The sequence below is a fragment of the Exiguobacterium sp. MH3 genome (assembly GCF_000496635.1).
Classification (GTDB): Bacteria; Bacillota; Bacilli; order Exiguobacteriales; family Exiguobacteriaceae; genus Exiguobacterium_A; species Exiguobacterium_A indicum.
On record NC_022794.1, the window covers coordinates 2171617 to 2402302 of the forward strand.

The following is a 230686-nucleotide window of genomic DNA, read 5'->3' on the forward strand; positions in this document are numbered from 1 at the left end:
GACCTTTCATCGTTACATAACGTTTACGCTCAATCATGACTCATCCTCTTTTCTCGTCAAGGGTCGACTGCACGAGTCGGGTCATCGGATAATACAGGATGATGATCCCAATCAACTGCGCAACCAGACTCCTTGGAATGATCTGTGTCGCGAGTTCCTGGAAGGATACCCCGACACCAACGACCGAAGCCGTGAAGAAATATATATCGAGTTCATACAAAATGGCACTGAACGTGAACGTGACAAGAATCGTTAATACGTTCTCCTTTACATATTTTAGCACGAAGCTACTAAAAAGCGGAATGGCGGATAACGCAAATAAGTAAATGCCGATGATATCCGAATAGACGAAATCATACAACAATCCGAAGACGAGTCCGAATCCGAGTGCCTGTTCGAGTTTTCCATATCGACCAAGGAACATCAAACCGATCAATGTCGCATGAATGACATACGGCGATCCATCTCCGAGAGGTCCTGCGAACAGCGTTCCTTCCAAGATGAAAAGAAGGAACACGGCGAAAAACAACTTAACGTTATTCACGAGTGTCCCCTCCCTTATCGGTCTCAGCGAAAGGTTCCTTCGCTTCGCGTTCAATCACGAAGACATGACCGAACTGTTCGAAGTCTGCTGCCGGTTTGACGTATGCGATTTTTGAAGCCCCATACTGATCGGATTTCACTTCCGTGATTTTTCCGATGACGATCCCACTCGGATACTTTCCACCAAGACCTGACGTCGTGACGGTCTGCCCTTTTTTCAGCTTCGCGTCGTTCGGAATTTTCGTGAACTTGAGTAATTTCGTTTCTTCATCAAACCCCTCGATCGTACCGAAAACACCTTTCCCCTTCGTATCGTCAGCCGTTGCCGAGACGTTATTCGTCCGACTCGTATCCGACATCAACTGTACGAGAGACGTATAGGCGCTCGCTTGGATGACGCGACCAATTAGTCCGTCTGCTGTTACAACGGCCATGTTCGCCTTGACACCCTTTTGTTCACCGATGTTGATCGTCACGAACCGTTGCCATTCAGATGCCGTCCGACCAATCATCTCTGCCGGTAACAACTTGTAGTCGCGGATCGATCCGTTCAGGTCGAGCATATCCTTCAATTCTTTATTCTCACGCTCAAGATCACGGACTTTGACCGCATTACCAGCATAGTCATTCAATCGTGATTTCAAGTGTTCGTTCTCTTTGTAAACGTCACGCACTTCTCTAATCGAAGTGACCGTATCATCAATCCAGCCAATCGGTGTCGCGAAAAGGCGTTGACCGACGCCCGCGGTATCACGCACGAAGCTTTGATACCAGTGGGATTGGTTACGCCCTTGCAGCGAAATGCCGATCAAAATCACCAAAAGGAGAAAACTAAGGAGTGTGATGAGCAGTTTTCGATTGTTTAAAAATCGCTTCATCGCTCATCCCATCCTTATCTTTTTTGCGAGATGCCTGATTTCGAACGAAGGACATTCATCATCTCGAGTGATTTTCCTGTACCGATTGCGACACAATCGAGTGCATTTTCTGCAACGAGTGTCAAAATACGTGTTTCGTCTTCGATGACAGCATCGAGGTTCTTTAAGAGAGCCCCACCGCCAGTCAGAACGATACCGCGGTCCATGACGTCTGCTGATAATTCAGGAGGTGTCTGCTCAAGCGTGTGCTTGACACCCGCAAGAATCGCATCGACCGTATCTGAAAGTGCATCACAAATTTCGGCACTTGTGACTTCAATCTGTTTTGGAAGACCTGTCACGAGATCGCGTCCACGGATCTCCATCGTTTCATTTTCTGATTCTTCATCGATGCGTGCGTAACCGATTGTCATTTTCAACGTCTCAGCTGTCCGCTCCCCGATCATCAGGTTGTACTTCGACTTGATGTAACGAATGATGGATTCATCCATCTCGTCTCCACCGACACGAATCGATTGACTCGTGACGATACCACCGAGTGAGATAACAGCAACTTCCGTCGTACCACCACCGATATCAACGACCATCGAGCCTGTTGGTTCTGAAACCGGAAGACCTGCACCGATTGCTGCTGCAAATGGTTCTTCAATCGTGTACGCTTCACGCGCTCCCGCAAGTTTCGCTGCATCTTCAACCGCACGTTTTTCGACCGATGTGATCCCACTTGGTACACAGATCATGACGTTTGTTTTTGAAGAGAACAAACCTTTTTTCTTCGAAGCTTGATCCATGAAGTATTTGATCATCGTAGCGGTTGTTTCATAATCCGCGATAACCCCGTCTTTCATCGGGCGTCGTGCTGTCACGTTACCCGGCGTACGACCGATCATGTTTTTCGCTGCGTTACCGACCGCTTCAATTTTTCCTGTATCCGTACGGAAAGCGACGACGGACGGTTCGCGGACGACGATTCCTTGCCCCTTTACATACACGAGCGTGTTAGCCGTACCTAAGTCAATGCCGATTTCACGGCTGAATGATCCAAACATTATTCAAAAAACCCCTCTCTGAGAATACACTTCACTAATTATAACGGAAAAGCCTTCATTGGAAAGCGTTAAAACGTTACAGCTTGTTTACAGTTCGCCTTAGAAAACACACAAAAAAACGTCTGATGGAAAGAAACGAAACTTTCCCTTCAGACGTTATTCTTACATAAATCCGCGCTGTTTCATACTAATAAATTGTCCGTGCCCGATGATGATGTGGTCAAGACAACTGATTCCAATGAGCCGTCCTGCCTCAACGAGCCGCTCTGATACCTCGATATCCTCTCGACTCGGTGTCGGATCACCCGACGGATGATTATGCACAGCGATGAAATTCGCAGCCGAACAACGAATCGCTTCCCGGAAGACGTCACGCGGGTGGACGATCGACGTGTTCAATCCTCCAATGAATAACGTCTTTTTCGAAACGACCTCATTTTTCGTATTCAAATACAGACAGATGAAGTGTTCTTGTTGATAAAGACGCATCTCTTCTAACAACAGCTCCGCTGCTTCTTCCGGTGAACGAATCGTTGGTCGCACCCACTTCGGTTCCGTGACGAGACGACGACCCAGTTCCAGTCCCGCCATGATTTGTAATGCCTTCGCCTTTCCGACCCCTGGTGCTTTTTCGAGTCCTCCGACTCCAGCCGCTTCGAGTTCGATCAGCGAAGGATAGATATGCAGTAATTCTTCCGCGATCTCAAGCGGGGTCCGGTCCCGTGTCCCACTTTGGACAAGACACGCGAGCAGTTCGACTGTCGTCGCTTGTGCCAAGCCTTTCAACTGAACCATATCCTTCGGCCATTCAATCACAGCATCCGACCTCTCTGTTTCAGAATTACGCAAACATCGGCTTGATTTTAAACGACGCGAGACGTTTCGTGATCTCGTGTATGGGCAATCCAACGACATTATAATAATCGCCCTCAATCGCCTCGACGAATAGCCCTCCCATCGCTTGGATACCATAGCCACCCGCTTTATCGTAAGGCTCGTTCGTCGCGATATACCCTTCGATCCACTCGTTTAACAATGCACCAAAACGAACGTGTGTCGTCACGTCGAACGTCTCCTCCTTTTCACCAAAGCGAATCGTCACGCCTGTCACGACTTCATGAGCGCGTCCTGACAGACGCGCAAGCATCGCCCGTGCCTCAGAACTATCTGCTGGCTTCTCAAGAATCATGTCATCAATCGCGACGACCGTATCCGCAGCCAAAATGACGCCGTCTATCGTAATCGCTCTCGCTTTCTTTTGCGATAGATAACGGACGTACTCATGCGGTGACATCGGAAATGGTGCCTCTTCGACGACATTCGCAGGTACGACTTCGTGAGGGATTCCAATTTGCTTTAGAAGTTCCGTCCGGCGTGGTGAAGCCGAGGCAAGGATCAAGTGTGGTTGCGTTACCATTAGTATCACGTTCTTTCCCGTTAATTTCGAATCGGATAATTCGAATCATCGTATAGTCTAACAAAAAACAAGCGGTCCCTAACAGAGTAGGAACCGCCAAACTCATCTTAATTTCCTGTCACATCGACAAATGGATCTGACTTTGGTGTTTTTTCTTTAAGCGGCGTCTGTTTATCAGGCGTCAACTTCGTTAAATCCGGACGGTAATACGATTCAATTTCGACTGTGAAAGATAGCATTTCGTTTTCCAATTGAATTGCGCCACCGCCAGGTCCTTGTTCTTCTGGACCAGTCAACTGAATCTGGCGAAGAATCGTAATGCGATCTGTTCGCTCAATTTGTTTCAAGAAGGCCATCAATTCAAGATATGACGGTGCTTCAATCGTCAAAGAAGCTGGTAACGGTGTCGCATTTGCTGCGGGAGTAGTCGCTGTAGGCGTTGTCGCTTGATCCGATTCGGTCGCCATCGCTCCGTCAACAGCCGGTGTGGACGTTACGGGAGATTGTGGTGTAGTCTCTGTCGACTGACCGAAAGTAATCGACTGCACTTTTACTCCAGCAATCTGACTTGCTGCGTTGATCGCATCGATGACATCATCATTCGATGCCGTCACCGGAACTTTTTGTTGTAGGAAACTCGATTCTGCCACGTCCACTTTTTGCTCATTTGCTTTTGCTTGCTCTAACGCCATTTGCTCTCGTTTGAGTGTCGCCTCTTTTTGTTGCAAGGTTTGATGTGTCATATACGTCGTATATCCAAAATACCCAATGCCACCTAAAACGATGAGAATTGATAAAAAGAGAAGGAGGTAACTGCTATATCGCTTCAATTTTCAGGCACCTCCTCAACTTCTGTCGAGATGACTTCTCCTGAAGGATCATCCGGTGTTTGACCGTCCCCTTCAATTTCTGGCTCAGATGGCTTATCTTCTTTCGGTACTGCCGGGTCTGCCTCATTGGTCTCTCCCTTAACAACCTCCTCAGGATTGACATCCATAGAAAACTGACCGATATATCGCGGTTCTTCTGTCTTCGTGTCATCATTCGGAGTAATTTCCGTCGTTGGAATCTCTTGACCGGTCGCCGGATCAACAGTTGTCGTTGTCACGACATCTGTTTTTTCATTCATCGTTTTTGTCGTAACGCTTGCCAGTGTCGTACCGGAGAACACTTTATCGGTCAGCAACTCTCGGTAAAAATCATTCAGCTCATCGAGTGTCTCAAACTGAGCCGTCATAGCAACGGTATCATCCGCTCCATATGCGTACTGAAGAATGTATCCGCGTTCCGGTAAGTAACGTGTGATTCGCTCAAGTGTTGGAACAGCTGGCTTAGGTGCTTCTTCTAGCGACTCGACCGTCTGTTTCAATTGAACGACTTCTTGTTTAGACGACTGATCGGATTCGGATTGTAATTGTCGGACGATTTGAATCTGATCGTCTACGGATTCCACTCGGTTAGCGAACTGATCCGTTTGCCAATATAAATAACCACCAATCAATCCACCAAATAATAATAAAATCAGCGAAGCGACAAGCGGATATTTCGGTGCCTCGTCACTTTCCGGTAAAAGATTGATACGATCTGGTCGCGCAGTGGCTAGACCGACGATCGGTAAGTAAATGCGTGGAACCGATTGACTATCGATCGTCATCATGTCCGGTACTTCATCTAACTGAAGATCAAAGTTCGTTCGGAATCGTGTCGCTAATTCATCTCGAAACGGGAAGTCTCCCGCAAGGACAACCGTCTTGATTTCGCGGCTTTCTCGAGCGAGCGAGAAGCGGTAAAAGTCTAGCACACGCGAAAATTCTAACAGCATTTCATCCAAGACGAGTTCGACTGTCTGATCATCCGATCGATAGCGATAATGCAATTGATCCTCGATCACGTCTACATCCCAAGCATCTGCTGAAAACGTATCCACTGAGCGAATCAGGCGTGGTACACGATCTTCGATGATAATCAATTGATGGTTCGTCGCGTTCGCATTCCAAATCAGTAGCGTATCGGTATCTGCTGCCGGATAGTGCGCTTCAAGACCAAAGTAGGTAGACAGTGGTTGCGGTTCCGCTGCCACTAATCGAAGGTGCTTTTGTTTAAACAATTGCGTATATTGTTTCAGTGCTTCATTCGGTGCTGCATACAGCATGATTTCACGCTTTTCACCGTCTGCAAGGACAGTATAGTCGAAGTATGGTTCTTCAAAAGGAAGGACAATGCTATGGCCAATCTCCATGAATAGATAACCCCGGATCTGATTCGTCGCAATCGTCTCCGGAATATCGAGTTTCCGCGCAAGGACGAGTGAACCATCTAGCGCAAGAACGGCTTTAGATCCGCGAGGAACTTTCAACTTCGTCAATAGACTATCAAAAATCAGATCGAGCGACGCTTCCGGTTGAAGCCATCCACCCTGTAACGTACCTGCCGGCAGAGATACGACAGCACGTCGTTTCAAGACCCCTTTTTTGACAACCGCACCAAAAATAGCGACGTCCGTAAAATTAAAATAAACATATGTACCTTTACGCCGTTGCGTCATATGTACGTTCTTCCTTTCTTAAAGCAGTAAATCGAGGTACCACGACACCCAATCATCCGCAAAATAATATGTAAGTAATGTCCCGATCGCAATGGAGGGAACGAATGGTATCGGTTGTTTTCGTCTGACGCGTCCCGTTCCGAGTAGCGTCAGCCCGATCACTGAACCAACAAATGCTGAAACAAACAACGCGATGACGACGTGAAGCGGTCCAAGGAAAATCCCGAGTAAACCGAAGAGCTTGACATCTCCCGCTCCCATACCGCGTCGTGATGCAAGAAAAATGACGAACAATAGAACGAATCCGACAATTCCTCCAATAATTGGATTATACCAGTTTTCAAGTGGAGAAAGGTAGCGCACAATCAAGGCAATTGGTAAAAAGAACAGTAAAATTTTATTCGGTATGAGCATATACGCAAGATCTGACATCGTAAGAATGAACAAGAGACTAGTTAGAACGAGCGTCAACGCAAGTTCCATCGACCAACCGAACTGCCAAAACCCATACGCATAAAGCACACCACCGAGTAGTTCAAGCGCTGGATACTTGATTGAAATCGACTGTCCGCAAGAACGACATTTCCCACCGAGTACTACATATCCGAGTACTGGTGTCAGTTCGAGTGGTCCAAGCACATGTCCACAGGTCGGACAATGGGAACGTGGATGAACGATCGACTCCCCGACCGGAACACGCAAACCGACGACATTCGTAAACGATGTGATCAACAAACCTAACAAGAAAAAATATACCGTGAAGACGATCGTCATGACACGACCTCCCTTTCAAAAAAGTTCAGAAAAAAACCCCCGAGGTGGGGGATTAATTATAATTATTGACTTACTGCTACTTTATCACGCTTGAGATCAGCTGGTGTACTTGTCACAAAATAATTTTTGTCACCCTTTAATGTAACTACATACGAATATTTACCATTTGCTGCAGCTGTTACTTTTACAAATGCGTCTGAGTATTTAGAATCCCCATTAAACGGATCTTTCATATCATCAATATACTCATCCATTTTCGCTTCATTGGCTGCTGGATCAAAAGCTGTTCCTTCACGATAAACACCAAGAGTAATTGATGTACCTGCTTTAACTGGATTCGCAGAAGTATAGAGCTTTGAAGCGGAAACTAATTGCTTCGCATCCGAAACAACTGCATCCTTACGTGAGTTTTCAATCAATCCACCGATTGCGACGACAGCGATTGCTGCGATGATACCTAAGATAACGACGACGACGAGTAACTCGATCAATGTCAGTCCGCGCTCATCACGCATTTGTTTTGCATCTAACCAGATTTCTTTTAACCGTTCGATCATTTCATTATGCCTCCCTAGTACTTTTTTACTGTTCTTGGTTAGTAAGACTTACTATCCAAACGAATACTATTATAGTAGCACCACATTTTTTGTAGTTTATGTCTTTTTTTAACAACAGGTAAATGTTTTTACAATTGTCAACCTGCCTGAATGTCGGAGTAAATCTTAAACATTGGTACGACGACAGCGATGACAATGACACCAACGATTGCGGCTAAAACAACAATCAATAATGGTTCGATGATCGATTTCAAACGATCCGTCGTCGTTTCCACTTCGGTTTCGTAGAAGTTCGCGACTTCTGTCAACATCGAATCGAGCCGACCTGACTCTTCCCCAATCGCAATCATCTGTGTGACGAGCGGTGGGAAGTACTTGTTTCGCTCTAATGGTTCGTGCATCGGAATACCGCGCGACATCGCTTCGTTCGCACCAGCAATCCCTTTACGAATGATCCGATTCGTAACGATTCGTTCAGTAATATCAAGTGAAGCTAAAATCGGTACTGACGCATTGAGCAATACAGATAGACCACGTGTCATCAGCGCGATTTGTGATTTTTGAATCAGCGGTCCGAAGACTGGAATCATTAACAAGAAACGGTCAAAAAAGAGACGCTGTCGCTCATTCTTGAGGTTAAAATACAACAGTCCGATTAAGCCAAATGCAATCAATAGAAGCACCCACCAATAGGCGACAAAAAAGTCGGAGACAGCGACGACGAGTTTCGTGATCAGTGGCAACTCACTGCCTAACTGATCAAAGATCGAAGCGAACGTCGGTACGACATTCATCATCAGGAAGACAACGACGCCGATCGCGACAAGCGATACGACCGCCGGATAGATTAAGGCCGAAATGACTTTTCGTTTGATCTCATATTGTTTTTGCAGCTGCGTCACGATATTATCTAGCGCCTCTTCGAGATTACCACTCGCTTCTCCCGCCATCGCCATACTAACGAAAAACGTATCAAATACACGAGGATGTTTTTCGATTGCCTGGGAAAACTGAATCCCACTACGCAAGTCATCTTCTACCTCGACAAGCGCTCGCTCGAGTGGTTTTGATTCTGTTTGTTTACGTAGAATTTCTGTTGCTCTAACAATCGAAACACCCGATCGAACGAGCGTTGCAAACTGACGCGCATACATGACGAGGTGTTCAATCTTCGGTTTAGCACTTAAAAACGTAATCTCGGTATTTAACCCTTTTGATTCTTGCTTCTCAAGCAATGTGACGGCAATTTGATCCGTCCGAAGACGTTCTGCCGCCTCTCGCTTCGTCAGGGCAGTGATCTTGCCTTTTTTTCGTTTTCCGGCCATCGTTCGACCTTCGTAAATGAATACTGCCATCCCTTCACCCCGATATGTATGGTGTTGCAGCAGATGCCGGAATCAAACCGCGGCTGACCAAATCTTGTAAAGCCATCTGCATCGTTTGCATGCCATATTGTTTACCCGTCTGTAAAACGGATTGAATCTGATATTCCTTACCCGTCCGAATCAAGTTGGAGACAGCTGGTGTATCAACCATGATTTCTAAAGCCGCAACACGTCCTGTCCCATCCGATCGTGGCATGAGTCGTTGTGAGATGACACCCGCTAGGACGTTCGCTAACTGTGCCCGAATCTGATCTTGTTGCTCCGACGGAAATACATCGATGATGCGACTGACCGTTGAGGCTGCTGTTGCCGTATGCACCGTCGCAAAGACAAGATGACCGGTTTCAGCAGCCGTTACCGCGGTAGCAATCGTCTCAAGGTCGCGCATTTCTCCCAGTAAAATAACATCCGGATCTTGGCGAAGCGCTGAGCGCAATCCTGTCGAAAAACGTGGCGCATCAATTCCAATCTCCCGTTGATCAATTAAGCTCTTTCGATGACTATGTAAGTATTCAATCGGGTCTTCCAGTGTGATGATCCGTTTATACATTGTTTGATTGATTTCGTTAATCATCGCAGCAAGCGTCGTCGACTTCCCGGAACCTGTTGGACCCGTGACAAGGATGAGACCATGTGGCTTCGTCAAAAATCGCTTGATGACTGGAGGAAGTCCTAACTGTTCAAGCGAAGGCACTTCTGTCGGGATCGTTCGAAAGGCCATCGATAATGCGCCTCGCTGATAAAAACAATTGACCCGATATCGTGCTACACCTGTCACACCAAACGAAAAATCAATATCTCGATCCTGCTTCAGTTGCTGATACATGTCTTCCGTGATCAACGAACGAACGAACCCGTCAATGATGACTGGTTTCATCTTCTCGGATCCATATGGTGTCAGTGTTCCATTGATCCGAAACACAGGAGGGGATCCGGCAGTCAAATGAACATCGGATGCCCCTCGTTCCTTCGAGGAACGAAGAATATCTTCGATTTGGGCACGTTCCATCGTTTGATTCATTCTGAAATCACCGTCCGTAAAATTTCTTCTGTCGTCGTGATACCATCAGCTACTTTCGATAGACCATCAGCTAGAAGGAAACGTTGTCCTTGCGATTTAACGTACGCTGTGATGTCACTTTCCGTCGACTGGTTCATGATCATGCGCCGTAAGACTTCGTCAATCATGATGACTTCCTGAATCGCGACACGACCTCGATATCCAGTCATATTACAAGATGAGCAGCCACGACCTCGCATGACAGTCGTCGCTTCGATTCCTTCTTGATCAAACAGCTCCTGTTCCCGCGTTGATAACGAGTGGGCTTCTCCGCAGTCCCGACAAACACGGCGGACGAGTCGTTGTGCGATCAATCCGCTAAGTGAAGCTGCGACGAGAAATGATTCAACGCCCATATCGATCAACCGTGTAATTGAACTAACTGCTGAATTCGTATGAAGCGTGGATAGAACTAAGTGTCCCGTCAAAGAAGCACGGATCGATATTTCTGCTGTTTCAATATCGCGAATCTCACCGACCATGACGACGTTCGGATCCTGACGGAGAATCGATCGGAGACCACTCGCAAATGTCAAACCGATCTTCGCATTCACTTGGACCTGATTGATGCCATCGACCTGGTACTCAACCGGATCTTCGACGGTGATGATATTGCGTGACTCATCATTCAACTCATTTAAGGCTGCATACAATGTCGATGATTTCCCTGAACCGGTTGGCCCGGTAATTAAAATAATACCGTTCGGTCGTTTTAACATTTCTCGGAACTGTGATTCATTCCGTGAGCTAAAACCAATTTTAGAGATGGAAATATTCGAATTGGAACTATCCAAAATTCGAATAACGACTTTTTCCCCGTATACGGTAGGTAGTGTAGAAACACGGAAGTCGTAAGCTAGTCCATTAAAGACATATTTGATTCGCCCATCTTGCGGTAACCGGGATTCCGTAATATCAAGCTCACTCATGACCTTGATTCGTGTCGTTAAAATGCTTTGAATCTGCTTCGGATAATTATTTTCCGTTCGAAGTTCTCCATCGATTCGAATTCGAATCGTCATCGATGTTTCCTGGGGATCCATATGAATATCGGATGCCCGTTGTGCAATCGCATTTTCTAAGATTTGATTAACGAGACGAATGATTGGCGCATCTTCACGTGTCACCACGTCGCGCGACTGGTCCATCTCCGTCATATCATCTGACTCCAACAAATCGCGCAACGATGAATCGATATCATAATACTTCAAAATCGTTCGTCTGATTTCGTCCCGTGTCGCAATACCTACGTCAATCACTAGACCCGTCTGCATCCGTAAATCATCGATTGCAATCAAGTCCATCGGATCCGCCATGGCAATAAATAAACGATTTCCTTCACGGTAGACCGGAACTAACGTATGCCGCTGTGCTAACTCTTTTGAAATCAATTTCGTCACCGCGACATCGACCGGATAATTATACAGTTGAATGATCGGAATCTTTAACTGATGATGGAGCGCTTCTAGTAATTGTTGTTCCGTCAAATGACCGAGGCGGAGTAACGCGTCACCCAATTTTTCAGTTGGTCGTTTTACAGAAAGTGCCTCATCGATTTGACTCTCTGTCACTAAACTCTCTTCGATTAACATTTCACCGAGTCGTTTTCGCTTCATCGCCATTTAGTCCGTCATCCTTCCGCATGCCATGATTCGTCTTCAATCATTACAGTTCGCTTTTGTTTCTTTTCATCAATCAGACTCGTAACGCCTCCCGTTACGACACACAGTAATACCATACCGATCGCTACAAAAGGATTACTAATCCAATCCAACTGAACACTAAAATAGATCAGTGTCACCATGATAATCGCTGCGATGGATAATACTGACTTCGCCTGAATCGAGGTCACATATGGAATCGTCACCGCAAACATCAATCCACAAATGATTGTCGCAAGTCCGATGATGATTCCAAGTTCAATTGCAATCGTCGTCCAATTCATACTCTTCCCTCCTCGTTTAGCCGACAGCTTCTCCTGTCGACTCATCTTCTACCGGCGAAGCGGGATCACCTTGATTATTCTCATCTGGTGTCGTTGGTGAATCTGGGCTGTCCGGTGAAGTAGGTGTCTCTGGCGTTTCAACTGTTCCATCCGTTTGTGGATCTTCAGAATTCGGATCAGTTGATGTCTCTGAATCCGTTTCTTCAGATGGTGTTTCTTCGGTTGGTGGAACTACGACAGGAGCCTGTTCTTCTTGACTGCTTTTCGTGATGACAGCAGGAATCGCTGCATAAAAATCCAAGGAAAGAAGTTTTTTCTGTTCCCCTTTAGTGGTCTTCATTACACGGTAGACTTCAATCGATTTTCCTTCTTCGCCAGCTTGCGTATCATTCGTCGTCCCGGCTGAAAGCGTAGCTGAGTAACGAGTAATGGTTCTAAATGGAATTGTCTTTTCTCCTTCCAACACGACAGTCACTGCCTCTTTTATCGGTGCTCCACGTAGTTCAATCGTCACGTCGCTTCCCTCTTGCGTGGCGACGAGGCGATAAACTGATGCTTGCGTATTGCGAACAGCAAAATCTGTTTTTTCGTCAATTTTGACATCGTAACCTAGTGTAATATCATCGGGGAGTGTCGCATGTGGCATGCGTTCCACGATTTCAAATGGTGTTTTTGCGAACAATTCGTATAATTTACTTCCAACGTAAGAAGCGGCGATTGGATCCATACCATACGTTTTCACATTCATTAATTGATCTGGCTTGATTTCGACGTTTGCCATGCCTGTAATCATTTGTTCTTCTGCTGCTGAACGTGTTGAAAACGTGATACTTGATACGACCTCACCTTCAGCAGACGACTCTGACGTTTGTGAAGGATCAAAATTCCCTTCAGCTAATGTCTTGCTTGTATTCGTTAACCATGTTTTAAACGCTTCCGTTTGTTCTTGTGAATAGCTGACAGGTTGCGTAGATAGAAAACTTTGTAGCATTTCGTCATCGATTGAGAGAATTAAGTCTCCTCCCGTTTTCAGAGACGCTTTTTTAACAGATTCCTCAGAATCAAATGTCACCAATTCAGTTGGTACCGGTAACGTTTCTTCTCCAGTACCCGTCGTCAACGGTGTTTTTTTGGACCATTCCGTAATCGCTTTTTGGACTGCGGATTCAGCTTCTTTACGACTCATCCCGCTTACAGGAACAGATCCAACTTTAGCCGTTTCAGAAAAAGTCGTCTGTTCAGTCGCCTTTCCGGTAAAGGAAATTAAGGCGAAAGATGGCACATAAATCAAAACCACGAGTAAGACGAGTAAAAGTGTATGTACAGCAAAACGCTTTGTATTGAGCATCATCTGTTTCCTTTCTGTATGAATTAATCATTTCAGGTGCCTAGTATTTCCATTATAATGAATATCATGATGAAACATAAGTCTATCCTGACAATTCTTTTCTCTAACTGTGAATGTCTGTAGGTTTTTGAACTTCATCCAATTGATGTTTTTTCCGATAGAAATGAAGAGGTGAGCATATGCAACACAAACAAGATGGATTTTCATTAATCGAGGTCCTTGTCAGTATTACGATTCTGTCGATTATCTCTGTCTCATTGATCAGTATCTTTTCGCAATCTCTTTCAGCATCACGCACTAGCACGGAATTGACGTTTGCGAACTATTTAGCTAAAAATGCTACTTCTTACATAAAGCGAGAAGCGATTGAAGCGACAACGAATGAAGCCTTTTCTTTTGTTTCATTATCTCAAGAAGCACTGAAGGCCGTTTATCTGAATGGAAATTATGTGATTCCAGAACCCGCCACTCCTTCTTGTGGTGTATCGGCTATTTGTACGTCAATTTTTACTGATCCTGAAATCAACAATATTTCATTTGATGTGAAGTACAGTGTGACACCTCATAAAATGGAAGGTGAAGTGAATCCGAATCTACTCGATCTTTATGTATACGTGTATGTAGAAGGAACGACTGAACCGATTACGACTTTGAAAGGATCGATTACGAATGCGACGCTCAACCAAAGTTTTCCAACAACAAAGTGAAGGATTCACACTCGTCGAACTACTTGTCTCAATCGTCGTTGCTTCTATTTTCAGTGCTGTCATCTTGACGGTATTCATTTCCGGAACGAAAAGTTTTCGAGCAACTGGTATCATTAGTGAATTACGTAGTGAAGCGGATAGTCGGATCGGTATCATTTTAAATGAGGTCAGTGGCTTTGATGCGATTCGCATCGATGAATCTAAAACACTCTCTTTTTATAAAAGAACGTTGCCTACGCTAAACAATGAGACGGGATTACTTGAACGAGCTAGTGGATTTCAACCGTTCAATGCAACAGAAGAAGCTTCAGCATCCGCATCTACCGTGAAGCCTGTTACATATACATTCCTGACCGAACAGCAACAAGGCGATAAACTCGTCTATACGTCAGAGCCACAATCAATCGATGAGCAATCCGAACTTTTTCAAACCTTCACATTATCTAGTCCTGAATATCAAACGATCACCGGAAGTACGTATCCTGGTCGTTATGTCATCCATGGTATTTTGACCATCACGACTCGAATCCAGTCAACTGATCAAGAAGAAGTACAGACCTTCACGAGTACGATTGGATTTTAATTCAGAAAGGAACTAATCATGCGTAAATCTGAACAAGGCTACACCTTATTATTCGTACTCGTCACGCTAACGGTACTTTCCGTTCTTGCCATAGCCACGATTGGTATCAGTCTACAGTCCACACGATTAACTGAAATCCGTGAAACGGATATAGATGTCGAGACATCCACTCAAAATGATTTGGATCAAGCCGTTGCTGCATTACAGCAAATCGTCGTCAAGACGACGGGCACTTCACCTACGACATCTTCACAAGCACTATTCAGTAATTTGAATAGCTCAATCATCTTACCTTTAAAATCCATCGTCCCGAGTGTCTCGGTCGAAGTAAACGAGACCGCCTCGAATATCCGAGTTAAAGCATTAGATTTAACCGCAACAGTCGAGAAACAAAAGGGTGATCAGCCTGTGATTCGCAAGACATATCGCCAACGCGTGTATCTGTCTGCTATTCCAAGCTTCTTGTACTATACGCTTGGTTCGGATAACCAAGTCATTATCAAAGGTGCGCCCTTCATCGAAGGTAATATCTTCTCGCGAAATCCTTTAAAAGCAACCGCTACTCCTTATTTTAAATACAATAATGAAAATGGGACGTTCACAAATACACAAGCACTTCCTTATGTCGCTGGTCAAATTCGGGTGTTCCAAGAAAAAAATCTACCTTTGCTGCAATGTGAAGATTATTTATCTTGTGACCGTAGCATTTTTGATCCAAAAGGATCAACGGACCTCGTCTCAACGAAAGAAGCGCTTGTTCCATTCGACTTCAACTACGCTTTGAATGACTTTTTAAAGCTGCCGGTGAATACACCGATTACACAAATTACTACCTCCTTAAAGGACTCGGCTATTCCAAAATCGGTCTTAACAGGTCCGTTTCTGACGGCACTTGATACGAAACGACAGATGATTAGCCCGGCACCGAACACAAATAATACGATCACATTGACGGATGATTTAGTACAAGAGACGCTCGAGCCTTTGATCATCAATGGGAATCTGACAATTTCTTCACTGAATTCCGTTGATCAGCCGTTAGAAATCAAACGGCCGCTTGTCGTCCTAGGTAACCTCCTCGTTCGAGGGAATGTCGGTTTTGCGACAACGATTTATACGACAGGTACAAGTCGTCTCGATGATGCGAATATTCAAGGTCTCACTTCCTCAACGAAACAAAACACGTTAATTCTACTCAGTAAAGGAACACTCGTCATCAACCGGGTGAATAAATTTTCAACACCCCGAACGACTACGCCTGACTTAAATGCTTTCCTTTACAGCGATGACGATCAAATCAATACGATCTACTCTGTCGGGTCGACGATGAACGTACGTGGTGGCATCTTTACGAAAGGGAAACTAGAAGTAAACGCCTATCGTGGAAAACTCGATTTAGCAGAGAATCAGTTCCCTGCCAATGTGAGGGATTTAGAACGACTCATGATTGCCAATAAATCTGCGGATGCTGAGGCTTCTCGATTACGCATGGCCTATGATGCAACCGTTTTGAAAAACCCAACTTCCTTATTACCTTTAAATCGTTCTGTCCAAATGTATGTCGAAACACCAAAACGTATTCAACAGTAATCAGAAGAGCCCCTCATCAACTCGATGAGGGGCTCTTCGTTATTGCTTAGAATGTCGTAGCACGATACATTTTTGCAATCTTCTTTACTTGTTTCGTTTCTACCTTTGCCTTGTGCTGTTTCAACAATTCAAATAAATCTTTTCGATTTTGTTTGACTGTCTCATAGATCGGACGTTCTTTTCCTAAGTTCGGATTGGCACCAGCCCCTAAAAGTAACTCGATGACTGTCTCATTTTGATCAAGTGTGGCATAAAACAAAGGCGTATGACCGTACGCATCGATTCGATTTAAATCTTTAGACGTTGCGCGCTTGACGAGTAAAGCATACGCATCACTGGAACGATTCACACTTGTTGCCACATGAAGAACAGATTGTTTCTTCTGATTTAACTGATTCACTTTTGCTCCCTTTTTTAGCCAAGTAGCCACTGTATCCCGAGGAGCAAACTGCGCCGCATAAAACCAATTCATTTGATTTTGAGATGTCTTAGAATCTAATAGCAATTCAGCCTTTTCAAATGCAAGCGTCTCTTGAAAACGACCAATATAACGATTTTTTTCCGATGTAGACATGTCTGAACTTTTTAACGCGGATGCTAATTCCATAGGCTTTTCTGAACGTAACGCCTGTTCTAGTTCAGTTTTTCGATTCGATTGGATGACGTAACTTGTAACTCCGACTCCAGTCAAAATCACGATCAAAAGGATGACAACGATGCGTTTTCGTTTCATATCCAACTTCCCCACTTTTTAATATACATCTCCATCCAAGTCGGTTGATCCTGAATCTGAACCAATCGTCACCTTGAATGTTGTACTCAAAGGTGTTTTCTTATCATTTTTCAAGACTTCCAACACATCTTTATTTTCTTTTAGCACAGTGACTTTAATGCGAGCCACACCAGGACGTAACGGTTGCAACGCTTGGCCCGTCGGATCGATTTTGACGTACTCTTTCCCTTGCGTCACTTCCATCCGATAAAATCGTTCAGTCGTCGTTTCCGGGAACCACCCTAAGAGTGGTCGTTTGTTTTCATCCTTCATCGTCATGATTAAATCATCAGCTGTTACGCTGGTCGGGTTCTCACGGACTCGAACGAGTGTCTTTGCTACCGTATCTGGGAAATCCGTCAACGTGAGTAATGCTTCGACAGCTCCATTTGGAGTACCGGTCTTACCTGTAATCGTATAACCGTTCGCTGTTGGTATCAGTTCAATCGCACTACTCAACGTAGACGTCGTAAATGGTAACGGGTAATTCGGTTTGAACGTTGCCGTCACATCTTGTGTTGATCCGACCCAGAGTTCAAGATTACTTGGGGCGACCGAAAGTTCCGGTAGCTTCACTTGAATTGTATAGGTCGTAGACTGGGCAAGGTATGTCGAACTTCCTGCTTCTGCCGGAACGACAGCTTTAACTGTGATCGTTCCAGGTGTTTTCCCGGTCAAATCTAATGTGTTTTTCGATAAACCATTCGTTTTGACATGCGAATCATTCGTGATGATCCATTGAATCGGTGTCTCGTTTCCTGAAATCATCGAAGCGAGTCCCGTCATGGATTTCGTTTCACCAACGTACAGTGTATCCGGTACGTTTCTTACAATCAGTCCACCAAATACATCATTGATCACGAGATCAGATGTCGTCGTGAGTTCTTTTCCATTACCTACAGGAACGACTAATTTGATTTGTGTCGTACCGACTTTTTTCGGTTTAATGACTCCTGCTTCATCGATTGAGGCAATCGTCGGATCGACGATCGACCATTTCAACGTTCCGTATTGGCTACCTGTCGGATTAATTTCTGGCAAGACTTTATACGATGGTGTCGTGATATCCATCTTGACGGATGGAATCTTCGCACTTGTCGCAAATGCCGGTGTCAATGCGTAGCCAAGTGTCGGAAATGCTTGTGGATCATTATTTACTGTCGTTAGTTTATCTGAACGATTTGTTTCATTTTTATAGACATTTTTAGTTGATGTTAGCACATTATCTTTTTTATCGAGCGTGTAAATGCCCGCAGATTCTTTAGCTTTTACTTTTACTTTAAATGTTATTTCTGATTGTTTAGCTACCCACTGCCCTTGGTAAATGCCGTCAAGTGCTTCATCGTATTCAATGTTTGGTGCGTAGCCTTTTATAGACTGTCCAGAAATAATAGCATCCTTTAACCCACTAGTTGAAACCACTTCTAAATTACTCGGTAATTTTTCATTGAACAGTATATTTTCCATCGTCACAGAAAATTTCCCTTTGATATAGCCATTCTCCCCAATAGCTTCTTGTTGCTTCATAGGTGTTGTTTTAATGGTATATGAAATTTCAGCCGTCTCACCATTAGGAATAGTAGCCGGATCAATAGAACGAGATAATACGAAAGGAGCAGAAACAGCAGGTCGAACAACTTGAACGGTCCGTGTCTCGATTGCCTTAGCTCCCCGCTGATCCTCTGCTTCGATTCGAATCGTAACACTTGTTTTACCTTTTAATTTTGATTCGAAGGATTGACTGACGAACGAGTTATTCTTCAACTTATTGTTTTCAAAGACTTTCTCATTATCAATATAGATCCGTGTCTTTAGCTCACGGTCTTGCAGATCATAGTCGTTGACTTGATACGAGATCGTCAACGGCTCATTCTCAAGATAGCTCGATTTGTCCGTTGGCAAGATATTCTTGATTAATGGCTTGTGGTTCGCACCGATGAAAGCACGATACATCGTATTCGAGAACAATTCTTTTTCTTGTTGTTGATCAAATTTTGTTGTGTGTCCTGCTCCAGAATACGTAACGTTCCCTTTTGTGTACATATAGTAGTGGTTGCGTGCGTCCCCAATCGTTCGACCTGCAGCCTGGTTCGAGGTATTCAGATCTTTTTCACGGATGTTATACCACGGAATAAGGTCCGGTTGCTCAAGATCCAAGCCGAAGTATTGATTGTGGGTCGTTGCTATCGCTACTGTATCTGCCAAAGCAAATGGATAAGAAGTCATGACTCCGGCATTTTGTTTGACTGCCTGCCCTGATGGTCGTTGCGCCCCGTATCCCATATTCGTAAAGTTCTTTTGACCAGCAAGATCAGCAAATTTCGTTTCCCAGAATAATTCAGGTTTATCGGTTTGAGCTGGTCTGAAAATCGTGTCGTGTGTCAACATCAATCCTTGACCAGTATTCGTAAAATCAAGGATTGCATTCGATGCAGGATCGCTTAGTGCAGCAGCACCATATGAATCTTGAAACCCGAAAATCAACATGTCATAATTTGTATTTAAATTTTTCTTTTGAAAGTCCGAGTTGAATGTTGTTGCAGATAATACTTCGACATTAAAGTCATATAATCCGTCTTGTTTCAACAATGTACCCGACATGAATCCATTAATAGAGCCGGTTGATCCCGAACGCGTGACTTGTAAAATCTTCGCTTGGGCTACCTGATCCTTCATTAAGAAGCTACCGATCTTATAATCCGAAAGTCCATCTTCACTTACGACTTTAATCATCCAGTTCCGTGGTCCTGTATAACTCGGTGCATCAAATTGATAGGACAAGGAGCCAGAAATCGTCGCTGGTTTTTCATCGACCTTTTCGGATTCCTCAAACTGGTCATTACTATTGAAATCAATATACAATTGAACGCGTGTATTAGCCGTAGTTTGATCAAGCGTAAAATTAAAATCAATTGGTTTATCTGGTGAAGCCGGTGCTGCTTTATCCACCGATGTTAACGATTGACCAGCCTGCGAAACCGCTACTTTGCTTAAACGAGGTCGTTCAATTTTTTCGGATTGTAATCGGGAGACGACCTGTTTTGAATCCGTATAGGCAATCGCAGCACCAGACGTCATGCTTGGCTTAAAAATCGAAGTGAAATTACTCGTTGCATGTGTTAACACATCAGCGTGTAAAAAGACTGGTAATCCTTTTTGAATGTAATTCTTCAAAATTTCATTCGCTTTTAACTTCGTAATATCATTTTCGATGTTACTGGTATTATGCTGTTTGGATTTCGAATCAGATACTGTAATCGAATAACGGTCTGTTCCTGTAAAAATAGATGGATCAAAGACGATCGCATCAAATGCACCATCAAGTGAGAAACGAGACGCATTCAACTCTTTGACCGTCATCATCTTGATTTCGTATTGACTGGTATTCAACTCTTTTAACAATGATAACGACGTGATTGTCGTTCCCGGATCAATCCGGTTCGTCGCCGACCAATCATCACGAATCTCTAAAATCTTAAACTTCTCGCCTGTCGCCGCTTTTGAATGCGGTTCATGTATATACGTAAAGCTTGAAAAAATCAGTAAGCTTGCTACTAACAAACGGACCCACTGTCTCATCGCTCATCGTCTCCTCATCATGTCTTTGAAATCCGGGACTATACTTCCCCAATTTCATTATAACGAGCGAAATCGCATTTTCCCTATTTTGTAAAAGAGTTTGTGTACATTTGACGCACTTCACTGATGAAATAGAGTGATCCCGTCACGACGTATGTCCGGTCCATCTCTAATTGATCGAAGAACGCTTCAATCGTCGTTACATTGGCGCTGTCTTGTTTTAACTCATCGAGTGTCCGCGCTCGCGGGAAATCAAATGTCGTCTCGTAAATATCCGGTGTAATGCTACGTAACTGCGTTAGCATCGCCGTCCGGTCTTTGTCACGCAAAATCGAACAAAGTAACGTTACCGGTTTTGATTCCTCTTTTAACCGTTCCACAAGTGCCGTGATGCCTTCCGGGTTATGGGCACCATCGAGAATGATTCGTGGTTTGCGTGAGATGATCTCAAACCGTCCCGGATGTTTTGCTTCCCGTAGTCCTTTTCGGATCGCCGCTTTCGACCACCCGAGTCGCCGCGCACAGACGACGGCATTCGCCGCATTATGGACTTGATGGTGACCTTCTAGACCAAGACGTGTCTCCGGAATCCCATCATATGTCGCCCAGGTACCTGTCTCTTTCAGACGGTAACGGATGATTGCTTCCTGACTCCATTTCAACGTCGCATTTCGGTCACCGCAATACGCCATTAAAGGTACCGTCAGCTCTTCCTGCAGTTTTCCGGCAATGACCGGTGTCCCTTGTTTGATGATCCCGAACTTCTGTAAAGCAATCTCTTGGAGCGTATCTCCGAGAATCGCTTGATGATCGTGCCCGATCGACGTGATGATCGCTGCGACCGGCTTCTTGAAGACGTTCGTCGAATCATACAATCCACCGAGTCCGACTTCATAAATGACGAAATCGGGACGAATCTGATTAAAATAATAGAAAGCAAGTCCCGTTAATGCCTCGAACTCAGTGACCGTACCGAGTGCCGGATCGATATGCTGGATGGCAGCTTGAACAGCGATCGCAGCGGCGACGAGATCATCTTCTGCGATCGGTACCCCGTTCAACATAATCCGTTCCTCGAACTGAATGATATACGGCGACGTGAACGTCCCGATGCGTAATCCTTCCGCAATTCCCATCTCACGTAAGAACGCAACCGTCGATCCTTTCCCGTTCGTGCCAGCGACATGAATCGTCGGAATCGCGTCCGGGTCAATCTGTAATTCCAGTAACATCGCCTGCATCCGTTCAAGACCTGGTTTGACGCCAAATGCTAGTAAGCTCGATAACCAATCCAATACATCTTCTCGCGTCCTCATGTTGTTCGCTCCTTTAAAAAAAGTGGCTCAAGGAAACTTGAGCCACTGCTGTAATTAGTGTGAGAGTTCGTTGATGCGTGCTTCGACAGCTTGACGTTTTTCCGTATAATCAAGTGCCTTCGCCTTTTCTTCATCAATGACATGTGCCGGTGCTTTGCCAACGAAGCCAGGGTTGTTGAGTTTTTTCTCGACCCGTTCGACTTCTTTCGTATACTTGACGAGTTCTTTATTCAAGCGCGCGATTTCTTCCTCGATGTTGATCAAGTCCGCGAGTGGGATGAACAATTCTGCTCCCGTTACGATCGCACTCATCGCTTTTTCTGGTGCTGGCATCTGCTCTTCAATCCGGAGTTCAGACGCGTTCGTGAACTTTTGCAAGTACGAGCTGTTTGACGACAGGTCGTCTTGAACACGTGCGTCATTCGTCGAGATGAACAGTTGGATCTGTTTCGACATCGGTGCGTTCACTTCCGCGCGGATGTTACGAACCGAACGGATGACGTTCTGAACCGCTTCGAATGCTGGAACGGCTTCCGGGAAGTCGAGTGACGCTTCACGTGTTGGCCATGCAGCACGTGTGATCGTCTCGCCTTCATGCGGTAAGTGTTGCCAGATCTCTTCCGTGATGAACGGCATGAACGGGTGCATCAGACGCATGATCCGATCGAGCGTATAGGCAAGAACCGAACGCGTCGTCTGTTTTGCTGCTTCATCTTCCCCGTTGAGCGGTAACTTCGCCATCTCGATGTACCAGTTACAGAAGTCTTCCCAAATGAAGTGATAGAGAATACGTCCCGCTTCACCAAACTCGTATTTGTCAGATAAACGCGTTACGTCGTCAATCGTCGTCTGTAGGCGTGTCAGGATCCATTTATCTGCGAGTGACTTCTCGCCTGTCAAATCGATCTGATCAAACGTTAGACCATCCATGTTCATTAAGGCAAAACGGCTTGCGTTCCACAATTTGTTCGAGAAATTCCATGTCGCTTCGATCTTTTCCCAGTAGAAGCGGAGGTCGTTGCCTGGTGTTGATCCTGTCGTTAAGAACCAACGAAGAGAATCGGCACCATACTTCTCGATGACATCCATCGGGTCGATTCCGTTCCCGAGTGATTTCGACATCTTGCGTCCTTCCGAATCACGAATCAATCCGTGGATCAAGACGTCTTGGAATGGACGTTGTCCTGTAAATTCATACGATTGGAAGATCATCCGTGATACCCAGAAAGCGATGATGTCATAACCTGTGACGAGTGTCGACGTCGGGAAATATTTTTGATAATCCGCTGCGTCTTTGTTCGGCCAACCCATTGTTGAGAACGGCCAAAGCGCTGACGAGAACCACGTGTCGAGAACATCGTTGTCTTGCTCCCAGTTCTCGATATCGGCTGGTGCTTCCTTGCCAACGTATACTTCGCCTGTTTCTTTATGGTACCAAGCCGGAATCCGGTGTCCCCACCAGAGTTGACGGCTGACACACCAGTCACGGATGTTTTCCATCCAGCGCACATACGTGTTCTCAAAGCGTTGTGGAACGAAGTTGACCTTGTCTGGTCCTTGTTGCTCCTCAAGTGCTTTTTGCGCGAGTGGTTCCATTTTAACGAACCATTGGAGTGAGAGATACGGCTCAACGATCGCGTCTGAACGCTCCGAGTGACCGACAGAGTGCAAGTGTGGTTCGATTTTGATTAGAACACCTTCTGCTTTTAAATCTTCAACGATTTGTTTCCGGCATTCGAAACGATCCATGCCTTCGTATTTCCCTGCGTTCTCGTTCATCGTTCCATCTTCATTCATGACGAGGACACGAGGTAACTCGTGACGGTTACCGACTTCGAAGTCGTTCGGGTCGTGCGCTGGTGTGATCTTAACGACACCTGTACCGAACTCCATGTCGACATAGTCATCGGCAACAATCGGAATCTCGCGACCAACGATTGGTAACGTGATTGTTTTTCCGACGAGGTGAGCATAACGCTCATCCTTCGGGTTCACGGCGATCGCTGTATCACCGAGCATCGTCTCAGGACGTGTCGTCGCTAGTTCAACGTGACCTGAACCGTCCGTTAGTGGATAGCTGAAGTGATAGAACGCACCTTCGATATCCTTGTAGATGACTTCGATATCCGAGATCGCTGTTTTCGTCGCTGGGTCCCAGTTAACGATGTATTCGCCGCGGTAGATTAAGCCTTTTTCGTAAAGTTTCACGAAGACTTCTTGAACCGCTTCTGACAATCCTTCGTCAAGCGTGAAGCGCTCCCGTGAATAGTCGAGTCCAAGACCGAGTTTTGCCCATTGTGCACGGATCGTTGACGCGTACTCTTCTTTCCATGCCCATGATTGCTCGAGGAATTTCTCGCGCCCCATTTCAAGACGTGATTGTCCTTCTGCCCGCAGTTTTTGTTCGACTTTTGCTTGCGTCGCGATACCGGCATGGTCCATTCCTGGTAGGTAAAGAACGTCGAATCCTTGCATCCGCTTCATCCGTGTCAGCATGTCTTGTAACGTTGTGTCCCACGCGTGACCAAGGTGCAATTTACCTGTGACGTTCGGTGGTGGAATGACGATCGTGTACGGCTCTTTTTCTGGATCCTGATCGGCTTTGAAATAGTCACCTTTCTCCCAAAAGTCGTACCATTTTTCTTCCGTTGCCTGCGGATCATACTTCGTTGGCATTGATAATTCCTGCATCCTGATCGCTCCCTTTTTGTCCATAATAAAAACGGCTTCTCTCGTCCTATGCTAAGGACGAAAGAAAGCCGTTGCTTTTTTCCGCGGTACCACCTTAGTTCATCCAAAATCGGATGCCCTCGAGCCACGTAACGTGTGGAGGACGGATATCGCTCGTAAGACTCACGATACCAGCTCGTGGGGTGACCTTCCTCCTGTTCGCCCGTCACATCTTTCAGCCAAGGATGTGTTCTCTACGCCGGTACGAATACAGGACTACTCTTCCCGTCATCGCTGTTGCCATTTTCTTCTTTACTCATTTTAGCCGAGACTTCAAGCAATCGTCAAGAACTGCTTAACGACCAAATTCAACTTGGAGTTCTTGGAACGTCAATTCGACGGCTTCAATCGTCCGTTCGATGTCTTCGTCCGTATGAGCGATCGACAGGAAGAGACCTTCGAATTGTGACGGTGGTAAGAAGACACCACGCGCCGCCATCTTTTGATAATACGAACGGAACATCTCAAGGTTCGATGTTTTCGCTTTTTCGAAGTTCGTGACGCGTTCATCCGTAAAGAAGACACCGAACATCGCACCTGCGCGGTTCGTCGTCAGCGGAATGTTGTATTTCGCTGCAGCGTTCAGGTAGCCTTCTGACAGACGGCTTGCTTTCCGGTCGAACTCTTCATAGTGTTCTGGTTTCAATTGTGTCAGTGTCGCTAGACCAGCTGCCATCGCGAGTGGGTTCCCGGATAACGTACCCGCTTGATAGATTGGACCTTGTGGTGCAATCTGTTCCATGATGTCGCGACGTCCGCCGTAAGCACCAACTGGCATTCCGCCGCCGATGACTTTACCGAGACACGTGATGTCCGGTGTGACACCGAAATGTCCTTGGGCACAGTGGAATCCGACACGGAAACCAGTCATGACTTCGTCAAAGATCAATAAGGCACCGTTTTCCGACGTGATTTCCCGTAAGCCTTCGAGGAATCCCGGTTCTGGTGGCACGAAGCCCATGTTCCCAGCAGCCGGTTCGACGATGACACCGGCGATATCGTCGCCGTGTTTTTCAAACGCGATTCGGACAGCGTCCAAGTCGTTGTACGGAACTGTCAGCGTCATGCTCGCGATTTGCGCCGGAACGCCTGGTGAATCTGGTAATCCGAGTGTCGCGACACCTGAACCTGCTTTGATCAAGAGCGAGTCACCGTGACCATGGTAACAGCCTTCGAACTTGAGGATTTTCGTCCGACCTGTGTAGCCGCGTGCAAGACGAAGCGCTGCCATCGTCGCTTCTGTCCCTGAGTTGACCATCCGGACGACTTCGACCGACGGCACCCGACTGATGACGACTTCCGCCATCGCTGATTCGATTTCCGTTGGTGTCCCGTAGCTCCAGCCACGTGTTGCTTGTTCTTGGATCGCTGACGTGACGATTGGATCGGCATGACCGAGAATCATCGGTCCCCATGACAAGACGTAATCGATATACTCTTTTCCGTCGATGTCATAGAGCTTCGATCCTTTTGCATGATCTGCGAAAATCGGTGTCATCCCGACTGATTTATAAGCACGGACCGGGCTGTTGACACCACCCGGCATGAGCGGGAGTGCCCGCTCGAATGCTTCTTTTGATTTTGAGTTCTGGTTAATTAAGCTCATTTCGACCCCTCCAGGTAACGACAAATGTCTTTTGCGAAATAGGTGATGATTAAATCAGCGCCTGCTCGTTTAAAGCCAAGCATCGTCTCAAGGACGATTCGTTCTTCGTCGATCCAGCCGTTCAAGGCTGCGGCTTTGACCATCGCATACTCACCCGATACGTTATACGCGACGATCGGTAAATCGATTCGCTCGCGCACATCACGAATGATATCCATGAACGCAAGCGCAGGTTTGACGATCATGAAGTCAGCTCCTTGATCAACGTCCGCTGTTGCTTCGCGGAACGCTTCGCGACGGTTTGCTGGATCCATTTGATAACCTTTCCGGTCGCCTTCTCCCGGTGCCGAATTTGCTGCATCACGGAATGGACCGTAATAAGCAGACGCATATTTAACACCGTAGCTCATGACCGGAATGTGGCTGAAGCCGTTCTCGTCTAATCCTTGACGAATCGCTGCGACGAATCCGTCCATCATCGATGATGGCGCGATGACGTCGGCACCTGCTCGGGCTTGGGAGATTGCTGTCTTGACGTGAAGCGGTAGTGACGCATCATTATCGACCGTACCGTCGGCGACGATTCCACAATGACCTGTCGACGTATATTCACATAAGCATGTGTCGGCGATGACCGTTAGCTGCGGGGCAACCTTCTTGACGAGACGTGTCGCTTCTTGAACGATCCCGTGATCGTGAAACGCACCTGACCCTTGCTCGTCTTTCAAGTGGTCATGCGGGACACCGAATAAGATGACAGATTCGATTCCGAGTGCGACGACTTCTTCAATCTCAGCCGTCAGATGATCAAGTGATAAGTTGAAGACGCCAGGCATCGAGCTGACTTCGCGTTTAATATCTTCGCCTTCAGCGACGAAGATCGGATAAATCAAATCTGATTTATGCAACTGGTTCTCGCGAACGAGTGACCGGAGTGATGCGGTATGGCGCAAACGACGGTGTCGTGCGTATTCTAATGTGTTCATGCTGATTCCTCCTCAATGATACGATCAATCATGCCGTCCACCGTGAATTCACGGGCGACATGGATCGGTTGAAGTCCGGCTGCTTTTGCTGCTTGCTCCGTGATCGTCCCAATGACGATGAACGTCGTCTGCGGGGATAGTGGAGCAATCGCTTCGACAGCGGAAGGACTCTGCAGTCCAATATAGGTGGCAGTTCTGATAAGTGCTTCAGGTAGCCGACGGGTGACAGTTTCATACGTGATGATATCTTCGATCGTATACCGATTCAGGTTTCGTAACTGATCGACCGGCGCTTGCCGCGATCGGTTCCCTCGCGCGAAGACGATATGATTTCCCTCAGACAAGTATGGTCCGAGTTCTGCGACGAGTGCGTCTCCTGTAAAGGTCGACGGACAGAAGTCGGCTGTTCGACCGTACTTCGCAAGTGCATCTGCCGTCTTTCGTCCGACGACCGCGATACGTGTTGCTGCTAATTCAGGCAACGCATCAGCAATCCGGTGGACACCATTCGGACTCGTCACGATGAGCCAATCAATTCCCTTCGGCAATGTAAACGAAACCGGTCGCGTTTCAATGACAGGATAGTGCACTGACTCGATCGCGACGGCGCGCAGTCGCGCCATCTGCTCGGTCGTCGGTGGTCGGCTGCCCGTGAAGAGTACCTGCTTACAAGTCATCCGGAAGTGTCGCGAGAATCTCGCGACCGCCCGAAGCAAGCAGACGTTCGGCAACATCTTGACCGAGTTGCATCGGGTCTAGACCTGATTCGCGCTCGAGTAGGATTTGCTCTCCATCGACGGATCCAATGAATCCGACGAGTGTCGTTGACATGTCTTCGTTGATCGTTGCGAATCCACCGACCGGAACGTGACAGCTACCTTCGATCGCTGCTAAGAAAGCGCGCTCGGCGTAAGCTACTTTTTCCGTCATCTGATCATGGATCAGGTGCAGAAGGTCACGTACTTCTTGGTCATGTTCGCGACATTCGATACCGAGGATTCCTTGACCGACGGCTGGAATCATGTCATCTGTCGAGAGATATTCCGAGACGACGTCTTCAGACCAACCCATCCGTTGTAGACCAGCTGCTGCGAGCAAAATTCCGTCAAACGGACCATTCTTTAATTTATCGAGTCGTGTGTCGATGTTTCCGCGAATCGATTCGATTTTTAAATCAGGGCGGAGTTTTAGCAATTGCGACCCACGACGTAAGCTACTCGTGCCGACAACTGCACCTTCTGGCAAGGAAGCAAGACCTTCGCCTGTTTTCGTGATCAAGGCATCACGCGCATCGACACGTGCTGGTGTGGCACCGATGATGAGACCATCCGGTAATTCAGAAGGTAGATCCTTCATGCTGTGAACGGCAAAATCGATTTCTTCGTCAATCATCTGTTGCTCGATCTCTTTTACGAATAATCCTTTACCGCCGACTTTCGAGAGCGTCACATCCAAAATGCGGTCCCCTTTTGTGATGATGTTCTTGATTTCGAATTCATACGGCGCGCCGGCTTGTTTCAACTGGTCAATGACCCATTTCGTCTGTGTCATCGCTAGCTTCGAGCTTCGCGATCCAACAATGATTTTTCGCATGCTAAAATCCCCCTGTACAATGATAAAGGGGCGGCACAAGTCCGCCCCATGCATTTTCTATTGTAACACAAATCGTGCTTTGTTCACCGGTTCACAGCTTTTGCGGAAGGTGCCGTCTCTTCTGATGTCATGACGTCATCTTCGAGCCCTTCGAACAAGTCTTCGTTTAATGCAAACGTATCCATGAACTGCACAATCCGTTCATCGGCATCTGGCTTCGCTGCCGCATCTTTAATATAAGATAACGGTTCACGCAACAACTGGTTGATGATTGATTTCATGTGTTTGCCAATGACGGTTTTTTCACGTTTCGACATCTCCGGTAATTTCCGTTCCAAGCTTTGCATCGTTTCTTGTTGAATGCGTAACGCCTGGTCTCGTAATTCCGTGATGATCGGTACGACACCAAGTGTCGTCATCCAACCTTCGAACTCAGCGATTGCCGCTTCAATCCGTTGTTCGATCTTCGCCGCTTCCTTCATTCGTTCCGCCATATTTTGTTGGACGATCGATGTCAGATCATCGACATCATACAAATGAACACCTGGCAAGTCACCGACGGTCGGTTCGATGTCGCGTGGTACGGCGATATCGATCAACAGGAATGGACGATCGTGCCGGAACAGCTGTGCTGCCGCGATGTCTTCGCGTTTGATGATGGCACGTTTGGCACCCGTTGAAGAGATGACGATGTCTGCCCGAAGCAAACCGCACTGCATCTCGTTAATCGAATGTGCCGATCCTTCGAACCGATTCGCGACCTCTTCTGCTTTAGCTAACGTCCGGTTAAAGACCGTGATATCACGTGCCCCTGCTTCATATAGGTTAAGCGTCGTCAATTCGCCGGTTTCTCCCGCACCGATGACGACGATTGATTTATCTTCAAGCGATCCGAGTAACTGTTCGGCAAGCGTGACAGCAGCAGCACTGACAGAAACGGCATTTTCACCGATTCCAGTTTCTGCGTGAGCCCGTTTGGCGAGCGTGACCGCTTCTTTGAAAAGTTTATTGAAGACCGTTCCTGTCGTTTCAAGCTTTTGCGCCATGAAGAAGCTTGTCTTGACTTGACCAAGAATCTGCGTTTCACCGACGATCATCGAATCAAGCCCACTTGTCACGCGGAACAGATGCTTCATCGCATCGAACCCTTCATGAATGAAGAGATACGGCTCCAGTTCCTCCATCGTCAAACCGAACCAGTTTGCAAGGAAACGTTTCGTATAATACCGTCCTGTATGTGGCTGATCCGTCACGACGTACAGTTCCGTCCGATTACATGTCGAGACGATGACACTTTCAAAAATACTTTTTTCATCGCGCAATGCGACGACCGCTCCCTTCATCTCATGCTCCCCAAATGAGACTTGTTCGCGTATTGATACAGGCGCTGTTTTGTTATTCAAGCCGACCACTACGATATGCATGCGCTCTACCCCTTACGTCCAAAGATTTCGTTCCGATCTATCTTTTCGTTCTCTATCCTACATTATAACCATTATAAAAAAGATTCCAATCAATTTATAAACTAAAATGAGTCGAAGTTGTGAAATCTTCTTCATTTTTTCTCTTCTTCTACCTTATCCCTCTCTCATGAAAATCACAAACCCTCTGCTCCTAAAAAGGTCAGAGGGTTACACTTTACTTCAAGGATTCAGGTGATACCGTCACGTCCGGTACGTCGAGACGTTGCTGACGTAAACGATAGATCCGAGCGATATTTTGAATGACGACTTTTGTGACCGCATAGGTCGGAACTGCTAGGATGACACCAATGATTCCACCGATTTTCCCAGCAACGAGCAAGACGATGATGATCGTCAGCGGATGAACCTTGAGTGTTTTCCCTTGGACATAAGGAGAAATCAAGTTCGACTCAATTTGCTGCGCGACGACGATCGTGACGATCGCATAGACGGCTTTGATCGGATCATCGATGAACCCGACGATGACCGCCGGTACAGCACCGATGTAAGGTCCAAGATACGGAATGATGTTCGTGACCGTACAGAATAAGGCAAGCAGTAACGCATATTGAATATCTGAGATGAAGAAGCCAATCAATGACATGAGACCGACACAGATTGAGACGATAACCTGTCCATTGACATAATGCTTCACTGTCACGTGCATATCGTGCAAGATTTTACGCGTTTCTGTTTCATAGCTTTTCGGCAACAGCTTCACGACGGAATCCGGAAACTTATAGCCGTCAAGCAACATATAAACTAAGATGAACGGCACTAAGACAATGATTAAGACGGTCGAAGAGATGACACCGAAAATCGTTCCGACAGACGTCGAGACAGACTTAAAGACTGTACCGATATACGACGTCGCTTCATTCGTCCACTTGTCAAATAAGTCCGTATTCTCGTGAACCCATGTCGAGATGAAACGATTGTCCATCAATTGATCGCGTAAGTTTAACGTCTGATCGCGTAATTCGATGACGAGCGTCGGAATGCTTGTCGCAAAATCCGTCACCTGCTCGACTAAAATTGGTCCGATCGAAGCGACAGCAATCGTCAGAACCGTGATGAAACCAAGCAAGACGATCAACACGGCAAGACCACGTTTCTTGACGCGTTTTTGCAATGCATCTACGATACCGAGCGTGAAATAATAGAAAATCCCCGCAATGATCAGCGGCGGGAAGATCAATGCCAGCATGACTTTAATCGGCTGGAATAAAAATGAGATCTTTGTACCGACCCAGATAACGAGAAAAATCACTAATACCCAGATTAATGCCTTAAACCATTTGTTTCGAAGCAAATCCAAACCATTCACACTCCCATTTATTACATAGTCATTATAGCTATTCTTACACACTATATTACGAAATAATAGATTTTTCACAAAGCACTTTTTATGTATAGAAAGTAAAAAAGCCTACGAAATCCTGCAGATTTCGTAGGCTTTAATCTTTACAATAAGCGATAAATCGCTTCCCACGCTGCATCGACGCCCTCTCCTGTCTCGGACGAGAAAGGAATCAATGTATCTTGACCATCAAATTGCAACTTACGTTTAATCGCAGCGATATGTTTATCACGTTGACTCTTCTTGATTTTATCGAGTTTTGTCGCAACGACGATGACCGGTAGATCGTAATACTTCAAGAAATCATACATCGTCACATCATCCGCAGACGGATCGTGTCGGATGTCAACGAGCTGTACGACACCTTTAAGGATTTCGCGTTGTGTGAAGTACTTCTCCATCATCTTGCCCCACGCTTCACGCTCCGTCTTCGAAACTTTCGCATATCCGTAACCCGGTACATCGACGAACATGACTTCATCATTGATGTTGAAGAAGTTCAAGGTTTGCGTTTTACCTGGTTTCGAAGATGTCCGCGCGAGTGCTTTACGCTGGACCAGTTTATTGATGAAAGAGGACTTTCCGACGTTTGATCGCCCTGCGAGTGCCACTTCTGGCAACAATGGCTCCGGATAATGTTCCGGATTGACGCCACTCGTAATAAAATCAGCTTTATAAATTTTCATGTTACTCTCCTTTTAATGCATGTTCGAGCACTTGCTCCATCGTCGCGACCGGAATGAATTCCATTCCTGCGCGGACGCTTTCCGGGATATCATCGATGTCCCGCGTATTGTCTTGCGGCAGCAGAACGGTCGTCAAGCCCGCACGGTGTGCTGCGAGTGACTTCTCCTTTAGTCCACCGATTGGTAAGACACGTCCACGCAACGTGATTTCACCCGTCATTCCGACGTCTCGGCGAACCGGACGTTTTGTTAAAGCGGAAATCAATGCTGTCGCGAGTGTGATCCCAGCAGATGGACCATCTTTTGGTACGGCACCCTCAGGAACGTGGATGTGGATGTCTTGCGTTTCGTAGAAGTTCGGTTCGATGCCAAGCGACGTCGCATTCGCTCGGACGAAGCTGTAGGCGGTCTGAGCCGACTCTTGCATGACATCACCGAGTTTCCCGGTTAACTGCAATTTCCCTTTACCCGGAGCAAGGCTGACTTCGATCGTCAACGTATCGCCCCCAAAAGCAGTATACGCTAAACCAGTCACCGCGCCAATCATATCTTCGAGCTCGCCTTGACCATAGCGGTAAATCGGTTTGCCTAGGAAATCGTCCAGATTACGCTTCGTCACCGTCACCCGTTTCTTCTCCCCCATCGCGATTTGTTTCGCTGCTTTCCGGCAAAGTGAGCCGAGGACACGTTCGAGATTCCGAACACCGGCTTCTCGCGTATAACGACGGACGACTTCTTCTAGCGCGTCTGCTTTGACCGTCAATTGACTCTTTTTCAGACCGTGTTCAGCCAGTTGCTTCGATAAGAGATGACGAACAGCGATCTCCGTCTTCTCTTGTTCCGTATAGCCACCGATTTGAATCAGTTCCATCCGGTCAAGCAACGGTCCGGGGATGTTTGAGACATCGTTCGCTGTCGCGATGAACAGGACATTCGATAAATCGAACGGTTCTTCGATATAGTGATCGGAGAAGCTGTTGTTTTGTTCCGGATCAAGAACTTCGAGCATCGCGGACGACGGATCACCACGGAAGTCATTTGACATCTTATCGATCTCATCGAGCAGGAAGACCGGGTTGTTCGTTCCTGCTTGTTTTAAACCGCGAATGATCCGTCCTGGCATCGCACCGATATACGTCCGGCGATGTCCACGGATTTCCGCTTCGTCGCGCACGCCACCAAGTGAGACACGGACGAACTTCCGCTCAAGTGCTGTAGCAATCGAACGGGCAAGCGACGTTTTCCCGACTCCTGGAGGACCAGAAAGACAAAGAATCGGTCCACGCAATGAGTCGGTCAATTGACGAACGGCAAGATACTCAAGGATTCGTTCTTTGACCTTCTCTAGACCGTAATGGTCCTTTTCAAGCTGTTCCGAAGCAGCTGAGACGTTCAAGAAATCATCGGTTGCTTCATTCCACGGCAATGAGAAGAACCATTCGAGATAGTTGCGAATGACCCCATGTTCGGGACTCGTCGCCGGTACGACCGCTAAACGACTGATTTCCTTCTCGACGTTCGCAACCGTCGTTTCTGGTAAATCAAGCATCGCAAGCTGCTCCCGGTATTTCGTCGCATCGCTTTCAACAGAAGCCGACTCGCCACCGAGTTCTTGTTGAATCGTCTTCAATTGTTCCCGCAAGTAATACTCGCGTTGCGATTGTTCAATCGTCTTCTTCGTCCGTTCACGCATCTCACGTTCGAGTTCGACGACTTCATATTCGTGTTTCATGACATCAAGCAACATCAATCCTCGTTCGACCGGATCCTGTTGTTCGAGAAACTCCTGCTTCTTCGAAATATCGATTGGTAGCTTCGACGTGATATAGTCCGTCAATGAATCGAGGCGTTCGTATGTCTCGAACCGGCGACGTTCATCGGTTCCGATTCCTTTAATCCGGGAGACGAGTTGACCAAACTGTTCTTTGATGAGACGAACGAGCGCTTCTTGTTTCGCTCCTTTGATGTCCATCTTCTCGATTGGTTCGATGACAGCTTGATAACCCTCGTCCGTCTCCTCGACGTTTTCAATCCGGACGCGTTCCTTCCCGATGACGCGGACACGGACCGTATCATTCCCGAGTTCACTCATCTTCGCGATTTGAACGAGCGTACCAACCTGATGCAACCCGTCGACAGACGGCTCTGCTTCTGGATCACGTTGTGTGACGACGACGAGATCGATTTCGTGTTCCTTTGATGCAAGTAAGGCTTTCAAGGATACCGGACGCCCGACATCGATCGTCAATCCGATCAATGGATACGCGACGACACCGCGTAACGGTAAAAGTGGATATTGTTTTTTCTTCATTCGAATTCCTCCTAAACAAAAAGACTCGGAAAGGCGTACAAGTAGCCTCCGAGCCGATTTGTCACGGTGTTACGCCGTTTCTTTTTCTTTCCCATGTTCAATTGTACCATCTTTCAACTCAAGCGTTGGACCGCGTTTACCAGTCAACGTTTCTGCTGTAATGATGACTTTCGCGATGTCTTCACGCGATGGGATTTCGAACATGATATCAAGCATAGTTTCTTCGATGATGGAACGAAGACCACGTGCACCTGTTTTACGTTCGATTGCAAGTTTTGCAATCTCAAGAAGTGCATCTTCCGTGAAGTCGAGTTCGACATCATCAAGTTGAAGCATTTTCTTATATTGTTTCACGAGGGCGTTTTTCGGTTTCGTCAAGATTTGAACGAGTGCCTCTTCATCAAGTGGCTCGAGCGTCGCCATGACCGGCAAACGACCGATGAACTCTGGAATCAAACCGAACTTTTGAAGATCTTCTGGTAATGCAGCTGCCAGAATTTCTTTTTGTGTAAGGTTACGGTTTTCTGAATCGTTTCCGAATCCGATGACTTTTTTACCAAGACGACGTTTGATCGACTGATCGATACCATCGAATGCGCCACCAACGATGAACAAGATGTTCGTCGTATCGATTTGGATGAATTCTTGATGTGGGTGTTTCCGTCCACCTTGTGGCGGTACACTCGCAACCGTTCCTTCCAAAATCTTCAGCAAGGCTTGTTGGACACCCTCACCAGAAACGTCACGTGTAATCGACGGGTTTTCTGATTTACGAGCAATCTTATCGATTTCATCAATGTAGATGATGCCTTTTTCAGCCTTCTCAACATCGTAATCCGCTGCTTGGATGAGTTTCAACAGGATGTTCTCGACGTCTTCACCGACATAACCGGCTTCCGTCAAACTTGTTGCATCTGCAATCGCAAACGGTACGTTCAAGATACGTGCCATCGTTTGGGCAAGAAGTGTCTTACCGCTACCTGTTGGTCCAATCATGACGATGTTCGATTTTGAGAGCTCGACATCATCTGCGCGACCACCAGCATTGATTCGTTTGTAGTGATTGTACATCGCTACAGACAACGATTTCTTCGCTTTCTCTTGACCGATGACATAATCGTCAAGTGTCGTACGAATTTCATGCGGTTTCGGAACATTCTTCAGCTCGACTTCTTCTTCAGTACCGAGTTCTTCCTCTACGATTTCATTGCAGAGTTCGATACACTCGTCGCAAATGTAAACGCCAGGTCCAGCAACAAGTTTGCGTACTTGTTCTTGTGTCTTTCCACAGAAAGAACATTTTAGCTGACCTTTTTCTTCGTTAAATTTAAACATAAAGGTCCACCCCTTTAACGTGGAAATTGTATGGACGCCTGTAGCATCCCGTCTCACGTTTTACTATTTATGATTGTAGCATGAACAAGGAAAGTCTTTCAAATCCTGGACGAACGATTTACAGTTTGATGTTCTGAACCAAGGATTGTTTGTCCTTGTTTGACCTATCGTACAAAAAAATCGACTCCAAGACCAGAAATTGGGCTTGAAGTCGATTGAAAACCATGAAATGGCTTATTTTGCTTTTGCGTTGTCGACGAGAACATCGATAGCTTTACGGAATTGAAGATCGCCTTTAAGCGTTTCAAGACCACCTTGTGGTGCAAGCATCGTTTCAAGTTGATCTGCAGGGATGTTGTAGAGTTCTGACATTGATTGAAGTTCAGTTTGAGTTTCCTCATCTGTTACTTCGATTTTTTCGTCAGCAACGATTTGCTTGAGGACGAGACGTGCTTTAACGCGCTCTTCCGCTTGCTCTTTCATTTCAGAACGCATTGCCTCTTCTGTCGTTCCAGTCAACTGGAAGTACATGTTGAGGTCGATACCTTGTGATTGAATACGTTGTGTGAACTCTTGAACCATACGCTCGACTTCGTTTTCGACCATGACTTCTGGAAGATCAACTGTCGCGTTTTTCGTAGCCGCTTCGACTAACTCATCGCGCATTGAAGCATCAGCTTCTTGTTTGCGTGTGTTTTCGAGACGCGTACGGATTTTTGTTTTCAACTCGTCGAGTGAAGAAACTTCTTCATCCATTTCTTTTGCGAACTCATCTGTCAATTCAGGGAGCTCTTGTGCTTTGACTTCGTGGATCGTTACTTTGAATGTAACTGGTTTTCCAGCGAGTGATGCTTCGTGGTATTCCTCTGGGAATGTCACTTCAAGATCTTTTTGCTCGCCAGTTTTTAAACCGACCATTTGCTCTTCGAATCCAGGAATGAAGTTTCCAGAACCGATGACGAGTGAGTAGTTCTCAGCAGTTCCGCCGTCGAATTGGTTTTCCCCATCGAAACCTGCGAAGTCGAATACGACTGTATCGCCATTCTCGATGACGCCATCTTCTTTAACGACGAGTTCTGCACCGCGTTCTTGCAATGTTTTGAGTTCAGCGTCGACGTCTTCGTCAGTAACGTTCGTTTCAACTGCTGTGTACTCAAGACCTTTGTACTCACCGAGTGTAGCTTCTGGCTCGATGACGAACGTGATTTTGAATTCGACTGGCTTGCCTTTTTCGAGTGTTTCAACGTCGATGTTCTCAAGCGCGATTGGCTCGATTCCTGATTCGACGACTGCACCTTCGATTGTGTCCTTGTAAAGGATATCGAGTGCATCTTGGTACAGTGCTTCTTCACCGTACATTTTGTTGAACATTGCGCGTGGCATTTTTCCTTTACGGAAACCAGGTGTGTTCAAAGTCTTAACGACTTTCTTGAACGCTTGGTCTACCGCTTTATCAAATGCTTCAGCAGGCGCTTCATACGTGAGGACGCCGAGGCTACCTGATTGTTTTTCCCATTTTGCAGTCATGCTGAGTCCCTCCAAAATTGTCAATTAGCGTACATGTGTGTACAACAAGTCACATTATAGCACAATCGTTCTGACGATTACCACTGTTGAACGAATCGTTTCCTGATGTCTCAATCGAAGTAAATTTGCTCGAATGCAATGACTTCCGGATAAAGGATATGTGCCGCTCGATATAACCGCTTCGCCAGCGGACTGAGGATACGTTCGGGTTCTTCACGTTCAAATGTCAGACCTGCGAGTTCTTCGCATGCTGCGAGCCACTTCTCCATGTCTGATCCGATTCGTTCTCGTTCTTCAAGATGAATCAGTTGATCCGATCGCAAGACGAGCAACGCTCGGAACGGATCCATTCGCTCTAACGTATGCATCGATGCCAGTAACGCTTGTTGCTCCTGTTGATGTACCAGCAGGATTTCTTCTAACTCTTCGCGTGACGAGATCGTCCAGTCTACATCTAAGTGTGGCACATGAATGCTTACCGGATATGGCACGTGATCAAGCAAGCCTCCTAATAACTGATCAATGACGAGTAGACTTTGATGTGCTGTCTCTTGCGCCTGAAGGTATTTTTGTGTGATGTATGCAATGAGCTCAGATGTCCGTTCGAATTCCACACCGGTCAATTGGCGCATTTGTTCGACCCAACTGCCGTGTCGCAACACATGCATCAATTCCGTTGCTGCTGTTACCTCACGCTGCGCAACAGGGTTGTTTTGAACTGCCGGCTTTTGTTCGCGAACACGCATCTGTTGTTTGATTTCATCTAATCGAAGCGCGAGCCCATAAGGCAGATACGGTGACGCCGAGCGCAAAGCGAGTTTCATCGGATAACGTTCTCCGAGTTCATAAAGAAAGAGTGCGAGCACTTGCTCGACACCCTCGACTTCAAGAAAACGTTCTGCCACTGTTTCAAATCGTTCACGGTCATGCATTAAGAGTGGTTGAATGACATAGAGCCGGTGTAAGACATCTTCTCCTGTCAATTGGTCAGTCTCTAATTCCATAATCAATTGTTCTTGTTTAGAAGCGGGCAAACGAAGAATCCGCGCTCGTTCTACTTCTAGTTCATGTTCCATCCAGCGCGATGTCCCCATATTCCGGCACTCCTTCATATTCAACTTCTTATTTCGTAAATGGATCGAGTAAAGACGTCCAGTTCGTGATCGCTTCTTGAAGTTGTCCCGCCTGCTCGATTCCTAATCGATTCAACGTATCTAATGAGACGTCAGCTTCAAGTAATCGAGCGATATCTTCCGATTGATTCACGTACTGCTCGAGTTTTGCACTTAAATTTTGCAATTCTTGCGGCGGATTTTCAAGTCCCGCTAGTCGTTGATCGATTTGATCCAGTTCTTGATTGAACTGATCAATCGTTCCGTTTTCCTTCAACTTTTCGATTTGTTGATCAAGTGCCTGTTCAGGGTTCGCAGATTCACGCGCTGTCGTAGCCGCCTCATTCAGGGAAGCCGACAAATCTGACGTGACTTGGGCCGTATCTTTTGCAATTCCTTGAAGTTCTCCAGCGTAATCGACACTATTTTTTACATCGTTGACTTGTTGTTTTGCATCATCGACTGTATTTGAAATCTCACTACATCCAGCAAGAAACGTACTTAGCATAAGGACTGCTCCAACTTTCTTCCACATAGCATTCATCCCTTTCGAGTTCATGATACCTTAATTATAATCGAAAATCGGAATAAAAAAAAGAGACCACCCTCGTAAGGGCAGTCTCTATTTTAATTATAGCGTCCCAAGAGGGATTCGAACCCCCGACCGACGGCTTAGAAGGCCGTTGCTCTATCCTGCTGAGCTATTGGGACGTGTCAACACGAATAAACTATACTAGAACAATTCTTTCGTGTCAATCACATTACAAACATTGCAATTATTTTATTACAAAAATGTTCCGTCCAGATGAAGGGCATTTACCGGGTCACCGTTCACATTAAGAAAATCGACAGAATAACGGTTTTGATCCACTTCAAGAATCGCATACGTCTTGTCTGGTCGATGACGTGGCATCCGGATTGAACCTGGATTGATGAATAACACACCGTCCCGATATTCAGCCTTCGCCACATGGGAATGACCATATAAGACGATGTCCGCCTGCTTTTCCTTCGCATGATGCTGTAAGACATCTAGACTGTATTTGACGTCCTGCCGATGCCCGTGGACACAGAGGATGGTATGACCATCCATTTCCGATACGACTTCTTCCGGAAAATCGTGTCCGTAATCGCAATTCCCTCGCACAACACGATATGGATATAATGATTCGATGTCGCGCGTCAATTGGGAGTCCCCACAATGAAATGCCGCATCTACGTCTTGGTGACGTTCGAATATCGTAAGCAGTTCTTGTTCTAGTCCATGACTATCACTAACGATCAACGCTCTCATCTTCATCACACTCCTAAGAAAGTAGTTAAGTCCTGTTCGAGCTTGCGCAATGCATTGCCACGATGACTAATCATCGCTTTTTCTTCTTTCGTCAATTCAGCAGCCGTCTGTCCGCTTTCTGTGACGAACAATGGATCATAACCGAAACCGTTCGAACCCGACGCCTCAAAACCGATTCGCCCTTCCATCGTTCCACGAACCGTCAATGTCTCACCCGTTGGTTTCGCTAGCGCGAGTACACAAACGAAGCGCGCCGTCCGCTCTTCCTCCGGAACACCTTCTAACTTTTCAAGTAGTAGAGCATTGTTCGCCGCATCCGACTTTTCAAGTCCCGCGAAGCGTGCTGAGTAGACGCCGGGAGCGCCATCTAAAGCATCGACTTCAAGACCTGAATCATCAGCAAGTACCGCGTGGCCAAAGTAGGCTGCTGCCTCTGTTGCTTTTAAAAGTGCATTCTCCTCGAATGTCTCACCTGTTTCATCCGTTTCCGGAGCATCGGCGTGATCGAGTAACGACTCGACCGTATAACCGAGACGACCCAGCATGCTTTCAAGTTCCTTCACTTTACCTGCATTGTGTGTTGCGACGATGACCTTCATCTATGTTCCCCCACTTCTTCTCCTACATACCACCAAGAGACACCGAGTGCCTCACGGCCAGCCTCAATCAGTTCCTTAATACCTTTTTCCCCAAGTTCGAGCATTTCGAGCATCTCTTGACGGGAAAATGTCGACTCTTCTCCTGTTGCTTGCATCTCGACGATTTTACCCGATGAGGTCATGACGAGATTGAAGTCGACTTCCGCCGCAGCGTCCTCTTCATAGCATAGATCGAGCAAGACATTCGACTCGACGATTCCAACCGAGATGGCTGCGATGCCCTCTTTGATCGGTGTATCTGTCAGTTTTCCCGCTTGAATCAATTGATCGACTGCTCGGACGAGTGCCAAAAAACCACCAGTGATCGATGCCGTTCGTGTACCGCCATCTGCCTGAATAACGTCACAATCGATCCAGATCGTTCGTTCCCCGAGCTTCTCTAAATCAACGACGGCCCGAAGCGAGCGGCTGATCAGACGTTGGATTTCCATCGTCCGTCCCGTCTGTTTGCCGCGGACGGCTTCTCGTGCGGTCCGCTGAGCCGTCGCACGCGGCAACATCGAATATTCCGCATTGATCCAGCCCTGGCGTTTACCGCGAAGGAACGGTGGCACCTTCTCCTCGACGGTCGCCGTACAGAGGACTTTCGTATCTCCCAGTTCAATCAAGACAGAACCTTCTGCGTGTTTATTGACATCAATCGATAATTGAATAGGACGGAGATCATCCGCCGTTCGTTGGTCTATCCGCATTTAATCTTCCTCCGTTCCAAGCACGATGCGCTCCGCATGGATGGTCTGATCGAGCCAGTCCGTCGCAATCTGATCAAATGAGCGGATATCGCCTGTCGCGTAATAACGATGTTCCGGAATTTGTGTCACATCTGCTGAAATCGTATTGTAATCAAGTAGTGCTGCTACCTCGAGCGCTGTCTCGTCTCCTGAAGAGATTAGCTGGACGCCTGGTCCGATGACCCGTCCAATCACATCTGCTAGAAGCGGGTAATGGGTGCACCCGAGGATCAATGTATCCATATCGTAATTCATCAATGGTCGTAATGTATTGGCAACGACACGTTCGACGTACGCACCATCTGTCTGCATCGACTCGACGAGCGGAACGAATGGCGGGCACGCTAACGATTCGACGACGACTTGCCCTTCGACGTGGCGTAACGCCTTCTCGTAGGAATTACTTGTAATCGTCATCTTCGTTCCAATGACACCGATTCGTTTCGTACGCGTCACCTTAACTGCCGCGCGGGCTCCCGGATCAATGACACCGATGACAGGTATATTTAAACGTTCTCGCGCTTCTTTTAAGACGACAGCCGTGGCTGTGTTACAGGCGATCACGATCAATTTCACATCTTGTTGCACGAGATAATCAATCATCTCCCACGTAAACTCACGAATCTCTTCTTCTGGACGAGGACCATACGGACACCGCAATGTATCCCCGACATAGATGATTCGCTCATGGGGCAACTGTCGCATCAATTCACGTGCGACCGTCAACCCACCGACTCCGGAATCCAGTACTCCAATCGCTCGATTCACTCTTCTCCACCTCTTTCTCTCTTTCCTATGGTAACAAAAAAGGACGACGGTGCAAGACCGGCGTCCGAGAATGTACGATTACAGGATTACTGAGCAAGACCTTCGCTAGTCAGCATATCTGAAAGAGTCGTGATTGCTTCAGAAGCATCGTCACCGTTTGCAACGATTTTGATATCTGAATCTTTCGCGATTCCGAGTGAAAGAACACCCATGATTGACTTCAAGTTGACAGTCTTCCCGTTGTATTCCAAGTTGATGTCTGATTGGAATTTAGAAGCTGTGTTGACGAGCTGAGTAGCCGGACGAGCGTGAATGCCTGAATCCGCGATGACTTTGAATGTTTTTTCCATGATTAAGAAATCTCCCTTCACTAATAACGTACTAGTGAGTCGTTTTCGAATATGTGAACTCATTATCAAATGATAACGGATTCGAATCGATTCTGCAAGGAATTTTTATACGCTTCACTCCATGGGAATGCTTTCCCCGAACGATCGATTTGTACCATAGATGTCCGTCCCGTGAACATCAATTCACCTTGCTCATCAAATGCCGCATAGTGGACGTCACACGATGCACTACCGACATGTACCGGATACGCATAGACAGCGAGACGCGCCCGTGGATAGACTTGGCGAATATAGTTACACTGAGCATCGGCGACGACGATAATGCCGTCTTCTGCAAGCGAATATCCTGTTTCCTCTAACATCAATGTCCGAACGTCTTCAAAATAGACGAACGGTACTCGGTTATTCATATGACCATAGGCATCCGTCTCCGCAAAACGAACAGCGACGTCGAGTCGTGTGCCATGTTTCATCTGTTCAAGCCATGACTCAAGTTCTGGAATATAAGCTGGTACGCGCACAATGAGTTCCTCCTGTCTGAATGAAAAAAGAAGGAGCAAGCTCCTTCTTTGATAAATCATGAACTAACGGCTTCACCTGTTCGTCCTTCGTCACTACCGAAGAACTTTTTGAATGAATGAAGTGTCGTCTGACGGTTCATCGCCGCGATTGAAGTCGTCAGCGGAATCCCTTTCGGACAAACCTCAACACAGTTTTGAGCGTTACCGCACTGCATGATCCCGCCATCTTCCATTAACGCTTCAAGGCGTTCTTCCTTGTGGAAGGCACCTGTCGGATGCGAGTTGAATAGACGAACTTGTGAGATCGATGCTGGTCCGATGAATGTCGAACGATCGTTGACGTTCGGACATGCCTCGAGACACACACCACACGTCATACATTTCGATAACTCATATGCCCATTGACGTTTGTTCTCTGGCATCCGTGGTCCTGGACCTAAGTCGTACGTTCCATCGATCGGGACCCATGCTTTGACTTTCTTCAGCGCATCGAACATGCGTTGACGGTCGACTTGAAGGTCACGAACGATCGGGAACGTCTGCATAGGTTGAAGGCGGATCGGTTGTTCGAGTTTATCAACGAGTGCCGTACACGACTGACGTGGTGTACCGTTGATGACCATCGAACAAGCGCCACAGACTTCTTCTAGACAACCCATGTCCCAGTTGATCGGTGTCGTTTTTTCACCGGCTGCATTCACAGGGTTCCGGCGAATCTCCATTAAAGCAGAGATGACGTTCATGTTCGGACGGTACGGAATTTCAAACGCTTCATCATACGGTTTACCATCAGGTCCATCTTGACGTTGAACGATGAATTGAACCGATTTTTGCGTAGTAGATGATTCGAGTGGTGTCGCCATTATGCTTTCACCTCTTTCTTCGACTTCTTGCTGTAATCGCGTTTCCGTGGTGGAATCAACGACGTGTCGACGTCTTCATAGAAGATTTCCGGATGACCGTTCGTGTAACGTGCCATCGTCGTCTTCAAGAACTGTTCATCATTACGTTCCGGGAAGTCCGGTTTATAGTGCGCTCCGCGACTCTCGTCACGTTTTAAAGCACCGAGCGTGATTGCTTCAGCTAGGTCGAGCATGTGATCGAGCTGACGGATGAACGATGCCCCTTGGTTACTCCAACGTGCTGTATCCGTTGCCGAGATGCGTGTGAAGCGATCGCGGAGTTCCTTGATTTTTGTCAGTGTCTCTTCGAGCTTATCGTTGTACCGGACGACCGTGACGTTATCCGTCATGATTTCTCCAAGCTCACGGTGGATTTGATACGCGTTTTCCGTACCTTCCATTGATAGGATATCGTTGAAGCGGTTGATTTCTTCGATTTTATGCGCTTCGACCACGTCCTCACTCATCTCATGAACCGATGTCTCGAGTTCATTCATATAAGCAATGGCTGATGGTCCAGCGACCATTCCGCCGTATACCGCAGAGAGAAGTGAGTTCGCTCCGAGACGGTTACCACCATGCATCGAATAATCACATTCACCAGCTGCGAACAATCCAGGGATGTTCGTCATTTGATCGTAGTCGACCCATAGTCCACCCATTGAGTAGTGAACAGCAGGGAATATCTTCATTGGTACTTTTCGTGGATCGTCACCGACGAACTTCTCGTAGATTTCAAGGATCCCACCGAGTTTGACGTCAAGTTCTTTTGCGTCTTTATGCGATAGATCCAGATAGACCATGTTCTCCCCGTTGACGCCGAGTTTTTGATTGACACAGACGTCGAAAATCTCACGTGTCGCGATATCCCGTGGAACAAGGTTTCCGTATGCCGGATATTTCTCTTCGAGGAAATACCAAGGCTTACCGTCTTTATACGTCCAGACGCGACCACCCTCACCTCGTGCTGATTCACTCATGAGACGTAACTTATCGTCTCCAGGAATCGCTGTCGGGTGAATTTGGATGAATTCACCGTTCGCATAGATCGCACCTTGACGATAGACAGCAGCTGCAGCTTGTCCTGTGTTGATGACCGAGTTCGTCGATTTTCCGAAGATGACCCCAGGACCACCCGTCGCGAGGATGACAGAATCCGCGGCAAATGCCTCGATTTCCATCGTCCGGAGGTTTTGACAAACTGCTCCACGACAGATGCCATTGTCATCGATGATGGCACGAAGGAATTCCCATCCTTCATATTTTTCTACCAAACCTTGCGCTTCGAACTTACGAACCTGTTCATCTAATGCGTACAACAGTTGTTGTCCTGTCGTCGCTCCAGCGTATGCCGTCCGGTGATGCAACGTTCCGCCGAAACGTCGGAAGTCGAGTAAGCCTTCCGGTGTCCGGTTGAACATGACGCCCATCCGGTCGAACATATGAATGATTTTCGGCGCTGCTTCCGCCATTTTTTGAACAGGTGGTTGATTTGCGAGGAAGTCCCCACCGTATACCGTGTCATCGAAATGCTGGTATGGTGAATCGCCTTCCCCTTTTGTATTGACCGCTCCGTTGATGCCACCTTGTGCACAAACAGAGTGTGAGCGTTTGACGGGTACGAGTGAGAATAACTTAACTGGTACGCCTTGCTCCGCTGCTTTTATCGTAGCCATCAGACCGGCAAGCCCTCCGCCGATGATGACAAGATTCTTGTTCGCCATGTTGTCAGTTCCCCTTTCCTTACAACACGCCTGCAAACGTTAAGATCGAGCGTACGCCTACAAACGATAAACCGATGAATACGAGTGCTGCCACGTAAGACATCGCCCGTTGAGATGCTGGTGACTGCGTGATTCCCCATGTGATGCAGAACGTCCAAAGTCCGTTCGCAAGGTGGAATGTCGTCGCCAAGATCCCGACGATATAGAACGCGAGCATGAATCCGTTATCGACGATGTTCTGCATCATGCTTGCATCGACTGGTGTTCCCATCGCAGCGGCAATCCGTTTTTCCCAAACGTGCCACGTGATGAACACGACAAGGAATACACCGCTGAACCGTTGCAGTACATACATCCAGTTCCGGAAGTATGTATAACGCCCTGTGTTCGCAGATCCGGTGAATGCGATGTACACACCGTAGACGCCATGCAAGATGATTGGAATGAAGATGACAAAGATCTCTAAGAACAATCGATACGGAACGTTCCCCACGAATTCCGCGGCCTTATTGAAGTCTTCCTCACCACGTACGATGAAGTAGTTCGTCGTTAAGTGCGAAAGTAAAAATAACCCGATTGGAATGACGCCGAGCAGTGAGTGTATTTTACGACTCACGAAATCACGATGATTCGCCATCCAAATCCCCCCTTTTGTTTGCCAATCAACCGTTGGCGCATTTTGGTAGAAAAGCGCTTTCATAAGGAAATTCGTCTTTTCATCACTTATTCTACTCCTGTCCTTTTTAGAAGACAACCCGAGCCGTTGCATTTAACTGCAAATTTTTTTAGGAAAACAATGACCGACAAGAATCATCTCGGTATAATGGTTCACAGATAGGAGTGAATCATGATGGATGCTACACCAAAACAAACACCACTTTTCGGTATCGAATTGATCCGAGATTATGTGCTGACCGATCTTCTCGGATCGGATTATCGGCAAGTCATCTACTGGGCAGGTAAACGTCTAGCGCGTCAATTCCCTGTCGTAGATGAATCTGAATTAGCCTCATTTTTTGAACAAGCAGGTTGGGGAACGCTCGAAATCAAGAAACGTAAAGGCACGGTCGTCTTGTTCGTGCTGTCTCCTCCTGATACGACGAGAGATGAACGACCACATGGATACTTCCAACTCGAAGCCGGTTTCCTCGCTGAACAGTTCTCCCGTTTTAACGGATGTGTCGCGGAAGGATATGCCGAGTTAACTAAAGAGCTCGTTCAAATCACGGTCCAAATCGATCCTAAAGATCCACTTGAACCGCTCAAGTGAAATTTACATAAAACGTGACAGGAATCTTGATTTTCAACATCGAAGTAGATTCATGAAACTTTTTGCAGTAAGTGCTCGTAAAGTCATTCGTACACAAATCGCGAGGAGGAACTTCACATGTTCAAAAAACTAGCAGCAGATTTAACGGGATTCAGTGATATCGGACAAGTCATTCATCCTGATGATTTCGACAAAGCAGCCGCTGACGATTATGTCTTACATGAAGACGGCGAGAAAATCTACTTCTTGATCAAATCTAAATCTGACGAGTATTGCTTTACGAATCTGGCTTTGATTCACCTCGATGGAGAAAGTGCCGTCAGTTCAAAACGTGTACTCTACCGCTATCCGTATGCACATTATCCGATTCGCCACGTCATGTTCGAAACGGCGGGAACGGTCGATCTTGATGTCGAGATCAAATTCGAGATCGGTGGCAAACATTATTCGATCGACGTCGATAAAAAACAACTCGAACATGTGAAAGATCTTTACAAAACACTTCTTGCCATCGCTGAAAAACAGTATGAAGGACAAAAGATGCTCGAGTTCGCGAACAGCTCATTGAATCATTCGGTCACGATTCTCGGCGGACTTCGTCAAGGTGATATGAACGTACCGCAAACATTCAAGGAGTTGTCTGAACAATCCTTCGAGTGGCTACAAGGTCACTACCATCAGTGGAACCAGCGTGACTTTGGTTCATACTACGAAAAGTACATCAACAACTAATCACTAAAAAAGCCGCCCTCTTCAAGAGGACGGCTTTTTTCATTCTTCATTCGCTTGACTTAAATATTCAGCGACGGTTTCCGCTAACTTGACAGGTAATCCTGCTTCCGCCAACTGTTCGATCGTTGCGCGTCGCAAGCTGCGCATCGATCCGAAATGACGAATCAACTGCTGGCGTCGTTTCGGTCCAACTCCTGGAATCTCGTCGAGCAAGGAACGGGTCATCCCTTTCGAGCGGAGCGAGCGGTGGAACGTGATTGCAAACCGGTGGACTTCATCTTGCATGCGTTGGAGCAAATAAAACGCACTCGAACGCGGACTTAGTTCAATTAACTGTGCTCCTTCTCCAAACAACAATTGACTCGTTCGGTGTTTGTCATCCTTTTTTAATGACCCGACTGGAAGGGATAAGCCGAGTTCATCTTGAATGACTTCTAAAGCAGCATTCAACTGTCCAACTCCTCCGTCAATCAGGACGAGGTCCGGAAGGCGCGCTCCTTCAAGTAACAATCGTCGATAACGCCGACGCACGATTTCTCGCATCGATTCATAGTCGTCCGGTCCTTGGACTGTTCGAATCTTGAATTTTCGGTATTCCTTTTTAAGTGGCTTACCGTCTTCAAAGACGACGAGTGCCGAAACGGCGTCTGCTCCTTGAATGTTCGCATTATCGATGATCTCGATCCGGGACAATGGATGAACGTCAATCGCATCGGCGAGTTCTTCGACTGCTTGAACGGTCCGTTTCTCGTCTTTCGCTAACAACTCGAAGCGTTCCGAGATCGCATTTTCAGCATTCTTCGTCGCTAAATCAAGTAATTTCCGTTTTGATCCTCGGACCGGAACGTGAATTTTAATCGATAGCGCCTCTTTGAGTAACAACTGATTGACGAGTGGCGGTACATAGACTTCACTTGGCTTGATGTTCTTTTCGTAGAACTGGACGATGAAGCTCTCGAGCTCTTCTGCCGGCGTACCATAGATCGGGAAGAGCGAGACATCGCGCTCGATCATCTTTCCTCCACGGAGGAAGAACACTTGGACACACATCCAGCCTTTATCGACATGAATCCCGAATACATCACGCGACGTCAAATCTGCTGTAATCATATTCTGTTTGTTCATGATCGATTCAATCGCTCGCACTTGGTCGCGCAATTCTCCGGCACGTTCGAATTCCATCGTCTCGGCTGCTTCCGCCATCTTGTGCTTCAAGCTTTCAACGAGTTCCTTCGTGTCGCCCGACAAGAACCGTCGGATTTCCGATACGAGTGCTTTTTGTTCCGATTCAAGATTCGGGATTTCACATGGGCCGAGACATTGTCCAATATGATAATACAGACAGAGTTTCTTCGGCATCGGCTGACATTTACGTAACGGATATAAACGATCTAACAGACGTTTTGTTTCGTTCGCTGCATACGCATTCGGATACGGACCGAAGTAATGACCGCCGTCCTTTTTTAACTTACGTGTCGTAATCAATCGTGGATAGGTCTCATTCGTAATTTTCAAGTACGGGTAAGATTTATCATCCTTCAGCATGATATTGTATTTCGGATCATGTTTCTTAATTAGTGTCATCTCAAGCAGCAACGCTTCGAGTTCACTGGCTGTGATGATGTATTCGAAATCACGGACTTCCGCGACGAGACGTTCCGTCTTAATATCATGTGCTCCCGTGAAATAAGAGCGGACTCGGTTTTTGAGATTTTTTGCTTTTCCGACATAGATGACTTCGCCGAATTCGTTTTTGTGTAGATAACATCCCGGCTCATCCGGCAAAAGGGATAGTTTCGCTTTGATATGTTCTTGATGTCCCAAATAAATGTCTCCTTTCACCGTTTTTAGTTTTATTCGTTCGGGTAAATACCATACATTGATTATGACATACGGAGGATGAAAAATGCGTACATATGATTGCATTGTGATTGGAACAGGTTCTGCTGGAAATCAAGCGGCTTATAAATTCATCGAAAAAGGACTACGTGTTGCCATCGTTGAGAATTTCACTCCAGGAGGTACATGCGCACAGCGTGGATGTGACGCAAAAAAAATCTTACTGACAGGTAGTGAGACGAAAGATGCGGTCGAGCGATTGCTCGGATACGGTGTAAAGGGTCTGATTTCGATTGATTGGCGCCAATTGATGGAGCGAAAGAATGAATACACACGCGCCATCCCGGAGCAAACTCGAAAACGGTACGCGGAAACGGACATCGACTATTTCCATGGAGAACCGCATTTCGTGTCTTCACATCGTCTTCGAATTGGTGAAGAAGAAATCGAAGGGAAACAGTTTTTAATCGCAACCGGTTTACGACCTCGCGAATTATCTGTACCCGGTAGTGAGCGTTTCATAACAAGTAATGAGTTTCTTGAACTGAAAGAACTTCCACGCCGACTCGTCTGCATCGGTGGCGGTTATATCTCGTTCGAGTTCGCCCATCTCGCTCGTATTGCTGGCGCAGACGTCACGATCGTCTTACGTTCTAACGCCTTAAAACAATTCGAGAGCGAATTGGTCGATGTGCTATTAGAAGCCACACGGGCACTTGGTATCTCGATCATCAAAGAAGCAGAAGTCGTCGCTTACGAAGAGGAATCCCTTTATTTATCGAACGGCGACGTCTTGAAGACAGATATCGTCTTGAATGCGACTGGACGTGTCGCAAGTATCGACCAGCTTGGTCTCGAAGCCATTGGCGTTGCGCATAACGAAAAAGGAATCCATGTCAATGCGTACCTTCAGTCTTCCGTCGAACATATCTATGCTGCAGGAGACGTCGCTGTCAGCGGGAATCCTGCCTTGACACCGTTCGCTGGAACCGAAGGACGACTCGCTGCCGATAACATGCTCGAAGGGAACAATCGGAAACTAGAGCTGCTTCCTGTACCTAGCGTCGTATTCACCGCGCCGAACCTCGCCCTCGTTGGTGAGACGGAAGCTGCTTTGAAAAAAGCAGGTATTCCTTATCGTGGTCGCTTGATTGATACGTCCGCTTGGCAAACGAACGCACGGATCAAGGACAGTTTCGCTCGGGCGAAAGTGCTCGTCGGGGAAGATGATCAAGTCCTTGGCGCACACTTCATCGGTGTCAATGCAGCGGAACTAGCAAACTATTTCTCGTTTGCGATGCAGCACCGGATTCCAAGTACTTCGATGCAACAGACTGGATTCGCTTACCCGACACCTGCTTCAGACATCGCTTCGTTATTCGAGGATTGACAGGAGGCTTTTGGATGATCCAATACGGCTATACAATTTTATACGTTGAAGACACGGCACGGACGCTGGCATTCTATCGAGACGTTCTTGGACTACCCGTCAAGGCGGAGCACGGGAGCTACATCGAGTTCGAGACCGGTCAGACGACACTCGCCTTCAATACGCGTGAAGACGTGCAACAGTTGATTCCGGATTACCCGATACCAAGTGGAAAAACACAACAGACGTTAGAGATTGGTTTCATCACGGATGACGTCCCGACTCTTTTTCAGAAGGTGGTGGAGGCAGGATATGAGACCATCCTCGCTCCTACTCAAAAACCATGGGGGCAAGTCGTCGCCTATGTCCTCGACCCCGATGGTCACCTGATTGAACTTTGTACGCCAATGTAATCTAAAAAAACAGACCGTTCTGCCTGTGCAGAACGGTCTGTTTTGATATGCAGGAAAGAATTAGTTAGATGTTTCAACAAATTCTTTAAGTGCGTCTTTTGGCATGAAGCCCATTGTTTTGTTGACAGGTTGTCCATCTTTGAAGAGAACGAGTGTCGGAATACTTTGAACTTGGAATGCTCCAGCTACTTCTGGGTTTGCATCTACGTCGACTTTGACGATTTTTACATCTTGCATGTCAGCATCGAGTTCTTCAAGAACAGGTGCGAGCATACGACATGGTCCACACCATGTTGCCCAAAAATCAACAAGGACGAGTCCTTCTTGTGTTTCTTCTTTAAATGATTGGCTAGTTGCGTGTACGATTGCCATTGATCATAACCTCCTAATGAGTAGATCGACCCGGTAAAAAAATGGGTGATCTCTTTATTGATTCGAGTATATCATAGCAGTCTCTTCCAACAAACGAAACTGCTCACGCGAAAAATCCGCAAAAACAACCGGCACCATGATAATGGTACCGGCCTTCAAACTTATCCGTGAACGAGCATTTTTTTGAATTCTGCTGTCAATAATGGCACGACGTCGAACAAATCTCCGACGATGCCATAGTCCGCGACAGAGAAGATGTTCGCTTCCGGGTCTTTATTGATCGCAACGATGACTTTCGCATTTGACATCCCTGCTAAGTGTTGGATCGCACCTGAGATCCCGCACGCGATATAAAGGTCCGGTGTAACGACTTTCCCCGTCTGACCGATTTGAAGGGCATAATCGCAGTAATCCGCATCACAAGCACCACGCGAAGCACCGACTGCTCCTCCGAGGACATCTGCTAGTTCTTGTAACGGTGCGAAGCCGTCCGAGCTCTTGACACCGCGTCCACCTGCGACGATGACTTTTGCCTCTGATAAGTCAACGCCGCCAGTTGCTTTGCGTACGATGTCTGCGACGATCGTCCGTAAATCCTTCAGTTCGACTGTGACCGACTCGACCGTCCCTTGTGAACTACCTGCTTCGAGTGGATCGATGTTGTTCGGGCGGACCGTAAAGAGCGTCTTGCCTTCTGCGACTTTGACTTTTTCAAATGCTTTCCCCGAGTAGATCGGGCGAACGAATGACGCATCCGCGCCTTCCCCTTCAATCGCCGTCACGTCACTGATCAAACCGGCTTGCAATTTTGCCGCGATTTTCGGTGATAGATCCTTGCCGAGCGACGTATGTCCGAAGACGAGCACGTCGGGTGACGTCCGGTTCATCAACTCGAGGAAGACTTGTCCGTAACCGTCTGGCGTGTAGTGTAGAAGACGCTCATCCTCGACGACGAGCACCTGGTCCGCTCCGCGTGATGCTAGTGCATCCGCATCCTTTGCAACATCGTGTCCAATCAGGACTACGATGACTTCGTCAGCGACACGTCGCGCTGCTGCGATTGCCTCAAACGACACATTCCGTAAACTGCCATCCCGTGATTCTGCGAGTACTAATGCTTTTGTCATTCGTTTCTCCCCCTTAGACCACTTTTGCTTCGTTGCGTAATAATGATGCGAGCTGTGCGACTTGCTCGTTTAGTTCACCTTCAAGGATCTTACCGGCTGCTTTGTTCGGTGGTAAGAAACGCTCGATCGTCTCTAGACGTGGTGTGAGTTCGTCTTCATCCAGTTCGAGATCATCAAGTTCGAGTTCTTCTAGCGGCTTTTTCTTCGCTTTCATGATCCCCGGAAGACTTGGGTAACGTGGTTCGTTCAACCCTTGTTGCGCAGTCACGAGTAACGGAAGTGTTGTTTCGATTGTCTCCGTATCCCCTTCAGCGTCGCGTGTTACGACAGCTTTCGTACCGTCGAGCTCTAGTTTCGTGATCGTCGTCACATAAGGGATGTCGAGTAATTCTGCGACGCGTGGTGCTACTTGACCACTTCCGCCATCAACTGCGACGTTTCCGGCGATGACGAGATCAACCGTTTGTTCCTTCAAATAACCAGCGAGCACTTCAGAAATCGTGAAATGATCTGCCTCTTCGATATCATCTTCAATCGAGATGCGAACTGCTTGGTCCGCTCCCATTGCGAGTGCTGTTCGTAATTCCTTGTCCGCATCTTCCGGTCCGACCGTCACGACCGTCACCGTTCCCCCTTGTGCATCACGGACACGAATCGCTTCTTCTACCGCATACTCATCGTACGGGTTAATGATGAACTCAGCGCCATCCTCATCGATTTGACCATTCTCGAGTTGGATTGCTTCTTCCGTATCAAACGTGCGTTTCAACAGTACATAGATTTCCATCTCATGCTCCCCCTTGTCGTCTATTCACCATCATTCTTTGTATCCGCTTACATGATTGTTGTCATGAAAAGGGCTTAACTCAGCCCTTTGATCAACATCCGATGAATCCCGTCACGTGTCTCAAGCAACTCATATTTGAATCCACTTGCCATCCAGCTCGTCACGACCTCATCGATCGTTCCGAAAATCATCTGACGTGCTAATCGATAATCGAGTTCGTTTGAAAACTCACCTGTCGTCATCCCGTGCTTGACGACTCGGTCAATCAGATGCAAGTACGGTTTCAAGACGGCAGCGATGTTTTGACGCATGTCTTGGTTCGATTGACGCAATTCGATCTGCGTGACGACCGCTAAATCATAGTCGACGGATAATTGCTCGAGGTGCGCCTCGATCAATGCTGCCAATTGTTCCGTCGCTGACGTATGGCTCGCGATTTGTCCTTCGGAATATTCGATGAAACTTCCCATTTTCGCTTGGAAGAGCGAAATCAAGAGATGTTCTTTATTCTTGAAGTACAGATAAATCGTTCCATCCGCAACTCCGGCTTCCTTTGCAATGGCAGTCACTTTCGCTCCATGGTAGCCGTTCTTAGCGATGACTTTTACGGCGGCATCAATGATGCGGTCACTCTTTGACATTGTTCGTTTCATTCCACTATCTCCTAACGCATAAAATGAATGATGGTTCATTCATATTTATTCTATCATGCCATTTTATCCTGTCAACTGCTTTCTTCGAGTTGTTTGGCACGTTCTTCTTCAACGAGAACACGGCGGAGAATCTTACCAACGAACGTCTTCGGTAACTCTTGCCGGAATTCGTACTGCTTCGGTACTTTGAACGATGCTAACTGTTTACGACAGAATTGATCGAGTTCTTCTTCCGTGACCGTCATCTCATCCTTGACGACGATGAACGCCTTGACGGTCTCTCCGCGGTAGACATCTGGAACACCGATGACGACCGCTTCTTTGACGGCTGGGTGTTCATATAGGATTTCTTCGACTTCACGTGGATAAATGTTGAATCCAGAAGCAATGATTAAATCTTTTTTCCGATCGACGATTCGGAAGTAATGATCCTCACCGATATATCCAAGGTCTCCCGTATGCAACCAACCGTTTCGCAGTACCGCTTGCGTGTCTTCTGGTCGTTTCCAGTATCCTTTCATGACTTGCGGACCTGTGACGATGATCTCACCAATCTCACCTGGAGCAGCTGGTGTCTCTCCGTCTGCTTGGACGATTTTCGCTTGCGTATCGGGCACCGGAATACCGACCGTTCCAGGAATCCGACGATCCCAGATACAGTTCGTATGCGTCACCGGACTCGTTTCAGACAGACCGTATCCTTCAACGATCCGCCCACCCGTCAGCGCTTCGAATTTTTCCTGCACTTCGACAGGTAGTGGAGCTGAACCAGAAATACAGGCTTCAATCGAAGAGAGATCATACTTCTTCAGCTTCGGATGATTCAATAGACCGACATACATCGTCGGAGCACCTGGGAACAGATTCGGTTTTTCCTTATGAATCGTCTTGAGTACCTGTTCGATATCGAATTTTGGAACGATGATTTGTTCATAGGCATTAAATATGCCGAAATTAAGGTTACACGTCATGCCATAGACATGGAAATAAGGAACGACTGCTAACAGCTTCCGTCCATCTCCTCGATTATATTTATAGAACCAGTTGTCAATCTGTTCGACGTTTGCACTCAAATTGAAGTGTGTCAACATGACACCTTTGGGTGCGCCTGTCGTTCCACCCGTATATTGGAGAACCGCGACGTCCTCCTTCGGTTGAATCGCGACTGGTGTAATCGGCTCATACCCCCGCAAAGATAAAAACGGAATCGAACCTGTCGTATCAATGATGATGTTGTTATCTTTCCGTGCTTTAATCGGATACAGTTTATTTTTAGGGAAGGGAAGGTAATCCGCGATACTTGTCGTCACGACCGTCTTAAGTGTCGTCGCCGCCTTGACACGAGACGCTTTCGGATAAAGTAGATCGAGCGTCACGAGTAGATGTGCTCCTGAATCGACGAGAATCTGTTCAAGTTCACGGTCTGTATAGAGTGGATTCACTTGGACGACGATACCACCTGCATAGAGAACCGCATAATAACTGATCATATACTGGGGACAGTTCGGTAACATCAGTCCGACGCGATCCCCTTTTTTTAGTCCGTGCTCTTGTAACAGGCTCCCAAGTGCGCGGGCCTCGTCACGTACTTCACGAAACGTCATACGTTTTCCTAAGAAACTCAAGGCACGTTGTTCTGGAAAATCGGTCGCTGCCTCATCGAGTGCCTGATAAAGAGGTAATTCTCGATAATCAATCGATGCGGGTACTTGCTCGGGATAATCAGATAACCAAACGGATTCCATACGTTTCCCTCCCAGATAATGAATTACTATTCATTTTTATTATACGTTGATTCCAATTCGACATGCCAGTAAAATCCAAAAAAAGAAATCGAATCTGCTTGTTTTTTTTTCGATTCTTTCAATCGAGAATCATACAAAAAAGCAGTACTTCCCTTTCTCGTTTCCGAAAAAGAAGCAGCACTGCTTTTTAATAGACATCACCGGGATGGATACGTGAATCCTTCTCCAATGACTTCGCGCACTTTATGAATGACGACGAAGGCGCGGGGATCCGCTGCTTCGACGATCTGTTTCAACGGTGCCAGTTGTCGTTTATCGACGATCATATACAACATATCATTTTTTTGTTTCGTGAAATGACCGTGACTGTGAATGACCGTTGCACTACGGCCGAGCGTCTCTGTCAGGATTGTCGCGATTTCCTCTTGGCGATGACTGATGATCGTGACCGCTTCGCGGACATTCAATCCTTCGCTGACGAGATCAATCAAGTACGAACCGATGATGATCGCAATCAACGTATACAGCATCGTCTCTTCTCCGAATAGGAACCCTGATGCGCCGACGACTGCGACGTCGATGATGAACATCGAAACCGCGATACTGAGATTGAGATACTTATTCATCAATCGAGCGATGATCACACCCCCACCCGTCGTTCCTCCAGCACGAATAACAAGTCCGATTCCGACACCAATCAGAATACCCGCATAGACCGTACCAATTAAACGGCTATCCGATGATGTCGCTAGATTTGCTGTCGAAGAGAGGACAAACGATGTGACGGCGACCGAGATGACGGAGTAAAGCATCGTCTTCCGGCTAAGGAATCGATAACCGACGACGAACAGCAAAGCGTTCGCAATCAGGGAAACAAGTCCCGTATCCCAGCCATAGAGGTAGTAGAAGATGACCGTGATCCCGATCAATCCACCTTCTGATAAATCGTTTGGAATCGTAAAGTAATTGATGCCAAAGGCAAGAATGGCTGATCCAATGATGACCCAAAAAATATCCTTCCAAGAAATTAATTGCATTGCTTCAAAAGCACGGCGTCTTGTTTCTGCCGTTGTTGTTTTTCGTACGTTCATATGCGTTCCTCCTTTTTTGATTAGGCGTGGCTTCCAATAAAAATTCCGTACTGAAACGATGTCAGTACGGAATGATCACACGGTAAGACCGGTTCTTTTAATTAAATACAATCCAAAGGATACCGACGACCAAAAAGGCGATCGAAACCCCGAACATGATTTTCGCTAAACGTTCTAACACGGATTCACCCCACTAACGCTGATCCGATGACGTAGGACATGCCAATCGATAAGGCACATGAAATAATACCGACAGCAATGTTGCCGTTCTCGATTTCACGGTCTACCGGCAAATTCGGTGTCAGGAATTCAAAGATCCAGTATGTCGATATCAACAGTAAGAAGCCAAAAGCACTTTCAAGAAATATCGACCCGACCCGTTCTTCCCCTTGAACAGCGAAATGAACGATATTGGCGAGTCCGATGATTTTTCCACCTGTTGCTAACGCAACGGCGATGTTACCACTCTTGATATGTTCCCAGTTTTTATACCGGGTTGTCAACTCAAAAAGTGCAAGTCCTAAAATGATCAGTAATCCCGCGACCGAATAGAGCGCTGTCGTATAGACATAGACGTTCTCAAAAATGTTCATCCTGCTTTCCTCATTTCAGTTCGATGATCGTCACACCGTGTCCGCCTTCACCTTGACCACCTAAGCGGTGACCTTTGACGTGACGATGACCTTTCAAGAATTCTTGGACACCTTGACGCATCGCTCCCGTACCCAGACCATGGATAACACGAATATGGTCGTAGTTCGATAACAAAGCTTGGTCCATGAAGCGTTCGAGCTTCGATAATCCTTCTTCAACACGGACGCCACGTAAATCCAGTTCAGCTGAAGGCGCCGATTGTTTCGTCACACTCGTACCACCAGAACGCCCTTTTGTTTGAGGACGTTTTGGAGTACTGCCGATCTTCGCGAGATCTTCCGGTTTGACGTTCACTTTCATGATGCCGACTTGAACGGTGTACTCGCCGTTCGCCTGTTGGTTGATGATATAGCCTTTTTGATTGAAGGTCGTGACTTTGACTTCTTCCCCTTTATCAAAACGTGGCGTTTGATCGTATTTCGCTTTAACTTTAGCGATCCGTTTTTCTTGCAGACTCGGCTTCGCATCTTCAAGTTTTTTACGTGCCTCGATCAATTCATGCTCTTTGACGGCACCAGCGTCTCGTAATTCCTTCAAACGTTTAATGACGCCTTCCGCTTCTTTTTGGGCACGTTCGACTGCACGTGCTGCTTTTTCTTCCGCTTTTGCCAGGATCTCATTTTTCTCTTCCTGGATCTCGGCTTGTTCTTGCTCGAATTGCTCACGCTCTGCAACGAGTCGTTTCTTCTCTTCTAGCAACTGAGCCTCTAACGTCTCAGCACGCTGTTTCGCCTCTTCCAGTCGTTCGATCATCGTTTCGACGGACTGTGCGTCGCTACCGATTTGACCACGTGCCGCATCGATGATCCGGTCTTCGAGTCCGAGACGTTTTGAAATCTCGAACGCGTTCGAGCGTCCCGGTACACCAATGAGTAAGCGATACGTCGGACTGAGGGATTCGACATCGAATTCCATCGACGCGTTGACGACTCCTTCTCGGTTATAGCCGTACGCTTTTAACTCCGAATAGTGCGTCGTCGCTGCAACACGTGCTCCGCGGCGTTTCACTTCATCAAGAATCGCGATCGCTAGGGCAGCCCCTTCTGTCGGATCCGTTCCCGCCCCTAACTCGTCAAACAGGACTAGGCTCATGAAATCGATTTTCTCCATCATCGAGACGATGTTCGTCATGTGCGAGCTGAACGTCGACAAGTTTTGTTCAATCGACTGTTCATCCCCGATATCGGCATAAATCGCATCGAAGACACTGAGCTCCGTCTCATCTGCTGCCGGTACGTATAGTCCTGATTGCACCATCAATTGCAAAAGACCAATCGTCTTTAAAGTAACTGTCTTACCACCGGTGTTCGGACCGGTGATGACGAGTGATGTAAAATCGCCACCTAGCGAGACAGTGATCGGTACGACCTCTTCTTTTGGAATGAAGGGATGTCGTGCTTCCTTCAGAATGATATGGCGATTTTCATTCAAGCGTGGTTCAACCGCTCCGATCTGATGACCATACAACGCTTTCGCCATGATGAAATCAAGTTCTGCTAATACATCAAGATTGATGCGCAGCGAGTCACCGACACTCCCGACAAGTGCTGATAATTGGGCGAGGATTCGTTCGATTTCCGCCCGTTCTTTCAAACGCGCTTCTTGAATCTCGTTGTTCGCAGAAACGACGGCTTGTGGTTCGATGAATAACGTCGCTCCAGAAGCTGACTGGTCGTGGACGATCCCACCGAACGCTTGACGATATTCTTGTTTGACCGGGACACAGTAGCGATCATTTCGCATCGTCACGATGGCGTCAGACAGCATCTTCGCTTTACTACGTAAGACACTATCGATTTTTGAACGAACTTGTCCTTCGAGCGAACGCAACTGACTACGTAACGCTCGTAATTTATCACTTGCCGAATCTTGAACAGTTCCTTGGTCGTCAATGGCATGACGAATCCCCTGTTCGATCTCAACGAGCTTCGTGATCTGTTCGATTCGACTATCGAGTCGTGGTAATCGTAGATCCGGGTGATCCTCATGCAATCGTTCTTGGAACGCCTTCACTTGACGTCCTGAATAAACGACGTCTGCGACGGATAAAAGTTCACTCGTCGAGAGGACCGAACCAATTTCTGCTCGTTTCACTTCACTGCGGACATCTGTCAATCCACCGAACGGATAACGGTCACGCAACCGGTAAACCGTCGTTGCTTCCGTCGTGACGGCTAATAATTCCTTGACCTGCTCGAACTCTTCCGCCGGACGCATCGCTCGAACGAACTGTGCTCCAAGTGAGCTTGCCGTGAACGATAACATGTTTTCTTTTAACTTCTCATATTCTAAGACGCGTAATGCGTTGGCATTCATTTAATCCACTCCTAAACGTTTTCGACCGAAGAAAGCAAGTGCTGCTTCGGCACTCCACGTATTGATGACATCAGACGCCTCCAAATAGGCTTTACGTGCATGGAGGACTCCAAGTTTCATATCTTCTAACATTTCTGGTCGGTGTGTATCTGTATTGATCAAAATTTTCACACCAGCAACCTTCGCTTTTGCTAAAGAACTTGCCGTCAAATCGAATCGTGCCGGGTTTGCATTCATCTCAAGCGCTGTTCCTGTCTCGGCTGCTAGTTCGATCAAGCGATCAACGTTAACGGCATAGCCCTCTCGTCTACCGATGATTCGTCCTGTCGGATGGGCAATCAGAGAAACGTAAGGATTACGACACGCATTCTCAAGCCGTTGCATGATCTCTTCTTCCGTCTGATCGAATTTCGAGTGAATCGAGGCAATGACGTAATCCATCTCTTTTAAGAAATCATCTTCATAATCGAGCGACCCATCAGGCAAGATATCCATCTCGACGCCACATAAAATCGTCATCTCAGGATGTTTCTTGCGTGCTGCTTCGATTTCGACACGTTGCGCACGTAGACGTTCTTCCGTCAATCCATTGACGAACTTCATATACTTACTATGGTCGGTGATCGCCATCCATGTATACCCTCGTGCAGCACACGCATCGACTAATTCTTCAACAGATAATGTTCCATCTGACCATGTCGTATGCATGTGTACATCTGCTTGGATATCCTGTTCCGTCAAAAGGCGTGACAAATCCTGCTCGAACTCTTGACGCCCTGCTCGTAATTCAGGTGCGATGAACGGTAAGTCGTACCGCGCAAACAATTCTTCTTCCGTCTTCGGCTGCACTAATCCTCGCTCGGTCTCAACGCCATATTCAGATATGCTCTCTCCCCGTTCTTTGGCAAGTTGACGCATCCGGACATTGTGATCCTTCGAACCCGTGAAGTGATGTAACGTTGACGCGTACGCCGCGTCATCGACGATTCGGAAATCAACCGCGATATAATGGACGTCTCGTTTTAAGACGAGTGATACTTTCGTACTGCCGGCAGCAATGACTTCATCGATGAGCGACAGTTCCAATAGTTGCTCCTTGATCCGTTCCGGTTCGTTCGTCGAGAGGATGAAATCAAGGTCCTTGCACGTCTCTTCTGCTCGGCGGAAGCTTCCACCAACTTCGAAGCGTATGATTTCATCGAACGACGCAAGGGTCTGATTTAATTCCGCAACGACCTTCCGCATGACACCATACGGTAATCGTTCCGGTCGTGTTTCAAACGTTTCGAGCGCTTTGACGTACTTTTCGACCGTCTTCTTACCGAATCCAGGCATCGTTTCGACTGTACCATCCGCTAATTTCTCTGCAAAGGAATCCGCATCAATGACGCCGACTTCATGCAATTTAGCAAGTTTCTTCCCACCAAGACCCGGGATCTTTAGTAAAGCGATCAGTCCTTCCGGTACTTCTTGTTCGAGTTCAGTCAGTGCCGTACTCGTTCCCGTTTCCCGGTACTCCTCAAGAACAGCGGCCGTTCCTTTACCAATCCCCTTCATCGCCGTGAAATCCTCGATTGCCATGAAGTCAGCATCGGATGCTTCGAGGATACTTGCTGCTTTTCGGAAAGCATTGATCTTAAACGGATTTTCCCCTTTAACCTCTAGATAGACTGAGATTCGTTCCAAGTGACGCATTGCATCTTGAATCGTACGCATGTGCAATTCTCCCCTCAAAAAAAGCTCCCATTTAACGGGAGCATGTTTATTTTATCAATCCAACTTTGTCCATCAGCCAATTCGCAAGGAGCGGTGTATGTTGGATGATGAAGCTTGCCAAACTCGAGTCTGCGATCGCATCCTGTATCGACTGAATCGGAACGAATGCCGCTAAGAACAAGAGCAAGAAGATGAAGATATACATCTCGATGAAGCCGAAGACGCCACCTAATAATCCTTTGACTTGTTTTAAGATCGGGACATTCGTCAACGAATCAAACATCGACAATAAGATCGCTAAGATGATTTTTGTACCGAAGAACAGGACGACGAACCAAAAGGCTTTATAGAACACTTCATCGAGTCGTGCTGAACTTGGAATTGCGAACATCGTCAAATCGATTCCCGCATCATCCAGCGTCGACGGATATGGAACCCACAAACGGAATTTCGTCGCCAGTTCCTCATAGAACGACAAGGCGACGATGAAGGAAATGATCAGGCTGAGCAAATGCCCGGCCTGCAATACGACTCCCCGTCGGACACCTGTCATGATGCCTAAGGCGAGAAGTAATAAGATAACGAAAGAAATCATAGTTTATAGTTCACCCAAATTCTTTTTTATTTTTACGTAATCACTACCAATATTAAGCGCCGCTAGGACGGCGATTTGACGAACGTCGAGTTGTGGTGCTTGTTCTCGGATTTCTCGAATTTTCGTATCGACGAGGAGACCCACTTCGCGTACGTGTTCTGGCGACTCCGTTCCGACAATCGTATAATCATTGCCTGCGATATGAATCGTCGTCCGGTTCAACCCTTCTGAATCAGCCATTTTTCTGTCCTCCTCATACTTTGCTTCTTTCATATAGTACCATCATTTTCGTTTTAGGAAAAGAAGTCCCCCATCGGTCTTAAGGATGGTATGCTTAATCCCGGAAAGGGAGGTTATCTCGTGGGAACTATCGTTTTACGCTTATCTAAAGAAAAGCAAGATCTCGTCATACAAGAGTTTAAACAAGGACAGACGAAGAGTCCACCGTATGCTCGTTTCGCCGCTAAAGTACCCGGATGTGTCATCACGATTTACAATTCTGGAAAAGTGATGTTTCAAGGAACCGAAGCCGAAACGATCGCTTCACGCTTCGGCACGGCTACACCGACTAAATCGAAGGAACCACTTGTTTCAACGTTACCAAATGGTTTTGCAGAATGGTCCGTCGCTGGCAGTGACGAAGTTGGAAAAGGCGATTTCTTCGGTCCACTCGTCGTCGTCGCTTCCTTCGTTGATCGAAAGCAGATTGCACTCCTTCGAGAACTGGGTGTACGTGACTCCAAGCACTTGAATGACACGGAGATTCGAAAGATCGCCCGTGATCTTCATGCCGTCATTCCGTACACATATCGTATCCTACACAATCCAGAATACAATCAAATGCAACGCACGATGACACAAGGAAAGATGACTGCCCTGATGCATAATGATGTCCTGCAGCGACTTCTTGACAAACTGGAGACGAAACCAGAAGCGATCTTGATAGATCAGTTTGCTGAAAAGACCGTTTACTATAAACACTTGTCTGGTGTCATCAATCCCGTTCGAGAAAATGTCTACTTCTCGACCAAGGCGGAACAACTCCATGTCGCCGTCGCTGCCTCCTCGATCATTGCTCGCGCCATCTTTTTGAAGGAGATGGACAAGTTGAGTGAAACAACAGGTGTCGTCATTCCGAAAGGTGCTGGTGCTAAAGTGGATCAAGTCGCTGCCTCACTGATTTTACGTTATGGAGCTGACAAACTTCGTGACTGGACGAAAGCCCATTTTGCGAATACGAAAAAGGCACAACAACTAGCTGCGAAACGAAACCGACCATGACCTTAACGGAATGGTCGGTTTTTTAAATGACGGACTTCCCTTCAGACAGTCGTTCTAATTCCGCAAGCAGTATGTGTTTTTCATTAAAAGGAATCGTTTTTGTACCGATTCGTTCTACCTCGTCATGACCTTTCCCGACGATGACGATGCGTTTCCCTTCGTGCGCCAAATGCGCTGCTTGTACAATCGCTTCGTGACGCGATGTATGACACCCTACTAAATGTTCACGTGAAATATCGACGATTAACTCTTCGATGATTCGATCCGGATTCTCTGTCCTCGCATCATGGACCGTTGCGATGATGTGTTCACAATATTTACTTGCGATTCGCCCCATCTCCGCTCGTTTCGTTCGATCACGCTCTCCAGCTGCACTTAAGACGACCGATAGCGACTCTCCGGAAGAAGTGAGTGCCTGCAAACATTTTTCTAGACCATCCGGTGTATGGGCATAATCGATATAAATCTCACAAGGTGCCCAGTCCAGTCGTTCGAGTCGTCCTTTCGGCAATTCCAGTTCTGGAATATGACGAATCAACGTATAGAGGTTGGCATCGCCTGCCCGCAACAATCCCATCGCTGCCGCTAAATTCGCTGCATTGAACTCACCTAGTAAAGCTGTCGGCACACGTGTTGTCGTCTCGTCGATCCGCACATTGACGGTATCCGTCAGCCATTCGACCGCAATCTGTGACGTTCGGTGGGGTTTCGTCGTATACCAGATAACGGGTTGCAAAGGCGCAGCTTCTCGCATGACGCGACTCCAACCATCTTCTCGATTCAAGACGATGGTCCGACCATTTGACGCAGCGACTTGTTGAAACAACAAAGCTTTCGTCTTTGCGTAATCTTCCATTGAATGATGATAATCCAGATGATCATGCGTCAGGTTCGTAAATGCTGCCGAGTGGAAAGACACTCCTTCGACTCGACCTTCGGCTAGTGCGTGAGAAGACACTTCAATGATGCAATCCGTCACGCCTTTTTCAACCATTTCATATAACAGTCGATGTAAGATGATGGCTTCAGGCGTCGTATTCGGCGTCTCAATGAGTTCCTCGTCAATTCGTGCACCGACCGTGCTGATCATGCCGGCTTTCACACCTGTTGCTCGAAAGAGATCATACGCCAATTTCGTCGTCGTCGTTTTTCCGTTTGTTCCGGTTACACCGTAGACACGCATCTTTTGACTCGGTTGATCGTAAAAGCGATTCGCGACTTGACCTGCAAGTCGTTTCGTATCCGGCACGGTAATGACGGGAATCGGGCAATCCGGAAACGATCGTTCAGCTAAAATCGCCACAGCCCCGTTCTCGATTGCCTGATTGATATAATCGTGACCATCAACCGTATAGCCGTTGATACAGATGAATAATCCGCCAGGTGTGATTTGTCGCGAATCGGTTGCGATATTCGTAATGAGTGGATTGATTGCTTCCTTTATAGTGAGTGGTAATAGTTCATTCAGAAGCTTCGCTAGTCGATTCATGATGTACTCTTCCCTTCTTGTCTCTTCTCTATGTCAAGATGAATTAGTGAACCAATCACATAAACAGTCGTATCCATTGTTTCAAGTAAATCAAATACTCTTTTACGGAACATACCCGCTTTAAGACCTGCTTAATCTTTTATCATGCTAGAAAATTATTCTCTTCAATGCTCGAAATGAGTGTTTCTTCCCTTGCACCTCTTAATCAGCTTTGATACACTCTTAAAGTTAACTAGTTAACTAAAAGGAGAAATAGGATGCTTTACACACAAGAAGATGTACTCGGACAACTATCAAAAGTCTCACGTCTCGTAAAACGAGAGATTGATGCTACCTTGCTTCCCTACTCGTTACATACGGGTCAATGGGCACTAATAAAAGCAGTTGCATTACTACAACCTGTCTCACAAGTCCAACTGGCCGATTACTTAATCATTGAAAAACCAGCTGTGACGAAAACCGTCTCACGTCTTGAGACGCTTGGTTTCATCACTCGGATAAAAGAAGGACGAACACACTTTGTCTCATTGACACCTTTAGCCATTGAACGGTTCGACCAAATCGATGCTGCGGTCCAAGAGACCCACCAACGCTTACTCGCCTCCTTCTCCCTCACCGATCAGCAACAGCTTGGTGAGTGGATGACGCACCTACTTACTCTACATCGACAGGAGGAATCTTCATGACCACTCGGTTATTCTCGCGTCATTACGTCATGACGCTGATCATTAACCTATTGCTCTTCATCACGTTTTATCTACTTAATGCCTCACTTCCTTTACTCGCTGCTAAACAGTTTCCAGTCTCCGCTTCAGCACTCGGGTGGATCGTGACGAGTTTCATCCTGGCAACCGTCTGTTCTCGTCCACTGATCGGTCACTGGTTAGATCGTTATGATTTAAAGCGTGTCTTAATGGTCTCTGCAAGTCTCTTTACAGTCATGAGCCTCTGCTACTTGCTTGTCCTACCACTGGAATCATTCTTCTATTTAATCGTTATTCGTATCATCCACGGGTTTAGTTTCGGAATGTTATCTTCTTCGATCAGTCTCGCCGTTACGACATTGATTCCAAAAACACGTCAAGGTGAAGGGATGGGCTATTTCGTCCTATCGATGAACTTGGCATCCGTCCTCGGTCCTGTCATTGGTCTAACCTTTGTTCAAGAAAAAGCATTCGTTCTGTACTTCGTGACAGTTGCTGCCCTAGCAGTCATCGCCTTGTTGTTAATGATGCGTCTACCGCTGACGAGTCAACATATTCCAAGCACGTCCGCGTTTCGTTTAAGTCAGTCCCTCTTCTTATCACGTCCGCTTTTGTTGATAGCAACTCTGTTGGCAGGCGTTGCGATTTCTAGTACATCAGCGTTTATCTCACTGTATACGGACTCGATCGGACATGTCGCATATGCTTCTTATTTTTATGCATTAGTCGCTCTCGGGATGGTCGGGATTCGACCGATTGCCGGAAAATTGTTTGATCAGCGAGGAGCTGCATTCGTGTTGTTGCCATCGTATGTTCTTTATATGATAGGCTTTGTCATTCTCGGCATGTATCCTTCGTTTGCCGGTTTATTGCTTGCAGCCGTCATTATTGGAGTCGGTTCTGCTTCCATCTTCCCGGGCCTTCAAACCGTCCTCTTGAATTTCGCACCTCCTGCACAGAAAGGGAAAGCCATCTCGACCTTTTTCCTTGCTTACGACACAGGTTTTGGAATCGGTGCCTTGATTCTTGCTTCTGTCGCAAGCGGTATCGGCTATTCCAATATGTTCTTGTCCTGTAGTCTGATCGTTCTCGTAAGTGGTCTACTGTATTTCACCTTTACGAAACGACAAGCTGCGTCATCTGAAACAGAAGAACTTGCTTCTTGAATCTGTCGTCAAACGAAAACAGCCGCCTTCCTCTGAAAGGAAAGCGGCTGTTTGTTTATCCTGGTTATGCGCGAAGTTCCGCATTGAACGTTTCTTTCACTGCATCTACGACTCGCTGTTGCGCTGTCGTGATTTCTTCATCGACTAACGTCCGTTCTTTGTTTTGATAACGGAGGGAGAAAGCGAATGATTTTTCATTCTCTCCAACGTTCTCACCCGTGTAGACATCGAACAATTCGATCGTCTGAAGAAGTGGACCGGCTGCTTCCGTCATGACATCGACGATGGATTGCGCCGTCACTGATCGCTCGACGACGATTGCTAAGTCGCGTGTCATTGATGGGAAACGTGAAATTTCCGAGTAGACCTGCTCTTCTTTCGAACGTAGTGCCATCGCCTCTAATTCAAAGACGTACACTTCTTTTAGACCATACTGTTCTTTTGACAGACCAGGATGCACTTGACCGACGAATCCGATCGCTTCTCCGTCAAGCAAAATGCGCGCCGTCCGTCCTGGGTGCATCGATGGAATGCTCGCTGCCTCGAACGTCAACGTAACACCAACTGCAGAAGCGAGTGTCTCGACGATTCCTTTCATGACGAAGAAATCTGTTTTGACGAGCGTTCCGTGCGCACGGTGTTGTTCTGACACACCGACTGCGACGCCACCGATCATTTCTTGTTCAATCGGGAGTGTCTCAAGTGACGCATCCCGTTGCAGATAAACACTGCCGAGTTCATAAAACGCGACATCGGCATGCTGTCGTGCGACGTTATGCTGCGCGACTTCAAGGAGTCCCGGAATGAGTGACGTCCGCAGTGTCGAACGTGCTTCACTGATTGGCATCGCCAATTTGACCGGATGCAAATCTTCTCGTTCATTGAATTGCATCGCGCGTTGTTCGCTCGTCAATGAATACGTGATGGCTTGCGAAAGACCTGCTCCCTGCAATGTCCGGCGTAAATGACGACGGTGAATGTTCCGTTTTGGTAAGAAACCACGGCTCGCTTCAGACGGTAAGCTTGAAGTCAGTGCATCATATCCGTAGAGACGAGCGACTTCTTCCGCTAAATCAGCTGGAATTTTCAAGTCTTGGCGGCGAGTTGGTACGCTAACTGTCAAGGCATCACCCGATAATTCAACACCGAGACCAAGACGTTCGAGTAACGTTTGCATGACCGTTCCTTCAATCTCCATACCAAGACGGTGATTGATGTACGAGACACTCGCTTCAATCAAGTGATCGTCAAGCTCGAGCGTTCCTGCTTGAGCGACACCAGCCTGAACCGTTCCACCCGAGAGTTCAGCAATCAAAGTTGCAGCCCGATCGAGTGCTAACAAGACACGACGTGGATCAACGCCCTTTTCGAAACGAGCACTCGAGTCCGAGCGAAGTCCAAGAACACGGCTCGTCTTCCGGACGGAAATCGGTGCGAAGTAAGCTGATTCTAAAATGATCGATGTCGTGTTTTCATCGACTTCGGTATTCGCTCCGCCCATGACACCAGCAAGCGCGACCGGGTGTTCACCGTCAGTGATGACGAGCATCGAAGAATCGAGCGTCCGCTCTACTTCGTCGAGCGTCGTAAACGACTCTCCTGCGTGCGCTTGACGCACGACGATCCGTTTTCCGAGTTTTTCAGCATCAAATGAATGAAGCGGTTGACCTGTCTCGAGTAAGACGAAGTTCGTAACGTCGACGACGTTGTTGATCGGACGAATCCCGTTCGCGATCAAGCGGTTTTTTAACCAAGTCGGTGATTCTTGAATCGTGACGCCTTGAATTTCTCGTGCCGCGTAGAACGGGCAGTCCTCTGAATCAAGCTTCACGTCGACTGCCGTCGCAGTTTCTGCTTCGTTGACTTCAACGACCGGGAAAGTCGGTGTCGTATCGTAAAGCGCCGCCACTTCGTATGCGACACCATACATGCTGAGGCAGTCCGACCGGTTCGGCGTTAATCCAAGTTCGAGGATTTCATCACGTAGACCGAGTAACTCCAAAACGTCTTGTCCTGGTGTGACTGGTTCACGGAACGTATGGATCCCGTCCTGCTCATCTTCTCGGATATATTTCTTTTCGAATCCGAGTTCTTCGAGTGAACAGATCATCCCTTCTGAGACGACACCTCGTAATTTAGCACGTTTGATTTTAATACCTGGCAGGCGAGCTCCGACGCGTGCGACGATGACATCTTGTCCGGCTTCGACGTTGGGTGCACCACACACGATTTGGACCGGTTCGTCTTGCCCGATGTCGACCGTCGTGACATTCAATTTATCTGCTTCTGGATGTTTTTCTTTCGTTAATACACGTCCGACGACGATGTTGTTCAACGCCTCATCCCGGACATCTACGCCTTCGACTTCGATTCCGCTCTTTGTAATCAAATCAGCCAAATCTTGTCCTGATGTATGACTGACATCCACATATTCGTTCAACCATTGTTTTGAGACTAACATCTGCGTTCCCCCTTAAAACTGTTCGCTGAAGCGAACGTCATTCGTATAGAAGTGGCGAATATCATCGACACCGTATTTCAACATGGCAATCCGTTCGATACCCATCCCGAATGCGAAACCTGACATTTTCGTGCTATCATATTCGGCCATGTCGAGCACGTGAGGATGAACCATTCCAGCGCCCAGAATTTCAATCCATCCCGTCTGTTTACAGATGTTGCATCCTTTACAGCCACATTTGAAGCACGAGACGTCGACTTCGACGGACGGCTCCGTGAACGGGAAGAAACTTGGGCGTAAGCGGACTTCACGTGCTTCACCGAACATCTGCTTCGCGAAGGCTTCAAGCGTTCCTTTTAAGTCTGCCATCGAAATCGATTCTCCGACGACGAGTCCTTCGACTTGCATGAATTGGTGCGAATGCGTCGCATCATCTTCGTCTCGACGATAGACTTTACCTGGGCAGAGAATGCGGATCGGTTCACCTTTAGAAGCGAGCATCGTCCGTGCCTGGACCGGTGACGTATGCGTTCGCATCAAAATTTCTTCCGTGATGTAGAACGAGTCTTGCATATCACGTGCCGGGTGATCCTTCGGTAAATTCAACATCTCGAAGTTGAACAGATCTTGCTCGACTTCTGGACCTTCCGCAATCGTATAACCGAGTCCGACGAAGATGTCTTCGATCTCATCCGTCACCTGTTGCAAGAGATGCGCATGACCGACCTTTTTCGGACGTCCTGGTAACGTGACGTCAATTGCTTCCGCTGCCAGTTTTGCATCCATTTCTTGTTGTTTGACAGCTGTCAGACGTTGTTCCAATTGCTCCTGGATCGCTTGACGAACCGTATTTGCGATCTCACCGACAACTGGTCGTTCTTCCGCTGATAACTTTCCCATTCCTCGTAATACTTCTGTGATTGGTCCCTTTTTCCCGAGATACTTGACTCGGACGTCATTGAGATCTTTTTGTGTTGTTGCCTGATCGACTAATGTCAACGCTTCATCGCGTAATGCTTCTAATTGCTCGCGCATCTTTCCCACTCCTTTAGTTGAAGATATAAAAAAACGTCCCTCCGGCAAATGCCGAAGGGACGATGTAAACACCGTGGTACCACCCTTGTTTGACTTTTCAATCGAAAAGTCCTCCAATTGCGCGATAACGGGCGCATCCCGTCACGATCTCTCGTGCGACTCCGGAGTGAATTCGGTTAGCAGATTCATGAAGCAGTTTTCAGTCTACGACCGCTTCTCCCTGATTGAATCGTTCCCTAACGTACTCTGTTCCATCAACGTCCATGATGTATTCCTGATGTTCACTTTAGCATGAACGCTTGCCGGTTTCAATCCACGCTTGCAAAATGATAGAGCAAAATGCCAGCCGCTACTGCCGCATTCAAAGACTCCGCTTTACCACGAATCGGGATGTAAGCACGCTCATCACAGTAAGAGAGCAATTCTGGCGCAACGCCTTGTGCTTCGTTTCCGATGATTAAACCGAGTGCATCCATCGGTGCGATCGTTTGATAAGACGTCGCTCCTTCTAACGCCGTGCCGATTACCGCAATTCCTTGTTCGTGCAGGGCATTGACTGCCTCTTCGAGTGGCATGGAGATGACCGGTAGGTGGAACAGCGATCCTTGCGTCGCACGGATGACTTTTCCGTTATAGACGTCAACTGTTCCCGGTCCGACGACGACCCCATCGAATCCAGCTGCGTCAGCTGTCCGAATCATCGTCCCAACGTTCCCTGGATCTTGCAGACGATCGAGCAACAAATAGCGTCCTCGCTCTAATTGTGCCGAAGCTTGTTTCATCTCACAGACAGCGAAGATGCCTTGCGACGTTTCCGTCTCAGCCAGTACTTTGATGACGGCATCATCAATCGTAAAGACATCGGCATTTCGTTTCCAAGAACCGGGTACTTGATACGATTCACGCACAATCAATTCCTTGACGATTCCAGCGCGAACAGCTTCTTCAATCAAGTGTTCTCCTTCAATTAAGAAACGGTTCGTCTGCAGACGTCCTTTTTTCGTTAAGAGTTTTTTCCATTGTTTAACGATTTCGTTCTTTGCTGATGCGATGTGCTTCATTGTTTTATTACCCCTCGTAGATCGCTTGGACAGTCTCCGCATCCAGACGTTTTGTCACAGCAACGACTAAATCGACGGCTGCTTCGAAATCGGCTTTATGCATGATTGAGACATTCGTGTGCAGGTAACGAATCGGTACAGTCAATGCAAGTGATGGAACACCTGTATTCGATAAGTGGAACTTCGCTGCATCCGTTCCGCCACCTGGTGTTAAGTCCAGTTGATACTTGATATTTTCTTCTGTTGCGACTTTCGTCACGAAATCAATCAATCCACGATGTGCGATCATCGTTGCATCGAACATGATGACTTGAACGCCTTCACCTAATTTCGACAATGCTTCACGATCGGTCATTCCTGGCGTGTCACCCGGGATACCTGTATCGACAGCAAAGGCGATTGATGGTTTGAGCAGGTGTGCGACAGTTTGAGCCCCACGTAATCCGACTTCTTCCTGAACAGTCGCTCCTGCGAAAATCGTGTTCGGATGTCCGTCTGCTTTTAAGCGTTTGATTGCTTCGATTGCGATGGCACAACCAATCCGGTTGTCCCACGCTTTTGCCATCAAGAAGTTCTCATTTTTCATCACAGTAAATTCGCAATGTGGAACGACCGTATCACCCGGACGAATTCCCCAACCGTCGACTTCTTCTTTTGATGAAGCACCGATATCGATGAACATGTCTTTAATGTCGACCGGCTTATTGCGCGCTTCCGGTGGTAAAACATGAGGTGGTTTTGCACCAATTACACCTGGAATGACTTCACCAGATGACGTCACAATATTCATACGCTGTGCCAAGAGGACCTGACCCCACCAACCGCCGAGTGGTTGGAAACGAAGGAATCCTTTTTCATCAATCTTCGTGACCATGAATCCGACTTCATCCATGTGACCCGCAATCAATACACGTGGCGCATCTTCGCCTGCGCCTTTATGTTCAGCAAAGAGGCTACCGAGACCATCCTGGTGGAATGCTTCTGCATGAGGTTCTAAATATTCACGCATGAGGTTCCGGACTTCTTTTTCGTTTCCCGGTACACCTGTTGCGTCCGTGAGACGTTTTAGCATATGTAATTGTTCGTTCATCTGATTTCCTCCTTAGTAACCGTTGTCTTGTCGCACATGGTTTGCTTCATTTTTAGAAATGTAAGCCTTGAAAATCATATCCTGTGTAAAGCCTAGTGTAGCACCTAATGCAAGGTATGCACCAATTAGAACATCATAACTTTGTTCCGTCCGCGAAATCGCAAAGACGTTCGTTTTGTTATAGACGTCTAAAAAAGCATCTGTTGCTGTCAAATAGAAGTCACCTTCTGTAAAATGACTTTTCTTGTAATCAAGTGCTAAACCTAGTGAGAGTAGAAAATGGACGCCATCGACATATTCCTCAAGAATTGTGACTTGAGCGGATGGTCCCTTCTTCGACCAGAACTTAAAGCAACGTGTCTCGTTCGCAAGTTCACCGAGTTCGACCAATAAGGCGAGCAGACGCTCGTCGAATTGATTGCCTGTCAATTGATGTTCTGACTGAATCCGTTTATCCAACTGTTCTTGCATCTCAAAAAGTGTCAACCAATCCATCTTTAATTCTCCTTCTATCTAAAAAAATCATATGACCGTCTCATCGACGTGCCTTCTTATTTTATCATTAAATCGAAAAAAACGTCGGAGAATTAAATTCCCCGACGAATTGTAGAACTTAAGCGTTCAATTTTGCTTTTGCTGTGTCAGCAAGTGAAGCAAATGCAGTTGCATCTGTAACTGCGAGGTCAGCGAGCATCTTACGGTTAACGTCGATACCTGCTAATTTAAGACCATGCATCATGCGGCTGTAAGAAAGACCGTTGATACGTGCTGCCGCATTGATCCGAGTGATCCAGAGGCGACGGAAGTCACGTTTCTTTTGACGACGGTCACGGTAAGCGTACATGAGAGATTTCATGACTTGCTGTTTCGCAACCTTGAAGAGTGTATGTTTCGAGCCGTAGTAGCCCTTAGCTAATTTGAGTTGTTTTTTACGACGTTGACGAGTCGTATATCCGCCTTTTACGCGTGGCATATAAATTCCCTCCTAAATCTGTATACGATTGGATAAATTACTTCGCGATCATGTGACGGATGCGTTTGAAGTCACCCGTAGATACCATGCTAGCTTTACGTAATTTACGTTTCGCTTTTGTTGATTTGTTACCGAACAAGTGGCTTGTGTAAGCACGACCACGTTTCAATTTGCCAGAAGCAGTACGTTTGAAACGTTTAGAAGCACCGCGGTGCGATTTCATTTTAGGCATGAGAGATTCCCTCCTACTTCGATTCGATTAGTCTTCTTTCTTAGGAGCAAGCACGAGGAACATGCTGCGTCCTTCCATCTTCGGTCTCTGTTCCACAACACCGAACTCACTTAAATCCGTTGCGAGGCGTTCGAGAACGCGTTTACCGATTTCCGAGTGAGTGATGGCACGACCGCGGAAACGAATGCTCGCTTTCACTTTGTTACCATTCTCCAAGAATTTCTTCGCATTACGGAATTTCGTTTGGAAGTCGTTCTCCTCGATCGTCGGGCTAAGACGAACTTCTTTCATCTGAATCACTTTCTGATTCTTCCGAGTTTCTTTGTCCTTCTTTTGCATCTCGAAACGGTATTTACCGTAGTCCATGATCTTACAAACTGGCGGCGTCGCTTGTGGAGCGACCATGACGAGGTCAAGTTCCGCTTCCTCTGCGAGACGTAGCGCTTCGTTGCGTGATTGGACACCTAGTTGAGCACCATCCGCTCCGATAAGACGAACTTCCCGGGCACGGATGCTTTCATTGATTAACAGATCTTTGCTAATGGTTAGCACCTCCATCGTGCATTGCACGAAAAATGAATGATAGAAAACGCTATAAAAAAAGCGTCGGCAGTTCTTCCCGCCCACACTCATAAGGAACGTCAAAGCATAGCAGTCACTACACATTGCGTATCTTCATGATGAACCAGTACGAGTCGTCATACATGGTGAGAAGCGGGATGCTTCTGCTTTGTTGTCATTTCACTTTGCTATCATAGCACTTGTTTTCCCGTGATGTCAAGCCGCTTTCTATGTTCTTACAGAACGTTGCTCACATACTTGATTATAATAGCAATCCTTTGACGGATAAGCAAGAAGTTTCTAACCTGTTTTTCACGGGTACACTCTTAACATGGAAAAAAAGATTCAGAACATTCGCAAGCAAAATTGTTTATTTAGAATGATTATTGTTTTATAATCAATTTAATCTTACATAAGGGGGAGAATAACAGATGACTGAAAAACGATTAACGACCAATCAAGGTGTACCAATCGGAGACAACCAGAATTCACGTACGGCTGGACGTCGCGGACCAACGTTATTAGAAGACTATCAATTAATTGAAAAGATGGCCCATTTCGACCGGGAACGTGTACCTGAGCGTGTCGTACACGCTCGTGGATTCGGTGCTCACGGTGTCTTCACTGTCAAAAACTCAATGAAAAAGTACACGAAAGCTGCGTTTTTACAAGAAGAAGGGACAGAAGTTCCTGTTTTCGCCCGTTTCTCGACTGTTATTCACGGCACGCATTCTCCAGAGACACTCCGCGATCCACGTGGATTCTCTGTCAAGTTCTATACAGAAGAAGGAAACTGGGATTTCGTCGGGAACAACCTTCCTGTCTTCTTCATTCGTGACGCTATGAAGTTCCCGGATATGGTCCATTCACTTAAACCAGATCCACGCACGAATATTCAAGATCCCGACCGTTACTGGGACTTCATGACACTTCGTCCGGAATCGACGAACATGCTCATGCATCTCTTTACGGATGAAGGGATTCCTGCAAGTTACCGTAAAATGCGTGGTTCTTCCGTCCATTCATTCAAATGGGTGAACGCTCATGGCAATACGGTTTACGTCAAACTACGCTGGGTACCGAAAGCTGGCATTCATAATCTCTCAGCAGAAGAAGCGACAGAGATTCAAGGAAAAGACTTCAACCACGCTTCAAACGATACGTTCCAAGCGATTGAAGACGGAGATTATCCGGAATGGGATCTGTTCGTACAGGTGCTCGATCCGGCTGACGTCGATCAGTTCGATTTCGATCCGCTCGACGCAACAAAGGATTGGTTTGAAGATGTCATCCCGTTCCAACACGTTGGTACGATGACACTGAACAAAAACGTCGATAACTACTTCGCTGAAACAGAATCTGTCGGATTCAACCCAGGTGTCTTGATTCCAGGGATGTTACCATCTGAAGATAAGTTGTTACAAGGTCGTCTATTCTCTTACTCAGACACACAACGCTACCGTATCGGAACGAACTACCAACAACTTCCGATCAACTGTCCGTTCGCACAAGTGAACAACTACCAACGTGATGGTGCAATGCCAGTTGGTCAGCAAACGAGTCCGGTGAACTACGAACCAAACCGATATCAAGAAGAACCAAAAGAAACACCAGAGTATACGGAAGAAAACCAGCCGTTACTTGATGATAAACACGGTCGTCTCGAAATCGAGAAGACGAACAACTTCGGTCAAGCCGGCGAAGTATACCGTCGTCTGACAGAAGACGAGCAAGCAGCTCTTCTGAAGAACCTCGTCAATGATCTCGAGCAGGTTCGCCATGAGAACACAGTCTTGCTCGCAATCTGTAACTTCTACCGTGCTGATGCTTCACTCGGTCAGAAACTATCAGAAGCGCTTCAAGTCGATATCGAACCGTTCTTGCAACAAATGCGTTCATAACGTAAAACAAGCACCCTCGACGCTAGTCTTGGGTGCTTTTGCTTGGTTTAGTACGGAACAAAGTCATATCGTTCAGCTGTTGCATACGTATATTCGTTTAGTTTCGTAAATAAGACGATTCTATTTAATTGAACATCTTTGGCAGTATTTTGTTGCATGTACTGTTTTTCTGTTTCCGTAAATGAGTTATAAATTGGTGCATATCCATCGCTTTGAAACGGTTGCATTTGAATCGCACGATCGGCGTTTTCGAATGTATTATAGCGAATCGTCCCACCGATGATGCCTCGCCCTAAAATCGTCATTGCTTTTCCGTCTGCCCGGTGTACATCTCGAATCGTATTGTTGATGACGGTCGGATTTTTCCAGTTCATCATCGAAATGGCATAGTCCTTCGTCTTTTCGATCAAGTTATTTTCAATCCGGATATTCGTGTGTAAACGATTCTCTGTATATTGATGTGTGCCAATGGCGACGTTGATGTTAGAAAAAACATTGTTTCGAATCGTGATATCCGAATTTGGTGTACCATCTTGAGCAGACCACTTCCACGGAAAACCTTTCGTGATTGGATCCGGTGTATCTAAGTTAATCGATTCATTTGGTCCTGTATTCGCTATCATTGTCGCATCCACGAACTTCATATTTTCAATCGTCGCGTTTTTCGTCGCGTCTAACTCCATCGCATGTGATCCTTTTTGATTACGCACTGTGATGCCACCGATATATAAATTTTGATTGTGTGCAATCGCAAAGGCAGATCCTCGCGAAAAGCCGTTTAAGTCGATTTGTGCGTTTCCTTTTCCGATGATCCGTGCGTTTTTCGTACCGTTGTATTTCGACATTTTTTTATTCAGACGTAACACAGACGGTGCTACTAAATCAAAGACACTCGTCGTCGCACTAATTTTCGACGTTCCTGTTTCAGATGTCTTTTTGATGATGACTCCGTCTTCTAAAATGACCGTCGTGTTCGATGGAATTCCGACACGCAGTGGAGATAGATATGTTCCTTTCGTTAAAACTAGTGTACCCCCACCCTCTTTTTCAAGTCTTTCTAAATAAGAACGCATCGTATAATGATTTCGTGTTTTCGCATTGTAGGTCGTGTATTTTCGAATCAAGGGATCGATTGCTTCTGTTTTTGGTGTGATGCGATATGTCTTTTTAGTTGTTGCTGCTTTTGGCTGTTCAGCTGAAGTTCCTATGAACAAGAGGGAGGCAGCAAGTGTTATTGTCAGTGTTCGTTTCAATGTCATACGTCCTTTCTACTCATAAAACAAATTTATCCATTTCCCATTACATTCTAATCCTTTCCCAAATAAAAATAAATATTTCCATCTTCTTTTTTCAAAACTAACTCTCTTGTTTATCGGATCTACTTCATTTGTTTTAAAGGATATACAAAAAAACCGATCATCCCGTAAAACGGAACAATCGGTAATACGCCATTATTTTGAACGGTTTGCGATTTCTGTTTCTAAATCGGATACGAATTGTTCAAGTGATGCATTGCTTGAGTCTTTTGAGCCGTAGCGACGAATGTTGACTTCGCGTGATTCGACTTCTTTATCACCTAAAACGAGCATGACTGGTACTTTGTTGACTTGTGCTTCACGAATCCGGTATCCGAGTTTTTCGTCACGGAAATCTGTTTCGACACGAATTCCTTTTTTCAGCAAGATCGCTTTGATTTCACGAGCATAGTCTTCATGCACTTTAGAAACCGGAATCAATTTCACCTGAACTGGTGCAAGCCATGTTGGGAACGCGCCTTTGTATTCTTCGATCAAGTATGCAACGAATCGTTCCATCGTCGAAACGACACCTCGGTGTAAGACGACCGGACGGTGATCTTGTCCGTCATTTCCTTTGTACGTCAATTCGAATCGCTCTGGTAAGAGGAAGTCGAGTTGGACTGTCGAAAGCGTCTCATCTTTACCAAGTGCTGTCCGAACTTGAACGTCAAGCTTCGGTCCGTAGAAGGCAGCTTCGCCTTCTGCTTCGAAGTATTCCAGTTCGAGCTCATCCATTGTTTCTTTTAACTCACGTTGCGCCATTTCCCAAATTGCATCGTTATCGAAGTACTTCTCTTTATCCGCTGGGTCACGGTACGAAAGACGGAATTTGTAATCCGTGATTCCGAAGTCAGCATAGACTTCTTGAATGAGGTGAACGATGGCTTTGAACTCATCTTTCATTTGGTCAGGACGGACGAACGTATGGCCATCGTTTAGGACCATGTAACGAACGCGTTGGAGTCCAGTTAAGGCACCAGACATCTCATACCGGTGCATGCCACCAAGCTCCGCGACACGAAGCGGTAAGTCACGGTACGAACGTGGTTCGTTTTTGTAGACCATCATGTGGTGTGGACAGTTCATCGGACGAAGAACGAGTTCTTCATTGTCCATCTCCATTTTCGGGAACATGTCATCTTGATAGTGATCCCAGTGACCCGATGTCTTGTATAGATCGACTGAACCGAGGACCGGTGTATAGACGTGCTCATATCCAAGTTCGAGTTCTTTGTCGACGATATAACGCTCGACTGTCCGACGGATCGCTGCTCCTTTTGGTAGCCACATCGGAAGTCCTTGACCGACTTCTTGAGAAGTGAAGAACAATCCAAGTTCCTTCCCGAGTTTACGGTGATCCCGCTCTTTCGCTTCAGCAAGGAAGTGGAGATGTTGTTTCAACTGGTCTTTTGTTGCCCATGCTGTACCGTAAATCCGTTGAAGCATTTTATTTTTTGAATCGCCCCGCCAGTAAGCACCAGCAATGCTCATCAATTTGAAGACTTGTAACTTCGCTGTTGCTGGAACGTGTGGTCCACGGCAGAGATCGAAGAATTCGCCTTGACGGTAAAACGTCAAATCCTGATCAGCAGGAATCGATTCGATCAATTCAACTTTCAACGGATCATTGAGTTCTTTATAAATCGCGAGTGCTTCGTCACGTGAGACGACTTCGCGTTCGATCGACAAGTTCTCACCCGCGATTTTATTCATCATCTTCTCGATTTCCGGAAGATCTTCTTCAGTTAGGCGACGTTCCATATCGATATCATAGTAGAAACCATTCTCGATTGTCGGTCCGATCCCGAGATGAATCGTTTCATCTGGGTATAAACGTTTAATAGCTTGTGCCATCAAGTGAGCCGATGAGTGACGAATCAAGTCGAGACCTTCTTCTGAATCCGGCATAATCAATTCGATTGTGCCATCCTCTTCGATTGGACGACGGTAATCGATGGCGTGTCCATTTAGTTTTGCAGCAAATGCTTTTTTACGAAGTCCTGGGCTGATTGAAGCCGCAACCTCTTCAGCTGTCGTGCCGGCTGCGAATTCTTTTACGGCGCCGTCTGGAAATGTAAGTGCGATGTTTGACATGACTGTTTCCCCCTTTAACAAAATAAAAAAGACTCATCCCTAAAAAGGGACGAGTCTTAATCTCGTGGTACCACCCTCGTTCCCGGACCATGTACTGGTTCGGCTCGAACACGCGTTAACGGGCGTGAGGCGCAAACGGATTAGCCCCGTTCGTGCTATGAGGGAGTAAAGACATGAATGATGCCATGAGAAGCTTCCACCATTCTTCTCTCGCTAGTTTGGTTCATTTCATACTTCTTATCCTCAATCGTTGCATCGTCTATTGACGTGTCATTAGTATAACGAATCGGTCGCTTCCTTGACAAGGAAAATTAGTAGCGACGTCGATTTTCACCGAGGAACTCGATCGGTTGTGTCGTCGTCCGGATCCGTTCCATTAGTCGTGCGGCCTTTAACTTATCACCTTGATCGTTCGTAATCCCGAAATGAAGCTCGAGTTCGTCATACGATAAGTTCGAGCTGAATAATGTCGGCAGACGATGCATCATGCGGTATTGCAAAATGATCCCGAACAATTCATCCCGTACCCACGGACTGATCGATTCTGCACCGATATCGTCAATCAGCAAGACTGGAATCGTTTGGAATCCTTCGAGGAACGTATCGAACGAGTCCGACCGGATTCGTCGTTTCGCTTCAGCGACGAAACCAGGAGCATGGACGAGAATCGTTGCAATCCGTTCTTTCTTCAGTGCATTCCCGATCGCAGCCAAGAGATACGTTTTCCCGACACCAAAGCTACCGTGCAGATACAATCCCTTTACATGCTCTTTTGAGCGCAGATGATTGAGGAACTGCGAAGCCGCGCGCAAGGCAAGCTTCCGGTCCGTAGTCGACAAGTCGAAATCACTGAAGTTCGCATCGCGGACTTCGTCCGGAAGGAATAGGCTCTTGAATTTTTTCTCAAGTGCGCGTTCATCCTCTCGATCTTTGAGCGCTTGTGACTTCTCATACGAAACGACAATCTGTCCTTTTTCGACATGCAGGATCGGCTGATAACCTTCAATGACGGCCTTACTTTCAATCAGTCGATTCCCGTCCATCTGTTCCGCGTATTCATTCAGCTTGAGCATGCCCCGCTCGATCATTCGTTGATCGATTTCCGGATGGGTCCGTAAGAACATGACGACCCCCGGATGAGACAACACCCGTTGTTGAATCGCTCGAACCGATTCTGCGACGTCCGGTCGACTTAATATTTTTTCGATAGATGATTGGATATGTTCCATGTCCCGACTCCTTTAGTTCCCCTTCAGTTCTCGTAAGATTCGTTCCATCTCTTCATCGTCTGGAACATCCGCTTCGAAACTCGCTTTTTTAGAGGCTTCATACTGTTGCTGTTTCGCCTTCTCTTCTTGCAACCATTTCGGATTCGGACCGCCGTTCGTATTGCTTGTCCGTCCCCGACGTCCACCAACGGTCTGACGCGCGCGTTCTTGTTTTTGCTCCTGCTTCTTCGCGATCAAGTCATCCTGCTCCTGCGTCTTCGCCAGTGCCTCGGATGCTGTCACGTACCCCTTCTGTTTCCAATCATCGACGATCGATAAGAGGAAGTTCTTACTGAAGCGATTGTCTTTTTTGACGACGAGCGCATAATAGTAGGCGGCATTGACGATCCCAGACGACATTTCATAATCGATGATCAATTGCTGGATCAGCTCTTCATCTCGTTCTGACAGCGCTTTGACCTTCCGCAACTTCGCGACATAATGCTTCGGATGGGTGCTTTCCATCGTCTCCGTTGCTTCGACGTCTCCGACCTCGATCGTGTCGAGTGAGGCGACCTTCGCTTTTTTCTCTCGGCTGAGTTTTTGTTTCGCTGACAACATCATCTGTTTGCAACGTTCTTGTTTCTCAGCATCGGTCATCGGCAAGTATGCTTCGTGACGGAAACGGGCATTCAACAGTTCCGCCATCAATGCTTCATTCGACTGCGTGACGTAAGCAAGCTTCACGAGCAGATGATCGATCGCCTTTGAGTAAAAGGTCCGTGGTAAAAAGCGATCGGTTTGACGTTTCATCTCTTCTAAATCAAACGAATAATCGAATTCATATACTGCTCGTTCCTGTTTGGCATAGGCCTTCGGCTGATGCGCAGAAGCAAGACCAGCTTTCACATCGAACACTTGATCAAATCGGACCGTCCGATCAACGATGTTCTTCGGAAGCGGCTCCGTCCGGAAACGATGCTGTAACGACCGGAACCGGATTTCACCGACGCGGTAGAATAGCAGACTCGATAACACCCCGTCATTCAAGAAAGTGTTCGGCGCAAGCGGCACCCGGATTTGATAGATGTAGCGATACGCGGCTTGGCGCGCTTCGAACGTCCGGATCAAACCGATCCCTTCTAGCTTGAATAATTCTTCCTTGAACTCATCGACGGAAAAACCGAGTAGCGTTCCGAGTTCTGCATGGGAGATGTATTGGGATTTTGTTTTTCCCGGAATCATCTCGCTCCAAAACGTTTGATAGAGTCCAAGTGCTTTGACACCAATGATCGGCTGGTACAAATAATATAAAGATTGATAAGCCTCACGGTCGACGACACCATTGCTCATCACTAAGCAAAGATCGGTACCGGAAAGTTCACGTTCTACCATCTGACTCGTCCTTTCTTTAGGGAGAAAAAGAGAGGTGCGCTGACCGGACAGACGACCTCTCTTATATCACGTTCAATTTTCACGGTCATTTTCTTGATGTCGCTCCATCAGCTCAGAGAGCTCTTGGAAAAAGACATTGATGTCCTTGAATTGTTTATAGACACTCGCAAAGCGGACGTATGCTACTTCATCGACGGAAGCTAATTCATTTAACACGAGACGTCCGACCTGCTCACTTGGAATCTCATGCTGAGCTGTCGCCCGCAATGCCTTTTCGACCCGACTGACGACTGTTTCTAGCTGTTCAATCGAAATTGGTCGTTTTTCACAGGCACGCACTAGTCCCCGCAAAATTTTATCACGATTGAACTCGTCGCGCGTTCCGTCTTTCTTTACGATGATTAAAGGGGTCTGTTCGACCATTTCGAAAGTCGTAAAGCGATAGCCGCAAGACTCACATTCACGTCTCCTCCGAATCGAACCGAAATCCTGGACCGGTCTTGAGTCCAGTACTTTTGTTCCGTTAAAATTACAGGCTGGACAGCGCATGCCGTACCTCCGTTCACGTGATTTCTTTTGTTCCAATCATTTTTAATCGATATCCCGCATCAAGTGATGCATAGATTCGCTCGATGTGTTTTTCGAGATCAGGTCCGAGAAGACTTTCACGATGTAAGAATAGATCGACGGCCGTACGTCCGCCCGCCACCATAATGACGGTCGCGAGTCCGTCGACTTCTTTTAATGTAAAAGCGAGTTCTCCACGTTCCGCGTCAACACGACGAACTGTCCCGCCCTCTTGCTTTAAGATATTTTCTAAACCAGCAAACAACATCTCGACTGTTGCCGCATAGTAGTGTGTGCGTAAATTTTCGTTTTTATGTGTATCGGATGTCTCTAGCTGTTTTTGCAAGCGTTCCTTCAGTCCCATGGTCATCCTCTTTTCTTTGTTTCTTCTACTTTTAAGAATAACAGACGTCAGACATATTAAAAAGCCCTCGTCTGAACGACGAGGACTTGACGAATTCGTGTGTGTTGTCAGTTGACGTGCTGGACAGTAGCCGCTGGAACTTGAACTGGTCCCATACCACGTGGAATTTCGACATTTTCACGGATTTTCGCATCGAGCTTTTCAGCAATGTAGTTCGCTGCGATGGCTGGATCGATCCGATCCCCACAAGTAAAGACATCAACCGATGCATACCCGTGCTCTGGGAAACTGTGAATCGTCAAGTGCGATTCAGAGATAATGACGACGCCACTGACGCCGTGTGGTGCAAACTTGTGGAATGCTACTTCTCGTACTTCTGCACCTGCTTGAAGTGCTGCGTCAACGAAAAGTCGTTCAACGAATTCCATGTCGTTCAATTTTTCAGGATTACAATCCCAAAGTTCTGCAATAATGTGTCTTCCCATAGTATCCATTTGTGGATCCCCCCTACATTCAATGGTCTTCAAAGTAGTTGATCACTTACTTTGCGCCTGAGTCGTTCGCACCCACGGGGGAAAGTTAGTCCAGAGAGGTCCTAACCCTTTAAGCTGCGATTGCCAGACCGATTGAAGTTCACGATTTGAATTATAGCGAGTATCAAAAAGATACACAAGGATAAATTTCAAAAATTAATACATTTCTAGAAAAAAAACGGGACAGGTCCCGTCGTTACTGGGATCTGCCCGTTGTCATTAATTCAATTCAAGTTCTTTTTCAACCGTTCCCATCGCCTCTAAGTGCGCCGAAACAAGGTGTACGAGGTCGACGACGCGGCAGGAGTAACCCCACTCATTATCGTACCAAGCGAGGACCTTCACCTGACGACCACCCATGACCATCGTCGAGAGTCCATCGACGACCGTCGAACGCTCTTCTCCGTTGAAGTCGATCGAAACGAGCGGTTCCATCGTCATTCCGAGAATGCCTTCAAGCGCACCGTCCGCTGCTTTCGTGAACGCTTCGTTCACTTCAGCAACCGTCGTATCGCGACTGACTTCGACGACGAGATCGACGAGTGAGACGTTCGGTGTCGGAACACGAAGCGCGAGTCCATTCAATTTTCCTTCCAAGTGTGGCAAGACGAGAGAAATCGCCTTTGCCGCACCTGTCGATGTTGGAATGATGGATGAGCCACATGCACGGGCGCGTCGTAAATCCTTATGTGGATTATCAATATTATTTTGATCGTTCGTAAACGCGTGAACCGTCGTCACGAGACCCGATTCGATTCCGAATGCCCGGTCGATGACTTGCACGACAGGTGCGAGACAGTTCGTCGTACACGATGCGTTCGAGACGATAGCATCTGTTTCATGATCATACATGTCGTCATTGACACCCATGACGATCGTCCGGACATCCCCTTTAGCAGGTGCCGTGATGACGACCTTTTTTGCGCCTGCCACTAAATGCTTCGCAGCACCCGTATCTGAGTTGAACTTTCCTGTCGCTTCGACGACGATATCGATGCCGAGTTCCCCCCACGGCAATAGTTCAGGATTGCGTTCACTGACGATTTGAATTTGTCTTCCGTCAACCATCAACGCCCCATCGATGATGTCGACCGGATAATTGAATTTCCCATGTACCGTATCGTACTTGATTAAATGTGCGAGTGTTTCGACTGGATAGCTTGCATTGATTGCTACGACTTCGCTTTTCCCCTCAGCGATCAGACGTCGAAAGACCATTCGACCAATTCGACCAAAACCATTGACTGCCACCTTGACTCCCATGTGCGGATCCCCCTTCAATGTGACGGATGTAGCTCCGTTTACAGATAGAACTATATCATGAAATGTAAGCGATTTCATTATGTTCTCTAAAAAAAGTGAGAGAAGATGGAAACTTCTCTCACTTCACACTTTTCATGTACCACTCTCATGCTTATCGGTGTCATATAATACTAACCATTTATCGATTTGTTGATATAACGAATCAAGACTCCCATCATTGAAGAACACATCATCCGCAAGCTCTTTTTTCTGTTCAATGCTAAGTTGCGAATGAATACGTGCATATGCTTCTTCTTCCGATAGATCATTACGTTGCATCAATCGTCTTAACTGCATGTTTTCCGGACAATAAACGACTACGACACGGTCGAACAGCGTCCGCCAATCGCCTTCAAGTAATAACGGAATATCAAATACGACGAGCGAATGTCCTGAACGTTCATAGGCATCTGCTTCATCAAGCATCTGTTGTCGAATACTTGGGTGCATCAACTGATTCAGCTGTTGTCGTTTTTCGCTATCCTGAAAAATGATTTGTCCGAGTTTTGGACGAACGAGACGTCCTTCTTCGAATGCTTCCGGGAAGGCCATCTTGACCCCATCATAGGCTCGCCCTCCTGGTTCAATGACTTCTCGCGCAACAAGATCCGCATCGATGACCGCTATTCCTTTTTGCTTCAGATAGCTAGAGACCGTACTTTTACCGGTGGCGATACTGCCCGTCAGACCAACCCTCATAAGGCGACCTGTTGGCACGTCGGACAGAAGTGCGTTCCTCGTCCACCGACTTTGATTTTTTCAATGGCAGTGCCGCAACGGGGACATGGTTCGCCCTTTTGACCGTATACCGCGAGTTGAAGCTGGAACTCACCTTTTCCGGAAGGTGAGACATAACTTCGGATCGTACTTCCCCCTGCTTCTACCGCTTTTCGTAAGACGTCGACACCGGCTTGATGGATGCGTGAAATATCATCAAGCGTCAAGGCACCAGCCTTCGTCAACGGATGGACACGTGCCGCATGAAGGGTCTCATCGACATAGATGTTACCGAGACCAAGGAAGATCGATTGGTCGAGCAATGCCGTTTTGATTGGACTTCTTTTTTTACGAATTAAATTCTCCGCTAACACTTCTGCTGTGAACTCTGGATCAAATGGTTCACGCTCCAGCTGTGCCAGTGGAGCAGTTTGCATCGCTGTTTCCTTATCACGTAATTCCATCGTTCCGAACTTCCGGACGTCATTGTAATGCAGCTCCGAACCATCCGTGAAACGGAAGACGACATGAGTATGTTTATCCCGCTCGACCGGTTGCGGATACGGGAAGTACTTCCCTTCCATCCGCAAATGGCTGACGAGATAAAAACGATCAAAATCAAAGAGTAGGAACTTACCGCGACGTTCGACGCGTTCGATCCGTTCTTGATGTAAGGCATCTGCAAATGGTGCCACTTCCATCCCCCGAATCATTTTCGGGTGGTAGACTTTGACGGAAGAGACTGTTTTTCCAGAGACCGAACGTTCTAAACTGCGACGAACGGTCTCGACTTCAGGTAATTCAGGCACGTCTATTCCTCCTTGCTTACTTCGTTTCGTACCACGTATGTCCTGCGCCCCCATCAACGCGTAGCGGTACGGATAATTCGACGGTCTGCTCCATCGCTTGTTTGACAAGCGCTTGTAAAGCGTCGAGTTCCTCGTCTGGTGCTTCAAAAATCAACTCATCGTGTACTTGTAATAACAAACGCGCTTTCAGATCAGATGCCTGTAAAGCAGCATGGACATCAAGCATCGCTTTTTTTATGATATCCGCAGCGGAACCTTGAATCGGCGTATTGATTGCCGTACGTTCCGCAAAACCACGTAAGTTGAAGTTTTTCGAATTGATATCCGGGATGTTACGGCGCCGGTTCATCAACGTTTCGACGAATCCATTCGCTCGTGCCGTCTCGATTGCCGTGTCCATGAACTGTTTGATTTGCGGGAACAGCTCGAAATAACGATCGATGAACGATTGTGCTTCCTTCCGCGTGATGTTCAAGTTTTGTGACAGTCCATAATCGCTGATTCCATAAATGATGCCGAAGTTGACAGCTTTCGCCTGACGCCGCATATTTCCTGTGACATCCTCCGGTTCAACACCAAAGACACTACTTGCCGTTTGAGTATGGATATCCTCATCATGTAAGAACGCATCGACAAGCGTCTGATCCTGCGACATATCGGCCATGACACGTAATTCGATTTGTGAATAATCGGCAGCGTACAGTGACCAGCCTGCTTCACTTGGAACGAAGGCTTTTCGAATCTTCCGTCCTTCTTCAATCCGAATCGGGATATTCTGAAGGTTCGGATTGACCGAACTTAAACGGCCTGTCTGGGCAATCGTCTGAGCAAAACGGGTATGAATCTTTCCGTCTTCCTTGATGACTTTTTGTAAGCCTTCGACATACGTCGACTGTAATTTTTGGAGCTCCCGGTATAACATGATGTGATCGATGACCGGATGCAACGGACGCAGTTTTTCAAGGACGTCCGCGGCAGTCGAATAGCCGGTCTTTGTTTTCTTGAAGGCGGGCAGTTCGAGTTTTTCAAACAGAATCACACCAAGTTGTTTCGGTGAATTGATATTGAACGACTCACCTGCCGCTTCAAAGACCAACGTCTCAAGTTCCGTTAAACGTCCGGCAAGATCTGCTTGCATCGATTGGAGGGTCGCGACGTCGACACGAATCCCGGTCCACTCCATCTCAGCGAGGACACCTGACAATGGACGCTCTAGTGTTTCATACAGCTCATATTGCTGATTCGCCTTCAACTCTTCCCGGACTTTCGGGAACAATAATTCGATCATCCGTGCCTTCTCTGCAAGATAAGGGTATAATACGTCATCCGCTGGGGCTAGACGTTTGGCTCCCTTACCGAGGACCGCTTCTTCGTTCGGTGCCATCAATGCATAATGACCAGCAATTGAAGCGAGCGTCGTGCCGCCACTTAAATTCAATAAGTAACCCGCTAATAACAAATCCTCATAACCGTTTAAGGTTAAGCCATGCTTACGCAACGCGAATGCGACTTGTTTGGCATCGAGACAAATCTTCCGATGTTCCGACTCGATCCATTGGCGGAATGCCGGATCCTCGACGAGCGTTGGAGCAGCAACATAGATCGTGTCAGGCGTCGCGATCGCAAACCCGATGATGTCTTCTTCCATGTAATCCTCTCGTAGCTGTTCAGCAAGCAACACCGCATCGGTGACGTCTTCAGGAAGTGAAGTGATCGTCACGACGTTCAACTGCTCTTTATCCTCTTCTTTGACGACAGGAGCAAATCGATTCGTCAACGACTTGAAGCCAAGCGACTGGAACAACGAATACGGCACTTGGGTATCAACGTCGCGAATTTGCAAATCCTCTAGCGTCGTCTCGAGCGGGACATCAACTTTAATCGTCGCAAGTTCTTTCGATAGTCGTGCGAGTTCTTCGTTCGCGATGACTTTTTCCTTCTGCTTCCCTTTTAAGTCTTCAACATGTTCATACAGTCCTTCGACAGAACCGTATGCCGAAATCAATTTTACCGCCGTCTTTTCACCAATCCCAGGAATCCCTGGAATGTTATCCGACTTATCCCCCATTAACCCCTTCAGGTCAATCATTTGAATCGGCTTTAGACCACCATACGTCTCAGCGAACAGTTCCTCCGTCATGCACTGGACGTCCGTGATCCCACGCTTCGTGATCAAGACTTCGACCTTATCTGTGACAAGTTGAAGTAAATCTTTATCACCTGTGACGATCCGCGTCCGATCCGTCGACATCGTTCGTGCGAGCGTACCAATCAAATCATCTGCCTCATAGCGATGGAGTTCCATCATTTGAATACCGAGCGCTTCACAGATATCCCGGACGATCGGGAATTGCTCACGTAGTTCGGACGGTGTCTTTTCCCGACTTCCCTTATACTCCTGATAGACATCATGACGGAACGTTTCACTCGAAGCATCGAAGGCAACGAGCATATGTGTCGGTTGTTCTTCCTCGAGCAACTTCAATAACATCATCGTAAAGCCATAAGCTGCGTTCGTATTTCGTCCTTGCGCATCCGTCATTGGTGGTAAGGCGAAAAACGCCCGATAGGTCAACGAGTTCCCATCAATCAATAGCAATTTATTTTCCATCATCTACGCCCCTTTAATCGATTTTCTGTTCCTATTGTATCACTCTACACACATTTGTTCGCTAAAAATGACCAAAAAAAGAACGATTGACTCACGGAGAGTCAACCGCCAAGGGCATGACGACATGGGAGCTGATCCAGTCGCCATACAGATGATGAAGAAGGTACTTTCATCATAAGATACATCTATTAAGGAAATGTGAATCCACTGTGAAATTCAGCCATGTTTTGGTAAACGAATCGTAAATGTCGTGCCTTTGTGCTCTTCCGATGCGATTTCGATCTCACCGTGATGGAGGTCGACAATGTGTTTGACGATGGCTAGTCCAAGACCCGTTCCCCCAGAATTACGGCTTCGTGCCTTATCGACACGATAGAAACGTTCGAAGATTCGTTGGGTTTCTTTCGGATGAATACCAATTCCGTCATCTTTGATGATGAGTTGGACAGACTCTTCTCCATCCTCGAGCTGAATCCAGACGTTGCCGCCGTTCGGCGTATAATTCAACGCATTCGCAACCAAGTTAACGACGACCTGTTTCAGACGATTCAGATCTGCTCGGATGAAGACTTCCTCTTCCATTTCGATATGAATCGTCATCTCTTTTTCTGTTGCTCGTCGATGCAGGAGTGCTGCTGTCTCCCGAACGAGACTTGTCACGTCAACGATTGCAGTCTCGAGCTGATAGTTATCTTGTTCTAAACGAGACAGCTCAAGCAAATCTTCTACCAATGTCTGCATTCGTTCCGATTCATCGTGGATGATCCGTAAGAACTGCTCCCGGATTTCCGGAACCTCTTGCGCACCATCGAGTAACGTTTCCGCAAATCCTTTAATGGACGTTAGTGGTGTCTTCAATTCGTGACTGACATTCGCGACGAAGTCTTTACGCATCTGCTCTAGCTTCTTGATTTCCGTGATGTCGTTAAAGACGACGGTCGTTCCCTGCACCCGACCGTTCTTATCGAAAATCGGAGCGGCACTGACCATGAACGTCCGGCTATTGATGCCAAATCGAACACTCGACTGCTTTCGATTCGGTTTTTCCGTCAGATAGACATCTTCAATCACCTGACTCATTTTTTCGTTCGGAAGTACACGATAGTACAGCTTCCCACTAGACGGTTCATGAATGTTGAACATTTCCCGATACGTCCGGTTGACGAGCAGGACGTAGCCCTTCTCATCAATCAACATAAGACCGGCGCCCATGTATTCGATCAAAGATTCGAGACGTGCTCGTTGCATTGCTTCACCAGACGATGCGTTTTCGAGATTTCGCGCTAATAGATTGATAGAGCGCCCTAAATCGCGTGATTCATCCGGTGCCGCTAATTCATACACACGCGACTTGTAGTTCCCGTGCGACAGTTCATGTAAAACATCTGTTGCTTCTGCGATTGGACGTAGGAATCGTTTCGTCGACCGATAGATCGTCAAGAATATGATCACTAACGAGGCGAGTAGGGACAGAATGATGACCGTCCAAATCCGTGAATAGATGACATTCAAGTCTTGGGCGTAACGAATGAAACTGACGTAGACTTCTCCCCCATCCGCTGTCGGAACAGGTTTTGTAAATTGGACGACACTATCATCAGTTTTCGATTCAAATGTGCCCTCGTCAGGAATGGCTGAAAAATTGAGGGTCGCTACTTTTAATTTCGTCACATCAACAGGTGTTCCAGCAATGATTTCTCCACGGCTGTTGAATAAAATCATATCGAAATTCGATTCAGCATATAGTTCATTTACATACCGAGACATGTCTGGTACTTCTCGATCTCTCAAAATCGTCTCAACTAGCGCTGTTTCATCCATCAATTTTTCTTTTTCATTTTGGACATAGAATTCTTTGAAGGATTGACCTAATAAAAATCCAAGTGCTACAAGGACGAGACTGATGAACGAAATCATTTTAAAGATAAACCGTTTGCGATACTTACTCATTCCGCCTTCGGCTCTTCCATCTTGTAACCTAAACCGCGAATCGTTTTAATGTAAATCGGTTTTTTCGTATTCGGCTCGATTTTCTCTCGGACATGACTAATATGGACATCTACGATACGGGTATCGCCAACAAAATCATAATTCCAGATGGCAGATAACAACTGGTCGCGAGTCAACACACGTCCTTTATTTTTTGCAAGGTAAACAAGTAACTCAAATTCTTTTGGCGTGAGCTCTAACCGCTCTTCGGCTTTAAATGCTTCGTAATTGTCAGGAACGATTTTGACATCTCCGATAATGATTGTTCCATCCGTCACTTCTTCCGACGAAGTCGTTTGATGACTCATGCGACGTAAAATTGCTTTTACGCGCGCAACGACTTCACGTGGACTGAATGGTTTCGTCAAATAATCATCCGCTCCAAGTTCTAATCCGAGAACTTTATCAAATTCGTCATCTTTTGCCGTCAACATCAAAATCGGTGTATTGATTTTTTGCTGGCGGAGACGTTTACATACTTCAAGACCATCAAGCTCCGGTAACATCAAATCTAAGACGATCAATGCCGCATCTTGTTTTTCTGCTAATTTTAAACCAGACATCCCATCATGAGCTGTTTCAACGATGAAGCCGGCTTGTTCTAAGTTGAACTTCAACAACGTTGCAATCGACAACTCATCATCTACCACGATAATTTTATCTTTCAAACCTTGCATCCCCCTCAAGTTTCCTTCTTTTCGAATGAGGAATTCCGTGGAATCCGCTTCGTCTGTCTTCATCTTACCGACTTTTAATGGAAAACCACAAATCTTTCTGCAGTTTCTTTACATAATCTTTAAAGGAGATGCCGAATCCAACTAGATCGTTCGTGTAAAAGCTAATAAAACGGGGAAACAATACATATCGTTAATTGTAGGAGGTAGAATGTATGGAATGGAACCATCCCCTTTTTGCAGCCATCACGGCGTGGTTCATCGCTCAAGCAGCGAAGCTTGTCACGAGTTTGGTTCGGACACGAAAGTTCGACCTGGAAATCATGTTTGCTTCCGGTGGTATGCCTAGTTCACATAGTTCGACTGTCGTCGCCTTAGCCGTTGTCATCGGTTTTCAGGAGGGCTTCTCGTCTTCGATTTTCGCACTGGCTGTCATCTTTGCGACAATCATCATGTATGATGCGACCGGTGTCAGACAAGCAGTCGGTGTTCAGGCAAAACTACTCAATGATTATTTCAAAGGAATTCGCCATGAGACCCCTCTCCTGAATGAGCTCGTCGGTCATACCGAGTTTCAGGTGTTCGTCGGTCTGTTACTCGGACTAGTCGTCGGTCTTCTATGGCCCGTCTTCTTCTTTTAATCCTATGATGTACAACAGCCCATCCAATAATCGGATGGGCTGTTTGAGTATGATATAGCTTATGGTTTCAAGACGACCTTGATGCATCCATCTGTCCGATCATTAAATGTCTGATAGGCAGAAGCAGCATCATCAAGTGCCACTCGGTGTGTCACGATATCCGTCGGATCAAATTCTTGATTGATGATTTTCTGGAACAGTTCCGGCATCAAATGAATGACTGGTGCTTGTCCCATTTTCAGCGTAATATTTCGGGTAAAGAAATCGCCAAGTGGAAACTGATTATATTTTTTAGCGTAGACGCCTGTCAACTGCACAGTACCAAATTTCCGGACAGCGTCCTTTGCAATGTCAATGGCACTCAACGTTCCACCTTGCAGACCAATCTTTTGTTCAATTTTTTCTACAGGGGACATCTTCCCATCAAAACCGACGCAATCAATTACGACGTCTGCTCCACCTTGTGTCAGCTCTTTAATATACGCACCACTTTCTGCGTGATCCGAGAAATTCACTGTCTCGACTTTATTCGTGACTTTAGCATGATTTAATCGATACACTTGATCATCCACCGCAATGACTCGCTTTGCTCCTTGCATCCATGCAAATTTTTGTGTCATTAGTCCAACTGGTCCTGATCCGAGTACGACGACCGTATCTCCTTTTTTCACACCCGCATGCAGGACACTCCAATACGCCGTAGGTAAAACGTCAGATAAGAACAATAATGCCTCATCTTCTAATTCGCATGATTCAGGAATCACGAGTGGCATGAAATTCCCGAACGGAACTTTTAAATATTCCGCCTGACCACCGGGATGTCCACCAAACTCTTCTGTAAAACCGAAGTACCCACCTGTATCGACATGGGGATTTCCGTTCGAGTTATCACATTGACTCTCCATATCATGTTCACAAAAGAAACAGTGACCACAAGCAACATTAAACGGTAACACGACGCGGTCGCCACGCTTGACCTTCGTCACACCTGGTCCAACCTCTTCAACGATGCCCATCGGTTCATGACCAATGACATAATCTTTGTGAGCCGGCATATTTCCTTGATAGATGTGTAAATCTGATCCACAAATTGCAGTCGATGTGATTTTGACGATGATATCATCGTTTTTATCAATCGATGGATCCTGGACTTGTTTGACTTGAACATCTTTTGCTCCTTGGTACGTTACGGCGCGCATGTGGCATCCCCCTTAGTGGAATAAAATGACGTACCTTTGTCCTTACCCTAATACAATCATCTTTTCTACATGTTTATTAAAATTGGAACTTTTCGCCTATGTGTATCGTATGTTGTGAAAAACACACTTTACACAATAAACCTATGAATGAAAGGAGGCACTCACGTGGCACGATGTACCGTTTGTCGTCAATCCTGGTCTGCTCGAACAATCTATCGTTTAATCTGGTCTGCTCACGGACTGCCCTGTCCGCATTGTCAAAACTCACAACACCTACATATGGAACATCAAGGTCACTTCCTTCGAATCGGATATTTGATTCCTTGGCTGACGTTTCTTCTTATACTGATCTGCCCTTGGTATGCCAAGTTATCACACTATGCTTCTCCTCATCGATTATGACGAGATGAAAAAAGACGAACTTGTCGAAAGTGACAAGTTCGTCTTTTTTTGAATCAAGATTTTAATAAGTCGAGTACAGAGCGGACTGTAGATGCAGAGCGATACAAAGCCTCTTGCTCCTCAGTCGTCAGTTCGAGTTCATAGACATGCTCGACACCATTTCCGCCAAGAATGACCGGTACACCGAAATACATATCGTCATATCCATATTCACCTTCGAGATAAGCGATGGCAGGGAGAATACGTCGCTGGTCCTTCAAGATCGCCTCGACCATCTCAGCAATTGCTGCTGCCGGTGCGTAGTAAGCGGAACCGTTTCCGAGTAATTGAACGATTTCACCGCCGCCTTTACGCGTTCGGTCAACGATCGCATCTAACCGTTCCTTGGATATCAGTTTCTCGATTGGAATGCCTCCCGCCTGCGAATAACGCATTAGCGGCACCATGTCATCCCCGTGTCCTCCGAGTACGAATCCCGATACATCCTTTACAGAAACGTTCAGTTCCTCTGCTAAGAATGTCCGGAAGCGTGCCGTGTCGAGGACACCGGATTGACCGATGACACGCTCTTTCGGAAAACCAGATGCCTGATAGACCGTATACGTCATCGCATCGACGGGATTCGTCAAAACGATGATGATTGATTCCGGTGCATGCGCGACGATTTCCTTCGTCACAGCTGTCATGACGGTGGCATTCGTACTTACAAGGTCTTCGCGGCTCATGCCTGGCTTTCGGGCGATACCGGCAGTGATGACGACGATATCCGCACCGTTGATGTCCGCATAGTTCGATGTCCCTTTTACCGAAGCATCAAATCCGAGGATCGGCGCTGCCTCTTGCATATCAAGCGCCTTTCCTTTCGTCGGATTCTCTTGCTCGGGTCGGTCGACGAGGACGACATCTCCTAGCTCTCGCTGAGCAAGATAGAGTGCCGTCGTCGCTCCCGTAAAGCCACTTCCTATGACTGCGATCTTCTTCCGTCTGTTCATCGACTCATTCCTCCTGATCGGATTACATGTTTTTGATGAGTTCGTCCGCGAATTCAGAACACTTCACTTCAGTCGCACCATCCATGAGACGTGCGAAGTCGTATGTGACGACTTTCGATTCGATCGATGTTTCCATCGATTTGATGATGAGATCTGCCGCTTCGTTCCAGCCGAGGTGACGGAACATCATTTCGCCTGACAAGATGACAGACGATGGGTTGACTTTATCAAGTCCAGCGTATTTCGGTGCTGTACCGTGAGTTGCTTCAAAGATCGCATGACCTGTCATGTAGTTGATGTTTGCTCCAGGTGCGATTCCGATACCACCGACTTGTGCAGCAAGTGCATCCGAGATGTAGTCACCGTTCAAGTTCATTGTCGCAACGACATCGAACTCTTTTGGACGAGTCAAGATTTGTTGTAAGAAGATATCAGCGATTGAGTCTTTCACGATCAACTTACCAGCAGCTTCTGCGTCTGCTTGTGCCTTGTTCGCAGCATCTGTTCCTTTTTCTTCCTTGATGCGATCGTACTGGTTCCAAGTGAAGACGTGCTCTGCGTATTCACGCTCAGCAAGCTCGTAGCCCCAGTTTTTGAAAGCACCCTCAGTGAACTTCATGATGTTTCCTTTATGAACGAGCGTCAATGAAGCACGTTTGTTCTCGAGTGCATATTCGATTGCTGCACGAACAAGGCGTTCTGTTCCCTCTTTTGAAATCGGTTTGATTCCAAGACCAGATGTCTCAGGGAAGCGGATTTTATTGACACCCATTTCGTTTTGAAGGAACTCAAGCAGTTTTGCAGCGCCTTCGCTGCCTTCTGCGTATTCGATTCCTGCGTAGATGTCTTCAGTATTTTCACGGAAGATGACCATGTCTGTATCTTCTGGGCGTTTAACCGGTGAAGGAACACCTGTGAAGTAACGAACTGGACGAAGACATGTGTACAAATCAAGCTCTTGACGTAGAGCAACGTTCAACGAACGGATTCCGCCGCCGACTGGTGTCGTAAGTGGTCCTTTGATTGCGATGATGTGCTCGCGAATGAGGTCAAGTGTCTCTTCCGGTAACCAGTTGCCTGTTTTGTTGAATGCTTTTTCACCAGCGTAGACTTCTTTCCATTCGATTTTCTTTTCACCGTTGTATGCTTTTTCAACTGCTGCATCAAACACACGTACCGCTGCGTTCCAGATGTCAGGTCCTGTTCCGTCACCAATGATGAACGGAATGATTGGAGCGTTTGGAACTTGAAGTGTACCGTTAGTTACTGTGATGTTTTCGCCTTGAAGTGTAGCCATGTCTAAAAATCCCCCTTAAGTAATTGTAATCTACATCAAAAATCAGGAGAGGATTGCTCCTCCCCGTCCTTTTAACGTTCTTGGATGGACACGTATGTCCGGTGCGTTTCACCCGTGTAGTCTGCACGCGGGCGAATCAGACGGTTATCGCTATACTGCTCTAAAATGTGCGCCAACCAACCTGACATCCGACTTACTGCAAAGATTGGAGTGAATAGTTCTGTATCAAGTCCAAGTGCATGGTACGTAGAAGCGGAATAGAAATCAACATTTGGTTTCAATCCTTTTTCCGATTGGACGATTTCGTCGATCTTAACTGACATCTCATACCATTTCGGCTCCCCGATTTGAGCAGTCAGCTGACGACTCATTTCTTGAAGGTGCTTCGCACGTGGATCGCCGTCCTTGTAGACACGGTGACCGAAGCCCATGATTTTTTGCTTGTTCTCAAGTTTATTATGAACATACTCGTCAACCTTTTCAACCGAATCAATTTCTAACAACATCTTCATGACGGCTTCGTTCGCGCCACCGTGAAGTGGTCCTTTTAATGCGCCCATCGCTGCCGTCACACCTGAGTAGACGTCAGAGAGCGTCGCGACACACACGCGTGCTGTGAACGTCGAAGCGTTCAACTCGTGGTCAGCGTGAAGAACGAGCGCTTGGTTGAAAGCTTTTTCTGCAACTTCCGTTGGCTCTTCACCCGTCAACATGAACAAGAAGTTTCCTGCGTATGAAAGACCCGTTTTAGGTGCGATCGGCTCTTGTCCTTTTTTAATACGGGCGTAAGCTGTGACGAGTGTTGCGATTTGTGCCTGTAATTTGATGGCTTTAGCGTAATTCGCCTCAGTCGACATATCTTCCGATGTCTCATCGTAAAGCGCGAGTTGAGAGAGCGCTGTTCGAATCGTCGCCATCGCATTCGCCGACTTCGGTGCTGCCTTCATTGTTTCAAGAACGGCAGTCGCAACCGTTGCTTCGGAAATGAGTGCTTCCGATAGTTGCTTCAATTCCTCTTCTTTTGGTAGACGGTCGTTCCACAACAAGAAGACGACTTCCTCAAATGAGGCGTGCTCCGCCAAATCATCAATCGTATAACCGCCATACGTCAATTGACCATCGATGATCGAACTGATTTTCGATGAAGTCGCGACGATTCCTTCTAAACCTTTAGTTTGCGTCATGACAATAATCCCCCTTTTTTTCCCCAGAAATTTAAAACGCTTTCATTTCCGTATTGAAAAAAAGACGTCCACTCAAGAGTCGTTCCCCATGCTTGTAGCGCTGTACTCTTGAATAGACCATCTTGTTTCTGTTCTTAGTATAAACAAAAATACCCAAAAAGTGAATGAACTTGCATACTATTATCAAAAAATTAATTCAGTTACTTTGCTGATTCGGCTCATCCTGTGAACGCTTTTGCGATGACATCCCACATTCCAATGACGAGCGCCGCGATTCCAGCACCAATCAATGGTCCAACCGGTACACCTCTAAAGAGTCCGACTGCAAGAATCGTTCCAGCTAGCAAGGCTGTCGTCACGAGTGGATCTTCTTTCATCAGTCCAACACCGTGTGCTGCGACGATTGCAACAAAGATTCCTGATAAAAATGAGATGATGCCGATGTGTCCCCGAATACTTTGGAGCAACTCCTTAAATCCGATATCCCCTGCTGCAATCGGTACGAGGATCGCTGCCGTGATCAATGTGACGCCCCACGTGATCCCTTTTGCCTGTAAGGAAGGAAACAGTCTACCATCCAGCCCGATCGCCTTGATGATCAGCAGGAAGGCTGCAGCGATGATTAATGATTTATTTTGTGCGATGACCCCAATGAAGACGAGGGCAATCAAAAAAAGATAAGCTTCCATACGTCCTCCTCATACAAAAAAAGACGGACATGACCTAAGTCACGTCCGTCATGAATGGATTATGCGTTATATAGTTTACCTGTCAATGGATCGATTGAGATCATTTGACCGTCTTTGAAGACTGTCAATGCATCTTCGACACCAACGATGACTGGTTTACCGAGTGATGGTCCAACGATTCCAGCATGGCTTGTCAATCCGCCATCAACTGTGATCATCGCTGCAGCCATCTCGATTGCAGGCATCATGTCACGATCAGTTGAGTTCGTAACGAGGATCATGCCTGGCTTCGCTTTCGCGTTTGCTTCTTCAGCATTGTTTGCGATGACGACTTCGCCAACGACTCCACGCTCACCGATACCGCGACCGTTTGCGATCTCTTTACCGACGATGTGGATTTTCAACATGTTCGTTGTACCAGCAGTCAAAGCAGGAATACCTGCTGAGATGACGACGAGATCACCATCTGTGACGAAACCAGCGTCTTTTGCTGTGTCCGCAGCAAGTGTCAACATGTCATCCGTGTTGTCTGAAAGATGATCAACGACGATTGGGTACACGCCCCATACGATGTTTAACTGACGTGCGACACGTGCGCTTGGTGTAACCGCGACGATGTTTGGCTCCGGACGGTATTTCGAGATACGTGCAGCCGTGTAACCCGATTGTGTCGGTGTCAAGATTGCTTTTGCGTCCAAGTTGATTGCAGTGTGCGTAACCGCTTGAGCGATTGCATCCGTTACTGTGTGCTCACTACGTGTCTGACGATCTTTCAACAAGAGCTTGTAGTCGAGCATTTTTTCTGTACGTTTTGCGATCGAGTGCATCATTTGGACAGATTCGATTGGGTAGTCCCCTGCTGCTGTCTCACCTGAAAGCATGATTGCATCCGTACCATCAAGAATCGCGTTCGCGACGTCTGATGCTTCAGCACGTGTTGGACGTGGGAAACGTTGCATCGAGTCAAGCATTTGTGTTGCTGTAATGACTGGTTTACCGAAGTCGTTACAAAGCTTGATCAAGTCTTTTTGAGTTGGCGTGACTTCTTCCGTTGGAATCTCGATACCGAGGTCACCACGCGCTACCATCAAACCGTCCGAAATCGCAAGGATTTCTTCGATGTTATCGACACCTTCTTGGTTCTCGATTTTCGGGAAGATTTTGATATGGCTCGCGTTGTTTTTCTCAAGCAATTGACGAATCGCAACGACGTCTGACGCACGGCGTACGAAAGATGCCGCGATCAAATCGATATCGCTCTTGATACCGAACTCGATATCCGCAATATCTTTTTCTGTCAAAGCAGGAAGGTTAACCTTCACGTTTGGCAAGTTAACGCCTTTTTTCGTCTTGATGACGCCTTCGTTTTCGATGGAACAACGAAGCTCACGGTTCGGAAGTTTTTCAGTGACACGAAGACCGATGAGACCGTCATCAAGCATGATCATCGAACCAACTTCGACGTCATCATAGAGTCCTTCATACGTGACTGAGAATTTATCTTTCGTTCCGACGATTTCGTTTGCGTCTCCGCTAACGATGATGACTTCTTGACCACGTTCGAGAAGCGCTTTTCCTTCTTCAAACGAATGTGTCCGGATTTCTGGTCCTTTCGTATCAAGAAGAATCGTAACGATTTTGTTTGCTTCTTTCGCTGCACGACGGATATCCGTGATACGTGCACCGTGTTCTTCATAATCGCCGTGTGAGAAGTTCAAACGAGCGACGTTCATACCTGCTTCAATCATTTCTGGAAGACGTTTTTCTGACGCCGGTCCAATCGTACATACAATTTTAGTTCTACGCATATTCCATAAACCTCCTACGGTGTTTGGCCAAGTTCTCTTGTCCATTTCAATCCTATCGACGTTCGTTAAATCGAAAGCTGTTTTGAAAGCTCAAGAATATCAAGATCCAGCTCATGTTTATTTTCGTCGAGTGCCTCATCGATATCGAGATCGATCATCTTACCACCACGTACACCTACGACACGTCCTTGTTTTCCTTGAAGTAGGATTTCGATGGCATGCGCCCCCATCCGACTTGCAAGTACACGGTCCGCTGCCGTTGGTGCTCCACCACGTTGAACGTGACCAAGTACCGTGACGCGTGTATCGAGACCTGTTTCTTTTGCGATAGCGTCTCCCACGTCCTGAGCACGACCTGCTCCTTCAGCGACGATGACGATTGAGTGTTTCTTACCGCGGTCGACACCACTTTGAATACGGGAAAGCACTTCTTTTAAATCTTCAGGACGCTCGGGAACAAGAATCGATTCTGCTCCACCAGCAAGTCCTGCATATAATGCGATATCACCCGCATCGCGTCCCATGACTTCAATGACATACGTTCGCTCATGCGACGATGCCGTATCACGGATTTTATCGATCGCTTCAAGCGCCGTGTTGAGCGCTGTATCAAAACCGATCGTATAGTCCGTTCCAGGGATGTCGTTATCGATCGTACCTGGAAGTCCAATTGTCGGGAAACCAAGTCCCGTCAATTTTTGGGCACCACGATACGACCCGTCTCCGCCTACGACGACGAGTGCATCAATTTCAAATTTCTTTAGATTGACGACCGCTTTTGCTCGTCCTTCTTCTGTACGGAACTCAGGGCAACGTGCTGAACGTAGGAACGTTCCGCCTCGTTGAATGATGTCACCGACTGATCCAAGGTTCAACTGGACGATGTCCCCGTTGATTAATCCTTGGTAGCCATTGTAGACACCGAATACTTCTAAGCCATGAAAAATCGCTTTACGCGTGACAGCACGCACCGCAGCGTTCATACCGGGTGCATCGCCGCCACTCGTTAAGACAGCAATCCGTTTTAAACTCACGTTAATCACCTCTCCATTAATCTGAATCTAAAATAGCACGTTGTTTTCTTGTTTTACAACAGGGCAGATTGCATAAACTTTCACTAGCTTTTTCATCATCGATTCCGGAAATGAGGAATATCAATCATGATAGCGATTACATGGTGCTTATGTGCCAATTTGGTGATATTTTTCAGTCCGCTGATCAATGAGCTCTTCCTTGGTCAGATGAACCAATGATTCGAGCTTCTGTACCAATACAGTTTTTAATTTATCCGCCTGTAATGACACATCGAGATGCGCCCCTCCGACGACTTCTGGAATGATGGCATCCGCGATCCCGAGTCGTAATAAATCAGGCGCTGTGATTTTCATCGATTCTGCCGCTTTCTCCGCAAGACTTGCATCTTTCCATAACAATGCTGCAGCACCTTCAGGAGAGATGACCGAATACGTTGAATTCTCGAGCATCAAGAGTTGATCACACACTCCGATTCCTAAAGCACCACCTGATCCACCTTCACCGATGACGATTGAGATGATTGGAACCGTCATACCAGCCATCTCAAACAAGTTTTTCGCGATGGCCTCACTCTGACCACGTTCTTCTGCTGCACGTCCTGGGTAAGCCCCTTTCGTGTCGATGAACGTAATGATTGGTCGATTGAATTTCTCCGCTTGTTGCATGAGACGTAGTGCTTTTCGGTACCCCTCCGGATGTGGCATCCCGAAATTACGACGAATGTTTTCTTTTGTATCTTTTCCGCGTTGATGACCGATGATCGTCACCGGACGACCATTCAGTGTTCCGATTCCACCGACGATTGCCGCATCATCATATCCATGACGATCGCCGTGCAACTCGATGAAGTCTTCACAAATGGATTCAATGTAATCGAGTGTCGTTGGACGTTCTGGATGACGTGCCAATTGAACGCGATTCCACGCTTTCATATTCCCGTAAATATCGAGTTCTAACCGATGAAGGCGTTCTTCAAGAAGTTGGAGTTCTTCCTTGAAGTCTAGTCCTTGTGTTTCCGCCATATCATGGAGCTCAAGAATTTTTTCGCGTAACGCGATGACTGGTTGGTCAAATGGTTGCATGGTTCGTTCCCTCCGCATGTAGCTTTAAGATTCGCGTATAGTACGTTTTCAGATCATGTCGTGATACGACATCGTCCAGTTGACCTGCTTGTAATAAGAATTCTGCTGTTTGGAAATCTTCCGGTAGTTTTTCACGTATCGTCTGTTCGATGATCCGTCGACCTGCAAACCCGATCAACGCCCCCGGTTCAGCGATGTTAAAGTCACCGAGCATCGCAAAACTTGCTGATACCCCGCCGGTCGTCGGATGCGTCATACAAGAAATATAAAGTAATCCAGCATCTGAATGCTGTTTTAAGAAGAGACTCGATTTCGCCATCTGCATGAGACTAACCATTCCCTCTTGCATCCGTGCTCCACCTGAAGCGGAGAAAATCGTGACAGGTAGACGATGTTTTGTTGCGTAACGAACCGCTTCAGAAATCGCAGCACCGACTGCTGCACCCATCGAGCCCATGCGGAATCGTGCATCCATGACACAAGCGACGAGTGGGTGACCATTCACATTCCCGACGCCACAGACGATCGCTTCCTCAAGACCCGTTCTGACTTGGTCGCCCTTTAATTTTTCCGGGTAATCCTGGAATCCAAGCGGATCTGCTTGAACTGCCGGTAAGTCGAAATACGTCACCGAACCTTCATCGAATAATTGCGTAAAACGTTCTTGCGCGGTCAACGGGTGATGATACCCACATGAACAGACACGTAAGTTCGCCTCCAGTTGTTTCGTATATTGGATTAATTTACATTTCGGACATTTCGTCATTAGGCCAACTGGCACATCGACACGCTGCTCCTTCGAAGTCAGCGTGACGAACTTTTTAGGTTTTCGAAAAAATGCTTGCACGTTCAGTTCCCCCTTGTCATCCTATGGGCGGTTCAAGAGTTGTTCCCGTTCCGCCTGCGTATAGAGTTCCCCTTGACCGAAGCTTTTATGGAAGGCATTGACTTGTCGCCAGATTCGTTCAAACAAATCGTTATCGACCGTCTGAATCAACGTCTCACGAAACGCTGCATCGGATGATACGACTGGTGCAAGCACCGAAAGGTCATCCAGCTGCGTGAGCGCTGCTTGCTCAAGCAAGCGGAGCGTTCCTGCCAAGTCTTCGAACTTCGAATCGCCAGTCACTAAGAATTGAGCGATGATTTGAATATAGGTATGATCGTCACGGTTCAATAGAAAGCTTCCGCCTCCATGTCGTGTCTCGACGATCCCTAAATAAGCGAGCGTCCGTAATGCTTCTCGCACGGACGGTCGACTGATGGATAGTCGTTCTGCCAGTTCCCGTTCTGATGGAATACGGTCTCCTGGAACTAATCCATCTTGTTCGATCATCAATTTAATCGCCGCGATATTGGCTTCAAACGCATTTCGTTTCTTCTCCATATCGATACGGCACCACCTTTCTGACCCTTCAGTCGGTTGCTTCAATCGGTGGCATTGGTCAGACCAATTACCCCTTATTATAACAAATCTTATTACCTAGTACTAGTTTGAGCGGGGGACATTTTTCAGGACGACATGATCCTCGCCAAACCGAATACGTAGCCGAGCTAGTAATTCCTCATCATGCTGCACTGCATAGAGCGGCGGTAACGATTTCGTCTCGCGTGAATCCGCGTAGCGAACGACGACTGGAATATCGCCTGGTACTGCTTCAAGCAACTGTTCGAGTGCGGCCAGCTCATTTTTTGATGTTAACTTGACGAATAGCACATCTTGCCCAAGCGGACGCAGACGTTCCAAAATGAACTGACGCTCCCCTTCGCGATCCTGCACCTTTAGTTCAATCAGCAAGACGTTCCCTAAATAAAGTGATCGACGGAATCGTTCATATTGATTCGGGAAGACGACGACCTCTTCATTCGAATATCCGTCGACTGCCTGAATGACCGCCATCGTTTGACCGCGTTTCGTCTTGAATTCTCGAATCTGATCAATATAACAGACTAAATAATGTGTTTCCGAACCGACGCCAAGGTCATGGAAATAAGCAGATTCAACCGGAGCTTTCATTGCTGTCGTCAACGGCGAATACGTCAACCAGAACCCAAGCGCTTCCCGTTCTAATCGTGCCCAATCGGAATCACTTCGTTTCGAGGACTTCTGTGTCCGGCGTTTCCCGAGAATTGCCAACTCGTCTGGAAGTAATGTATTCGACGACTCAGTGAAATATTCGAGTACTTCTTGTTCAGCGAGTCCGCGATCGCCGTGTGTCGCTCGGTCTAGCGCACCACTGTAGAGTAACAATTCGATTTTTGCGCGCTCCTTCTTACCCCATCCGACGTGGGTCAATAGATCAGCAATCGTCGCCGTGTGCTTTGATGCTTCCTTTACACGTTCGAACTCTCGCTCGGAAATACCTTTAATCACATGTATTCCGAGACGAATCCCTTTGCCTTCTAACGAAGAACGGTAATCGGAAATCCAGACGTCCGGCGATAGGACAGGAAGACGTCGTTCGCGCATCAATCGGACGAGACGCTCCGGTTGTTCGACCGAGACGAGTAAGAAAATGTGTGGGAAATGCGCTTTGATATATCCGAGGGCGTAACTAATCTTTGAATAGGCGACCGCATGGCTTCGGTTGAATCCATACCCAGCAAATCGCTCAATTTGTTCATAGAGTGAATGTGCAATCGCATCATCGAATCCATTCGACTTTGCTCCTTCGAGAAAACGAACCCGTTCCTGTTCGAGCGAATCCGTACTTTTTTTAGAAATCGCACGTCGTAATAAATCTGCTTGCGCGAGTGTAAATCCAGCTACTCGACGGGTGATTTCCATGACTTGTTCCTGATAGACGATGATGCCATACGTTGGTGCAAGTACGTCTTCTAATACGGGATGCAACATCTGATAAGGTTGACCAGCTTTTCGTTTCGCGTACAGATCAATGAATTTCATTGGTCCCGGACGATAGAGTGACATCGTTGCTACCAAATCCTCGAACCGATTCGGTTTGACTTCGCGCAACGTCTGTTTCATACCTGTCGACTCGAATTGGAAAATATCATCCGTCTCGGCGCGGGCAAAGACTTGGAATGTCGCGCGGTCTTCTTCTGGAATTTGCGTGAGCGTAAAGGATGGCTGTTCTCGTCGAATCAATTCTTCCATCCGACGCAAACGACTGAGATTTCGTAATCCTAACAAGTCAATTTTCAACAATCCTTGACGTTCCAATGCCTGCATCAAAAACTGCGTCACATAGCGTTCATTTGGTCCCGTTTCAACGGGTGTCGTCTCGACGAGCTGTTCAGATCCAATGACGACACCGGCCGCGTGAACCGAACGTTGTCGCGGGAGACCCTCGACCGCTTGCGCTAGTTGCAACAGTTGCCGGCGCTTTTCGCTTCCAGAGAACCAGCGATATGTCTGTTTGTTTTGTTCGATCCCTTGTAACGTCGTTGATTTTCCAAGCTGCTTGACTGCAGCATCTAACTCATCCTTCGAAAACTCCAGCGTCCGTCCGACGTCTCGCAGAGCGGCTTTGGCACCGAGCGTCGACACTGTACCGATTTGAGCGACGTGATCTTTTCCGTAACGCATCACGAGATCCTCTAATACTTCTTCGCGTCGTTCATCTTCGATATCGATATCGATATCCGGCATCGAAATCCGCTCGGGATTTAAGAATCGTTCGAATAGTAATCCATACTTCAATGGATCCACCGTCGTGATCCCAAGCGCATAGCTGACAAGTGATCCGGCTGCTGAGCCTCGACCGGGTCCAACGAAGATGCCTTTCGCTTTTGCACTACGTACGAGTTCTTCAACGATTAAAAAATAATCGGCAAATCCTGTCTTATGGATGACTGATAGTTCATAAGCGAGACGTTCCCGCGCTTCATTACTTTCATGACCATGTGCCAGTAACCCTTCCTCAGCACGTTTCCGTAATAACGCATTCGAGTCTTCCGCGACACGCGGCAGTGGACGTTGTTGAAACGGTAATTCCAAGCGTTCAGATGTCGTAGCAAACTGCTCCGCCATCGTAATTTCTCGCTCGGTAAAGTCTTCGAGTAACTCTTCCCGGGTCTTTAAATGCATCAGACGATCTGTCTTTTGGTCTTGGAACGTCGTCGCTTCACCAATCGCACGTATCGCTTGATACGCTGACGCTTCATCTCGACGGATGTAACGAACAGGATCGACTGGGACGGTCTCAACACCAAGCGCTGCTGCGACTTCGCGGTAACGCGCACGACTCTCTCGTTCGACCGTTGAGCGACTAGAGGTCACACCCATATATGTACGCGCTCCTTGAACATGTCCCATCCATTGAACGAAGGAACGACGTAGACGCGTCGCATCTTCAGAGGCTTGACGCAGTGGCACGAGCACCGCGATCAGTGATGAAACTTCAGTCTCCCCTTGTTGACTGGCTAGTCGATACAGTTGACGCAGTCCATCAGAAGAAAAAGCAAACCATAAGATACAAAATTCTTCTTCTTCGATTCGCTGCTCCCATCCGACGATCGGTTGCATATTTCGACGCTGACATGCATCGATGAATGCGGGAACTCCTGTCAATGTCGTTTCACAGATGACCGCTCGTCCGATGTGTCGACGGACTAGTTCATCGAGATAGGGCTCGATTCGAACTAAACTCTGCAATGGACTAAACTGCGTTCGAACATTTATATGCATCTTCCATTCTCCTTTCTCTTCTGATGGATGTTTTTAAAAGTTTTCAGAACCTTCATATCTAACTGACTCAAGTACTCGCCATCTGATTTATTATTCGATACAATAAGTATAGAAATATCATGACGGGTACGGAAGGAGCGTTTCTCATGATTTTGAATCGCAGTCAAATCGCACGTGAAAAAGTCGAACAATTAAAGCTCGGTGTTACCGCTTTTACTGAAACGGAAGAAATCGCTGAGAAGATTCGCAAATCTGTCGCTGAACTTCAACTGAATGTCATTGAAGATCACACAGATCGTGGCGTTTGGTTCATTCCGCAAGACGAAACAAAAACGCAATAAGCGTAAAAAGGCTGTTCGCTTCGCTTCCTCAATGAGAGGAGTGAGACCGAGCAGCCTTTTTCCATTTAAAACTGGAAGTTAGCAGCGACCTCGTCCAGACGACGGATGACACGTTTGACTTCACTCAACTGTCCAATCGTTGCACCAGACGCCATCGGATGTCCACCACCATTGAATTCTTTTGCTACTTCATTGATGACGGGACCCTTCGAACGAATCCGGACGCGAACCTCCGTATCCGTCTCAAGGAACAATGCCCAACACTTCATGCCTTTTAAACCGGCAAAACTATTGACGAGCAACGATGCTTGCTCAACCGTCGCACCAAACTGCTTCAACGTATCTTGTGTCAATACGACATAACCGACACCTTGATCCGTCAATTGAATATGTTGCAGGACGTATCCTTGTAAATGAAGCGCCGCAAGTTCTGTTTCGTACATATTGCGATACAACCAGTCCGTATCGATTCCTGCATCAATCAATTGCGCTGCGACTTCAAATGTTCGTTTCGTCGTGCCACGGAATTGGAAACGTCCCGTATCACCAACGATCCCAGCGTAGAATTGAATGGCAGCTGATGTTGGAATCTCGTATCCCCATTCGTTCAATAAATGAACGAGCAGTTCCGATGTCGAACTCATCGTCGTATCGACGAGTTGTACTGGTGCGTATGGATCTTCATCCGGATGATGGTCGATTTTAATGACGTCTTTTCCTGTCATTGCGACCTTCCCGTCAATCCGCGCTTGATTCGCTGTATCCAGAATCACGACTAACGCCTCTTTGTATAATTCATCGTCTACTTGATCGAGCTCTCCCATGAATGACAATGATGTCGCCATTTCTCCGGCCGTTAATACCGTTTTGCTAGGGAATTGATGTTGTAACGTCAATTGCAAACCGAATTGACTACCGAGTGCATCGGGATCTGGACGTTCATGACGATGAATGATGATCGTATCTGCCGCTTCAATCATTTGTTTGATTTGCTCTTTCACTGTGCACAGCTCCTCTAATCTTGATATGATATGAGATGAAGACAAAAAGGAGGTCCTTTTAACATGCAATTCATCCTCATCGCCCTCATCGTTTTCTCGCTTGGTGGGTATTTGTTAGCAAAACGCCGCGCGTTCCATACGAAAAGCACGAACCGAAAATACTTGTTCAATACGCAAGCGAGCATTTGGTTGAGCTTGTTCGTTATCCTATTTGCCGTCAACCAGTTCGTTTCTGGAAACGGATTAACGACACTCGTCGGGAAAATCGTTTGTTCCATTTTAATCATCGTCGGTGTTGCTTCATTCATCGCCGGATTCATCCGTTACAAAAAGATTTATCCGTATGTCGTCCGCGAGATGGAGCAATCCTGAGCTAGATTCAGAGGAACCGAAGTCCATTGACTTCGGTTCTTTTTGGTTCATTTAACGATCGATGAGTTGGGATGTCACGAGTGCCTTCGCAACGATTTGTGTGCCTTGATACATCTCGACATCGACTTTCCCGAATTTTCGACCGACGTCAAAGACATTCGCCCGGATCGTTACCGTGCTCTCGATTTGAACAGGTTTAATGAAATAGATGCTGACGTTTTCGATGACAAGGTCACCTTTCTTCATGTGACGCAACATTCGCGTCGCCCCTTCGACTAGAAGTGTCGTCAACACCCCACTCGAAGCAGTCCCCATGAAGTTCGTCATTTGTGGTGAGACCTCAAGCGATAAGTACGGTCCCCGTTCGTCCTCTGCCGCCTTGATTTGCCCCGTGATTAGATCGTCGAACGTCTCTCCGACTTGTGGCTGACGATTCGCGAGTTGCAGTGCCTTGAGGACGTCTTGACGGCTAATGATCCCGAGCAATCGACCGTACTGGTCGATGACCGGCAGCATCTCGATTCCTTCCCAGACCATCTGATGCGCAGAATTCGTGACACTCGTTCGAATACCGACCGTGATCGGATGACGGGTCATGACTTTTTCAACAGCCCAGTCATGTGGACGGTCAATGATGTCCTTCGCTGTCACGACACCGACGACCTTCATTTGTTCATCGATGACGGGATAACGGTTGTGTTTCGTCTGCTCATTCAACTCGTGCCAGCGTGAAATCGGATCCGTCGTCTGTAAATAGAACGTATCATGCAACGGAATTAAAATATCCGAAACGAGTAAAATCTCCTTTTTGATCAATCGATCATAAATCGCTCGGTTGATCATCGTCGCAACCGTGAACGTATCGTAGGATGTCGAAATGATCGGCAACTCCATTTCATCCGCTAATCGTTTCGCATCTTCTGTCGTATCAAAGCCACCGGTAATCAATACAGCAGCTCCTGCTTCAAGCACGAGTTCATGTGCTTTTTCGCGGTTTCCGATGATGACGAGACTATCGACATCGATATAGCGCATCATCGCTTCGAGCTTCATTGCGCCAATGACGAATTTCGTCAACGTCTTGTGTAATCCATTTCGACCACCGAGCACCTGACCGTCGACGATGTTCACGACTTCCGCGAATGTCAGCTTCTCGATATTTTCTTTTTGTTTCTTTTTAATCCGAATCGTTCCGACTCGCTCAATCGTCGAAACGAACCCTAAATTTTCTGCTTCCTTGATGGCGCGATAAGCCGTCCCCTCGGATACGGTCAAATCCTTCGCGATTTGTCGGACGGAAATCTTTGTTCCGACATCAAGATCTTCGATATGTCGAATGATCTGTTCGTGTTTCGTAGGCATACTGTATCCCTTCTTTTCCTTTTTTCTACTCTCCTGTCATTATACTGTACTACTCTAAAGATGAAAACGTGTACTAGTCTGATTTACGATAAATGTTTTTCGAAGCGGACGATGATATACTTATGTAGAAAATGAGTAGAGAGGTGGAATCATATATGAGCGAACGTACGAATCAAATCAGTGAATTCCTGAAAGAACAAGGAATCGACTTAGCCGTCGTCACTTCGAAGGCAAATGTGTTTTACTTCTCAGGAGTCTACGCTGAACCCCACGAACGTGTCATGGCGGTTCTCGTCGATGTAACCGGTAAGCATGTATTATTCTGTCCGGCACTCGAAGCAAGTATCGTTGCAGCGAGTCCTTGGGAAGGAGACGTCGTGACCTATGAGGATCACGAAAACCCATTTGATCGATTAGCAGAATTATTCGCGACATTCGAGCACTCGAATAACCGAATCGGTATCGAAGGAGAACACATGACGTTTAGTCGCTATCAGGAACTAAGCTCACGTCTCGAGAACGCAGCCATTCTTGATATCGGTGAGTCTTTACAAGCGCTTCGTCTGAAGAAAACACCGGAAGAAATCGCTATTCTTCAAGAAGCAGCCACACTTGCGGATGAAGCAATTGAAATCGGTAAACAAGCAATCCGCCCAGGGATTACGGAAATCGAAGTCATTGCAGAAATCGAATATGAAATGAAGAAAAAAGGTGTCCGTGAGATGTCATTTGATACGCTTGTCCTATTTGGTGCAAACAGTGCTGATCCGCACGGTGTACCCGGCGACCGTGTCATCCAAGAAGGCGACTTCGTCTTATTCGACCTCGGCGTCGTTTGGAAAGGCTACTGTTCCGATATTACACGAACCTTCATTTATGGCGAAGCGAACGAAGAACAGAAAAAGATCTATGAAACGGTTCGCCAAGCACTTGAAGCCGCGACAGAAGCGAGTCAGATCGGCACGACACTCGGTGCGTTAGATAAGGCAGCCCGTGACGTTATTACAAACGCTGGCTACGGACAGTACTTCACGCACCGTGTCGGTCACGGACTCGGAATCGAGGTTCATGAATTCCCGTCCCTCGCGTCAAACAACCTACTGACGGCAGAAGCTGGTATCGTCTACACACTCGAACCAGGCATTTATGTTCCAGGTGTCGGTGGCGTCCGTATCGAGGATGATATTCATCTCACTGCGGAAGGTCCAGTTGCGTTAACTCGCACACCAAAACATCTTCAATCCATTCCATCATCTTAACTCAAGAAAAATGGAGCTGACTCAACAGTCAGTCTCTATAAAGATAAGGGTGGCAGAATGATAATCTGCCACCCTTATCTCGTGGATGACGCGTCACACGCCACTCCTACAGGAAAAGCGCATTTATGCGCTGTCAGAGACGAACAAGACCCGCTTTCCTGCTTAAATGAAGCATGAAAACTGGCTTGTGTCTCGCCTGAGGAAAGGGCGTGAAAAGACGCGTCATTCTTTTTTTGAGTCAACCTCATTTTCTCTTACTTACGGGATTGATGGACGACATTGACGCCACCTGTCACATCGAGGATTGCTCCCGTGATCATACTTGATTCTTCTGCCAACAAGAAAGAGATTGCGCGAGCGATATCTTCTCCGACACCCGTTCTTCCGACCGGCGTCGCCTCATCTTGCTCCGCTTCAGAAATCAACTTCGTCTTATTGTCACCGACGATGTTTCCCGGGTTGACCATGTTGACCGTGATGCCGTGTTCGGCCTCTTCAAGCGCTACACTCTTCGTCAAACTTACCATCCCGCTTTTAGCAGCAGCGAACGCTGCCCGGCATACCCATCCTGGCGCTGTTGCACTTTCCGGGAAACCGTACGTAATGATTCGACCGTAGGTTTGCTTACGCATGACAGGCAATACTTGACGTAACAGCCAAAAACTAGCTGTCAGATTTCCAGTGATCACTTCATTCCATTCCTGATCGGTGTAATCCACTAACGCTTTTCGTTCAAATATATAAGGTCCTGCATTAAGTATCAACGCATCAATCCGACCTTGCTCGTTGATTGCTTGTTGGGTTGCGCGTTCCAATTCTTCTTGATTCGTCACATCTGCTTGAATCGTTATGAGATTCGGATGTGTAAATTCGGGTTCGGAACGATGAAACGCTGTCACTCTCCAACCTTCTTCCAGTAACTGGCGCGTCACTCGTTCTCCCAGTCCTTTTGTACCTGCTGTAATTAACGCGTGCCTCATCTTGGCATCGCCCCCTTTCACTGACTCCATCTTACGACGGAACAGAAAGGAAGGACAATTTTTAGAACTCACTGAATGTTTCATCCGCTCCCAGTAAGAGAATGGTATAATTAGGTTGTACTCATCATATCGATTACGAAGGGATGGATTCATCATGGCAATCGTCTATCATAATGTACTCGTAGCAGTAGATGGCTCAAAAGAGGCAGAACGTGCCTTTGAGACGGCAATCGATGTTTCATTGCGGAATGATGCAAAATTGATCATCGCACACGTCATTGATACACGGACATTCGCAACAGTAGAAGCCTATGACCGCACTATCACGGAACGTGCCGAATCTTACGCGAAGGAATTGCTAGACGAATACGTCAAGACTGCTCAAGATCGCGGTGTACAGGAAGTCGAAGTAGCGATTGAATACGGCTCACCGAAAGTAACGATCGCCAAAAAGCTTGCCCCTAATCATGATGCTGATTTAATCATTTGTGGCGCAACTGGTTTAAACGCTGTTGAACGTTTCTTCATCGGTAGTGTCTCTGAAAGCATTACGCGTTACGCAAAATGTGACGTCTTGATCGTCCGTTTATGAATCACTCTTCGTCAAGAAGCCTCTCTTCCTTCATTTCAAAGGAAGAGAGGCTTTTTGACGATCTGCTTAAATAAAAAACCATCGAACCAATGTCCGATGGTTTGCAATCATTTGTATTTTACTGTGACCGAACGACGACCCCAGTTGAATGCTTCTGAACGAGAGTAGTAAAGGATATCCATCTTTTTCCCTTTAATAGCACCGCCAGTATCAGCAGCTGTATACGTCCCTTTTAATTTCCCTTTGTAATACACTTTCACTGTCGAACGAAGTGGAATGACACGTGGATCAACCGCTACGACTTTCTTTTTCGAGCTTTTGATGTTCCAACCGATTGCTGTCAGATTACCACTACCTGGATCATATGGTGTATAAGCTGTTGCACTTACGTTCGTGATTGTTTTCCAACCACCTGTCGATTGTTTTTTCGATCCACTCGATTTTACGAGTTTCGAGTATTTCGCGCTAAGATAAGCCGTTTTACCTTTGTAGCTTACTTTGTACCAGTTCCCTGTTTTTGCTTTGTACGATAACGTTTGGTTCTTATATAGAAGACCGAGTTTTTTCGACGAAGTAGTTGCTTTTTGACGAATGACTAGGCTATCGACTGTTGACTTGACGCTTTTCTTAGTTGCAGCCTCTGCTTGAAGACCTGCGAACGAACTGAGTGCTAACACGACCGTTAAAACACTTGCGAGCATCCGTTTCATCATGTATTTTCTCCTCCATCATTGTTTCGTGTTTGTTAACTGAGATTAATATACATGACAAAATGAGAGTGTGCCGTTACATATAGACCACAAAAATATGTCTGTACTATTACTTTTATGTTACAAAGGACTCACTTTTTTAAGAAATCGCCCTTTTTCAGGTTTATTTTTACAAAGATGACGATTCATTTTTCGTTATATGACAAACACCGTAACAATAGAACGTAAGTTCGTATATTTTCATTCTTAGATTTCATCAAAAAAAGGACTGAATCGTCGGAATAACGACTCAGTCCTTTTGACACAATTATGCGTTTTGAGCAACCAATCCACCAACACGAACCGTGTCGCGTGCAATCATCAATTCCTCATTCGTTGGAATGATGATGACTTTAACTGGTGAGTGTGGGTAGTTAATGAAGAGTTCTTCTCCACGAGCACCATTGTTGAGTGATGGATCCCAGTAGACGCCCATGAATTCGAGACCACGTAAGACACGCTCACGGATTGAATCTGAGTTTTCTCCGACACCGGCTGTGAAGATGATCGCATCGACACCATTCATCTCAGCAGCGTATTGCCCGATGTAACCGTGGATACGGTTCGCAAAGATACGGAGTGCCATCTCTGAACGATGGTTTCCTTCTTTAGCAGCTGTCTGGACATCACGCAAGTCACTTGAAAGACCTGAAAGACCGTAGATTCCAGACTCTTTGTTCATGACGTTCAAGACGTCTTCTGCTGTTTTCCCTGTTTTCTCCATCAAGAATGGAATCAACGCTGGGTCAAGTGAACCAGAACGTGTTCCCATCGTAATCCCTTCAAGCGGTGTGAAGCCCATCGTCGTATCGATTGATTCGCCACCCGAAACTGCTGCGATCGATGCTCCGCTACCTAGGTGACACGAGATCAAACGGAGGTCTTTTAACGGACGACCGAGTAATTCAGATGCACGTTCCGTAACGTATTTGTGGCTCGTACCGTGGAAACCATATTTACGGATACCGTATTCTGTATAGTAATCATACGGCAAGCTGTAAAGGAAGTTTTCTTCTGGCATCGTTTGGTGGAACGCTGTATCGAAGACTGCCACTTGTGGCACTTCCGGAAGCAATGCTTGGAATGCCCGAATTCCGATCAAGTTTGGTGGAATGTGAAGTGGTCCGAGTTCTGTGTACGACTCGATATCGTGCATGACTTCATCTGTAATCAATACAGAGTCTGCATATTTTTCTTTACCATGAAGCACACGGTGTCCAACACCTTTAATCTCATCGTAAGACGAGATGATTCCGAACTCCATCAATTTTTCGAGTGACAACTCGACTGCTTCTTTATGTGTTGCAAGTGGGAGGACATCTGTATACTTTTGTCCTTCACCATATTTGATCGTAAAGATTGCATCGTCTTTACCGACGCGTTCAACGAGTCCGACTGCGATCATCGTTTCGTTCGGCATTTCGAGCAATTGGAACTTCAAAGACGAACTACCTGCGTTTACCGCCATAATTTTTGCCATGATTTTTCCCCTTTTCCATTTGAATCCAATGAACATTCACATCTGTTTAGGTTTTCTTCTATTTCTGTTCTACAACTAGAATAGTCAAATTAACGACAGATTTCAATCACTTTGCGTAATTCATTTTAATTCTGTGTTAATCCATTCATCAATCTGTTTCACCATACCACCAAACGCGCGAGCATCTGTGAACGATGGCAACTCAGCAAGCAATGCTTGTTTTGGCATCTTCATACCGGCTAAATGATTACGGACGATCAAATAACTTTTTGCTGCCTGTTCTTGTTTGAACATCGTGAGCGGTAACTGCAAAATACCGATGACATGCGCTTTTGATTCGAAGTACTGTTTCAACTTCCCTTCCGTATCATGTTGAAACAGTCCGTTCGGAATGACGAAGACACCGAATCCGCCTGGTTTGACGTATTGCATCGCTTGTTCAATCAACAAGAAATGACTGTAGCTCATGCCTTCGTCTCGTTTTAAGATGTAAGAAGCGGCAGCCTCTTCATCTGGATAATAACCGACAGGAAGATCAGCCATCGCAAGATCAACTGGATCTAACAATAATGGTCGTAACGCATCTTGATGGGTATACGTGACTGGATAGTCGAGTAATTCCGTTACCGCTGCTGATAAACGAATCAATGTCTCATCTACCTCGACCGCCTCAGCAGATGTACCTGTCGAAAGCTGACTTAAGACAGCATGTAACATGCCACCTGTCCCACTCCCCAACTCAAGTAGTCGGATGTCCTCCTTACCTACCAATTTCCCGATTAGATAACCAGCAAACAAAGCGACGCTGTCTGGCGTCGGCAAATGGTTCGGTTGTGCTTGTTTCATCCCTTCTAGAATAGCAAGCGATACTGCCTTCCGAATGACCTCTTTGTCTACATTTTCAGTATGACGATCGTTCAATCGATCAATCACCGTCGTCAACGCTTCTAAATAGGGCATATCCAGATCACGTTCGATTTGTTTTGTTTGACGTGTTAATTCCTTATATAACTTTTCTAACGGCTCCATGTACGTCATCCTCTCCAAAACGAAACGGCCCCCCGTAGAGCGGGAGCCGTTTCTATCATTAGTTCCATTGTAACGCTTCAGCGGCGTTTGTAAACCATTCTTACTTCGCTTCACGTGCTGCAGCGAGTGCTGCTTCGAAATTGACTTCGTCTGTTGATTCTTCAAGATATTCAACGTACGTAATCTCGTTGTTTGAATCAAGAACGAAAACGGAACGGGCAAGCAGGCGTAATTCTTCGATGGCTACGCCGTAATGTGTACCGAATGAAAGATCACGGTGATCAGACAACGTCACGACTTGATCGAGACCGCTTGATGCGCACCAGCGACGTTGTGCGAATGGAAGGTCGTTTGAGACCGTCATGACCGTCACACCTTCGATTGTTGCTGCTTTTTCATTGAATTTGCGTGTTTGCGCATCACAAACGCCTGTATCGATCGATGGAACGACGCTGATGATCCGGACACCTTGATATGTATCACGTGTTACCGGTGATAAGTCGTTAGCCAACACTTGAAAGTCAGGTGCTGTTTGTCCGACTTGAACCGCTGTACCTTGAAGTGTGATTGGATTTCCTTTAAACGTTGCCATTATGAATTCCCCTTTTCCCCTGATTGGATATACTGTATTTTCTATTTAACTATAGGAATGATCCGCAAAGATGGCAAGCGTTCTGCCATAATTGATGGACTTCAGTACCCGTCTTTCCAAAAAACAGGTATAATGAAAGAGTTCATGAAACGCTTTCAAGGGGGAATTGACCATGGCTCGAAATAATGTCTACCTGTACTACCGAAATACACAAAGACACGAGACGCAGGTGCGAAAGTTGATTGATGTCGGTACACGATACGGACTGAACGTCGTCCAAGATCACCGACAAGCAAACATCATCGTCTCGATTGGTGGAGATGGGGCTTTCTTGCAAGCGGCACGCTTCACAGGTTTCCGTGATGATGCCATCTATGTCGGATTCGCTGAAGGACCAAACTCGTTCTACTGTGATTTTGATATCAATGATCTTTCTGCGGTCGAAGCGATCTTTAAAGAGACAGGCAACCGTGTCTCGGATGGTGAAATCGAAGTACGTCGTTATCCACTGCTCGAAGCATCCATCAACGGTGGACCACCGATGCTCTGTCTGAACGAATGTTCCGTGAAGTCGAGCATCATCAAATCACTCGCAATCGAAGTCTATATCGACGACTTCCTGTTTGAGACATTCCGCGGGGATGGAATGGTCATCTCAACACCGACGGGCTCTACGGCTTATAACAAGTCACTCTCTGGTGCGATCGTCGATCCATTGATCCACTGTCTTCAAGTCAGCGAAATTGCTTCCGTCAACAACAACCGGTACCGGACACTCGGTTCTGCTTTCCTACTGAACCGTGGACGGAAACTTTCGTTACGCATCATCGAAGACGGAAACGACTATCCGATCATCGGGATGGATAACGAAGCACTCAGTCTCACACGAACAGATTCAGTCGATATCCAGCTTTCTGAAAAAGAACTGAAAACCGTCAAATTGACGAACAATACATTTTGGCATAAGATTCAACGCTCGTTCTTATGACAATAAAAAAATCTGCCTCCTCGGGGCAGATTTTTTTATTGCGTCTTCCGTTACGTCACCCTTTATACTCCAATCAAAGGAGGTACACAAATGATGTATTCCACTCAGGAAATCGCCAAACTGACCGGCGTCACAAAACGAACACTCTATCATTATGAGACGATCGGTCTCCTCGTGCCAAAGCGCACCAATGCTGGTCACCGAAGTTACAGCAGAGAGGATCTTTTACGTTTACAACAAATCCTGCTCTACCGCTCTCTTGATTTCCCACTGTCAGAAATCCAAAGATTACTCATGCAATCTGATTCCAATCATCATACGACACTGAAAAAGCAGATTGCACTCCTTCAAGAAAAAGCTTCGCGTTATCAAATGCTTGCTCGACTCGCTGAACAGACATTACTCACCTTAAAAGGAGGACTCCCGATGAAAGACGAACAATTATTCCGCGGTTTGCGTCATGAAGAGATCGTTACGCATGAAAAACAACATGCAGATGAAGTCCAGCAACACTACGGTGACACTGACGCCTATCGAATCAGTACAAAAAGACAACGACAACGTACTCCAAATGAGAAAGAACAACTGAGCAGCATGCATAAGCAACTCGATCAGCGCTTGACGACCCTTTACCGCGACGGGCATGCGGCGACGGACCCAGACGTTCAACAAGTCGTCAAAGAACAACATGATTTCATCGATACGTACTATTACCCATGCGCATTATCTCTCTTTGCCTCACTCGGTCAGATGTATGTGTCTGACGAACGGTTCCGCGCCTATTACGATGCGTATGCCCCCGGACTATCGACGTTCTATTCGGAAGCTATTTCACACTATACGCGAACATCACACTAACGCGGCTTCCGCCTGATAAACGGTTTTTCCAGCTTGGACCGTCTCGACCAAACGGTTATTCAAGATGGCTTCCCCACGCAAGCGATAGAAGTCTTCTTCAAAGATGACGAAGTCGGCATCATAGCCTGGTAAGAGCAGTCCTTTTCGACCGTGTGTTTCCGTCGCGAGATGTGGATTCTTCGTAAAGAGCAACAAGGCATCAAACATCGATAACGTCTCGTTCGTTTTATTGACACGCCCTGCCGTTCCTTCGGTTGCTGCATAAAGCGACCGTCGGACATCGGGGTCAGAGATCGGCGCATCTGCTCCGCCGCACAATAATGCGCCGGTCTCAGCTAACGAACGTAAACGGTAACTCCAGTCTAAGCGGTTCAATCCGAGTCGATCGACGATGAAGTCGGCGTCATCCAGTAAAAAGACTGGTTGAACGTCAATCAAGACCGGTAACTTCCGAATTCGCGCAAGCGTTTCTGGTCGGACGACCGTCGCATGAATGATGCGATCGCGTTTCCCTTTTGGTGCCGGATACTTCTCGAGCACCTGTACGAACCGCTCGATCGCTAAATCACCGATGACATGTGCCGCGACTGTGAATCCATAACTACGTGCGCGTTTGACGAGTTGTTCGAGTTGTTCTGGCGTATGCACTTCGATACCACGTGTCGTCGGATCATCGGAATAACCACGACCGAGAAGAGCGGTTCGTCCTCCGAGCGCGCCGTCGACGAACAGTTTCATCGCACCGATTGACATCGTTGACGGTAAAGTAGGTTGTTGTTGCACGAACTCATCGATGACAAGATGATGCACGAGCAGATGCGTATGGAAGCCTGTCTCTTGCGTCACTTCCTTATAAGCTTGCAAGATGTCCGCGACATCCCCGTGATACGACAAGTCTTCTGTGTGTGCCGCAATGATGCCATATTGGTATAAGTTCTTAATCGCTGACCGAAGGGACGCTTTATTCCGCTCCAAGTTTCCAGCTTGTAACGCATATAAAGGTTCAAGCGCCGCATCGTACAAGAATCCGTCAGCTTCTCCATTATCCGATAAACCGACCTTCCCACCTTCGATGACAGTCGACGCTTTATATCCGAGCTGTTGGAACAAGACATCGTTGACAAGTGCTGTATGCCGGTCTGTTCGTTTCAACAAGGCAGGTGCATCAGGGAACAACTGATTGAGCCATGCTTTCGTCGGTGCACGATCAAGCTTCGTTTCGTCATAGCCTTCTGCCACATGGATCCCATTGACTGGTTCAGCCTTGAGAAAAGCTTGTCCTAACGCTTCAAGCGTCGTATAACGCGAGGCATCGACACGATTGATCGCTTCCCCGTAACCGATCAGATGAATATGCGCATCCGTAAAGGCTGGATATACAGCTTTTCCGTTCAAGTCGTGAATCTGATCAATACGTCTACCGAAACGGCGGCGTAGCTTTCCTTCTTCCCCCATCGCGATGATCCGCGTCTTCTCGACGAACATCGCTGAATGGACATCCTCTTCGTGTGCCATCGTTCGAATTAATCCGTTTACGTATAGTGTTCCCATTCCACTCACTCCTCTTTTTACAAAAATAGGGTGACCATGACGGTCACCCTGAATTGTCGATCCTGATTTAAACGTGCAATGTTTCTTCTGGTGCACACGACCGTTTAATACGTTCGATCGCGGCCGGATCGTATTCATTTAGGACACGTTCCGCTAAGACAATCGTTCGTTCATAGTCTCCCGCTAAGAACTTCGTTTCCGCGATCGTCAGCGACATATGTATCTCGTTGTCGTGGCGACGGTACCGGTTCGCATACTGGACGAGCCGTTCGGCATACGTGACTTCGAACACTAATGTATCTAACCGTTCTTGCACATGTTTAAACGTTTCTTGGACGTCTTGACTTTGTGCGACGATCGATCGAACGTTAAACGGTAACTCCTCTAACCGTGTCTCAAGCGTCTGCAGTGAACGATTCGCATTTCGGAGCGCTTCTTCCACCTCAGCTGGTAAATTCGGTAATCCGAGTCGTTTCAGACGGAGACGTGTCTGCGACAGCTGATGACGCCATTCGACGATTCGTTCGCGAACTTCCGTCTCTTCTTTTCGAAGTGCTTGGAGTTCGATCGTAAAGCGTTCGTACTGAATCATCAACTGTTCTTCGAGGCGAATCGCATCGCGCATCTGATCTTCGAGCATACTGAACGGGATGATTTTTCCGGCAATCGACTCATCGAGATCTTTTGCTGCTTCAAACAGTAGCTCTTCGTCACGCTGGATTGTCTCATAGTGAATCCCTAAATCTGCTGAGATTTCATATTTTTCACGTAGGATGCTGAACTCTTGTGCCAATTGATGAATCCGTTCACGCATCCGTAGCGCTTTTTGTTTCAAGAATTGGTTTTCTTTTTTCACTTGATGACGCGCATCGACCTCACGACGGAACGTATCATACATTTGATCCACATCGGCCGATAACTGTTGAATCGCCTCTTCCAAACCGTCGACTTCTAGCATTTCGATTTTTTCAGAAAGGCTCAGACGTTGTTCCTCGAACCGTTTGATCTCGGATTGGAGACCGAGTGGTTCAAGTGGATACCCATCTAATGACATTTCCTTATAGCCCGCTCCGAGCTGATCAATCCGTTGACGCAATTCATGAGCGAGAATCTTCCATTGTTTCGGTACGAGTTCGACGAGTTGACGCGTCGTTGCTACTTCTTGCTCGAGTAACAAACTTGTTTCATACGCCTTCGTCACTTCACCTGAAGCTTCGTACTGACACATCTCATTCCAGTGCGCGTCGATTTGTTCACTTCGTTCTTCGAGACGCGCAAGCGCCGGACCGAATGAGTTCGCTTGAATCAATAATGATTTCCGAACTTGCCCTGAATCGGCTTCCCCTTGAGCTTTCAGTTCGGCTAGAACCGATTGATTCGTTTTGAACGTCGACATCTCGACGAGCATCTCATCGATCAACCCTTCGAGTTCTGCAATCAATTGTTCCGTTACTTCGAGGTCATTCTTGACGGCGATGAACCGATATTTATCGAGCGCTTCCTCCGCCCGGTAAAGGGTCTCATCGATTTGGGCGACGTGGACCGTTAATAACTCTTCCCACGCTTGATGCCAGGAGCTGAACTTCGTCTCCGTCTCACCCGCCATCGGTAGTTGCTTTAAGTCCTGCAACTCCTTTGGAATCGATGCACTGACGATGCCTTGTTTGCGCATATCAAGTTCATCGATTTTCGTGTAGTATTTTTTTCGACTGATCATGCTAAACAGCATGACGAGTAATACGATGACGATGACTCCGATCACCCATGCCCACATTTGTCACGACCTCCACTCTGTCCTACGACTTTAGATTTTCTCTAAATCGCAATAATCTTATCCTTATAATAGTATAGCGCAACCGTTTTGCATAGATTTACAAAGGCTTTTCCTGATTTCTTCCGCTGTTTTGAATCCTTTTTCCAAAAATCAATTGTTTGTCAGCTACGCGAAAACTCGTTAAACTAAGAAAAATACACTTTTCACGGGAGGAATTTTTATTATGTTCGAAACAAAGACATATGAAGGTGACCGGACGAAACAATACGACATGCTATCAAAACAACTCGATGCGCTATTAATGGGAGAAGACAATCAAGTCGCGAACTTATCGAATGCGAGCGCGTTGCTCAACCAGTTCCTCGATCGTATCAACTGGGTCGGCTTCTATTTGACGGATACGGAGCAAAACCAACTCGTCCTCGGACCGTTCCAAGGACTTCCAGCATGCGTCCGTATTCCATTTGGTCGTGGTGTCTGCGGAACGTCCGCAGCAGAACAGACGACACAACGAATCGAAGATGTGCATCAGTTCCCAGGTCACATCGCATGTGACGCGGCTTCGAATTCAGAAATCGTCATTCCACTCGTCAAAGACGGACAAACGATCGGTGTCCTCGATATCGACAGCCCAGAATTCAACCGTTTTGACGAAGTCGATCAAGCTGGTCTAGAAGCATTCTGTACGACACTGCTTCGCCATCTGTAATTCTGATTGACAGTCGATTGTCCACACCGTATACTTGTAAAAGTGCAGAAATGATAACGATAGCGGTCAAATCGCTTACGTATCACATTTCATGACTCGGTGAATAACCGGAGGGGCATCGTGTAACTTTGCTATCAAGCGAGGGTGCCACATCATGAAATGGGCGTAATGTGGGTTTGATGGCGTTATTATTTTTATGCAAATAATAACGAACAATAAGGAGGAGTCTTATTATGGCTCGCTATACAGGTCCAGCTTGGAAACTCTCACGTCGTCTCGGTATCTCACTTACTGAAACAGGAAAAGAAATCGCAAAACGCCCTTACGCACCAGGTCAACACGGTAACAGCCGTCGTAAAGTATCTGAGTACGGTCTTCAACTTCAAGCGAAGCAAACACTTCGTCACATGTACGGAGTAAACGAACGCCAATTCAACCGTATCTTCAACGATGCTGGCAAAATGCCTGGTATCCACGGTGAGAACTTCATGTTCTTACTCGAAGCACGTCTTGATAACGTCGTTTACCGTATGGGTATGGCTCGTACACGTCGTGCTGCTCGTCAGCTCGTCAACCACGGTCACATCCAAGTTGATGGACAACGCGTTGATATCCCATCATTCCGCGTGAAACCAGGTCAAACGATCTCAGTTCGCGAAAAATCGAAGAACTTTGTCGTTATCAAAGAAGCACTCGAAGTTGCTCCAGCAACTAAAGACTTCGTTACTTTCGATGCTGAGAAGCTCGAAGGAACGTTCGTCCGTCTTCCTGAGCGTTCTGAATTGAACGATCAAATCCAAGAACAACTCGTCGTCGAGTACTACTCACGTTAATCGATTGTTCCAGCACTCACTTCGGTGGGTGCTTTTTTTATGCCTATGACTAAAATGTATACCTGGTCTTAAAAAAAGAGTGACGTCATTCATCCGTTTGTGTTAACCTTTAAACATACATAGTTAACACAAACAGAAAAGAGGACTTCATTCATGAAAACAAGAGATTTAACATTCATCGCCCTTGGTGCTGCCATCATCGCAGCCGTCAGTTCTTTGCCACAGATTCAACTTGTCGGCGCTGTTCCAATCACGCTCCAGATGCTCGCGATCATGACGGTCAGCGCGATTCTCGGTGGAAAACGTGGTGGACTCGCTGTCTTGATTTTCTTATTACTCGCAGCAGCTGGTCTACCGGTGCTTGGCGGAAAAGGCGGACTAGCCCCATTCGTCGGACCAACCGTTGGTTATTTGATTGCCTTTCCGATTGCCGGATTCTTCATCGGACTTGTTGCTGAAAAAACGCGTCGCTTCGTTCCCCTCTTCATCGGGATGATCGTCTTCGGACTTGGTTTAGTCTACTTGCTTGGAACATTCGGTTTAATGGCTGTACTCGATCTATCGTTCAAAGATGCCTTTGCGATCAACTATCCTTTTGTCTTATGGGATACGATCAAAGCCGTCATCGCCACAACGATCGCCGTTCGCTTGTTGCCACTCCGTTTATTCCGGACAGCTTAAAAAAACGCTCTCTGCATCTAAGTGCAGGGAGCGTTTCGTATATCATCAAGCATGCTCGACGACGAAGTATTTTTTCTTTCCGCGACGTACGATCGTAAAGCGACCGATTGCATCAGCTTCTGTGATTTCTTTCGTTAAATCTTGCTCGCGTTCTCCGTTCAGGTAGATCGCACCGTTCGTAACGTCTTCACGTGCTTGACGTTTTGACGGACTGATCTTCGCCTCAACGAGAACGTCGACGAGGTTTGTCGCTTCACCGAGTGTAAAGCGTGGCATTCCTTTGAACGCATCTTCGATATCTTCGACTTGCAACGATTTAATATCTCCACTAAAGAGTGCCGTCGTAATACGTTGCGCTTGTGTCAGCCCTTCTTCACCATGGACGAGAACTGTCATCTCTTCTGCGAGACGACGTTGCGCGACACGCTTCTCTGGTGCTGCCTTGACTTCTTCTGCGAGCACGTCGAGTTCTTCGTGCGTTAAGAACGTGAAGTATTTCAAGAACTTGATGACGTCAAGATCGTCAACGTTGAACCAGAATTGGTAGAACTCGTACGGTGACGTTTTGTCAGCGTCTAACCAAACCGCACCACCTGCTGTCTTACCGAATTTTTGACCGTCTGCTTTTGTAACAAGCGGTACCGTCAATCCGAATGCTTTTTCTTCATGACCCGCACGACGAATCAATTCCATCCCTGCTGTGATGTTCCCCCACTGGTCACTACCTCCGACTTGAAGGCGGCATCCTTTGTCTTCGTAGAGTTTCAAGAAGTCAAACGATTGAAGTAACATGTATGAGAACTCAGTGAATGAGATCCCGTTTTGAAGGCGTGAGTCAACAGAGTCTTTCGCAAGCATGTAGCTGACCGGGAAGTGTTTTCCGATATCGCGTAAGAAATCGATGATCGTCAAATCTTTCGTCCAGTCCAGGTTATTGGCGATCGTGACCGGGTTTTCTCCTTCAAGTGGTAAGAAACGTGACAACTGGTCCTTAATCCGATTCGCGAACTCTTCGACGATATCCGATGTATTCAACGAACGTTCTGTTGCGCGACCACTCGGGTCTCCGATCATTCCCGTTGCTCCACCAACGAGACCTACGACATGGTGTCCTGCTTGTTGGAATCGTTTTAAGACTAAGATCGGCAACAGGTGTCCGATGTGAAGTGAATCCGCTGTTGGATCAAATCCTGTGTAAAGTGTCGTTGGTGTCTCGAGTAATGTCTTCAATCCTTCTTCATCCGTCATCTGGTTAATTAAACCGCGAAATTCTAAATCCTCTAATAACGTCATTGTGTCTCCTCCTAAAGTTCACTTTTAACAATAAAAAACCGTCCCTTCGTCTAAGACGAAGGGACGGAAGATTCCGTGGTACCACCCTGATTGCCCTTTTAAAAAGGACCACTTGGTTCGTCGATAACGGGACGGACCGCTTGATTTCTCAAGAAACTCCTGGAAGCGTAATTCATAAGTTCACTGTGTCCTAGTTCGCAGCACCACTAGGTCTCTGTCACAGGGAGTGACTTACTACTGTATTCCGATCACTGTTTAACGTATCATATGAAAATAAGATGGTTTCATGATACGTCGAAGGCGAATCCGCTGTCAAGCCAAAATTAAGCAATGGATTTATGGTATAATACGTCTATCTGTGATTTAATATTAATTTACACCTAAGTTTAAGATGCAAAGGAGATCATTTATGCGCGAGAACTGGTCCAAGTTTTGGAATCACCCCCGGACGAAAGCCGTTCGGCACTGGTCGAATATCACATACGATGTTTCATGGAACATCATTTTATTCCTCATCATAGCAGTGTTGCTCATTGGAAGCTTTTCTGTCGGAGCTGCCGGCGGATACTTCGCTTCCCTTGTCAAAGGTACGAAAGCCCCTCCATTGACGGAAATGAAACAACAAGTCAATAGCTATGCAGTAACGAGTCAGATTTATTGGGGAAGCGGCGAGAAATTGACGAACGTCTCTACTGATGAAGAACGTCAGCCTGTCGACATTAAAAATATCTCTCCGTATTTATTAGATGCCGTCTTATCAACTGAAGATACTGATTTTTATCAGCATGATGGTGTTGTCCCAAAAGCAACATTGCGTGCAGTCTTGCAAGAGCTGACAAACTCCGCGTCACGGACTGGCGGAAGTACGTTGACTCAACAATTAATTAAAAACCAAATTTTGACGAATGAAGTCTCGTTCGAACGCAAAGCAAAGGAAATCATCTTAGCGCTACGCCTCGAGAATGCGATGTCAAAAGACGAAATTCTTCAAGCTTATTTGAATGTCGTCTCATTTGGTCGAAATTCACTCGGACGTAACATTGCTGGAATTGAAGCGGCTTCTCAAGGTGTCTTTAATAAATCAGCGAAAAAGCTGACATTACCACAAGCAGCCTTCCTCGCCGGCATTCCGAAAAACCCTTATTATTACACACCGTACCTTCAAGGTGGCGTCGTCAAGAAAGATTTGACACCAAGTATCAATCGGATGAAAACCGTCTTGAAGCGGATGTATGTCGCAAAAAACATCACAAAAGAACAATACGAAAAAGCGATCAAGTACGATATTACGAAAGACTTTGCGAAACAATCGAAACGTTCACGTGACACATATCCGTATGTCTACGACTTAGCAGAGCGTGAAGCAACGAAAATCATGACGAAGTACTTGATGAAACAAGATGGAATTAAAGAAGATGAAGTCAAACCGTCTGAACTAGCAGAAGTTCGAGCAAACTACCAGGATCAAGCACTGGTTGCTCTCCGTCAAGGTGGGTACAAAGTTCACTTGACGCTGGATAAGAAAATTCATGAATCCATGCAACAACCTGCGAAGAACAATGGAAACTTCCCTGGCAGCATGCAGTACAAACAAGTCGTGGATCCAAAAACGAAAAAAACCGTTTCGAAACAAGATCCCGAAGAGACAGCAGCGGTCATGGTTCAAAACGAAACAGGTCGTATCCTTGGATTCGTCGGCGGGCGCTATATGGATGGGAAAGCGGATGACTTCAACCGGGCATTCCAAGCCAAACGTCAAATCGGATCGACAGCAAAACCAATTCTCGTATATTCAAATGGTATCGAGAACGGTTTAATTACTCCGGGATCGACCGTCAATGACGAAGAGTATTACTACCAGACCGTACCACGTCAACCAGGTGATCGCCCAATCAAGAACGAAGGCGGTCGTTATCGTGGGAACGTGACGGTTCGCACCGCACTTGAACTCTCATTAAATGTACCTGCTGTTAAGATTTACGAGAAGATGAACATGTCGAACTCGATTCAAAAACTCGTCGATATGGGCGTAGAAGTACCGGATGCGATTCGTTATGCTCCTTCGGCTGCACTCGGAACGATGGAGATCACACCAGTCGAACTTGCTGGTGCTTACGCAACACTCGCGAACTATGGTGAATTCGTACAACCATACGTCATTTCGAAAATCACGAAAGACGGAAAAAACATTTATAAAGCAAAACCAAAGAAAAAACGAATTTACGAACCACGAACGGCTTACTTGACGCTTGATATGATGCGCGGTGTCTTCACAAAAGGTACGGCAACATTTGCAAAAGACCGATTGAATGTTCCGGGAGACTGGGCAGGTAAAACCGGTACGACCAATGATGTCAAAGACTCTTACCTCGTTGGTTCGACACCTGGTGTGACCCTTGCCGTCTGGACAGGGCATGACCAAAACAACTCACTTATCGGTCCGACGACGTATTATCAACGCACACAGACGCTGTGGTCACAAATGGCGAACGCAGCATATGGTGCTAACAACAGCTATTTCAAATCAGGTGCTCGCTTCACACAACCATCTTCTGTAACAGCAAATGACTTTAAGAACAGTGGTCGTTTCAAAGAAGAGGATAAAAAGAAAAAAGCCGAAGAGGCGAAGAAAAAAGCGGAAGCTGAGAAAAAGAAAGAAGAAGCAGCTAAGCGAGCAGAAGAAGAAGCAAATAGAGCGGAAGAACAGAAACAAGAAGATCAACAAAACGAACAACAAGCTGAAGCAGATGCGAAGAAAAAAGCAGAGGAAGACGCAAAACGTGCTGCCGAGGAAAAAGCAAAAGCCGAGGCAGAGGCTAAGAAGAAAGCGGAAGCGGACGCTAAGAAAAAAGAAGCGGACGCTAAGAAACAGCAAGAACAACAGAAGAAACAAGATGAAAAGAAAAACGATGCTGCTTCTGAAAACTAACAAAAAGGATGAATCACCTGTTGCGGTGATTCATCCTTTTTTCGTTCAATCTTCCATCGTCGAGAGATCCCCTGTTTCGAGATTTAACTCCCATGCTTTCAAGACACGGCGCATGATTTTACCACTTCGTGTCTTCGGCAATTTATCCCGGAAATCAATTTCTCTCGGTGCCGCGTGAGCAGCCAGCCCCTCTTTGACGAATGCTTGGATTTCTTGTTTTAGTTCATCCGTCGGCTCGTAACCATCACGCAAGGCAATGAACGCCTTGATGATTTCACCGCGGACTGGATCTGGTTTCCCGATGACACCGGCTTCTGCGACAGCTGGGTGCTCGACGAGACGACTTTCGACTTCGAACGGACCAACCCGTTCTCCAGCCGTCATGATGACATCATCGACACGTCCTTGGAACCAGAAGTAACCTTCGTCATCCATATAGGCAGAATCCCCTGAGACATACCATCCTTTAAAGAAATACGATTCATATTTCTGCGGATTGTTCCAAATTTGACGCATCATCGATGGCCATGGTGTTTTTAAAGCAAGGTTACCCATTCGGAATGGCGGTAACTCATTTCCTTGATCATCAATGATCGCAGCCTGAGTTCCTGGAATCGGTTTCCCCATCGATCCCGGTTTGATGTCCATCGACTTGTAGTTACAAATCATCATCGCGCCTGTCTCCGTCATCCACCATGTATCATGAATCCGTTGATCAAAGGCTTCTTTCCCCCAACGAATGACTTCTGGGTTCAACGGTTCGCCGACAGACAATACATGACGAAGACTTGAGAGATCATGATGATTTGCAACATCCGCTCCCGCTCCCATCAACATCCGGAAAGCCGTTGGTGCGCTATACCAGACCGTTACCTTGTACTTCTCAATGACACTGTACCAGAAATCCGGATTAAAGCGTCCACCGACGACGATATTCGTTGCCCCGTTCAAGAACGGAGCGAAGATACCGTAACTTGTTCCTGTGACCCATCCCGGGTCAGCCGTACACCAGTAGATATCATCTTCTTGGAGATCAAGTACCCAGCGACCTGTCATCAAGTGCTGAATCATCGCATTTTGAACGTGGAGCACACCTTTCGGCTTCCCTGTCGATCCTGAAGTGTAGTGCAGGATCAATCCGTCTTCACGATCTAACCAGACCGGTTCGAATACATCGGATGCTTGCTCGAACGCTTTGCGGAAATCGAGTAATGTGTCCGATTCTTCGATATCTTCGTCGACAAGTACTACTTTTTCAAGTGATTCCAGTTCCCCAACTGGAACACGTGGGAGCAATGCCTTCGTCGTCACGAGTAACTTCGCTTCAGAATCAAGCAAGCGATCACGGACCGCTTGTTCCATGAATGCTTCAAATAACGGACCGACGATTGCGCCTACCTTCAGTGCGCCAAGCAAGGCAAAATACAATTCAGGTGAACGTGGCATGAAGATGAAAATACGGTCACCCGTTTTGACCCCTGCGTCGACTAATACGTTTGCCGCTTTATTCGTCAATCGTTTCATATCTGCATATGTGAATCGTTGTTCCGTCGTTCCATCGAAATAGATCAGCGCATCCTTGTTCGCCCGCTCGCCTTCTGCGTGGCGGTCGATTGCTTCATGAGCCATGTTGACTTTCCCCGTTGTCGCCCATGAAAAGTACTGCTCAGCATCTTTCCAGTCGTACGTGTTCGTTTCATCATACTCTGCTAACCAATGCTTCCCCGGAAGCGCTTTCAAAACTTTCATGTCTCGTTCCTCCCCTTCTATGTTTTCCTCTTTATTATAAGCTAGTTATCCGTCAGTTCAATCCATTTGCCGTCAATTTGTTAAAAAATCCCTCTCTTTGCTCAAGCGCTTTCGTCTATAATGAATAGGAAGGTGGTGACGCTTACATGTTTGAAAAACAATTCAATCATCGGACGCATGAAACATCACTCGGTCCCGTTGACATCGAAGGTCCCGTACCGAGTCAAACACTAGCAACGTATACACTCGATTCAGGGTTGACGGCTTTTCGTCCACCCGCTGAACAACATCAAGCACTCGTTGAGATCGCAGACCTTGAGGAAGGACGGATCATCGTCGCTCGTCAAGGAACGGAAATCATCGGTTATGTGACTTACTTATACCCTGACCCTTACGAAACGTGGAGCGAAGGAAACAATCCGTACATCTTGGAACTCGGAGCGATCGAAGTCTCCTCTCGGTTCCGCGGACAACAGATCGGTAAAAAATTGCTTGAAATCTCTATGCTCGATCCTGCTATGGAACACTATTTGATTTTAACGACTGAATATTATTGGCATTGGGACCTAAAAGGGAGCGGACTATCGGTCTGGGATTACCGAAAGATCATGGAGAAGATGATGAACCATGGTGGTCTTGTCTTCTTCCCGACCGACGATCCCGAAATCGCCTCCCATCCTGCCAACTGCCTGATGGCACGTATCGGAAAACACGTCTCACCTGAAGTCGTCGCTCATTTTGATGCGCTACGCTTGAGAAGACGCTTCATGTATGACTGAGCTCGAGGAGGAATCGTCATGTTAATCGAACAAATCATGAATACGACGTGCATCACGATGCAACCGACGAATTCCATCGCGCATGCGGTCGAACTCATGCAACGTCATCAGATTCGTCATGTTCTTGTCGTCAATGCCCGCCATGAACTCGTCGGTCTTGTCGGATTAAAGGAAATTCAAAGCGCAAGTAGTATCTTTCATCCGGATACAGCAAAACAAGACCTACAGTATCCGGTCTCAAGCATCATGATTGAAAGTCCTGTCACGGCTCATCCGCTCGATTTTCTCGAAGATGCGGCTGTGCTGTTTTATGAATACCGATTGACGTGTCTGCCAATCGTCCGCGGTCGACGCCTTGTCGGTGTCGTCACGGAAACGGATTTGTTGCGGACATTCGTTCAATTGACAGGTGCACTCGAACCAAGTTCTCAAATCGAAATCCGTGTTGAGAACACTGCTGGAACATTAGCAAAGATTGCCGCACTGCTTGCCAAAACGAATATCAATATCTTAAATGTACTCGTATATCCAACAGACGATCCGTATGTCCGGATCGTTGCGTTTCGTGTCCAGACGATGAATCCGATTCGGATCATCGAAAAGTTGCGCAAAGAAGGATTCGATGTACTTGGACCGGATGTGAGCAGATGAAGGATTTTGCCTATCTGTACAGTCCTGAAGAGGCGACTTATCGGTTTTCGGAGACACATCCATTCAATCCGATTCGCCTCGAGTTAACGGTTTCCTTGCTTGAAGCGATGCATCAATTAGATGACATTCCTTGTATCGCGCCACGTCATGCGACTGATGAAGAATTGTCACTCGTTCATGATCAGGATTATATTGCTGCCGTCAAAGCAGCCGGGACCGGAGCATTAACGCCTCTGAAGGCACAGATGTATGGTCTCGGGACAGAAGACACCCCTTTGTTCCAGGGGATGCATTCGGGCGCTTCTCTCCTTGTCGGCGGCACGATCGAAGCATGTGACCTCGTCTTATCTGGTCAATATAAACGGACCTTTCATATCGGCGGCGGATTGCATCACGGATTCCGTGGGCGTGCCTCTGGTTTTTGTGTCTATAACGATACCGCTGTCGCCATGGCAGCCATGATTGAAAAATATCACTGTAAAATTCTTTATGTCGATACGGACGCTCATCATGGCGATGGAGTACAATGGGCCTTTTATAATCGAAAGGACGTCATGACATTGTCTCTCCATGAGACGGGTCGCTACTTGTTTCCAGGAACGGGAATGGTGACGGAACGAGGGTCTGAAGAAGGATATGGATTTAGCTGGAACGTGCCACTGGACGCCTTTACGGAAGATGATTCGTTTTTACTCGCGTATGAGACGGCACTCTTTGAAGCCTGTGAATTGTTCCAACCGGATCTCATCATTACGCAAAATGGTGCCGATGCACACGCGCTTGATCCATTGACTCATTTATCCTTAACGATGAAAAGTTATGAGCAGATCCCTCAAATCGCCGTCGCTGCAGCAAATAAATATACGAATGGAAAAATCGTTGCTTTAGGAGGCGGTGGCTATGACTGGTATCGTGTCGTCCCCCGCGCGTGGAGTCAAGTTTTTGCTGCCATGACCGGACAAGCTCCGTTTCGTGGAGAGATTCCTACTTCATGGCAAGAACGTTGGAGTGGACAAGAAACACCCCCACCAACACACTGGCATGATCCAACACCACTCTATCCCGCCATTCCGCGACGACCTGAAATCGAAGAAAAAAATTGGGAGACCGTCAAACGACTAATTTGGCCGTTCGTGAGCGATGAGCGTAAAAAACAATTGACTGCGACTTCCCCTTACTCCGTTGATTAATCGACTTTATATCTTCACATTTATTTCGTTCGGAGTTCACAACTTGTTGCTATACTAAATATGGAATTTTTACTTAGTAAATGAATAATAGTTGGGGGAATCATCATGAAAAAGGCATGGCTTTATTCCGGTCTTATTCTATCGACGGGGATCGTACTCGCAGGGTGCGGCAATGAAAAACAGGCAATGGATCACGATAACATGCAAGGGTCAGGAAAACCGACGGTCGAGGTCAACGTCAATGTTCCAGCCAAGACAATGGAAGAAGATAAAGTTGTTTTTAAAGCGTCAGCTGTCGAACAAAAGAAACCAGTCAATCTTGAGGACGTGACATTTGAAGTTTGGGAAGCCGGAAAACAAGACGGTGCCCATCAAAAGTTCAAGGCAACCTTGAAAAAGATGGGTTCTTATCAAGCAGAAGCTAAGCTTGCTGAAGGTGAGTATGAAGGACTGTATCATATCAATGATAAAAAAGGACTCCATCATATGGATAAGATCTCATTCGTCGTCATGGATCATTCACATGAAAAAGAGGAAGCATCGCACGAGCATGGACATGATCACGAAGCCGTCGATGGCCTGTCTGTCCATTACATGGGCGCAACAAAAGCGAAAGCTGGTGCTGAACTTCCCGTCTCCTTTCATGTTTTCCTCGATGGGAAACCGCTAAAAGCGAACGTACAAGTGGAAGTCATTGAAACGGGCATTGAAAAGCATAACTACGTTCCTCTAGAAAAAAAGGGTGATGCCTACAGCGGGAAAGTGACATTGACTGCACCTGGTCAGACGACGGTTCGACTCCATGTCGAAAATGACCAACTCCACCATCACCAAGATGAACTTATTACCGTCGCGAAATAAAAAAACGTCTCTTTTTTCAAGCAGCTTGCTTGAGAGAAGAGACGTTTTTTCGATTAAGGACGTGTCGAATCCCGTTGTTCGATCCGGTGTGGTAACGTGACATCGTTCGTTTCAATTTCTTCTTTATTCAAGATTTTCGTCAATAGACGCATCGAGACTGCTCCGATATCATACATCGGTTGAACGACAGTCGTCAGTTTCGGACGAATCATCGTCGCAAGACGTGTGTTATCGTGTCCGATAACTTCGAAGTCTTCCGGTACACGATGTCCGGCATCCTGTAAGGCATGGATGACACCAAGAGCCATCTCATCCGTTCCAGCAAAAATCGCGCGTGGGCAATCTTCTCCAAGTTCAAGCAATTGATTCATCGCCTTCATTCCTGAATCATACGTATAGTTTCCAAGGACGACATTTTGCTCGTTAAACGGAAGATTTGCTTCTTCGAGTGCTCGGCGATAACCAGCAAATTTCTTTTCACCATTGATTTGCTGTTCGAGTGGTCCAGTGATGAATCCAATCCGTTCATGTCCACGGTCGATCAAAGACTTAACAGCATCGTGCGCAGCACTCTCATAATCGATGTTGACGGCAGGAAGATCATAATCTTGATTCAACGTTGCAGCAAGCACGATCGGAACCGGTGATGTTTTAAACTCACGAACGAGATCCTCATGCAAACGTCCGCCCATGAAGATGATTCCATCAACCTGTTTTCCGAGCAATGTATTGAGCAAATGAATCTCTTTTTCCCGGTTTTGGTCGGAGTTACATAAAATGATGTTGTATTTATACATTGTCGCGACGTCTTCAATCCCGCGTGCTAAATCCGCAAAGAAGATGTTCGAGATGTCGGGCACGATGACACCGACCGTCGTCGTTTTTTTACTTGCCAGTCCACGGGCAACAGCATTCGGACGATAACCAAGCTGTTCGATTGCGTCTTGGACCTTTTTTCGTGTAGATGGTTTAACATTCGGGTTTCCGTTGACGACACGCGATACAGTCGCCATCGAAACAGCAGCCTCTCGCGCGACATCGTAAATCGTAATATTACTATTCAAAACAAATTCCTCCTTTAGTATGATCCATCTCAAGTGTTTTCATTTCGTTTTCATTTTTAGGCAACACGAAAGGAAGACAGGAAAAGATAGTTTTCTTTTCCCATTCTTCCTTCATTGTAAAACGTTTTCATTCGCTTTAGGTTACCCTTTTTCGGAAATCATTGAACGTTTAGTGCCGGAAAGGTAGTCGTCAAGTTTTCGATGAACGTATCGAATTCTTGGAAATCGAGTTGTTGGTTCGCATCAGACAACGCAAGTGCTGGGAACGGATGGACTTCGACCATGACAGCGTCTGCTCCAATCGCGTATGCCGCTTTTGCTGTTGGCAAGAGTAAATCCTTACGTCCTGTCGAGTGCGTGACATCGACCATGACAGGGAGATGCGTCTCTTGCTTCAGAATCGGAACTGCTGAGATATCAAGCGTGTTCCGTGTTGCACGTTCATACGTCCGAATACCACGCTCACATAAGATGACTTGATCGTTACCACTCGCCATGATGTACTCAGCCGCGTACATGAATTCCTCGAGTGTTGCAGAAAGACCTCGTTTTAAAAGAACCGGTTTATTCGTACGACCGACTTCCTTGAGTAAATCGAAGTTTTGCATATTGCGTGCGCCGACCTGGATGATGTCGACATATGGTAAAGCAGATTCAACGGCGCTCGGTGTCATGATTTCAGTGATGACATGCAAACCGTGCGCGTCCGCTGCTTTTTTCAACATCTTTAGACCTTCGAGTCCTAGACCTTGGAAGTCGTAAGGCGATGTACGTGGTTTGTACGCTCCGCCTCGCATGAACTTCACGCCATGTTTCGCGAGCTGTTCCGCGACCTCAAATACTTGTTCTTCGCTCTCGACCGCACACGGTCCAGCGATCAATTGTTGCGAACCGTCTCCGATGACGGCATCTCCGATCCGGATGATCGTATTCGTCGGTTTTTGTTTCCGTGATACGAGTAATTTCCGAGTCCGATCTTCTCCTTGTAATTCGAGAGAAGCTTTGAAAATTTCTTTAAATACATGCTGAAGGCGTCCTGTTTCAAAAGGTCCATGGTTATTAGCGGCAATTGATTCGAGCATTTGACGTTCTCGAACAGGGTCGTATCGATCAAGCCCTTGTGCTCGTTTGACTTTTCCGATTTCAACGGCAATTTGACCTCGTCTGTTCATCAATTCCAATAATTCTGCATTCACTAAATCGAGTTCATCACGTAATCTTTTTAATTCTGCATGTTGATCCATGTCCTACCACTCCCTAATCAGCATATAGCTCGTAATAGCAACTAATTATAGCGAACTCTTTCTCTGTTGTACATAAAGAAGCTGTATGATTTCTTAAAATATGAAAATAAATTACGTTTTTTCATATAATTTTTTTGTGTTTTCTCTATAAGGAAACATAGAAAAAGAGCCCTCGTGATGAGAGCTCCTCATATATTGATTATTTCTTATGGTTCACATCAGACTGCGGATCATTGTCTTCCTCTTGTTCGTCTGCTAACTGTTCACGTAACTCTGAAAGTTCAACGACCGTCTCCGTGTCGATCTCTTCTGCAACAGACGCCCCATCCACTTCGTCGCCGATTTCACGTTCGATGTCACGTACGAGTTGTTCTGCTTCTGCGAGAGCAGCATCGATGCTTGCCTGATCCTTCTCAAAGCCCGCATATTGTGCCGCTTCTTGAACCGTTGGATTGTTCTTCGCTTTTTCAATGACAGGTGCTGCCTTATCTTTCGCTAGTTGAATCCACTCACCTACGAGTGGCTCCGCTTTTTCGCGGACGACTTGTGTCTGTTCCGTCAAACGTTGACGCGCAGGTGCTGTACGCTCATCGATCAGATTGCGTACTTCACGACCTGATTTCGGACTAGAAAGGAGAGCTGCCGCAGCACCAATCAATCCACCAACGATGATTCCGGCAAGGAAGCCGCCTCCTTTAGAAGAATCTTGTGCTTGATATGGGTGTTGTTTCGTCATGATTTACGATCTCCCTTCAACTCATCTGGAATGCTTTCGACGTCCGGTACTGACACGACTTCCGGTGTAACCGGCGCCTCTGCCTTTTTCCGGAATCGACGACGTGGCTTTTTCTCAACCGTCGTCGTTGCCGTCGAACGATTTTGAACCGTCGTTTCTGCCGGTTTATTTTTCTTAAATAACTCTACAGCGACTGAGCCCCAACGGACTGCTTGCGCAATCTGTTCTTTATTCGTATCCGCCGCACCAGCGACCGTATCGGATACTGTCCGGACAGAATCTGTCACTTTGTTTAAAGACGTACCGAGTTCTTCGATCGAGTTTGCGACAGGTGCAAGCAATTCTGTTTTTTCTTCAATCGTATCGACCAGACGATTCGTCTTATGTAACAACGCTGTCGTCTCCATCATGATACCGTCTAATTGACGTTCAAGTCCTGCTGTCGTGTTGGCTACATTGTTGAGCGTCTTACTCGCAGCACCTAATACACGGGCAAGGAAAATGACGAGCACTACGAATGCGATCGCAGCGACTAATCCGGCGATTCCGCCTAATGTGATTTCCATGGTTCTTGCCTCCAATTTTTTTGCATAGTCTTTTGTTGTTAGTTCGACATGTAGCAAGTCGTTCCTGCTACTCCAAATGGTTTATTTCCGTTACAATGATAAATGAAACCTACATAATCCATTTCGAGGGGGAAATTTCATGCGTGACCCACGTCTTACTCAACTGGCAACGAATCTCATTAACTATTCGGTTGCCCTTGAACCTGGTGAAAAAGTATTGATTGAAAACTTCGGCATCGAACGCGAACTGGTCGAGGCACTCGTTGAAGCTGCCTACGCGGCTGGCGGTCATCCGTTCGTCTTACTTAAGGATAATCGTATCCTACGAAAATTATACCGAAATGCTTCAGAAGAGCAACTCCAATTGATGGCAGACGTCGAACGCAAGCAGATGCAAGCGATGGACGCATACATCGGACTACGTGCTGGTGATAACATCAATGAATTATCAGATGTGCCGGCTGAACAGATGAAACTGTACGGTCAAACGATTGGTAAGATGCACACACAAGATCGTGTCAAAGGAACGAAATGGGTTGTCCTTCGTTTCCCAACCGCATCGATGGCGCAACTTGCCAACCAATCGACAGAAGCATTCGAAGACTTCTACTTCGATGTCTGTACGCTTGATTATGAAAAAATGGGACAAGCGATGGAACCACTCGTCGACTTGATGAACCGGACGGATCGTGTTCGCCTCGTCGGACCAGGAACGGATCTAACGTTTTCGATCAAAGACATCCCAGCCATCAAATGCGCTGGAAACGCCAACATTCCAGACGGTGAAGTCTTTACGGCACCCGTCAAGGATTCGGTCAACGGTGTCATCTCGTATAACACACCATCTCCGTATCAAGGATTCACGTTTGAAAACGTCAAACTGACGTTCAAAGACGGTAAAATCGTCGAAGCGACGGCAAACGATACGGATCGAATCAACCAAGTCTTCGATACCGATGCTGGTTCTCGTTTCGTCGGTGAATTCGCGATTGGTGTCAATCCATTCATTCAACATCCGATGAAGGATATTTTGTTTGATGAGAAAATTGATGGTAGCTTCCACTTCACACCAGGTCAAGCTTACGAAGAAGCCTACAACGGTAATGACTCATCCGTTCACTGGGATCTCGTCAACATCCAACGTCCTGATTACGGTGGTGGAGAAATCTGGTTCGACGACGTATTGATCCGCAAAGACGGTCGTTTCGTCCTTCCAGAACTCGAAGTCCTCAATCCCGAAAACTTGAAATAAGAAAAAGCGGATGGCTCGTCCTTCATAGGACGGGGTCATCCGTTTTCTTTATCTTATTTTTTCAATGTCGCACGAAGCATCCAAATTTGTTTTTCGATTTCCTTGGCTTGACCAAGTAAATCATCTTCAACCGTCACGTCTTGTGCCTCAAGATGTTCAATCGCATCGAGCATCTCTTTTCGGACTTGTTGGAAGTCTTTGATGACGGAATCAATCATCTCATCTGCCGATAACCCCGATTTCGCTTCTTCAAGCGTCGTTTGCTCTAAATACTCTTTCAGTGTCGCAGAAGGTGTTCCGTTATTCATCAGGAGACGTTCTGCAACGACATCATATTGTTCAGACACCCATGTATAAAGTTCTTCAAGCTTCTCGTGAAGCGTTAAGAAGTCTGGTCCTTTAATGTACCAATGATAATTGTGGAGTTTGACGAACAGTACCCCATAGTTTGCTACCTGTTGATTCAAAGCTGATTTTGCATGATTACTAATCATCTGATATTCCCCTTTCCTGATTTCAAATGACGTTCTATTTCATCTTTATCCTTAAATAACAAAGAATAAACATCATTTTCAGGAAGAGTGCTCTATCGAGGACGCTTTAATCCTTTCAACATATATCCACCTTTGAAGTCGACAGAATCAAATGCGACGAGGAATGCTTTCGGTTCGTATTCTTCAACGAGATTACGAAGCACTTTCATACGTGTTCGAGCCGCGAGCACATCTAACCGGTAACGGACACCGTCTCGTCCTTGACCTTGATAATGTGTCACGCCAAAACCATTATCGCGAATGACTTGAATCAGTTCCGCTGGAAATTCTTGCGTGTGCACTTGAATCATATTGTAACCGATGGCGAGTTTTCGCTCGACATATCCACCGACGAGTATTCCTAGACCAAATCCAAGCGCATAAACGACCATACCGAGTGTCGTTAAGTCTTGGAACACGATTCCTAGTGCAAAAATGTAAATCAATGTTTCAACCGTTCCAAATAATCCGGCAATGACGGTCCGCCCTTTGACGAGCATTATCGTCCGTAATGTCAAAACAGGAACGTAAATCAACTGGAGCAATAAGATGAGTAAAATCTGTCCCATGGTGTCTTTCCTTTCTGTTAATAACTTCAACACATACACACTATTTCAAACTTTATTTCAAGATGCAATCCTATTTTAGATTTTCCTCATCGGTTTTTTGAAATTACTATCATAATTCAAAAATACGACAAAAAAAGCGCCACTCCGGTCGAGTGACGCTTTTTGATCTGTTGCTTATTTTACGCTTTGATACTGATGCTGATACGTCTGGATATCGCCTGCTCCCATGAACAGAAGCACAGCATTTTCATGCTGACGTAGAACAGAAACGTTGTCGCGCGTCAGAATAGAAGCTTGCGGGATTTTCTCCTGCAGATCTTCGACGCGAACTTGCCCTTCCTGCTCACGTGCCGATCCAAAGATTTCGCATAGATATGTCGCATCTGCTTCACGTAAAGAAGTCGCGAAATCATCCATGAATGATTTCAAGCGTGTGTACGTATGCGGTTGGAAAATCGCAATGACTTCACGGTCCGGATATTTCTTTCGTGCCGACTCAATCGTTGCGCTAATTTCCTTCGGATGGTGCGCGTAGTCATCTACTAAGATTTGTGTGCCAAATTCCGACTCACTGAAGCGGCGTTTCACACCACCAAATGTGGCTAAACGTTCAGCAACGTCGTCTTTGCTCAATCCTTCGTACTGACAGATCGCAATGACAGAGAGTGCATTCAAGACATGATGACGACCGAATCCTGGAATGAGGAACGTGCCGTAGAAATCATCACGTAAATAGACATCAAATGATGTACCATCTGGTGTTGACGTCGCGTTTTCCGCGCGGAAATCATTGTTTTCTCCAAATCCATAATAGAGAACAGGTACATTCGCTTGAATGTTTTGAAGATGCTCATCATCTCCACAAGCAACGATCGCTTGCTTAACCTGCATCGCCATTTCTTGGAATGCCGAAACGACATCATCGATTCCTGTGAAATAATCCGAATGATCGAAGTCGATATTCGTCATGATAGCGTAGTCCGGCTTGTAATATAAGAAGTGACGTTTGTATTCACATGCCTCGAAGACGAATGCTTTCGCATCCTCTACTCCTGCCCCTGTCCCGTCTCCGATCAAGAAAGCTGTCGGTGTGATACCGCTCAAGACGTGTGAAAGCAAACCTGTCGTCGACGTTTTTCCGTGTGAGCCTGTAATGGCGACCGAACGATATTCATTTGCTAGGTGTCCTAAGAAATCGTAATAATGATGGATGGTTAAACCAAGTTCATTTGCCCGTGCGATTTCTGGGTGATCATCTCCAAAAGCATTCCCTTGGATGATGACATAATCTTCTTTGATGTTATCCGCATTGAACGGGAAAAATGGAATTCCCTTAGCCCGTAACGCGTCTTCAGTAAAAATGTGCTTTTCGATGTCTGAACCTTGCACCTCATGATTCATCTCATGTAGTACTTGGGCGAGCGCACTCATCCCTGTTCCTTTGATTCCAACAAAATGATACTTTGTCATATAAAAGCCCTCCAATTCACGTTCCGGTCCGTACCATCGGGCTCGGGTACAAAACCTGTACCATTATAGCAAACCGATTTATTTTTTACCATGTAAATTATTTTGTTCTCGACGTGCGCGATACATCGCCATCAAGTCTTTCGTCGTCATGACGACATTAACAGGCGGTCCGACCGGTTTTTTCACTTCCGACTGAACAGGCTTTTTCACCTCGGTAACAGATGAATCTTGATCTACTTCAATAGCAGATGCATCAAGAATCGGTGCGACGCTTTCCAATTGTTGCTCAGCTTCTTTTTCATCAGCAAACTCTTCACTTGATACCTCTGTCGGATCAGCTGATTGTTCCACGGTCTCACTGTCGGAAGATGTTTCAGTTACGTCCGTTTCTTCTACTTCGGTTACAGTCGGTACTTCTTCTCTTACGAGTTCTTCACTTGTGTGAGGTTCCGGTACGAGTAATTCGACGTCCGTCACCGGTACAAGACCAGCATCTGCTTCCGCTTCGTCTAATACGACTTCTGGCGCGATTAGTTCTTGATTCGTCAAAGCAACCTCATCAGTATTTCCCTCTTCGACTGTTTCCGAAACCTGTTCACTCGTTTCCGTTTCTTCCGTAGCTTTTACGGTTTCCGATGCAGATTGCTTCGGACGTTGGAATCCATAAATCGGTGAAGGCACATCCGTTAAAACGAAGCGATCTTCACGCTCCTCTTTTTTCGGACGTTCCACAGGCTTTGTCTCACGTTCCCCTGCAAGCTCTCGACGAATCCGGGCAGCCTGCTCTTTTAGTGACTGTTCATAACGATTACTCATACGTTCACCCCTCCATCTTGTTAAAAAATCGGTCGAATCATCGACCGATTGAGAATGCTTCCCCTACTGCTTTTGTATCATCGAGTACAAGAATCCCTTTTTCTTGTGGTGCATCGACAAGTCCGAGCTCACGCGCTGAGCAGAGCATACCGCTTGATGGTACGCCGCGTAACGCCGAAGGACGGATGATTAACCCAGACGGCATGACCGCTCCCGGTTTAGCAACGACTACTTTTTGACCCGCCGCTACATTCGGTGCTCCACAAACGATTTGTAAAGTTCCGTTATCTACTTCTACCTGACAGACCGATAATTTATCAGCATCCGGATGCTTCTCGCAAGAAGCAACGAACCCAACAACGAATTTCGGAGAATAATCCACTTGTTCGAGTGACAATTCGATATCTCGACTCGCCAGTTCCTTTTGGATGCGTGTTGCCAATTCTTCCGTCAATTCAACCGGTCCTTGTGTCTCGATCGTAAACGTAGTCGAAGCATCAAACAGGTTGTAACCGACGACACGATCACCAAGCTTGATAGTTGCTACGTCTCCTTCACGAGTCGCTGTCACTTCCGCACGTGGTGCGTCTTCCAAAATGATCATTAAGACGTCACCGACGCCTTCTTTATTATAAAACACATTCATTCAATCCATGACTCCCTTCCGTCTTTCTCACAATGCCTATTGTATCAGATTCTTCACTCTTTCGGCTGCTTGTTTTTCGCAAGGACGAAGACCGGTTCCAGATTGCCATCTTCATATAAGAATGGTAATGCTGTGACCGGTACCCGACCGTTCGAGAAGAAGTCAAACATCAGTTGCTGTAAGACATCATATCCGGCGTCATTACGAATATCCGCGAAAATCAGCACATCCTGATGCGGAATCCCGACAGCGAATTCTCCTTCGATTTGCGCCGCATAATCTGCTAATAACGTCTTGTTCAAAACACGACTCGCCTCATATCCGTCGCCGAGACTCAAGAAATAAAAGATATTCCCCGCGACTTCATCTTGTTTAAATGGCGCTTCAAGCGATTTCACATTAAAACGCGCTGCTTCTGATAACTGTTCAGCTGTCCATTCAGCAGACGCCAGTAACTCCTCATCAATCAAACGATACGTCGCTCCTAGATCAAGCGCGTACATGATTTTCGTCTCACCTGTATGTGGTGTACTGACGAGCGTCTTTCCTTCTTTTGTCGTATCGGCAAACGATTTAGCGCGAATGACAGGAAAGATTTTTTGCTCTTGTCCAACGAGTGAGATTTGATCCGTTTGTCCGAGTACAGCACGGATATATTCGATCGTCTCTTCGACTGCGATGACACCTCTTCGTTTTGCTTTTGCGACAAGCGGATTCAATCCGACATCAACGCCTGATTTATCGTTCTTTCGCTCAATTCGTAATACAGACTTTTCACGATCGAAATATGTCGTGTACCCTTCTTCTTCAAATGTTTGTGTCATCATTCTTCGGATTTGTTGTAGTTCCATTCGAATTCATCCTTTCTATCATGAAAAAAAGCGAGTCAGCGCTCGCTTTTTTCTTAAACCGTCTCTAAAAATGCTGTCACCTGTTCTGGTGTCTTCCGCTCTTTCCCGACATAACGCCCTGTCTCTTCACCATCGCGGAATGCAACAAAACTCGGAATTCCGAAGATGTCCATTTCCTGGGCAATTTCAATATGATCATCTCGATCGACATAGTAAAACTCGAAGCCATTAAATGTTTGCTCGATTTCCGGCATGAACGGATCTAAGAAGCGGCAATCCGGACACCAGTTTGCTGAGAATAAAAAGACGGCATTTCCTTGTTTTGCTGTATCGAATTCTTGTTTGGATTGTAATGTTTTCATGATGATTTCCTCCTTTGATTTCCCTAGAAGTCATTGCCCTCATCATAGCATATTCAATTGTGACTGTGCGTTTTCGTGCTTGGTTTGCTATACTGCAACTAGAAAACACCTGGAAAGGACTTCACTATGGCAGATCAACCAATCAAACATCCGTTCGAACGCTTCGTCGGCTTCGTTGGCATGACGAGTTGTTTACGTTACGGCTATTCCTTCATTGATTCCGAACGAAGCTTACCCGAAATCTTTTTGTATTTGGTCGTCGGTTTTGCGATCATCATTTTACTCGAAGCACTCGGAAAACGACTCGCTCGAAAATTGCCCGTCGTACGCATGCGGTATTTGACTCCACTTTACCTCATTTACCTCTATGTTTTCTTTACGAGTTTTTATTCAAGTTCATTCGGATTCTCTTTATGAAAAAAGCTGATTCAAAAAGTCATATGCTTGTTCGTCCACCATCCGGTCAAACAGGCGTATCCTTTAGAATCAGCTTTTTGTATTTAATATTCGATTTTTAAATCGCCATCTTGAATCCGACCGAGACGTCGTAACAAGCGATAAATGAAATAACTGATGATGCCAGGCGCAAGGAAACAGAGGACAGCGACTGCTAGATAATACTCCATTTCGAACCCCATCGTTTTTAATAACATCAACGGACCAACGAATCCGCTCGTGCCCATACCAGAACCTTCCGGATTGCTCTCAAGCATCAACAGAACAGTCGCAAATGGCGCTAGGATTGCGCCGGCTACAGTCGGCGGTAGAAGAATCCAAGGATTTCGAATGATATTCCCTACTTGTAACATCGACGTACCAATCCCTTGGGCAACCACGCCACCGATTCCGTTATCACGGTAACTGATGACGCCAAACCCAATCATCTGTGCCGCACAACCGATCGTCGCCGCCCCTGCAGCAAGTCCATCCAAACCAAGCATGATTCCAAGCGCGGCACTCGAAATCGGCGCCGTCAATGCAAGACCCATGACGGTAGCAACAAAAATTCCCATGAATAATGGTTCGCGTTCCGTTCCCCAACGAATCAACTCACCAAGATCCGTCATCCCTTTCCCAATCCACTTTCCCGCGTAACGTCCGGCAACGAATCCGGCTAGTAACGTAACAAACGGCGTCAATAAAATATCGAGTCGTGTCGTCTTTGAAACGAGTTTTCCGACCTCTGTCGCAAGAAGCGTTGCAATGTAACTCCCTGCTGGTCCTCCTGCTTCATATCCGAACGCACCAACGGCAACTGCTGCGAACAAGATCAGCGGTGGTGCCTCAAGTGCAAACGCTACAGCCACACCGATTGCTGGTCCAGTCAGTGCGATCGCCTGCTCTCCTAACTGAATGAGAAACTTCGCCTCTACACCACGCCCCACCAGTCCTTCACCAATCGTTCGGATGATGAGACCCATGATCAACGAACTAAATAAACCAAGTGCCATATAACTTAATACGGTGATGAAATATACTTTAGGACTAAGTGAAATCCCTTTTTGTTTGAACATCTTGTCACGTCCTTTTCTTAACATCGCGTATCATTATATCAAATCTCCTTTCTATCCGACTACATTGTTTTTTCAACTGACAAGACAGTCCGTACTTACGTCGTTCTTATTAAACAAAAACAGACAGCGGATTCACATCCACTGTCTGTCATGTCATTCACTTGACTTGTAGCGTCGCGAGCGTCGTCGTATCGAGGTTCGTGACGAGTTTCCGAAGCAATTCCTTCGCCGCGTCATAATCATCTGTATGCATGATCGATGCATGCGTATGGATGTAGCGTGCTGGTAAACCAACGACTGTCGTTGGAATCCCATTATTCGAACGATGGATGACACCACCATCGGTTCCACCTGCACCGACATAATATTGGTACGGAATCTTGTTCGATTCTGCCGTATCGAGGACGTAATCCGTCATCTCTTTTGAGAGGATCATGACACTGTCTTTAATTCGAAGCAACGGGCCTTGTCCGAGTTGACCAAATTCCGTTTTGTCTCCTGATGCATCATTGGCAGGAGAAGCGTCGACGACGAACGCGACGTCGGGATCGATGAGTGCCGTCGCTGTTTGCGCACCGCGCAATCCAACTTCTTCTTGAACCGTTGCACCCGAGAACAAAACGTTCGGATGATCCGCCGCTGTCGTCTCTTCCAGTAATTCAATCGCCATTCCGACACCATAGCGGTTATCCCATGCTTTCGCCATGATCTTCTTCGGATTCGCCATCGGTGTGAACGGGAAGAATGGTACAGCCGGAATACCCGGACGTACTCCAAACGATTCTGCCTCTTCTTTTGAGTCTGCACCGATATCGATGAACATGTCTTTAATCGCCATCGGCTTATTGCGCACTTCTTCTGTCAATAAGTGTGGTGGAATCGATGCGATGACACCAGGGATGACACCGTTATCCGTACAGATCGAGAAGCGTTGCGCAAGCAACACTTGGCTCCACCAGCCACCGAGCGGTTGAATCCGTAACATTCCGTTCTTCGTGATTTGCGTCACCATGAATGCCACTTCGTCCATGTGCCCGGCAACCATGACTTTCGGTCCTGTCGCATCGCCTGTTCGTTTTCCGAAAATCGAACCGAGTCCATCCGTAACGATCTCATCCGTGACAGGTGTGATGCGCTCGCAAACGAACTGACGAACGTCGTGCTCAAACCCCGGTGCCCCATTTAATTCCGTCAGTGTTCGAAATAACTCTCTCGTTTTTTCATTCATATGTATCGCCTCCTGCTTCTCATTATACAAAAAATTGCTTCTATCACTTAACCTTTTGTTTCTCTCTGAACGAATTATTTGGTACAGTAGGAATAGAACCTGTAAGGAGGGGAATTTTAATGAAAAAACGCTATTGGATTATCGGATTGGCAGCAGCTGTCGTCGCCGCTTTCGCAGTGAAGAAAGCCGTTGATGACAAACAACTTTCTGCCGAGGAAGCGCTCGAAATCACGAAACGCACATTTTCAGCAAAAGGACGTGTCCAAGGTGCATGGATCTCTGCAACACCAGAGGCTTACGCATATGAGTCACGTGACTACCAAAGCTACAAAGGTGGCATCTCGGTCCTTGAAGGTGATGACGAAAAAACGTATCAATTCACAGTTGATGCCGAAACTGGCGCTTTACTCGAATACGCTTAATCAAAAGACCGTGCTTCGATCGACGAAGTACGGTCTTTTTTCCACGTTCACCTGAAGGAGGTATGATTCATGTCGATTCTTGCTACGCTGTTTGTTATCCTCGTTGCTTTGGAACACTTTTATATTTTAGCACTTGAAATGTTCTTTCTTTCTTCCAAAGCGGCTCGTCGAACGTTCGGTTTAACGGACGAGGCTGTTGCATCACAACAAATTCGGACACTTTTTGCGAATCAAGGCTTATATAACGGATTTTTAGCAGCCGGACTCGTATTTGGTCTGATTCGTCAGGATGTTGCCATTCAATTGTTCTTTTTAGCGTGCGTCATCATCGCTGCGCTTTATGGCGCCGCGACCGCCAATCGCTCCATTCTACTCAAACAAGGCTTGCCTGCCATACTTGCTTTCATCTTCGTGTTGCTTGCATGAGAAAAGCCTCTATCCGATTGGATAGAGGCTTTTTTTCTTAATTAACGCGGGTTGTCGTTGCGTTCGTAGATCGGGTTCATGTATTCCGTCGTCGAGTATAGACGTGGAACAACGATGTATAAGATGACCGCTGGTACAGCGATGATCAACAACATCAAGAGCATCGGTAACCAGTAGACGACTTTTTGTTGAAGATTATCCGAGTTACCGTCGATGTATTCTTTTACGCCATCAACTTTTGCAGCATCGGCACTCGTCAACAATTTACCGCTATCGGTATTGAAGAAGTGGATTTCACGTTTGATTGTGATGAAGATGCCGTCACGGACTGTCTCGATGACAGCGATCCCGCCGATGACTTCTTCTCCTTTTTCATTCGTGAACGTCTTCGGATCCTCGATTTCGACCGAACCTTTTTTATAATCGTAATGCGTCGTTGGTAATTCCTCATTTAATGCTTTCGTCATTTCTGAGGTATCAACCGCAGCAAGTACCGATTGACCGATACTTAATGCGAGAAAGAGCGCCGTTACGAAGGCTAAGCTTTTCTGCCACATCCCCAAATTCCCCCTTTACCTATAAGTACAAGTTCTTCAGTCAACAACATTGTACCAATTAATAAGAAAAAAGTGTGAAAGAAATACCAGGAAAATAAGAAAACTTTTTGTCTAAATTAATTTTGGTACGTTGCTTCCATCCGATAAATCGGTTGACCCATTGATGAAAAACGCTCTTCGTACTCTGTTCGGACGTTATCTTCCGGTTCATTCGCATGTAAATCAAGTGACATCCAGTCGAAGCGCATGCCGTATGCTGACATCGTCATCAAACTCGATTCGAACAACTTCCGATTATCTGTCTTGAAGTGGATTTGACCTTTCGCTGGTAAAATATCTTCATATGTCGAGAGGAATGTTTTATACGTCAAGCGGCGTTTCGCATGACGTGTCTTTGGCCATGGATCAGAGAAGTTCAAGTACACGCGGGACACTTCACCTTTTTCAAAGTAATCACGTAAGTCTTTTGCATCGACCGTCAAGACGCGAACGTTCGATTGTGGTGTTTCGACCAATTTTTGAACGATCGTCACGGCAACGCTTTCGAATAGTTCGATCGCGATGAAGTTGATATCCGGGTGTTGGTGCGCCATTCCGGTAATGAAGGCTCCTTTCCCTGATCCCACTTCGATGTAGATCGGGTTATCATTCTTGAACTCGCTAGCCCATGCTCCTTTAAGAGATGCTGGTTCTGCTATATAGATCGAGGATTGTTCCTTCATATAATCCTGCGCCCATGGTTTATGTCGTAAACGCACTATCGTTCATCCTTTCCAAACTTAAATTATCCGCAGATAAGTTTATCATGATTCGGGTAATTATATAAGAACTTCTTCGTTTCCTATCGAAGAATGTTCAGCAGTTCGTCACTTGAGAAATAGTGAGCATTCTAATACACTTAAGGTACGTAAGAACCGAAAAGGAGGGCTATACTGTGGATGATTTCTTGATTAGTTGGGCATCTCCCATCGTTCTCGTCTTGGGAATCACTGCTTTGTTCGTCTGGGCGACTTTCGGAAAAGTCGACGTCGAATAAGGGCAATCTCTGTACCTTGTGTAATCATACACAAGGTACTTTTTTTATTTTCTAAATGATTTTAGGTTGGTTTTACCATGAAACAGATGTATACTTTTTTTGAAACAGATAATTTATTACAGCTATCGAACACCAAAAACTTTGGTAAAAAGGAGAATTGTAATGAACGAAAATAAAAACAGTGATTCAAAAGAATTAGTACAGAAGAAAACAGGTGCGGATTTAGTCGTCGATTCACTCATCGAGCAGGGTGTCGATTACATCTTCGGTATTCCCGGCGCCAAAATCGATTCCGTCTTCAATGTGTTACAGGACCGGGGACCTGAACTCATTGTTGCACGCCACGAACAAAACGCTGCCTTCATGGCTCAAGCCATCGGACGCTTGACGGACAAACCGGGTGTCGTCCTTGTAACATCTGGTCCTGGGGCATCGAATTTAGCGACTGGTCTTGTGACGGCGAACTCTGAAGGTGACCCTGTTGTCGCAATTGCCGGAGCTGTCACACGGGCCGATCGTTTAAAACGAACACATCAGTCGATGGACAATCAGGCACTCTTTACACCGATTACGAACTTTAGTGCTGAAGTGCAAGATGCCGATAACATTCCAGAAGTATTATCGAATGCTTTCCGTACAGCAGAAACGACAGCTGGAGCTGCTTTCGTTAGTATCCCGCAAGACGTCGGATTGAGCGAAGCGAACGTCACGGCATTCCGTGCGGTTGAAGCACCGAAGCTCGGTGTTGCACCAGAAGCTTGGGTCGAAGAGACGGCTCGCTTGATTCAGGATGCGAAGCTGCCTGTCTTGTTACTCGGTATGCGCGCGAGTCAGCCAGATGTCGTACACGCGATTCGTTCGTTACTCAAAAACGTCTCGATTCCTGTCGTTCAGACATTCCAAGCAGCTGGCACATTATCACGTGAACTTGAATCGAATTTCTACGGACGTGTTGGATTGTTCCGTAATCAGCCAGGAGATGCGTTACTTGCAGAAGCGGATCTCGTCCTCTCGATCGGATATGACCCGATCGGTTATGATCCGAAATTCTGGAACCAACCGACGCACGACCGCACGCTTGTCCACATCGATCAAATGCGCGCTGAAATTGACCACTTCTATCGTCCAGACCGTGAACTTGTCGGTGATATGGCGAAAACGGTCGATGCGATCGCTAAACGCCTGCAACCACTCACTTTACCTGAGAGTTCCGTGCAATTCCTCGAAGGATTACATCAACGTCTTGTTGATCGCGATGTTCCTCCAGTCGCGGATTCTCCATTGACGCACCCGCTTTATTTCATGAAGACGTTACGCGAAAAAATTGCGGATGATGTCACGGTCACAGTCGATGTCGGCTCTCACTATATCTGGATGGCACGTCATTTTCGTTCATATGAACCACGCCACCTTCTCTTTAGTAACGGGATGCAAACACTCGGCGTCGCACTTCCTTGGGCAATCGCGGCAACACTCGTACGTCCAGGAAAAAAAGCGGTCTCGATTTCAGGTGACGGCGGATTCCTCTTCTCTGCAATGGAACTTGAGACAGCTGTCCGCTTGAACTCACCACTCGTCCACTTCGTCTGGCGCGACAGCGGATTCGATATGGTCGCGTTCCAACAAGAGATGAAATACAAACGGAAATCCGGTACGTCATTTGGTGACGTTGATCTCGTCAAATATGCTGAGAGCTTTGGAGCAAAAGGACTTCGCGTAAATCATCCTTCGGAACTCGCAGCAATCATGGATGAAGCACTCGCGACAGACGGTCCCGTCATCGTCGATGTACCGATCGATTACCGTGACAACATCGCGCTCGGAGAACAAGTTCATCTCGATCAATTGAACTAAGGAGGACTCACATGGCACACGATAAAACACTCGTCCAGATTTCAACGATGATGGCACTGCTTGACGGCGTATTTGAGAGTGAAGTCACGTATGCTTCCGTCCTTGATCAACGTGATTTCGGTATCGGAACGTTTGACCACTTAGACGGTGAGATGATTGGATTCGATGGTCAATTCTATCAACTCCGCTCAGATGGTAGTGCTCGACCGCTCCAACCTGAGACGACGACACCTTTCGCGACATTAACCCGTTTCGAGCCGGAACAAACCCTGACCGTGACGGAAGAGATGTCAAAAGCGACGTTTGAGCACTGGCTGAACGAACAACTCCCAACGATCAATAGCTTTTATGCTATCCGGATTGACGGAACATTCACGGAGGTTCAGACACGCACCGTCGCACGCCAGGAAAAACCGTTCGTTCCAATCACGGAAGCTGTCGCTTCTCAAAGCGCTCGTACGTTCGAGCACACGGAAGGAACGCTTGCCGGATACTATACACCACGATTTGGTCACGGTATCGCCGTCGCCGGATATCACCTTCATTTCATCGATGCTGCTCGCGCAGGTGGTGGTCACGTCTTTGACTACACAGTTAAGAACGTCACCGTCACATTCGAAGAAAAACCGCAACTTGATTTACGTCTACCGACGACAGCGGCTTATCGATCGGCAGATCTCGAAAGTCATGATATTGAAAAAGAAATTAAAATCGCTGAAGGTTAAGCAAAAAAGCGTGTCGTTCCCTTTCGGAATGACACGCTTTTTAGTCGTTTGAGTATTCAAGTAGCTGTTCAAGAAAATGATAACTGTCGTCGACATCCGGATGACGCGTATCTTCATACCAGTAGAGTGACAATACTGCTTGCGCTACGACATACCAGTGCATCCGTTGTTTCAGATCACTCGTCAAAGGATGTCCATAATGTTCGAACCATTCTGGCCAAGCCGCTTCGTCGACATAACTATATAACATCATTCCAAGATCGTACGCACGGTCAGCAATAATCGCATCATCCCAATCGTTCAGATAGAGTTGACCGTCTGCTCCCGTCAACCAGTTATTGTGGTTCAAATCTGAATGACAAACGACCTGCTCATCCGTTCTTACCTGCTCCAGATTTTGTTCGAGGTAAACCATCGCATGTTCCACGAGCTCCGGATCCTCTAAATCATCCGGTTGAAAGTACAAACGACATTGTCGCAATAACTCATCAGGTTCGATCGGGCGCTGGTCAAGCTGTTGTAGCATGAACAGTAATTCCTTCGAATCATGGATTTTCCCAAGCAAACGTGCTACTTCAGGACGTTCCATCATTTCGGGCTCTAACTCGTCGCCTTCAATGAACTGTTGGGCGCTGATGACGTCCCCACTATAAATCCGTTTCGTCCATAATAACTTCGGAACGATTCCGTCTGCGGATAAAATCGCCAAAAACGGCGATGAATTTCGTTTTAAAAACAACTTCGATTGTCCGGTTGAAGCGATGTACGCTTCTCCTGTGATTCCACCTGCTGGCGTAAGGGTCCAGCCTTCGCCAAGCGCATCTAAAATATCTAATTCCATTATAATCCGCTCAACTTTTTTAGTAGATTTGCCTAAGGCACAATGCTTATCTTAACACGTTGCGATCGTCGTTGACAACGGAAGGACCTGAATCCTGTCGACACCTTTCAGAAGTGGGTCGACCGAGGCTTCATCCCCTTGTACATGCACATTCCAGCGCGAATGATCAAGTGAGACTTCAACGATTTCGCGCGTCGTATTGTAAACGATGAGCGTACGTTGCCATGCATCATACGAGTGGACCGCTCCAAGTTCATAAGCAATGACACCCGGACGTAAGTCGATGAAATGAAGCAACTCGCGAATCTGATTCGCTCGGTGCAACCGGAATCCGCCATGCATTCTACGAATCTGCAAAATCGTCCTGATGTATGTGACAAGGGACAGATGATCATCCCGCCGTTCCCAGTCCATTCGATTGATCTCGTCTGGTGCGTTATAGCTGTTTTCAACACCTTGTTTCGTGCGTAAGAACTCTTGACCTGCGTGAAGAAACGGAATCCCTTGCGCAAACAAGGCAATCGTCTGAGCTAGGCGACTCATCCGCAATAATTGCTGTTCATCTGCCTCTGGACAAGATAACTTTAATTTATCGTATAACGTATGATTGTCGTGCGCCTCGACGTAATTGATGGAATAGGTAGGTTCCGGAAAACGTCCGTACGTTTGATTGTCGATATGGACACTTCCCGCAATCCCGTTTCGGACCTCCCCTTCCTTCCAGCCATCTCCCGCAACGAAACCTCGGTCGAATTCACTGAACGTCGATCCTTTTAACGCGTCACGGAACACATCATTAAAATGGGCGATCCGCGGCATTTGCGCAGCGGAGGCACTCATCGCCTTTAATCGTTCCGGTAACGCTGTCGCGAGATCCCACCCTTCTCCATACACCAGAATCGTTGGATCAATCGCATCGAGCGCCGCACGAACATCATTCATCGTCTCAATATCATGAATCCCCATCAAATCAAATCGAAAGGCATCAATCCGGTAGACTCGAGCAAAGTACGTCAAACAGTCAACGATCAGACGGCGCATCATGAATCGCTCAGATGCGGTATCATTTCCGACACCTGTTCCGTTCGATAGTGTTCCGTCTACTTCGTAGCGGAAATAATAACCAGGGACAAGCTGTTCGAGAGAGGAGCGTTCTCGAATGAAGACGTGATTCATGACGACATCGAATGTGACACGAATGCCTGCTTCATGGAGTCGCTCTACCATTTCCGCGTATTCTCTGACGCGAACGAGTGGTTCAACCGAACTCGCATAACTCCCAGCTAGCCCGAACCAAAGCATTGGGTCGTATCCCCAGTTATATGGAGACCGCGTCCGTTCATCGGTCGTCTCAAAAAAGTGGACTGGTAGCAATTGCAGATGGGTGATCCCGAGATCCAGGAGATAATCAAGTCCCGTCGCATGACCTCGAGGAGAGCGCGTTCCTCGTTCCGTCATCCCTGTGTATTGACCCGGATAACTTGAACCAGCTGAGTGATCGATCGTGAAATCACGGATATTCGCTTCGTAGATGACAGCGTCTGACGGTTTGACGAACAGAGGACGCGCGACACGCTTCGGGAACCACTTGGTCATCGTCCGTTCGACGTCAACGATGACACCGTATCGACCATTCTCCGATATCGCACTAGCGTACGGATCAACGACCTCTTTTGTGCCAAGGTATGTCGTCACTTCATACCGATACCAGCACTCTGCGATATCTTGTTCCAGTTGAAGATGATAAGCACCTTGCTCGTGTCGCTCCATTTCGTACTTTCCGAGCAACCGTTCATCTTGATCGTACACGACACACATGATCCGTTCTGCGACCGGTGACCAAACAGCAAAGTGAAATGTACCCTTTTCTTCCCAGACACCGAGCTTCCCTTCGTAACGGTACTTGCGCTCGAACGCTTCCGTCCGGACTAACCGGTCAGGAACGACGCGAATCGACCTCCCTGCTCCGAACACCTCATATCGGCATTCGAGCTCGACCGGTTCCAGAACCGTCAATTCATAAATCACCAGTTGTTCCTCACGGTGTGTTTCGACTTGCTGGATCGCAAGTGATTGTCCATCACATTCAAGCGACCAGTGGATTGACGGATTGCCTTCGACCTCGACTCGGATGCTTTGGAACGATGAGAACTCCGCCCGGATCACTGGTATCGCTACTTCTTGGTTTGTCATCTCTTTCGCAACGACAATGCCGTCGCTCCCTCCCTTACTCTTGAATGCGTGACTGTTCCTCACTTTGGATCGCCATTTGAAACGGAATCGATACGGTTTCCTTTAGGATTTTTTCACACACACGCATTTGAGCAGCTTTTGTATGAGTCGCATTCCCATTCATACGATTCAACCATTTAGGAAAATCCACTTTATTGACATACGTCGTCGTCGTTTCTTTTGGAATCTTATCAAAATAACCACTTGGAGCTAAGATGACCCGTTCGATCGGTAAATCGTAATCTCGTCCAAGAATCGTATGCAAAATGTCTTCCGTTCGTTTTAAACTGATATTCGGGTTCAAAATCTGTTTCACAGATGCTTTGAACGGTTGTTCCCGCCACAACTTATCTCGTCGAATATGATAAATACTCTCTTCACCATCGAGCCATTCCATGATATAGATCACGGACGGACCGACGACAAATGGACTCAACTCGACTTCTCCGACTTGATAGTGAATGACCGCCCGATAAAACATCGCATATTGTTCATTTAGTAGATGCAACATCTGATAGAAGTCTAAATGACGTTTTAATGGAATCCGCCAAATGTCCTCCTCCCCTGCTCCGCCAGCGACGTTCAAGAGTTTTTGTAACTCGAGACGTTTTTTGTACCATTTATCAAACGCTCTTCGAGATAATTGTTTACCCGGAAGTTGAATGACTTCACTTTTTTTCATCACTTGCCACCACTTCTTCGGACGGATAAGCGTCTCCCCTGGAAACAATTCTCCTGTCTCCCATTTGCGATAAACGTTCGTATAATCAAGTGCCTGGTGTTCAACAAATCGTTTCGTCATCTCTAGCGGATTTTTTTCAAATCGACTATCTAAGTCATATAGTTTCATCAAAATTGCGATGGGGATCACCTCATTCCTCTTCACCTAGATGAATCCGATAAACCGGCTCATATCGCGGTGAAACCTCTGGTCGTACTTCAAATAGAACGAGTTCACGAACAGTCCACTCTATTGATCGGATCGGACTCGTCTTCCATTCGGCTGCCTCAGCGCGCCACTTTTTCGCGATCGTGACATGCGGAACGAATGGTCTGGTCGAATTCGGATCAATCTGTTCCACTAATTGAAACAATTCTTCCGATTCCGTTCCAAATCCTACGACGCGTGGTCGTTCATCCCGACCGAACGTGATCAAACGATTGAATCGTAGCACGAACGGTTCCATCATACGCGCGATCTGCTGTAACTGCTGTTTCCACGACTGCTGTTCTTTTTCCTCCAATGGACCGAAAAAACGAAGTGTTAGATGATACTCTTCTAACGTATAGACGTTACGAAAGTACTCAGGTAGCGATAACCGTTCAGCAAGATTTGCCAAATCTTTAGAAGGGATCGGCAAAGCAATGAAAAAGTGTCGTTCTTGTCTCATCGTCGCGCTCACTCCTTCATACGACCACTGATACCATACAGAATCGCGCCTAGGATACTACTACTTGTATATACCCAAAAGACGGTATAGATTGTACTCTCCTCGAGTACAAAACCACTCATCAGATTAAACAACGCTGTCGCGAGTCCCGTCGTCGTCGCCATATATGTACTGACGGCTGTTGCGACCATCGTCTCTGGAACGAGAGATCGCACATAATCTAAGGCGACAGGGATCAACAGACCAACGATCATTCCTTGCATCGCAGATAATACCCACAGCATGACGATTGGAAGTTCTAAAGCAATCATCGCCGTCCGCGCAGCCGACAACAAGGAAACGAATACAAGAACCGGAATCGCTCCGAATCGTAATAACAGACGCGAGGCGATGCGCATGAACGGAATTTCGCACAGAACGGCGACAAAGAATAATGTTCCGACGAGTGCCGTCGTCTCACCACGAATCGTGACGTAGCTGCCAAAGTAATAATTGTTGGCGAAGATGGGTCCGAAGATCAAACTCCCCCCTGCTAGGAACAACAGGAAGCGTCGATTCGAAAAGAGCTGTTTTAACGGTACGGGTTGCTGATGTGAAACATGGACGCTGCCCGTCTCTTCAATACCGATCAGCACAAGGAAACCGAGAACCCATGCTGCACCGGTTGCATAAAAAATCAGATTTAGTCCGCCACCCTCAGTGATTTGCCCAAGAATGAAAACAGCTAAAGCGAACCCTGCTGAGCCGAAAAGACGTAAAGCGCCGTAATCCACTTTACGCTTTCGCGTGTACTCGATCGCTAATGTATCCACGAGCGGAATATGCGCGCACTGGAACAACGCCCAAACGCAAGAAATCAATAATAAAAGTAGATAAGCAGACGTCAGTAAGTAACTGAGTGTAAAAATACCGGCAGCAAGCATCGCGACGAGCAAGAGTCGTTTCGGTTTTCCGAGTCGGTCCGCCGCGATTCCCCAAACAGGTTGTAGGAAAATGGAGAGAATCGGTCCAATCGCAACGATTGTTCCAATCTCTGAAGCCGACAGTCCGAACGCGTCGTTTGAGAAATAAAGCGCGAGATACGGAATGAGTGCTCCTTGTCCAAAGAAAATAAAGAAATATAATGCTTGGAAATGATAGGTTTGACGATTTTTCACACGGAACTTCCTTTCAAGAAGCAATCCCCCCATCTTTACGATGCGGGGATCATCAATCATTATTTTGCGAGCTCATAAATCGCTTCTGCATAGATTGCGACAGCAAGCAATAGTTCATCAAAATCAACATATTCATCGACTTGGTGAGCAACTTCAGGACCACCCGGGAAGACTGGACCAAAAGCAACTCCCGCCGTCAATGAACGCGCATATGTGCCGCCACCAATTGCTATCAGATCAGCTGATTGGTTCGTATGGCGCTCATAGACAGCACTTAGCGTCTTGATCAATTCATGGTTTGGATCAACATGGTGCGGTGTCATGTGCGTCCGCGTCTGCAATTCAAAACCATATCCTGCCGCGGCTTCCTTGATGATTTGCAAACGTTCCGTGAAGTCTGCTGTATACGGGTAACGGATATTGATTGATGCCGTTCCTTGCTCTTCGGCGTAACGGAATACACCGCCATTGATCGTTAAGTCACCTGTCTCGTCTGAAGCAGCGACACCCATCGCTACACCGCGAGAATCCCGGAACATATGCGTCACGAGTTGAATGTAACGACGACCGTTATAATCCAAGTGAAGCGTATTGAGGAAACGTGCCAAATGTAAAGCAGCATTTTTACCATTGTCCGGCTCCATCGCATGGGCTGCGACACCATTGACATCAAGTATGAGACCTTCCGTTTCTTGCTTGACTGTTCCCGTCAAACCTTGTTCTTCAAGATAAGCATGGAAATCCGTCTCAAGCGTTCCTACTTCGACGACACGAAGAAGCGCTTGGGCATGACCTGGAACCATGTTCGGACGTTCGCCACCTTCAAAACGAACGAGATGGTAGCCTGTATCAGATGCTTGCGCTGGTTTCCCTTGAATCAATAACCCATCATAGAGTCCTTTTTCCGCATTGATGATCGGGAAGTCGGCATCTGGTGCAAAACCAAGTGTGGGCATCTCTTCATGTTTGAAGTAATGATTGACACAACGCCATTCACTCTCCTCATCCCCTCCTGCAATCAGACGGATGCGCTTCGAGAGTGGTAAGCCAAGTTCTTTGACGATTTTCAAAGCGTAATAAGCTGCCATCGTCGGTCCTTTATCATCGATTGCTCCACGTGCATACAGTTTTCCATCTACAAGCGTCGGGTTGAATGGACCGTATGTCCAGTGATCGCCACCAGCTGGTACGACGTCTAAGTGACAAAGAATACCGAGTAACTCTTCCCCTTGACCATATTCCAAATGTCCTGCATACCCATCGACATTTTTTGTCGTGAACCCATCGCGTTCCCCTGTCGCGAGCATCCAATCGAGGGCACGTTTGACTTCATGACCAAACGGCGCGCCCTCTTCGATCGTGGATTCGTCGAGTACACTCGGAATCCGTAATAATTCTTTTAAATCTTCTAATAAGTCCTCGCGACGTGCGAGTACTTCCTCTTTCCAATTCACCATCTGATTTCGCTCCTTCATTACGGGTTTTGGATTCGTTTCCTATACACCTTCCTAGTATAGCGAATATTCGTTCAGATACGAACATCCAAATTCTGTTTTCTTTTTTATTTATTGAAATGACGAACATTAATCTAAAATAAAACCTAAATTATCGACTTTACAAACCATTTGAATATATTTTTTATGAAAACGTTCGGTTAAATTACTTGCATTTTAATATCAAAACGTTATACTAAAGGCGAAACAACTGGATATTGCATTGTCTTTTGTCACCCGAAGCTTTAGAACACTATTCTATCCATTGGGGGAGTGGTTATACCAATGAAAGATTCTACAGACCGTATGTTGACCCGGATTAAATCGATCTATCTCTACATCCAAGAGAACGGAGCTACTACGACAGCAGAGTTGGTTGAAGAGTTTGGCATCACTTCAAGGACCGTCCAGCGGGATTTGAACGTGCTTGAATACAACAATCTCATTGTGAGCCCTCGACGCGGTACATGGACGTCGAGTAAGAAACAAAAGCAAGCGGGTTGATCCACTGTTTCACTATGTATATCTTTCGATGACGCGATTCTTCGCGTCTTTTTTTGTTATCTTTTTTAAAACGTGGGGTATAGCTATTGGGAGAAGGAGATGATGAGAATGAATATTTTAATCATTGGAGCAAACGGAACGACAGGACGCAAGATGGTCGAATTGATCGCTAAACAAGGAGATCACCAAGCGATCGCGGTCGTACGGGAAGAAAATCAAATCAACGATTTGATTGCACTCGGCGCATCTGAAGTCAGACTTGGGGATTTGACGAAGGATGTCAGTGGCGTCATCAGTAACGCGGACGTCGTCATCTTTGCAGCGGGTGCTGGTGGCGCATCGGACGAATTGACACGCGCCGTCGATCAGGAAGGTGCGATCAAAGTCATCGATGCAGCAAAAGCCAACGGGATCGATCGTTTCCTGATGCTCAGTTCAGTCGGTACGGAAGAACCGAAAGGCGAACTAAAAGTGTATCTTGAATCGAAAGCAGCAGCAGACGCTCACCTCAAAGAAAGTGGACTCGACTATACAATCGTCCGTCCCGGTCCGCTCAGCTACGATGACCCAACAGGTACTGTTGAAACGAAAGAGCATTTTGATTCATACGAAGATCGTAAGGTGTCTCGTGACGATGTGGCAGCGCTGTTCGTTCACTTGATTGATCATCCGACACAATCTCGTGTATTCGAAGTACTCAGCGGTCCTTATCCGATCGCAGAAGCACTACGTAATCAATAATTAAATCCCACAATAAAAGGCGATGGAATGTACTTTCATTCCACCGCCTTTTTGCTTTGCTTATTCAGGTTGCCAATCAAATAACGACAATTCCTCTTGTGTCAGTTCACGGTAGTCCCCGAGTGCAAGTGCCGAATCAAGCTCTAAACGACCAATCGAGCGCCGTTTCAAGAACGTGACCTCTTTACCTAGGGCAAGCATCATCCGTTTGACTTGATGGAACTTCCCTTCCGTGATCGTCAATTCAAGCGTTGAATCTGTTTCTGTCGTCGATAAGATGACGAGTTTTCCTGGCTTTGCCTGATAACCGTCTTCTAAGGTGACGCCTGCCGCAATTGCCTCGACGTCTTCTTGCGTCAATACACCTGTCACTTCCGCGTAATACGTTTTTTCAACGTGTTTTTTCGGAGACATCAAGGCATGATTGAACGCTCCATCGTTTGTCAGTAACAACAAACCTTCTGTATCCTTATCAAGTCGTCCGACCGGAAACGGTTTGAAATACGTCACGTCTTCAAACAACAGATCGATGACGGTCTCATCTCGTTTATCCTCCGTCGCACTAATGACACCCGGTGGTTTATTCATCATCAAGTAGATGTATTTTTGATACGTGACCGGTTCGCCGTACATCAGAACCTGTTGTGACTCGACATCGACATGTTGTTTCGGATCACGAACGATCTCACCATCGACTTGAATTGCCCCTGCCTTGAGCAAAAGTTTTACTTCTTTTCGGGAGCCTGCCCCCATGTTGGATAACAATTTATCTAGACGCATGATTTCGTCCTCGTTTCAATGAAAATTTACGCCCTAATATGACCTCTGCTAAACCACTCCAAATCGAAAGTCCAGCGAAAATCACGATTCCAACTGCCGCACCAATGATCAGGATCAACAGAGATGCCCATGTCGTCTCTGGTAAGAAGGACACCATTCCCCACTTCACGAGTGCAACACCTGCTCCCATCAATGCACTAATGATTAAAATCAATGATGTCCGGCGCAAGACAGTACTGAATGGGAACTTCACCGTTTGTGTGATCCGGAAGAACATTAATCCCGTCGCAACGAGATAGCCGATGATCGTCGCATATCCAGCACCTGTTCCATCACCTGTCAAATGAATCAACGGTGCATTCAAGAGATACTTCGCAAGTAATCCTACAAGAGTTGCAATGATCGTGAAGTACTGACGGTTAATCCCTTGAAGGACTGCTGCCGTTACAGAATACAAGGCAAGGAACAACGCACTCGGCGCATAACTTAACAGATAGACCCACGCCGCTTGATCTTTTGGGAATAACACATGGAACGTTTCTTCACTGAGGAGAATCATCCCGACGACTGCCGGAATCGTCACAAAGAAAACAAGTTGATAAATCTGTGAGATTTGAGCCCGTACTTTCCGCATATCTCCTTGCGTGAAGGACGCTGTTAACAGTGGAGTTGCAGATAACGACAATCCTGTTGCGACCGACACCGGAATCAAGACGATCTTATGACTATCCGCAATCAGATAGGCAGTCGCGTTTCCGGCCGCTTCGAGCGTGTAACCGATACTTTGTAAGGCGGCATTCATCGTATTCTGGTCGATGACTTGATAAAGGGGTGTCGAAAGACCGACCATGACGATTGGAATCGCATACGTCAATAATTCCTTATACAAATCCGTTAACGGGCGATCCGGCGAACGGACGGTTTGAGTAGCACGAAGTTCCTGTAAGCCACTGGCACGTTTGCGGAAATAATAGATCAGAACCGCAACACTACCAATTGCGCCAATGAAAGCGCTGAATGTTGCAATCGTTGCGGCAAATGCTGCACCTGAATCAAACAAATAAATCGCGATGCTGACTCCTGCAAGCAAGAAGATGATCCGGACGATTTGTTCCAAGATTTGCGAAATCGCGGTCGGTCCCATCGATTGATATCCTTGGAAGTATCCACGCGTCATACTCATCGGTGGAATCAAGAGTAAAGCGAAACTCACGCCACGAATCGTCATCGTGACAGCATCAACGTATGCTGCTGAATCAACGTCACCACCTGGAATGGCCCGGTGTGCTAAATACGGTGCGAGAAAGAATAAAGCAAGGAAGGAAACAATCCCGGTCAAGGACATGATTTTCAGACCAGACCGATATAATCTTTCACTCGTATCATACTCTCCTAATGCATTGTATTTGGCGACGAATTTCGAGACGGCGACAGGAATCCCTGCTGTCGCGAGTCCGATCATGATCGCATAATAGTTATAGGCATACGTATAAAACATAATACCTGTAGCACCGACCATGAACTGGAATGGAAAGAGGTAGATCAAACCTAGTGCGCGGGAAATCAGTGACGCACCGGATAGGAGCATCGTCCCACGAACGAATCCCGCATTACCGGGAGAAGTGGACTGTTTATTGTTGACTGTGGACATGGTAACATCCCTCACGCTTTCTAATTTTTAAACTCGACACTCTAATCATGACTGTCTCATTATACAAGTTCTCTCGTACACAATTGCAAATCATTATACCGCTGTCTTTCTGGAATTGAAAGAGACGGTTTGTTTACAGTCGCAACTTCTGCTAAAGTGAAACAAGCAGAATTCTATGAATGAGGTGACCATATGTACGATGTAATCGTAATCGGGGGCGGACCGAGCGGCTTGATGGCAACGCTCGCCTCCTTACAAGCTGGAGCTCGAACACTCCTGCTCGATAAAGGGAATAAATTAGGAAGGAAGCTCGCAATCTCTGGCGGCGGACGCTGTAACGTCACGAATCGAAAACCACTCGACGAGCTCGTCCAGTCGATCCCGGGAAACGGACGTTTCTTATATAGCGCCTTCTCTCAATTCAACAATGAATCGATCATCGAACTCTTCGAAGGATTTGGCGTCGCACTTAAAGAAGAGGACAACGGTCGGATGTTCCCTGTCTCAGATAAGGCAGCGGATGTCGTTCGTGTATTGATCGATCAAATCCGCGCGCATGGTGCCGAGATTCAAACGGATGCGCAAGTCGCTACGCTCGATTTCCATCCGGATGGTTCTTTTGCAGCTGTCATATTAGAGAATGGCATGCGTCTTGAAGCGAAAAGTTGTATCGTCGCGGTCGGTGGTCAATCTGTTCCGCATACCGGTTCAACGGGTGACGGCTATCCGTGGGCTGAAAAAGCGGGTCACACGATCACGGAACTCTTCCCAACGGAAGTTCCGATTCTGTTAGGTGATACGTTCATTCACGAAAAAACATTACAAGGGCTGTCGCTGCGTGACGTCGCTCTAACGGTCCACGGTAAAAAAGATAAGGCGATCAAGACACATACAGGTGATCTACTGTTCACACACTTCGGTTTAAGTGGTCCGATTGCTTTACGGTGTAGCCAATATACGATCAAAGAACGCAAACGTTCGAAAGAAACGATCGTTCATCTATCGATTGATCTCTTCCCGGACGAATCCCTCGGTGCCTTAACGGAACGTTTCCAAGCAGCCCTTGCCGCAAATCCGAAGAAAACAGTCCGCAATGCTCTTCGTGGTTTCGTACCAGAACGGTTGCTTGAACTCCTATTTGCTCAAATCGGCTTTGGCGATGAAGTCTGTACACAAGTGAAGAAACAAGACTGGACGGACTTCCTCCAACAATTGAAACGATTCCCACTCAGAGCAACGGGAACGCTCGATTTCGATAAAGCCTTCGTCACGGGTGGCGGCGTCTCGATCAAAGAGATTGATCCAAAAACAATGATGTCAAAAAAAGCCGAACGATTATTCTTCGCTGGTGAAATTCTTGATATTCACGGCTATACGGGTGGATACAACATTACAGCCGCGTTCGTGACGGGTCATTGCGCCGGTAGCCACGCCGCAGAAATGGCACGTGACACTGTCTCTTAATATGAACAAGACCCGATTCGTCTGTGTTAATCAGAAGAATCGGGTCTTTTCTTTTTATGCATCAGTCAATCGGTGTGAACGATCGGCTCGAAAACTTATCTGTCTCGACTAAGGCAAACAATTCATTATCCTGTACGAAAATCCCTTTTGAACCATAGACCTTCGGACTTGCCGTCTCTCCCGTGATCGTCTGATCTTTCTGATCAATCGAATAGAGATAGAGTGCTTCTGAATCAAGTGTGTAGATGCGTCCTTGTCGTTCCGCAAGACCAATTGGTCGGAAGTCGGATTCGAATACTTTCTTCGCATCACTTCGCATCCCATTCGCCGGTTCAATTTTACTTCGTTCTACGATCGATAAATACGGCGGCTTTTGCTTTTTCTTTAAAGCCCGTTTTTTCTTTTCCGACGCATCTGGATCAATCTTAATTTTATCCTCTTTCATGGCGAAACGAGTCAATTCCACACGTCCGATTGCACGGATATGATTGATCGTATAGAATTCCTTTTTCTTCGCATCATATCCAAGCCCATGGAAACTGTCTCGAATCGTCGTCCCCTGTACTTTTTCACGTTTTTCTTCGCTCCAGACACCATCTTTTCGCGTGATTGTCACGAGAATCTGATTCGATGTCAATAAAGCGACGGTCTCTCCGTCAACGAGTGTCATGCCATCGAGGCCAGAAAGAAGTAATTTCCCTTCTTCTAATTGGAAGGAGGCATTGATCCTCTCACCTGTTCCACTAATTTCAAAGAAACGATAATCGTCTGTGACGACGAGGTACGACCCGATGGAATCATCATATAACATCTGCTGGACATTCTTAATTAATGGTTCTTCCGGATTCGGAATAGCTGAAGGCGTTTTCGTCGGCACCTGTTTGACAGCTGCCTGATGCTTCGATTGCGTCTCGATTTTCGCGAACGTTTCCTGAATACGCGACATCGTCTCTGGTTTTGAGAAGACGAGCAGTACACAAAGAATCAAACCCGAAACGACGGCAAAAATCGTTGTATAGACTATATAAGATCGTTTCATTGATGGTAATCGCCTTTCTTTCTCGGTTTCTGATTCAGTGTAGCAGAAGGACGTTCAAAAAAAAAGCGGACTTGCGACGGAAATGAAGAAACCCCTTCCATTCGTATCAAGTGAACGGAAGGGGTCATGACTTAGTTCGCGACGATATTGATGAGTTTTTTCGGTACGACGATGACTTTTCGAACCGTCTTGTCGCCGATCCATTCTTGTGTCTTTTCGTCGGCAAAGGCAAGTGCCTCGATTTCTTCTTTTGTCGCGTCGATGTTGATTTCGATTTTCGAGCGAACTTTTCCGTTCACTTGAATGACGAATTCCATCGTATCGCTGACGAGTTTCGATTCATCGAATGTTGGCCATGCCGCATACGTCAATGTCTCTTCAAATCCAAGTTGTTCCCAGAGTTCCTCACCAAGGTGCGGTGCAACTGGTGTTAACAATTGGATGAATCCACGAAGGAAGTGACGCGGAAGCACCGGCTGTTTGTTTGCTTCGTTGACGAAGACCATGAGTTGCGAAATTCCGGTGTTGAACTGGATGTTCGCGAAGTCTTCCGTAACCTTCTTGACCGTCTGGTGGTATGTCCGTTCGAAGTCAGCATCGACTTCTGTGACATCTTGAATGTCTGCTGTCCGTTCGAACAAGCGCCAGACACGATCGAGGAAACGACGCGCACCGTCAAGTCCGTTCTCAGACCAGGCAACTGATGCATCGAGTGGACCCATGAACATTTCATACAAGCGTAACGTATCCGCACCATGCGATTTAACGATTTCATCCGGATTGATGACGTTACCGCGTGATTTCGACATTTTCTCGTTGTTCTCTCCAAGAATCATCCCTTGGTTGTATAACTTCTGGAATGGTTCTTTTGTTGGCACGACGCCTGCATCATACAAGACTTTATGCCAGAAGCGTGCATACAATAAGTGGAGAACGGCGTGTTCCGCACCACCGATGTAAATATCGACTGGAAGCCAGTATTTTAATTTTTCTGGATCCGCGATCGCCTCTTCATTGTGCGGATCGATGAAACGAAGATAATACCAGCAGCTTCCGCCCCATTGTGGCATCGTATTCGTCTCGCGACGCCCTTTCATTCCTGTTTCAGGATCCGTATAATCCAACCAGTCTTCCGCAAGCGCAAGTGGTGATTCGCCTGTACCAGACGGCTTGATCTCCGGAATGATTGGAAGTTCGAGCGGTAATTCCTCTTGGCTAAGCGTCTTCATCGAACCATCTTCCATATGAACGACTGGGATTGGCTCACCCCAATACCGTTGACGACTGAACAACCAGTCGCGGAGACGATACGTGATTTTCTTGCGTCCGACTTGATTCGTTTCGAGTTCAGCAATCATCGTCTCGATTGCTTCTTGTTTTCCAAGACCATCAAGCATATGCGAGTTGACGTGTTCGCCCTCTCCTGTATAGGCTGCTTCATCGACGTTTCCACCCGCGACGACCTCAACGATTGGCAAGTCGAATTGTTTCGCGAATTCATGGTCGCGCTCATCGTGTCCTGGAACCGCCATGATTGCACCCGTTCCATAAGAAACAAGGACATAATCAGCGATCCAGATCGGAAGACGATCACCTGAGATTGGATTGACGGCGAAAGCACCCGTGAAGACGCCTGTTTTTTCCTTCGCTAAATCCGTCCGTTCGAGGTCTGACTTCGTTTGGACTTGCGAAATGTACGTATCGACGGCTTCCTTGTGATCCGCTGTCGTGATGTCAGCTACGAATGGATGCTCCGGCGCAAGCACGAGGTACGTCGCACCAAAGATTGTGTCCGGACGTGTCGTAAAGACCGTAACTTGTTTTTTATGTCCATCAATCGTGAAATCGATCTCAGCACCTTCTGATTTCCCGATCCAGTTCCGTTGCATCTCTTTAACAGAATCCGGCCAATCGAGGTCATCGAGATCTTCAAGAAGACGATCCGCATATTCCGTGATTTTCAAGACCCACTGACGCATCGGAACACGCACGACCGGATGATTTCCGCGTTCAGATAATCCGTCGATGACTTCTTCATTCGCAAGAACGGTTCCAAGTGCCGGGCACCAGTTGACCGCGACTTCGTCCACGAACGCGAGTCCTTTTTCATACAACTTCGTAAAGATCCACTGTGTCCATTTGTAGTACTTCGGATCCGTCGTGTTGATTTCACGATCCCAGTCATAGGAGAATCCAAGTTCTTTCAGCTGACGCTTGAACGTCTCGATGTTTTTCGCTGTGAATTCACGTGGGTCATTCCCTGTATCGAGGGCGTATTGTTCTGCTGGTAACCCGAACGCATCCCAACCCATTGGGTGCAAGACGTTGTATCCTTGCATCCGTTTCATCCGCGCGAGGATGTCCGTTGCCGTGTAGCCTTCCGGGTGTCCAACGTGGAGTCCGGCACCTGACGGATACGGGAACATATCAAGGGCATAAAACCCTTCTTTTTCTGGATCTTCTGTCGTGACGAAGGCGTTGTCTTGATCCCAACGCGCCTGCCATTTTGGTTCAATTTCGCGATGATTGTACGGCATGTCTTTTCCTCCTCTAATCTAAAAAAAACCGGTCCTCCGCCCCTAGGAATAGGGACGAAAGACCGGTTTGGCTTCCGCGGTACCACCCACGTTGTCTATCTATGACAGACCGCTTGATTCACAGATAACGGTGTGAAGGACCGGATTCGCTACTACGACTTCACGAATCGTGCTCCCTGACGAGTTCACGGTTGTTACCGACTGGTTCGCACCCTCCACCAGCTCTCTTGACGGCACCTTTCCCCTACTACTTCAGTTCCCTGCATTTGACTATCTTTTCCTAGTGTAATCTGTTTCTTCCTCAAGCGTCAACGCTTCCGTAAAATTTCCTCGATTTCCGCATGCGATCGCGCAATATGATCTGCTTGTTCTAAACGTTGCGCTGGCATCCGGTCATCAAGAAGCGCAATCACTTCCATACCAGCTGCTTTTGCGCCGATCATCCCGTTTGCAGCGTCTTCAATGACGAGACAATTCTCAGGTGCGTGCCCGATTCGTGATGCCGCAAGTCGAAAAATCGCGGGATCCGGCTTCGAACGCACGACTTCTTCCCCACTGACGTAATGCGTGATTGGAAGCTCGTAATGACGGATGACGAGTTCGATTTTTTGAAGCGAACTCGAAGAAGCGATCCCGATATCGTAACCAAGAGATGTCGCTTGTTCGATGACTTGTTTGACTCCCTCTTTTAAACCACACGCCTCTGGTTTTGCATGAATTTGAAACAAGCGATGTTCTTCCTCAAGTAAAGCACTCGCTGTTTCTGGGAGCTCGTGTTGCGCGACAAGTTCTTCCCACATCTCATCTCCTGTTTTCCCCATGAATGTCGCATACTGAACCGGATCGAGCGGAATCGATAACGTTTTGAACATCTGCTGGTGGACCTCAAAGTAGCGGATTTCACTATCTAAGATGACCCCATCCATATCAAAAATAAGACCTCGTTTTTTCAAGACACATCCCCCTCAATTGATCTATCATGATTTCAGCATATCAAAAAAACGACTACACGATGTAGTCGTTTCACCTTCTTCATTTAGTTACTGTTTAACTTGTCGCCATTTGGACACTGGTTTGTCGGTAAGCCGGAAAATAATCCGAATTAGCATCTGACCCGTATCGTATACACAACTGATCGTATATGGCTGGTTGAAGAATCGATTTTCCTTGATGATACTCAAATAAACGGTACCCGGTGTAACGGCATTTACTCTCAAAGAGACTATCCCGTTCTTGATATCCACCTCCGAGATGTTGTTCGACGAGACCGCGTGCTTTCGCCTGAAGAATCGCTTCGTACTCAAGTCGTTGATTTGGGAACATCTTCGCTTCGTCCCGCTTACAACCAATCAAATGACCGTGGGCATATTCTTTTCCGAGCAATACGAAGTATCCACCAACAGGTTCTCCGTCGATTTCCGCAATCAGTAACAATGGCTCACAGAGTGGATTCGCTTCCAATAATTGCTCAAAATAACTCGCCGTAAAATAGTAATGAGCCGAAGCATTCTTCCGGTCCATCGTTTCATGATACAACGCCAAAAAAACAGATAAATCGTCTCGTGTTCCTGTTCTAACGGTTAACGGTGAAGCGAGCGATTTACGAATCATACTTCTCGTTTTCTTATGGAACGTCTGCATGATTTCTTCTAGTGAGGGGCGCAAATCAATGCTCGTCGTATGACGGATGAAAGAAGCTTCCGTCCAGTTACGCATGAGTCGTTCATTGCCCGTCAACGGATTAAAGCGAATCATTTCCGAGACGACCGATTCTTGCTCCGCCCACCTTTCAAACGATAGACGTGCATGTTGCATTTCAGTTGCGGTTAAGCGACCGACGATTTCCGGTCCGCCGTAGCCATACGGCGTGATGAGATCTGAATAAGGCGTATCAAAAATCCGACGCTTTAAAAAGGGATAGAACAGTGTTCCCGCATGACCTTCATAACGAAATAACACCGCTTGCTCAGACGGTCTAGCGTTAAGCGTGACGTATTGGTGACTGTAGAAGATATCAAGAGGCTGTTGCTGTACGTGTGTCGTCCAAGTTGCGGCATCTGTGATGAATTGACACCTTTCCATTCGTGCACCTCCAGTCAAAAAGAAGCAACGTTCACATGAACTTTCTTTTCAAGTTCTTGATTAGAAAGTACCCGTTTCTTTGCCGAAATATTCCATATTAATAATGATTTGTTTTATAATTAGCGCATTAATGATGTAAAAAAAAGACAGCGAATCTAATGTCCGCTGTCTTACAGATGATGCTCATGATGTGATTTTAGGAATGGCACGAAGGAATACGACGCCTGCTAACAGAATCAATCCAATCAATGTCAAGAAGACCGCTGACATACCGGATAAATCGTAGATCAACCCTCCGACGGTCGGACTGATCATCCGTCCCGCTGAAGCGGCAATATTGACGTATCCCTGGAACTCTCCTTCTTTTCCGATTGGCGCGAGTCTCGCCGCCATAGCAGGAACCGCTGGCCAGATGAACATCTCACCAATCGTCAAAATGATCATCGCGACGAGGAACATCTTGAAGCCGCCTGCGAACGGAACGATCAGATAAGACAAGAGGAAGATTCCTGTACCGGTCATCAATTGTCGCTTCAAGTCATCTCCAAACCACCGGAGAATTGGTGTTAATAAAGGTTGTGCGAACACGATGAGTGCTCCGTTGATCGTCCAAAGAATCGAGTACTCGGAAATCGTGACACCGAGCGATTTCGTGTGTACGGCAAAGGTTCCTTGCCATTGCACATAAACGAACCAAAGTAAGGCATACCCGATCGAGACGAGCAACATCGTCCTTGCCGCACCGCGCGCAAGGGGTGTGCGTGTCGTTTCGATCTCGTCATGTGCCGCATGCATCCGCGCTGGTGCCTGAATCCAGGATAAACCGACGAACAAAATGATGGCAAAGGCGATGTAGAGGACGAGATTGGCGATGAAGATGTACTGAATCGAAAAGGCAGCGATTTGACCACTGACTGCTGTCCCGAGCGCTACACCGACATTTTGTGCGACATAGATCGCATTAAAGGCACGGCGCCCGCCTTCCGGCCAGATGACACCCGTCATCGCGTAGATCGTCGGAAAAACCATCCCACCGACGAATCCAATCAATCCAAGCATCGCGACGTATCCGAGATACGTCTGATGAAATAGCAACAAGCCAACGGAAGACAGGACAAGTCCGATGACACTGATGACAAGCGTCTTCTTGCCACCGAGACGGTCAAACGCTTTTCCACCTAAGTAGTTTCCGACGATTGCTAAGGCAGAGTTGACGAACAATGCCATCCCTGCTTTTGTCATCGACTCTCCTAAATATTCATGAATATATAATGTATTAAACGGCCATAAAAAAGAGGATCCCGTCGTATTGATGGCCATCGCAAGGACGAGGATCCAGACCGCTTTTGGTAATTTTGGCATACCTGTGGTCCTCCTATTTCATTCTCAACCTTGCCACTTTACGCAATCCGTCCCCTAACTGTCAAGCTACTTCGCTTTTCGTCAACGAATCAAAAAATGATATAATGCAGAAAGAATCTTGCACATACTGAACCATTACTAGAAAAACAGACTATAGGAACAGGAGTCTATGCCATGTCACTTGCCCGTGTATTACCTTATACGAAACAATTACTCGAGTCCGTTATCGAGCCCGGAGACTGCGTCGTCGATATGACTGCCGGAAATGGACATGATACACAGTTTTTAGCAGAACGTGTCGGTCCAGAAGGAAGGGTTCTTGCGTTCGACGTCCAGGCACAAGCCATTGAGGAATCGACGCGACGTCTCGACGAAGCCGGAATGTTAGCACGCGTCGACCTTTACCATGAAAGCCACATCCATGTCGGTGCCCGTCTTTCGGACGAACAACGTCCTGTCCGCGCTGGTGTCTTCAATCTCGGATACCTGCCTGGAAGCGACAAATCAATCACGACGACCGGAGAAGAGACGCTTGAAGCACTCGATGCCCTCCTCCCGGTCCTCGCTCCCGGCGGTCTTGTCGTCCTCGTCGTCTATCACGGTCACTTGGAAGGAAAACGAGAACGTGACGCTGTCCTCGATTACGTCACAGCCCTTGATCAGCAAGATTATGCCGTTCTCCAGTATCGCTTCTTGAACCAACAAAATCATCCCCCGTTCATCATCGCGATCGAGAAAAAAGTACGCGGATGATGGGCACAAAAAAGTGATGCCCCTTTTTTAGAGGCATCACTTTTGTGATTTCATTCTTCAACAAGCTTAAAGAACAACATTAATTTTTCTGCAAACCGTGTGTTCAACCGTTCGAAACTAAAATGCGGAAAACCGAGTAGACGTTGTAAGTAAATCTGATCGCCACCCATTTTCCGGCATACTTCAAGTGTCAGCTTGACGTCTGCGAACTGATCGTCCGGTGCATAAAAACAAGCCAAGTTCACACGCGGCAGTTTTTTTCGTTCCTCGTCATGTACGACGATCTCTTCTTCGATTTCCCGGTACTGTGCATAGGTCAGTTCACCGATGCGAACGGTATCTTCCGTACTTTGACCAAACGGCAACGTACCGAGTGGCGCATCGGGCCGGAAACGATCGAACGCACTTGCGAAGACTTGTTTGACGCCTCCGAGTTGTTTCGAAGGGTGCCAATCAAACAACGGTGAAATGAATGCAAGGCTTGCTACCGGTAATTCATATTCTTGCAACAGACGATTGACGACGAGTGCGCCCATGCTACAGGCGACGATATGAATCGGTAGCTTGCGTTTCCCGGCTTCACGTAATGCTTCTTTTAACAGTTGACCATGTTCTTCAAACGAGATACGACGTGGGGCGTCGACGAGCAATACTTCATACTCTCGTTCGAGTACCCGAATCAAAGCTTCACTCGGACGGGCACGCAGTTGTAACGGATAGACTAATACGATGATTCCTGTTGGTTGTTCAACCACAAACTCACCTCTTCACTTCATACTTCCTATTTACGATACCTTATTTCAAACGCACACAAAACCGTCCCAAGACGGATTTCACGAGGCGACATGGCGAAGGCGAATGACAGATTCTACTTGCCCAAAGACTTCTTCCGTCATCTCACTGAGTTCTTCAAAACCGAATGAGGTCAAGAACTGACGCGCTTTATAGTTACGTGCCTCCACATATACTTCGAGTGGGACGGCTCCTTGTCGTTCGAGTTCACGGATCAATCGTCGTCCGATTCCGTTTTGCTGATATTTCGGTAAGACGTACAGACGAATGATTTCCCACGTTCCCTCAACATCAACAGCATGAATGAAACCGACGATTTCCTCATCGATGATTCCGACATAAAAATACTCTCCCCGTGCTTCTTCTGCCGTCCGAATCGCACGAACAACCTCCTCTTGCGGATACGCTTCCTGCACGAAATGCGCTTTCGAGCGCTCGGAATAGATTTCTGCGTACGTATCCAACCAGGATGTGACGGCAATGTCATGAATACGTCCTGCATCGGCTGGAATAGCTTCGCGTATTTCCATAATCGGAACCCCCCTTTGTATTCATACGAATCGACTCATGTACTTTTACCCTCTTCTAGAAAAAACATTCGTTTCCTGCAAAGTTCCACGTAAACAAAAAAGTCCGAAAACCCGCGTAGGGTTCTCGGACTTTTTGATTATGCGAAACGTTTTGCCTGTTCTTCAAGAACTGCTGCTTTATCTGTTTGCTCCCATGGAAGCTCAACATCTGTACGACCGAAGTGACCGTATGCAGCTGTTTGACGATAGATCGGACGACGGAGATCAAGCATGTTGATGATTCCAGCCGGACGAAGATCGAAGTTTTCAGCAACCAATTCGACGAGTTGTGCTTCAGGAAGTTTTCCTGTACCGAATGTATCAACCGCGATTGATACCGGGTGCGCGACACCGATTGCGTACGCGAGTTGAACTTCTGCTTTGTCTGCAAGACCTGCAGCAACGAGGTTCTTCGCGACGTAACGTGCTGCGTATGCAGCTGAACGGTCGACTTTTGTTGGATCTTTACCAGAAAATGCTCCACCGCCGTGGCGTGCGTATCCACCATACGTATCAACGATGATCTTACGACCCGTCAATCCAGCATCTCCTTGTGGTCCGCCGATGACGAAACGACCAGTTGGATTGATGAAGAATTTCGTTGCTGCGTCGATGTATTCAGCCGGGATGACCGGTGTGATGACGTGTTCTTTCAAGTCAGCTTGAATTTGCTCAAGCGTAACTTCTTCCGCGTGTTGTGTCGAGATGACGATCGTATCGACACGAACCGGCTCGTTGTTCTCGTTGTATTCGACCGTGACTTGTGTTTTTCCGTCCGGACGAAGGTAGTCGAGTTGACCGTTTTTACGCACTTCTGCCAAACGGCGTGCGAGACGGTGTGAAAGCGAGATTGGAAGTGGCATGAGTTCTGGTGTTTCTTTCGTTGCGTAACCGAACATGAGACCTTGGTCTCCTGCACCGATTGCATCGATTTCTGCATCAGACATGCTACCTTCACGTGCTTCAAGCGCTTGGTCTACACCAAGAGCGATGTCTGCTGATTGCTCATCGATTGATGTCAATACAGCACATGTGTCCGCGTCGAAACCGTATTTCGCGCGTGTATAACCGATCTCACGAATCGTTTCACGAACGACTTTTGGAATGTCGACGTAAGTGGATGTCGTGATCTCACCTGCAACGAGAACGAGACCCGTTGTAACAGAAGTTTCTGCCGCAACACGCGCGTTTGGATCCGCTGCGAGGATTGCATCAAGAATTGAATCCGAAATTTGGTCACAGATTTTATCTGGATGACCTTCAGTGACTGACTCCGACGTGAATAGTCGGCGATTAAGGTTTGTCATGTATGACCCTCCCAAAAAAGAATTTGACGGTGTACTCATTTCCCCTAGTTGAGTGGGACGGTAAAATGAAAAAAACCTTTCCAAGTCCAAAAAATGGTCAGGGAAAGGTTGTGCGTTCTTCCTTTACCCTCTTATCGTTCGAAGTGTTTACTTCGCTTCAGGAGAGCACCTTTTCCCTCATTAATATGTGAATTAATGTAGGACGGTTGCCGGGTTTCTTCGGGCCTTGTTCCCTCCACCTGCTCAGAATAAGAGTATCCGTTACGAATTACATGATATAAAGTTGTAACTACTCTGTCAAGCAAGGTTTCAAATTCTAGTCGAAACTTTTTGAAAGAGATGTTAAACTGTTAATGCTGAAAGCGTTTCCAGATAAATAGAAATCAGCACTAGAAAATGATTGCTCTCTCTTTAGTATGCCATATATAATAAATGTGTCATACTAAATACAGTGAGCCAAAACCAACGTAGGGGAAAGGTGGGGTCAGGATGCCGATGACGGTCCTGAATATCGAAGAACTACTCAAGAAAGAGCATGTGTTCAAACAACTATCTGTTGCTGAACTTGTCGAACATGCGATTCGAAACGAAGAAGGTGTCCTTGCTGAGAACGGCGCATTATCTGTAGAAACGGGGAAATTTACAGGTCGTTCACCAAAAGATAAGTTCATCGTCCGTGATTCTTCCTGCGAGTCTCACATTGATTGGGGTCATGTCAACCAACCAATGGATGGAGACAAATTTGAACAATTGTTGCAAAAGGTTCTTCGTTACATGAACGAAGCTGATCATCTCTACTATACAGAAGCTGCTGCTGGAGCAGATACGCACTTCACCCTTCCGGTCCGTGTGCTCACACAATATGCTTGGCATAACCTGTTTGCCAAACAACTCTTTTTACGCGAGTATCCTGAAGTGGCTGCCTTCGAACCGTTCACGGTTGTCTACGCGCCACATTTCAAAGCAGATCCTGCCGTTGACGGAACGAACTCCGAGACGTTCATCGCGATGTCGTTCGAACACCGAATCGTCTTGATCGGTGGAACGGAATACGCTGGAGAAATCAAAAAGTCGATCTTTTCCGTCATGAACTACCTCTTACCACAAGAAAACGTCCTTTCGATGCACTGCTCGGCAAACGTCGGACACGAAGGCGACGTCGCCTTGTTCTTCGGTCTATCTGGTACTGGTAAGACCACCCTTTCAGCCGATGATAGCCGTCAATTGATCGGTGACGATGAGCATGGTTGGTCGCACGATGGTGTCTTCAACATCGAAGGCGGATGTTACGCGAAGACGGTCAATCTATCGCGTGAAAAAGAACCGCAAATCTTTGACGCGATCCGTTTCGGAACCGTCCTTGAGAACGTCGTACTCGACGAAGCCCGTCATCCTGATTACGATGATACATCGTTGACGGAAAATACGCGTGCTGCTTATCCGATTACGGCAATCGATAACATCGCTGTTCCGTCACGCGCTGGTCATCCGAAGACGATTGTCTTCTTGACAGCTGATGCGTACGGCGTCTTGCCTCCGATCAGCAAATTGACGAAAGAACAAGCGATGTATCACTTCCTATCAGGATATACATCAAAACTCGCTGGAACAGAACGTGGGGTCACGGAACCAGAAGCGACCTTCTCGACGTGCTTCGGTTCACCATTCCTTCCACTGATGCCTGAAAAGTATGCGACGATGCTCGGCGAATTGATTGATCGTCATGGTGTTACCGTTTATCTCGTCAACACGGGCTGGACAGGCGGTGCTTACGGAACAGGTAGCCGCATGAAGCTATCTTATACACGGACGATGGTCAACGCTGCCGTTAACGGCACACTTGCAACGATTCCAACAGAAGAACACCCGATCTTTGGACTTCATATGCCGCTCGAAGTTCCTGGTGTTCCAAGTGAGTTACTCAACCCGGTACGCGTCTGGTCGAATCCGGACGAATACGACACACAAGCGCGTTCGCTTGCTGAGAAATTCCAGAACAATTTCCTTCGTTTCGAGAGTGCGACGGATGCGATCAAGTCAGCTGGTCCGCGCCTATAAAGTAGAGTTTTCTGACTTGCATCAAAAAGATAGACACCGAATTTACATCAAGTAACTAAAAAATCTGAGTCCGGTCTTCACGGACTCAGATTTTTTAGTTACTCCTTAATCCTTAGAAATTCTTCCTATTAGGCGATTCGAGACGAATAAAAACGTGTAATCCTACTCAGTTAAGAGAATGATTACACGTCGTCTTATGTCTAGAAAAAAGTCTTCAAACTCTTTTTTAGTTATATGATCGAGTCTGACTCTTCTTGAATATGTTTTTCTCGCTGCATGAGCCACTCTTGACTTTCCGTCAGTAATGCATAGGCTCGCGGAAGTGATACATTTAAACGCTGACTCAGCAGTTCAAACTGATCAAAATCACCTCGATCTGCACTAATCGCAAGCACTAAACAATCCCGAAACGGATGATCCTTTCCTTGTAGAACAATCTTCAGAGAATCTTCGAGTGGCAATTGATCGATGATATCGTCAATATCAACAGATAATAACGCATCGATGTGCGATAACAAGCCAATCATGTAAGCACTCTCCGGTTGTAGTGTTCGGGTTTCGGTAGCAAAGAGTTCACAGAGCTTCGCACAGTGTAAAGAGGACCGTAATAACTCATTTGACCACTCATAAGGACTAGCAAGCTTCATCTCACGTAAAACAATCAACGAAATCCAACTTTTGAGTTGCGAAAAGCCAAGCAGTGAAATCGCTTGACGAACGGAACTGACAGTATTGCGTAAACCCATTCCTGGAGAATTGATCAGCTGTAACACTTGAATACTAATATAGGGATTCGCTTCAATCTCATCAATGACCTCATCGTACTTTTCATCCGTATCGAGCCATTTCAACATTTTTAACAAAACCGGTAGTTGCGGTGGGACCGCCTTTCCTTTCATCAACATCGGTTTAGCATAAAAATATCCCTGAAACCAGTCATATCCCATGTCAAGACACCGTGTATGATCTTCGTGCGTTTCGACACGCTCAGCCAACATTCGGATATGAGGATAATTGCGACGGACAATATGGAGGATAGCACTTTGCTCGCGAGGGGAAATCGTCTCGATGTCGATTTTAATTAAATCGATCAACTCAAACAATTCCGCTCCATGCTGTCGGAGTAAATCCGTCACAAAATCATCGAGTGCTAACGTAAAGCCCGCGTCTTTCCAACTATGTAGAACAGACAGCATCTCTGTATCGATCTCAACTGTTTCTAGAATTTCAATGACGAATTGGCTTGGATCCAAATAATGAATCAAGTCACTTTTCAACAGCTCTGCCGTGAAATTAACAAATAGCTTCTTGCCTTCTGCTACATGATCTACTCCCATATGAACAAGTGTATTCGTCAAAACATCCATCGTCGCTAAATCACCATCAAACACACTGATTTGTTCAATCGAACGATACAATAGTTCAAATGCATCAATCGAACCTACTCGATTAACGATGGGTTGACGTGCTAATAAGATATCCATCGTTCTCATGCCCCCTCTATTCTTCTCAGATGTCATCTATTATATCAAAGTTTACTTTTTAGGAGATTATTGTTTTTTACAACATATCAATGTTCTTATTTTTTAATTCTATGCCATTTTCCGTAACACAAAAAAACAGCACGACATTGGTCGTACTGCTTGAACTATCACCTTTCATCCGGATTCCATATACCAGTCTCAAACCAATTCAACACATTCCGCGTCACACGCAACTTGTCATGAATCGGAAATTGATGGGCATAGGCATAAGTCTGAAGCATCGTTTTTTCGGAATAACGTGCGGCATAAGCCGTCGCGTGGCGTAAACGAACGTTCTCATCATACGCACCGTGAATCAATAACACTTCACCTTGAGGTTCGACATGGAGCGGCGAGCGAACCGCGTATTCATCAGGAACCGTATCTGGTGTACCTCCCGTGTATCGCCGCAGCATCTTTTGCATCGTCTTCTGCTCTTCATACGTCCACGTCAACTCCGTCACCCCTGCCCAGGAAACCGTTCGAGCGACTGGACGGTGATGCGCCAGGAGCAGTGCCATCTGTCCACCACGTGAAAATCCAAATGCGTGAACATGCGAAACACGTTGCTGTAACCAGTCAAAGGCGCTGCAGGCGTCTTCGATATCGTGATGTCCAAAGTCTTCTTTTCCCGTGCCGCCTAGATTCCCTCGATAGAAAGGTGCCATGACAAAAAAGCCTGCCTGTGCGAACGCGAGCAATCGAGTCGGTCGGACCATTCCGATCGAACGCGTTCCACCACGCAAGTAGAGAATTCCCTGACCGTTCGCAACTTGCGGGAGTACGATATAGGCACCGACCCGTTCTCCATCCGCTGTGGTATAAAACATCCGAAACGTCCGAAACGGACCTTGCCGCGGAAGTTCAAACCAATCGGCGTTCGCTAAGTACACGGAGCGTCTCCGGAAGGACACGGTCCTTCATCATGAAACTGTATTGTCGATTCGTATCGAGACGTTCAGGGAGTTCCTCGAATAGAAAAGCACCGTCCGTTTCATCCACGGCAAGATGAGACGACAATGATCCGATTTGCGCGAAGTAGATGTTTTTGATGATCGTATCGCCTTTTCCAGCAACCCGATACTGCCCGACATATGAGAGGGAATCGATTTCCCCACCTGTCTCTTCCATCACTTCACGACGTGCAGCTTCTTCCGCCGTTTCCCCTGGTTCAACCTTTCCACCAGGAAATTCATAACCACGTTGCTTATGATGGGTCAGCAACCATTTTCCTTCGTACACGGCAATGACCCATACGTGCAAGGGACGATCCGAGAACGGATGGTCATCAAAACTTAACTCCACTTGATTTTGATAATAATCCAAGAATGTAATCACGTACGTGCACCTCATTTCTTCTTCTAACTTCACTTTACCTGTTTCACGGGTATTCTAAAAGTGAAAACGCTAGGATTACCTGTAAATCTGGAAAATGATAGCCTACTATCATCCGCTAAAGACAAAAAAACAGCCGATGTTCCACTAGGGAACGATCGACTGTCGTTTCATATTACTTCAAACGTGCTTCGAGTTCTGCTTTTTCTGCTTCGAATCCTGGTTTCCCAAGAAGAGCGAACATGTTTTTCTTGTACGCTTCGACGCCTGGCTGATCAAATGGGTTCACTCCGAGGAGATAACCACTCATCGCACAAGCTTTTTCGAAGAAGTAGAACAGGAATCCGAGGTGATACGGTGTCATCTCTGGAAGTTCGACTGTCAAGTTCGGTACTTGTCCGTCCGTGTGCGCAAGCAACGTACCTTCTGCTGCTTTATCGTTAACGAATTGAATCGACTTCCCTGCAAGGAAGTTCAATCCATCGAGATCCTGAGCATCTTCTTCGATCGTCAATGCATGACGTGCTTGACCGACTTTGATGACTGTCTCGAACAGGTCACGACGACCTTCTTGGACGTATTGTCCCATCGAGTGAAGATCCGTCGAGAAGTCGACTGCTGCTGGGAAGATCCCTTTGAAGTCTTTTCCTTCTGACTCGCCGTATAATTGTTTCCACCACTCTGACACATAATGAAGTGCTGGTTCGTAGTTGACGAGAAGCTCGATCGTCTTCCCTTTCGCATAGAGCGCATTTCGAACGACCGCGTATTGATACGCTTCGTTGTCAGCTAGGTTTTCGCTCGCGTAGCGCTCTTGCGCGTCACGGGCACCTTGCATCAACTCTTCGATTGAAATACCAGCTGCTGCGATCGGTAATAGACCAACCGGTGTCAACACAGAGAAACGGCCGCCGACATCATCCGGAATGACGAATGTCTCGTATCCTTCAGAGTCTGCGAGTGTTTTTAATGCACCACGCGCTTTATCCGTCGTTGCATAAATCCGGTGTTTGGCTTCTGCTTTACCGTATTTCTCTTCCATGAACGATTTCAAGAGACGGAACGAAATTGCTGGTTCTGTCGTCGTACCCGATTTCGAGATGATGTTGACCGATACATCTTTTCCTTCGAGGACTTCGAATAAATCGTGCAGATACGTCGATGAGATATTATGACCTGCATAGATGATTTGTGGTGCTTTGCGATCTTCTTTTGATAACAAGTTATGGAATGAGTGTCCGAGCATCTCGATCGCAGCGCGCGCTCCGAGATACGAACCGCCGATTCCGACGACTAACAACACATCAGAATCCGACTTGATTTTTTCTGCAGACGCTTGGATGCGTGCAAATTCCGCTTGATCGTAATTCGTCGGAAGATCTACCCATCCTAAGAAATCACTTCCTGCACCTGTTCCTGCATGAATCGCATGGTGAAGCGTCTTTACCGTTTCCGCCATATGATCTACTTCATGTTGACCTACGAATTGTAGGGCTTTCGAATAATCAAAACGTACTGTTGACATGCCATCGTCCTCCTTATTCATTCGCAACGAAATGCGACCTTCCTTTTCATTAAAACGCAAGAAGGAAGGTCGTTCAAGTCTTTTGTGAAATGAGTAGCAAATGTTACAGATTGTTATAGGGCAGCTGTCACGATTTGACGAACGTCTTCGTTTCCAAGTGATTTGAAGTTTCCGAAGTCGCCGCGTGTCATTGCTGACTTGACGATTGCGTCAACTGTATCTTCTTTGATGTCGTAATCAGCGAGACGATTCGGTGCACCGAGTGATGTCCAGAAAGCACTGATTGCGTCGATTGTCGCGTGTGCTGCTTCCATCTCTGATTTACCTTCCGTATCAACGTTAAAGACGTTCTCACCGAGTGTGACGAAACGATGTGCGTTTGATTCGTCGAGTACGTGGCGCATCCAGTTCGGGAAGAGGATCGCAAGTCCACCTGCGTGCGGGATATCGTGAACAGCTGAAACCGCGTGCTCGATATTGTGTGATGCCCAGTCGCCACGTGCGCCCATTTGAAGGACACCGTTGAGCGCCATCGTACCAGCGAAGAGAATCGTGCCACGAAGTTCAACGTTCTCGAGATCGTTGACGAGTTTCGGTGCTGCTTCGACGACTGCTTTCATGACACCTTCTGTCATCCGTTCTTGGACCGGCGCATGCGCAGGGTGGAAGTATTGCTCGAGGCAGTGGCTCATCATATCGACGATACCGTAGATTGTTTGATCTTTTGGCACACTGACTGTGTACTTCGGATCAAGGATTGAGAATGTTGGGAACGTAAGCGGGCTACCCCAACCGTACTTCTCTTGTGTCTTCCAGTTCGTGATGACGGATCCTGAGTTCATCTCAGAACCTGTTGCTGCAAGCGTCAAGACTGTTCCGAATGGGATGACTGTTTCTGGTGTTGCTTTGCCGATGACGAGATCCCATGCTTCGCCTTCATAAGGAATACCAGCAGCGATCAATTTCGTGCAGTCGATGACAGAACCGCCACCGAGTGCAAGCAATGCGTCAACGCCTGCTTCACGTGCAATTTTGATACCGCGCTCTGCTGTCTCGATACGCGGGTTCGGTTCGACACCGTCGCATTCGACGTACTCGATTCCTGCCGCGTTGAGTTCACGTGTGACATCATCATAAACGCCATTACGTTTAATACTGCCGCCACCGAAGACGAGCATGACTTTCTTTGCACCGAGTGCTTCGAGTTGTGGTTTCAATTGGCTGACTTGACCGTCACCAAAAATAAGTCTTGTTGGATTGCGATATTCAAAGTTTTCCATCTGTGTTGCCTCCTCAATAAGTAATGAACACCTTACATTATCCACACATTCCCCTTTCGCATCTAATTTAATGCTTATTCTATGTAAAAATCGCATAAAAAAAGAGAACCGACCGATGTCGATTCTCTCATGTGGCTTATTTTTGGAAGTTTGATTTTTCAATCCATTCTTCCAATTTACCTTTAAGAACGTTGAATCCAGGTGCTTCTTCTTGTTTGAAAGCAGGACCTGCATCGCGACGTCCAGCGTTTTTGCGTGGACCTTTCGCGCGTGCTTCACGTTTTGGAGCTTCCTGAGTTGCTTTGATCGAAAGCTTCATTTTTTTGTTAGCTTCGTCGATGTCGAGAACTTTAACAGTTACTTCATCGCCAACTTTTACGTAATCGTTGATGTCTTTTACGTAATCGTGTGAGATTTCTGAGATGTGGACGAGACCTTGTGTTTGCTCGTCAAGTGCTACGAAAGCACCGAAGTTTTGAATACCAGTTACTTTACCAGTAACGACTTGGTCTTTTTCAAAGTTTGCCATAATGTATACACTCCCTAACTAAATTCATCAACTTATAATAACACACTTTTCTTGTATCGTAAAAAATATTTTTGGAATTTGTTTATTTTTTATTTCACGAGGGAACATTTTAGTAGCAAGACTTCAAGTATTCCCCCTGATTCTGCCGAACTTTCCGAGTTCGGCCCTTTTTTTGTTCTTTTGTTGAATTGACCTAAGTGACAAAGAAAAGTAATGCTTGAAACGAGAAAGACGAAAGACAGATAAGACTATCAAAAAAAAACGGACAGTCTCGGTCTGCTCGCTTTCCGCGGACAAGCCCTCATGCCGCTTTAGATGCGTCGCATCTTCCAGGGTCATGATGACTTGTTTTTCCGCAGGAGTCGAGCAGAACCTCGCCTGTCCTAGCGTAAAGGAAATATAGAGTAGAAGCAATCATCAATTGATCTATTTATTACTCACAGATCGTCGAATCCATTCGCATCCGTTACTTTCGCATACGAACGTGATTTTTGTTCGAAGAAGTCCGATTTTGTCGCGTTCATCGAATCATCCGAATACGCACGAATCCATGGCATGACATCTTCGTCGTGCCCTTCATAAAGATCCGACAAACCGATGACGCGAAGACGTTTGTTTGCGAGATATTTAACGTAATCACGCATTTCACTGACATCAAGACCGTCTAGATCACGCAAGACATATTCGCTCCACTCGATTTCAAGATCGACGGCACGCTTGAACGTGTCGTAGACGAATTGTGTGAAGGAGCCATCGGCATCGATTTCTGGATGCTCCGACAGGACAGCACGTAACAATTGGCTGATGAAGTACGAGTGTTGTAATTCATCCCGTTGAATGTAGCTGATCATCGTCGATGTTCCGACCATCTTTTGATGACGTGCTAAGTTATAGAAGAAAGCAAAGCCAGAATAGAAATTGATCCCTTCAAGAACAATCGAAGCAACGAGCGATTTCGCGAAATTCTCTGGAGTCCGGTCATTTTGGAAATCTTCATATAAATCAAGGATGAATGCATTACGCTTCATGACCATATCATCGTCTTTCGCGATATCGAAAATCCGGTTTTGTTCAGCCAATGGAACCAAGCTGGATAAGACGTAGCTGTACGATTGATTATGAACGACTTCCTGTTGCGCAACGATCGCAAGAATCGCGTGAACCGATGAATCCGATGTGAACATTGCCGATTCCAAGATATAACGTGTCTGAACCGAGTCAAGAATCGAGAGTAGCCCGATGATTCGTTTAAAGGCATCCTGTTCCCGTTCGCTCAATTGATTCCACTGCTGCATATCCTTCGACATCGAGATCTCATCTGGGATCCAGAAGTTCGATAACAGTTGTTTGTAGATCGAATAAAACTGTGGATACGCAATATCGTTCCAGTTTACGATGGCACTCGTTTCGCCACCGATGATTGCTGTCGCGCGATTCGGATGACGTGCATCAAGCAGTTTGATTTTTTGTAGCTGTTCCATGTGCTTCGACTCCTTCTTGCTGTAATTGAAGAATGGTCCGTTTCGTCCATTCCTTGACGAGATGTGGGCGATTGCGTGGTGACTGCTCGATTTTCAATAGTTCGCCGGCAAGCGGCACCCCGAATTTCGAGAGATGATACGCCATCTCATCAACGGCGCGACAATATTTGACGAACATCTTGTCCCCTGTTCCAAAAACAGCTGCCTGCGGAATCGCATGCGAACTCTCCTTTAGAACGGTTCTGAGACAATCGCGCATATCGTCGGGTAGTTGCCCATCTCCCCACGTATACGAACCAAAATAGACGATATCATAAGGCATTAACTGATACGTCGTCACTTCATCCGCAAACAACATCGTCGGCTCGATTCCCATCTCAGAACACGTCTTCGCGACGAGTTCTGCCACCTCCTCCGTGTTTCCACTCAATGACGCATATACGATTGCTGCCTTCATGATATCGTCCTCCTTATCTTATGATGAACACGATTCACATTCGTCGATTTCAACCGTCGTCGAACGCGTGTAGTAGATCGTCTTCATCCCGAGTTGCCATGCTTCCATGTGCATCTCGAGTAACTCTTTCGCCTTGACGTTATTTTTCACGTACAAATTGAAACTGATCGCTTGGTCGATGTGACGCTGACGCGAAGCATTTTGACGAATGCTCCATAGTTGGTCAATCTCAAACGCTGATTTATAGAACCAGTTCGTTTCCGGTGTTAAATCCGGAACAGTGACTGGAATCTTATAGTTTTTCTTCTCTTCCGAGTAGACTTTTTTGTAGATTGGATCAATCGATGCCGTACTACCCGCAATGATCGCCGTTGATGAGTTCGGTGCGACTGCCATCAAGTAAGCATTACGCATTCCGTACGCCGTGATGTCCGCTTGGAGACGATCCCAATCAAGTTCATCCGTCGTTTTATAGTGGCGACGTTTGATGTACTCTCCTGTTTGCCATTCTGAACCCTCGAAGAGACGGTACGCACCCTTCTCTTTCGCAAGTTGCATCGACGCATCGATCGTCAAGTAAGCGATCTTCTCGTAGAGACGGTCTGCGTATTGTACCGCTTCGACCGATTCCCAACGGATACCTTCGAGTGCAAGCAGATGGTGCCAACCGAATGTGCCAAGACCAACAGCACGGTATTTTTGATTCGTCAATTGCGCTTGCGGAACATCGATCGTATTCAAGTCGATGACGTTATCAAGCATCCGCATTTGAATCGGAATCAATCGCTCTAAGACGTCAGAACGAACTGCACGTGCAAGTGCAATCGATGATAAATTACAGACGACGAAGTCCCCTGGTGTCTTCGTGACGATGATTTTACCGTCTTCCGTGTATTCTTCCGTCACGGTCGTCGGGCTCATGTTCTGCATGATTTCCGAGCACAGGTTTGACGAGTAGATCATCCCTGCATGTTTATTCGGGTTCGCACGGTTAACGGCGTCACGGAAGAACATATATGGCGTCCCGGTCTCGAGTTGCGAACGCATGTAGCGTTTGACGAGATCGATTGCCGGAACTGTTTTTTTGCTGAGACGCGGTTCGTTGACACACGCTTCGTATCGTTCCGTGAAGCTGCCCCCTTGTTCCGTCTCATCGAAGTAATCTTCAAGGCTGAAGCCCATAACGGTACGAATTTCATGTGGGTCAAACAAATGCCAGTCTTCTCGTGCTTCGACGGCACGCATGAAACGGTCCGGTAAGTTGACACCTGTGAACAAGTCGTGTGTCCGAAGTCGCTCATCCCCATTGTTGAGCTTCGCGTCCAGGAATTCGAGGATATCTTTATGCCAGATGTCGAGGTACACCGCGATCGATCCTTGGCGCATACCGAGCTGATCGACGCTGACTGCCGTGTTGTTCAATTGTTTCATCCACGGGATGACACCGCTTGAGACACCTTTGAAGCCTTTGATGTCTGAGCCGCGTGAGCGAATCTTACCCATGTAGACGCCGATTCCGCCGCCACCTTTAGAAAGTGTCGCCACGTCCGTGTTCGAGTCGTAGATGCCGCGTAGCGAATCATCGACTGTATCGATGAAACATGAAGAAAGTTGACCGTAAGACTTACCAGCATTCGAAAGCGTCGGAGTCGCAACTGTCATGTAGAGATTCGACAATGCCCAGTAAGACTCTTTGACGAGTTCTAAACGACGTTCTTTCGGTTCGTTTTGCATCAGTGTCATCGCGATGACCATGAATCGTTCTTGTGGTAGCTCGTACAAGTTTTTGACGTGATCACGTGCGAGGTACCGGTCTGCCAGTGTTCGAAGACCAATGTATGTGAACAAGTGGTCGCGGGATGGATCGATCGTTGCCGACAGTTCGTTGATGTCTTCCTTCGAATACGCATCTAGTAAATGTTTCGTGAAGATGCCGATCTCTGTCAGTTTTTCAATCAGCGTATACAGCGAACCATACCGTTCTTCTGCTGCATATCCGCGATTTTCACCTGCTTCAAGGTATAACCGATTTAAGTAAGTCGCTGTCGCTACGAATGTCCAGTTCGGCTCTTCTGCCTTTAACATATCGAGTGCGTGCATCGTTAACAGTTCATAGACTTGATCGGCTTGTAGGGATTTTCCTTCAAGCGCTCGGATGGCACGTTCAGTATAGCGGTCGATATCAAGCTCCGGATACGTTTCCGTTGCTTGTCTAATCACGACATATACGTCTTCTATTGTCATTGCACCTTTAAAGATGCGTGCTGTATTCAGTGGAGATGCCACTATGAACCACTCCTTCTGTTCGTAAAAATAAGTCGCCAGACGACATTACAGTTTTTAAAATTCATAAATAAATTTTTTTAAAATACAAAACAATTTATTTATATGAATTATAAATTTAAGTACCGCTACAAAGAGAACCCGTCATGACCGGATATATAGTGTTTTTATCACTATATATCCGGTCATGACGGTCTTTAAACGCATTTCTCTATATATTGACCCTAATAAACTGTAATTCGTCTTCAAGATACAATATGTAGATTAAACGTAGATTTTTTTTTATACAAACCTTGACTTTTTTAAAGTGAGAGAGGATAGCGAAATACCGTTTTGCCTCTCCCCTTCACAGAGCGATTTAACGTCACATTAAGATATCATAAAATAAGAAAATATTTTATTTTCAAGTTCATTCGAACTGATTATGAACAATCGTTTTTTCACTTTTTTTACAACTGCCATAATCGTTTGTAATTCAAGTAAGTTTTTAGTTTAATATCAAAACAAAAAAAATCATTCGGGAATACTAAGTGAACAAAATGTATCCTTGAGATATCTGCTATACTAAACTTATTGAAAGTTTATAATCAAGTTAGATTACTCAAGCAAATTACTTTATTATAAACTGCTAAATTTCAAACTAATGATACTGAAAGTAATACCTATCATCTAAACATGGATGTACGTTGAAAGGAGCTTACCTCATGCAAGTCGATTACACACCAAATCCGAATTCCGTCAAAATCACGCTCGAAGAACAGCGCTTCGGTGCTAAAAGTACGAGTGTCAAAAAAGAAGATACACCTGAAGATGCGTTGCTCGCATCACTGATCGCCCTTGATGGCATCGACAATCTATTCGCTTACGGCGACTTCGTGACGGTTACGAAAGAACCAGAAGCAGAATGGAACGAACTGCTACCACGCATTGAAGCAAACATGTAAAAAACAAGAAGACACCTGTTCCTGGACAGGTGTCTTTGTTCAAGGAGCGATCACTGATGCCAACCGTATCCATCATCATTCCGACGTATAATCGTCCTCGTGAATTAGCAGAAGCGCTAGAAGCATTGACGCGTCAACACTATCAAGACTTCGAAGTCATCGTCTTAAACAATAATGGAGACGATGTCTCAGCAGTGACGGCTGCCTATCAGGACCGTCTTCAACTGACCTATGTCGCGTTACCTGAAAACCATCATGTTCGTGCTCGAAATCATGGTGTCACGCTCGCTTCCAGTCGGTATATCTTACTTCATGACGACGACGACCTCTTATTACCGAGTCACCTCGAAGAAGCGGTCGGCGATCTCGAAGCTGGTGCTGATCTCACCTATACGGACGCGGAGCTCTTTACGTATCGCTGGGAAGGCGATCACCGTATCGCACTTGATTCTGAGCCGTTCGCATATCCGTACGATCCGGAGACGATTCGAGAAGACTCGACATATATTCCGTCCGGGTCGCTCTACCGTAAATCGCTCCACGATCAACTTGGTCTGTTTGACGAAGACGTCTTCAATTACTGGGACTGGGACTGGATTTTACGCGTCGGCAAGGATCATTTAATACTGCACCCGGCGCGCGCGACCGTCTTATATGCTTTCAATCCATCAGGTAATCATGAATCCGCACGTCAGGATGCAGCGCGACGCGTCTTTTTTGAACGCCTCGTTGAAAAACACCAACTTCCGACAAATGAAATGAAGAACTTCCATATCGTCCAGGCTGAGCGACGCGAACGATTGCGCCAGACCCGCCGTACCTTCAATGGTCAATTGACAGAAAGTGAGTGATCCCATGTACACCGAAAAACAACTCGAATTATTAGCATTATTAACACAAAATGGTCCGATGGACTTGGACTTGCTTGCGCAAATGCTCGACTGGGAAGCGTCAGAAGTAGCCGCTTCGATCGAGACATTCAAACGCGACGGTGTCCTACTCGGTTACACTGCTGTCATCGACTGGCAAAAGATTCATGCCCATCATGGCGTGACGGCTTTCATCGATGTCAAAGTCACACCGAAACGTGGACGCGGTTTTGACGAGGTAGCGGAGCGGATCCATCGTTTCCCGGAAGTGACGTCCCTCTATTTGATGTCAGGCGCATATGACTTACAAGTCGTCCTTGATGGCAAATCGCTACAAGAAGTCTCTCAATTCGTCTCGGAAAAATTATCGACGCTCGACTCCGTCATCTCGACGACGACCCATTTCCGCTTGAAGACCTACAAGCACGATGGTGTCCTCTTCAGTCAGGATGATGACGACAAACGATTGAAGGTGTCTCCATGAAGTCTCTATCTGAACGTGTCGAACAGTTAGCCCCATCCGGCATCCGTCGTTTCTTTGATTTAGCAGGATCGATGGAAGACGTCATCTCCCTTGGTGTCGGCGAACCTGATTTCGTCACGCCATGGAATGTTCGCGAAGCGAGCTTCGCAGCACTCGAACAAGGCTATACAGCGTATAGTGCCAACGCCGGTTTACTAGAACTACGTCAAGAAATTGCAACTTACATGCAAGAAAAATTCGCTATCTCCTATTCAACGACGGATGAGATCATCGTCACGACCGGTGCCTCAGAAGGACTTGATCTCGCCTTTCGTAGTTTGATCAATCCAGGAGATGAAGTCATCGTTGTTGAACCGGCATTCGTTTCGTATGCTCCCTTGATCGAACTCGTTGGAGGCATTCCCGTCGCTGCTGCGTGTCACGCAGAAGATGGTTTTGCGATTCAACCGGAAACGATCGAACATTTGCTAACAGATAAGACGAAAGCGATCATTTTCTGTTTCCCATCGAATCCGACAGGCTCGACGATGTCGCGTGATCAATTAGCGGACCTAGCGTTACTCGTCCAAAAGCATGATCTATACGTCATCAGTGACGAGATCTACGCGGAACTGTCCTACGAAACGGAAGCAATCTGCTTCGCGACCCTTCCCGGTATGCGGGAGCGGACGATCATCATCAACGGCTTCTCGAAAGCCTTCGCGATGACAGGCTGGCGGCTTGGTTTCACTTGCGCCCCACCTGCGATCACGCAATCGATGCTGAAGGTCCATCAATACGGCATGATGTGTGCCCCGACACTCGTTCAATTCGCGGGCATTGAAGCACTGCGTTCTCGTCATAAGACGGTCCCTGACATGGTGACGAGTTATCGGCAACGCCGGAACTACTTCGTTAAGGCGCTAAACGATGCGGGTCTTCCGACACACTTACCAGGTGGCGCTTTCTATGCCTTTCCGTACATCGGTCATACCGGACTGACGAGTGAACAGTTTGCTGAGCAACTGCTACTCGCTGAGCGCGTCGCCGTCGTTCCAGGATCCGTCTTCGGAGCAAGCGGTGAAGGTTATGTCCGGGCAAGTTATGCAAGTTCGATTGAACAACTCCAAGAAGCGATCGCTCGGATTCAGCGCTTCATGAAAAAATGGCAGACTCAAGATGAGGCAGCATCGTCTCATTCACACTAAAAAATGATCCGCCTTGCTCAAAGGAGCAGGCGGATCATTTTTTAGTCTACATAGAGAACGAGAAACATCCGATGGTCGTCTTCCGCATGATACGGCGAGATCGGACCGAGTTGTGGCGCAAAGACTTCTAAGCGATACGGTGAATCCTTGAAGTCAAGCGGTGTCCGCTCTTTGATCAAGCGTCCCATTTCGTCCGCTAGTTCTTTCACTTCAATCAAACTACGCGAGCGTTCCATCGGTGCTTCGAAGACGAATGCCTCGATCCCCTCAATCGACGCACATCGGAGGAAACGCCGGAGTGACGGCAATGCTGCTTCCATGTTATCCTCGATCGTTTGGTTCTCCTCATACACAGGGGCTCCCCAGAGGCGTGCCTCGCTTCCTGTCGCACTTCGGAAATGATCAATCGTCTCTTCCGTGATGGGATCACGCGTCAACGCGAAGCGTGTTTTATCCCGCTTCAGATTCTTTTCATTCGTCCGGTCGATTTCTGTCAGTAAATCCAATTGAAGTGGTCGTGCTAACCGAAACAGTTCGCGTTGCAGACGTGCTAAGGAATGACCAATCGGAACAATTGTGTCTTTCGCTTTCGGAGGTTTATCCCCTTCATAACCGTTCATGACACGTGCGATTTGTCCGGCCTCATGCACGAGTCGATAAAACGAACCGTCCTGATCATCGTTTGCTGTATCAAGCGTCTCATGCTGTGCTGCAAGATCCGCCACGTATTGATTTGCAAGGCAGGTCGAGATCATCAAGACATCGACCAGCTCCAAGCGAAGGGCTTCTAAATCATTTTGTTCCAGTGCTTCACCGACTTCACCGACTTCTTCCGTCAGGCGTGCGAGACCAGATAGTGGTCGAAAATAACCGCCGAGTGAGCGAATCGTCGCATCAACCTTTTGTTGTAGTGTCTTCATCTGTTCCATCTGTCTGACCCTCCACGATTGCTTGGCGTACGTGCCTTTCTGTCTCTTGTTTGACGCGTTGTGCATACGCCTGATTTTTCTTCCATTCCCGGATTCCGACAGATGTCGCAGCAATCAACGCAGCTATTAGTCCGATTTCTCTTTTACGCATCGAGATCTCCTCCTTTTGAATGACTCGTAATCTATCTAAACATGATATGATGATATCAATAAATTCTACATAATCCAGTAAGAGGTGTTGCTTGTGTCGACTGAACGTCTTTGGCAAATGGCCCGGTTCCTGACGGTGATCTTCGCCTTCTTAGTTGGTGGATGGTTACTCATCCGCCTCTCGTCCATCTTATATCCATTCGTCTTTGCGTTTCTGCTTGCCCTTTTCAGCCGACCGCTCGTTGATTTCTTCCAAAAGCGGTTACGGATCAATCGTGGATGGGGTGCATTGTTATCGATCATTTTGATCAGTGGCCTATTAGTTGGGTCGCTCGCCTTGATCATCATGCAGTTGATTCGCGGTCTTGTGTTCGTCGCCAATCAATTACCGGCGCAAATTCAAGAGTTAAGCCTGTATTTTCAAAAGCTGTACAATGAAAAACTGGCACCCATCTGGAACGATGCTTCGGAAGCCTTACGCTCACTAGAGCCATCGCAACAAAATACGGTTCAAAACAGTATCCAATCTCTCGGTAGTTCACTTGCGAGTGCGATTGGCGAAGGATCAAAAAGTATCGCCATGATGCTACAGACAGTCCTTGCGACGTTACCATCGATTGCACTGATTTTCGTCATCGTCCTACTCGCTTGGTTCTTCATCGCAAAAGATTGGCACCAATACGAGATGCGATTGAAACGTTATGAGATGCTTCCTTGGTTCGCTCGTTTCGAGTCGGTCTTCCTGAGCTTACGATCTGCCTTATTCGGCTATCTCAAAGCGCAGCTCACGTTAATCACGATCACGTTCTTCATCGTTTTGATCGGTTTGTTCATCATTGGTGTCGAGCATCCGTTCGCAGTTGCTTTTATCGCTGCCTTTTTTGATATCTTGCCGTATCTTGGCACCGGTTCCGTCTTCCTGCCTTGGATTGCCTATTCAATCATCACGGGCGATACGACACTTGCGATTGGACTCGGGATTCTATACGCTCTCGTCATTCTGCAGCGTAACATCATGGAACCGAAAATCGTCGGCGATAATATCGGGATTCAACCAATCACGGCGTTGATTGCGCTGTTCGTCGGGATCAAATTCTTTGGTGTCTTCGGACTGATTCTCGGACCATTGATCGCTGTCATCCTAAAAGCACTCTACAACGCCCAGATTTTTCATTATATTTGGGACTTCGTCAAAGGATCACCCACACCATTTCGGTGAGGGTGATTTTTTGGGTACAGCTGCATATAACGGATATCCTTCCGGATCCACCGGTCGACTCGCCGGCAAGTAATCACACGGAAAACGGGCGCCCGTCGCAAGCAGACAAGCGTCAAGCCAATCATCGACCGCAACATGCGACTGACGCTGTTCCCATAACGGCGGACAATCAAAGCGCTCGAGTAATTCGATTCGTTCCGCAATGCCTTCGGTCGTTTTCTTTGAAAAGCGTGCTGGATGACCGGCGAGTCGTGCGAAACAGACTTCCGGATGGGCTTCAATCATCTCCGTTCGATATACGCTGCGGGCTTCTCGGATTTTCGGTAATAGGTACCACGCTTGTTTTGAAAGCCCGATCCCCGCATGTTGTTTGGCTAAATCATTTGCTTCCATATAGGTAGAAGCTGTCAACGCACTACGAAACGGTGCATTAAAGACACTGCTCGTCCGCCCAGGTCGTAGCTCCAGTCGCAACAGTTGATCCGTTTCCCGTCGTCCTTCCATCAAGCCGATCGGCATATCGATCCAGATCCGGTCAGCTAGCGGAATCTGAGTAAGCGTCGGTTCGACGAATCCCGTATAACGACCATTTTTGTACATAACGACGACCCACCCCGCCTTTGCCGCATCAATCCCGATGACGTGCATTCGTCTTCTCCCGGAAAGAACGCAGTAGTGATAAGACGGTGAAGATACCGATGAACGTTGCGAGACCGAGCGATAGACGATCGCGTGCATCCAAGTACCAGACGATTGTAAGAATCGTCAACAAGACACCGAGTAGATTCCAGCGTCTCATTTTTCTTGCTCGACGAATCGGTACAGACTACGGACCATGACGCCTGTCGCTCCTTTTGGACCAATCTCAGACGCTTGATTTTGTTCCGATGTTCCTGCGATATCGAGGTGCAACCAAGGTGTGTCACCGACGAATTCACCGACGAACGCACCACCGAAGATCATATGTCCCATTCGTCCTGGTGAATTGTTCAAGTCTGCGACTTCCGAACGGCGGACTTGTTTAATGAACGCATCGACATACGGCATTTGCCAGACCATCTCATTCGTCTCTTTCGTCACCTGTTCAAAGCGTTCGTAAAGTGACGCATCGTTTGTCAACGCACCTGTGATTTCTGTTCCAAGCGCGACAAGGACACCACCTGTCAACGTTGCGAGATCGATGATCGCTTTAGGTTGATATTCTTTGACGTACGTGACTGCGTCAGCAAGGACAAGCCGTCCTTCCGCATCCGTGTTCAGGACTTCAATCGTTTTTCCTGCCATCGACGTGATGACGTCATCCGGCTTGAAGGCATCCCCGGAAATCATGTTATCGGTTGCTGGAATGACACCGATGACGTGAACATCTGGCTTCAGTTGACCGAGTGCTTCGAACAGACCAAGAACGGCTGCTGCGCCTCCCATGTCGCCTTTCATTCCGACGATCCCGTCTTTCGGTTTGATGGAATAACCACCTGTATCGAATGTGACACCTTTTCCGACGACCGCGATCGGTGCTTCTGCTGATCCTTTATATTCAAGGACGATCAATTTCGGTGGAATGACGGATCCTTGGTTAACGGCAAGCAAGGCGCCCATCCCGAGTGCTTCCATCTCTTCCTTATCGATGATTCGGAGATCATGTCCATGACGTTCGGCGATGAAACGTGCTTCGTCCGCAAGCGCTGGCGCCGTCAAAAGATTCCCTGGCATCGTTACGAGACGACGCGCTAAGTTCGTCGCTTCGCCCAAGGCCGTACCACGAAGGACGGCTTCGTCATCAGAAGGTAAAACCGTCAGATGTAACGTATACGCTTTCGAAGGCGACGTCTTATAATGTTTGACCTCATATGTAGCGAGGGTGAACGTCTCGGCAATCAGCTCGACTGGTTGCCCTGGGAATGTCGTTGCATCGACTGTGACATGTTCTAAGCGACGTGCTTTGACATGCTGTGCCGCTTTTCCGAGCAAGCGGCGTAAATCGTCTTGCGAGAGCTGATCAACTTTCCCGAGTCCAACGAACAGTACACGTGCGACGTCGCCCGCTAATGTTGGCAATAGACGTAGTTCTCCTCGTTTCGTTGAAATATCGCCTTGACGAACCCACTCTTCTAGTTTGTCACCATACAGTGCTTGTAACCGTTCATCGAGCGGTTGATTTCCAGAAATCCCGACAACGAGTACATCTACGGATTGATTCGTTTGCATATAAAACTCCCCCTTTGACTAGTATCTATTAGTATGAAGTGTTTTCAGTCATTTTCCAACTAATAGCCTCTCGACTTACCGCAAACGCTTTCACTACTTCTGTTCGACAATTTGTCGAAATGCTTGGTTTCAAACAATTGTTGCCCGTTTCACAATATGATAGGATTATACAGGTGAAATGTTGAGACACTTCAAGAAACGATGCGTTTGCTGTTCCGGGAAATGTCTACGTTTTCATTCAAGGGAGAGTGCGCAGAAGGCTCGTTAAGAGAGAGGCGTTTATGGGTATCTATAGATAGCTAAGAAACGAAGTCGTCGCGTTAAAAAAACTTACTGAAAAGAGGGTAATGCACATGGCACAACATATCAAGGGAATTGGCGCTTCTGCAGGGATCGCGATTGCAAAAGCATTCGTGATGGAAACACCGGTCTTTGAGATTCCATCGCACAAAATCGAGGATGCAGCTGCGGAAAAAGAACGTTTCCAAGCAGCGATCGCAAAATCGAAGACAGAACTCGAAGTCATTCGTGAAAATACCTTACAAGAATTAGGTCCAGATAAAGCGGAGATCTTCTCGGCTCACCTTCTCATCTTAGAAGATCCGGAAATCGTCAGTCAGGTGAACGCAAAAATCGAGGACGAGCAAGCAAATGCTGCAAAAGCACTCGATGAAGTCGCAAACATGATGGTCATGATTTTCGAATCGATGGATAACGAATACATGCGCGAACGTGCAGCAGACGTTCGTGACGTCACAAAACGGACGATGGCTCACCTTCTCGGTATCACGTTCGTCACTCCAGCTCAAATCAATGAAGAAGTCATCATCATCGCTGAAGACTTGACTCCTTCGGATACAGCTCAATTGAACCGTAAATATGCTAAAGGTTTCGCAACGAACATTGGTGGCCGGACATCGCACTCTGCCATCATGTCACGTTCACTCGAAATCCCAGCAGTCGTCGGAACAAAAGTTGTTTTAACGGACGTGAAACACGGCGATCTTCTCATCCTTGACGGTGCAGAAGGTGACGTCATCGTCAACCCAAGCGAAGAGCAAGTGGCTGAGTATGAAGCAAAACGCGCAGCATACATCGCACAAAAAGAAGAGTGGAAAAAACTCAAGAACGAAAAAACAATGACAGCTGACGGTCATCACGTCGAGCTCGCTGCAAACATCGGTACACCAAACGATGTCAAAGGCGTTTTGGATAACGGTGCAGAAGCAGTCGGTCTCTACCGTACGGAATTCCTCTACATGGATGCAGAGACGTTCCCAACGGAAGACGAGCAGTTCACAGCTTACAAAACGGTTCTCGAGTCAATGGGCGATAAAAAAGTCGTCATCCGGACACTGGATATCGGTGGCGATAAAGAATTGTCGTACCTTGATCTCCCACACGAGATGAACCCGTTCCTCGGTTACCGTGCGATCCGTCTCTGCCTTGACCAAACAGACTTGTTCCGTACACAATTGCGCGCACTTCTTCGTGCAAGTGCATACGGTAAACTCGCTGTCATGTTCCCGATGATCGCAACGATCGAAGAGTTCCGTGCTGCAAAAGCACTTCTCCTTGAAGAGAAAGCAAACCTTCAAGCTGAAGGCGTTACGGTATCGGAAGACATCGAAGTCGGTATGATGGTTGAAATCCCAGCAACAGCAGTCATGGCTCGTCAGTTCGCAAAAGAAGTCGACTTCTTCTCTGTTGGAACGAACGATTTGATTCAATACACGATGGCGGCAGACCGGATGAACGAAAAAGTATCATACCTGTACCAACCGTTCAACCCAGCGATCTTGAACCTCTTGAACAACGTAATCACTGAAGCACACAAAGCAGGCAAATGGGTCGGCATGTGTGGTGAGATGGCAGGAGAAGAATTGGCACTCCCAATCCTTCTTGGTCTTGGTCTCGATGAGTTCTCAATGTCAGCATCATCTGTTCTTCGCGCTCGTAGCTTGATGACACGTCTCAACAAGTCAGAATGTGAAGCAATCGTTGAGCAAGTGCTTGATATGGATACAGCAGAAGAAGTCGTCGACTTCCTCAGCACGACTTTCGACATCAAAAAATAAGTTCTGTCAGACGAATCTGGAACAATCCAGGTTCGTCTTTTTTTGTCTAATTCAACAAAAAAACAACGCCTCTTTCTTATAAGAAAGAAGACGTTGTTGAAATGGTGATTATTGAGCTTGTTTCTTCTTCGCTGGAGTAGCTTGTTCCGACAAAATCGGACGCTCGTTCCCCATCAAGAAGATAAAGATGACACCGAGTACTGCTGGAATCAACGCCCAGAAATAGACGGTTGAGATCGATTCTGCAAGCGACGTCTTAATTGCTGTCGCAACTTCTGGTGGCATCTTCGCAAACGCAGCAGCCGTTGGGAACTGTCCACCGGACGGCGCTCCACCTTGCGGCAACCGATCCGTTACAGCTGACGCGAACGTCCGTGATTGGATGATTCCGAGAACCGTGACACCAAGCGTCATCCCGATTGTCCGGAATGTTGAGCCCATCGAGGTCGCTGCGCCCCGACGTTGCATCTCGATGCCGTTGATACTCGCTAGATTCAATAGAGAGAAACTGAAGCCAACACCAAATCCGAGAATGATCATATAAATCGTTACCGCTGTCCGCGATGTCTCAAGCGTCATCGTACTAAGAAGATAGACACCGAGTAGGAAGAAGACCGCTGAGACGATCATGACGTTGCGGAATCCAAACTTGTTCGGCAACTGTCCACCGAGCTGCGCCGAGATGACCGAGGCAATCAACATCGGCATCAGGATCAGACCGGAATTCGTCGCACTGCCACCAAAGACACCTTGCACGAAAATTGGAATAAACACACTCGCCGAGATGAAGACGAATCCATAAAAGAACGCCACGCCTTGTGTTGCCGCAAATAAGCGACGGCGGAATAGACTAAACGTAATGACGGGATCCGCGGCACGTCGTTCAGCAAATGCGAAGGCAACGAACGCGACGAGCGCTGCTCCGAACAGACCAAGAATTTGTGGCGAAGACCATGCATACTCTTTGCCACCCATTTCGAGCGCGAGTAAGAATAACACCAATCCGGCGACAAGCGTAAACGCACCGACATAGTCGATTTTCTGTGTCCGGTGCACCGGTGATTCCTGATAGAAGACCGTCACGAGACCAAGGGCAATCAAACCAAGTGGAATATTAATGTAGAACACCCAGCGCCAGTCGAGGGAATCCGTCAATACGGCACCAAGCAACGGTCCGAAGATACTCGAGATGCCGAAGACCGCTCCAAACAACCCACTGACTTTCCCCCGTTTTTCCGGTGGGAAGATATCAAAGATGATTGTAAAGGCGATCGGCATCAACGCCCCACCACCGAGCCCTTGCAAGGCACGATAGGCAGACAGCTCAATGATCGAGTCTGCCATTCCACATAAGATACTTCCCACCATGAAGAGGAGCATCCCAAAGAGGAAGAAGCGTTTTCTTCCATACATGTCACTCAGTTTACCGAAGATCGGCATCCCAGCAACGGTTGCGATCATGTAAGCCGACGTGACCCATGCATACTGATCAAACCCATTCAGTTCACTGACAATCGTCGGCATCGCTGTCGCAACGATCGTGTTATCCATTGCTGCGACTAAAATTCCAATCAATAATCCGATGACGACAGGTGTCGTATTCGTTTTTGTTGTAGTCGAAGACATCGACGCACCTCATTTCTCAAAAAATTAGCTAACTCTTATAATAGCTAACTCATTGTATCATCATATGTGCAAAATCTCATTATCAAATGTGCTCTACGATCGTTTCACACAAAAAAAGACGAATCGCTCAGAGCGATCCGTCGCTTTTCTTCTTTACTCTACACGATACGAAATCGCTTCTCCGGCTTCGACCGTCCGTCCGACATCAACGTCGACTTTTCGATCGCCGCTGTTCGTGACGATGATTGGTGTCAGTAATGATGGTACGAGTGGTCGTACTTGTTCAAGATCGACATTGAGAAGTGGTGTCCCCGGTTCGACACGATCGCCGGCTTTCGCCAATGCCTCGAATCCTTTTCCTTCGAGTGACACCGTATCAATACCGATGTGAATCAAGATCTCATCTCCATTATCCGCAAGAATACCGATCGCGTGTTTCGTCGGGAAGAATGTCGTGATCTCACCAGAGACTGGAGAGACAACATATCCTTCCGTTGGTTCGATCGCATATCCGTCACCCATCATTCGACCGGAGAAGACTTGATCCGGTACATCATCGAGAGAACGAATGATACCGCTCAGTGGTGCGACATATCCATCTTCAGGCACGTAAGCCCCACCACGATCCCCAGCGAGTGGACCGGTATCTGCTGTAGTTCCAGAAGTGCGCGCTTCGTCTCCCGTTGGTACTTGTGGAATTGGATCGGCTTCCGGTGTTTCTTTTGGTTTATAGTTTGGATCTTTCATGATGTCTGCCATCTCTGTCTTGATTCCGTCAGATTTCGGTCCAAAGATCGCCTGGACGTTATCTCCGACTTCAAGAACACCGGCAGCACCAAGTTCTTTCAAGCGGTCCTTGTTGACGCCTGATTTATCATTAACCGTAATCCGAAGTCGTGTGATACAAGCATCGAGGTGCTTGATGTTTGATGGACCACCGAATGCTTGTAGAATTTCATACGGTAGATCGCCGGCTTGTGCCGTTGAGGTAGCGGCACCTTCTTTTATCGCTTCGCGTCCCGGAATCTTCAGATCAAACTTCGTAATGACGAAACGGAATCCGAAGTAATAGATGACGGCGAAGACAAGTCCGACTGGAATGACGAGCCACCACGAGGTTCGGTTCGGTAGAATCCCGAATAACGTGTAGTCAATCAATCCACCGGAGAACGTCATCCCGATCTTGACGTTCAGTAAATCCATGATCATGAATGAAAGACCAGCAAAGACAGCGTGAACGGCAAACAAGAGAGGTGCAACGAAGACGAAGGAGAACTCGACTGGCTCCGTGATACCAGTCAGGAAAGAAGTCAACGCAGCTGAGAAGTAAAGACCTTCGACGGCTTTACGACGATCCTTCGCAACGGTATGGTACATCGCAAGACAGGCTGCCGGCAGACCGAACATCATGAATGGATATTTCCCGGTCATATACGTCCCTGCTGTAAATGGTACACCGTCCTTCAATTGTGCGAAGAAGATTCGCTGATCCCCATTGATGATCGTTCCAGCTTTATCCGTGTATTCCCCGAACTGGAACCAAAAACTTGAGTACCAAATATGATGAAGACCAAACGGAATCAATGAACGTTCGACGAGTCCAAAGATGAAGGCAGACAACGGTTCGTTTGCTTCGATGATTGTTTTTGAGAACGTATTGATACCTGTTCCAATCGGTGGCCAAATATACGACAAGGCAAACCCGGCAACAAGACTAAATAAGGCAGTTGCAATCGGAACAAAACGTTTCCCTGCGAAGAATCCGAGGAAATCAGGCAGTTTGATTTTAAAGAATTTATTATAACTGTACGCTGCTATCAAACCTGCAATGATCCCTCCGAATACCCCCATTTGCAAGGTCGGTATCCCGAGGACCGTCGCATACGACAAGTCACTCGCTTTCTGTGCTTCCGTGATTTTTTCTGGTGTAATCTGTAAGAATGAACTGATGACCTTGTTCATGATCAGGAAACCGACGATCGCTGCTAGACCGGCAACCCCTTCCCCATTCGCAAGACCAATCGCGACCCCGACGGCAAACAGTAACCCGAGGTTCGCAAAGATGATGTCACCCGCATCCTGCATGACTCGCCAGATGACGACTAGCGAATCGTTCTCGAGGAACGGTAAATATTGCGTCAAGTTCGGGTTTTGAAACGCTGTCCCGAACGCGAGCAATAGCCCCGCTGCCGGCAAAATCGCTACCGGTAACATCAAGGCCTTACCGATCCGCTGTAAGACACCAAACACGTTTTTCCACATGCGTATATTCCCTCCTTTTTTAAACAAACTACTTAGTTCATACCCTAAAATATTCTAGCGCAAAACGATTCTAAAAGATTTTTCCAAAAAAAAATAAGCCCTTCCGCAGAAGGACTCATTTCTTAAAACATTAGACTGTTTTTTCTTGTTTACGTGATGCGATGACGGCTTGGATTTCAGACTTGATGTTGTCTGATTTCGGTCCGTAGATTGCTTGAACGTTGTTACCAACTTCAAGGACACCAGCAGCACCTAATTTTTTCAACTCATCTTTGTTGACTTTCGATTTGTCGAGAACTTCGACACGAAGACGTGTGATACATGCATCCAAGTGTTTGATGTTCGACTCTGAACCGAGTGCGTCAAGGATACCTTCAGCGAGTTCAGAACCTTGAACAGATGATGTTTCTTGAACTTCATCTTCACGACCTGGTGTTTTCAAGTTGAACTGACGGATCGCGAAACGGAATCCGAAGTAGTAGATGACAGAAAGTGCAAGACCGACGACGATGACGAGCCACCACTGCGTGCGTCCTGGAAGAACACCGAAGAGAAGGAAGTCAATCAAACCACCAGAGAATGTCATACCGATCTTAACGTTCAACAATTGCATTGTCATGAACGAGAGACCTGCGAAGACAGCGTGAACTGCGAACAAGATTGGAGCTACGAACAAGAATGCGAATTCGATTGGCTCTGTGATACCTGTCAAGAATGCTGTAAGTGCTGCTGATCCAAGAAGACCACCAACGACTGCACGACGCTCAGGGCGAGCTTCGTGGTACATTGCGAGTGCTGCTGCTGGAAGACCGAACATCATGAACGGGAATTTACCAGTCATGAACGTACCAGCTGTTAATGTTGCGTTGTCTTTCAATTGTGCGAAGAAGATCGCTTGGTCACCATGAACGACTGTTCCTGCTGCATTCTTGTACGAACCGAATTCGAACCAGAATGGCGCATAGAAGATATGGTGAAGACCGAATGGAATCAACGAACGCTCGATGAGACCGAAGACGAATGCTGCGAGTGTTGGGTTTTTCTCCATCATGAAGTGCGAGAACGAGTTCAAGCCATCTTGCGCAAACGGCCAGACGAATACGAGAACAAGACCTGCAACCAATGAAACAACTGCTGTGACGATTGGAACGAAACGTTTACCAGCAAAGAATCCAAGGAACTGTGGCAATTCGAGATTATGGTACTTCCCGTACGCCCAAGCTGCGATCAAACCGATGATGATACCACCGAATACCCCAGTTTGAAGTGTTGGGATACCGAGTACGTTTGCATATCCTTGACCGTTAGCAACCATTTCAGGTGTAACGCCGAGCCATACGCTCATTGTTTTGTTCATGATCAAGAATCCGACGATTGCCGCAAGTCCGGCTGCGCCGTCCCCTGCAAGACCAATCGCGACACCGACCGCGAATAAGAGTGCTAAGTTACCGAAGATGATATCCCCAGCTGCTTCCATCAATTTTGCAACCTTGATGATTGCATCATTTTTTAAGAACTCGAGTTTTGACGTCAAGTTCGGATTTTGCATCGCGTTACCGAATCCGAGTAGGATACCGGCAGCTGGCAAAATCGCTACAGGAAGCATCAACGCTTTACCGACACGTTGAAGAACAGCAAAAATCTGTTTGAACATGTGTGTTTCCTCCTTTTCCTGTTAAGAGCGAAGTATGATGAATAATGCCAATGATTGAGACGAAAAAAGTCAGACATCTGACCGTTTTTTTACAGAAAAAAATCAGGCACGAGCGGATTGTAGACAATAGACTTATCCCGTTGCATAACGGAAATAAAGCTTCTTGCCCGACATCCCACTCATGCCTGATCGTATCAGTAACACGTAGTCCGTGCGGTCATTTACCTGAATCGTACTGCACTAAGCGTTGCAGATGCATCGTAAGATACGTCGCCTCACCGCGCGGTACCGCTTTCTTCAACTGACGTTCCATGATGGACATCAGCTCCCAAGCAGTATCATAGCATAGCGGATATTCTTCACGCAATAGCTTTTCTACTTTTTCTGGAGCCTCTAGATACTCCCCATTGGAAACCCTTTCAATCGCTGAACGAAGGTGCCGAATCAGACGCTTGTAATCAAGCGATTTTCGATCGATTTTAATCTCCAGTCGCTGTTCGATATGACTAGCAATTAAACCGACGAGCTGATGATGGCGGTTGACTTCAAGTACGTCTTTGAAGTTCGTCGCCGAATGAATATGAAGTGCGATGAATCCTGTCTCCGCTGGAGGTAGGTAAAAATTCATCTCAGCACTGATGAACTCGACGATTTCTTCTGCAAGGGCGTACTCTTCCGGATACAAGGCTTCCGTTTCAGCAAGAAACGGATTCGTGACTTCCATTCCTTGTTCGAGTCGCTTGAACGTAAACGTCAAATGATCCGTCAATCCGATATGGATATGTTCGTCGACCTTTTTTCCGAAGCGTGTCTCGATCATCGAGACGATCTCGTTCATCAACGCGATGAAATTTTCATCGAGATGACCGACGAGCGCCTTATATTGATCCTGTTCTTCTTTATCCTTCAACGTGTAGACTTTTTCCAACTTGTCGAGATCTGTCAGTTGATCGCCTGGCTTCCGACCGAAGCCAATCCCTTTCGCGAGGATAATGACTTCCTGATTCGCACCAGTCGAACAAATGACGACATTATTATTCAATACCTTGATAACGTGGTACATTTGTTTATCCATTCGCTCTCAACCCAATCTGCTCTTACACATTTATTTAAAGACATTGTTTTTATTATAACGGTTTTTCAGACACGAAAAAAGCCTACTTACTCAAGTAGACTTTAAAACATTTGGTAACCGCTCTTACGCAAGAAGCGAATCGATAGACCGGCGATGATGATTCCGGCAAGACCAGCCGCGAACATCGTGATATCCGCTGTCTGTAGACCAGCAATCCGGTCCCCGAGATTCGGAATTGCTTCACGAGCATTCGTGAAGTATTCGAGCGTCGATTGGTTGTCGATCATCATGATGATGATGACCGGATAGAGTACGAGCATCACCCATGTACTCCGCAACAACATGTTTAAGATGAATCCGATACTAAAGAACATGACGAGATAAAGCACACTCCCGATCACGGCTTGAATGATATGCATACTGTTCCCCCTTTGAATCTCTTCTAGTATAACCGACAAAAAAGGCAAATGCACGAGTGTACATTTGCCTAAAACGTGAACTTAGAACTTCCCTTTTTTGATCGCAAGACCAAGCTTTTTCAGTTCGAAGAAGTGTTTGTTGTCGATGACTTTTTTCATGAACGATGCGTTACGGCCGTAAATCTTCTTACCAAAGACCATGCCGATGCCGTCTTTGTGACCAAGCGAAGCGACCGTTCCTTTGTTTTCGTACGTGAACGTCGATGTTTGACGACCCGCGATGAGTGCTGCGATGTTCTCAGCGACTTTGTGTGCTTGTTGTGTCGCGATTTGTGCAGTCGGTGGGTACGGACGGTTCGAACTTGGATCCATGACTGCTGAACAGTCACCGATCATGAAGACGTTGTCGTGTCCTGGAACACGGAGATCTTCTTCGACGACGACACGGTTACGCATCGCTTCGAAACCAGATGCTGCAACGACTGGGTTACCGCTGACGCCACCTGTCCAGATGATCGTGCTTGCTTCGATCGTCTCAGTCGTGTCACCTTGAAGCGGACCGAACGTGACGCTTCCTGGTCCACATTCCTTGATGCCGTTACCGAGTTTGAACTCGACGCCTTGACGCTCAAGCCATTTGTGTGCGTAGTTGACGAGATCAGCATCGAATCCTGGAAGGACTGTTGGTGCTGCCTCGATGTTGACGACACGAACGAGTTCGCGTGGAATGTCATATTGTTTGCACAGTTCTGGAATACGGTTGACGAGCTCACCCATGAACTCGATTCCTGTGAATCCAGCACCACCAACAACGATCGTCAAGAGTGAACGATCTTGTGATCCTGTTGTTTTGTACTGTGCGAATGAGTAATCGATATGTTCCTTGATTTTACGGACGCTGTTCAACGAGCTGATCGTCAGAGCGTGTTCCTTCAATCCTTTGATACCGAATGTTTCAGGAACGCCACCGAGAGCAACGACGACGTAATCGTAAGGAACTGTTCCGCCATCTTGTAAGAGAACCGTTTTAGCAGCCGTGTCGACTTTCTCAACGATACCTTTGACAAGTTTGACGCGTGACGGGTTGATGACATCATTGATGTAGATGCGCGCTTGCTCCGCAGACATCGTACCTGCAGCTGGTTCATGCAACCAAGTTGTTTGGTAATGATAGTCGTGTTTGTTAATCAACGTGATGTTCGCTTGATCGACGCCGAGTTTCTTTTGAAGGTTGACTGCTGTGATCAATCCACCGTAGCCCGCTCCAAGAATAACAATGTTAGGTGTGTTCATGTTCTGATACTCCTTACGAATCGTAGTTTTGTTGTGATTTTCTTCACATTCAATTACAGACGAATGCTCAAAAATTTTGTTCAAATAATGTTCACATGTCTATAAGCCTATTGAAACACTTTTCAGGAATGATTGCAAAAGAAAAATGTAATTTCCCTTAAAAAAATGTGAGATGTTCCGTACTTGCACCTTCACCCCCTACTTCCTATATAATGGACCTATCCAACGCTAGGAGGGAATCAGATGCACCAACCATATGATGTCACGATCATCGGCGGCGGTCCGGTCGGACTGTTCACCGCGTTTTATTCAGGAATGCGCCAGATGAAGACGAAGGTCATCGAGAGTCTACCTCAATTAGGTGGTCAACTCGCTACGCTTTATCCTGAAAAATATATATACGATATTGCCGGTTTTCCGAAAGTAAAAGCACAGGAACTGGTCGATCGGTTGCTTGAACAAGCAAATGAATTCGATCCGACATACGTGCTCGGTGAGACCGTCATCGCTTACGAACGGATGGATGACGGAATCATCCGCCTCGTCACGAATAAAGGCGAGCATTATACAAAGACCGTCATCTTGACGGCAGGAAACGGCTCGTTCGCTGCGCGTCCACTCGGAGTAGCGGATGCAGAACGCTTCGAAGAAACAAACTTACACTATTTCGTCAACGACATGGAACGTTTCAAGGATCGCCAAGTCGTCTTACTGGGTGGCGGTGACTCAGCAGTTGACTGGTCATTGATGCTTGAGCCGATCGCAAAATCCGTCACGCTCGTCCACCGTCGTGACAAGTTCCGTGCCCATGAACATTCGGTCGAACTGTTACACGATTCGTCCGTCAACGTCATGACGCCGTATACACTTGAATCGGTTACAGGTGAGACGCACATCGAGACGCTGACGTTCAAACATGCTGAAAGTGGTGAAGTCGTCGTCGTCGCTGCGGACGATGTCGTCTGTAACTTCGGCTTCGTCTCGTCACTCGGACCGCTCAAAGAATGGGAAGTCGAATTCGAACGCAATTCGATTCGTGTCAATTCGAAGATGGAGACTGCGATTCCGGGCGTCTTCGCTTGTGGTGATATCGCGACTTACGAAGGACGCGTCAAACTGATCGCAACGGGCTTCGGTGAAGCACCGATCGCCGTTAACCAAGCGAAACTTCTCGTTGATCCATCTGCTCGTCACCCGCAACACTCGACGAGTCTGTTCGAAAAAGTAACAAATCATTCTTGAGATAACTGAATGGCTGTAAACAAATAAGAGGTCGAATTCCGGATGACATACCGGAGTCCGACCTCTTATTTTCATGGAATCACATCGAGGACGTGACCAAACATCTTCGACTCCCACAGGAAAAGGAAGCACGATGCGTGCTTCCGTCAGGGATAGGGAAGACCCGACAGATCACATGGAATGGGAACTGGCGCGGCTTACATCCCGCCTAAGGAAAGCGAAGATGTTGAAAACGTCCGATTTCATACGGATGATCTTTTAACAGGTATCCGGTAAACCCGTTGCACGAGTTCCACCCCACCTCGCTCAATCATCGATTCTTCGAAGACCTGACCACCGAATCGCTCGTAAAACTGGCACGCTGGATTATCTCGCAAGACAGAAACCTGCATCGTCTCATATTCCGCTAAGTCCTCAGCGATGCGTTGAAACAGCGCTTTCCCAAGTCCCCGCCCTTGTGACGCTTGCAAGACATAAATCGCGTAGAGTTCCCCTTCACGCGCATCACTTCGATTCGCTCCACCTTGCGCAAAGCCAACGACTTCTTCTCCTGACACGGCAACATACACGCGCTGATTGACTAATGTCTGTTCCCATTGTTGCGTCCGTTTCACATGCGACAACTGTGCTAAATACAGATCTGGAATGATACCTTGATACGTCTCGCGCCAGGTATCAATATGAACGCGGGCGATGGCTGACGCATCTTCTAGACGTGCTTCACGGATTCTCATAACGGGATGATGAAGCGACGTGTCTCGCGTCCATTACGAACAGTCGGCTCGATTTCTTGTCCACCGTTCGCCAAGATGACACGGCGAGATGCTAGATTATCAACGCCACACGTCAGTAGTACTTGATCGAGTCCACGCTGGCGTGCTTCTTCAAGCGCAAGTCGAAGACCACTCGTCGCATATCCTTTCTGACGCTCGGATGGTCGGATGCCGTATCCGATGTGCCCGCCGTACAACTTCAAGTTCTCTGTCAAATCATGCCGGAAGTTCAGCGCACCGACGATTCGTTGCCCGTCGACCATCCAGTACGTCGAATGGGTGACAAGACCCGATCTGACCGTTGTCTCCATTTCCTTCAGTTCCGCAAAATAAGCGCCCAGTGGTTCATATGTGTCTCCGACTGCTTCCGGCACGATCGTTTCACCCGACTCTCGCCAGTCTTCTAAAAAGGCGCGATACTCTGTCTCCCACGCAAGAGTTGGTTTCATCAACTGCATCATTGGTGATTGCGCACCTCCTCTTCAATCAAACGATCGAGCCAGTCATCGACATGTTGGAACAGATAGCCGGCTTGTTTCGCAGCTGTCGTATCCATATAGAAATCGCGTTCTGGCGCAAGCGGTGATTCATCCTCTCCTTTTGCGACGAGTTGACTTGTCGTTCCCGCAACGCGGTCGATTTTATCCACTAGGTCTTGAATGGATAAGACACCGTCACTTGCAGCGTTGATCGGTCCCGTCAGTTCCGAGCGACCACACCACTCCAGAAAGGCAGCGGCTTCGTAACTTGAGATATACCCCATCTTCGCGTATGTGTTTTCGGCAACGATCGGACGCCCGTCAAGCGCCCGTTTGATATGAAAGACGAGTCGCTCCGTATAATCATCTGGTCCGAGGACGACCGGAAAACGGACCGCAACGACTGGGAACGTCGCCCGTTGGAAGAAATAACTCTCCGCTTGGCGTTTCCCTTCGCCATATCCATGTTCCTTCTCGAGGTCATATTTCCCCGGAAACGGATTATAGGCACGCTCCGTGATGTTCGCACCACCGCCTTCATAGACAGACATCGTCGACGTCAACACGTAACGTCCGACTTTTCCTTCAAACGCGTCGATCGCAAGTTTTGCTTGATACGGTGTGAAACAGATATTGTCATAGATGACATCCCAGTGCTGTTGGCTTAAGTCCTTCATCGTACTACTTGACGTCCGGTCTCCTTTAAAGAATGTCAAGCCCTTCGCAACCGGTGGCGTATGCTCGCCGCGTGTGACGATTGTCACGTCATCCCCCGAATCGGCTAACCGAATCGCAAGCCGGCGTCCGAAGTAGCGTGTTCCCCCGAAGATCAATACTTTTCTCATCCTGAAGCCCTCCCTGTTCGTAGTAGCATTCACTCTCTTAATATTTCGAGTCAACGGAACAGGTCTCCTGTATGCGGACAATAAAAAAATCGTGGACGATGTCCACGATTGGATTCATTAACAGCCACCCGGTGTCCCGGCATTCGTTGCCGTCCGGAACGATGTCCCGCAACCGCATGTTGCGATGGCATTCGGATTCGTGATCGTGAATCCGCCGCCGAGCATCGACTGCTTATAATCGATTTCCAGTCCTTTGACGACCGGGTAATCTTTTTCGTCCACGATGACGGTCACGCCGTGCTGTTCGAAAACGAGATCCGTTTCTTTCTGTTGGTCGAGTCCCATTCCGTACGACAGACCACTACATCCACCACCTTGGACGAGCATCCGAAGATTCCGTTCATCTGCTGGTGCCTGCGCCATCATGTCTTGGACTTGTAACGCTGCTGCCTCCGTTAAATGGATCATGTCATCACCTTCCTTTTCTTTAGTATACGCAACTTCTGAGCGAATCGAAACCTAGTTGCTTGAAACTATCTTGAATTCGTTGTATAAATGGTATGTACAACAAAATAATCGTTCCATCTTCAGGGCAGGGTGAAATTCCCGACCGGCGGTAAACAACTATTATGAGTTGAAGCCCGCGAGCGAATAGGGCGCTATTTGCTGATTCTGTGTAATTCAGGAGCCGACAGTATAGTCTGGATGGGAGAAGATGGCGGCATGAGTTTGAATTTGATCGATTTTTGCAACAATCGATTAGGTTTATTTAATGCGGACTTCTCCCCTGTTGATCTCATCAATAGGGGTTTCTTTATGGACGCAGTCATGCCAATACTTCATCGAGAGGAACGAGCAAAAGGAGACAATACTCGTATGAAACGCACACAAAAAATGGTCACTCTGTCAATGTTAGGTTCAATCTCATTTGTTCTTATGCTTATCAATTTTCCACTGCCGTTCTTACCGAACTATCTGAAGATCGACTTCAGTGATGTTCCTGCTCTCGTCGCAGCGATCATGTTCTCACCGGTCGCAGGTGTCATCGTCGAAGCATTGAAGAACGTGTTATATTACATCTTCCGCGGAAGTGGTGTTCCGGTCGGAGAATTCGCGAACTTCGCTGCTGGTGTCGCATTCGTGCTTCCTGTCAGCTGGTTCTACCACAAAAAGAAATCAACACAAGGTCTCGCAACTGGCCTCGTCGCTGGTACAATCACGATGGCACTCGGTCTTGCGATTCTCAACTATATCTTGATCCTTCCAGCATATGCATGGTTCCTCGGTATGGACTACATGGCGGATCCAGCTGTCAAATGGACAGCAATCACAGCCGGTATCTTACCGTTTAACGTCATCAAGGCATTGTTCATCTCGGCACTCTTCATTCCGTTGTTCATGAAACTACGACCATGGATGATGCGCCGTCAACAATCTGCCTGATCCGAAAAGCTGCGCCCGCTGACGGACACGAATCCCCTCGTTCAGACGAACGAGGGGATTTTTTGGCTGTTCGGGCTCACAGCTCATTCTCTTCGATTTTTAGGTAAATCTTTTCAAGCAACTCTTCCGGCGTCTCGCCTACGACCGTCTCACCATCAACGAGACAAAAATGATCAAGCGAACAAATGCCGCAATAGCCAAGGCAACCGTATTCGACGACGTCGACGTTCGGGTCACGTTCGAGTTGCTCCATGACGACCTGTGTACCAGCCGCTAAGTTACTGATACAAAATTCAATAATCGGATTCACTTTTTTTCCTCCTTCAAGCAGGAAACGACCTGCCTCATGTCGTATTATACAAGGTCAGACTGATTTAGGGGAACTAAGGGGGATTTTACGTTATGAAGCAATTGGTCGTACTCGGCGGAGGATATGGTGGAATGCGGATTTGTGAGCGATTCAAGGACGAGGAAGTTGCCGTCACGCTCGTCGACCGTCTACCGTACCACGCACTCAAAACGGAATATTACGCACTCGCAGCAGGTACATTATCAGATCGAGATGTCCGGATTGAATTTCCGGAGGGGAAACATCTTACTTATAAATATGGACATGTCATTAAAATCTCACCAGAGACGAATACGGTCCACCTGCAAGACGGATCAGAATTATTCTATGATGACTTGATCATCGCCCTCGGTTGCGAGGATAAATACCACAACATTCCGGGTGCTCAAGAGTTTACATACAGCATCCAGACACTTGAAGAATCGCGCAAGACACAGCAAGCGATCTGTGGTCTGTCACCGGGGTCCGTCGTCTCGATCGTCGGTGCTGGTCTATCTGGTGTTGAACTTGCCAGTGAACTGCATGAAAGCCGGAAGGATTTAACGATTCGTCTGTTCGACCGCGGTCCATCCGTCTTGTCATTCTTATCCGACAAAGTCTCATCTTACGTCCAGGAATGGTTCGAGGAGCATGACGTGGAAGTCATCAACAATTCGAACGTCACGCTCGTCACGGCGGACGACGTCCGAAACGGCGACGATACGTACCCGTCGGACTTGACGATTTGGACGGCAGGTACGCAGCCGGTCAAGGTCGTTCGTGATCTCGGCTTTGCTGCAGACAGTGGCGGTCGGATCAAATTGACGGCACATCACCATGTACCGGAATACGATAACGTCTTCGTCATCGGCGATTGTGCCAGCTTGCCGTATGCACCAAGCGGTCAACTCGCAGAACATCAGGCAGAACAAGTCGTCGACGTCTTGCAAGCGAAGTGGCAAGGGAAGAAATTGCCGAAACTGCCAGAAATCAAACTGCGCGGGATGCTCGGATCGCTCGGGAAATCAGACGGTTTTGGGATCGTCATGGGCAAGCAAGCGCTGACGGGGAAAGTCCCACGTCTCTTGAAGTCCGGCGTCTTATGGAAACACAAAAAGATTAAATGAACAAAAGAGGTGTCCCAAGCTTTGGGATACCTCTTTGTCATTCATCCCGTCTGACTTAACTTTGCATCAATCGCCGCCGTGATCGTCTTCAGCTTGACGTACCCCTCGTCAATCATCTCATCATCAAGCACGATCAATGGATAAAAATAGATATCCTCTTTTAGCGCTTCCGTCCATCGATCCGATGTTGCTGTCTCGAAATCGACATAGCGAAGCGTCATCGCTTGCTCATATTTTCGCCCGAGGACAGCTTGTAGCCAACTGAACGTCTCTTCCGAGCTAGGTGCCCCGACACAACTCGGACAAGTGACCGCTGTTCCATAAACCGTGATTTCCATCTTGAAGTCCCCCTTTTCAATTCTCTCCTCTTTAGTATACAAGTTTTCCAGATTGAGAACATTTTTCAACCCTGTTACAATGAAACTATACGAAAGGATGTGTTTACGCATGGAAATGTTTGATCAAGTGAATGAAGTTCTTGAAAAATTGCGTCCGTTCCTTCTTCGTGATGGAGGAGACGTTGAACTCGTAGATGTAGAAGACGGAATCGTAAAACTCCGTTTGATGGGAGCTTGTGGTAGCTGTCCAAGTTCAACGATCACATTGAAGGCCGGTATCGAACGTGCCCTTCTTGAAGAAGTCGCTGGCGTCGTTGAAGTCGAACAAGTCTTCTAATACATGAAATCCCGAACGAATTCTCGTTCGGGATTTTTTGATTCATAGAATCCATTCTGCTAATGTATCGACCATGTATGTCGGTTGACGATCCTGACCTTGAATGAAGACGGGTGTATGGACGCCAGAATTGACGTGCATCGTCCGGATGCCTCCATTGATTCCGAATAGAATATCCGTATGGTAGTTATCCCCGACCATGATGACGTCTTCTTTTGACAGACCAATCATCTCCGTTGCGATATCGACCATGACCGGTTCCGGTTTACCGATGAAGAACGGTTCCTTCTCCGTCGTCACGCGCAGGACGGACGTCAAGGCACCGTTTCCTGGTAAGAATCCACGTTCTGTCGGAATGGCAATGTCTCCGTTCGTCGAGATGAAGCGAGCACCGGCACGAATCGCGAGGGCACCGACAGCGAGTTTTTCATACGTGATCTGACGGTCGAGACCGATGACGACGTAATCTGCCGCTTCTGTTGCGACGACGTCTAACCCTTCCCGTTCAAGCGCATCAATCAGTCCTGTCTCACCGATCGCATAGACGCGCGCTTTCGGTGATAGATCAGCGATATAACGACCGGTCGCCATCGCACTCGTCAAGACGTGTTTCGCATCGGAATGAACACCCATCCCGCGTAATTTCTCCGCCACGGCTTCTGCCGTCATCGACGCATTATTCGTCACGAACAAATACGGAATCCCTTCTGCTTGCAGACGATTGACGAAATCGACCGCTTCTTTTACCGGTTCCGTTCCGTTATACATCGTTCCATCTAAATCAAATAAATAGCCTTTTGCCTTCATCCTGACTCACTCCTCGTTTGGTAAAAATGCAGACACCGGTCCGAGTTCTGTCTCGATATACCGGCGAATCGCTTCCGGGAAACGACGTAGCTCTGCTTCCTCTGTCTCAAGTACCGCCCGAATCTCCGCCATACTCGACTGTGTGAATGACCGGACGATCAACGTACGTAACGCAACGAGCTTCTTCAGACTCGTCGCGAGCGGTCCATCGATGACCTTCTCATCTTCTAAAATGAGGATGATATCTTCATAACTTCCCGGATCCCGCATGATGAATCCATCAATCATACTGTTTCCGATGTCGATGACACTTTCGATGACTAAAAAACCGATCCGTTCCATAGCCAGTGCCGTCGTCACCGGATCCCCCGTAACTTCCTTACTTTGTCGAAGTGCCGTCTCATAACAAACGACCGTCTCTTCGATTTTTTGACGATTGACGAAATACATCTTCATTCCCCCTCACATCCTCCATTTTATCGTTATCCGGCAATCCTGAAAAGCAGAAAGGTCATTTGCATCACATTCCCCAATGTGTTATCCTCAATTTAGATTTTTGCTGAAAATAGTATGTCATATTGGTGACGTGGAGGTTATATACATGGAACGGGAACTCGCACTGGAAATCGTACGCGCTACGGAAGCAGCAGCACTAGCTTCTGCTCAATGGATTGGTCGCGGTAAGAAAAATGAAGCGGATGATGCAGCAACGACTGCGATGCGCGAAGTCTTGAACACGGTCAACATGAACGGAACGGTCGTCATCGGTGAAGGCGAACTCGACGAAGCACCGATGCTCTTCATCGGCGAACGTGTCGGAACAGCAAACGGTCCAATCGTTGACATCGCCGTCGACCCGCTCGAAGGTACGAATATCGTCGCCAAAGGTCTCGGTAATGCGATGGTCGTCATCGCTGTCGCCGATCAAGGTGCCCTGCTCCACGCACCGGATATGTATATGGATAAATTAACAGTTGGACCGAACTTGAAGGGGCACGTCTCGCTCGACGATCCACTTGAAGTCATCATTGAAAAAGCAGCTCAATACAACAATAAACGGATTGAGGACGTCACGGTCATCATGCAGGACCGCCCGCGTCACGATCACTTCCGCGAAGCCGCGATGCGAATGGGCGCACGGGTTCGTCTGTTCGAAGACGGCGATGTCTCAGCTGGAATCGCACCACTATCTCCTGCGACAGGAATCGATATCTTCATCGGTACAGGCGGTGCTCCTGAAGGTGTCATCACGGCTGCTGCCGTTAAAGCGATGGGCGGCGACATGCAGGCACGCTTACACCCGATGAACGAAGAAGAAACTGCTCGTGTCATCCGGATGGGGCTTGAAGATCCGCTTCAACTCTTGATGCTTGATGACCTCATCAAAAGCGACGACTGTATCTTTGCTGCGACCGGCGTCACGACGGGTGAAATGCTCGATGGCGTTAAGTTCTTGACGGATGATATCGTTGAGACGACATCCCTTGTCATGCGTTCAAAGACACGGACGATTCGAAAAGTCATCGCCGAGCATAGCTTATCGTGTAAACCATACTTGCAAAAAGTCCCCCAAACCCTTTAATCTGAAACAGATGTTAGGGAAATGAGGGAAGCTGAATGATGGAAGAACGTGATTTTTTATATGATGATGTCGAACAAACGAAGACACGCTTTGTCAGTTGGATCGGAGAAGCTAGTCGGTTTGATCTCGCCATCACGCACTCGGAACATTTTTACGGTAAGATTCTCGTCTTGAATCTCTTATCGAATCGCTATGCGATCATCGGTGCGGACGATTTTGATGAACCTGGCTACATCGCGACGGCGTTTGACGTCGAAGACGATGCGGCAACGGAACTCGAGATGTATCTACGCGCTTATATCGGTCTATGAAAAAAGCCTTCGTCCGCGGACGAAGGCTTTTTCTTATAGGAGACGATCGTTTCGTTCATTTAATGTGTTCGGTCCGCTGAAGACGTTCGTATTGTCTGACTCGTCATGGGCACGACGCTCCGAATGCTGATCCGCTTCATCACCGACGAGTAATACGAATTGACCGCTTTCGACCGCATGATTCGCACGATCGACGTCTTCCTTCGTCAAGCCACTTCCACGAATAGCATCTCCGTGGGAAGCCGTGTCATCTTTTTTGAAGATGCTCTTGATTTCCTGCCAGAGATTACGATGATCTTCCTGTGACAGACGCGTAGATGTCTGTTGGTTGTTCAAATCCGCTAGTTCCTCGATTTGTTCGAGATCGTATTTGTCGTGTGCTAAGACTTTTAAATCAGTCGAGACGACACCGGCAACACGGAGATCGTGCACGGCACTAACAACTTCTGGTACGGATGAGTAAATTCCAACGATTCGCATGGATGGTTCCCCCTATAGGTACATGATACTTATAGTAATAGCCGAATTCCGTCCACTAGAAACGCTTTTCTGTATGACAGTTTGATTACTCGCTTTCCGTCTTCTCTGGTGCAGGTGCGAACTTCCGTTTCAACTTCAACGTATTGGATGAAGAACCGTCGAAGCGAGGTGGTGCTTCTTCTCCTTCTACCAATCCGATCTTCTTGACGATAAAGTAGGCACATCCGAAGTTACAGTATTCGTAGAGATAATCCGCCACATGCGAAATTTTCGTATCGAATGTCGCTTTCTCGTGTTGATCCTCATAGAAGCCACGTAGCCGTAATTGACCGTGCCCCCAGTCCCCCACGATATAATCATATTTCTCTAGGACATCGCTAAAACGACCGATGAAGGCTTCCTCATTAAAACCTTCCCGCTTCTCTTCGACGACCTCATAACGTTCCCGATTGACTTGTATCATTATTCCCACCTCCCGCTGTTCTTATCATAGCATATTCCATTTCGCCTGGCAGACGAAAACCGTCCGAGCAACTGCTCGAACGGTTTTTGATCGTTAGTCGATCGGAAGTGCTGTTTTATTCTTTTTCGCTGCGTTGACTTGCTCATCCGCGTGATACGACGAACGAACGAGTGGACCTGCCTCACAGTGCGAGAATCCTTTGCTGAGTGCGATTTGCTTCAGTTCAGCGAACTCTTGTGGTGTATAGTATTTGATGACGTCGAGGTGTTTTTTCGTCGGTTGGAGATACTGACCGATTGTCATGATGTCGACGTTATTTGCGCGAAGATCATCCATCGTTTCAAGAATCTCTTCCCATGTCTCACCAAGACCAAGCATCAAGCTCGACTTCGTTGGAATTTCAGGTGCGAGTTCCTTCGAACGACGAAGGAATTCAAGCGTCCGGTCGTAAGTTGCTTTCGCACGAACGGTCGGCGTCAGACGGCGGACCGTCTCGATGTTGTGGTTCATGATGTCAGGTTGTGCATCGATCAGCGTTTTCAATGCCTCAAAGTTCCCACCCATATCTGAAGGCAAGACTTCGATTGACGTCTCTGGATTCATCCGACGCACTTCACGGACGGTTTCAGCGTAAACGCCTGCTCCGAAATCATTCAGATCGTCACGGGCAACCGCTGTGATGACTGCGTGCTTCAGGTTCATCAAACGGACGGATTCCGCAACACGTTTTGGTTCTTCGAGATCGAGTTCGTTTGGACGTCCTGTCGTCACGGCGCAAAAACGGCACGCACGTGTGCAGATACTTCCGAGAATCATGAACGTCGCCGTCCGGCGTACCGCCCAACACTCGTGGATATTCGGACACTTTGCTTCCTCACAGACAGTATGTAGCTTTTTCTCGCGCATCATACTTTTTAATTCTGTGTAGGTTTCATTCGTATTCAGCTTGATTTTCAACCATTCCGGTTTACGTTGGATTTCTCCGCGTCCCATGGTTTCGCTTCCCCCTTCATCCCCAAAAAGTCAATTCATGTCTGCTTTAGTATAACAAACAATCAGGGTTTGCGAACATGCAATTCATTATATTCCGACTTCTCCGATAAGCGTTCGAACAACAAATCCCGTAACAATTCCGGCATGAAGTATTCTTTGGGCATTTCTTTGATTGCTGGAAAGAGTGGACCGAACGTGAACATATCCGGCAAGACGACCGTATAGTTTTGCGTTGGCTCAAGCGGTTGATGTGCCGCCAAACCAGCATAATGCATCCGCCCCATCAACTTACCACGGAAACCGAGACCTCGAACCTTTAGTTGTTCGAACTGATCTGTTTTGACTTCGTCGAGGAAAGTTTGTAATTCCACTCCGGTCATCGTCACTTTACAAGGATTGATCGGGTGCGGACAGAGTCGATGTAAATCAAAGGCAGAGACAGGACCTGGTGGAAGTGACCCAAGCAGAATACCTGCCGGGACACAAGCGATATCCGCATCACACCAATCACGCATCGTCTCGACAAGCAATTGTGAGAACGGCGACTCGCTGAACCAATCATTGGCTAGACCCGATGTCTCGCCAATCGGCTCCTTCATCTGTTGTTCCGCCAGATACTGTTCGCGGTCGAGTAATTTCGCCGTCGCTTCGTCCTCGACGTAATCGTGTAAGGAATGAAGGACCGCTTCCTTCTCACCCGTATCCGTATTCATATAAATTTCACCCGCATACTGCCCATGTTTACCGGCTTGGGTGATTAAGACACCGTTCTTAACGACACCGTCATCAAGGACATGGTGCGTATGCGCACCGATGATCAAATCAAGTTCTGGAAAACGCATCGCGAGTTCTTCGTCTTGATAGAAACCGAGGTGACTCAAACAAATCAAGACGTCGACTTCTTGACGCAAATGTTCGATTTCACGCGCTGCGACGTCAAACGGTTCTTCGATCGTCCAACCAAGTAAACCGTACAGTTCGATATACGGTGCCGTCAGACCAAAGACGCCGACTTTTCCGGTCGGTAATTCGTGAATGACTCCTTGCTTGGCAAACGGTGCTTCTAAATTCGAGACGAGGACCGGAAAGTCCGCTTCCGTGTAGAGGTTCGCTAACCAGTCGTGCGGAAACGTGATGCCTTCATTGTTCCCGATCGTCACGGCAGTCGGCATCAACGCATTCAGTAGATGCGTATTGATTTTTCCTTTTGTTGCTTCCGTCGCTGGATCAACACGGTCAGCATGATCGCCGAGATCAAAAACGAGCGAATCATACGTCCGGTGTTCCTTGACGAAGGACATGTAGCGAGGCCACATGTCGAAGTGTGAATGCAGATCATTATAGTGAATGATGTGTAACTTCATGCAGAAGCCCCCCTTGATGATTTAAAACAATGAGATTTGTCGCGGCGCGAGTTCATAGTCGAGATCGAGAATCTCGATTAATCGTTTCGCATTCGGGGCAGCATCTCCTGCTGAGTTGTTATTGAAGAAGACATATACATCCTTTGCTTCCGCTGCCACGTTTCGGACGTGGTTTGCGAGTTCCTGTAACTCGTCTTCTGAGTAGCGGTAGAGACAGCGGACTTTTCGCCAATCGTCGCTGCTTTGACCCGGTTTCTTTAACCAACCCGCTTTATTTCGTCCATGGAGGCGGATGAATGCCGTCTCCTGCGTCACGACCGGTACGAATGGTACGGAACCATCTTCGGTCTGGGGTTCGTCACAAATCGTATGAATAAACTGATGTTCCTTCAAAAATCGGAGCGTCCGCTCACGATAAGCTTCCGAATACCACGATGGATTTCGGAACTCAATCGCGACCGGCAGTCCAGCAAGTGATTTTCGGATCGTTTGCAAATACTCCAAGTGCATTTTGCTGACATCGAACCAGGGCGGTAACTGCACGAGGATCGCTGCAATCTTTCCACTCTTTCGCATCGGTTCGATCGACGCGATATATTGTTCAAAAATCGGACCGAGCGGATCTTTATTCTCCCGGTCATGTCCACTCATCGCCCGGTGGACCTTGACGATGAAGCGGAACCCGTCCGGTGTCTCGGATGTCCATTTTTCGTAGTTTCGTTCCGGTTGAATCGCATAGAACGTCGAGTCGACCTCGACTGCTGGAAAATGTCCCGCATAAGCGGCGAGCTTCTCCTTACGATCTTGCGGGGTCAAGTAGAGACTATCATGATCTCCCCAGCCCGTAACACCGATATATATCATGCGCTCCTCCCCCTTACGTGTTCTATTCTACCTATTCATCATAGCATAGCAGAATCCGGGATTTCTTCTTCGATGCTTCAATTTAAACGTTCATATTCAAGTATGATACATCCCGATTCGAAGTATTGTGTTTTGATCATTTTTAAGTGTTGCGGTTGATCGAACACCGGAAACATCCGTTTTCCACCGCCGAGCAGAACAGGATAAATCACGATATGATAACGGTCGACGAGTCCAAGTCGTATCGCTTCAGCAGCAAGCGTCGCCCCACCAATCGCAATCTGTTTTCCAGGCAAGGCTTTTAGTGCTTGAAGTTCCTCGGTAAGTGACTTGGTCGCTAGACGTGTCTTTCCTTCGACAGCGTCGAGCGTCCGCGAGAAGACGACCTTCTCAAGCGATTGCCAGGTTTTCGCATACTCAACGACAATCGGCTCGTCTTCCTGATCCGCTGTCTCCCAGTATTGCATCATCTCGTACAAACGACGTCCATAGACATGGGTATCGAACGCTTTCTCATAGTCATTGAAATACTGATGTAATTCTGCGTCCGGTGAAGCGAAATCGATCCTACCTGACGCATCTTCGATATAACCGTCAAGCGAGACTTGAAAGGAATAGACGATGTCACGCATAATAATCCCTCCTTTTTCACTCTTTACCCCAATAACCATTTCATGAAAAAACTCCCCCATCCGTAGATGAGAGAGCAAGACGAATTATCCGATTGAACCTTCCATCTCGAACTTGATGAGACGGTTCATTTCGACCGCATATTCCATTGGAAGTTCTTTCGTGAACGGCTCGATGAAGCCCATGACGATCATTTCCGTTGCTTCCTCTTGTGAAATCCCGCGGCTCATGAGGTAGAACAATTGCTCTTCCGAGACCTTCGAGACTTTCGCTTCGTGCTCGAGCGAAATGTTATCGTTGAGGATTTCGTTGTACGGAATCGTATCCGACGTCGATTGGTTATCCATGATGAGCGTATCACATTCGATGTTCGAACGTGCGCCTGTCGCTTTCCGTCCGAAGTGGACGATACCGCGGTACGTGACTTTACCACCATGTTTTGAGATCGACTTCGAGACGATCGTCGACGATGTGTTCGGTGCTAAGTGAATCATCTTCGCACCCGCATCTTGGTGTTGACCTTTACCAGCGATTGCGATCGACAATGTCATACCACGTGAACCTTCACCTTTGAGGATGACGGCTGGGTATTTCATCGTCAGTTTCGAACCGATGTTACCATCGACCCATTCCATCGTTGCGCCAGCTTCACAGATCGCACGTTTCGTAACGAGGTTGTAGACGTTGTTCGCCCAGTTTTGGATCGTCGTGTAACGGCAGTAAGCGTTTTTGTTGATGAAGATCTCAACGACCGCTGAGTGAAGCGAGTTCGTTGTGTAGACCGGTGCTGTACATCCTTCGACGTAGTGAACCGATGCTTCGTCATCAACGATGATCAACGTCCGCTCGAATTGACCCATGTTTTCCGAGTTGATGCGGAAGTAGGCTTGAAGCGGCGTATCGACTTTAACACCTTTTGGTACGTAGATGAACGATCCACCTGACCAGACCGCTGTGTTCAAAGCTGCGAACTTGTTGTCTGTTGGCGGGATTAATTTTCCGAAGTACTCACGGAAGATATCTTCGTTCTCTTTTAACGCTGTATCTGTATCTTTGAAGACGACACCGATTTCTTCGAGGTCTTCTTTCATGTTGTGGTAGACAACCTCTGACTCGTACTGAGCCGAGACACCTGCCAAGTATTTTTGCTCTGCTTCTGGGATACCGAGTTTGTCAAACGTACGTTTGATTTCTTCTGGTACTTCATCCCACGATTTTTCTGCCCGTTCAGACGGCTTGACGTAGTACGTGATGTCGTCGAAGTTCAATTCTGAGAGATCGCCACCCCACGCTGGCATCGCTTGTTCGTTGAAGATCTTAAGTGATTTCAAACGGAAATCAAGCATCCATTGTGGTTCTTCCTTCATTTTCGAGATCGTTTCGACGACTTCAGTCGTCAAGCCACGTCCAGAACGGAAGATCGAGATATCGCGATCGTGGAAACCATATTTATAATCGCCAATTTCCGGCATGTTCTTTGCCATGTTCATTTCCTCCTCTTACTTGCTTGTGACCGAAGTTTACTTCCCTTCTTCTACGCCGCGTTCGAGCGCCTTCCAGGCAAGTGTCGCACATTTGATCCGTGCCGGGAATTTCGTGACACCCGAGAGTGCCTCGACGTCCCCGAGGTCGAACGATTCGTCGTCATAGTCTTTTCCTTGGACCATGTCCGAAAAGATATCCGCGAGTCGTAAGGCTTCTTCGATAGTCTTACCTTTGACGAGTTGCGTCATCATTGAAGCAGACGCCATGCTGATCGAGCAGCCCTCCCCGTCAAATTTCGCATCACGGACGACATCGTCTTCAATCGCGAGCTGGAGACGAATCGTATCGCCGCACGTCGGATTGTTCATGTCGATCGTGACGCCCCCCTCGATCGCACCGCGATTTCGGGGAGTTTTATAGTGATCCATGATCACTTGACGATACAAGTGATCGAGATTGTTAAAATCCATGACTGAAATACTCCTTCGTTTGGCGAAGTCCTGTCACGAGTGCGTCAACCTCTTCTTTCGTGTTATAGAGATAGAAGCTAGCGCGAGCCGTCGAGCTCGCTCCGAGCCAACGCATCAGGGGCTGTGCACAGTGATGACCGGCGCGAACCGCGATTCCCTGCATATCAAGGACGGTTGCGACGTCATGTGCATGGACATCACCGAGATTGAACGTGACGAGTCCAACGCGTTCTTCCGGACCGTAGATCGTGAGTCCGTCGATGTCACGCATTTGTGCCATCGCGTACTGCGCGAGTTCACGTTCGTGTGCTTCGACGTTCTCTAAACCAATCTCTTCTAAGAAATCAATCGCTGCTGATAAACCAACGGCACCAGCGATAATCGGCGTACCCGCTTCGAAACGATATGGAGACGGTTTGAACGTCGATTCTTCAAGACCAACGTAATCAATCATCTCGCCACCGAACTCAACCGGTTCCATCGCATTGAGTAATGCCTTTTTCCCGTAAAGGACACCAACGCCTGTCGGACCACACATCTTGTGTGCGGAGAAAGCGAGGAAGTCACAGTCGAGATCCGTGACATTAATCCGTTGGTGTGGCGCACTTTGCGCGGCATCGACGACCATGACGGCACCGCGAGCGTGCGCAAGACGCGCGACTTCTTTGATCGGATTGATTGTACCGAGAACGTTCGAGACGTGTGCCATCGCGACGATTTTCGTCCGGTCAGACAGTTGTGCTTCGACCGCTTCGACCGTCACGCGACCATCCGCTGTCAAATCAACGTATTTCAACTTCGCTTTTTTGCGTTTAGCGACTTGTTGCCACGGAATGAGATTCGCATGGTGTTCGAGGTACGTGACGACGATTTCATCGCCTTCTTCGACATGCTCCATACCGTAGCTTGACGCGACGATGTTGATCGCCGTCGTCGTGCCGCGGGTAAAGATAATTTCTTCATGGTGTTGCGCCTGGATGAAACGACGAACGTTCTCACGCGCACCTTCGTACGCATCCGTCGCTCGTGTTCCGAGCGTATGGACGCCACGGTGCACATTCGAATGAATCGTCTTATAGTAGTCGTCAATCGCATTGATGACGACGAGCGGCTTCTGCGAAGAGGCCGCACTATCGAGATAGACGAGTTTCCGGTCGTTGACCTGTTGGTCGAGGATCGGAAAATGATTGCGGATGGATGCATCGATTCCCATATTAGTTTACTTTCCCTTCGATGACTTGAACGAGACGTTCTTTCACCGAGTCAATCGCAAGTTCCGAGACGACTGGCTGGAGGAATCCGTGAACGACGAGGCGTTCTGCTTCCTTCCGTGAAAGGCCACGGCTCATCAAGTAGTAGAGTTGTAGTTCATCGACACGACCGACAGATGCCGCGTGTCCTGCCATGACGTCATCCTCATCGATCAAGAGGATCGGGTTCGCATCACCACGTGCCTTTTCAGACAACATGAGGACACGTTCCGTTTGAACGCCGTTTGATTTCGAAGCGCCGTGATGGATCATCGACGTTCCGTTGAAGATCGATGTTGCTGCGTCTTTTTGGACACCGTGGATCAAGATGAAACCTTCTGATCCTTTACCGAAGTGGTCCGTCCGGACGTTGAAGTTTTGTTTTTGCTCTCCACGACCGACCGTAACGGCTTTCGTATCTGAGAACGAATCGTTTCCGACGAGGTGTGTTTTTGTTTCTGTAACCGTGTGACCGTCATTCATGTGACCGAGTGCCCATTCGAGCTTCGCGCCTTGTTTGACGACACCACGACGGTTCATATACGTGATGGCACCTTTCGATAACGTGTCGACACCACCGAAGAGGACTTTTGCGTTGTCTTCAACGAAGACTTCTGTGACGACGTTGACGTTATGCGCTTCGTCACCGTAAGAGACGAAGTTCTCGATATACGTCAATTCGCTGTCAGCGTCTGCGACGATGATCGCGTGATGGTAAAGTGCTGCGCCTGATTGCTCAAGCGTGTAAATCGCTTGCATCGGTACAGAAAGCTTGACGCCTTTTGGTACATAAAGGAACGTACCGCCGTTACGAAGTGCTGCGTTTAATGCCGCAAGACGATCTTCGTTGACTTGAACGCCTTCCGTCATGAAGTACTTCTCGACGAGTTCCGGGTGTTGTTTTAATGCGTCTTCGAGCGTCGTGAAGATGACGCCGTTCGCCGCTTCACTGTTTTGCGCGTGAACGAGTTGTCCGTTACGCGTGACGAGCATGTGATCACGGTTTTCGCCGATCAATGCTTCGATATCTGAAGAAAGACCAGTGACGGTTTCGAGTTCCGTCGTACCTTCTGTGAAGTTCCAGCCTTCAATCTTGATTTTTTCTACTTTTGGCAATGCGAGCGTTGGGGCAAGATCAAGCGCGTCTTGACGCTTTGCGACCATCCAAGATGGTTCCCCTAAGCGAGTCGCACGTTCTGCCACTGCCTCGCGATTTACTGCAAGATTCAGTTCTACAGTCATCATGCTTCCTCCCTCGTCTTACGCTTTTGTTTCGATTTCGACGTCTTCGATGCCGAGTTCTTTTTTAACCCAGTCATAACCTTCTGCTTCGAGACGGTGTGCGAGTTCTTTACCACCAGACATGACGATTTTTCCGCCCATCATGATGTGGATGAAGTCTGGCTCGATATAGTTCAAGAGACGTTGGTAGTGCGTGATGATCAAGCAGCCGAATTCAGGTGAACGCATTTCGTTGACACCTTTTGCGACGACTTTCAATGCATCGATATCAAGACCTGAATCGATTTCATCAAGAATCGCGATCGCTGGTTTAAGCATCATCATCTGAAGAATTTCGTTACGTTTCTTTTCTCCACCAGAGAAACCTTCGTTGAGGTAACGGTGTGCCATTTCTGAAGGCATCTCGAGAAGACCCATTTGTGAATCAAGCTCACGGATGAACTTCATGAGTGAGATTTCATCGCCTTCTTCACGACGCGAGTTGATCGCTGAACGAAGGAAGTCGGAGTTCGTGACACCACTGATTTCGCTTGGGTACTGCATTGCGAGGAACATACCCGCTTGTGCGCGCTCATCGACTTCCATGTCGAGGACGTCTTCGCCGTCGAGTGTGACTGAACCAGATGTCACTTCGTACGATGGGTGACCCATCAATGCTGATGCGAGTGTTGATTTACCTGTCCCGTTTGGTCCCATGACCGCGTGGATTTCCCCGCCTTTGATTTCCAAGTTGACGCCTTTCAAGATTTCCTTGCCGTCGATCGCGACGTGTAGATCTTCAATCTTCAAGTGTGAAGCCTTCATGTTAGAATCCCTCCATCTATTCATTTCGTGACTGACGATTCAGAACACGAGCGTTACTAATTTAGTATCATTCTAATCTTAAAGAAACATCGCGTATTATTCAAGCGTCATCGCTCGCTGATTTTTCTCAAAATCATGCGTTTTGTTGAGAATCATTCGAAAGTTTCACCGGTTCCTCCAGTTCATCGATCGTCGAAGCCCGATGAATCCGTTGTGACAGTAAGAGCAGTGGTATTCCGAATAATGTCAAGCCCGCTAATATCCCGAAAATCGGTAACGGACGGTCCGCTCCATATAAACTTAACAAATGTCCTCCGGCGATCGGACCGATTGATTGTCCGATCGACGTCAAGCCCATCGCCCCGAAATAACTGCCCCGTAATTCTGGCTTCGCGAACCGATCGGTCAAGATGTCGGTCATCGTGAACATCATGACTTCCCCGCACGTGAAGATGAACATCGCGACGATCATCAACCAGATCGCGTTCGCATTTCCCATGATGAACAATCCGATCGCAACAGTCGCAATCCCAGTCGTGATCGAGACGAGTGGTGACGTCTTGACACCAAACTTCATGATCGGATATTGGACGATCAAGACGGTGATCGCATTGATCGTGATTAAGATCGCATAGAGTGTCTTCCCACCTTCAAGGAGTGACGTCTCCGTCAAGAACTGTGGCAAGGTCGAGTTGAACTGACTGTAGCCAAAAACCCCGAAGATGATGCCGGCAAGTGCCAGCGTAAAGGCGATATCCGTCCGCAACAGACGAACCGTTGCTCCGAATGACACCTTTTTCCCACCATACGTCTCGGTGATTGGATGACGTTTGAATAAGATACCAATCATCACCCCGTACACGATATAGACGAACGCCGTGATGTAAAACGTCGCGGACGTGTTTCCCGCACTCAGCAGTAAAGCAATTCCCGGTCCGATCGCTGCTGCGATGTTGATCATCGCGTAACGGATATTGAAGACGAACAATCGGTTCGCTTCGTCCGTCGTATCACTGATCAAGGCACGGGCGGATGGTTCAAAAATCGAACGACAGACCCCGTTCAAAGCACTGAGCGTAAAGAATGCCCAGAATGTCTCGACTTGTGCCAGCGCAATGAAGACGATCGCGAATCCGATCGTTCCGGCAAGCATCATCGCCCGGCGACCATACCGGTCCGACAAGGTGCCGCCGATGAAACTCATGACGAGACTGGCGATCGCCGAGATACTGAGTACCCAGCCAACATCGACAGGATCAAATTTCAGGACGGTCGTCATGTAGATGGCGAAGAACGGCATCGTGATGAACGTTCCGAGACGTGAGAAAAACGTCCCGAACAAGACCCCGAGTGTCAACGGATGCAGTTGACGTATGCGTTGCATATGATTCCCCCTAACCCCTGTTTCAGACAAATGAAAAGCATCCTTCCATTATATAGGAAGGATGCCGGCTTCGGTGAACTTATTTGCTGACTGGAACGACCGCACCTTTGTACTTGTCGAGGATCCAATCTTGGTTTTTCTTTTCGTGCAGAACGTCAAGAAGTGCTGTGACACGCTTGTCTTTTTCATCGCCATCACGTGTAACGATGATGTTGACGTATGGTGAAGACTCATCTTCTGAAGCGATCGCGTCTTTCAATGGGTTCAGACCGTTATCGATCGCATAGTTCGTGTTGATGAGGACGGCGTCGCCTTCATTGTTTTTGTAAGCTTGCGGAAGAAGTGATGCTTCGATGTTCGTCTTGAACTTGAGTTTCTTCGGGTTCTCCGCGATATCACCGAGTTGTGCATCTGTCGTTTTACCGTCTTTAAGCTTGATCAATCCTTCATTTTGAAGGAACGTCAAGACACGACCGCGTTCCGCGACGTTTGAGCTCGTTAAGATCGTTGCACCGTTTGGTAACTTATCGAGTGACTTGTATTTCTTCGAGTAAATACCGAGTGGTTCAACGTGGACGCCACCTGCGTTCGCGAACTTATATGATTTGTTTTCTTTCTCTTGTTGCTCGAGATACGGTACGTGCTGGAAGTAGTTCGCATCGATTTCTTTTGAAGCGAGCGCTTTGTTCGGAAGTACGTAATCTTGGAACTTCTTGATTTCAAGCTTGTAACCTTTTGCTTCGTATTCTTTTTTGACGTGCTCAAGAATCTCAGCGTGCGGTACGTTCGAAGCACCAACGACGAGTGTTTTGTCGTCGCTACCTGATCCTGATGATTTTTCGCCACATGCAGCAAGGCTAATAGCTAAGACGGATACAGCAGCAGTACCTACGAATTTTTTCCAAGTTTTCATGAATGATTCCTCCAATATGATTAAGTTTCGAATTAACGTTTATCGATTGCGCGGATCAGCAAGTCACCAATGATTTGGATGACGAAGACGATCGCTAAGATTAAGAGTGTCGCAATGACGATGACATCGTTTTGAGAACGCTGGAATCCTTCGATGAAGGCCATGTCCCCAAGTCCACCTCCGCCGACTACTCCGGCCATTGCCGTATAACCGACAAGTGAGACGAGTGTGACCGTGATACCAGAAACGATGGCAGGCAACGCTTCCGGGATTAAGACTTTATAGATGATCTGGAACTTCGTCGCGCCCATCGATTCGGCTGCCTCGATGACACCTTTATCGACTTCGCGTAACGCGAGTTCAACCATCCGACCGTAAAATGGTGCAGCACCGAAGATCAGTGCCGGTAGTGCTGCCGTTGGTCCGAGGAACGAACCGACGATTGCCGTCGTAAATGGAATCAATAAAATCAGTAAGATGATGAACGGAATCGAACGGAAGACGTTGACGACCAAGCTCAACACTGAATAGAACGCCCGATTCTTGAACAATAACTCTTCGTTTGTCGCATACAATAGTAAACCAATGATCAAACCGAGGACGAATGTCGAAACCCCAGCGATTGCCGTCATATAGACGGTACTGCCTGTCGCTTCCCACACCATGTCCCAATCTAGATTGTCAAAGAATGAAATCATCGGTGATCCACCTCCACTTCAACATCACTGGCTTGAAGCTTCGTGATGACCGCTTGTGTTGCTTCTGTTTCCCCGATCAACTGAATGAACAGTGTACCGAGTGCCCCTTCCTGTGATTGACCGACGTTTCCGCCGATGATATTGAACAGGACCGGCGAATCCTTCATGACTTCCGCGAGGATCGGGCTTTCTGCTGTCGATCCGACGAACGTCAACTGAACGATTTTTCCGGTTGGGTACCGTTCGCGTAGTTTCGCGAACGTTAACTCGTTCTCCGACGGCGACGTCAATTGTTTGACGAATTCCTTCGTCATCGCTTGCTTCGGATGACGGAAGACTTCTGCGACCGGTCCTTGCTCGACGATTTTACCGGCTTCCATGACGGCGACCCGGTGACAGATTTTTTGAATGACGTGCATCTCGTGTGTGATCAAGACGATCGTCAGTTTCAGTTTTTCATTGATGTCGACGAGTAACTCAAGGATTGAGTCCGTCGTCTTCGGATCGAGTGCACTTGTTGCCTCGTCACATAAGAGAACGTCCGGGTTCGATGCCAGTGCCCGAGCGATACCGACACGTTGTTTTTGACCACCGGATAATTGTGACGGATAGGCTTTTTCGCGTCCGTCCAAACCAACGAGTTGGATCAGTTCCGCGACCCGTTCCTTGCGGTGTGCTTTCGGGAAGCCACCGAGCTCGAGTGGGAACATGATGTTCTCTTCAACCGTCCGTGACCATAGTAAGTTGAAGTGTTGGAAGACCATCGAGACATTCTTGCGGACGCCTCGTAATTCCTTAGGTTTTAGTGATGTCATTTCAACACCATCGATTTGGATCGAACCACTCGTTGGTGCTTCGAGCATATTCAGTAATCGGATCAGGGTCGATTTCCCTGCTCCGGAATAACCGATTATTCCAAAAATTTCACCGCGCTCGATTGTCAGATCGACATTCGCGACGGCTTCGACCGCTCCGCGCTTTGAGCGATAAATCTTTCCTACGTCTTGTAAACGAATCACAACTGTCCCTCCTAAAATAAAAAAAGTGCGCGCGTTTTAGAGCAAACGCGCGCACTTTTCAGTACACAAAACCATTTGCTCTCATCTCCCAGACTTTTGTCTGCTGGAATTAGCACCACTTCGGATTAGATCCGCGGTTGCCGGGTTTCATCGGGCCAGTCCCTCCACCACTCTCGATAAGAGTTTCGGTATTAAGTTTGTAGAATATATTCTGAATATTAGCAGGGGTTATTTTTGTTGTCAAACAGTTTTTTCAGAAACTTTTTCGAGGAACGTGAAAGCACGTGTTAAGTCTTCTTTCAAATCTTCCGCATCCTCAAGTCCAACTGAAATCCGAACGAGACCGTCCGTGATGCCGAGTTCTGCCCGACGTTCTGCTGGGATCGACGCGTGCGTCATCCGTGCAGGCACCGAAATCAGACTCTCGACGGCACCAAGACTCTCAGCGAGTGTGAAGAAGTGTGTCGCCTCGACGAGTTTTTCTGCGTTCGCTGCTGAACCGACATCAAAGCTGATCATCCCACCAAATCCAGTCGCTTGTTTCGCTTGGATGTCGTGACCAGGATGCGATGCAAGTCCTGGGTAGAAGATGTTCGAGACGATGTCTTGCGCTTGTAGGAACGCAACGAGATCATGTGCTGTCTCTTCGATCGCATCCATCCGGATACCGAGTGTACGAAGACCACGGACGAGCAAGAAGCTGTCTTGCGGTCCAAGCACGCCGCCTGTCGAGTTTTGAATGAAGTGCAGCTCTTCGCCGAGCGCATCATCTTTGACGACGACAAGTCCAGCGACGACGTCCGAATGTCCGCCAATGTATTTCGTCGCACTGTGCAAGACGATGTCTGCACCAAGTGCGAGTGGTTGTTGATGGTATGGTGTCGCGAACGTGTTGTCGACGACGAGTTTAAGATCGTGACGTTTGGCGATTGTTGCGATTGCTTCAATGTCCGTAACTTTCAACAACGGGTTCGTCGGTGTTTCGACGTAGACTATCTTCGTGTTGTCTTGGATCGCTGCTTCCGTTGCCGCAAGATCCGTCGTATCGACGAATGTCACTTGGATGTTGAACTTCGGTAAGACGCGTTGCATCAAGCGGAACGTACCACCGTAGACGTCATCCGTCATGACGATGTGGTCGCCAGACTCAAGCAAGTGGAAGACGGCATGGATCGCTGCCATCCCAGAACCGAACGCAAAACCACGTGCGCCGCCCTCGAGATCCGCAATCAATCGTTCGATGCTCGTCCGTGTCGGGTTCGCTGTCCGTGAGTATTCGTATCCGTCCTTAAGTTGACCGATTTTATCCTGCTTGTATGTGCTTGTTTGATAGATTGGAGGTGTGACGGCTCCTGTTGCCCGATCGACACCTGTTCCTCCATGAATCAATGCTGTCTTCTTACGCATGAGTTTCGTCCACCTTTTCAAAGATTTGTTGGCTTAAATAGCGTTCGGCACTGTCTGCGAAGACGGTGACGATCGTACTGCCGGGGTGACGCTTTGCGATATCAAGCGCAGCAACGAGCGCTGCACCTGCTGAACTACCAACGAGTAATCCTTCGCGAGCAGCGAGTGTATGAACCGCGTCAAATGCATCGCGGTCAGAAATCGTATGAATCTCATCAACGAGTTCACGCGGAACGAGGCTTGGCCATTTCGCTGTACCGATACCTTCTGTCTTATGCGGACCGGCTGGACCACCATTTAAGACGGAGCCTTCCGGTTCAACGATTGCTGCTTTTGTACCGAGACGTTGTTTTAAGAAGTCCGCTGTTCCGGCGAACGTACCACCTGAACCACAACCGGCAACGAACCAGTCGATGTGCGGCAAGTCCGCAATCAGCTCAGGACCGAGTGTCCGCTGATACGTGACTGGGTTCTCTTCGTTTTCGAATTGTAACGGAACGTAACTATTCGGAATTTCTTGACCGAGTTCTTTTGCCCGGTCGATGGCCCCTTGCATATCGAGTTCAGTCGGTGTGTTGACGACGGTTGCGCCGAGTGCCCGCATCAACGTCTGCTTTTCCTGACTGAATTTTTCCGGAACGACACAGATGACTTGGAGATCGTATTTTTTAGCGGCGAGCGCCAAGCCGAT

The 230686-nt window shown here is 47.1% G+C and carries 221 protein-coding genes, 1 tRNA gene, 3 riboswitches and 3 other annotated features (2 of these 228 running past the window's edge); of the genes, 49 read left to right on the plus strand and 173 right to left on the minus strand.

From position 1 onward, the window contains the following. The 15 genes from U719_RS11535 to U719_RS11605 all read right to left on the minus strand — a co-directional run. On the minus strand, window positions 1-37 hold the 5' portion of the coding sequence (locus tag U719_RS11535; RefSeq protein ID WP_023468948.1) for a septum site-determining protein MinC. Its footprint begins 638 nt before the window's first position; only the first 37 of its 675 coding nucleotides appear in the window; the start codon lies at window positions 35-37; its stop codon lies beyond the left edge, outside the window. 3 nt (window positions 38-40) lie between these two features. Continuing rightward, window positions 41-544 carry a rod shape-determining protein MreD gene (mreD, locus tag U719_RS11540; RefSeq protein WP_023468949.1) on the minus strand — a complete coding sequence of 168 codons (504 nt, stop codon included), beginning with the start codon at window positions 542-544 and terminating at the stop codon, window positions 41-43. Continuing rightward, the gene (mreC, locus tag U719_RS11545; RefSeq protein WP_023468950.1) at window positions 537-1421 is read right to left on the minus strand and encodes a rod shape-determining protein MreC; all 885 of its coding nucleotides are present in this window, start codon (window positions 1419-1421) and stop codon (window positions 537-539) included. The genes mreD and mreC overlap by 8 nt, the downstream gene beginning before the upstream one ends. Window positions 1422-1435: 14 nt before the next feature. Further along, the gene (locus U719_RS11550) at window positions 1436-2470 is read right to left on the minus strand and encodes a rod shape-determining protein (protein WP_023468951.1); all 1035 of its coding nucleotides are present in this window, start codon (window positions 2468-2470) and stop codon (window positions 1436-1438) included. Between the two features lie 162 nt (window positions 2471-2632). After that, entirely contained in the window at window positions 2633-3265 is a 633-nt protein-coding gene (radC, locus tag U719_RS11555) for a DNA repair protein RadC (protein WP_051353633.1), read from the minus strand. Window positions 3266-3311: 46 nt separating this feature from the next. Next, window positions 3312-3887 (minus strand): nucleoside triphosphate pyrophosphatase, encoded by a 576-nt coding sequence (locus tag U719_RS11560; protein WP_023468953.1) that lies wholly within the window; start codon window positions 3885-3887, stop codon window positions 3312-3314. 107 nt (window positions 3888-3994) lie between these two features. Then, complete coding sequence (locus U719_RS11565; RefSeq protein ID WP_023468954.1) at window positions 3995-4717, minus strand: hypothetical protein; 723 nt, start codon at window positions 4715-4717, stop codon at window positions 3995-3997. Continuing rightward, window positions 4714-6432: a fimbrial assembly protein gene (locus tag U719_RS11570; protein WP_023468955.1), complete on the minus strand. Its 1719-nt coding sequence runs from the start codon at window positions 6430-6432 to the stop codon at window positions 4714-4716. Before U719_RS11570 ends, U719_RS11565 begins: the two co-directional genes overlap by 4 nt. 18 nt (window positions 6433-6450) lie before the next feature. Further along, window positions 6451-7206: an A24 family peptidase gene (locus tag U719_RS11575; RefSeq protein WP_023468956.1), complete on the minus strand. Its 756-nt coding sequence runs from the start codon at window positions 7204-7206 to the stop codon at window positions 6451-6453. A gap of 62 nt (window positions 7207-7268) precedes the next feature. Then, window positions 7269-7763, minus strand: a complete 495-nt coding sequence (locus tag U719_RS11580) for a type II secretion system protein (protein ID WP_023468957.1) — start codon at window positions 7761-7763, stop codon at window positions 7269-7271. A gap of 137 nt (window positions 7764-7900) precedes the next feature. After that, window positions 7901-9118, minus strand: a complete 1218-nt coding sequence (locus U719_RS11585; protein WP_023468958.1) for a type II secretion system F family protein — start codon at window positions 9116-9118, stop codon at window positions 7901-7903. A 4-nt stretch (window positions 9119-9122) separates the two neighbouring features. Next, window positions 9123-10169: a type IV pilus twitching motility protein PilT gene (locus U719_RS11590; protein ID WP_023468959.1), complete on the minus strand. Its 1047-nt coding sequence runs from the start codon at window positions 10167-10169 to the stop codon at window positions 9123-9125. Further along, complete coding sequence (locus U719_RS11595) at window positions 10166-11830, minus strand: GspE/PulE family protein (protein ID WP_023468960.1); 1665 nt, start codon at window positions 11828-11830, stop codon at window positions 10166-10168. Before U719_RS11595 ends, U719_RS11590 begins: the two co-directional genes overlap by 4 nt. Window positions 11831-11838: 8 nt before the next feature. Continuing rightward, window positions 11839-12153: a hypothetical protein gene (locus U719_RS11600; protein ID WP_023468961.1), complete on the minus strand. Its 315-nt coding sequence runs from the start codon at window positions 12151-12153 to the stop codon at window positions 11839-11841. A 16-nt stretch (window positions 12154-12169) separates the two neighbouring features. Continuing rightward, the gene (locus U719_RS11605) at window positions 12170-13504 is read right to left on the minus strand and encodes a G5 domain-containing protein (RefSeq protein ID WP_041255164.1); all 1335 of its coding nucleotides are present in this window, start codon (window positions 13502-13504) and stop codon (window positions 12170-12172) included. A gap of 176 nt (window positions 13505-13680) precedes the next feature. On the opposite strand from U719_RS11605, the gene U719_RS11610 reads away from it, so the two are divergent. Genes U719_RS11610 through U719_RS11620 form a run of 3 tightly spaced genes read left to right on the plus strand, consistent with a single transcriptional unit; the run spans window position 13681 to window position 16381 of the window. Further along, entirely contained in the window at window positions 13681-14208 is a 528-nt protein-coding gene (locus U719_RS11610; protein WP_023468963.1) for a prepilin-type N-terminal cleavage/methylation domain-containing protein, read from the plus strand. Beyond that, window positions 14171-14791 carry a PilW family protein gene (locus U719_RS11615; RefSeq protein ID WP_023468964.1) on the plus strand — a complete coding sequence of 207 codons (621 nt, stop codon included), beginning with the start codon at window positions 14171-14173 and terminating at the stop codon, window positions 14789-14791. The genes U719_RS11610 and U719_RS11615 overlap by 38 nt, the downstream gene beginning before the upstream one ends. An 18-nt stretch (window positions 14792-14809) precedes the next feature. Beyond that, the gene (locus tag U719_RS11620; protein WP_023468965.1) at window positions 14810-16381 is read left to right on the plus strand and encodes a type II secretion system protein; all 1572 of its coding nucleotides are present in this window, start codon (window positions 14810-14812) and stop codon (window positions 16379-16381) included. A 46-nt stretch (window positions 16382-16427) separates the two neighbouring features. Here U719_RS11620 and U719_RS11625 read toward each other — a convergent pair whose 3' ends face one another. The 26 genes from U719_RS11625 to U719_RS11750 all read right to left on the minus strand — a co-directional run bounded on the left by U719_RS11625 (window position 16428) and on the right by U719_RS11750 (window position 46343). Continuing rightward, entirely contained in the window at window positions 16428-17114 is a 687-nt protein-coding gene (locus tag U719_RS11625) for an ankyrin repeat domain-containing protein (RefSeq protein WP_023468966.1), read from the minus strand. Between the two features lie 18 nt (window positions 17115-17132). Then, window positions 17133-20732 carry a DUF5057 domain-containing protein gene (locus tag U719_RS11630; RefSeq protein ID WP_023468967.1) on the minus strand — a complete coding sequence of 1200 codons (3600 nt, stop codon included), beginning with the start codon at window positions 20730-20732 and terminating at the stop codon, window positions 17133-17135. Between the two features lie 83 nt (window positions 20733-20815). Beyond that, window positions 20816-22048, minus strand: a complete 1233-nt coding sequence (locus U719_RS11635; protein ID WP_041255166.1) for a folylpolyglutamate synthase/dihydrofolate synthase family protein — start codon at window positions 22046-22048, stop codon at window positions 20816-20818. A gap of 54 nt (window positions 22049-22102) precedes the next feature. Beyond that, a complete protein-coding gene (locus tag U719_RS11640) occupies window positions 22103-24739 on the minus strand; it encodes a valine--tRNA ligase (RefSeq protein ID WP_023468968.1) in 2637 nt (878 codons plus the stop codon). Window positions 24740-24789: 50 nt separating this feature from the next. Beyond that, window positions 24790-25019 (minus strand) — a binding site (T-box leader). 54 nt (window positions 25020-25073) lie between these two features. After that, window positions 25074-26384 carry a glutamate-1-semialdehyde 2,1-aminomutase gene (hemL, locus tag U719_RS11645; protein WP_023468969.1) on the minus strand — a complete coding sequence of 437 codons (1311 nt, stop codon included), beginning with the start codon at window positions 26382-26384 and terminating at the stop codon, window positions 25074-25076. Beyond that, window positions 26381-27370, minus strand: coding sequence for a porphobilinogen synthase (gene hemB, locus U719_RS11650; RefSeq protein ID WP_023468970.1), 990 nt, complete (start codon window positions 27368-27370; stop codon window positions 26381-26383). The genes hemL and hemB overlap by 4 nt, the downstream gene beginning before the upstream one ends. After that, complete coding sequence (locus U719_RS11655; RefSeq protein ID WP_023468971.1) at window positions 27367-28047, minus strand: uroporphyrinogen-III synthase; 681 nt, start codon at window positions 28045-28047, stop codon at window positions 27367-27369. Before U719_RS11655 ends, hemB begins: the two co-directional genes overlap by 4 nt. Next, the gene (gene hemC, locus U719_RS11660; protein ID WP_023468972.1) at window positions 28037-28963 is read right to left on the minus strand and encodes a hydroxymethylbilane synthase; all 927 of its coding nucleotides are present in this window, start codon (window positions 28961-28963) and stop codon (window positions 28037-28039) included. Before hemC ends, U719_RS11655 begins: the two co-directional genes overlap by 11 nt. An 83-nt stretch (window positions 28964-29046) precedes the next feature. After that, the gene (gene hemA, locus U719_RS11665; protein ID WP_023468973.1) at window positions 29047-30387 is read right to left on the minus strand and encodes a glutamyl-tRNA reductase; all 1341 of its coding nucleotides are present in this window, start codon (window positions 30385-30387) and stop codon (window positions 29047-29049) included. Between the two features lie 214 nt (window positions 30388-30601). Next, window positions 30602-31744, minus strand: a complete 1143-nt coding sequence (locus tag U719_RS11670) for an AI-2E family transporter (RefSeq protein WP_023468974.1) — start codon at window positions 31742-31744, stop codon at window positions 30602-30604. A 146-nt stretch (window positions 31745-31890) separates the two neighbouring features. Beyond that, window positions 31891-32472: a ribosome biogenesis GTP-binding protein YihA/YsxC gene (gene yihA / locus U719_RS11675; RefSeq protein ID WP_023468975.1), complete on the minus strand. Its 582-nt coding sequence runs from the start codon at window positions 32470-32472 to the stop codon at window positions 31891-31893. 1 nt (window position 32473) lies between these two features. After that, window positions 32474-34783 carry an endopeptidase La gene (lon, locus tag U719_RS11680; protein ID WP_023468976.1) on the minus strand — a complete coding sequence of 770 codons (2310 nt, stop codon included), beginning with the start codon at window positions 34781-34783 and terminating at the stop codon, window positions 32474-32476. Between the two features lie 69 nt (window positions 34784-34852). Further along, window positions 34853-36118, minus strand: a complete 1266-nt coding sequence (clpX, locus tag U719_RS11685) for an ATP-dependent protease ATP-binding subunit ClpX (RefSeq protein WP_023468977.1) — start codon at window positions 36116-36118, stop codon at window positions 34853-34855. 234 nt (window positions 36119-36352) lie between these two features. Continuing rightward, window positions 36353-37645, minus strand: coding sequence for a trigger factor (tig, locus tag U719_RS11690; RefSeq protein WP_023468978.1), 1293 nt, complete (start codon window positions 37643-37645; stop codon window positions 36353-36355). A 110-nt stretch (window positions 37646-37755) separates the two neighbouring features. Then, the gene (locus U719_RS11695) at window positions 37756-38721 is read right to left on the minus strand and encodes a hypothetical protein (protein WP_158408702.1); all 966 of its coding nucleotides are present in this window, start codon (window positions 38719-38721) and stop codon (window positions 37756-37758) included. Between the two features lie 46 nt (window positions 38722-38767). After that, complete coding sequence (locus U719_RS11700) at window positions 38768-39265, minus strand: hypothetical protein (RefSeq protein ID WP_235147586.1); 498 nt, start codon at window positions 39263-39265, stop codon at window positions 38768-38770. 129 nt (window positions 39266-39394) lie between these two features. Continuing rightward, window positions 39395-39468: transfer RNA gene (locus U719_RS11705), tRNA-Arg, on the minus strand. Window positions 39469-39541: 73 nt separating this feature from the next. Further along, window positions 39542-40051 (minus strand): metallophosphoesterase family protein, encoded by a 510-nt coding sequence (locus U719_RS11710; protein WP_023468981.1) that lies wholly within the window; start codon window positions 40049-40051, stop codon window positions 39542-39544. Between the two features lie 5 nt (window positions 40052-40056). Beyond that, window positions 40057-40650, minus strand: a complete 594-nt coding sequence (locus U719_RS11715) for an XTP/dITP diphosphatase (protein WP_023468982.1) — start codon at window positions 40648-40650, stop codon at window positions 40057-40059. Beyond that, window positions 40647-41402 carry a ribonuclease PH gene (gene rph / locus U719_RS11720; protein ID WP_023468983.1) on the minus strand — a complete coding sequence of 252 codons (756 nt, stop codon included), beginning with the start codon at window positions 41400-41402 and terminating at the stop codon, window positions 40647-40649. The genes U719_RS11715 and rph overlap by 4 nt, the downstream gene beginning before the upstream one ends. After that, window positions 41403-42209: a glutamate racemase gene (gene racE, locus U719_RS11725; RefSeq protein WP_023468984.1), complete on the minus strand. Its 807-nt coding sequence runs from the start codon at window positions 42207-42209 to the stop codon at window positions 41403-41405. It lies immediately after the preceding gene. A gap of 86 nt (window positions 42210-42295) precedes the next feature. Beyond that, entirely contained in the window at window positions 42296-42559 is a 264-nt protein-coding gene (locus U719_RS11730) for a phosphocarrier protein HPr (RefSeq protein WP_012371023.1), read from the minus strand. Window positions 42560-42624: 65 nt separating this feature from the next. After that, on the minus strand, window positions 42625-43080 hold the full coding sequence (locus U719_RS11735; RefSeq protein WP_023468985.1) for a thioesterase family protein: 456 nt from the start codon (window positions 43078-43080) through the stop codon (window positions 42625-42627). Window positions 43081-43136: 56 nt separating this feature from the next. Then, the gene (gene sdhB / locus U719_RS11740) at window positions 43137-43943 is read right to left on the minus strand and encodes a succinate dehydrogenase iron-sulfur subunit (protein ID WP_023468986.1); all 807 of its coding nucleotides are present in this window, start codon (window positions 43941-43943) and stop codon (window positions 43137-43139) included. Next, window positions 43943-45706, minus strand: a complete 1764-nt coding sequence (gene sdhA / locus U719_RS11745) for a succinate dehydrogenase flavoprotein subunit (protein ID WP_023468987.1) — start codon at window positions 45704-45706, stop codon at window positions 43943-43945. Before sdhA ends, sdhB begins: the two co-directional genes overlap by 1 nt. A gap of 19 nt (window positions 45707-45725) precedes the next feature. Further along, entirely contained in the window at window positions 45726-46343 is a 618-nt protein-coding gene (locus U719_RS11750; protein WP_023468988.1) for a succinate dehydrogenase cytochrome b558 subunit, read from the minus strand. A 210-nt stretch (window positions 46344-46553) separates the two neighbouring features. On the opposite strand from U719_RS11750, the gene U719_RS11755 reads away from it, so the two are divergent. Next, on the plus strand, window positions 46554-46976 hold the full coding sequence (locus tag U719_RS11755) for a YslB family protein (RefSeq protein ID WP_235147587.1): 423 nt from the start codon (window positions 46554-46556) through the stop codon (window positions 46974-46976). A 117-nt stretch (window positions 46977-47093) separates the two neighbouring features. Next, on the plus strand, window positions 47094-47708 hold the full coding sequence (locus U719_RS11760) for a PH domain-containing protein (RefSeq protein WP_023468990.1): 615 nt from the start codon (window positions 47094-47096) through the stop codon (window positions 47706-47708). A gap of 39 nt (window positions 47709-47747) precedes the next feature. Here U719_RS11760 and uvrC read toward each other — a convergent pair whose 3' ends face one another. After that, window positions 47748-49532, minus strand: coding sequence for an excinuclease ABC subunit UvrC (uvrC, locus tag U719_RS11765; RefSeq protein WP_023468991.1), 1785 nt, complete (start codon window positions 49530-49532; stop codon window positions 47748-47750). 82 nt (window positions 49533-49614) lie between these two features. Between uvrC and U719_RS11770 the strand changes: the two genes are divergently transcribed. Both U719_RS11770 and U719_RS11775 read left to right on the plus strand, forming a co-directional pair. Next, window positions 49615-50937, plus strand: a complete 1323-nt coding sequence (locus tag U719_RS11770; protein WP_023468992.1) for an NAD(P)/FAD-dependent oxidoreductase — start codon at window positions 49615-49617, stop codon at window positions 50935-50937. Between the two features lie 14 nt (window positions 50938-50951). Beyond that, window positions 50952-51329, plus strand: a complete 378-nt coding sequence (locus U719_RS11775; RefSeq protein WP_023468993.1) for a VOC family protein — start codon at window positions 50952-50954, stop codon at window positions 51327-51329. A gap of 60 nt (window positions 51330-51389) precedes the next feature. Here the strand turns inward: U719_RS11775 and trxA are convergent, their stop codons facing one another. From trxA to zapA, 11 genes are all read right to left on the minus strand, one after another. Then, window positions 51390-51701, minus strand: coding sequence for a thioredoxin (gene trxA / locus U719_RS11780; RefSeq protein ID WP_023468994.1), 312 nt, complete (start codon window positions 51699-51701; stop codon window positions 51390-51392). Between the two features lie 161 nt (window positions 51702-51862). Next, window positions 51863-52828, minus strand: coding sequence for an electron transfer flavoprotein subunit alpha/FixB family protein (locus U719_RS11785; protein ID WP_023468995.1), 966 nt, complete (start codon window positions 52826-52828; stop codon window positions 51863-51865). A 13-nt stretch (window positions 52829-52841) separates the two neighbouring features. Further along, window positions 52842-53615, minus strand: a complete 774-nt coding sequence (locus U719_RS11790) for an electron transfer flavoprotein subunit beta/FixA family protein (RefSeq protein WP_023468996.1) — start codon at window positions 53613-53615, stop codon at window positions 52842-52844. A 74-nt stretch (window positions 53616-53689) separates the two neighbouring features. Next, window positions 53690-54268, minus strand: a complete 579-nt coding sequence (locus U719_RS11795; protein WP_023468997.1) for a TetR/AcrR family transcriptional regulator — start codon at window positions 54266-54268, stop codon at window positions 53690-53692. A gap of 71 nt (window positions 54269-54339) precedes the next feature. After that, a complete protein-coding gene (locus tag U719_RS11800; protein WP_023468998.1) occupies window positions 54340-56013 on the minus strand; it encodes an AMP-binding protein in 1674 nt (557 codons plus the stop codon). A 197-nt stretch (window positions 56014-56210) separates the two neighbouring features. Further along, window positions 56211-57104, minus strand: a complete 894-nt coding sequence (locus tag U719_RS11805; protein ID WP_023469000.1) for a YitT family protein — start codon at window positions 57102-57104, stop codon at window positions 56211-56213. A 185-nt stretch (window positions 57105-57289) separates the two neighbouring features. Further along, window positions 57290-57697, minus strand: coding sequence for a DUF350 domain-containing protein (locus U719_RS11810; RefSeq protein ID WP_023469001.1), 408 nt, complete (start codon window positions 57695-57697; stop codon window positions 57290-57292). A 10-nt stretch (window positions 57698-57707) separates the two neighbouring features. Continuing rightward, the gene (locus U719_RS11815; protein ID WP_023469002.1) at window positions 57708-60074 is read right to left on the minus strand and encodes an endonuclease MutS2; all 2367 of its coding nucleotides are present in this window, start codon (window positions 60072-60074) and stop codon (window positions 57708-57710) included. Beyond that, complete coding sequence (gene polX / locus U719_RS11820) at window positions 60075-61790, minus strand: DNA polymerase/3'-5' exonuclease PolX (protein ID WP_023469003.1); 1716 nt, start codon at window positions 61788-61790, stop codon at window positions 60075-60077. It abuts the gene before it with no gap. A gap of 46 nt (window positions 61791-61836) precedes the next feature. After that, window positions 61837-62385, minus strand: coding sequence for a CvpA family protein (locus U719_RS11825; RefSeq protein WP_023469004.1), 549 nt, complete (start codon window positions 62383-62385; stop codon window positions 61837-61839). Window positions 62386-62388: 3 nt separating this feature from the next. Then, window positions 62389-62625, minus strand: a complete 237-nt coding sequence (gene zapA, locus U719_RS11830; protein WP_029342308.1) for a cell division protein ZapA — start codon at window positions 62623-62625, stop codon at window positions 62389-62391. A 120-nt stretch (window positions 62626-62745) separates the two neighbouring features. Between zapA and rnhC the strand changes: the two genes are divergently transcribed. Next, window positions 62746-63666, plus strand: a complete 921-nt coding sequence (rnhC, locus tag U719_RS11835) for a ribonuclease HIII (RefSeq protein ID WP_023469006.1) — start codon at window positions 62746-62748, stop codon at window positions 63664-63666. Between the two features lie 22 nt (window positions 63667-63688). Here rnhC and U719_RS11840 read toward each other — a convergent pair whose 3' ends face one another. Next, window positions 63689-65155, minus strand: a complete 1467-nt coding sequence (locus tag U719_RS11840) for a UDP-N-acetylmuramoyl-L-alanyl-D-glutamate--2,6-diaminopimelate ligase (protein WP_023469007.1) — start codon at window positions 65153-65155, stop codon at window positions 63689-63691. A 257-nt stretch (window positions 65156-65412) separates the two neighbouring features. Between U719_RS11840 and U719_RS11845 the strand changes: the two genes are divergently transcribed. After that, the gene (locus tag U719_RS11845) at window positions 65413-65841 is read left to right on the plus strand and encodes a MarR family winged helix-turn-helix transcriptional regulator (protein ID WP_023469008.1); all 429 of its coding nucleotides are present in this window, start codon (window positions 65413-65415) and stop codon (window positions 65839-65841) included. Further along, entirely contained in the window at window positions 65838-67025 is a 1188-nt protein-coding gene (locus U719_RS11850; RefSeq protein ID WP_023469009.1) for an MFS transporter, read from the plus strand. Before U719_RS11845 ends, U719_RS11850 begins: the two co-directional genes overlap by 4 nt. Before the next feature lie 64 nt (window positions 67026-67089). Here the strand turns inward: U719_RS11850 and pheT are convergent, their stop codons facing one another. From pheT to infC, 8 genes are all read right to left on the minus strand, one after another. Then, window positions 67090-69486 carry a phenylalanine--tRNA ligase subunit beta gene (gene pheT / locus U719_RS11855; RefSeq protein ID WP_023469010.1) on the minus strand — a complete coding sequence of 799 codons (2397 nt, stop codon included), beginning with the start codon at window positions 69484-69486 and terminating at the stop codon, window positions 67090-67092. A 12-nt stretch (window positions 69487-69498) separates the two neighbouring features. Further along, entirely contained in the window at window positions 69499-70521 is a 1023-nt protein-coding gene (gene pheS / locus U719_RS11860) for a phenylalanine--tRNA ligase subunit alpha (protein WP_023469011.1), read from the minus strand. A gap of 308 nt (window positions 70522-70829) precedes the next feature. Then, window positions 70830-71615 carry a TrmH family RNA methyltransferase gene (locus tag U719_RS11865; RefSeq protein WP_369792088.1) on the minus strand — a complete coding sequence of 262 codons (786 nt, stop codon included), beginning with the start codon at window positions 71613-71615 and terminating at the stop codon, window positions 70830-70832. Next, on the minus strand, window positions 71590-72672 hold the full coding sequence (locus U719_RS11870; RefSeq protein WP_023469013.1) for a M42 family metallopeptidase: 1083 nt from the start codon (window positions 72670-72672) through the stop codon (window positions 71590-71592). Before U719_RS11870 ends, U719_RS11865 begins: the two co-directional genes overlap by 26 nt. A 12-nt stretch (window positions 72673-72684) precedes the next feature. Further along, entirely contained in the window at window positions 72685-73167 is a 483-nt protein-coding gene (locus U719_RS11875) for a dUTP diphosphatase (protein WP_023469014.1), read from the minus strand. Window positions 73168-73285: 118 nt separating this feature from the next. After that, window positions 73286-73645 (minus strand): 50S ribosomal protein L20, encoded by a 360-nt coding sequence (rplT, locus tag U719_RS11880; RefSeq protein ID WP_012371057.1) that lies wholly within the window; start codon window positions 73643-73645, stop codon window positions 73286-73288. Window positions 73646-73682: 37 nt separating this feature from the next. Beyond that, the gene (rpmI, locus tag U719_RS11885) at window positions 73683-73877 is read right to left on the minus strand and encodes a 50S ribosomal protein L35 (protein WP_023469015.1); all 195 of its coding nucleotides are present in this window, start codon (window positions 73875-73877) and stop codon (window positions 73683-73685) included. A gap of 27 nt (window positions 73878-73904) precedes the next feature. Continuing rightward, a complete protein-coding gene (gene infC, locus U719_RS11890; protein WP_029342318.1) occupies window positions 73905-74435 on the minus strand; it encodes a translation initiation factor IF-3 in 531 nt (176 codons plus the stop codon). Window positions 74436-74869: 434 nt separating this feature from the next. On the opposite strand from infC, the gene U719_RS11895 reads away from it, so the two are divergent. Further along, the gene (locus U719_RS11895) at window positions 74870-76339 is read left to right on the plus strand and encodes a catalase (protein ID WP_023469017.1); all 1470 of its coding nucleotides are present in this window, start codon (window positions 74870-74872) and stop codon (window positions 76337-76339) included. 47 nt (window positions 76340-76386) lie between these two features. Here U719_RS11895 and U719_RS11900 read toward each other — a convergent pair whose 3' ends face one another. The 13 genes from U719_RS11900 to U719_RS11960 form a co-directional block, all read right to left on the minus strand. After that, a complete protein-coding gene (locus U719_RS11900) occupies window positions 76387-77598 on the minus strand; it encodes a hypothetical protein (RefSeq protein WP_023469018.1) in 1212 nt (403 codons plus the stop codon). Between the two features lie 192 nt (window positions 77599-77790). Then, the gene (thrS, locus tag U719_RS11905) at window positions 77791-79731 is read right to left on the minus strand and encodes a threonine--tRNA ligase (protein ID WP_023469019.1); all 1941 of its coding nucleotides are present in this window, start codon (window positions 79729-79731) and stop codon (window positions 77791-77793) included. A 311-nt stretch (window positions 79732-80042) separates the two neighbouring features. Further along, window positions 80043-80960: a primosomal protein DnaI gene (dnaI, locus tag U719_RS11910; protein ID WP_023469020.1), complete on the minus strand. Its 918-nt coding sequence runs from the start codon at window positions 80958-80960 to the stop codon at window positions 80043-80045. Window positions 80961-80972: 12 nt separating this feature from the next. Then, window positions 80973-82334: a replication initiation and membrane attachment family protein gene (locus tag U719_RS11915; protein WP_023469021.1), complete on the minus strand. Its 1362-nt coding sequence runs from the start codon at window positions 82332-82334 to the stop codon at window positions 80973-80975. A gap of 72 nt (window positions 82335-82406) precedes the next feature. After that, entirely contained in the window at window positions 82407-82883 is a 477-nt protein-coding gene (gene nrdR, locus U719_RS11920) for a transcriptional regulator NrdR (RefSeq protein WP_023469022.1), read from the minus strand. A gap of 13 nt (window positions 82884-82896) precedes the next feature. Continuing rightward, window positions 82897-83265: a hypothetical protein gene (locus tag U719_RS11925; protein ID WP_023469023.1), complete on the minus strand. Its 369-nt coding sequence runs from the start codon at window positions 83263-83265 to the stop codon at window positions 82897-82899. Window positions 83266-83372: 107 nt separating this feature from the next. After that, window positions 83373-83759, minus strand: coding sequence for an adenosylmethionine decarboxylase (gene speD / locus U719_RS11930; RefSeq protein ID WP_023469024.1), 387 nt, complete (start codon window positions 83757-83759; stop codon window positions 83373-83375). A 258-nt stretch (window positions 83760-84017) separates the two neighbouring features. After that, window positions 84018-85061, minus strand: a complete 1044-nt coding sequence (locus U719_RS11935) for a glyceraldehyde-3-phosphate dehydrogenase (RefSeq protein ID WP_023469025.1) — start codon at window positions 85059-85061, stop codon at window positions 84018-84020. Window positions 85062-85193: 132 nt separating this feature from the next. Beyond that, on the minus strand, window positions 85194-85817 hold the full coding sequence (gene coaE, locus U719_RS11940) for a dephospho-CoA kinase (protein ID WP_235147588.1): 624 nt from the start codon (window positions 85815-85817) through the stop codon (window positions 85194-85196). Next, window positions 85796-86626 carry a DNA-formamidopyrimidine glycosylase gene (gene mutM, locus U719_RS11945; RefSeq protein ID WP_023469027.1) on the minus strand — a complete coding sequence of 277 codons (831 nt, stop codon included), beginning with the start codon at window positions 86624-86626 and terminating at the stop codon, window positions 85796-85798. Before mutM ends, coaE begins: the two co-directional genes overlap by 22 nt. Window positions 86627-86642: 16 nt before the next feature. Further along, the gene (polA, locus tag U719_RS11950; protein WP_023469028.1) at window positions 86643-89240 is read right to left on the minus strand and encodes a DNA polymerase I; all 2598 of its coding nucleotides are present in this window, start codon (window positions 89238-89240) and stop codon (window positions 86643-86645) included. A gap of 213 nt (window positions 89241-89453) precedes the next feature. Continuing rightward, a complete protein-coding gene (gene pnpS / locus U719_RS11955) occupies window positions 89454-91187 on the minus strand; it encodes a two-component system histidine kinase PnpS (RefSeq protein ID WP_023469029.1) in 1734 nt (577 codons plus the stop codon). After that, window positions 91184-91894, minus strand: coding sequence for a response regulator transcription factor (locus tag U719_RS11960; protein WP_035396870.1), 711 nt, complete (start codon window positions 91892-91894; stop codon window positions 91184-91186). The genes pnpS and U719_RS11960 overlap by 4 nt, the downstream gene beginning before the upstream one ends. Before the next feature lie 221 nt (window positions 91895-92115). On the opposite strand from U719_RS11960, the gene U719_RS11965 reads away from it, so the two are divergent. Further along, window positions 92116-92541, plus strand: a complete 426-nt coding sequence (locus U719_RS11965; protein WP_023469031.1) for a divergent PAP2 family protein — start codon at window positions 92116-92118, stop codon at window positions 92539-92541. Between the two features lie 59 nt (window positions 92542-92600). Here U719_RS11965 and U719_RS11970 read toward each other — a convergent pair whose 3' ends face one another. The 11 genes from U719_RS11970 to dnaE form a co-directional block, all read right to left on the minus strand. After that, complete coding sequence (locus tag U719_RS11970) at window positions 92601-93740, minus strand: zinc-dependent alcohol dehydrogenase (RefSeq protein WP_023469032.1); 1140 nt, start codon at window positions 93738-93740, stop codon at window positions 92601-92603. Between the two features lie 455 nt (window positions 93741-94195). Continuing rightward, complete coding sequence (gene mdh / locus U719_RS11975) at window positions 94196-95134, minus strand: malate dehydrogenase (RefSeq protein WP_023469033.1); 939 nt, start codon at window positions 95132-95134, stop codon at window positions 94196-94198. A 22-nt stretch (window positions 95135-95156) separates the two neighbouring features. After that, window positions 95157-96431, minus strand: a complete 1275-nt coding sequence (gene icd / locus U719_RS11980; RefSeq protein ID WP_023469034.1) for an NADP-dependent isocitrate dehydrogenase — start codon at window positions 96429-96431, stop codon at window positions 95157-95159. A 71-nt stretch (window positions 96432-96502) separates the two neighbouring features. Next, window positions 96503-97615: a citrate synthase gene (citZ, locus tag U719_RS11985; protein WP_023469035.1), complete on the minus strand. Its 1113-nt coding sequence runs from the start codon at window positions 97613-97615 to the stop codon at window positions 96503-96505. 218 nt (window positions 97616-97833) lie between these two features. Beyond that, window positions 97834-98304 carry a DUF441 domain-containing protein gene (locus U719_RS11990; RefSeq protein ID WP_023469036.1) on the minus strand — a complete coding sequence of 157 codons (471 nt, stop codon included), beginning with the start codon at window positions 98302-98304 and terminating at the stop codon, window positions 97834-97836. A 59-nt stretch (window positions 98305-98363) separates the two neighbouring features. Beyond that, complete coding sequence (pyk, locus tag U719_RS11995; protein ID WP_023469037.1) at window positions 98364-100112, minus strand: pyruvate kinase; 1749 nt, start codon at window positions 100110-100112, stop codon at window positions 98364-98366. A 65-nt stretch (window positions 100113-100177) separates the two neighbouring features. Further along, complete coding sequence (gene pfkA, locus U719_RS12000; protein ID WP_023469038.1) at window positions 100178-101146, minus strand: 6-phosphofructokinase; 969 nt, start codon at window positions 101144-101146, stop codon at window positions 100178-100180. 147 nt (window positions 101147-101293) lie between these two features. Next, a complete protein-coding gene (gene accA, locus U719_RS12005) occupies window positions 101294-102229 on the minus strand; it encodes an acetyl-CoA carboxylase carboxyl transferase subunit alpha (RefSeq protein ID WP_023469039.1) in 936 nt (311 codons plus the stop codon). Continuing rightward, complete coding sequence (accD, locus tag U719_RS12010; protein ID WP_023469040.1) at window positions 102216-103076, minus strand: acetyl-CoA carboxylase, carboxyltransferase subunit beta; 861 nt, start codon at window positions 103074-103076, stop codon at window positions 102216-102218. The genes accA and accD overlap by 14 nt, the downstream gene beginning before the upstream one ends. Window positions 103077-103097: 21 nt before the next feature. Further along, window positions 103098-103616, minus strand: coding sequence for a FadR/GntR family transcriptional regulator (locus U719_RS12015; RefSeq protein WP_023469041.1), 519 nt, complete (start codon window positions 103614-103616; stop codon window positions 103098-103100). 102 nt (window positions 103617-103718) lie between these two features. Beyond that, window positions 103719-106880 (minus strand): DNA polymerase III subunit alpha, encoded by a 3162-nt coding sequence (gene dnaE / locus U719_RS12020; RefSeq protein ID WP_023469042.1) that lies wholly within the window; start codon window positions 106878-106880, stop codon window positions 103719-103721. Window positions 106881-107026: 146 nt separating this feature from the next. On the opposite strand from dnaE, the gene U719_RS12025 reads away from it, so the two are divergent. Then, on the plus strand, window positions 107027-107221 hold the full coding sequence (locus tag U719_RS12025; RefSeq protein ID WP_023469043.1) for a hypothetical protein: 195 nt from the start codon (window positions 107027-107029) through the stop codon (window positions 107219-107221). Window positions 107222-107286: 65 nt separating this feature from the next. On the opposite strand, the gene U719_RS12030 is transcribed toward U719_RS12025, so the two are convergent. After that, window positions 107287-108222: a bifunctional oligoribonuclease/PAP phosphatase NrnA gene (locus U719_RS12030; RefSeq protein WP_023469044.1), complete on the minus strand. Its 936-nt coding sequence runs from the start codon at window positions 108220-108222 to the stop codon at window positions 107287-107289. A 63-nt stretch (window positions 108223-108285) separates the two neighbouring features. On the opposite strand from U719_RS12030, the gene U719_RS12035 reads away from it, so the two are divergent. After that, a complete protein-coding gene (locus U719_RS12035; RefSeq protein ID WP_023469045.1) occupies window positions 108286-108594 on the plus strand; it encodes a YtpI family protein in 309 nt (102 codons plus the stop codon). 51 nt (window positions 108595-108645) lie between these two features. Here U719_RS12035 and U719_RS12040 read toward each other — a convergent pair whose 3' ends face one another. Beyond that, a complete protein-coding gene (locus tag U719_RS12040) occupies window positions 108646-109956 on the minus strand; it encodes a DRTGG domain-containing protein (protein WP_023469046.1) in 1311 nt (436 codons plus the stop codon). Window positions 109957-110111: 155 nt separating this feature from the next. Here U719_RS12040 and U719_RS12045 point away from each other — a divergent pair, with 155 nt between their 5' ends. Beyond that, window positions 110112-111215 carry a Xaa-Pro peptidase family protein gene (locus U719_RS12045; RefSeq protein WP_023469047.1) on the plus strand — a complete coding sequence of 368 codons (1104 nt, stop codon included), beginning with the start codon at window positions 110112-110114 and terminating at the stop codon, window positions 111213-111215. 254 nt (window positions 111216-111469) lie between these two features. Here the strand turns inward: U719_RS12045 and U719_RS12050 are convergent, their stop codons facing one another. Continuing rightward, window positions 111470-112195 carry an SDR family oxidoreductase gene (locus U719_RS12050; RefSeq protein ID WP_023469048.1) on the minus strand — a complete coding sequence of 242 codons (726 nt, stop codon included), beginning with the start codon at window positions 112193-112195 and terminating at the stop codon, window positions 111470-111472. Between the two features lie 154 nt (window positions 112196-112349). Here U719_RS12050 and U719_RS12055 point away from each other — a divergent pair, with 154 nt between their 5' ends. After that, window positions 112350-112787: a universal stress protein gene (locus U719_RS12055; protein ID WP_029342342.1), complete on the plus strand. Its 438-nt coding sequence runs from the start codon at window positions 112350-112352 to the stop codon at window positions 112785-112787. A 107-nt stretch (window positions 112788-112894) separates the two neighbouring features. Here the strand turns inward: U719_RS12055 and U719_RS12060 are convergent, their stop codons facing one another. The 4 genes from U719_RS12060 to tpx all read right to left on the minus strand — a co-directional run bounded on the left by U719_RS12060 (window position 112895) and on the right by tpx (window position 116637). Continuing rightward, window positions 112895-113500 (minus strand): 3D domain-containing protein, encoded by a 606-nt coding sequence (locus U719_RS12060; RefSeq protein ID WP_023469050.1) that lies wholly within the window; start codon window positions 113498-113500, stop codon window positions 112895-112897. Window positions 113501-113804: 304 nt separating this feature from the next. Continuing rightward, window positions 113805-115016, minus strand: a complete 1212-nt coding sequence (locus U719_RS12065) for an acetate kinase (RefSeq protein WP_023469051.1) — start codon at window positions 115014-115016, stop codon at window positions 113805-113807. A 120-nt stretch (window positions 115017-115136) separates the two neighbouring features. After that, the gene (locus U719_RS12070; protein ID WP_023469052.1) at window positions 115137-116045 is read right to left on the minus strand and encodes a class I SAM-dependent methyltransferase; all 909 of its coding nucleotides are present in this window, start codon (window positions 116043-116045) and stop codon (window positions 115137-115139) included. 100 nt (window positions 116046-116145) lie between these two features. Further along, window positions 116146-116637 carry a thiol peroxidase gene (gene tpx, locus U719_RS12075; RefSeq protein WP_023469053.1) on the minus strand — a complete coding sequence of 164 codons (492 nt, stop codon included), beginning with the start codon at window positions 116635-116637 and terminating at the stop codon, window positions 116146-116148. A 172-nt stretch (window positions 116638-116809) separates the two neighbouring features. Between tpx and U719_RS12080 the strand changes: the two genes are divergently transcribed. Both U719_RS12080 and U719_RS12085 read left to right on the plus strand, forming a co-directional pair. After that, window positions 116810-117625, plus strand: a complete 816-nt coding sequence (locus U719_RS12080; RefSeq protein WP_023469054.1) for an NAD kinase — start codon at window positions 116810-116812, stop codon at window positions 117623-117625. Between the two features lie 90 nt (window positions 117626-117715). Next, window positions 117716-118483, plus strand: coding sequence for a MerR family transcriptional regulator (locus U719_RS12085; RefSeq protein ID WP_023469055.1), 768 nt, complete (start codon window positions 117716-117718; stop codon window positions 118481-118483). Here U719_RS12085 and U719_RS12090 read toward each other — a convergent pair. Together U719_RS12090 and ezrA are read right to left on the minus strand one after the other, a co-directional pair. Continuing rightward, entirely contained in the window at window positions 118475-120034 is a 1560-nt protein-coding gene (locus tag U719_RS12090; RefSeq protein ID WP_023469056.1) for an amidohydrolase, read from the minus strand. The genes U719_RS12085 and U719_RS12090 overlap by 9 nt on opposite strands. A gap of 67 nt (window positions 120035-120101) precedes the next feature. Next, on the minus strand, window positions 120102-121808 hold the full coding sequence (gene ezrA, locus U719_RS12095) for a septation ring formation regulator EzrA (protein WP_023469057.1): 1707 nt from the start codon (window positions 121806-121808) through the stop codon (window positions 120102-120104). Window positions 121809-122031: 223 nt separating this feature from the next. Here ezrA and U719_RS12100 point away from each other — a divergent pair, with 223 nt between their 5' ends. The 3 genes from U719_RS12100 to U719_RS12110 all read left to right on the plus strand — a co-directional run bounded on the left by U719_RS12100 (window position 122032) and on the right by U719_RS12110 (window position 124031). Beyond that, entirely contained in the window at window positions 122032-122517 is a 486-nt protein-coding gene (locus tag U719_RS12100) for a GAF domain-containing protein (protein WP_023469058.1), read from the plus strand. Window positions 122518-122750: 233 nt separating this feature from the next. Beyond that, window positions 122751-123350 (plus strand): 30S ribosomal protein S4, encoded by a 600-nt coding sequence (gene rpsD, locus U719_RS12105; RefSeq protein ID WP_023469059.1) that lies wholly within the window; start codon window positions 122751-122753, stop codon window positions 123348-123350. A 153-nt stretch (window positions 123351-123503) separates the two neighbouring features. After that, on the plus strand, window positions 123504-124031 hold the full coding sequence (locus tag U719_RS12110) for a biotin transporter BioY (RefSeq protein WP_023469060.1): 528 nt from the start codon (window positions 123504-123506) through the stop codon (window positions 124029-124031). 45 nt (window positions 124032-124076) lie between these two features. On the opposite strand, the gene tyrS is transcribed toward U719_RS12110, so the two are convergent. Then, window positions 124077-125324: a tyrosine--tRNA ligase gene (tyrS, locus tag U719_RS12115; protein ID WP_023469061.1), complete on the minus strand. Its 1248-nt coding sequence runs from the start codon at window positions 125322-125324 to the stop codon at window positions 124077-124079. A 56-nt stretch (window positions 125325-125380) separates the two neighbouring features. Further along, window positions 125381-125585, minus strand: a binding site (T-box leader). Window positions 125586-125733: 148 nt separating this feature from the next. Here tyrS and U719_RS12120 point away from each other — a divergent pair. After that, window positions 125734-128253 (plus strand): transglycosylase domain-containing protein, encoded by a 2520-nt coding sequence (locus U719_RS12120; RefSeq protein ID WP_023469062.1) that lies wholly within the window; start codon window positions 125734-125736, stop codon window positions 128251-128253. Window positions 128254-128298: 45 nt separating this feature from the next. Here U719_RS12120 and acsA read toward each other — a convergent pair whose 3' ends face one another. Next, window positions 128299-130002: an acetate--CoA ligase gene (gene acsA / locus U719_RS12125; protein ID WP_023469063.1), complete on the minus strand. Its 1704-nt coding sequence runs from the start codon at window positions 130000-130002 to the stop codon at window positions 128299-128301. A gap of 146 nt (window positions 130003-130148) precedes the next feature. Between acsA and U719_RS12130 the strand changes: the two genes are divergently transcribed. The 4 genes from U719_RS12130 (at window position 130149) to U719_RS12145 (ending at window position 133483) form a co-directional block, all read left to right on the plus strand. Next, entirely contained in the window at window positions 130149-130781 is a 633-nt protein-coding gene (locus tag U719_RS12130) for a GNAT family N-acetyltransferase (RefSeq protein WP_023469064.1), read from the plus strand. 18 nt (window positions 130782-130799) lie between these two features. Continuing rightward, a complete protein-coding gene (locus U719_RS12135; RefSeq protein WP_023469065.1) occupies window positions 130800-131432 on the plus strand; it encodes an acetoin utilization AcuB family protein in 633 nt (210 codons plus the stop codon). Then, the gene (locus U719_RS12140; RefSeq protein ID WP_023469066.1) at window positions 131429-132622 is read left to right on the plus strand and encodes an acetoin utilization protein AcuC; all 1194 of its coding nucleotides are present in this window, start codon (window positions 131429-131431) and stop codon (window positions 132620-132622) included. Before U719_RS12135 ends, U719_RS12140 begins: the two co-directional genes overlap by 4 nt. 105 nt (window positions 132623-132727) lie before the next feature. Continuing rightward, a complete protein-coding gene (locus U719_RS12145) occupies window positions 132728-133483 on the plus strand; it encodes a FixH family protein (protein ID WP_023469067.1) in 756 nt (251 codons plus the stop codon). 53 nt (window positions 133484-133536) lie between these two features. Here U719_RS12145 and ccpA read toward each other — a convergent pair whose 3' ends face one another. The 4 genes from ccpA to U719_RS12165 form a co-directional block, all read right to left on the minus strand. Beyond that, complete coding sequence (ccpA, locus tag U719_RS12150; protein WP_023469068.1) at window positions 133537-134547, minus strand: catabolite control protein A; 1011 nt, start codon at window positions 134545-134547, stop codon at window positions 133537-133539. 158 nt (window positions 134548-134705) lie between these two features. Continuing rightward, window positions 134706-135791, minus strand: coding sequence for a bifunctional 3-deoxy-7-phosphoheptulonate synthase/chorismate mutase (locus U719_RS12155; protein WP_023469069.1), 1086 nt, complete (start codon window positions 135789-135791; stop codon window positions 134706-134708). Between the two features lie 199 nt (window positions 135792-135990). After that, window positions 135991-136527 carry a YtxH domain-containing protein gene (locus tag U719_RS12160; RefSeq protein WP_023469070.1) on the minus strand — a complete coding sequence of 179 codons (537 nt, stop codon included), beginning with the start codon at window positions 136525-136527 and terminating at the stop codon, window positions 135991-135993. Beyond that, window positions 136524-137093 carry a DUF948 domain-containing protein gene (locus tag U719_RS12165; protein ID WP_023469071.1) on the minus strand — a complete coding sequence of 190 codons (570 nt, stop codon included), beginning with the start codon at window positions 137091-137093 and terminating at the stop codon, window positions 136524-136526. Before U719_RS12165 ends, U719_RS12160 begins: the two co-directional genes overlap by 4 nt. Before the next feature lie 139 nt (window positions 137094-137232). Here U719_RS12165 and U719_RS12170 point away from each other — a divergent pair, with 139 nt between their 5' ends. Continuing rightward, window positions 137233-138345, plus strand: coding sequence for an aminopeptidase (locus tag U719_RS12170; protein WP_023469072.1), 1113 nt, complete (start codon window positions 137233-137235; stop codon window positions 138343-138345). Between the two features lie 53 nt (window positions 138346-138398). On the opposite strand, the gene U719_RS12175 is transcribed toward U719_RS12170, so the two are convergent. From U719_RS12175 to U719_RS12205, 7 genes are all read right to left on the minus strand, one after another. Further along, window positions 138399-138839 (minus strand): DNA starvation/stationary phase protection protein, encoded by a 441-nt coding sequence (locus tag U719_RS12175; RefSeq protein ID WP_023469073.1) that lies wholly within the window; start codon window positions 138837-138839, stop codon window positions 138399-138401. Window positions 138840-138931: 92 nt separating this feature from the next. Continuing rightward, window positions 138932-139447 (minus strand): DUF2179 domain-containing protein, encoded by a 516-nt coding sequence (locus U719_RS12180; protein ID WP_023469074.1) that lies wholly within the window; start codon window positions 139445-139447, stop codon window positions 138932-138934. 174 nt (window positions 139448-139621) lie between these two features. Further along, entirely contained in the window at window positions 139622-140917 is a 1296-nt protein-coding gene (gene murC, locus U719_RS12185; protein WP_023469075.1) for a UDP-N-acetylmuramate--L-alanine ligase, read from the minus strand. 78 nt (window positions 140918-140995) lie between these two features. Next, window positions 140996-141733 (minus strand): hypothetical protein, encoded by a 738-nt coding sequence (locus U719_RS12190; RefSeq protein WP_023469076.1) that lies wholly within the window; start codon window positions 141731-141733, stop codon window positions 140996-140998. Between the two features lie 37 nt (window positions 141734-141770). Continuing rightward, on the minus strand, window positions 141771-142379 hold the full coding sequence (ytpR, locus tag U719_RS12195) for a YtpR family tRNA-binding protein (protein ID WP_023469077.1): 609 nt from the start codon (window positions 142377-142379) through the stop codon (window positions 141771-141773). A 53-nt stretch (window positions 142380-142432) separates the two neighbouring features. After that, window positions 142433-143230: a DUF1444 domain-containing protein gene (locus U719_RS12200; RefSeq protein ID WP_023469078.1), complete on the minus strand. Its 798-nt coding sequence runs from the start codon at window positions 143228-143230 to the stop codon at window positions 142433-142435. A gap of 53 nt (window positions 143231-143283) precedes the next feature. Beyond that, the gene (locus U719_RS12205; RefSeq protein WP_023469079.1) at window positions 143284-143592 is read right to left on the minus strand and encodes a thioredoxin family protein; all 309 of its coding nucleotides are present in this window, start codon (window positions 143590-143592) and stop codon (window positions 143284-143286) included. 126 nt (window positions 143593-143718) lie between these two features. Here U719_RS12205 and U719_RS12210 point away from each other — a divergent pair, with 126 nt between their 5' ends. Beyond that, complete coding sequence (locus U719_RS12210; RefSeq protein ID WP_023469080.1) at window positions 143719-144009, plus strand: hypothetical protein; 291 nt, start codon at window positions 143719-143721, stop codon at window positions 144007-144009. 83 nt (window positions 144010-144092) lie between these two features. Here the strand turns inward: U719_RS12210 and U719_RS12215 are convergent, their stop codons facing one another. Together U719_RS12215 and U719_RS12220 are read right to left on the minus strand one after the other, a co-directional pair. Continuing rightward, window positions 144093-145106: a PTS transporter subunit IIC gene (locus U719_RS12215; protein WP_023469081.1), complete on the minus strand. Its 1014-nt coding sequence runs from the start codon at window positions 145104-145106 to the stop codon at window positions 144093-144095. 157 nt (window positions 145107-145263) lie between these two features. Next, window positions 145264-146334, minus strand: coding sequence for a M42 family metallopeptidase (locus U719_RS12220; protein ID WP_023469082.1), 1071 nt, complete (start codon window positions 146332-146334; stop codon window positions 145264-145266). A gap of 119 nt (window positions 146335-146453) precedes the next feature. Here U719_RS12220 and U719_RS12225 point away from each other — a divergent pair, with 119 nt between their 5' ends. Together U719_RS12225 and U719_RS12230 are read left to right on the plus strand one after the other, a co-directional pair. Then, window positions 146454-146756 (plus strand): PepSY domain-containing protein, encoded by a 303-nt coding sequence (locus U719_RS12225; RefSeq protein WP_023469083.1) that lies wholly within the window; start codon window positions 146454-146456, stop codon window positions 146754-146756. Between the two features lie 69 nt (window positions 146757-146825). Next, window positions 146826-147182 (plus strand): DUF1304 domain-containing protein, encoded by a 357-nt coding sequence (locus U719_RS12230; RefSeq protein WP_023469084.1) that lies wholly within the window; start codon window positions 146826-146828, stop codon window positions 147180-147182. 41 nt (window positions 147183-147223) lie between these two features. Here the strand turns inward: U719_RS12230 and U719_RS12235 are convergent, their stop codons facing one another. Both U719_RS12235 and trmB read right to left on the minus strand, forming a co-directional pair. Continuing rightward, the gene (locus U719_RS12235; protein WP_023469085.1) at window positions 147224-147739 is read right to left on the minus strand and encodes a hypothetical protein; all 516 of its coding nucleotides are present in this window, start codon (window positions 147737-147739) and stop codon (window positions 147224-147226) included. A 116-nt stretch (window positions 147740-147855) separates the two neighbouring features. Further along, a complete protein-coding gene (gene trmB / locus U719_RS12240) occupies window positions 147856-148497 on the minus strand; it encodes a tRNA (guanosine(46)-N7)-methyltransferase TrmB (RefSeq protein ID WP_023469086.1) in 642 nt (213 codons plus the stop codon). A 440-nt stretch (window positions 148498-148937) separates the two neighbouring features. Here trmB and alsS point away from each other — a divergent pair, with 440 nt between their 5' ends. Both alsS and budA read left to right on the plus strand, forming a co-directional pair. Continuing rightward, window positions 148938-150629, plus strand: a complete 1692-nt coding sequence (gene alsS, locus U719_RS12245) for an acetolactate synthase AlsS (protein ID WP_023469088.1) — start codon at window positions 148938-148940, stop codon at window positions 150627-150629. An 11-nt stretch (window positions 150630-150640) separates the two neighbouring features. Beyond that, window positions 150641-151354, plus strand: coding sequence for an acetolactate decarboxylase (gene budA / locus U719_RS12250; protein ID WP_023469089.1), 714 nt, complete (start codon window positions 150641-150643; stop codon window positions 151352-151354). A 40-nt stretch (window positions 151355-151394) separates the two neighbouring features. Here the strand turns inward: budA and U719_RS12255 are convergent, their stop codons facing one another. Genes U719_RS12255 through pepV form a run of 6 tightly spaced genes read right to left on the minus strand, consistent with a single transcriptional unit; the run spans window position 151395 to window position 158432 of the window. Then, complete coding sequence (locus U719_RS12255) at window positions 151395-152195, minus strand: phosphotransferase family protein (protein ID WP_023469090.1); 801 nt, start codon at window positions 152193-152195, stop codon at window positions 151395-151397. 51 nt (window positions 152196-152246) lie between these two features. Then, window positions 152247-154388, minus strand: coding sequence for a type I pullulanase (gene pulA, locus U719_RS12260; protein WP_023469091.1), 2142 nt, complete (start codon window positions 154386-154388; stop codon window positions 152247-152249). A 34-nt stretch (window positions 154389-154422) separates the two neighbouring features. Beyond that, window positions 154423-155277 (minus strand): hypothetical protein, encoded by an 855-nt coding sequence (locus tag U719_RS12265; RefSeq protein WP_235147590.1) that lies wholly within the window; start codon window positions 155275-155277, stop codon window positions 154423-154425. Between the two features lie 22 nt (window positions 155278-155299). Continuing rightward, window positions 155300-155818 (minus strand): RNA 2',3'-cyclic phosphodiesterase, encoded by a 519-nt coding sequence (gene thpR / locus U719_RS12270; protein ID WP_041255180.1) that lies wholly within the window; start codon window positions 155816-155818, stop codon window positions 155300-155302. Window positions 155819-155826: 8 nt separating this feature from the next. Next, on the minus strand, window positions 155827-156975 hold the full coding sequence (locus U719_RS12275; protein ID WP_023469093.1) for an MFS transporter: 1149 nt from the start codon (window positions 156973-156975) through the stop codon (window positions 155827-155829). A 59-nt stretch (window positions 156976-157034) separates the two neighbouring features. Further along, window positions 157035-158432 carry a dipeptidase PepV gene (gene pepV, locus U719_RS12280; protein WP_023469094.1) on the minus strand — a complete coding sequence of 466 codons (1398 nt, stop codon included), beginning with the start codon at window positions 158430-158432 and terminating at the stop codon, window positions 157035-157037. Window positions 158433-158753: 321 nt separating this feature from the next. On the opposite strand from pepV, the gene U719_RS12285 reads away from it, so the two are divergent. Continuing rightward, window positions 158754-158972 (plus strand): DeoR family transcriptional regulator, encoded by a 219-nt coding sequence (locus U719_RS12285; RefSeq protein ID WP_023469095.1) that lies wholly within the window; start codon window positions 158754-158756, stop codon window positions 158970-158972. Between the two features lie 108 nt (window positions 158973-159080). Further along, a complete protein-coding gene (locus U719_RS12290) occupies window positions 159081-159713 on the plus strand; it encodes an SDR family oxidoreductase (protein WP_023469096.1) in 633 nt (210 codons plus the stop codon). Window positions 159714-159773: 60 nt separating this feature from the next. On the opposite strand, the gene U719_RS12295 is transcribed toward U719_RS12290, so the two are convergent. Together U719_RS12295 and U719_RS12300 are read right to left on the minus strand one after the other, a co-directional pair. Then, window positions 159774-160493 (minus strand): pseudouridine synthase, encoded by a 720-nt coding sequence (locus U719_RS12295; RefSeq protein WP_023469097.1) that lies wholly within the window; start codon window positions 160491-160493, stop codon window positions 159774-159776. Next, complete coding sequence (locus U719_RS12300) at window positions 160480-162144, minus strand: polysaccharide biosynthesis protein (RefSeq protein ID WP_023469098.1); 1665 nt, start codon at window positions 162142-162144, stop codon at window positions 160480-160482. Before U719_RS12300 ends, U719_RS12295 begins: the two co-directional genes overlap by 14 nt. Before the next feature lie 192 nt (window positions 162145-162336). Here U719_RS12300 and U719_RS12305 point away from each other — a divergent pair, with 192 nt between their 5' ends. Continuing rightward, on the plus strand, window positions 162337-163608 hold the full coding sequence (locus U719_RS12305) for an NAD(P)/FAD-dependent oxidoreductase (RefSeq protein WP_023469099.1): 1272 nt from the start codon (window positions 162337-162339) through the stop codon (window positions 163606-163608). Window positions 163609-163669: 61 nt separating this feature from the next. Here U719_RS12305 and U719_RS12310 read toward each other — a convergent pair whose 3' ends face one another. The 5 genes from U719_RS12310 to U719_RS12330 form a co-directional block, all read right to left on the minus strand. Continuing rightward, the gene (locus U719_RS12310; protein ID WP_023469100.1) at window positions 163670-164647 is read right to left on the minus strand and encodes a hypothetical protein; all 978 of its coding nucleotides are present in this window, start codon (window positions 164645-164647) and stop codon (window positions 163670-163672) included. A gap of 131 nt (window positions 164648-164778) precedes the next feature. After that, window positions 164779-167184 (minus strand): leucine--tRNA ligase, encoded by a 2406-nt coding sequence (leuS, locus tag U719_RS12315; protein WP_023469101.1) that lies wholly within the window; start codon window positions 167182-167184, stop codon window positions 164779-164781. A 47-nt stretch (window positions 167185-167231) separates the two neighbouring features. After that, window positions 167232-167454, minus strand: a binding site (T-box leader). Between the two features lie 38 nt (window positions 167455-167492). Then, window positions 167493-168137, minus strand: a complete 645-nt coding sequence (locus U719_RS12320) for an HAD family phosphatase (RefSeq protein WP_023469102.1) — start codon at window positions 168135-168137, stop codon at window positions 167493-167495. 94 nt (window positions 168138-168231) lie between these two features. Then, a complete protein-coding gene (locus tag U719_RS12325; RefSeq protein WP_023469103.1) occupies window positions 168232-169266 on the minus strand; it encodes a GNAT family N-acetyltransferase in 1035 nt (344 codons plus the stop codon). 183 nt (window positions 169267-169449) lie between these two features. Further along, on the minus strand, window positions 169450-170628 hold the full coding sequence (locus U719_RS12330; RefSeq protein WP_023469104.1) for an MFS transporter: 1179 nt from the start codon (window positions 170626-170628) through the stop codon (window positions 169450-169452). Between the two features lie 153 nt (window positions 170629-170781). Between U719_RS12330 and U719_RS12335 the strand changes: the two genes are divergently transcribed. Beyond that, window positions 170782-171381 carry a class I SAM-dependent methyltransferase gene (locus U719_RS12335; RefSeq protein ID WP_255343803.1) on the plus strand — a complete coding sequence of 200 codons (600 nt, stop codon included), beginning with the start codon at window positions 170782-170784 and terminating at the stop codon, window positions 171379-171381. A 50-nt stretch (window positions 171382-171431) separates the two neighbouring features. Here U719_RS12335 and U719_RS12340 read toward each other — a convergent pair whose 3' ends face one another. The 3 genes from U719_RS12340 to metK form a co-directional block, all read right to left on the minus strand. After that, window positions 171432-172136: a serine aminopeptidase domain-containing protein gene (locus U719_RS12340; protein WP_023469106.1), complete on the minus strand. Its 705-nt coding sequence runs from the start codon at window positions 172134-172136 to the stop codon at window positions 171432-171434. A gap of 78 nt (window positions 172137-172214) precedes the next feature. Further along, window positions 172215-172703, minus strand: coding sequence for a GNAT family N-acetyltransferase (locus U719_RS12345; RefSeq protein ID WP_023469107.1), 489 nt, complete (start codon window positions 172701-172703; stop codon window positions 172215-172217). A gap of 137 nt (window positions 172704-172840) precedes the next feature. Next, a complete protein-coding gene (metK, locus tag U719_RS12350; protein ID WP_023469108.1) occupies window positions 172841-174049 on the minus strand; it encodes a methionine adenosyltransferase in 1209 nt (402 codons plus the stop codon). Between the two features lie 128 nt (window positions 174050-174177). After that, window positions 174178-174304, minus strand: a riboswitch (SAM riboswitch). Between the two features lie 234 nt (window positions 174305-174538). On the opposite strand from metK, the gene pckA reads away from it, so the two are divergent. Next, window positions 174539-176107: a phosphoenolpyruvate carboxykinase (ATP) gene (pckA, locus tag U719_RS12355; RefSeq protein ID WP_023469109.1), complete on the plus strand. Its 1569-nt coding sequence runs from the start codon at window positions 174539-174541 to the stop codon at window positions 176105-176107. 230 nt (window positions 176108-176337) lie between these two features. On the opposite strand, the gene U719_RS12360 is transcribed toward pckA, so the two are convergent. From U719_RS12360 to U719_RS12400, 9 genes are all read right to left on the minus strand, one after another. Further along, window positions 176338-177591, minus strand: a complete 1254-nt coding sequence (locus U719_RS12360; protein ID WP_023469110.1) for an EAL and HDOD domain-containing protein — start codon at window positions 177589-177591, stop codon at window positions 176338-176340. A 167-nt stretch (window positions 177592-177758) separates the two neighbouring features. Then, window positions 177759-178523: a S9 family peptidase gene (locus U719_RS12365; RefSeq protein ID WP_023469111.1), complete on the minus strand. Its 765-nt coding sequence runs from the start codon at window positions 178521-178523 to the stop codon at window positions 177759-177761. Next, window positions 178495-178968: an RNA deprotection pyrophosphohydrolase gene (gene ytkD, locus U719_RS12370; RefSeq protein ID WP_023469112.1), complete on the minus strand. Its 474-nt coding sequence runs from the start codon at window positions 178966-178968 to the stop codon at window positions 178495-178497. Before ytkD ends, U719_RS12365 begins: the two co-directional genes overlap by 29 nt. A 172-nt stretch (window positions 178969-179140) precedes the next feature. Next, window positions 179141-180490: a glucose-6-phosphate isomerase gene (locus tag U719_RS12375; protein ID WP_023469113.1), complete on the minus strand. Its 1350-nt coding sequence runs from the start codon at window positions 180488-180490 to the stop codon at window positions 179141-179143. A gap of 113 nt (window positions 180491-180603) precedes the next feature. After that, window positions 180604-181770 (minus strand): iron-containing alcohol dehydrogenase, encoded by a 1167-nt coding sequence (locus U719_RS12380; RefSeq protein WP_023469114.1) that lies wholly within the window; start codon window positions 181768-181770, stop codon window positions 180604-180606. A 136-nt stretch (window positions 181771-181906) separates the two neighbouring features. Then, a complete protein-coding gene (yugI, locus tag U719_RS12385) occupies window positions 181907-182299 on the minus strand; it encodes a S1 domain-containing post-transcriptional regulator GSP13 (RefSeq protein ID WP_012371159.1) in 393 nt (130 codons plus the stop codon). Between the two features lie 437 nt (window positions 182300-182736). Continuing rightward, a complete protein-coding gene (locus tag U719_RS12390) occupies window positions 182737-183780 on the minus strand; it encodes a ribonucleotide-diphosphate reductase subunit beta (protein WP_023469115.1) in 1044 nt (347 codons plus the stop codon). Further along, window positions 183749-184237: a flavodoxin domain-containing protein gene (locus tag U719_RS12395; RefSeq protein WP_023469116.1), complete on the minus strand. Its 489-nt coding sequence runs from the start codon at window positions 184235-184237 to the stop codon at window positions 183749-183751. The genes U719_RS12390 and U719_RS12395 overlap by 32 nt, the downstream gene beginning before the upstream one ends. 18 nt (window positions 184238-184255) lie before the next feature. Next, window positions 184256-186523, minus strand: a complete 2268-nt coding sequence (locus tag U719_RS12400; RefSeq protein WP_023469117.1) for a ribonucleoside-diphosphate reductase subunit alpha — start codon at window positions 186521-186523, stop codon at window positions 184256-184258. 701 nt (window positions 186524-187224) lie between these two features. On the opposite strand from U719_RS12400, the gene U719_RS12405 reads away from it, so the two are divergent. From U719_RS12405 to U719_RS12420, 4 genes are read left to right on the plus strand one after another with little or no spacing between them, the layout of a single operon-like run. After that, on the plus strand, window positions 187225-187464 hold the full coding sequence (locus U719_RS12405; RefSeq protein WP_023469118.1) for a NifU N-terminal domain-containing protein: 240 nt from the start codon (window positions 187225-187227) through the stop codon (window positions 187462-187464). Window positions 187465-187520: 56 nt separating this feature from the next. Continuing rightward, window positions 187521-188315, plus strand: coding sequence for a glycosyltransferase family 2 protein (locus U719_RS12410; RefSeq protein WP_023469119.1), 795 nt, complete (start codon window positions 187521-187523; stop codon window positions 188313-188315). A gap of 4 nt (window positions 188316-188319) precedes the next feature. Continuing rightward, a complete protein-coding gene (locus U719_RS12415) occupies window positions 188320-188817 on the plus strand; it encodes an Lrp/AsnC family transcriptional regulator (protein ID WP_023469120.1) in 498 nt (165 codons plus the stop codon). Continuing rightward, the gene (locus U719_RS12420) at window positions 188814-190004 is read left to right on the plus strand and encodes an aminotransferase (protein WP_023469121.1); all 1191 of its coding nucleotides are present in this window, start codon (window positions 188814-188816) and stop codon (window positions 190002-190004) included. Before U719_RS12415 ends, U719_RS12420 begins: the two co-directional genes overlap by 4 nt. Before the next feature lie 41 nt (window positions 190005-190045). Here U719_RS12420 and U719_RS16515 read toward each other — a convergent pair whose 3' ends face one another. Both U719_RS16515 and U719_RS12430 read right to left on the minus strand, forming a co-directional pair. Then, window positions 190046-190933 carry a MazG nucleotide pyrophosphohydrolase domain-containing protein gene (locus U719_RS16515; protein WP_023469122.1) on the minus strand — a complete coding sequence of 296 codons (888 nt, stop codon included), beginning with the start codon at window positions 190931-190933 and terminating at the stop codon, window positions 190046-190048. Next, window positions 190899-191084 (minus strand): hypothetical protein, encoded by a 186-nt coding sequence (locus U719_RS12430; protein WP_023469123.1) that lies wholly within the window; start codon window positions 191082-191084, stop codon window positions 190899-190901. The genes U719_RS16515 and U719_RS12430 overlap by 35 nt, the downstream gene beginning before the upstream one ends. Before the next feature lie 93 nt (window positions 191085-191177). On the opposite strand from U719_RS12430, the gene ytvI reads away from it, so the two are divergent. Continuing rightward, complete coding sequence (ytvI, locus tag U719_RS12435) at window positions 191178-192302, plus strand: sporulation integral membrane protein YtvI (protein WP_023469124.1); 1125 nt, start codon at window positions 191178-191180, stop codon at window positions 192300-192302. On the opposite strand, the gene U719_RS12440 is transcribed toward ytvI, so the two are convergent. From U719_RS12440 to U719_RS12445, 3 genes are read right to left on the minus strand one after another with little or no spacing between them, the layout of a single operon-like run. Continuing rightward, a complete protein-coding gene (locus tag U719_RS12440) occupies window positions 192282-192950 on the minus strand; it encodes a DUF429 domain-containing protein (RefSeq protein WP_023469125.1) in 669 nt (222 codons plus the stop codon). The two genes, ytvI and U719_RS12440, sit on opposite strands and share 21 nt — an antisense overlap. Next, window positions 192931-193101: a hypothetical protein gene (locus U719_RS16865; RefSeq protein ID WP_023469126.1), complete on the minus strand. Its 171-nt coding sequence runs from the start codon at window positions 193099-193101 to the stop codon at window positions 192931-192933. The genes U719_RS12440 and U719_RS16865 overlap by 20 nt, the downstream gene beginning before the upstream one ends. After that, on the minus strand, window positions 193098-194510 hold the full coding sequence (locus U719_RS12445) for a leucyl aminopeptidase (RefSeq protein WP_023469127.1): 1413 nt from the start codon (window positions 194508-194510) through the stop codon (window positions 193098-193100). The genes U719_RS16865 and U719_RS12445 overlap by 4 nt, the downstream gene beginning before the upstream one ends. A 353-nt stretch (window positions 194511-194863) precedes the next feature. On the opposite strand from U719_RS12445, the gene ptsP reads away from it, so the two are divergent. After that, window positions 194864-196588, plus strand: a complete 1725-nt coding sequence (gene ptsP / locus U719_RS12450) for a phosphoenolpyruvate--protein phosphotransferase (protein WP_023469128.1) — start codon at window positions 194864-194866, stop codon at window positions 196586-196588. Between the two features lie 108 nt (window positions 196589-196696). On the opposite strand, the gene U719_RS12455 is transcribed toward ptsP, so the two are convergent. The 6 genes from U719_RS12455 to U719_RS12480 all read right to left on the minus strand — a co-directional run bounded on the left by U719_RS12455 (window position 196697) and on the right by U719_RS12480 (window position 204917). Then, window positions 196697-198214, minus strand: a complete 1518-nt coding sequence (locus U719_RS12455) for an MDR family MFS transporter (protein WP_023469129.1) — start codon at window positions 198212-198214, stop codon at window positions 196697-196699. Between the two features lie 153 nt (window positions 198215-198367). Continuing rightward, entirely contained in the window at window positions 198368-200476 is a 2109-nt protein-coding gene (ptsG, locus tag U719_RS12460) for a glucose-specific PTS transporter subunit IIBC (protein WP_023469130.1), read from the minus strand. A 130-nt stretch (window positions 200477-200606) separates the two neighbouring features. After that, entirely contained in the window at window positions 200607-202130 is a 1524-nt protein-coding gene (gene ptsG, locus U719_RS12465; protein ID WP_023469131.1) for a glucose-specific PTS transporter subunit IIBC, read from the minus strand. A gap of 217 nt (window positions 202131-202347) precedes the next feature. Continuing rightward, the gene (glcT, locus tag U719_RS12470; RefSeq protein WP_023469132.1) at window positions 202348-203205 is read right to left on the minus strand and encodes a glucose PTS transporter transcription antiterminator GlcT; all 858 of its coding nucleotides are present in this window, start codon (window positions 203203-203205) and stop codon (window positions 202348-202350) included. Between the two features lie 101 nt (window positions 203206-203306). Next, the gene (locus U719_RS12475) at window positions 203307-203624 is read right to left on the minus strand and encodes a YuiB family protein (protein WP_023469133.1); all 318 of its coding nucleotides are present in this window, start codon (window positions 203622-203624) and stop codon (window positions 203307-203309) included. A gap of 81 nt (window positions 203625-203705) precedes the next feature. After that, entirely contained in the window at window positions 203706-204917 is a 1212-nt protein-coding gene (locus U719_RS12480) for an NAD(P)/FAD-dependent oxidoreductase (protein ID WP_023469134.1), read from the minus strand. A 243-nt stretch (window positions 204918-205160) separates the two neighbouring features. Between U719_RS12480 and U719_RS12485 the strand changes: the two genes are divergently transcribed. Next, window positions 205161-206159: an NAD(P)/FAD-dependent oxidoreductase gene (locus U719_RS12485; protein ID WP_023469135.1), complete on the plus strand. Its 999-nt coding sequence runs from the start codon at window positions 205161-205163 to the stop codon at window positions 206157-206159. A 242-nt stretch (window positions 206160-206401) separates the two neighbouring features. On the opposite strand, the gene U719_RS12490 is transcribed toward U719_RS12485, so the two are convergent. The 4 genes from U719_RS12490 to U719_RS12505 all read right to left on the minus strand — a co-directional run bounded on the left by U719_RS12490 (window position 206402) and on the right by U719_RS12505 (window position 208724). Continuing rightward, window positions 206402-206893 (minus strand): GNAT family N-acetyltransferase, encoded by a 492-nt coding sequence (locus U719_RS12490; protein WP_023469136.1) that lies wholly within the window; start codon window positions 206891-206893, stop codon window positions 206402-206404. Further along, window positions 206890-207381, minus strand: a complete 492-nt coding sequence (locus tag U719_RS12495) for a GNAT family N-acetyltransferase (RefSeq protein ID WP_235147676.1) — start codon at window positions 207379-207381, stop codon at window positions 206890-206892. The genes U719_RS12490 and U719_RS12495 overlap by 4 nt, the downstream gene beginning before the upstream one ends. Window positions 207382-207389: 8 nt before the next feature. Continuing rightward, window positions 207390-208256, minus strand: a complete 867-nt coding sequence (locus U719_RS12500; protein ID WP_035396393.1) for an NAD-dependent epimerase/dehydratase family protein — start codon at window positions 208254-208256, stop codon at window positions 207390-207392. Window positions 208257-208373: 117 nt separating this feature from the next. Next, the gene (locus tag U719_RS12505) at window positions 208374-208724 is read right to left on the minus strand and encodes an iron-sulfur cluster assembly accessory protein (RefSeq protein WP_023469139.1); all 351 of its coding nucleotides are present in this window, start codon (window positions 208722-208724) and stop codon (window positions 208374-208376) included. A gap of 111 nt (window positions 208725-208835) precedes the next feature. Then, window positions 208836-208977, plus strand: a riboswitch (FMN riboswitch). 155 nt (window positions 208978-209132) lie between these two features. Between U719_RS12505 and U719_RS12510 the strand changes: the two genes are divergently transcribed. Continuing rightward, complete coding sequence (locus U719_RS12510; RefSeq protein WP_023469140.1) at window positions 209133-209699, plus strand: ECF transporter S component; 567 nt, start codon at window positions 209133-209135, stop codon at window positions 209697-209699. Between the two features lie 76 nt (window positions 209700-209775). On the opposite strand, the gene U719_RS12515 is transcribed toward U719_RS12510, so the two are convergent. Next, window positions 209776-210009, minus strand: a complete 234-nt coding sequence (locus U719_RS12515; protein ID WP_023469141.1) for a YuzB family protein — start codon at window positions 210007-210009, stop codon at window positions 209776-209778. Window positions 210010-210101: 92 nt separating this feature from the next. Between U719_RS12515 and U719_RS12520 the strand changes: the two genes are divergently transcribed. Beyond that, the gene (locus tag U719_RS12520; protein WP_023469142.1) at window positions 210102-211154 is read left to right on the plus strand and encodes an NAD(P)/FAD-dependent oxidoreductase; all 1053 of its coding nucleotides are present in this window, start codon (window positions 210102-210104) and stop codon (window positions 211152-211154) included. Window positions 211155-211195: 41 nt separating this feature from the next. Here the strand turns inward: U719_RS12520 and U719_RS12525 are convergent, their stop codons facing one another. Further along, a complete protein-coding gene (locus U719_RS12525; RefSeq protein WP_023469143.1) occupies window positions 211196-211492 on the minus strand; it encodes a DUF1462 family protein in 297 nt (98 codons plus the stop codon). Between the two features lie 109 nt (window positions 211493-211601). Between U719_RS12525 and U719_RS12530 the strand changes: the two genes are divergently transcribed. Beyond that, complete coding sequence (locus tag U719_RS12530) at window positions 211602-211829, plus strand: NifU family protein (RefSeq protein WP_012371190.1); 228 nt, start codon at window positions 211602-211604, stop codon at window positions 211827-211829. A 42-nt stretch (window positions 211830-211871) separates the two neighbouring features. Here U719_RS12530 and U719_RS12535 read toward each other — a convergent pair whose 3' ends face one another. After that, window positions 211872-212636 carry a TIGR01457 family HAD-type hydrolase gene (locus U719_RS12535; RefSeq protein ID WP_023469144.1) on the minus strand — a complete coding sequence of 255 codons (765 nt, stop codon included), beginning with the start codon at window positions 212634-212636 and terminating at the stop codon, window positions 211872-211874. Window positions 212637-212642: 6 nt separating this feature from the next. Next, on the minus strand, window positions 212643-213086 hold the full coding sequence (locus tag U719_RS12540; protein WP_023469145.1) for a DUF86 domain-containing protein: 444 nt from the start codon (window positions 213084-213086) through the stop codon (window positions 212643-212645). A 151-nt stretch (window positions 213087-213237) separates the two neighbouring features. Here U719_RS12540 and glpX point away from each other — a divergent pair, with 151 nt between their 5' ends. Further along, window positions 213238-214218, plus strand: coding sequence for a class II fructose-bisphosphatase (glpX, locus tag U719_RS12545; protein WP_023469146.1), 981 nt, complete (start codon window positions 213238-213240; stop codon window positions 214216-214218). A 35-nt stretch (window positions 214219-214253) separates the two neighbouring features. Beyond that, window positions 214254-214529, plus strand: coding sequence for a DUF3055 domain-containing protein (locus U719_RS12550; protein ID WP_023469147.1), 276 nt, complete (start codon window positions 214254-214256; stop codon window positions 214527-214529). 33 nt (window positions 214530-214562) lie between these two features. Here the strand turns inward: U719_RS12550 and U719_RS12555 are convergent, their stop codons facing one another. From U719_RS12555 to U719_RS12635, 17 genes are all read right to left on the minus strand, one after another. Then, window positions 214563-215009, minus strand: a complete 447-nt coding sequence (locus tag U719_RS12555; protein ID WP_023469148.1) for a general stress protein — start codon at window positions 215007-215009, stop codon at window positions 214563-214565. 85 nt (window positions 215010-215094) lie between these two features. Further along, window positions 215095-215472, minus strand: a complete 378-nt coding sequence (locus U719_RS12560; protein WP_023469149.1) for a YutD family protein — start codon at window positions 215470-215472, stop codon at window positions 215095-215097. 93 nt (window positions 215473-215565) lie between these two features. Beyond that, window positions 215566-216465 (minus strand): lipoyl synthase, encoded by a 900-nt coding sequence (lipA, locus tag U719_RS12565; RefSeq protein WP_023469150.1) that lies wholly within the window; start codon window positions 216463-216465, stop codon window positions 215566-215568. A 62-nt stretch (window positions 216466-216527) separates the two neighbouring features. Continuing rightward, window positions 216528-217829, minus strand: a complete 1302-nt coding sequence (locus U719_RS12570) for a bifunctional UDP-sugar hydrolase/5'-nucleotidase (RefSeq protein WP_023469151.1) — start codon at window positions 217827-217829, stop codon at window positions 216528-216530. A gap of 21 nt (window positions 217830-217850) precedes the next feature. Then, complete coding sequence (locus tag U719_RS12575; RefSeq protein WP_023469152.1) at window positions 217851-218693, minus strand: DUF72 domain-containing protein; 843 nt, start codon at window positions 218691-218693, stop codon at window positions 217851-217853. A gap of 77 nt (window positions 218694-218770) precedes the next feature. Continuing rightward, a complete protein-coding gene (locus U719_RS12580) occupies window positions 218771-219325 on the minus strand; it encodes a dihydrofolate reductase family protein (RefSeq protein WP_023469153.1) in 555 nt (184 codons plus the stop codon). An 84-nt stretch (window positions 219326-219409) separates the two neighbouring features. After that, window positions 219410-220807 carry a Fe-S cluster assembly protein SufB gene (sufB, locus tag U719_RS12585; RefSeq protein ID WP_023469154.1) on the minus strand — a complete coding sequence of 466 codons (1398 nt, stop codon included), beginning with the start codon at window positions 220805-220807 and terminating at the stop codon, window positions 219410-219412. 36 nt (window positions 220808-220843) lie between these two features. Further along, window positions 220844-221278: a Fe-S cluster assembly sulfur transfer protein SufU gene (gene sufU, locus U719_RS12590; RefSeq protein ID WP_023469155.1), complete on the minus strand. Its 435-nt coding sequence runs from the start codon at window positions 221276-221278 to the stop codon at window positions 220844-220846. Next, window positions 221268-222491 (minus strand): cysteine desulfurase, encoded by a 1224-nt coding sequence (locus U719_RS12595; protein ID WP_023469156.1) that lies wholly within the window; start codon window positions 222489-222491, stop codon window positions 221268-221270. The genes sufU and U719_RS12595 overlap by 11 nt, the downstream gene beginning before the upstream one ends. Window position 222492: 1 nt before the next feature. Further along, window positions 222493-223770 (minus strand): Fe-S cluster assembly protein SufD, encoded by a 1278-nt coding sequence (sufD, locus tag U719_RS12600; RefSeq protein ID WP_023469157.1) that lies wholly within the window; start codon window positions 223768-223770, stop codon window positions 222493-222495. Window positions 223771-223788: 18 nt separating this feature from the next. Beyond that, window positions 223789-224574, minus strand: coding sequence for a Fe-S cluster assembly ATPase SufC (sufC, locus tag U719_RS12605; RefSeq protein ID WP_023469158.1), 786 nt, complete (start codon window positions 224572-224574; stop codon window positions 223789-223791). Window positions 224575-224707: 133 nt separating this feature from the next. After that, window positions 224708-225958 (minus strand): MFS transporter, encoded by a 1251-nt coding sequence (locus tag U719_RS12610; protein ID WP_023469159.1) that lies wholly within the window; start codon window positions 225956-225958, stop codon window positions 224708-224710. A 79-nt stretch (window positions 225959-226037) separates the two neighbouring features. Beyond that, window positions 226038-226871: a MetQ/NlpA family ABC transporter substrate-binding protein gene (locus U719_RS12615; RefSeq protein WP_023469160.1), complete on the minus strand. Its 834-nt coding sequence runs from the start codon at window positions 226869-226871 to the stop codon at window positions 226038-226040. Window positions 226872-226903: 32 nt separating this feature from the next. Continuing rightward, on the minus strand, window positions 226904-227569 hold the full coding sequence (locus U719_RS12620; protein ID WP_023469161.1) for a methionine ABC transporter permease: 666 nt from the start codon (window positions 227567-227569) through the stop codon (window positions 226904-226906). Then, window positions 227566-228588: a methionine ABC transporter ATP-binding protein gene (locus U719_RS12625; protein WP_023469162.1), complete on the minus strand. Its 1023-nt coding sequence runs from the start codon at window positions 228586-228588 to the stop codon at window positions 227566-227568. The genes U719_RS12620 and U719_RS12625 overlap by 4 nt, the downstream gene beginning before the upstream one ends. A 78-nt stretch (window positions 228589-228666) precedes the next feature. Beyond that, window positions 228667-228771: riboswitch (SAM riboswitch) on the minus strand. Window positions 228772-228828: 57 nt separating this feature from the next. Then, on the minus strand, window positions 228829-229995 hold the full coding sequence (locus U719_RS12630) for a bifunctional cystathionine gamma-lyase/homocysteine desulfhydrase (RefSeq protein ID WP_023469163.1): 1167 nt from the start codon (window positions 229993-229995) through the stop codon (window positions 228829-228831). Beyond that, a protein-coding gene (locus U719_RS12635) for a PLP-dependent cysteine synthase family protein (RefSeq protein WP_023469164.1) crosses the window boundary here: on the minus strand, window positions 229988-230686 show its 3' portion. The gene runs 225 nt beyond the window's last position; only the last 699 of its 924 coding nucleotides appear in the window; its start codon lies off the right edge, out of view; it ends in the stop codon at window positions 229988-229990. Before U719_RS12635 ends, U719_RS12630 begins: the two co-directional genes overlap by 8 nt.

Bases quoted from the DNA above. Each gene is read 5' to 3' on its own strand.
- mreC (WP_023468950.1), bottom strand. From the start codon at position 1,421: ATGAAGCGATTTTTAAACAATCGAAAACTGCTCATCACACTCCTTAGT.
- U719_RS11550 (WP_023468951.1), bottom strand. From the start codon at position 2,470: ATGTTTGGATCATTCAGCCGTGAAATCGGCATTGACTTAGGTACGGCT.
- radC (WP_051353633.1), bottom strand. From the start codon at position 3,265: ATGGTTCAGTTGAAAGGCTTGGCACAAGCGACGACAGTCGAACTGCTC.
- U719_RS11560 (WP_023468953.1), bottom strand. From the start codon at position 3,887: ATGGTAACGCAACCACACTTGATCCTTGCCTCGGCTTCACCACGCCGG.
- U719_RS11570 (WP_023468955.1), bottom strand. From the start codon at position 6,432: ATGACGCAACGGCGTAAAGGTACATATGTTTATTTTAATTTTACGGAC.
- U719_RS11575 (WP_023468956.1), bottom strand. From the start codon at position 7,206: ATGACGATCGTCTTCACGGTATATTTTTTCTTGTTAGGTTTGTTGATC.
- U719_RS11580 (WP_023468957.1), bottom strand. From the start codon at position 7,763: ATGATCGAACGGTTAAAAGAAATCTGGTTAGATGCAAAACAAATGCGT.
- U719_RS11585 (WP_023468958.1), bottom strand. From the start codon at position 9,118: ATGGCAGTATTCATTTACGAAGGTCGAACGATGGCCGGAAAACGAAAA.
- U719_RS11590 (WP_023468959.1), bottom strand. From the start codon at position 10,169: ATGAATCAAACGATGGAACGTGCCCAAATCGAAGATATTCTTCGTTCC.
- U719_RS11595 (WP_023468960.1), bottom strand. From the start codon at position 11,830: ATGGCGATGAAGCGAAAACGACTCGGTGAAATGTTAATCGAAGAGAGT.
- U719_RS11600 (WP_023468961.1), bottom strand. From the start codon at position 12,153: ATGAATTGGACGACGATTGCAATTGAACTTGGAATCATCATCGGACTT.
- U719_RS11605 (WP_041255164.1), bottom strand. From the start codon at position 13,504: ATGATGCTCAATACAAAGCGTTTTGCTGTACATACACTTTTACTCGTC.
- U719_RS11610 (WP_023468963.1), top strand. From the start codon at position 13,681: ATGCAACACAAACAAGATGGATTTTCATTAATCGAGGTCCTTGTCAGT.
- U719_RS11615 (WP_023468964.1), top strand. From the start codon at position 14,171: ATGCGACGCTCAACCAAAGTTTTCCAACAACAAAGTGAAGGATTCACA.
- U719_RS11620 (WP_023468965.1), top strand. From the start codon at position 14,810: ATGCGTAAATCTGAACAAGGCTACACCTTATTATTCGTACTCGTCACG.
- U719_RS11625 (WP_023468966.1), bottom strand. From the start codon at position 17,114: ATGAAACGAAAACGCATCGTTGTCATCCTTTTGATCGTGATTTTGACT.
- U719_RS11630 (WP_023468967.1), bottom strand. From the start codon at position 20,732: ATGAGACAGTGGGTCCGTTTGTTAGTAGCAAGCTTACTGATTTTTTCA.
- U719_RS11635 (WP_041255166.1), bottom strand. From the start codon at position 22,048: ATGAGGACGCGAGAAGATGTATTGGATTGGTTATCGAGCTTACTAGCA.
- U719_RS11640 (WP_023468968.1), bottom strand. From the start codon at position 24,739: ATGCAGGAATTATCAATGCCAACGAAGTATGATCCGCAGGCAACGGAA.
- hemL (WP_023468969.1), bottom strand. From the start codon at position 26,384: ATGAGCTTAATTAACCAGAACTCAAAATCAAAAGAAGCATTCGAGCGG.
- hemB (WP_023468970.1), bottom strand. From the start codon at position 27,370: ATGAACACATTAGAATACGCACGACACCGTCGTTTGCGCCATACCGCA.
- U719_RS11655 (WP_023468971.1), bottom strand. From the start codon at position 28,047: ATGACTTGTAAGCAGGTACTCTTCACGGGCAGCCGACCACCGACGACC.
- hemC (WP_023468972.1), bottom strand. From the start codon at position 28,963: ATGCGAAAAATCATTGTTGGATCGCGAAGCTCGAAGCTAGCGATGACA.
- hemA (WP_023468973.1), bottom strand. From the start codon at position 30,387: ATGCATATCGTAGTGGTCGGCTTGAATAACAAAACAGCGCCTGTATCA.
- yihA (WP_023468975.1), bottom strand. From the start codon at position 32,472: ATGAAAATTTATAAAGCTGATTTTATTACGAGTGGCGTCAATCCGGAA.
- lon (WP_023468976.1), bottom strand. From the start codon at position 34,783: ATGAAGAAAAAACAATATCCACTTTTACCGTTACGCGGTGTCGTCGCG.
- clpX (WP_023468977.1), bottom strand. From the start codon at position 36,118: ATGTTTAAATTTAACGAAGAAAAAGGTCAGCTAAAATGTTCTTTCTGT.
- tig (WP_023468978.1), bottom strand. From the start codon at position 37,645: ATGACTGCAAAATGGGAAAAACAATCAGGTAGCCTCGGCGTCCTCACG.
- U719_RS11695 (WP_158408702.1), bottom strand. From the start codon at position 38,721: ATGGAACATGAACTAGAAGTAGAACGAGCGCGGATTCTTCGTTTGCCC.
- U719_RS11700 (WP_235147586.1), bottom strand. From the start codon at position 39,265: ATGCTAAGTACGTTTCTTGCTGGATGTAGTGAGATTTCAAATACAGTC.
- U719_RS11710 (WP_023468981.1), bottom strand. From the start codon at position 40,051: ATGAGAGCGTTGATCGTTAGTGATAGTCATGGACTAGAACAAGAACTG.
- U719_RS11715 (WP_023468982.1), bottom strand. From the start codon at position 40,650: ATGAAGGTCATCGTCGCAACACACAATGCAGGTAAAGTGAAGGAACTT.
- rph (WP_023468983.1), bottom strand. From the start codon at position 41,402: ATGCGGATAGACCAACGAACGGCGGATGATCTCCGTCCTATTCAATTA.
- U719_RS11730 (WP_012371023.1), bottom strand. From the start codon at position 42,559: ATGGAAAAAACATTCAAAGTCATCGCGGATTCAGGCATTCACGCTCGT.
- sdhB (WP_023468986.1), bottom strand. From the start codon at position 43,943: ATGGCGACACCACTCGAATCATCTACTACGCAAAAATCGGTTCAATTC.
- sdhA (WP_023468987.1), bottom strand. From the start codon at position 45,706: ATGGCGAACAAGAATCTTGTCATCATCGGCGGAGGGCTTGCCGGTCTG.
- U719_RS11750 (WP_023468988.1), bottom strand. From the start codon at position 46,343: ATGGCGAATCATCGTGATTTCGTGAGTCGTAAAATACACTCACTGCTC.
- U719_RS11755 (WP_235147587.1), top strand. From the start codon at position 46,554: ATGATGGATGCTACACCAAAACAAACACCACTTTTCGGTATCGAATTG.
- U719_RS11760 (WP_023468990.1), top strand. From the start codon at position 47,094: ATGTTCAAAAAACTAGCAGCAGATTTAACGGGATTCAGTGATATCGGA.
- U719_RS11770 (WP_023468992.1), top strand. From the start codon at position 49,615: ATGCGTACATATGATTGCATTGTGATTGGAACAGGTTCTGCTGGAAAT.
- U719_RS11775 (WP_023468993.1), top strand. From the start codon at position 50,952: ATGATCCAATACGGCTATACAATTTTATACGTTGAAGACACGGCACGG.
- trxA (WP_023468994.1), bottom strand. From the start codon at position 51,701: ATGGCAATCGTACACGCAACTAGCCAATCATTTAAAGAAGAAACACAA.
- U719_RS11785 (WP_023468995.1), bottom strand. From the start codon at position 52,828: ATGACAAAAGCATTAGTACTCGCAGAATCACGGGATGGCAGTTTACGG.
- U719_RS11790 (WP_023468996.1), bottom strand. From the start codon at position 53,615: ATGGAAATCTATGTACTGTTGAAACGCACGTTTGATACGGAAGAAGCA.
- U719_RS11795 (WP_023468997.1), bottom strand. From the start codon at position 54,268: ATGAAACGAACAATGTCAAAGAGTGACCGCATCATTGATGCCGCCGTA.
- U719_RS11800 (WP_023468998.1), bottom strand. From the start codon at position 56,013: ATGGAATCCGTTTGGTTATCTGATTATCCCGAGCAAGTACCCGCATCG.
- U719_RS11805 (WP_023469000.1), bottom strand. From the start codon at position 57,104: ATGAACGTACGAAAAACAACAACGGCAGAAACAAGACGCCGTGCTTTT.
- U719_RS11810 (WP_023469001.1), bottom strand. From the start codon at position 57,697: ATGAACATTTTTGAGAACGTCTATGTCTATACGACAGCGCTCTATTCG.
- U719_RS11815 (WP_023469002.1), bottom strand. From the start codon at position 60,074: ATGAATGCCAACGCATTACGCGTCTTAGAATATGAGAAGTTAAAAGAA.
- polX (WP_023469003.1), bottom strand. From the start codon at position 61,790: ATGCGTACGATTCAAGATGCAATGCGTCACTTGGAACGAATCTCAGTC.
- U719_RS11825 (WP_023469004.1), bottom strand. From the start codon at position 62,385: ATGATTTCTTTCGTTATCTTATTACTTCTCGCCTTAGGCATCATGACA.
- zapA (WP_029342308.1), bottom strand. From the start codon at position 62,625: ATGGCTGATTCAGAAGGGTTGAACCGGACGACGATTCATATCGCAGGC.
- U719_RS11840 (WP_023469007.1), bottom strand. From the start codon at position 65,155: ATGAATCGACTAGCGAAGCTTCTGAATGAACTATTACCACTCACTATA.
- U719_RS11845 (WP_023469008.1), top strand. From the start codon at position 65,413: ATGCTTTACACACAAGAAGATGTACTCGGACAACTATCAAAAGTCTCA.
- U719_RS11850 (WP_023469009.1), top strand. From the start codon at position 65,838: ATGACCACTCGGTTATTCTCGCGTCATTACGTCATGACGCTGATCATT.
- pheT (WP_023469010.1), bottom strand. From the start codon at position 69,486: ATGTTAGTCTCAAAACAATGGTTGAACGAATATGTGGATGTCAGTCAT.
- pheS (WP_023469011.1), bottom strand. From the start codon at position 70,521: ATGCGCGAGCAATTAGAAGCATTACGCGATGAAGCGTTGACATTAGTC.
- U719_RS11870 (WP_023469013.1), bottom strand. From the start codon at position 72,672: ATGAACGAACAATTACATATGCTAAAACGTCTCACGGACGCAACAGGT.
- U719_RS11875 (WP_023469014.1), bottom strand. From the start codon at position 73,167: ATGGATTGGTTGACACTTTTTGAGATGCAAGAACAGTTGGATAAACGG.
- rplT (WP_012371057.1), bottom strand. From the start codon at position 73,645: ATGCCACGCGTAAAAGGCGGATATACGACTCGTCAACGTCGTAAAAAA.
- rpmI (WP_023469015.1), bottom strand. From the start codon at position 73,877: ATGCCTAAAATGAAATCGCACCGCGGTGCTTCTAAACGTTTCAAACGT.
- infC (WP_029342318.1), bottom strand. From the start codon at position 74,435: ATGGAGGTGCTAACCATTAGCAAAGATCTGTTAATCAATGAAAGCATC.
- U719_RS11895 (WP_023469017.1), top strand. From the start codon at position 74,870: ATGACTGAAAAACGATTAACGACCAATCAAGGTGTACCAATCGGAGAC.
- U719_RS11900 (WP_023469018.1), bottom strand. From the start codon at position 77,598: ATGACATTGAAACGAACACTGACAATAACACTTGCTGCCTCCCTCTTG.
- thrS (WP_023469019.1), bottom strand. From the start codon at position 79,731: ATGTCAAACATCGCACTTACATTTCCAGACGGCGCCGTAAAAGAATTC.
- dnaI (WP_023469020.1), bottom strand. From the start codon at position 80,960: ATGGAACATATCCAATCATCTATCGAAAAAATATTAAGTCGACCGGAC.
- U719_RS11915 (WP_023469021.1), bottom strand. From the start codon at position 82,334: ATGGTAGAACGTGAACTTTCCGGTACCGATCTTTGCTTAGTGATGAGC.
- nrdR (WP_023469022.1), bottom strand. From the start codon at position 82,883: ATGCGCTGTCCAGCCTGTAATTTTAACGGAACAAAAGTACTGGACTCA.
- U719_RS11925 (WP_023469023.1), bottom strand. From the start codon at position 83,265: ATGGGACTGAAGGAACGCTTGCAAAAACAGCTAGAGACATCCGATACA.
- speD (WP_023469024.1), bottom strand. From the start codon at position 83,759: ATGGATACTATGGGAAGACACATTATTGCAGAACTTTGGGATTGTAAT.
- U719_RS11935 (WP_023469025.1), bottom strand. From the start codon at position 85,061: ATGGGAGTCAAGGTGGCAGTCAATGGTTTTGGTCGAATTGGTCGAATG.
- polA (WP_023469028.1), bottom strand. From the start codon at position 89,240: ATGATGGAAAATAAATTGCTATTGATTGATGGGAACTCGTTGACCTAT.
- pnpS (WP_023469029.1), bottom strand. From the start codon at position 91,187: ATGAGTAAGTATCGCAAACGGTTTATCTTTAAAATGATTTCGTTCATC.
- U719_RS11965 (WP_023469031.1), top strand. From the start codon at position 92,116: ATGGAATGGAACCATCCCCTTTTTGCAGCCATCACGGCGTGGTTCATC.
- U719_RS11970 (WP_023469032.1), bottom strand. From the start codon at position 93,740: ATGCGCGCCGTAACGTACCAAGGAGCAAAAGATGTTCAAGTCAAACAA.
- mdh (WP_023469033.1), bottom strand. From the start codon at position 95,134: ATGAACAGACGGAAGAAGATCGCAGTCATAGGAAGTGGCTTTACGGGA.
- icd (WP_023469034.1), bottom strand. From the start codon at position 96,431: ATGGCTACACTTCAAGGCGAAAACATCACAGTAACTAACGGTACACTT.
- citZ (WP_023469035.1), bottom strand. From the start codon at position 97,615: ATGACGCAAACTAAAGGTTTAGAAGGAATCGTCGCGACTTCATCGAAA.
- U719_RS11990 (WP_023469036.1), bottom strand. From the start codon at position 98,304: ATGGAAGCTTATCTTTTTTTGATTGCCCTCGTCTTCATTGGGGTCATC.
- pyk (WP_023469037.1), bottom strand. From the start codon at position 100,112: ATGCGTAGAACTAAAATTGTATGTACGATTGGACCGGCGTCAGAAAAA.
- accA (WP_023469039.1), bottom strand. From the start codon at position 102,229: ATGCAACCATTTGACCAACCAGTCATCGCGTTACGCGAAAAAATTCTT.
- U719_RS12015 (WP_023469041.1), bottom strand. From the start codon at position 103,616: ATGGAGAAGAAACGAAATGCGTTTGAAGCCAATATCGCGGCGATTAAA.
- dnaE (WP_023469042.1), bottom strand. From the start codon at position 106,880: ATGCATATAAATGTTCGAACGCAGTTTAGTCCATTGCAGAGTTTAGTT.
- U719_RS12025 (WP_023469043.1), top strand. From the start codon at position 107,027: ATGATTTTGAATCGCAGTCAAATCGCACGTGAAAAAGTCGAACAATTA.
- U719_RS12035 (WP_023469045.1), top strand. From the start codon at position 108,286: ATGCAATTCATCCTCATCGCCCTCATCGTTTTCTCGCTTGGTGGGTAT.
- U719_RS12040 (WP_023469046.1), bottom strand. From the start codon at position 109,956: ATGCCTACGAAACACGAACAGATCATTCGACATATCGAAGATCTTGAT.
- U719_RS12045 (WP_023469047.1), top strand. From the start codon at position 110,112: ATGAGCGAACGTACGAATCAAATCAGTGAATTCCTGAAAGAACAAGGA.
- U719_RS12050 (WP_023469048.1), bottom strand. From the start codon at position 112,195: ATGAGGCACGCGTTAATTACAGCAGGTACAAAAGGACTGGGAGAACGA.
- U719_RS12055 (WP_029342342.1), top strand. From the start codon at position 112,350: ATGGCAATCGTCTATCATAATGTACTCGTAGCAGTAGATGGCTCAAAA.
- U719_RS12060 (WP_023469050.1), bottom strand. From the start codon at position 113,500: ATGATGAAACGGATGCTCGCAAGTGTTTTAACGGTCGTGTTAGCACTC.
- U719_RS12065 (WP_023469051.1), bottom strand. From the start codon at position 115,016: ATGGCAAAAATTATGGCGGTAAACGCAGGTAGTTCGTCTTTGAAGTTC.
- U719_RS12070 (WP_023469052.1), bottom strand. From the start codon at position 116,045: ATGGAGCCGTTAGAAAAGTTATATAAGGAATTAACACGTCAAACAAAA.
- tpx (WP_023469053.1), bottom strand. From the start codon at position 116,637: ATGGCAACGTTTAAAGGAAATCCAATCACACTTCAAGGTACAGCGGTT.
- U719_RS12080 (WP_023469054.1), top strand. From the start codon at position 116,810: ATGGCTCGAAATAATGTCTACCTGTACTACCGAAATACACAAAGACAC.
- U719_RS12085 (WP_023469055.1), top strand. From the start codon at position 117,716: ATGATGTATTCCACTCAGGAAATCGCCAAACTGACCGGCGTCACAAAA.
- U719_RS12090 (WP_023469056.1), bottom strand. From the start codon at position 120,034: ATGGGAACACTATACGTAAACGGATTAATTCGAACGATGGCACACGAA.
- ezrA (WP_023469057.1), bottom strand. From the start codon at position 121,808: ATGTGGGCATGGGTGATCGGAGTCATCGTCATCGTATTACTCGTCATG.
- U719_RS12100 (WP_023469058.1), top strand. From the start codon at position 122,032: ATGTTCGAAACAAAGACATATGAAGGTGACCGGACGAAACAATACGAC.
- rpsD (WP_023469059.1), top strand. From the start codon at position 122,751: ATGGCTCGCTATACAGGTCCAGCTTGGAAACTCTCACGTCGTCTCGGT.
- U719_RS12110 (WP_023469060.1), top strand. From the start codon at position 123,504: ATGAAAACAAGAGATTTAACATTCATCGCCCTTGGTGCTGCCATCATC.
- tyrS (WP_023469061.1), bottom strand. From the start codon at position 125,324: ATGACGTTATTAGAGGATTTAGAATTTCGCGGTTTAATTAACCAGATG.
- U719_RS12120 (WP_023469062.1), top strand. From the start codon at position 125,734: ATGCGCGAGAACTGGTCCAAGTTTTGGAATCACCCCCGGACGAAAGCC.
- acsA (WP_023469063.1), bottom strand. From the start codon at position 130,002: ATGAAAGTTTTGAAAGCGCTTCCGGGGAAGCATTGGTTAGCAGAGTAT.
- U719_RS12130 (WP_023469064.1), top strand. From the start codon at position 130,149: ATGTTTGAAAAACAATTCAATCATCGGACGCATGAAACATCACTCGGT.
- U719_RS12135 (WP_023469065.1), top strand. From the start codon at position 130,800: ATGTTAATCGAACAAATCATGAATACGACGTGCATCACGATGCAACCG.
- U719_RS12140 (WP_023469066.1), top strand. From the start codon at position 131,429: ATGAAGGATTTTGCCTATCTGTACAGTCCTGAAGAGGCGACTTATCGG.
- U719_RS12145 (WP_023469067.1), top strand. From the start codon at position 132,728: ATGAAAAAGGCATGGCTTTATTCCGGTCTTATTCTATCGACGGGGATC.
- U719_RS12155 (WP_023469069.1), bottom strand. From the start codon at position 135,791: ATGGATCAACATGCAGAATTAAAAAGATTACGTGATGAACTCGATTTA.
- U719_RS12160 (WP_023469070.1), bottom strand. From the start codon at position 136,527: ATGACGAAACAACACCCATATCAAGCACAAGATTCTTCTAAAGGAGGC.
- U719_RS12165 (WP_023469071.1), bottom strand. From the start codon at position 137,093: ATGGAAATCACATTAGGCGGAATCGCCGGATTAGTCGCTGCGATCGCA.
- U719_RS12170 (WP_023469072.1), top strand. From the start codon at position 137,233: ATGCGTGACCCACGTCTTACTCAACTGGCAACGAATCTCATTAACTAT.
- U719_RS12175 (WP_023469073.1), bottom strand. From the start codon at position 138,839: ATGATTAGTAATCATGCAAAATCAGCTTTGAATCAACAGGTAGCAAAC.
- U719_RS12180 (WP_023469074.1), bottom strand. From the start codon at position 139,447: ATGGGACAGATTTTACTCATCTTATTGCTCCAGTTGATTTACGTTCCT.
- murC (WP_023469075.1), bottom strand. From the start codon at position 140,917: ATGACAAAGTATCATTTTGTTGGAATCAAAGGAACAGGGATGAGTGCG.
- U719_RS12190 (WP_023469076.1), bottom strand. From the start codon at position 141,733: ATGAGTAATCGTTATGAACAGTCACTAAAAGAGCAGGCTGCCCGGATT.
- ytpR (WP_023469077.1), bottom strand. From the start codon at position 142,379: ATGAATGTGTTTTATAATAAAGAAGGCGTCGGTGACGTCTTAATGATC.
- U719_RS12200 (WP_023469078.1), bottom strand. From the start codon at position 143,230: ATGGAACTACAACAAATCCGAAGAATGATGACACAAACATTTGAAGAA.
- U719_RS12205 (WP_023469079.1), bottom strand. From the start codon at position 143,592: ATGAAAACATTACAATCCAAACAAGAATTCGATACAGCAAAACAAGGA.
- U719_RS12210 (WP_023469080.1), top strand. From the start codon at position 143,719: ATGGCAGATCAACCAATCAAACATCCGTTCGAACGCTTCGTCGGCTTC.
- U719_RS12215 (WP_023469081.1), bottom strand. From the start codon at position 145,106: ATGTTCAAACAAAAAGGGATTTCACTTAGTCCTAAAGTATATTTCATC.
- U719_RS12220 (WP_023469082.1), bottom strand. From the start codon at position 146,334: ATGAATGAAAAAACGAGAGAGTTATTTCGAACACTGACGGAATTAAAT.
- U719_RS12225 (WP_023469083.1), top strand. From the start codon at position 146,454: ATGAAAAAACGCTATTGGATTATCGGATTGGCAGCAGCTGTCGTCGCC.
- U719_RS12230 (WP_023469084.1), top strand. From the start codon at position 146,826: ATGTCGATTCTTGCTACGCTGTTTGTTATCCTCGTTGCTTTGGAACAC.
- U719_RS12235 (WP_023469085.1), bottom strand. From the start codon at position 147,739: ATGTGGCAGAAAAGCTTAGCCTTCGTAACGGCGCTCTTTCTCGCATTA.
- alsS (WP_023469088.1), top strand. From the start codon at position 148,938: ATGAACGAAAATAAAAACAGTGATTCAAAAGAATTAGTACAGAAGAAA.
- budA (WP_023469089.1), top strand. From the start codon at position 150,641: ATGGCACACGATAAAACACTCGTCCAGATTTCAACGATGATGGCACTG.
- U719_RS12255 (WP_023469090.1), bottom strand. From the start codon at position 152,195: ATGGAATTAGATATTTTAGATGCGCTTGGCGAAGGCTGGACCCTTACG.
- pulA (WP_023469091.1), bottom strand. From the start codon at position 154,388: ATGACAAACCAAGAAGTAGCGATACCAGTGATCCGGGCGGAGTTCTCA.
- U719_RS12265 (WP_235147590.1), bottom strand. From the start codon at position 155,277: ATGAAACTATATGACTTAGATAGTCGATTTGAAAAAAATCCGCTAGAG.
- thpR (WP_041255180.1), bottom strand. From the start codon at position 155,818: ATGAGACAAGAACGACACTTTTTCATTGCTTTGCCGATCCCTTCTAAA.
- pepV (WP_023469094.1), bottom strand. From the start codon at position 158,432: ATGGTGAATTGGAAAGAGGAAGTACTCGCACGTCGCGAGGACTTATTA.
- U719_RS12285 (WP_023469095.1), top strand. From the start codon at position 158,754: ATGAAAGATTCTACAGACCGTATGTTGACCCGGATTAAATCGATCTAT.
- U719_RS12290 (WP_023469096.1), top strand. From the start codon at position 159,081: ATGAATATTTTAATCATTGGAGCAAACGGAACGACAGGACGCAAGATG.
- U719_RS12295 (WP_023469097.1), bottom strand. From the start codon at position 160,493: ATGCGTCTAGATAAATTGTTATCCAACATGGGGGCAGGCTCCCGAAAA.
- U719_RS12300 (WP_023469098.1), bottom strand. From the start codon at position 162,144: ATGTCCACAGTCAACAATAAACAGTCCACTTCTCCCGGTAATGCGGGA.
- U719_RS12305 (WP_023469099.1), top strand. From the start codon at position 162,337: ATGTACGATGTAATCGTAATCGGGGGCGGACCGAGCGGCTTGATGGCA.
- U719_RS12310 (WP_023469100.1), bottom strand. From the start codon at position 164,647: ATGAAACGATCTTATATAGTCTATACAACGATTTTTGCCGTCGTTTCG.
- leuS (WP_023469101.1), bottom strand. From the start codon at position 167,184: ATGCCGTACAATCATCGCGAAATTGAACCAAAATGGCAGGCGCGTTGG.
- U719_RS12325 (WP_023469103.1), bottom strand. From the start codon at position 169,266: ATGGAAAGGTGTCAATTCATCACAGATGCCGCAACTTGGACGACACAC.
- U719_RS12330 (WP_023469104.1), bottom strand. From the start codon at position 170,628: ATGCCAAAATTACCAAAAGCGGTCTGGATCCTCGTCCTTGCGATGGCC.
- U719_RS12345 (WP_023469107.1), bottom strand. From the start codon at position 172,703: ATGGAAATACGCGAAGCTATTCCAGCCGATGCAGGACGTATTCATGAC.
- metK (WP_023469108.1), bottom strand. From the start codon at position 174,049: ATGACAAACCTTAATCGCCGACTATTCACGTCGGAGTCAGTCACTGAA.
- pckA (WP_023469109.1), top strand. From the start codon at position 174,539: ATGCCGATGACGGTCCTGAATATCGAAGAACTACTCAAGAAAGAGCAT.
- U719_RS12360 (WP_023469110.1), bottom strand. From the start codon at position 177,591: ATGGATATCTTATTAGCACGTCAACCCATCGTTAATCGAGTAGGTTCG.
- U719_RS12375 (WP_023469113.1), bottom strand. From the start codon at position 180,490: ATGTCAACAGTACGTTTTGATTATTCGAAAGCCCTACAATTCGTAGGT.
- U719_RS12380 (WP_023469114.1), bottom strand. From the start codon at position 181,770: ATGGAAAACTTTGAATATCGCAATCCAACAAGACTTATTTTTGGTGAC.
- yugI (WP_012371159.1), bottom strand. From the start codon at position 182,299: ATGGCAAACTTTGAAAAAGACCAAGTCGTTACTGGTAAAGTAACTGGT.
- U719_RS12390 (WP_023469115.1), bottom strand. From the start codon at position 183,780: ATGGAACAGCTACAAAAAATCAAACTGCTTGATGCACGTCATCCGAAT.
- U719_RS12395 (WP_023469116.1), bottom strand. From the start codon at position 184,237: ATGAAGGCAGCAATCGTATATGCGTCATTGAGTGGAAACACGGAGGAG.
- U719_RS12405 (WP_023469118.1), top strand. From the start codon at position 187,225: ATGCAAGTCGATTACACACCAAATCCGAATTCCGTCAAAATCACGCTC.
- U719_RS12410 (WP_023469119.1), top strand. From the start codon at position 187,521: ATGCCAACCGTATCCATCATCATTCCGACGTATAATCGTCCTCGTGAA.
- U719_RS12415 (WP_023469120.1), top strand. From the start codon at position 188,320: ATGTACACCGAAAAACAACTCGAATTATTAGCATTATTAACACAAAAT.
- U719_RS12420 (WP_023469121.1), top strand. From the start codon at position 188,814: ATGAAGTCTCTATCTGAACGTGTCGAACAGTTAGCCCCATCCGGCATC.
- U719_RS16515 (WP_023469122.1), bottom strand. From the start codon at position 190,933: ATGGAACAGATGAAGACACTACAACAAAAGGTTGATGCGACGATTCGC.
- U719_RS12430 (WP_023469123.1), bottom strand. From the start codon at position 191,084: ATGCGTAAAAGAGAAATCGGACTAATAGCTGCGTTGATTGCTGCGACA.
- U719_RS12440 (WP_023469125.1), bottom strand. From the start codon at position 192,950: ATGCACGTCATCGGGATTGATGCGGCAAAGGCGGGGTGGGTCGTCGTT.
- U719_RS16865 (WP_023469126.1), bottom strand. From the start codon at position 193,101: ATGAGACGCTGGAATCTACTCGGTGTCTTGTTGACGATTCTTACAATC.
- U719_RS12445 (WP_023469127.1), bottom strand. From the start codon at position 194,510: ATGCAAACGAATCAATCCGTAGATGTACTCGTTGTCGGGATTTCTGGA.
- ptsP (WP_023469128.1), top strand. From the start codon at position 194,864: ATGGCACAACATATCAAGGGAATTGGCGCTTCTGCAGGGATCGCGATT.
- U719_RS12455 (WP_023469129.1), bottom strand. From the start codon at position 198,214: ATGTCTTCGACTACAACAAAAACGAATACGACACCTGTCGTCATCGGA.
- ptsG (WP_023469130.1), bottom strand. From the start codon at position 200,476: ATGTGGAAAAACGTGTTTGGTGTCTTACAGCGGATCGGTAAGGCCTTG.
- ptsG (WP_023469131.1), bottom strand. From the start codon at position 202,130: ATGTTCAAACAGATTTTTGCTGTTCTTCAACGTGTCGGTAAAGCGTTG.
- glcT (WP_023469132.1), bottom strand. From the start codon at position 203,205: ATGGATAAACAAATGTACCACGTTATCAAGGTATTGAATAATAATGTC.
- U719_RS12475 (WP_023469133.1), bottom strand. From the start codon at position 203,624: ATGCATATCATTCAAGCCGTGATCGGGAGTGTGCTTTATCTCGTCATG.
- U719_RS12480 (WP_023469134.1), bottom strand. From the start codon at position 204,917: ATGAACACACCTAACATTGTTATTCTTGGAGCGGGCTACGGTGGATTG.
- U719_RS12485 (WP_023469135.1), top strand. From the start codon at position 205,161: ATGCACCAACCATATGATGTCACGATCATCGGCGGCGGTCCGGTCGGA.
- U719_RS12490 (WP_023469136.1), bottom strand. From the start codon at position 206,893: ATGAGAATCCGTGAAGCACGTCTAGAAGATGCGTCAGCCATCGCCCGC.
- U719_RS12495 (WP_235147676.1), bottom strand. From the start codon at position 207,381: ATGAAACCAACTCTTGCGTGGGAGACAGAGTATCGCGCCTTTTTAGAA.
- U719_RS12500 (WP_035396393.1), bottom strand. From the start codon at position 208,256: ATGAGAAAAGTATTGATCTTCGGGGGAACACGCTACTTCGGACGCCGG.
- U719_RS12505 (WP_023469139.1), bottom strand. From the start codon at position 208,724: ATGATCCATTTAACGGAGGCAGCAGCGTTACAAGTCCAAGACATGATG.
- U719_RS12510 (WP_023469140.1), top strand. From the start codon at position 209,133: ATGAAACGCACACAAAAAATGGTCACTCTGTCAATGTTAGGTTCAATC.
- U719_RS12520 (WP_023469142.1), top strand. From the start codon at position 210,102: ATGAAGCAATTGGTCGTACTCGGCGGAGGATATGGTGGAATGCGGATT.
- U719_RS12525 (WP_023469143.1), bottom strand. From the start codon at position 211,492: ATGGAAATCACGGTTTATGGAACAGCGGTCACTTGTCCGAGTTGTGTC.
- U719_RS12530 (WP_012371190.1), top strand. From the start codon at position 211,602: ATGGAAATGTTTGATCAAGTGAATGAAGTTCTTGAAAAATTGCGTCCG.
- U719_RS12535 (WP_023469144.1), bottom strand. From the start codon at position 212,636: ATGAAGGCAAAAGGCTATTTATTTGATTTAGATGGAACGATGTATAAC.
- U719_RS12540 (WP_023469145.1), bottom strand. From the start codon at position 213,086: ATGTATTTCGTCAATCGTCAAAAAATCGAAGAGACGGTCGTTTGTTAT.
- glpX (WP_023469146.1), top strand. From the start codon at position 213,238: ATGGAACGGGAACTCGCACTGGAAATCGTACGCGCTACGGAAGCAGCA.
- U719_RS12550 (WP_023469147.1), top strand. From the start codon at position 214,254: ATGATGGAAGAACGTGATTTTTTATATGATGATGTCGAACAAACGAAG.
- U719_RS12555 (WP_023469148.1), bottom strand. From the start codon at position 215,009: ATGCGAATCGTTGGAATTTACTCATCCGTACCAGAAGTTGTTAGTGCC.
- U719_RS12560 (WP_023469149.1), bottom strand. From the start codon at position 215,472: ATGATACAAGTCAATCGGGAACGTTATGAGGTCGTCGAAGAGAAGCGG.
- lipA (WP_023469150.1), bottom strand. From the start codon at position 216,465: ATGGGACGCGGAGAAATCCAACGTAAACCGGAATGGTTGAAAATCAAG.
- U719_RS12570 (WP_023469151.1), bottom strand. From the start codon at position 217,829: ATGAAGTTACACATCATTCACTATAATGATCTGCATTCACACTTCGAC.
- U719_RS12575 (WP_023469152.1), bottom strand. From the start codon at position 218,693: ATGATATATATCGGTGTTACGGGCTGGGGAGATCATGATAGTCTCTAC.
- U719_RS12580 (WP_023469153.1), bottom strand. From the start codon at position 219,325: ATGCGTGACATCGTCTATTCCTTTCAAGTCTCGCTTGACGGTTATATC.
- sufB (WP_023469154.1), bottom strand. From the start codon at position 220,807: ATGGCAAAGAACATGCCGGAAATTGGCGATTATAAATATGGTTTCCAC.
- sufU (WP_023469155.1), bottom strand. From the start codon at position 221,278: ATGGATTTTAACAATCTCGATCACTTGTATCGTCAAGTGATCATGGAT.
- U719_RS12595 (WP_023469156.1), bottom strand. From the start codon at position 222,491: ATGGGAATCGATGCATCCATCCGCAATCATTTTCCGATCCTCGACCAA.
- sufD (WP_023469157.1), bottom strand. From the start codon at position 223,770: ATGACTGTAGAACTGAATCTTGCAGTAAATCGCGAGGCAGTGGCAGAA.
- sufC (WP_023469158.1), bottom strand. From the start codon at position 224,574: ATGAAGGCTTCACACTTGAAGATTGAAGATCTACACGTCGCGATCGAC.
- U719_RS12610 (WP_023469159.1), bottom strand. From the start codon at position 225,958: ATGCAACGCATACGTCAACTGCATCCGTTGACACTCGGGGTCTTGTTC.
- U719_RS12615 (WP_023469160.1), bottom strand. From the start codon at position 226,871: ATGAAAACTTGGAAAAAATTCGTAGGTACTGCTGCTGTATCCGTCTTA.
- U719_RS12620 (WP_023469161.1), bottom strand. From the start codon at position 227,569: ATGATTTCATTCTTTGACAATCTAGATTGGGACATGGTGTGGGAAGCG.
- U719_RS12630 (WP_023469163.1), bottom strand. From the start codon at position 229,995: ATGCGTAAGAAGACAGCATTGATTCATGGAGGAACAGGTGTCGATCGG.